The organism is Stenotrophomonas sp. YJH_SMC_19 (genome assembly GCF_059367915.1).
Window position 1 is genome coordinate 115,343 of the sequence record NZ_JCAFRI010000002.1, and the last position, 220,859, is coordinate 336,201.

The window sequence follows — 220,859 nt, forward strand, 5'->3', positions numbered from 1 at the left end:
GCGGCAGGGTGGCCAGCGCAAGCGCGGCCAGGGTCTTCATCTTCATGGCAAAGCTCCGGTAACTGTCAGGCCGTCGCGGTGGCGCCGGCATGGGCCGGGAAGTGCGGCAGCACGTACTCGGCGATTTCGTGGAAGGTTTCGGCCAACGGCCGTTCGTTGCGGCGGAACTGCAGGCCGATGTGGTCGACACCGGCCGCCTGCATGGCGTGCAGCTCGGCCAGCAGGGCGTTGCGGCCGCCACGCAGGCCGAAGCGCCAGCGCTGCAGGGGGGCGTCGGCATCGTCCACCAGGTCCAGGTGGATGAAGCTGGCATACGGCTTGTTGCCGGCCACGGCGCGCCACGCCGCCACGCGTTGCGCATGGTCCTGCGGCGCGCCCGGGTAGGCCAGGCAGCCATCCATGTGCTGGCCGATCCATGCTGGTTGCTGTTGGGCCAGGCCGGCCACGAACAACGGCAGGGCCGGGCCATCGGCGGGCAGCACGTCCAGGCCCTGCGGCAGGTGCGCGGCGGCGCCTTCGCGCAGCAATGCGATCTGCTCGCGGAAACGGCTGCCACGGCTGTCGAAGTCGCGACCGAACAGCGGGTACTCCACCGGGCGGTCGCCACTGGCCACGCCCAGCAACAGGCGGTCGCCGCTCAGCCGCTGCACGCTGCGCGCCGACTTCAGGGTCAGCAAGGGCTCACGGATCGGCAGCACCACCGCACCGGTGCCCAGCAGGATGTCATTGGTGATGCCGGCCAGGTAGCCGAGGTAACTGAATACCTCGAACACCTGCGCCGCATCGCCGAAGGCCGGGTCGTACACCGGCACGTCGCGTACCCACAGCGCACGGAAGCCGAGGCGGTCGGCCAACCGTGCCAGTTCCGCATGGCGCTGCAGGTCCGGTTCACCGGGCAGGCGTCGTGCGGCGCGTCGTGCCTGTTCGCCCAGCGGCGTCCAGTCATTGTCCAGCGGTGCTTCGATGCCGATGCTGAAACCACCGGCCTGGAGCCGCGCCAACGCACTGCCCATGGCCAGGCTCCTCAGTCCCAGGCCGGGGCCAGGCCCGGCGGATCGACTTCGCGGCCGTTGCGGTCAAGCGCAGCGATCGCGGCCATGTCATCGGCATCCAGGTGCAGGTCCTGGGCGAGCAGGTTGCTGGCCAGATTCTCGCGCTTGGTCGAGGACGGAATGACCGAGTAACCCCGCTGCAGCGCCCACGCCAGCGCGACCTGGGCCACGGTGGCATGGTGCTTGTCGGCGATGGCGGCCAGCACCGGATCCTTCAGTACCTTGCCGTAGGCCAGGGTCATGTAGGAGGTCACGGTGATGCCCTGGTCCTGCAGGAAGGCGGTCAGTGCCGGGTTCTGCAGGTAGGGGCTCAGTTCGATCTGGTTGGTGGCGATCTCGCCGGCACCGACCACCTCGATGGCCTGCCGGGTCAGCTCGATGTTGAAGTTGGACACACCGATCTGGCGGGTCAGACCCAGCGTCTTGGCTTCGGCCAGCGCGGTCATGTACTCGCGCAGTTCAACGCCATTGCCCGGCGCCGGCCAGTGGATCAGCAACAGGTCGACGTAGTCGGTGCGCAGCTTGGCCAGGCTGTCGCGCAGGCTCGGGATCAGCTTGTCGGCGGCGTAGTTGTCCACCCAGATCTTGGTGGTCAGGAACAGCTGGTCGCGCGGAACGCCGGATTCGGCGATGGCCTGGCCGACTTCGGCTTCGTTGCCGTAGATCTGCGCGGTATCGACCGCACGGTAGCCAACGTCGAGGGCGTTGCGCACCGAGTCGATGACGGTCTGGCCGGTCAGGCGGAAGGTGCCGACGCCAAAGGAAGGAACGCTCATGATGGACTCCAGGGACTTCGTTGAGAGCCGGTGGGCTCGGGACAGGGCGAAGTGTGGGCGCTTTACATTTGTTGATTAAGCCGTGTATACGGGAAACGCTTTTGCGCCGAGGTAAAAAATGAGAACCACCCTGGATGAGCTGAAGGCCTTCGTGGCCGTGGTCGACAGCGGTTCGATCACGGCGGCGGCCGAGGCGCTGGAACTGACCATCTCTGCCACCAGCCGCACCCTGGCGCGGCTGGAGGACAAGCTGCAGACCACGCTGCTGCGACGGACCACGCGGCGGCTGGAACTGACCGAGGAAGGCGCGGCGTTCCTGGAGTACGCGCGCACGATCCTGGCCACGGTGGACGAGGCCGAGGAACAGATGGCCGCGCGGCGGCTGCAGCCGGTCGGGCGCCTGCGCGTGGACGCCGCCACGCCGTTCATGCTGCACGTGATCGTGCCGCTGCTTGAGGGGTTCCGTGAGCGCTACCCGCAGGTGGAGCTGGAGCTGAATTCCAATGAAGGCATCACCGACCTGATCGAGAAGCGCACCGACGTGGCGTTCCGCATTGGCGTGCTGCGCGACTCGACCCTGCATGCGCGGCCGATCGGCCACAGCCGCATCCGGGTGGTGGCCAGCCCCGAATACCTGCGCCGCCACGGCACGCCCACGCGCGTGGAGCAGCTGCGCGAGCACGACCTGCTGGGCTTCACCCAGCCCAGTTCGTTGAACGAATGGCCGCTGCAGGATGCCGATGGTGGGCCTTTCGTGATCGAGCCGGCCATCGCTTCATCCAGTGGCGAGACACTGCGGCAGATGGCGGTAGCCGGGCTGGGCATCGCCTGCCTGTCTGATTTCCTGACCCGCCAGGACCGGCGTGATGGCCGCCTGGTGCAGCTGTTCGCCAGGCAGACGCAGGAAGTGCGGCAGCCGATCAACGCGGTGTACTACCGCAACACCGCGCTGGCCGCCCGCATCACCTGTTTCGTCGACCACGTGACGCAGACGCTGGGACAGCGTCCGTTTGACGAATAGAGATCGGTAGAGCCGGCCGCTGGCCGGCTTTTCCCCTCCTGCCGGATCACAGCAGCTGCCGGCCAGCGGCCGGCACTACAAATGCGTATCACCTGATGCGTGGCCCATGTACGGATGGGTAGAGCCGGCCGCTGGCCGGCTGCCGGGTCCCCGGGGCTGCCGACCCGCGGCCGGTGTCAGCGGGTGCGCAGCGCGCGCCGGTTGCCGATGTGCGCCGCGGCCAGTAGCACGCCACCACTGGCTGTCGCCACGCCATGCCAGAGCAGCGATTCCTTCAGCGGCAGGTACAGCGAGGCCGACAGTAGCAGGATGGCGCCGATGCAGGCCAGCCGCACCGGGCGCCAGCGCCCGTGCCGGTGCACCCCGGCCGAGGTACTCGCCAAGGCCAGCGACGAGGCCAGCAGCGCGAACAGCCATTCCCAGCGCGACATCATCAACAGCAATGTCATCGCGCCATGGCCGGGATGCTGGAACGAGCGCAGCGCCATCATCGCGGCCGGCACGAAGGCCAGCAGCAGGGGCAGGGCGATGCAATGGGCGGCGCAGGCCAGGGACAGCCAGGCACCGGCAAGATCGAAGCGCGGGTGCCAGCGTGCCGAAGTTGGCGGCTGGGCCAGGGCCCTTGCGGGCGTCATGGGGATGTGGTCCATAATGTTACATAGTAACAATTGGAGTGTCCCCCATGAAGCGTTCTGCTGCTCTTTTCCTGCTGCTGGCTGCCAGCGCCGCGCAGGCCCATGACATCCGCCAGCACGCACCGCACGTGCACGGCCAGGCCACCGTCGATCTTGCGCTTGACCGGCAGACGCTGGAATTCGCCCTGCAGGCACCCGGCATCGGCATCCTTGATTACGAGCGACCGCCGGCCAATGCAGTCGAGCAGGCCGCGCTGACACGGGCTACGACAGTGCTGAAGGGCGGCAGCTGGGTCACCTTGCCCACCGCCGCAGGCTGCCGCCTTTCAGGCAACGATGCCAAGGCCGAGGGATTCGATGCGACGGCTGCAGCACCGCCATCAGGTGAGCACCGGCACGCAGGTTTCAGCGCAACGCTGCAGTACCACTGTGCGAAACCTGCCGCGCTGCGCGCCATCGTCGTGCGCCTGCCCGTACTTTTCCCCGGCCTGCACGAAGTCATCGTCAACAGCGCAACCGCCAATGGCCAGAACCGCAGCGTGCTGACGCCCGACAACCTGCGCGTGGTGCTGGCACCGTGAGCGCGGCACCGGTGATCTCGCTGGAAGACGTGCAGTTCGGCTACGGCATGCAGCGGGTGCTGGACATCCCGCGGTTGTGGGTCGAGCAGGGCAGCAGCGTGTTGCTGCGCGGAATCAGCGGTGGCGGCAAAAGCACCCTGCTGGGCCTGCTGGCAGGCGTGCTGCTGCCCGGCAAGGGCCGCATCGAAGTCGCCGGCCACGCGCTGCAGGCGATGCGCGGTGCCGCGCGGGATCGCTTCCGCGCCGACCACCTGGGCGTGATCTTCCAGCAGTTCAACCTGCTGCCGTTCCTCAGCGTGCGCGACAACATCGCGCTGGGCCTGCGCTTTTCGCGCCTGCGCAGCGCGCGCATCAGTGGGCCGCTGGATGCCGAGATCGCCCGCCTGCTGCAGGCCCTGCAGCTCAACCCTGAGCTTATGCAGCGGCCCGCGGGTACGCTCAGTGTCGGCCAGCAACAACGCGTGGCGGCGGCACGCGCCCTGATCGGTCGTCCGGCATTGCTGCTGGCCGATGAGCCGACCTCGGCGCTCGACCGCGACGCGGCGACCGCGTTCCTGAAGCTGATGTCGGCGCAGTGCCAGGCGGCCGGCACCACGGTGCTGGTGGTCAGCCATGACGACAGCCTGCAGCCCTTGTTCGACCGCACCATTTCACTGTCCGAGATCAACCAGGCAGGTGCCGGCCATGCTTGAGCTTGCCTGGGCCAGCCTGCGCAGCCGTGCGTTGAGCGTGGGCCTGACCGTGCTGGTCATCACCCTCAGCGTGGTGCTGCTGCTGGGTGTCGAACGCGTGCGCACGCAGGCGCACGAAGGCTTCGCCAGCACCGTATCGGGCACCGACCTGATCGTCGGTGCGCGTTCGGGACCGGTGAACCTGCTGCTGTACTCGGTGTTCCATATCGGCGACCCGACCAACAACGTGTCCTGGCAGTCCTACCAGGAGCTGTCTGCATTGCCGCAGGTGAAGTGGGCGGTGCCGTTGTCGCTGGGCGATTCGTGGCGCGGCTACCGCGTGGTCGGCACCAGCGCTGGCTATTTCGAGCACTACCGCTACGGCGCCGGGCACGCGCTTGCGTTCGCGGACGGACGGCCGTTCGATGATCTGTACGACGCGGTAATCGGCGCGGAGGTGGCACGCGCGCAGAAGGTCGGCCTCGGCGATGAGATCGTACTGGCGCACGGCACCGGCGCGGTCACGCTGGCCACGCATGCCGACAAGCCATTCCGTGTTGCCGGCATCCTGCAGCGCACCGGCACGCCGGTGGATTCGTCGCTGCTGGTTTCGCTGCCGGCGATCGAAGCGATCCATGTTGACTGGCGATCGGGCGTGCAGCTGCGCAGCCAGCGCGTCAGCGCCGAGCAGGCGCGCCACCAGGACCTGACCCCGACCAGCATCACCGCCTTCATGCTCGGCCTGAATTCGCGCATCGTCACGTTCTCGGTACAGCGCAGGATCAACGAGTATCCGGACGAGGCGATGCTGGCGATCCTGCCCGGCGTGACCCTGCAGCAGCTGTGGCAGTCACTGGGCACCGCCGAGCGGGCGTTGCAGCTGATCAGTGCGATGGTGGTACTGCTGGGCATGGTCTCGCTGGTGGCGCTGCTGGTCTCGACCCTGCAGGAGCGGCGGCGTGAGATGGCCATCCTGCGTGCCACCGGCGCGCGACCGGGTTACATCGCGGGCCTGCTGGTGGTGGAGGCGGTGGCGACCAGTGCGGTGGCCTGCGTGCTGGCCCTGTCGCTGCTGGTGGTCGCCAGCATGGCCGGGCGCGGCTGGGTACTGGCCACCTTCGGCCTGTCGATCACCCATGTCTGGCCGGACGGCCGCGAGCTGGCCTGGGTGGCAGGCGTGCTGGCGATCAGTGCGGTGGCTGGGCTGGTCCCGGCGTTGCTCGCTTACCGGCGCACCTTGGCCGATGGCCTTTCACCGGGAGGCTGAGCATGCGCTGGATGCTGTCGCTGCCGATGGTACTGGCCCTGGTTGCCTGCGAGCGGCCGGTGGATACCGGTGTGCAGGCCCTGCCACCCGCGCCGGTTGTTGACCGCTATGACCCTGCAGACGTTGCAGAGCAGGAACTGGACTGGCTGCAGATGATGCCCAAGGACGAGCTGGCCGCGTTGGAACGCGGCGAGGGCCCGGAAGTCGAGCACAACGGCAACCGGCGCATGCCGCAGTTCGGCACCTTCCGCACCGTGGACACGGTACTGCAGCGGCCGGTGCGCCTGCCGGGCTACGTGGTACCACTGGCCAACGCTCAGGACGGGCGGTTGACCGAATTCCTGTTCGTGCCGTACTACGGCGCCTGCATCCACGTGCCACCACCACCGCCGAACCAGATCGTGCACGTGGTGCTGCCGCGCCCGATCGAGATGCCGGACATGTATTCGCCGTTCTTCCTGGCCGGCACCCTGCGGGCCGAACGCTTGGACGACGATCTGGCCGGTTCGGCCTACACCATGCGTGACGCACAGTTGAGGCCCTATGAACCGTAGTTGCCTGCTGCTGGTGCTGGGGTGCGTCGGGTTGGCAGCCTGTACCGCGCCGGGCGGCGATGCCGTGGTGGTCACGCCGCAGGACAAACCGGCGCCCTCCGCCACGGCCGAAGCTCCCATCGACCGTTGGGATGCGTTGCGGCCCGACGAGGTCACCTATCAGCGCCCGCCGCCGCAGATCGGCCTGTCACGCGGTGGCATGGATGATGTGGGCGGGCTGATCGACGACACCGGCTCGGGCACGCCACCGGGGCTGGAGATCGACCATTCCAGCCCGGATCGCGCCAAGCAGTTCGGCTCTTCGCGGGTGGTCGATGCTGTCGATGGTCGCACGGTGGATCTGGATGGCTACGTGGTACCGCTCGGCACCAACGATGCAGGATTGGTGGATGAACTGCTGTTCGTGCCGTTCTACGGCGCGTGCATCCACGTGCCGCCACCACCACCGAACCAGATCATCCACGTGACCCTGGCGACACCGATCGCGCTGGGCGATCTGTGGGATCCGTACCGGCTTGCCGGCCACCTGCAGGTGAAGCGTTTCGACGCGGACATCGCCAGCGCGTCCTACGATGCCGCGGCAGCCACGCTGACGGCGATCCGCAACTGATGCGCAGGCGATGGATCATGGCTGCCGGGCTGATCGTGGGCGCGATGGTGCTGCTGGTGTGGTGGCAGCGGCAGCGCGCACCCACCGCGCCGCCGGCAGTTGCGTTTCCAGCACCGGCGTCCGATGCCAGCCAGCGCATCGAACAGCGCCTGGGTGACGACCACGCGTTCCGCAACGACGTATTGTTCCTGCTCGCGGCAACATTGCGCGACCGCTGCCAGCCCGCGCAGGCGGGCCTGCTGGCGCGCATGGCCAATCGTGCATCGCTGCCGGTGCTGGCGGCGGTGAGTGCGGTGACCCAGCAGGATCCATCGCTGGACCGGCCGATCTACCAGTACATCCAGCATCGCGCCGACGCGACGCCGTGCGGGCAGACGCTGCAGATGCCGTTGGCCGGTGGACGCCGCATGGCCGTGGACATCGAACAGTACGCGCGCACGTTCCCGGACAGCTACTTCGACCCGCAACGCAGCAGCGAACCGCGGGATTTCGGTGGACTGCCGCTGCAGCAGCGCGCCGGCAACGCCTGCAACAGCGTGGTGTACTCGGTGCTGCCGCTGGGTGGCACCGACTGGCGGTGCAGCAGCCTGCGCGCGAATGCCCGTGTGCGCGTGCGCGGCCTGTGCGAGGACGAACTGCGGCGCCAGCATGGTGACATTGGTGGCGAGCTGGACGCCGCCGTAGGGCAGGGGATGCAGGCGGCGGTGGTATCGGCCATCGCCGCGCTGCCGGAAGACTGCCGGTGAGCGTCTAGCAGTAGAGCCAGGCCACGCCTGGCTGGCGGTTCCGACGAGCAGGCTCGCCTCTACAAAAGCTGAATCGGCTGGCTCTCAAGGTCAGAACTATACAGGACATCCTGTATAGTTATGCTCGTAATCCACCCCCACCAGGTTCTCCCATGGCTTTGTCCCAGCCCTTGGCCGGTGCTCCGGCCCTGTCGCGTGCCCGCCGCTGGGCACTGTTGTTTACCGTCGCCGCTGGCCTGCTGCTGGTTACGCTCGACAACTCCGTGCTCTACACCGCACTGCCGACGCTGACCGAGGAACTCTCGGCCAGTGCCGGACAGGCGCTGTGGATCATCAACGCCTATCCGCTGGTGATGGCCGGCCTGCTGCTGGGTTCGGGCACGCTGGGCGACCGCATCGGCCATCGCCGCATGTTCCTGATCGGCCTGGTGGTGTTCGGCGTCGCCTCGCTGGCAGCGGCGTTCGCCGACACCGCAGCGCAACTGATTGCCGCACGTGCCTTCCTGGCGGTCGGTGCCGCAGCGATGATGCCGGCCACGTTGGCGCTGATCGGCCTGAGCTTCCACGAAGAGCGCGAACGCAACATCGCCATCGCGATCTGGGGTTCGGTGGCCATCGTCGGTGCGGCGCTCGGCCCGATCATTGGCGGTTGGTTGCTGCAGCACTTCTGGTGGGGCTCGGTGTTCCTGATCAACGTGCCGGTGGTGTTGGTCGCGTTCGTGGCCACGCTGCTGTTGGCGCCGGAAGGCCAGCGCGACACCTCGCGGCCATGGGACCTTGTGTCCTCGGTGCTGGCATTGGCGGCACTGTCCGGCCTGGTGCTGGCGATCAAGTCGCTGATCGCTACGCCGCCGTCGTATGCGCTGGGCGCGGGCGCGCTGCTGTTGGCCGTCATCAGCGGCGCGGCGTTCGCGCGCCGCCAGCAACAGCTGCCGTACCCGCTGCTGGACTTCGCGATCTTCCGCAACCCGGCGTTCCTGGCCGGCACGCTGTCGGCGGTGTTCACCCTGTTCGCGATGGCCGGCCTGCAGCTGGTCACCACCCAGCGCTTCCAGCTGGTGGCAGGCTTCACGCCGCTGCAGGCGGGCCTGCTGGTCTCGGTGGCGGCACTGGGCAGCCTTCCGAGCGCGCTGCTGGGCGGCAGCATCCTGCACCGGGTGGGCCTGCGCCCGCTGATCTGTGGTGGCCTGGCTGCGGGTGCGCTGGGTGTGGGCGTGGTGGCCTTCGGCTTCCCGCACGGCCTCGGTTGGGTGGTCGCGGGCATGGCGATCACCGGCTTCGGCATGGGCGCGGCCATCTCGGTAGCGTCCACCGCCATCCTCAACAATGTGCCGGCACACCGCGCGGGCATGGCCTCTTCGGTGGAAGAGGTGTCCTATGAGTTCGGCGGCCTGCTGGCGGTGGCGATGCTGGGCAGCCTGAGCGCCGCGATGTACAGCGCGTTCCTGCCGGTCTCGGCAGACATGCCGGCACTGGCCCGTGAAGGCTTCACCCAGGCGCTGCATGCCGCGCGCGAGAGCGGGCAGGGTGAGTGGTTCTCACTGGCTGCGGCCGCGTATGACCGTGGCTACCAGATCGTGCTGCTGGTGATCACGGCGGTGCTGGCGATGGGCGCGACGATCCTGGCGCGCCTGCTGCGCGGCCGCGTCGGAAGCCGCGAGGGCGCGGCCGATCGCGTAAAATGAGGCAATGAGAACCAGCAAGCGCGACCGCATCCTCGACGCCGCCGTCAACGTGATCAATCGTGACGGCGTGCGTGCGGTGACCTTCGAGTCGGTGGCGGCCGAGGCCAAGCTGACCCGCGGCGGCCTGCTGTACCACTTCCCGTCGCGCGAGGCACTGCTGCGCGGCATCGACGAGCACCTGGTGCAGGCCTGGGAAACGTCGATGGAAACGCTGCTGGGCAAGCGCGCGGATGAAGCGACGGCACTGGAGCGTTACCAGACCTTCGTGCGTGTCTCGGCGCAGAGTGCCACCCGTGCCGAACTGATGTTCATGCTCGAATCGGCGGACCCGGACGCCGATGAGCGTCCGTGGGGACCGGCGGTGCGGCGCTGGGCACCATCCGCGCCGGAGGCCGGGAATGTCGATCCGACGACGCTCGACAATTTCGTGGCGCGACTGGCCGCCGATGGCCTGTGGATCTACGAGGCGATGTACGAAGGCCAGCTGGACGAAGGCGTGCGCGCCCGTGTTGCCGAGCGCATCGCCGGGTTGTTGGCGAAGTCTGACGGAACGTCCAGTTGAGCGGCCAGCCGGCGCGCAGACATCGCCCGTGGTAGAGCCGACCGCTGGTCGGCTGCCCTTCGGTCAGGCCACGAAAATGCCGCTTCGGTAGAGTCGACTGTCAGTCGACTGCTCTTCAATCAGACAACGAAAATCCCGCGCTTCGCGCGATAGTCGACTGACAGTCGACTCTACCCCTCGCGCGTCTGCCCAGCCTGGCCCCCAGCCGCTTGCGGAACGCCTTCGACAGCGAGAATGACGGAACCGTCCAGTTGAGCGGCCAGCCGGCGCGCAGACATCGCCCGTGGTAGAGTCGACTGTCAGTCGACTGCCCTTCGGTCAGACAACGAAAATCCCGCGCTTCGCGCGACAGTCGACTGACAGTCGACTCTACCCCTCGCGCGTCTGCCCAGCCTGGCCCCCAGCCGCTTGCGGAACGCCTTCGACAGCGAGAATGACGGAACGTCCAGTTGAGCGGCCAGCCGGCGCGCAGACATCGCCCGTGGTAGAGCCGACCGCTGGTCGGCTGCCCTTCGGTCAGGCCCCGAAAATGCGCTTCGGTAGAGTCGACTGTCAGTCGACTGCTCTTCGGTCAGACAACGAAAACCCCGCGCTTCGCGCGACAGTCGACTGACAGTCGACTCTACCCCTCGCGCGTCTACCCAGCCTGCGCGGCGCTCGCGACCAGCCACGCCCTCGGCGACGCTCCCAGCCGCTTGCGGAACGCCTTCGACAGGGAGGCGGTATCGGCAAACCCCACCTCGATCGCCACCTGCTTGACCGCCACGCCGGCCCGCAGCTGCGCGCAGGCCAGGCTCAGCCGCCAGTCCAGCAGATAAGCGGCCGGCGTCGCCTGCATCACCTCCTTGAACACGGCCGCGAACGCGCTGCGCGACATGCCGGCAGTCGCAGCCATCCGGGGCAGCGTCCATTCGTCCTGCGGCGCCTGGTGCATCGCCACCAGCGTACGGGCCAGCCGCGCATCGGACAGCCCGCGCATCAGCCCATGGCTGACGCCCGCCGCATCCGGGTGGTCCACCACCCAGCGCAGGATCTGGATCAGCGCCACCTCGAACAGGCGGTTGGTCAGCAGCCGGGAACCGCAGCGCTGGCGATCGGCCTCGGCGAACAGCAGGTGCAGGGTGTCATCCAGTTCGCCGATCGCCGCCAGCGGCACCACCATCACCGGTGGCAGCGACTGCACGATCGGATTGCGCGCGCCGCCATCGAAGTCCAGCGTGGCGCAGGTGAAATCCGGGCCATCCAGCGGTGCGTTGAAGAACACATGGTGCAGCGGCTGCGGATACAGCAGAAGGCTGGGTGTGTCGATCTTCAACCGGGGCAGCGCGATATCGCCCCCGGGATGACGGACCTCCATTTCACCCTGGCGCAGGATGTGCAGGAAGGCACGACCGGGCTGCGGCTCGAAGACGTGGCGCCCGCACAGCGGACCACTGTGGAACAGCGCGGCCTGCACCCGGAAGCGTTCCAGCAGGGAGGAGAGGCGGTCGGGTGCGGAAGTGTCGGCGGACACGTTCATGGATGAATGGACAACATTTGTGGTTTATTGCGCCTGATTCGTCCGGGGAGTCTACCTAGGATGAGCGGGTCGTCCAATTCCGGGCGCTTTCCCAAGGAGATCCACCATGTCCCGTGTCCCCCTGATCGATGCCGCCAATACCACCGGCGACCGTCAGGCCCTGCTGGGCCAGGTCCACGCCGCCTTCGGTGCCACCCCGGCCATGTTCCGTGCCGTGGCCAACTCGCCAGCCGCCCTGCAGAGCATGTGGGGTTCGTTCGGCGCGCTGGGCGGCGGTCGTCTGTCGCCGCTGCTGGGTGAGCAGATCGCCGTCGCCATCGCCAACCGCAACGCCTGCGAGTACTGCCTGGCCGCGCACACCGCGCTGGGCCGCAAGGCCGGTGCCAGCAGCGAGCAGATGGCCGCCGCGCAGATCGGCCAGTCCAGCGATCCGGCCACCTCGGCGGCATTGGACTTCGCGCTGAAGGTGGTCGAGCAGCGTGCGCAGATTGCCGATGGCGATGTGCAGGCGCTGCGTGAGGCTGGCTTCGATGATGAGCAGATCGTTGAGATCCTCGCCCACGTCGCGCTCAACCTGTTCACCAACTACGTCAACGTAGCATTCGACGTGCCGGTGGACTTCCCGAAGGTCGCGCTGCGCTGAGATCTGGCCTGGCCCGGGTGGCAGCGGGCCGCCCGGGCCGGTCTGAATGGAGCCGACCGGGTAGAGTCGACTGTCAGTCGACTATCGCGCGCAGCGCGGGGTTTTCGGGGGGTCTGAACGAAGAGCAGTCGACTGACAGTCGACTCTACAACGTAGCGTTCGACGTCCCGGTGGACTTCCCGAAGGTCGCGTTGCGCTGAGACCTGGCCTGGCCCGGGTGGCAGTGGTCGCCCGGGCCGGTCTGAATGGAGCCGACCGGGTAGAGTCGACTGTCAGTCGACTATCGCGCGCAGCGCGGGGTTTCGGGGGTCTGAACGAAGAGCAGTCGACTGACAGTCGACTCTACAACGCAGCGTTTGACGTGCCGGTGGACTTCCCGAAGGTCGCGCTGCGCTGAGACCTGGCCTGGCCCGGGTGGCAGCGGTCGCCCGGGCCGGTCTGAATGAAGCCGACCGGGTAGAGTCGACTGTCAGTCGACTATCGCGCGCAGCGCGGGGTTTTCGGGGGGTCTGAACGAAGAGCAGTCGACTCTACAACGCAGCGTTTGACGTGCCGGTGGACTTCCCAAACGTGGCGTTGCGCTGAGATCTGGCCTGGCCCGGGTGGCAGTGGTCGCCCGGGCCGGTCTGGATGGAGCCGACCGGGTAGAGTCGACTGTCAGTCGACTATCGCGCGCATCGCGGGGTTTTCGGGGGTCTGAACGAAGAGCAGTCGACTGACAGTCGACTCTACCCAGTCGACGACTACCCAGTCGATGCTACTTGTCGTCTGCCTGCAGCCGCTCGGGATGGGTATACACATTGAACCCGCTCTCCCGTGCGAACCCGACCAGGCACAGGCCGGCGCTGCGGGCCAGGTCGATCGCCAGCGCGGTCGGCGCCGAAACCGCCGCCAGCACGCTGGCTCCCGCACGCGCTGCCTTGCTCACCATTTCGTAGCTGGCGCGGCTGGAAATCACCAGCAACCCACCGTCGATGGCGTGCTCGTTGTGATGCAGGGCGCCGATCAGCTTGTCCAGTGCATTGTGGCGACCCACGTCCTCGCGTACCCAACCGATGCGCCCACTGGCGTCGGCCCAGGCCGCGGCGTGGATCGAACCGCTTGCCGCATTCATCGGCTGGTGCTGCGCCAAGGTCGCCACCGCCCGCTGCAGGGCGGTGGCGGAATAGCTGCGGCGTTCGCGGATCTGCGGCAGCGGTCGCAGCACTTCCTCCAGCTGGCGCGTGCCGCACAGGCCGCAGCCACCACGGCCGGGCAGCAGGCGCCCATTGGCGGGGTCCAGGCCGGCACCGGGTGCCTCCTCGGCCACGGTCATCTGCAGTTCGATGCCTTCCAGCTGTGGGCGGATGTCGATCGACAGCAGCTGCGAGGGCGTAGCAATCAGTCCCTCGCTGAGCGAGAACCCAAGCGCAAAGTCCTCCAGGTCGCAGGGCGTGGCCATCATCACCGCGAAGGCGGCGTCGTTGTAACGCAGCGCCACCGGCACTTCCTCGGCCACCACGTCGACCAGGGGCTGTCGCCCCTCGCTGCGCCAGCGCTGCAACGGGCGCTGGGCCGTGCCGGCAGGCGGGGCGTGCGGTGGGGTCGAATCAGGCATGCAGCGCGTCCGGACAAGGGAGATACGCAGGTGGTGGACCACCCACGCCATCGAGAATAGCGCAGTGGCCATGCGCTGACGCAGGTGTAACCGTTGTCATGGCAGGCTGCGCTGAAAACAGCGCGCACCCACTGGCGAAGCCGTGCAGGCCGTGTTTGACTGTGGGGCTGGCTGTGCGTCCGAAAGCGCCGCCGGACCGCGTTGTGCCCATTGTTGCCGCGTTCCTCCCGTCAGGTTCCCGAACATGTCCGAGCAGAAGCCGCCGCGTTACAAGGCCTACAACCAGCCCGCCGGTGGTTGGGGTGCCGCCGGAGCCACCGCCAAGGTGCTGCTGCAGCAGAGTGTGATCGGCAAGGGGTCGAAGGCGTTGCTGGCGATGAACCAGCCCGGTGGCTTCAAGTGCCCCAGCTGCGCCTTCCCCGATGCCGACGAACGCAAGAAGCTGGAGTTCTGCGAGAACGGCGCGAAGGCACTGGCCTGGGAAGCCACCCAGTTCCGTGCCGGTCGTGAGCTGTTCGCCCGGCATACCGTTACCGAGCTGATGGCGCAGACCGACTACTGGCTGGAGATGCAGGGCCGGTTGACCGAGCCGATGCGCTACGACGCGGCCACCGATCACTACGTGCCGTGCAGCTGGGACGATGCCTTCGCACTGATCGGCCGCCACCTGCAGGCGCTGGACAGCCCGCACCAGGCCGAGTTCTATACCTCCGGACGCACGCCCAACGAAGCGGCGTTCCTGTATTCGATCTTCGTGCGCGAGTTCGGCACCAATAATTTTCCGGACTGCTCGAACATGTGCCACGAGCCGACCAGCCGCGGCCTGCCGCCGGCCATCGGGGTGGGCAAGGGCACCATCGTGCTGCAGGATTTCGAGCACGCCGAGGCGATCTTCGTGATCGGCCAGAACACCGGCACCAATTCACCGCGGATGATGAGCAACCTGGTCGAGGCGCGCAAACGCGGCATTCCGATCGTGGCGGTCAACCCGATGCCCGAGCGCGCGCTGATCCGCTTCGCCGAGCCGCAGGACATGGTGCAGATGGCCACGTTCGGTTCGACCGAGATCACCAGCGAGTTCGTGCACATCCGCATCGGCGGCGACCTGGCCCTGATCAAGGGCATGATGAAGGTGATGTTCGAGCGCGAGGCGCAGGGTGAGCGTGTGCTCGACCATGCATTCCTCGCCGAACACACGGTGGGCCTCGAGGCGCTGCGCGAAGAAGTGATGGCGCAGGACTGGGACGAGATCGTGCAGGTGTCCGGCATTTCGCAGGCGCAGATCCGTCGCTGTGCGGAGATCTACATCCGCTCCAATGCCACCGTGATCTGCTACGGCATGGGGCTGACCCAGCACCAGTACGGCTCGCGCCTGCTGCAGCAGGTCGCCAACCTGCTGTTGCTGCGTGGCAACTTCGGCAAGCCCGGTGCTGGCATCGGGCCGATCCGGGGCCATTCCAATGTGCAGGGCGACCGCACCGTCGGCATCGACGAGAAGCCCAAGCCGGCCTATCTCGACCGCGTGCAGCAGGTGTTCGGCTTCGACCCGCCGCGTGAGCATGGCCACCATGTGGTCGAATCCATCGAGGCGATGCTGGACGGCAGCGCCAGGGTGTTCATCGGCCTGGGTGGCAACTTCATTCATGCCGTGCCCGATACGCCGCGCGCGTACGAGGCAATGCGTGGGCTGGACCTGACCGTGGGCATCGCCACCAAGCTCAACCGTGGGCACCTGGTTCATGGCCGCGATGCGCTGATCCTGCCGGTGGTGGCGCGCTCGGAGCGCATCGTCACGCCGGCCGGCGAGCAGTTCGTCACCATCGAAGACGCGATGTCCAATGTGACCGCCTCGCGCGGCGTGCTCGAACCGGTCAGCGCCGATGTGTTGCCCGAGGTCGAAATCGTCTGCCGCATGGCGCTGGCCACACTGCCCGACAGCAGGGTTGACTGGGCCGGCTGCATGCACGACTACGCACCCATCCGCGAGCTGATTGCTGCGGTGTATCCGGAGATCTACACCGGCTTCAACGAGCGCATCCGGCAGCCACACGGTTTCCATCTGGACATTCCGCCGCGCCGCCGGGTGTGGCCCACGCCGAATGGCAAGGCCAACATCCTGGTAATGCCCGGCCTGGACGTGGACGACCCCGTACATGACCCGGACATGCTGCGGTTGGCCACGGTGCGCTCGCACGATCAGTACAACACCACCATCTACAGCTACAACGACCGCTACCGCGGCGTGTACAACGATCGCATGGTGCTGTTCATGAACATCGAGGACCGGCTGGCGCGCGGGCTGGACAAGGAAGCGCGGGTCAGCCTGGAGACGATCAGCGCTGATGGCGTGCAGCGGCGCGTCGAGGGCCTGACCGTGCTGGACTACCCGATGCCGCGCGGCGCGCTGGCCGGCTACTACCCCGAACTGAACCCGTTGTTGCCGCTGGACTACTACGACCGCCTCAGCGGCACGCCGGCGGCCAAGTCGATCCCGGTGCGGATGCGGGCGATGGCGGCGGTCGCCTAGCAGTGGATGAATCCAGTCCTATGGGCCTTCGGCATGTGGGTTGGGTTCATCCAGAGCAAAGGAGCAACGGAAATAGTTGGCCGTATCCCGCCAAGCGCCAACGATCGGTTCCTGGATCTGCGCCAGCAGTTCACGGGCCTTGACGGGATCATTGGCCTGGCAGGCGAAGTACGCGAATGATTGCAGGTTCCATGGCGAGGGATAACGTGACAGCACGTCTTCGAAGCCGCGTTTCATGGTCGGCCAGTTCACTTTCGAATCGGTGAACAAACGGTCCTCGTACTCCCGCTGCGAGGCGACCCAGTAGATGCGGGCGTACAGCATGTATTGGTCCTGCGGTGGGGCCGCGGCCATGACCCTGCGAGCATAGGCTTCCAGGCCAGCCGGATCGCCGCCCCACTTCGGAGCGAAATAGCGCACGGCAGCAAAGTAGAGCGGGAAGTAGCCCGGATAGCGCGCGATGCCTTCGTCATGCAATGCGAAGAAGCGGTCTGCATCCCAACTCTGTTCGATCGCCCGGTGTTCCATCGACTCGTACCAGTACGGGTCCGTGCTGGCGATGTCCTTGTATTTCAGCAGGTAGTCAACGGCCTGCTGCTGCAGCGCCTTGAACGGTGCCCAGTCCTCTTCCTTCACCGTATTTGCATAGCCGGGGCCGCGGATGCTCCAGCCTTGGCGGCTGAGCATCTCAGCCATGGCCAGGCGCGCCGACGGCGACCTGGGGTAGCGCGAGATCCACGCCTGCACGAGCTTCTCGCGACCCTGCCAGTAGGCCGGGTCACGGTTGCTCATGCTGAAGGCATAGCCGATGCCTACGTAGTACGCCGAAAGCTTCCAGACACCACTGCTGAAGTAGCGATCCGTATCCCGGTAACGACTGGCGAGTTGCTCCAGTCTGGCGAAATCCTGCTTCTCCAGCAGTTGCTGTGCCTGCCGGGAGACTTCAGCGCGTTCGCTTGCTTCATCTTCGCTTGGTTCTTCGGCGTGGGTGATGGTCGCGCACGACAACAGCAGCACCACAAGCAGTGTTCGCATGAATCCATTCATGAGGGAAACTCCGTGTCGGGGACAGGGGCAGGGGCGTGGCAATGCAGGGTGGCACGATTGCCATCTCGCCATAGCAAGGGGCGTCGCGCAAGTCGACCGCGTGGTTGTCAAGCTGTCAGGGTCGTTGCCAGCCCACTGAGGGCGCCTGCATCGGCTATCATCGGCGGGTGAACCTGCCTGGCCTGCTGCTGCGTTGGATGCTGCTTGTCGCCCTGGTGCTGAATGCACCGGCGCTGGCGCTTGCCTCGTCTTCGTACGGCGGATCGGCCAATCAGGATCACTGCGCTGCACCGCACGCGGCCGCGATGGCGGCAGCCGGCTGCTGCGATGATACGGCCCCGGCGGCCTGCCAGAGCGGTGAGTGTGAATGCCCGCCGGCCTGTCTTGGCATGCTGGCCACGTTGAGCGGAACGCTAGCCTCGCCGTGGCGCGAGGCGCCTGTAGCCGCCCGTTCCCAGCAACGCGCATCGCCGCCGATGCCGGACCCGTTGCGTCCCCCCATCGTGTGATTTCCTGCAGGCGCTCAAGCGCCTGCCATGGCTGCTCGACTTTTTCTCGACTCTGCCCGCGCCTTCGATGCGCGGGCGGCGGGCTACGTTGCCCGCCTCTGCAAAGGAATCACTCAATGAACCGTACTCTCTCCCTCGGCCTGCTGCTGGGCACCGTGCTGGCCACGACCGCCTGCGCTCGTGCCGCCGAAGAATCCTCCGCGGCACCGGTCGCCAGCGAAGCACCGGCACCGGCCCAGGCCAGCCCGTCCAAGATCGATCCAGCCTTGCCGGTCGCCATCGTGCACAAGACCGCCAGCTGCGGTTGCTGCGGCATCTGGGTCGACCACCTGAAGGCCGCCGGCTTCCAGGTCGATGTGCGCGACGCCGACGACATGAACCCGATCAAGGTCCGCCTGGGTGTGCCGGTCGGCAAGGCGTCCTGCCATACCGCCGAGATCGGCGGTTACGTGGTCGAGGGTCACATCCCGGCCGAGGACATCAAGCGCCTGCTGGCCGAACGCCCGGCCGCGCGCGGGCTGGTGCTGCCCGGGATGCCGGCCGGTTCGCCGGGCATGGAAATGCCGGACGGCTACGTGCAGCCGTACACCGTCGAGCTGGTGCGCAACGATGGCATCACCGAACCGTTTGCCCAGCACCGGCAAGGTGGCTGACAGCCAGTGGTGGTGCCGGTCGGTCTGACCGGCACCTTTCCTCGCGGCCGACTTGCTCTTTGCAGAGTCGAGCCGTGCTCGACTGCTCTGCGGCTCCGTCGAGCAAGCTCGACGCTTCGGAATCAGCGGGTCCCGGCCGTTTCCCTGGCCAACTGCGCGTCGAACTTCTTCTCGGCCGCATCCGCGTAGGCGTTGCAGGTCAGTGCCTCGGCGCTGGCCTTGCTGCCGGCGGCATAGTTCCAGTTGCTGGCGCCCGGATGCGGGGTGAGCAGCAGATCGCAGGGCAGCGCCCGTACCGTTGCGAAGCTGCGCTTGTAGTCCTCGATCAAGCGCGGATAACGGGGATTGCCCTTCAGCTGGTAACCCGGTGCACTCAGGCTGTCGGCGTAGGCGATGCGCACCGGCTTCCCATCGCGGGTGTCGGTCCAAGTCCAGGCGGTGCTGCCCGGGGTGTGCCCCGGCATGAAGTGCGCGGTGAATGCGATGCCGCCCACCGTGACCACTTCGCCATCCATGATGATGCGGTCGGCGCTGGCCGGCGGATAGGTGATGCCGTCGCCAAAGTGCAGGTCGTTGCTGCCGCCGCGCGCCAGCAGCACCGCCGTTTCTGCATTGGCCGCCACATGCGCGCCGGTGCGACGCTTGAGCTCGGCGACCGGGCCGGCGTGGTCGGCATGCGCATGGCTGAGCAGGATCAATCGCAGGTCCTGCGGGGCCACGCCGCGCAGCTTCATGTTGTCCAGCAGGTGACCGGCCATCTGTGGCATGCCGCCATCCAGCAGTACTGCGCCCTCGGCGGTCTGCACCAGCAGCGCGGTCAGGTCCTCGGTGCCGATCTGCCAGGTGTGGTCGGCAACCTGCAGCGGCGCCATCGGCTGCAGCCAGGACGCATCCACGGTATAGGCCCGCAGTTGTGGCAGCGGTGCCTCGGCGGCGCTGGCGTGGACGGCCGGAAGAGCGACGGCCAGGGCGAAGGCGAGCAGGGTAAAACGCATGATCCACGTCCGCTTGAAGGAGGCCCAGAAACTAGCATGGGCCTCCTTCATCGCGTCTCGCATAGATTTCATGGCTCCCATAAGGACGCCATGGATCAGTACCGGTACTGCCATCCCAGCGTCAGCACCCGGCCGCGGCCGGAGAAATAGCTCGGGTTCGACGGCGTGGTCTGCGAGTAGTAGCTGATGTACTGCCTGTCCGCCAGGTTCTGCACGCCCAGCGTGAAGGCATGCTTGTCCAGCGTATAGCGCGCGACCAGATCCACGGTGGTGTAACCCTTGAACTCGGCCACCTGCGCGCCACGCAGGTCGAAGTCGCGGTCGAAGGCGTGACTGGCCTGCAGGCGGGTGCTCAGCTGCGGCGTCCAGCTCTGTTCCCAGAACGCAGTCAGCCGGTTCGGCGCGATGTTCACACCAGCCAGGTCGCTGTCGAGGCGACCGTCAACGTCGGCGTCGTAGCGGCCGTTGGCGCGTGCATAGCCCAGTCCGAGGCGGCTATTGCCCAACCGCAGGCGAAGGTTGCTTTCAAAGCCTTCCACGCGGGTGGCCTGGCGCTGCACCGCATAGGCATCGATGCCCGGATCGTAGATCAGCACCGAGCCCAGCTTGGATTCGGAGGTGTAGTAGGCAATGTCACCGCTGAAGCGGCCATCGTCGTACTCCAGGCCGATCTCGCGGTTGTCCGACACCACCGGTGACAGGTCGACGAGGCTGTCCACGCGTTGTCCGTCGCGGTTGATCGCGCGCAGCACGCGGCCGACGTCGGCCACGGTGTAGCCTTCCGAATACGAGGCGTAGGCGTTGAGGCGATCGTTGATGTACCAGACCGCGCCGAAGTTGGGCAGGGTCTCGCTCATGGTCGGCTTGCCGCCGGCCACCTTGCGTGCGCCGTAGCGGGGCAGGGTGGTGTAGTCACCCACTTCCAGCTCGCCCTTTTCGTAACGCAGGCCGCCGGACAGCATCAGGTGATCGGTCGGCCACCAGTGCAGCTGCAGCAGCGGTGACAGGCTCTGGTAGGTGGTCTGCGGCACCCAGTTCATGCCACTGGCCAGCAGCACCTGGTGGGTGCGGTCGCGCAGGCCGTCCAGGCCCAGGGTCACGTCCAGCGTGGTGTCGGCGATGCGGCTCCAGCTCTGGGTCAGCTTGAAGCCGCGCTTGTCCGATTCGTTCTGGGTCTGGTCCCAGGCGGCATTGGCGCCGGTGTTGCCCCAAGGATCCCATTGGCTGGCACCGTAGCGGCCTTCGAAATCGACCGCGAAGGCCTGCGCCTGGAAACGGCCGCCGAGCAGGTCGGCGGCGCTGTAGTCCACCGTCAGCGAACGCGAGCGGTTCATCGGCGGATCGAGCGGCGTATCGCCGGGAACCGAAATGGTCGGGCGACCGGTCCGGTAGTCACCGTTGATGGCCAGGTAGTTGTCCAGCCCGCGCAGTTCATAGCGGTTGGCCATGACCTGCAGGCGGTGGCCGTCGGCAATGTTCCAGCCCAGCTTGGCGAATACGTTCGATGAGGTCGAGTCCATCAGCTCGCCCTGCGCGTTGGTGCCGATCGATCGGCCCTCGCCGTCGTGGTACAGGCCCTGCTTCTCATAGGCCAGGCCGGCGACCAGGTCGAACTGCTCGCCGCGCACGCCCACCAGGGCCGAGCCGCGCTGGCCATTGTCGTCGTGGCGGCTGGGCAGGGCAGCGCTGTAGCTGACATTGGTGTCGAGCAGGAACGCACCCGGCTCACTGGGCGCACTGCGGGTGATGATGTTGACGATGCCGCCGGTACCGCCGATGCCCTGCAGCGCGTTGGCACCGTGGATGACCTCGATGCGTTCGATCATCGCCGGGTCGATGGTGTGCGAATCACGCGAGCCATCGCGCAGCGGCGTGGACTGCGGCACGCCGTCGACCATGTACAGGATGCCGCGGCCGCGCATGGTTTCGCCGTAGTTGGACATCTTCTCGCGCGCCGGGGCAAACGCCGGGATCTGCGACGACAGCACCCGCGACACATCCGAGCCCAATGCCAGCTGCTGGGCGATGTCCTCGCGGGTCAGCACCGTGATGGTATTGGGCATGGCGGTCTCGCCCTGCGGCATGCGCGCGGTCGAGGCCGAGACCGTGACGCGGGCCAGCGACGTCGTCGAGGCGGATGACGGCGCCGATGATGCGGCCTGGGCCGGGATGCGCGGCTTCGCCGGCGCTGGCGCGGCACTCACCACGAACACCCCTGGCGAACGTTCCTGCATCGCCAGGCCTTGGCCTGCCAGCAGCCGCTGCAGGGCCTCACGCGGGGTGTAGCGGCCATCAACAGCCGGGGCGCTGCGGCCGCTCACGCTGTCGGCGGCGAACAGCAGCTGGATGCCACTCTGCCGCGCCAGCGCAGTGAGCGAGGCCTGCAACGGGCCGGCCGGCAGGTGCAGCTCGACGGGCGCGGATGCAGCGGTCTGCGCAGTGGCGGGCAGGGCCGCACAGAGGCAGGCAGCGAGCAGGGTAGGGGCCAGCCGGCGCAGGGCGGCAGGCGGAACAGGGCGGGTCATGCGGGGGTCCTTCGGAAGGGTTCAAGCACTTGCCGGATGGGACGACGCGCAACCCACCCTCGGTGTGGCATTCAATCGCGGGCGCGCAGATGCAGGCTGCCATCGGAAGCGGTGTGCACCTGTACCGGCAGGATCTCGGGCAGCAGCGCGAGTACGGTTTCGGCGCGGTCGGCATCGAAGACGCCTGACACCTGCAGCGGCCCCAGTACCGGGTCGTCCAGCACGATGGGACGGTCGTGATAGCGCTGCAGGATGCGCAGCACCTCGGCCAACGGCATGCGGTCGAACTGCAACCGCCCACGGGTCCAGTCGGCTCGATCCGGGTCCACCGCTTCCGGCGGAGACAACGATCCTGGCTGGGCCAGCACACGCTGCCCCGGCTTCAGGCGCTGCTCGGCGCCCCCGCCGTCCACACGCACGCCCACCTCGCCGCGCCACAGGGTTACCTCGCTGAGGCTACCCTGCCGGTCAACGTCGAACACCGTGCCGTAGTTGCGCACATGCACCGCCCCGGCCTCGACCTCGAACGGGCGCCAGGTCGAGTGCCGCACCTGGAAACGGGCCTGGCCCTGCACCAGCACCACCTGCCGCGAGCGGATGTGCCTGCGAACCTGCAGATGGGTACCGGCGTCGAGCAGCAGATGGCTGCCATCGGGCAGGCGGATGCCGCGGCGTTCGCCCACCGCGCTCCGATAGTCGTGCACCTGCCATGCCGGGTCGGCAATGAACACGCCCGTGGCCGTGATCAGCAGCAGCGGCAGGACGATCTTCGCCGCACGTCCACCGCGACGACGCTGCAGCGCATCCGCGCTGGGCATGGGGAAGCGTTCCTTCAGGGCATCGCGATGCTGGTCCAGCACCTGGTCGGTGGTTGCGGGTTGGACCGGCGGTTGCGGTGTGGACGGCGGCGGTTGTGGGCTCATCGCAGGCCAGCCGACCGTTGGCAATCGACCATGGCCAGGCGCAGGTGGCGCTCCACCGCCTTCTGGCCGATACCCATGCGGCGGGCAACCTCAGCCTGTGGCAGTTCGTGGATCTTGTGCAGGATGAAGACCTGCTGGCGGCGGCAGGGCATGCGTTCGATGGTGGCGCCCAATCGTTGCAGTGCCTGTTGTCCCTGCGCCTGCTGCTCAGGCCCGGGGCGCGGGCAGGCGTCATCGGGCAGCTCGGCACGCGCCTCCACCCAGTGCCGGCGCAGATCCTCGGCGCGGCAGCGATCCACCGCCGTATCGTGCGCGATCCGCCGCAGCAGCGCGATGGGTTGCCGTGCATCGTAGGCGGCCGGGCGTTCCAGCAGGCGCACGCAGACATCGTGCACCACCTCACGAGCCAAACCCGGCGAGCGGAAACGGCGGCGCAGGTACTCCACCAGTTCCTCGTAATGGCGCACCAGCGAGGACACCAGCGGCAGCGCGGGAGGGGGTAGGGAAGGCAGCTGGGACATCCGGACCGGAAGCAAGGGCAAGGGGCGCGCGCGGGGGAGGGCATCCCTGCGCGATGACGCAATACTAATGGGAACCGTTCGCGTTTGTCATGTGGGCGCGGGTCGGGGATTGTTCGTCGGAACTGGAAAGTGAAACCACGATCATCGTCTGGAGCGCAGAATCGGCCGCGGCTAGCCTGCAAGCAGGCTCAAGGAGATGGACCATGCACGTGCTTCTGGTGATGGTGGGTGGGGTGTTGTTGTTGGGGGTATTCCTGCTCTTCGGGCGGCTGTGGAGCGTAGGCCAGTCACAGTTGCCCACGGCCCTGCTCGCGTTCATCGCCACCTGGCTGCTGGTGACGCTGGCCAACATGTGGGTGGGCGTGAGCAAGGCGGACTACGCCGTGCGGGAAGAACTGCCGATCCTGCTGCTGGTGTTCGCGGTGCCGGCCCTGCTGGCTGGACTGCTGTACTGGCGACTGGCGCGCTGAAGGACGGCCATGAGCACACGACTGAGACCGCCTGCCCTGCGCCAGCGCGATGGCCACCACGCCCGCGTGACCTACGAAGAGCTGTTCTTTGATCTGGTCTACGTCTTTGCGGTTACCCAGCTCAGCCACCATCTGCTGCATCACCTGGACCTGATCGGGGTGATGCAGACGCTGGTGCTGTGGTTCGCGGTCTGGCTGGGCTGGCAGTACGCCTGCTGGGTCAGCAACTGGTTCGATCCCGAGGCGCCACGCATCCGCAGCCTGCTGTTCGTCACCATGTTGCTGGCGCTGTTGATGTCCTCGTCCATTCCCGAGGCCTTCGCTGAACGCGCCTGGGTCTTCGCGGGGGCGTACGCCACCATGCAGGTCGGGCGCACGGCGTTCGTGCTGCTGGAGGTCGGTCGCAGCCATCCGTTGGCGCCCAATTTCCGACGCATGCTGGCGTGGGTGAGCGTGTCGGCCTGCTTCTGGCTGGCGGGCGCCGCCGCCGAGGGCAATCTGCGCCTGGCGTTGTGGGCGGTGGCGGTGGCCTGCGAATACATCTCGCCGATGTTCGGTTTCGCGTTTCCGGGCCTGGGCCGGTCGCACACCCGCGAGTGGACCATCGAAGGCGGGCACCTGGCCGAGCGTTGCCAGCTGTTCGTCATCGTCGCACTCGGCGAGACGCTGCTGGCTACCGGTGGCGTGCTCAGCGAGGTCGAGCAGTGGAGTGCTGCGGTGGTGTCTGCGGTGCTCGCCACCTTCGCCGGCACCATCGCCATGTGGTGGCTGTATTTCGGCATCTCCAGCCGCGACGCCACCGCGGCGATCACCCATTCCGAGGACCCCGGGCGGATGGGCGCCAATTTCCACTACGTGCATGCGCTGCTGATCGCCGGCATCATCGCCACCGCGGTGGGCAACGACCTGGTGATGGATCACCCGGAAGCGGCGGTGACCCCGGTCTACGCCACGGTGCTGGTAGCGGGGCCGTTGATCTATCTGCTGGGCAGCGCCTTGTACAAGCGCATTGTGTACGGGCGCGCCCCGTATTCGCATCTGATCGGTGCCGTGGCGCTGGTCGTGTTGGGCGTGGTCTTGCCGCACACCCATCTGCTGGCCGCTGGCTGGTTGACCAGTGCGGTGCTGCTGGCCGTGGGGTTGATGGATACGCGGTTGAAGCGTCGCCTGAAGCGGGCGTGATCCGCACGCGTCGCTGCCGTGCTTGCGCGGGCGGGCAATGGGAGTAGCGTGGGCAGTGGGTGCTCTGGGAACCGGGAGTGGCGCAGCATGCAGAACGTTCCGCAGTGGCTGGTCTGGGCCGGCCTGTCAGCCTGTTTCGCCGCGCTGACCGCGCTGTTCGCCAAGGTGGGCGTCAAGGGCGTCGACTCGGATCTGGCCATGGCCATCCGCACCCTGGTGGTGGCGGCGGTGATCCTGCCGCTGGTGGTGGTCACCGGCAAGTGGTCCAATCCGTTGCTGCTGCCCGGGCGCACGCAGCTGTTCCTGGTGCTGTCGGCGCTGGCCACGGGTGCGTCGTGGCTGTTCTACTTCCGCGCGCTGCAGAGTGGTGAGCTGGCCAAGGTGGCAGTGGTCGACAAATTCAGCGTGGGGCTGGTGATCGTGCTCGCCTATCTGTTGCTGGGTGAACGTCCGACCCTGCGGGAATGGAGCGGCATCGGCCTGGTGCTGGCCGGGGTGATCGTACTGGCGACGAAGAAGTAGCAGCGTTCAAACCCATCGACGAGGGAGAGCAGGATGCAGGGCGAAGCGCGCGGTACCTTTGAAGTGAACCTGCTGCCGATCAGTGGCAACGACGGCCCGATCGGGGTGATGTCGATCGACAAGGTCTTCCATGGTGACCTGCAGGGCAGCAGTGTCGGCCAGATGCTGGCCTTCCGCAGCCCGGTGCAGGGCTCGGCCGGCTACGTGGCGATGGAGCGGGTGACGGCCACGCTGGCCGGGCGCCACGGTGGGTTCACCCTGCAGCACAACGGCTTGATGACCCGTGGCACGCCGCAGCTGAGCGTGGTGGTGGTACCCGATTCCGGCAGCGACGGGCTGCTCGGCCTGGCCGGCACGCTGGAGATCACCATCAGCGAGGGCCGCCATGACTACCGGTTGCTCTACAGCCTTCCGGAAGAACCCTAGCGGAGTTCCGCTGCCATCGTCGCGAGCCGGGCGACGGTGTTGAGGTTGCGCGCCGTGCCCTGTGCCGCGCCGGGAATGCGCAGGCGCGAGTCGGCCATGCCGGCGCCGTAGTGGATGAAGATCTCGCGCGTGCCGAGTGCGAGCTGTTCGTCGCGCCGGCCGGTCAAGCCGTCCAGCGGGTCGGCGGGCAGGCTGCCGTCGAGGAACAGGGCGACCACACGGTTGCCGGCCGCCTGCGCAAACGGATTGCGTGCCACCACGCCGGCAATCTCGTTGGCCGAGCGCACCAGCACGCCCACCGGCTTGCCGGCATAGGCCTGGAGCCGCTGGCCGAGGGCCTGGCGCACGCCTGTTTCGTCGAGCGAGCTGCGCAACACCACGTTGCCGCTGGCGATGTACGTGCGGACATCGGCGAAGCCTGCGTCCTCACACATCGCCACCAGTTCGCGCATCGGCAGCTTGCCGGTGCCGCCGACGTTGACCGCGCGCAGCAAGGCGACGTGGACGTTCATGGCGTCCCCGCCTGCAGGCGGTCATACATGCGTACCAGGTCAACCAGGGTGCGCGCGCCCATCTTGCGCATCACCTGCGCGCGGCGCACCTTCACCGTGATCTCGCTCACCCCGAGGTCGCCGGCGATCTGCTTGTTGAGCCGGCCGCGTACCACGCCATCGACCACCTCGCGCTCGCCGGCGTTGAGGGTGTCCCAGCGCAGTTGCAGCGCGCCGAGTGCCTCGCCGTCGCGGCGGCGCTGGCGGTCGATCTCGATGCCCTTGTGGATGGCATCGAGCAGCTCCTGGTCACGGAAGGGCTTGGTCAGGAACTCGATGGCACCGTCCTTGATCGCGTTGACGCCCATCGCGATGTCGCCGTGGCCGGTGATGAATACCACCGGCAGCTGCAGGCCGAGGCTGCCCATCGTGCGATGGAACTCCAGCCCACTCTGGCCGGGCATGCGCACGTCCAGCACCAGGCACGCTGGCGCGTCTTCCAGGTCGTGTTCGAGGAAGGCCTGGGTGGAGGTGAAGGCCCGCACCTGCAGGCCCATCGAGGCCAGCAGGTCTTCCAGTGCGGCGCGCACCGACGGGTCGTCGTCGACCACGTAGACGATGGGCGCTGGATCGATGGCTGGGGCAGCGGGCTTACGCATGTTGAACGTCCGAGGCAATGGGCAGGTCGAACACGAAGCAGGCACCGCCGCCTGCTGGTCGTTCGGCGCGGATCTGGCCGTCATTGGCTTCGATCATCGAACGGCTCAGGCTGAGGCCCAGGCCGAGCCCATGTGATTTGGTGGTCCAGAATGCATCGAATACTCGCTCGGGATGATCGGCGGGCAGGCCGACACCACGGTCGCGCACGCTGAGACTGACCCGCTGACCGTCACGCCGGGTCAGCAGCGACAGTCGCCGGTCCGCAGCAGGGACTGGCTCCATCGCGTCCACCGCATTGAGGATCAGGTTGCCGATCACCTGCTGCACCTGCACGCGGTCGGCGTGTACCGGCGGCAGGTCGGCGTCCAGCAGCAGCGCCACCGCCACGCCGTGCTGGTCCAGCTCGCTGCGCGACAGCGCCAGCATTTCCTCCACCGCCTGATTCAGGTCGAAGGCGCGTCGTTCCGGTGCCGCGCCCTGGGTCAGGCCGCGGATGCGGGCGATCACGTCACCGGCGCGGTGCGCGTCGGCCAGGATGCGGGCCACGGTCTGCCGGGCCTTGTCCACGTTCGGAGGGTCCTGTGCCAGCCAGCGCTGGCAGGCTTCGGCGCTGCTGGCGATGGCGGCCAGTGGCTGGTTGACTTCATGGGCGATGGAGGTGGTGAGCTCGCCTACGGTGGAGGCGCGTGCCACCCTGAGCAGGCGGCCCTGCGCTTCCTGCACGGCGGCCTTGGCCGCTTCCATGTTCAGGGCGAGATAGGTGGTGATGCCGATCACCAGCATGCCGATCACCGAGTTGACCAGGCCGATGCGGTAGGTGCCGAAGCGGGTCAGGAAGAAGCTGAGGGCGGTCAGCGCGATGCAGGCGATGGCCAGGGTGATCAGCCCGCGCGCGCTCAGCACGCGCGACGCCGCGAGGATGACCGCTGCGTAGAAGCAGGCCGCAGCGACGGCGTAATCGGTGACGGTGTCGATCAGGAAGATCGCCGCCATCACGACGATCAGGGCCAGCAGCACCAGCGGGCGGCGGGGCGACAGCGATGGCATCGGGACGGCTCCCTGACGTGGGGTGAAAGGATAGCAAAGCCGCCATCGGCAGATGCCGATCTTGGTCGGCAGGCTCTTGTGCTGTGGGTGCCGACCGTTGGTCGGCACAAGCCAGAACGATGCCTGGTAGTGCCGGCCGCTGGCCGGCAACTGCACGGTGTTGCCGGAGCTCATGAGGTTGCCGGCCAGCGGCCGGACTACCGCAGGGATGGACACGGTCTCTGAAGGTTCTGTGCCGACCAACGGTCGGCACCCACCAAAGCGATGCACGGTGCGTCCGGGGATCATGGGGTTGCCGGCCAGCGGCCGGCACTACTCCTCCAGGCTGGCGTTCCAGAACCCCTGCAGCACGCCGGGCGTGGTCGCCAGCGTCGCCAGTACCGCATCCAGTTCGCCGGCATCCACCGTGGTGGCATACAGCACCGCTTCGATCTCCACGTCGCGCTCGCCGAACGGGCGCTGGTCCACCGCGCGCACCGGGTACTGTGCCTGCTCAAGCAGCAGCAACAGCTGGTCCAGCACCTCGGCCTGCTGCTCGCGCTGGCAGACCACGTTGATCGCATAGGTCGCCTCGCTGAACGCTTCCGGCAGTGGCTGCCGCTGGATGCGGTTCACCACCGGCCGCAGCAGGGTGTTGGCGGCCAGCACGAAGACGGCGGCTAGGACCGCTTCCGGCAGCAGCTTGATACCTGCACATGCTCCCACCGCTGCCGATCCCCACAGGGTGGCGGCGGTGTTCAGGCCGGACACCTGCGCGCCGTCCTTCATGATCGCGCCGGCGCCGAGGAAGCCGACGCCGGAGATCACATAGGCCACCACATGCAGCGGCGAGGGTGGTCCGCCATACAGGTCATGGAAGCGCACGGCCAGGTCGACGAACACCGCCGCGCCCACCGCCACCAGCGTATTGGTACGCAGGCCGGCGGTGCGTTGGCGCAGCTGCCGTTCCAGGCCGATGGCCGTGCCCAGCACGAACGCCACCGACAGGCTGATCAGCGAACTCAGGGTTGCGCCGGCGTTGAACGCCGGCAGGTTCGGATTGATGTCCATTGTGATTCTCCCTGGACAAGGCGGCGGGCGCTTACTGCCAGCCGTAACGACGGATGTAGAACCGCTTCAGCGCAGTGGTCAGCACCGCATAGCCGAACAGGATCGCCACCAGGAACGGCCAGTAGCCGGCCGGCAGCGCCTGCAGCTTGAAGTAGCCGGCCAGCGGGCTCATCGGCAGGGCCACGCCAATGGCCATGATCAGGCCGGTCATCAGCAGCAGTGGAGGCGCGGCGATGCTCTGCAGGAACGGCAGCTTCGGCGTACGGATCATGTGCACGATCAGGGTCTGGGTGAGCAGGCCGACCACGAACCAGCCGGACTGGAACAGGCCCTGGTCGGCCGGCGTGCGCGCATCGAACACGTACCACATCAGCGCGAAACAGGTCAGGTCGAAGATCGAGCTGATCGGCCCGAAGAACACCATGAAGCGGCCGATGTCCGCCGGGTTCCACTTCAGTGGCTTGCGCACCAGCTCCTCGTCCACGTTGTCGAACGGGATGGCGATCTGCGAGATGTCGTACAGCAGATTCTGCACCAGCAGCTGCAGCGGCAGCATCGGCAGGAACGGCAGGAAGGCCGAGGCCACCAGCACCGAGAACACATTGCCGAAGTTGGAACTGGCGGTCATGCGGATGTATTTCAGCATGTTGTTGAACGTGCGCCGGCCCTGGATGACGCCTTCTTCCAGCACCATCAGGTTCTTTTCCAGCAGGATGATGTCGGCCGCCTCCTTGGCGATGTCCACCGCGCTGTCCACGCTGATGCCGATGTCGGCTGCGCGCAGCGCCGGTGCATCGTTGATGCCGTCGCCGAGGAAGCCGACCACCTTGCCCTGCGCGCGCAGCTCGCGTACCAGCCGCTCCTTGTGCAGCGGCGTCAGCCGGGCAAACACGCGATGGTGGTGCAGCGCCCGCGACAGCGCGCCGTCGTCCATGCGCTCGATCTGCGGGCCGGTCAGGATGGTGTCCGCGTCCAGCCCCACCTGTGCGCAGACACGGGCGGTCACCAGTTCGTTGTCGCCAGTGAAGACCTTGACCTCGACACCGTGTGCGGTCAGCGCCTGCAGCGCCTGCGCAGCGGACTCCTTCGGCGGGTCCAGGAAGGCCACGTAGCCGACCAGGGTCAGCCCGCACTCGTCCGCTTGCGAGTAGGCGCTCTGACTGGCCGCGGTCTCCTTCATCGCCACCGCCACCACGCGCAGGCCCTGCTCGTTCAGTTCCTCGGTGGTCTGCCGCACGCGGGCCAGGCGGTGCTCGTCCAGTGGCATGTCCTGGCCGTTCTCGCGAACGGTGCTGCACACCGCCAGCATCTCTTCCACCGCGCCCTTGCAGATCAGCTCATGGTGGTCCTCGCGCTCGGACACCACCACCGACATGCGGCGGCGCTCGAAATCGAACGGGATCTCATCCACCTTGTGGTAGTCCTGCGACAGCCGCAGCGAACTCTGCAGCTCCACGTGCTCCAGCACCGCGCGATCCAGGAGGTTGATCAGCCCGGTCTGGAAGTGGCTGTTGAGGTAAGCGAACTTCAGCACGTCTTCCGAATCGTGGCCGAACACATCGGTGTGACGCTCCAGTGCGATCCTATCCTGGGTGAGGGTGCCGGTCTTGTCGGTGCACAGCACTTCCATGGCGCCGAAGTTCTGGATCGCATCCAGGCGCTTGACGATCACCTTGCGCCGCGACAGCAGCACCGCACCCTTGGCCAGGGTGGAGGTGACGATCATCGGCAGCATCTCCGGGGTCAGGCCCACCGCCACCGACAGCGCGAACAGAAACGCCTCGGTCCAGTCACCCTTGGTCCAGCCGTTGATCAGCAGCACGAACGGCACCATCACCAGCGCGAAGCGGATCAGCAGCCAGCTGACACTGTTGACGCCGGCCTGGAATGCGGTCGGCGCACGGTCGGTGGCGGCGCTGCGCTGGGCCAACGTGCCGAAGTAGGTGCGGTTGCCGGTGGCCAGCACCACGGCGGTGGCCGTTCCGGACACCACATTGGTGCCCATGAACAGCAGGTTGTGCTGTTCCAGCAGGCCGGCCAGGCCGTCGCCCGGGTGCGCGAACTTCTCTACCGGCAGCGATTCGCCGGTCATCGCGGCCTGGGCGACGAACAGGTCCTTGGCGGTCAGCACGCGGCAATCGGCCGGAATCATGTCGCCTGCCGACAGCACGATGTGGTCGCCGGGCACCAGCTCACGGATCGGCAGGTCCAGCAGGCGCGCCGGACGGCGGCTGTGCAGGTGCGCACCGAAGTACTGGTCAGCCACATCGGCGGCTTCGGTACCCGGATTGCGGCGCAGCACGCGTGCGGTATTACCGACCAGTGCCTTCAGTCGTTCGGCGGCACGGTTCGAACGCCCCTCCTGCACGAAGCGGATCAGCGTGGACAGCAGCACCATCGCACCGATCACCACGGTGGCCTTGATGTCCTCGGTCAGCCAGGACACCGCCGCCAGCACGGTCAGCAGCAGATTGAACGGATTGCGGTAGCACTGCCACAGGTGCCGCCACCACGGCAGCGGCTTTTCGTGATCCACCTCGTTGGGGCCAAGCGTGGCCAGCCGTTCCTCGGCCTCATGCGGGCTGAGGCCGTCGGCGTGCGATTCCAGCGTGGCCAGCAGCTCGGCTTCCTCCTGCTGGGCGAGGGTGACCAGGCCGGTGGTAAGCGCGAACGGCGCAGCTTCGGCGCTGCCCGGGCCGAATCCAGCTTCGGGCATCGCACGGCGGCGGAACAGGTTGCCTGCGCGACGGCTGCGCAGGAAGGCATTGAACCAGGCGTTGAGCAGGCTCATGGGACTCTCCTCGAATGTCAGAGCCGGCCGCGGCCGGAACACGAACGGAACGGTTGGAACAGGTCAGGCGTGGCGCATCGCCAGCACCGCCGGCGACCACGGCTGCATGTGCAGGCGCTGGCTGCCGCCGATGCACAGCGGCTTCATGGCATCGCGCAGGGGGTAGGGCAGATGACGCAGCACGGTGATGCGCTCGCTGATCGGCAGCAGCGACAGCGCATCGGCCACCACGCGCGGCGAACCGAGCGACAGCGAACGGGCGAACATCACGGGGCCGTGTTGCAACAGTTGGCTGCGCAGGCCGGCAACATCGCGCTCGCCGATCAGGCGGCGCAGGGTGATGTAGAGGATCTTGTAGGACATGGGGGCGATCTCCAGGCAAGCGGCGCCTGGCGGTCCCCCGTCACTCAGGCAGGCAGGGACCGGCGGGCAGGCGCCAGGAACAGGCGGATTGCGGGCATCGGGGGCGCGGTGCGCCCGGCAGGGTCGGGGTCCATCTGCGTCTCCAGGAGGGGAGGGTGCCGGCCAGGATTGCCCTGGCCAATGGCGCTATTGTCCGCCCCTGAATGGGGCTGGCCTAGAGGCTCGTGGGTTAGCTGGGCTATACCTTGGTATTGCCGGGTGGTGTGACTGGCACCTGATACCCGGCCCCGTAGAGTCGACTGTGAATCGACTATCGCGCGCAGCGCGGGCCTCGAAGCAGTGTCGCCAACTGCAGTCGACTCACAGTCGACGCTACTACCTCGCACGGTGGGATGCCGGCCAGCGGCCGGCACTACCCACCTGTTCAGAAGCGGTCGGCAAAGGCATCTGTCGCGCGCACGAGCGCATCGACCGTGGCCGGCTCGTTGGCGCTGTGGCCGGAGGTCACCATCTCCAGGCGCGCTTCCGGCCACGCCTTGGCCAGGTCCCACGCGCTGCGCGGCGGACAGATGATGTCGTAGCGTCCCTGCACGATCACGCCGGGCAGGTGGCGGATGCGATCAATGTTGCGCAGCAGCTGGTCCGGTTCCAGGAAGATGCCGTTGCGGAAGTAGTGCGCTTCGATGCGGGCCTTGGCCAGCGTATCCAGCGGATCATCGGTGGATTGCGCATCCACGTCGTGCTGCAGGGTGGCGGCGTTGTCTTCCCAGCCCAGCCAGGCCTGCGCGGCTTCGACGCGGGTTGCCTCATCCGGGCCATCCATGCGCGTCCAGTAGGCCGCAATCATGTCGCCACGTTCGGCGTGCGGAATATAGGCCTGATAGCGGTCCCAGCGCTCCGGGAAGATCCAGCGCGCACCCCCATCGGCCTCGGCGAACCAGCGGTTCTCCATTTCGCGGCCGAGGAACACGCCACGCACGATCAGGCCGGTGGCGCGCTCGGGATGCGCCTGCGCGTAGGCCAGTGACAGGGTCGAACCCCAGGAGCCGCCATAGACCAGCCAGCGTTCGATGCCCAGATGCTCACGCACCTTCTCGATATCGGCCACCAGGTCCTGCGTAGTGTTGTCGCGCAGCTCGCCGAACGGCGTGGAACGGCCGCTGCCGCGCTGGTCGATCAACACGATGCGGTAGCGCGTCGGGTCGAAGAAGCGGCGATGGGTCGGCGAGATACCGGCGCCCGGGCCGCCGTGCAGGTACACCACCGGAATGCCCTCGGGCGTGCCGCACTCTTCTACATGTAGCGTGTGCAGATCGCTCACCTTCAGGGTGAACTCGCGGTAGGGTTCGATGGCGGGGTACAGGGTGCGCATGGCGGGCATCTCACAAGCAGGGTGGCCAGCATAGCGCCGCCACCTGCGGCTTGCAGCGGTGGCCTCCTGCGCGGCGCTGGAAATGCGCTGGCCGATGCGCATAAGCTTCCGCGATGCAAGCGACCACGACCGGGACGTCCACGTTCAACCTCACCCTCGGCAGCGGCGCGCGCGAGCTGCTGAAGTGGATCGCGCTGCTGGCCATGACCGGCGACCACGTGGCCAAGGTGGTCTTCGGGGGCTACGTGCCGGTGGTCAGCGAACTGGGGCGTATCGCCTTCCCGCTGTTCGCGCTGGTGATGGCCTGCAACCTGGCCCAGCCGGGCGCCGACCTGCGCAAATCGATCCGCCGGCTGGCGCTATGGGGGCTGATTGCGCAGCCATTGCACGCACTGGCGTTCGGTTCCTGGCTGCCGCTCAACATCCTGCTCACCTTCACCTTGGCAGTGGTGGCCGTGCATGCGTTTGCGAACAATCGGCCTGTGCTGCTGTTGCTGGCTGCCGGCGTGCTGCCGATGTTCGTGGACTACCAGTGGGCCGGTGTTGGCGCTGTGCTGCTGGCCTGGATCGCGTTCCGGCATCGGGCGTGGTGGCTGTTGCTGGTTGGGCTTGCAGCGGTGTGCGGGGTCAACCACAACGGCTGGGCACTGCTGGCTGTTCCGGTGGTCGTGCTGGCGACGCGGGTGCCGTGGCGACTGCCGCGCTGGCGCTGGGTGTTCTATGGGTACTACGTGGGGCATCTGGCGGTGCTGGCGGTGGTGGCGCGCGTGCTTTCGTGATCAGTGCGTGCGTGGTCGTGCCTTGTGTCGGTAGATCCACGCCAGGCGTGGATGCGTTTGGCGGATCACCATGGAACCCAGCCAGGCATGGCCTGGCTCTACAGTTTCCGGCAGATCCACGCCATGCGTGGATCCCGTTGACAGTTTGTCGCCCGGCTCAGAAGTCCATCGTCGCAGAGAGCAACACCGTCCTCGGTGCACCCAGCGCCAGGCTTGAAAGCAACGGCATGCCCCAGTACGCCTTGTTGGTCACGTTGTTCACGCTGGCGCGCAGCGCAAGCGGTCGACCCGCCACGGTGGTGCTGTAGCGCGCCCCGACATCGAACAACGTACGCCCCGGCACCGACAGACTATTGTCGGCACTGATGTACTGCTTCGACATCGCCGTGGCATTGCCGGTCAAGGTGAGGCCCTGCAAGGTCGGCACATCCCATTCCATGCCCAGCTTGGCCTGCCGCTGCGCCACGGCGGTGGCTATGCGTCCTTCATTCACGCCGCCGGCCGTGCGGGTCAGCTTCGGCTGCACATAGGCCACGCCACCGAGCAGGCGCACGCCGTCCATCGGTGCGCCGAAGAAGCCCCATTCCACCCCGCGGTTACGTTGTTCGCTACCAAGCGAGAAGATGTTCGTGATCGGATCGGTGTAGCTGCTCGGTCGCTTGATCTCGTACACGCTGAAGGTGTGCGCGAAGCTGCCCAGGTCCAGCTTCAGGCCCAGCTCCTTCTGCTTGGTGCGGAACGGTGCGAACACATCGCCGGCGTTGGCTGCGGTCATCGGCGCGGTAGCACCCTGGCTGAGGCCTTCGACGTAGTTGGTGTAGAGGGAGAGCGTGTCGGTGGCCTTCACCAGCAATGCAGCCGCAGGGGTGGTCGCGCTCTTGTCGTAGCGCGAGGTGCGCGCACTGGTAGCGACGCTGAAGGTCTCGCTGACCACCTGCTGGCGACGCACACCCAGCGTCAACTGCACGCGGTCATCGGAGAAGGACAGGGTGTTGGCGAAGCCGAGGCTGTCCAGCGTCAGCTCGGTATGCGAGATGTGCGGTGCCATGAACGGCGCGGCCGGTCCCCACACCGGGTTGTACAGATTGGTGGTCCAGTCCCAGCCGGGTACGCTGCGCCGGCCGTAGTCGTTCTGGGTGTGCTGGTAGTGGGTCACGTTGGCGGCCCACTGGTGGCCGACGCTGCCGGTGTGGAAGGAACCGCGCAGGCCGGCATCTCCGGACTGCTTCTTGATGTCGAAGGCGAGCTGGCCGATCACCGTGGTGAAGTCGCCAGCCGGATTGAGGATCTGCGCGCTGATCGAACCGTTGTAGCGGTAGTCGGTCTTGCTGGTGCCGTAGGCCAGATAGGCCATCAGGCTATCGTTGATATCCAGTTCGCCGCGCAGCATTGCGCCCTTGTCCTGGCTGTCCACGTAGGCCCAGTCCGGGTTGATCAGCGTATCGCCACGCGGCGGCCGCGGAATGGCCACGCCCGGTGCCAGGCCGACGCCACGTGCCGGGCCGTCCACGCGATCGTCGGCGCTGTACAGATCGGCCGACAGCCGCGCACGTTCGCCGCGCCAGTCCAGTGCCAGCGAACCGAGCTGTACCTTCTTGCGCTGCTTGCCGACGGCGCCGTCACCATCACGGTAGGCAAAGTTGAAGCGGATGCCGAACTGCTTGTCGGCACCGAGGCGGCGACCCATATCCACATGGGTGCCGAACTGCGCGTCGGAGGCGAAGTTGGCACTGACCCGCAGCAATGGCAGCTCACCCGCACGCTTGGGCACCAGGTTGACGCTGCCACCGACCGAGCCGCCCGGCGGCATGCCGTTGAGCAGCGCAGACGGTCCCTTCAGCACCTCGATGCGCTCGAACATTTCCGGCGAGGTGCGGTAGTAGGGCGCCATGCCGCTGAGGCCATTGAACGTGGTGTCGCTGGTGTTGGAGGCAAAGCCTCGGATCGCGTAGTTCTCGCTCCACGCACCGGTGACGCCGTTGCTGAACACCGTAGGGTCGGTGGCGGCGATGACGTCGGTCAGGTCCTTGGCCTGGCGATCACGGATGAAGGACTCGGTGTAGCTGACCGTACTGAACGGCGTGTCCATGAAGTCCTTGTCGCCGAGCAGGCCGACGCGGCTGCCGGCGGCCACTTGCCCGCCCGCATAGTCCGCAGTGACCCGGCGCTGTTCCTGCACCTGCACCGAGGGCAGGGTGGACGGTGCAGTGTCGGCCAGGGCGGCAAACGAGGCCAGCAGCCCTAACGCCAAGGCGGACACCCGATAACGCAGGTGCATGCCCGGCGGATGCATCAGGCCTGAGAATGCGGCAGCACGATGCTGTGCAGAAGTGAAGTTGTAAACGGTCATGCCAGAGTCCTGTGAATCGCAGGCGCGAGCGCGCCTGGCGCGCTGCCGACGGCAAGCACGGGGAGAGGGCGCAGCGCAGGGTTGTTGGCTGGGTGGGGACCTGGCGGGAGGTGAGCCATGGGCTCGATCACGGGCAGCGTGCTGGACGCCTTCCGAATTAGTTGAGTAAGTTAAACTAAATCAATCGAAGCGGACAAGAGGGTCCCTTTACTGGCACCCTCAGCAGGGTATGGACGCGCACCGTAAGAGCAGGCACCGTATGAGCACGCACCCCGATCCAACGGCGCCGAGCCGTGGCCGCCCGCCCACCATCACCCCGGAGCGCCTGGCCGACATCGGCATCCGTCTGGGCCTGCCCAACCTGACCATGGCCAACGTGGCCGCCGAACTGGCGGTGACCCAGGCAGCGCTGTACAAGCGCGTAGCCAACTTGGAGGCGTTGAAGCGCCTGGTGGCGGAGGCGGTGTTCCAGCGCTGGCAGATTCCTCGCGCGTCGGTCGACGCACCGGGTGGGCTGGAGGCCTACCTGATGGGGTTCGTGCAGTCACTGTGCGAAGTGGTGAAGGCGCATCCCGGGCTACCGCCCTACCTGCTGCGGCGCACGGTGGCGACCGCGCCGATGCTGGAAAAGATCGCATCGCACCAGGCGCACGTGGCCGAGGTGTTCGGCCTGCCGGTGGACAAGGCGCGCTGGCTGCTGGCCACGATCGCGTTCTACTGCATCGCCGGCGCCGACACGATCTACGCGATTGCGGACGACGAGGAGGGGCAGGTGATCACCGAGTTCAAGCAGGGCATGCGGGCGTTGGTGATCGGTTCGCTGGAGGTATCGCGGCTTCGGTAGATCCACGCCATGAGTGGATGATCGTGGCCGTTCACCATGACGCCAGCCAGGCATGGCCTGGCTCTACTGGACGGATCGCGTAGTGTCGAGAATACAATGCGGCTATGCCTGCCACGCCCACTCTCGATGATCTTCGCCGCTACGCGGTGGCGCGCACCCTGTTCAAGCCGACCACGCTGCTGACCGCGATCCGGCGGCTGGGCTTCGTGCAGGCCGACCCGATCCGGGCACCCGCTCGCGCGCAGGACCTGACCCTGCGCCACCGGGTGAAGGACTACCGCGCGGGCGATCTTGAGCGCCGCTACACGCGTCTGCCGGTGGAAGAGGATTGCCTGGTGAACTACGGCTTCCTGCCGCGCGAGCATCTGGCGCTGATGCACCCACGGGTTTCCAAGCGCGAGTGGGATGCCGAGACCCATCGCCGTGCGGCCGATGTGCTGGCCTTTGTGCGCGAGCGTGGCAGCGTGCACCCACGCGAGGTCGACCAGGCGTTCGCGCATGGGCGGGTGACCAACTACTGGGGCGGCACCAGCAATGCCAGTACCCATCTGCTGGACGGCATGCACTACCGCGGCCTGCTGCGCGTGCAACGGCGCGACAGCGGTACGCGCATCTACGCGGTGGCCGATCATGCCGAGCCCGATTCCAGCGAACAGGCGCAGATCGAACGTGCTGCCGCCCTGATCGATCTGGTGGTGCGCAAGTACGCACCGCTGCCTTCGGCCGGCCTGACCTATCTGGTGCGCCTGCTGGGCCATGGCGCTCCGCACCTGGCCGAGCAGACCCGCAAGGCATTGGCACTGGCCAAGCAGCAGCTGGCCAGCTGCACGTTGGAGGGCACCACCTGGTACTGGCCGGCGGACGAAAATCCGCGCTCGCGCCGCCATGCGCCGGACGAACAGGTGCGCCTGCTGGCGCCGTTCGATCCGGTGGTGTGGGACCGCCGCCGTTTCGAGTTGCTGTGGGATTGGGTGTACAAGTTCGAGGCGTACACGCCTGCACCGAAGCGCCAGTATGGCTACTACGCACTGCCGGTGTTGTGGCACGACCAGGTGGTGGGCTGGGCCAACCTGAGCATGCGCGAAGGTGAGTTGGTGTCGAACGTGGGCTATGCCGGCAAGTCGCTGGCCCGCGACAAGGTATTTCGTGGCGCGCTGGACGACGAGCTGCAGCGCATGGCGGAGTTCCTGTAGCGCCGAGCGGCGCATGGGTAGCCATCGCGCCCGGTAGTCGCCAACCTTGGTTGGCGCTGGCTTCCATCGGTGCCCACCAAGGTGGGCATCTACCGGTCAAGCGGCGTCCTTGTGGTCCGCATCGTCCATGCCGGGGCTGACTCGCCGGCCGATGTCCTTCAGCCGCGCGAGCTGATCCACCATCGACGGTGCATCGTCCAGGCTGCCGGCGAAAGTCCACAGATAGGTCATCACCGCATAGACGTGACCGGGGGTAACGCCATCGGTGGTGGCAAGGCGGCCGATGGTCAGTGCGAACAGGGCCGCTGCCGTCGCGCCGACGGCCAGCACGGCGCCGGCTTCGCGATCGGAGAGCAGGATGCGCAGGCGTGACAGCGTGGTGTAGTGACGGCGCAAAACCGAGGGACTGACCCGGTCCACCAGTCGGATTTCCTGTTCCAGGCGGTTGTTGAGGCGCCCATGCAACTGCTCGTTGCGACGCGCGAACGACGGCAGCAGCAGGAGAGCACCGAACAGCGCGAGGAGAGCGGCTCCACCGACCAGCGGTTCAATTGCGAGCAGCATGACCGCAGCGCCAAACATGGATACCAGTGCGGTGGCGATGATCGGCACGTGCTTTTCGAAGAAGTCGACGAACTCGCGGGCCAGAACGACGCGGGCCGCCGAAGTGGAGGTGGCCTGGCCCAAACGGCGCTGCGCCTGCACCACGTTCACTGCCAGATCGGCATAGATGCGGGTAAACGTCCGGGTATCGACCGCACGGCGGGCGGCACCGACCAACCAGAACAGCAGCACTACGCCGGCGTAGGAGATGGCATGGCCGATGTTGCCGCGGATGATGGCATCCACCGCGAAGCCGGCGAACAGCGGATAGGCCAGCAGCAGCGCGTTTTCCAGTGCCACCAGCGAGAACGTGCCGGTGAGCTGCCAGGGGTAGGTGCGCAGGATGGCCTTCAGGGTGGCGGCCGCATTCTGCTGGCCGATGCTGCCGGCGGCGGCCGCTGGATCGTGGGGGTGTTTCATGGAATGCCTGGGTGGGTCGGGGGTAGAGTCGACTGTTGGTCGACTGCTCTTTGCGAACTGCTGGAAGAACCCGCGCTTGCGCGCGCAAGTCGCCTGACAGTCGACTCTACCCAGGCAGTTCCGGCATTTCGGGCTTTCCAGGGCAGCGATGGCCCTCAACGACGCGCGTGCACCGGCCAGCGGATCTCGAACGCGCTACCACCGCGTTCGGTCGCCCTGCATCGCGCCGTTCCGTGACGGGCCACGGCAATCGCGCGCACCACCGCCAGGCCAAGCCCGGAGCCACCGCTCTGCCGTGAGCGCGACACATCGGTGCGCTGGAAGGCTTCGAAAATGCTGTCGCGCAGGTCGTCCGGCACACCGGGGCCACCATCCTCAACGGTCACGGTGCAATGGCCTTCGGCCAGCGTGACGCGAACCCGGAGGGGGCAGGGGATGGCATGGCGTCGTGCATTCTCCAGCAGCGCCAGCACCGCCTGGCGGATGCGTGCCGGATCGCAGTCGGCAAGCGACGGCCGTGCATCCAATGTCACCGAGAATCCACTCTCGGTCAGCGCCTCGGACATCGCTTCGACCACCGCCGCCACCTGCACGCTGACATCGCTGCGCTGCAGGCGCAGATCCAGGTGACCGCTTTCGGCAAGGCTCACCACGCGCAGGTCTTCGATGATGCGGGTCAGGCCCTCCAGCTGGGTGAGCATGCTGTTGAACTGCTCCGGCCCGGGCTCGAACACGCCTTCGGCGATGCCCTGCAGGCGGCCGCGCAGGATGGTCATCGGCGTGCGCAGTTCGTGCGCGATCGCTGCATTCCAGAACACGCGGTTCTCGGACATCCGGCTGAGCCGCTCGGCCATGGAGTTGAAGTCGCTGACCAGTGTGGCGGCCTCGGCCATCGAGGTGTCGCCGCCGCGCGCACGCGCCTCAAGATCACCGCTGGCGACGCGACGCAGGCTTTCGGCCACCGAGTTCAGCGGGGTGATGATGCGCCGGGTCAGGCGCGAGGCGATCAACGTGGCCAGTGCCACCACCACGGTGGCGGTCAGGCCGATCCACAGCCACTCCAGCCCTGACGGCATGATGGTTTCCGGCTCGTCATACCAGCGTGGATAGAACACCTCCATGAGGTAATAGAACAGGTAGAAACCGCTGATCGACAGTACGGTCGAGCACAGCGATGCGACCGTGATGGATAGCGTGATCTGGCGCCCGATGCTCTTGCCTTTGCGGTTCATCGGTTCAGTCCAGGAAGCGGTAGCCGACACCGCGGATGGTGGCGGGAATGCCGATGATGCCGACGTCCTCGAGCTTGCGGCGCAGCTTGCTGACGTGGCTGTCCACGGTGCGCTCCTGCGCATCGCCTTCCGGCAGGCAGGTCTGGAGAAGATCCAGCCGGCTGTGCACCATGCGCGGTGCGCGCGCCATGTGCACCAGCAGACGGAACTCGGTGAGTGTGAAATTCAAAGCATGCACGTGGTCATCGGTGCGCACGGTGACCTCATGGCTGCGCAGGTCGATCTCGAATGGCCCCTGCCGGATCAGCCCGTTGGGTTCTTCTGCCATGGGCTTCGCGCTACGGCGCAGCACCGCCTGGATGCGGGCGACGATCTCGGCCGGATTGAACGGCTTGGCCACATAGTCGTCGGCGCCGACGCGCAGGCCAGTGAGCTTGTCCACGTCCTGGTCCAGTGCGGTGAGCATGATCACCGGGGTGTTGCCGCGCCGGCGCAGCTCACTCAGGACCTGCCAGCCATCCAACTTCGGCATCTGCACGTCGAGCAGGACCAGGTCGGGGCGCAGCTGGCGGTGGCTGGCGAGGGCGGCTTCGCCATCGGCGGCGCGGGCGCTGCGCAACCCGGAGCGGGCCAGGTAGGCGCCGAGAATGTCAGCAATTTCGCCTTCATCCTCGGCAATCAGCACCAGGGGCGCCTGGTGCGTGCGTGCATCGGTCTTCATTGAACGCTGCAGTTTCCAGTGCGAGATGGGGAGTGCCGGCGGCGGTGTCATCGTGGCCGTTCCAGGGTCTGTGCTTCTTCGTGGGCGGCCCAGGCGAGGGTGGCCAGCACCAGCGTGTGCTGCAGGGCGGGCGCCAGCGTTGCGGTCCCGCGCAGGTGCTGTGCGAGCAGGGCCGATACGGCTGCAGGCAGCTTGCTCCACCGTGATTGCATGCCCGTTGCGTCCACCCGGTCCTGCAAGCGGCGGGCCATGCGGACCAGGGCCCACAGGCGCAGGGCAAGCAACGTCGCCACCAGGACCGCTGCTATCCCTGCAGGCATGAGACTCAGGCCAGCGCTGGAGGCGGACCAGGCCGCGAAGCCGATCAGCACCAGCGACGCCAGGGTGCCCGTGCGCGCCGAATGGGCGGGGCCTTCGCTGCGGAAGCACACAAGCGCGGCGGCACCGGCGCCCGCGAGCAGGGGCGGCGCCGGGTTCGCGCTGGCAAGCATCCAGGCGCTGGTCGACGCCATTACCAGTGCAAGCAGCCACGGCGAAGGCGCGCACCAGGCGAGGTAGGCGCGGCGGACATCGATGGGAGGCAGGTCAGGAAACGGGAGGGACACGGCGGGAACGCAGTCGGCGAGGCCGACAAGGCTAGGGGCCGTTGATGGAGACTTGGTCGAGATTGTGTCGAGATTTCATGGACGCGATCCGTGCCGTTCAGGAGCGGACGCCGTGCCTGAACGGATGTGCGGCCTCCATGCAATCTCCACAGTGGCTCCAAGAAACATCCACCACCACCTCCCAGACTGCGGCTTCTGCGGTCACATCCGGTGGCTGCGTGCATGCGAGCCTTCCGATGAACAACCGCAGGACCTGGATCATTGCCGCAATCGTTGCGCTTCTTGCAGGCGGCACCGGCTGGTGGCTGTTCGCCGAAAGTGATGATGCCGCGCTGATCACGGCCCCGGCAAGGGTGGCGGACCTGGAAAGGACCGTGCAGGCCGTTGGCCGGGTCAACCCCAAGGAACTGGTGGCGGTGGGTGCGCAGGTATCGGGCCAGGTCAAGCGCCTGCATGTGGTGTTGGGCCAGCGTGTGCACGCTGGTGATCTGATTGCCGAAGTGGATTCGCAGCCGCAGCGCATCGCCCTGCGCAGCGCCGAAGCGGCTGCCAATGCGCTGCGTGCCCAGCATGCCGCCAGCCTGGCGCGCTACGCCCAGGCCATCCGCGTGCATGAGCGCCAGTCGCAGCTGGTGGCGTCTCGGCTGGTCTCGCAGGAAGGTTTCGAGTCCGCGCGGGTGGCGCGCGAAGCGGCGCGCTCTGACGTCGCAGCGCTGCAGGCCCAGATCGAGCAGGCGCTGACCCAGGTGGAAACGGCGCGGATCAACCTGGGCTACACCCGCATCGTCTCACCTTCCGATGGCTACATCGTGGCCATCGTCACCAAGGCCGGGCAGACGCTGAACTCGATGCAGACCACGCCGACCATCGTAATGCTGGCACAGATGGACACGATGACGGTTCGCACCGAGATCGCGGAGGCCGACGTGGAGCTGATCGCGCCTGGCCAACCCCTGTGGTTCTCTACGCTGGGGCCGGGCGGACGCCGCTACGAATCGCATCTGCAGCAGCTTGAACCTGCGCCATCGTCGATTGCCGATGTGGCCACCGGCAACACGGGTGGATCGGCGCAGACGCCGAAGGCGGTGTACTACGCCGGGCTGTTTGACGTACCCAATCCAGGCCTGAAACTGAAGCCGTCGATGACGGTGAAGGTGACGATCCAGCTGGCGCGCGCCGCCAACGCGCTGCAGGTGCCGTTGACAGCAGTGTCCGAGAGCGATGACAAGGCGGGCAACCGCGCGACTGTACAGGTGATCGACGCCAAGGGCCGTGCCCGCGAGCGCGCGGTGACGACCGGCCTGCGCACAGCTACTGCGGTGCAGATCCTGTCCGGCCTCAAGGCAGGCGAGAACGTGGTGGTCGGGCAGGCGCCCAGTGGCGCGGAAGCCGAGCCCACCAGCCTGCTGGGGATGTGAGCATGGCCGACGCGCTGCTGGAACTGCATGGCGTATCGCGCGCCTACCGCTCGGCCGCCGGCGAGGTGGTGGTGTTGAAGGACGTGTCGCTGCGCATCGCGGCGGGCGAGTTCATCGCCATCATCGGCCCGTCCGGTTCGGGAAAATCCACGCTGATGAACATCCTGGGCTGCCTGGACCGGCCAACCGAAGGCAGCTACCGCGTGCACGGCGCCGCAACCGAGCAGATGTCGCCCGATGAACTGGCGCACCTGCGTCGCGATCATTTCGGCTTCATCTTCCAGCGCTACAACCTGATGGAGAACCTGAGCGCCACCGAGAACGTGGCCTTGCCCGCCGTCTATGCCGGGGTGGAGGCCGATGCGCGCACCACGCGTGCCCGCCTGCTGCTGGAAACGCTTGGCCTGGGCGAGCGCACCACGAACCGGCCCAGCCAGCTGTCCGGCGGCCAGCAGCAGCGCGTTTCCATTGCGCGTTCGCTGATGAACGGCGGCGCCATCGTGCTGGCCGACGAGCCGACCGGCGCGCTGGATCATGCCAGCGGCAGTCAGGTGATGGTCGAACTCAAGCGCCTGCATGGGCAGGGCCATACCGTGATCCTGGTGACCCATGATGCGGCGATTGCCGCGCACGCTTCACGCGTGATCGAGATCGCGGACGGCCGGGTCGTATCCGACCGTGGTACGGGTGATCCTGCGGTTGCACGCAAGGCCGTCGCGCCCGAGCGCAGCACGGAACCGGGCGCCGAGCGCCGCGCGCGCCTGGATGCGACCAGGGAAGCGGCACGGATGGCGGTACGTTCGATGCTGGCCCATCGCCTGCGCACCTTGCTGACCATGCTGGGCATCATCATCGGCGTGGCTGCGGTGGTGACCGTGGTCGCGTTGGGCAAGGGCGCACAGGCGCAGGTCGAGTCACAGATCAACGAACTGGGTGCCAGTACGCTGGAGATCTTCCCGGGTGCGGATTTCGGCGACCCGCGCTCGGCCGAGATCGAAACGCTGGTCGTGGACGATGCCGATCACCTGGCCGCATTGAGTTACGTAGACAGCGTAAGCCCCAACCTGAGCAGCTCGGTGGCCGCTCTGCAGGGCAACCGGCGCGCCAACACACAGGTGCTTGGCGTGGGCGCTGATCTACCCCGTGTGCGCGGGCTGCGCCTGAAGGCGGGCCGGTTCTTCACCGATGCCGAGGTGGAGGCGCATCGCGCGGTGGCCGTGCTCGACCAGAAGGCGGCCAAGGCACTGTTCAACGGCAATCCGATCGGCGGCACGGTACTGCTGGGCGGCATGCCGGTGGACGTGATCGGGGTGGTGGGTGCCAGTGCATTCGCAGGCGGCGCGACGCCCACGGTCTACGTGCCTTACACCTCGGCGGCCTCGCGCCTGCTTGGCAGCCAGCGGCTGGAGAGCATCACCGTACGCGTGCGCGATGACGTACCAACCCGTGCAGCTGAAGCCTCGCTGGGCGCAGAGCTGCAGCGGCTGCATGGGCGCCGCGATTTCTTCATCTACAACTCGGACCAGATCCGCAAGGCGGTGATGAAGTCCAGCCAGACCATGGCGGCGCTGGTCTCGGCGATTGCGGCGGTGGCGCTGGTGGTCGGTGGCGTGGGCGTGATGAACATCATGCTGGTGTCGGTGAAGGAGCGCGTGCGCGAGATCGGTGTGCGGCTGGCAGTGGGGGCCCGGCAGGGCGACATCCTGCGTCAGTTCCTGATCGAGGCCGTATTGATCTGCCTGTTCGGTGGGGTGCTGGGCGTGTTGTCCGCGTTGGGTGTGGGAGCCTTGTCCAGTCTGCTGTCACTGGGCGTGCCGTTCCAGTTCACGCCTGGGCCGGTGCTCGCCGCGCTGGCATGTTCGTCGGCAATCGGGCTCGGTTTCGGCTACTTCCCGGCCCGCAATGCCGCGCAGCTGGACCCGATCCAGGCATTGGCGGCGGAGTAGCGTCGTCCGCGGTGGCATCGTAGAGCCGGGCCCGCGCTCGGCTGCTCTCCATTCAGACCGCGATGCGCCCTGCGCCGCGCGCAGCGAGCCGAGCATGGGCTCGGCGCTACAGCGACTCAGCGCGCCTTGCCTTTGATCGGCACGCTTCCTGGCAGCTGCGCATAGCCGCTGTCACCCCAGTGGCGGGTAATGCGCTGGAAGAACAACGAGTTGGGCACGCGCAGCAGGCAACCGCGCGCGCCTTCGCCACGATCACTCAGCGTGGTGTAGATCAGGTTGATGTCCACCACCTGACCACACAGGCCCGGTTTGTCCACGCTTTCCAGCACTTCGATGGTGTCATTGATGCGGAATGGGCGCGTGGCGACGATCAGGAACGAACAGAACAGGTTGGACAACACGCTCCACGCGGCAAAGAACGCCACCGCGCCGACGGCCATGAACCCGGTCAGCGCGGTCCACAGCACCGAGCGCGAAACGCCCAACCGCTCCAGTATCAGCAGCGCGGCCGCCAGATACAGCAGCAAGGCACCGCCGCGACGCAGGCCGACATGAAGCTCTGGAGCCAGCCTGCCGCGCTGCCGGGCCTGCACCAGCAGCCACGCCAGCGCACGCACCATCACCCACGCGACGCCGAGGATGGCCAGCACCTCGGCCACCGGCACAACCACGGTCAGCCAGTCCTCGATCCAGGCAGGCAATCCGGTCATGGAGGCTACAGCGTCGCCGCGCCGCCAGAAATGGTCAGCAGTGCACCAGAGGTATAACTGGCGCTGTCCGAAGCCAGCATCACATAGGCCGATGCCAGTTCGGCTGGCTGGCCGGGGCGGCCGAACGGCGTCTGCGAGCCGAACTGCTCGACCTCCTCGGCGGCCATGCCTGCCGGAATGAACGGCGTCCAGATCGGGCCGGGCAGCACCGCATTGACGCGGATCTGGTGCTCGGCCAGCAGGCCCGCCAGCCCCAGCGTCAGGTTGGCCACCGCGCCCTTGGTTGCGGAGTACGGAAGGATGTTCGGGGTCGGTCGCTTGGAATTGACCGATGCGGTGTTGATGATCGCGCCGCCACCGCGCAGGTGCGGGACGCACAACCGGGTCAGATTGAACACGGCATGGACATTGGTATCGAACGTCCGCTTCCAGTCATCCAGGGTGATGTCGTCGAAGTGCTCGTAGTAGCGCTGGTAGGCCGCGTTGTTGACCAGGATGTCGAGACCGTCCAGCTCGCTGGCCACGCGGTCGACCAGCGAGCGCGCCTGTGCCGGGTCGCTGATGTCACACGGCACCAGTACGGCTTTGCGCCCGGCCTGTTCGATCTGCTGCTGCACATGGCGGGCATCGTCCTGCTCACCATCGAGGAACGCGATGGCAACGTCGGCGCCTTCGCGCGCAAAGGCGATGGCCACGGCTGCGCCGATGCCGCTGTCACCGCCGGTGATCAGTGCCTTTTTGCCCTGCAACAAGCCATGGCCGCGGTAGCTGTCTTCGCCGTGGTCCGGACGCGGTTGCATCTGCGCGGTCTTGCCGGGGAAGGATTGCTGTTGGGCGGGGAAGGGCGGGCGTGGGTAGTCGGGCAGGGCCATCGTCACTCTCCGGAAGGAAACCGGCGCCAGTCTCCCTCCATACGGGTAAACGGCCGGAGGGCGCGGTGTCGTTGCAGCGTGGACGCCTGCGCGGAGGACTTCACAACGGATGGGCGATCGTGGTCATGATGCTGTTGGCCGGTTGCCGTGAATCCAGCCGCGTGTGCTGCACGATGATCGGCTGGTCGGATTCAACGAGGGTGGCAAAGCCGGTGCCGCGCGGCACCGGCGCCGGATCCTGCAGGTCGTTGAAGCGCAGGTGACAGGTGCGTCGCGCCGGCACGGTGACCCTGTAGGGGCCCACCGGATCACGGTCTTCGAAGTAGAGGGTCAGCGTGACATGCGCGGGCTCGTCGCCGGCATTGAGTACGCAGCAGGTTTCGTGACTCTGCATCTCCGGTGACGGGCCGTTGCTCCAGGCTGGAATGTAGCCCTCGGCGATAGCCCAGCGTCGATGCCCGATGCAGGAAGCGTTCGTTTCCATGACGCGGTTTTAGCTGGAGGGGTGTTGCCATCGTGTCCAGTCCCCGCACGGAATCCGTGATGACCATCGGCTACCACGCATCGCATGAGCAGTTCCCGCCCGCCACCTTGCTGGGCCTGGCGCTGCGCGCCGAACAGGCGGGATTCGAGGCCGTGATGTGCTCGGACCATTTCCACCCATGGACGACTGCGCAAGGGCAGTCCGGCCACAGCTGGGTGTGGGCCGGTGCGCTGGCGGTGCAGAGCGCGTTGACCCTGGGCATGGTGACCTGCCCGATGCTGCGCCAGCACCCGGCATTGGTGGCACAGGCAGCGGCGACGCTGGAGCAGTTGGCGCCGGGCCGGATCTGGCTGGCGCTGGGTACCGGCGAGGCCCTGAACGAGCGCATCACCGGCCAGCCGTGGCCAGCCAAGCGGGAGCGGCAGAAGGCACTGCGCGATGCGGCCGAGGTGATGCGGCGGCTGTGGGGTGGCGAGCACGTCGACCACGACGGTGGCTTCCAGGTGCGCCAGGCACGGCTCTACAGTCGCCCGGCGCTTCCCCTGCCGCTGCTGGGTGCAGCGGTCACGGAGGAGACTGCACGTTGGATGGGGGGCTGGGCCGATGGCCTGATCACCATCAGCCAACCGCTGGCGCAGTTACAGCGTGTGGTGGCAGCGTTCGAGGCAGGCGGTGGCAGGGGCAAGCCGATGTACCTGCAGGCCAAGCTCTCCTACGCGCGCGCCGAACAGGCGGCGCTGGAAGGTGCGATGGAGCAGTGGAGTGCCAACGTGCTGTCGCCGGAACTGGCCGAAGGCCTGGACCAGCCCGAACAGTTCGAAGCACAGGCCCGATCGGTCAGCGCCGAGATGGTGCGCCAGCACGTGCATGTCTCGGCAGACCTGGGCCAGCATCGGGCCTGGCTGCAGGAGCTGCAGGGAATGGGGTTCGATCGCATCTACCTGCACAACGTGAACCGCGAGCAGGAACGCTTCATCGATGACTTCGCCGAACACGTGCTGCCCGCGCTGCGCACTCAGGCACCTTCGGCAGCCAGCCACGTATAGCCGTGGCCCTCCAGGTAACAGCGGCGACCCTGCAGCTTGGCGCCGTGGCCCACCAGCGTGTTCAGCGGACCGCGCAGGGGTACGTCCACCTCGACCGGCTCGTCGCCGAAGTTGATCAGTGCCAGTGCCTGATGGGGTGCCTCACCGTAGCGGAGCATCAGCAGCGCAGGTGAGGGCGGGTCGAGCGTGTGAGGACCCTGCTGCAGCGCGGGATGTGCATTGCGCTGCTGCAGCAGCTCGCGCACCCGCAGCAGCAGTGAACCTGGCGTCGCGCGTTGCGCCTCGACGTTCACCGTGCGGTAACCGTAGGGGCCGTCTGCCGGTGGCGCGCGCCAGGCATGCCGCGGTTCTTCGGTGAACCCAGCCCCTGGGCCGTTATGCCAGTGCATCGGCATGCGCACGGCATTGCGCTCGGGCAGTTCCAGGCAATCACCGAGGCCGATCTCTTCGCCATAGCGGATCACCGGCACCTGGCCCAGCGACAGCAGCGCCGCCCAGGCCATGGCCTGCCATGCGATGTCGCCCTCCAGCATCGGTGCCAGCCGGCGGCGGATGCCACGGCCATAGATGCGCATGCCACGCTCAGGGGCGAAGCGTTCCATCACCGCTTCGCGCTCATCCGGCTCCAACTGCTCAAGGTCCAGTTCATCATTGTTGCGCAGCCAGGCAATGCGTGTGTCCGGCGGCGCGTGCGGGCCGTACTCGGCCATGACCCGCGCCACTTCGCTGGCATCGCCACGTGCCAGTGCGAGGAAGAAATGATTGTTGAGGTGGAAATCCAGCAGGTGCGAAAGCCGCCGCCCGTGGCACAGGAAGTCACCGTAGTGGGACGCGCGGACATCCGCTTCGCCGATCAGTGGCAGCCCTGGTTGCTGCGCGTCTGCCGTGGCGCGCATCGCCTCCAGCAGCCACAGCCCACCGTCGCGCGGGTCGGCGTGGCGGGCGCGCTTGACCATGTACGGAACGGCGTCCACGCGGAAGCCGGCCACGCCGCGCTGCAGCCAGAACGTCATTACCCGCAGCAGTTCCTCGCGTACCGGCGCATGGGCCAGGTCGAGGTCTGGCTCGTGCCGGTAGAACATGTGCCGGTTGAACGCGCCGGCCTCGGCATCCCATGTCCAGACAGCGGTCTCGATCGGCGGGAACATCGGCTGCAGGCCGTCGTCAGGCATGTGGTCGCTCCACAGGTACCAGCGGCGCCAGGCCGGGTCGCCCTGCTGTGCGGCGACGAACCACTGGTGCGCGCTGGCGGTGTGCTGCATCACCAGTTCGACGATGATGCCGATGCCGCGCAGGTCGGCCGCATCGACCAGGCGCTGGAAGGCGGTCTCGTCGCCCAGGCGTGGATCGATGCGGTAGTGATCGGTGACATCGTAGCCGCCATCACGGCCGGCGTTGCAGTAGAACGGCAGCAGCCACACATGGCTGATGCCGAGCCACTGCAGGTAGTCCAGCTTTTCGGTGATGCCATCCAGGGTGCCCCAGCCGCGGCCTTGGCTGTCGCGGAACAGATACGGGTCGACCTGGTAGATCGCGCGCAGCGGACGCACCGCCATGGGGCTTCTCCGGCACTGTTCACGGGTGACCAGCCTGCTGTGCGCCGTGGCAGCGGTTCGTGAACCGAATGGCACCGCATCATGACGTGGCATCCACGGCCCGTGCATGCCCGGGCGCGCAGAGTGAATGCTCGTCCCGCTGCGCCGAGGAACCTTTATCCATGCCCCGCCGCAAAACGCTTCGTATTGCGACGTTCAACGTCAACGGCATCGGCACGCGCCTGCCGCAGCTGCTGGACTGGCTGCACAGGGAATCGCCGGACGTGGTTGCCCTGCAGGAACTGAAGGCGACCGACGCCGCGTTTCCCGCTGCGGCATTGGAACAGGCCGGCTAAGGTGCACTCTGGCAGGGTGAGGCGCGCTGGAACGGCGTGGCGCTGCTGGCCCGGGGCACCATGCCGGTCGAGAGCCGCCGCCGATTGCCGGGCGAACCCAAGGATACGCAGAGTCGCTACCTGGAGGCGGCGGTGCACGGCGTCATCGTGGGTGCCCTCTACCTGCCCAACGGCAACCCGCAGCCCGGACCCAAGTTCGACTACAAGCTGCGCTGGATGGAACGCCTGATCCGGCATGCACGCAGCCTGGTCGAGCTGCCGCACCCGGCGCTGCTGCTGGGTGATTTCAACGTGATTCCCACAGACGCCGATGTCTATGATCCCAAGGCCTGGCGGCGCGATGCGCTGTTCCAGCCCGAGGTTCGCGATGCCTTCGAGCGGCTGCTCGCGCAGGGCTGGACCGATGCGCTGCGGAAGGTGCACGGCGACGCCACGATCTATACCTTCTGGGACTATTTCCGCCAGCATGCCGAGCGCGACCGTGGGCTGCGCATCGATCATCTGCTGTTGAATCCCGTACTGGCGGAACGACTGAAGGATGCGGGCGTCGACCGTTGGGTGCGGCTGCAGGAAAAGGCCAGCGACCACGCACCGGCTTGGGTGACGGTGCGTGCGTGATCAACGCGCGGCAGGGTCTTCGCGTCGCTCCCGACGCACGCGCGCGCGGGTTCGGTACAGGCGGCTGTCCGCCTTCTGGATGGTGTCGGCCACGGGCTCACCGGCCGTGTTGATGGCCGCGCCCATCGAGAACGCGCTGGGCGAAAGCGCGGCGTGGTCCTGGTACCAGTGCTCGAGTTCGCTTAGGCGGCCATTCGCTGGCGCGACCAGCACTACCATGAACTCGTCGCCACCCAGCCGTACCACGGTCTCGTCCTTGCCCAGCGGCGAGCGCAGGAAGGTGGCGAACTCGACCAGCACGGCATCGCCACGGCGGTGGCCCTGGGTGTCGTTGATGTGCTTGAAATGGTCCAGATCGAACATCACGCAGGCCCAGCGCTCGTCAATCAGTTCATCCAGCCGGTGCAGGTAACGCCGGTTGTAGCACTGCGTGAGCGGATCCTTGAAGGACATGTCGCGCAGCTGCTGCTCCTGCATCCTCAGCGCGGTGACGTCCTGTGCATGCCCCAGCACGTAGGGCGGGCTGGCTTCGTTGTCGAGCACGTTGTGGTACGCCCAGTAGTGGCGCGTACCATCGGCGGCAATCAGCTCGATCACGCCAGCGTCGGTGTGGTTTGCCTGGATCCGGGCGAGGTAGGCCCTGAAGCCTTCGCGTTTTTCCGGCGGCATCAAGTCACACAGGCTGCGCCCGATCATCTGGCTTTCCTCGAAGCCCAGTGACTGCACCGCCGCCGGATTCACCGAGGTCAATGTGCCGTCCAGCGTGTGGGTGCAGATCAGGCCCAGGCTGTAGTGGAACAGCCGACGGTAGCGGGTTTCGCTCGCTTCCAGCGCGTCCAGCGCGGCTCGTTCGTCCGTGATGTCCTGGATTGCCCCGACCAGGCGCGGATGGCCGTCGACCTGTTGCCGGCTGCCGACCACCCGGGTCCAGATCGCGCGCCCGTCGGCCGTGGTCATCGGCAGCTGTACTTCCCAGGATGTTCCCTCGTCGATGCAGCGCTGTACCGCCGCCTGGATGATATTGCGGCTGTCCTCGCGATAGAACGAGAGTGCGGTCTCCAACGTGGGCGTGAAGTTGCTGCGTACGCCATGCAACTGCTTGGTTTCCCGTGTCCAGCGCACCTCGTTGGTCAGCAGGTCCATCTCCCAGCCGCCTACCCGTGCGGCACGGTTGGTACGCTCCAGGAAGTCCTCACTGCGTTTCAGCTCGCGATGCAGCGCCTTGGCCTGGCCAACCTGCGCCATGAGGGTGCTGCGCTGTTCCAGCACCTGGGTAGTGACCCGAGCCAGATGCACCATCAGTTCACGCTGGGAGGGTGACAGCACACCGGGCATCGGGTCGAGCAGGCACAGCGTGCCGATGCGTGCGCCGTGCGTCGACCCCAGGGGAATGCCGGCGTAGTGGCGGATGCGCGGCCCACCGGTGACCAGCGGATTGGTGGAAAAGCGTGGGTCCTGGCGCGCATCGGGAATCTCGAACAACTCGTCCTGGCGTATGGCATGGGTGCAGAAGGAGATCTCGCGGGCGGTCTCGCTGACGCCCTCCAGGCCGATGTTGGCCTTGAACCATTGGCGGTCTTCGGCCACCACGGTGATCAGGCCCATGGTCAGGCCGGTCGCGGCGCGGGCCGCGGCAACGATGGCATCGAACACCGGCTCCGGTGGCGTATCCAACAGGTGCAGTCGTTCGATTTCGAGCAGTCGTTCGGCTTCGTCCATGGCGCTTTTCAGGGCTGGGTGGCGAGGGCGGTTGCGGCGGCTGGCTGGCGCTACGCTAGTGTGCGCGCCGTTATGTATCGCCACGGCGGGGTGATGCCGATGTGAGGTGGGCGCGCCGGCTCAGTGCCGTTGGAGCGAGGCCTGCAAGGCGGTGGCCAGTGCAGCGTCTCCGGATACCAGATCCTGCCAGCGCAGTGTGATGCCCTTGCGTCGCCCCTTCTCAACCAGCTTGAGGCCCTCAGGGGCCACGGTGAGAGTGTAGGGTTGGCCGTCGATGTGCAGTTCGCGGCGCAGTGGCTTGTCGAGCGGGGTCATCATCGTTTCCTCGCTGGGGCGGAAGCGCGACGTGGCTGGATCGATACGTGACGATGATGACGGATGTGCCAACGCCAGGGGAAATCAACAGCGCGGGTGATGCCGATGCGGGGCCCGACCACTGGATCCTCCGGCGGCGACACGCCGTCGCTGGCGATGACAATGCCGTGGTTGCCGGTCACCAGATCAGCGCCGTCGAAGCTGCGGTCCAGCCCGAAGGCCTGCGAGAGCTTGCCGGGCCCGCTGGCCAGATCGTGGTCGCGGCGCGCGGCGGGACGCAGTTCGCGCATGCGCTCCAGGCCCACCAGCGGCTCGATGGCCCGCAGCAGCACCGCCACGCCTTCACCCACTTCGCCGCAGACAACGTTGCTGCCCCAGTGCATGCCGTAAGTGAAGTAGACATACAGGTGGCCGGCCTCGCCGAACATGCTGGCCGTGCGCGGCGTCTGCCCGCGATAGGAGTGTGCGGCCGGATCGACACTGCCCGCGTAGGCTTCGACTTCAACGATGCGACCGGCCCGGCCATCGTCACGGACCAGGAGTTTGTTGAGCAGCTCGGGCGCAACCTCGACGGGCGGGCGCCGGTAGAAGCTGCGGGGGAGGATCTGAAGAGAGGCGGGCAACCAATCCGGCACGGTAGAGGCAGGCTCGGGAAAACGGTGATGGCACTGTGGCACCAGACAGGTGAAACGGGCGCAGACGCAGTGTCATTCCTGCGCAGGCGGAACGGCCAGTGCCGCGCGGCGGGAGGCATAGACCTCGGGTGTCTGCGGCTTGATGAACAGTGCCACCAGTTCCGGATACTCGCGCTTCACGGCTGATTCGATGCGGGTGATGCACGCCTCGATCTGCGGTGTCTTCCGGTCATCCTCGAACTCGGCGCTGAGCATGGCCACGACCTGTTCGGGGCCCATCTGCATGGTGGTCACGCCATTTGCGCGGCGCAGGTCGGGATCGGTTTCCGCCACGGCCATGATCCGCTCGGCCACGGCCGGGTGGGCCGGCTCACCCACCAGCAGTCCCTTGGTTTCGCGTGCGAGAAGAAAGGCGGTGGCGGCAAGCACGCCGGCGATGCACAGCGACGCCACACCATCAAGCACCGGCATGTCCAGGGCCTGGGCGGCCACGAGCCCGATCAGTGCGAAACCCAGGCCGAGCAGGGCCGCGCTATCCTCCAGCAGCACGGTGAAGGTGGACGGATCCTTGCTGCGACGGAAGGCTTCGAAGTAGCCCAGTTTGCCCTTGGTACGCCGGAACTCCCGTAGCGCGACCCACCATGAAGCCCCCTCGAACAGGATGGAGATGCCCAGCACGCTGTAGCTCAACGCGTGGTTGGTGGCCGGCTCCGGCCGGCGGATGTGCTGGATGCCCTCGTAGGCCGACACACCGGCGCCGGCGGCGAACACCAGCAGGGCGACGATGAAGCTCCAGAAGTACAGCTCGCGGCCGTAGCCGAACGGATGCACGGGGTCTGGCGCCTTGCCGGCGCGGCGCAGGCCGTACAAGAGCAGGAGTTCATTCAATGTGTCGACCAGCGAATGCACGCCCTCACTGAGCATGGCCGAGCTGCCGGAGATGCCGGCAGCAATGAACTTGGCGATGGCGATGGCCAGGTTGCCCGCGAGGGCGGCGTAGATGACCAGACGGGAACCGGTGGGAGCGGACATTTCGGCGGCGGGGTGAGGCGGATCCCTGATCTTCCTGATCAGCGCGTGCCTACTGTGTGCACGGTGCGATCAGCGCCCCTTGGGATTGAGGTACAAACGCGCCCCATCCGATTCACGGTAGCCCGTCCAGCGCCCACCGCCTGACGCGCGGAAGCGCCCGAACACGGTGTTGCTGGTGTCGGTGAGCAGCAGCTGATTGCCCGACAGTACCCAACGGTTGGCCGAGAAGAAGCCATCCGGGCAGCCGGCGGGCACGTAGGCACTGTAGCCGCCGAACCACTCGATGTTCTTCAGCTCGATGGAGCAGGTGTTGCCGTTCTCCTGGCCCAGCGTCCAGCTGCCGAACAGATCGCTGTCGCGCACATCGCGGCCGCCACGGTGGCGGTCGTGGCCCGAGTCGTCGTTGTCGTCGTGGAAACCGAAGCCCACGTCGATCTCTTTGCTTTCGCTGCGTGACTCGGACTGCGAGCTGCCGCTGGTGGTGGTCTGGGTGGTCACCGCGCCACTGCTCTGGGTCTGGGTGCTGCTGGATTGCGTGGTCTGGTCGGTGTGGGTGGTCTGTTCGCCGAAGCCGAACGAGGCGTCCTGGGCAAGGGCGGGCAGGGCCAGGAAGTACAACGCCGGCAGGCAGCTACGGGCAAGCAGGGCAGCCATCGCAGGATCCTCGGAAGGGTGGATCGCGCGAGTATCGAACCGGTGGGGTGGGAGACGGTGTGAGGGCGCGCCCTGAGGCAAGCCAGCCAGGAACAGGTGCTGTCCGCTGAAGGGTAGTGCCGGCCGCTGGCCGGCTCCCCTTTTGACGCCCAGAGACCGAAGGAATGCCGGCCAGCGGCCGGGCACTTCCCGCAGCCAGGCATGGCCTGGCGCTACGGGTCGGGCTTCACCCTCACCACCCGTTTCCGGTACTCGTACACGTTGTCACCGCGGATGCGCTTTTCCTCGGTGCCGGTGACCCGGCCCACCTGCTGGTCCGAACCGGTCACGGGCTGTGCCTCGATTTCGGTCTCGTGCTCGAAGGAATGCGATTTGTCGGTGTTGCGGTAATAGCGGTACAGCGCCCAGTACAGCGCGGTTGCGCCGGCTGGACCTGCCGCCAACAGCCAGAGGCCACTGTCGTCGCTCATGTCGATGCCACCAGGAAGGCAATTGCGAGGGCTTCAATGACGGTGCCAGTGGCCAGTGCCGCCAGCAGCATCTTCCATTGCTGCACGGGCACACTGCCCATGGTTTCGCCTGTACGGCCATTGACTGCGATGTAGTGCAGCATGCCGCCGTTCTTTCCGGGCTGGTGGTAGGAGTACAACCAGACCGGCAGGTACATCGACACCCAGCGGGTGCCATGCACCTCCAGCTGTTCCTGCTCCCAGCGCACGCCACGGTTGTAGCGCTTCACCGAACCTTCCACCTGTGCGCGGGCAATCGACAGCAGCTGGTCTTCCAGCCGCGGCCGCAGCTTTTCCACATCCAGGTTGCGCTTCTCCGAAGTGAAGCCGGCCAGGTACGAGGCGTTCCACTTCACCGCGTTCTTGGTATCGAACGGCAGGATGGTGTTGATGATGTTGTTGGTGTTGGCGCGGATATCAAGATTCCCGCGCTCGGCCGAGGATTCCAGCGGCAGGTCATCAACGGTGAAATCGACCTGGCGTTCGACCTGGTAGACATCGGCGTCGTAGAGGGTGCGCTTGTTCTTCTCGCTGCCCACCGTGTACTCGCGCGTCTTGATCTCGCCCTTGCCGGCCACGGCCGCGCTGACATTGCTGTCGACGATCATGTAGGGGAGGAACACGCCCACCACGTTTTCCGGGGTGAACTGGTCCTTGAACGCTTTCAGCGCGAACATGCGGCGCTTGTCGACGAACTGGCGGATGCGCGCGACCGCGTCGTCCTTCTTGATATGGAAGGGCAGCACTGCATCAGGTACCGCGCCATTGCTGATCTGTTCGTTGACGCCGAATACGTGGCGGCACCAGTGGCAGCGCGCCGTCATCGTGCTTTCGGTATTGACCGTGACTTCGGCGCCGCAGCCGGTGCACTTGAAAGTCATCAACGCCGAGGTGTCGGCATCGATGTCGCGTGCGCCGGACGCGATGACGGTGCCGCGCAGCTGGTCGATGGCTTCGCCCAGCCCGAATTCCTCCTCGACCCGCGCGCCATGCCATTCGTGACGGCAGTACAGGCAGACGAGGATGTCGGTGCCGGCCTTGGGCCGGATGTCGGTGGCGCCGCACTTCGGGCAGCGGTTGAGGCCGTCCTTCAGCTCGCTGGCCGAGGTATCGATGGCCACGGGATCGGGCGCTTCCACTTCATCGCGGATGGCCTGCGGCAGCTTCGAGGTGTCCAGCGGGAAGCTGCCGGGCAGGGGAGGGACGTCCTGCGGCGAACCGGGCCCATCCAACGACGCCGCCGGCAGGGGCGGCGGCGTCGCGGGCGCGGATCCGGGCAGCGGCGGTGGGCCGTTTCGGGGATCGGACATGTCGGTTGTGCGTCCTGCTGTTACAGGCCCAGTGCCTTGGCCTTGAGCGCGTCGTAATCGCTCTGGGTGATCAAGCCCAGGTCCAGCATTTCCTTGGCCTTCTTCAGCTTGGCGACCGGATCGTCGGCAGCCGGGGTGGCCGGCTGCTGCATGCCGCCGACACCGAACATGCCCGAGGCCATGCCGACACCGACCAGGCCCGCCGCACCGCCGTTCTCGCCGGCCGACTGGATGCCCTGGGCGACGCTGGCCTGCAGGTTGGAATTGCCGCGCGAACCGGACAGCGCATCGGCGCGCTGCACGGTCTTCAGCAGTTCGCGGGTGTTGGCGTCGTACTCGATCGAGACGATGGCGGTCTTGACGATGGCCAGGCCGCGGTCGGACTTCCACTGGTAACCCTGCTCGACGGCGGCCGACAGGCTCTGCGCGAAGCCCAGCGAGTCCTGCTGCAGCTTGGTGATGCGGTTGCCCTTGCCCGGATCGTTGGTATACAGGCTGAAGGCCGGGGCCAGCGAACCGACCACTTCATTGAACAGCTGGCTGGCAGCGGCGTTGTCCAGATCGGTGAAGTCGAACACCTGGCCCGGCCGCAGGTAGCTGGCCGGTACGAAATTCTTCACGAACAGGATCGGGTCGACGATCTTCAGCGTGTACGAGCCGCGGGTGATCGCACCGACCTGGGTATTGAGGAAACCGTCGTCCCAGTAGATTTCCGACTGGGTGCCGAAGCGGTTGTCCGGCAGTTCCTTCAGCGAGACGAAGTAGGCCGCCTGCTGCGCGCCCGGCTGGCCGCCGAACTTGAAGCGTTCCCAGCTCTGCTTGATGAAGGTGCTGACCAGGCCGTCGCCGGCGAAGATCGACTGCGAGTTCAGGTCGTCCGAACGCCATTCGTAGCCACCCGGTTCGGCGACGAATGCGGTGATCGCGCCGTCCTGGAACAGCAGCAGGCCGTAGCCTTCCGGCACGATGATCTTCGAGCCGTTGGTGATGATGTTGGACGAGCCGCTGGTGTTGGAGCCGCGGCCGGCATTGGTGCCCTGCGGCACCGCCGCGAACAGGGCGGCCGTGGACGGCAGGCCCGCCGGCACGGTGTAGAAGTCCTGCCACTGGTCGGCCAGCACACCGCCAACCGCACCCTTCACCGCCTGTACCAGACCCATGTCCAACTCCCTGTGATTCGAGGGCAGGCACCATGCCTGCCGAGCTGGACTGAATATAGCAGCGGGCAGGGACCGCTGTGGTGCCGGAAGATGAATGGGCGCCACGGGGCCCCGGTAATAGTCCGGACGTTGATTCCGCCGCCGACTCCGGGCCTAATCGGAGGAGGGGCAATGACGTCCCAGCCGACGCTGTGTCGGGCCTGGCCAAGGAGGGTGCAGAGCATGCCGCGCTACAAATCCGAGGAACGCAGTGCACAGTACTACGCACTCTTCGAGCCGACTGACATTCTGGAAAATGGGCGCTGGAACCTTGACGCTCCGGTTCTGATTGATGCGATGCCCGTCGCATCGGCCGAGTCATTTGCCACGATGGACGAGGCGCCGGATAACGTCGACTTTCTTCTGCTGAGCGTCGACGCGCGTGAGGTTGAAGACTACGAGCTGAGCGATGAAGAGTATGCGCGTGGCGAAGACGCTTGGTGCCTAATCACTCTTTCCAACCGCAACTTCGACGGCGCCATCTCTGTGCGGACACTTCCAATTGGTGATGGCTCTGGTGAGGGAAGTAGGCCTGAAAGACTCTACATGTCCGTGCAGAAGGACGAGACAGGACGCGCGGCGACCTCGAGCAATAACCTGCGCTCCTTTCTGAGTGAGGCTGCCGAGACGTCGCAGGTCGAGGCAGCGCTTCGTAGCGTCGATGTGTCGCTGCATGGCGTTGCGGTCTACGACGTCGGGCAGGCCAACTTCAATGCCCTTGTGGATCAATACGAACATCCTCGTCTTTTCTTTGATTTTGGCCGGCCCATATACATAAAAGGCTTCAGCTCTCCAGCATTGGATAACTTCAATCCTCTGGTCTTCAGCAAGTCGTGGAAATCCAACGAGCCAGTGGTCCTGTCTCATTTGGATCAGGATCATTGGCACTTCGCATTCAAGTCTGGTGTGGCTCGCTGGGACAAGAGCAAGGGTGCCTGGATAGTGAATCCTGTATACCGTCGTACGGCTCGGGAAAGGCCATGGGTTGTCCGCTTGCCGCCATCGACGGTGGCCCTGGGTGCAAGTCACCTCCACCTTCTTTTGTCTCTCAAAAGCAGGAAACTGGCTGGAGGGGCGAGTGCGCTTCACATCTGGAACAGTAATTGGCCGGATATCAGTGTTGGCTCTGTGGTGATCCATCGATGCAATCCGGGCCCGAATACGCCCAACACGCCTGCATATCTGAAGAACAACACTTCCCTGGCGCTAAGAGTGGAATCCGATCATGCGCGCGTTCTGCTGACCGGTGACGCTGACTATCCATCCATTCCGTCATCTGCCAAGCAGGATCTCACCGGAATGGTAGCTCCTCACCACGGCGGTGAGGTTACTGCGAACAGCACGCCAGCAGGGGTCGGCCCAGGTCGAATGGTATTTTCAACATTCAATGGTGCGTATCCCGGCAATCCATCCTCCCAATCATCGTCAGAAGCTCAATTGGCTGGCTGGATCGTGACACAGACCAATTGGCGCTCCTATTGCAGCAGATGCCAGAAGCAGCACGGGCATAAGTACATACCTCTGCTCGCAGCTCCACCTCGATGCGGCTGTACCCACGTGGAACATGCGCAGATATGCCTGCCCACAGGTCCGTGACACTTCAAGTGCGCCCTTACAACATGTACGGAATCTTGAACGCCAACGTGAAGTCCGGCGCATCCGGGGTCAGCCCGATGCCCAGCAGCGTCACCAGCGTGGTGTGCTGGTTCAACGCATAAGTCACGCCCAGGTTCAGGGATGCCGCATTGGCATCACTGCCGATCACCTTCATCCACTTGCCGCCCTGGAAGCGGGTGGAGGCGCGGGCGCTGATGCGGTCACTGAAGGACAGGCTCAGGCTGGTCCGCTCGTTGAACGCAAAGGCCACGCCTGCGCCGAAGTACACCGAGCCACCCAGCTTCACGTCGCCCGGATTGACCGTGTCCGGATTACTGTCGATGTCGTTGAATCCGCGCGGAATGGAGTGCACATAGCCGATGTTGGCGAACAGGATGGCCGGGTCGGCGGTCTTCACCATCGACAGGCCGAGGTTGGCCTGCCATACGCCGTTGCCGGTGGGCTGCTCGCGCGGCACGGCGAAGCGGATGTAGTCATCGTCATCGCGCTCGATCACCTTCCAGTCCAGTCCGTAGGGCGCGCGCCCGGTGGGGGCGGTGACGCCGGCCGTGAGCACGGTTTCCGGGCGCCAGCCGCGTTCGCCGAACAGCCGGTAGTTCGCGCTCAGGCCAATGTCGCCCAGGCCGTTGCCGTTGGTCTGCTCCTGCGCGATGGCGGCTGCTGCACCGCCGGCGCCGCCTTTCTGGTACACGGTGCGCCGCGCCAGGTAGGGCACATCCAGGTTGAGCGTCAGGTTCGGGCTGACGCCCCAGCGGGCCGCCACGTTGTAGGTCAGTGAGTCGGACTCCACGTTCTCGATGGCGATATTGCCGAGGAAGATGGCGTCCAACGCGAGGAAGCCGTTGAGGGTGAGCTGCTTGCGGTCGTAGCGTGCGTAGGTGAGGCTGTTCTCGATGGTGAAGCGGCGCGAGAACAGGGCCGATTGCTGCTGCTTCACATCGTCCACGCTGCGCCGCGACTCCTGCCTGGCCTGTTGTGCTTCTGCGGCGGTACTGGCGTAACCCTCGCTGCTCGGTGGAGCCGCGGCGGCCGCTGCCTGCGCCAATGGCGCGGCCGGTGGGGTCGAGGCTGGGCCAACCCGCCCGCCCAGGCGCGCCTGCATGGCCTGCACCTGCATGTCCAGCTCGCGCAACCGCCGCACTTCCTGTGCGTAGTTGGCCTTCAGCTGTTCCAGCTGGTTGGCCAGGGCCTGCACGTCGGCGCCATCATCCGGCGTCGTCGGTGCGGCAAGGGCGGTGCCCGCCAGCGCCGCCAGCGCCAACGGGGTGATCCTCATCAGGGTGTGCATGATCGTGTCCTGCGTTGTGGAGCGTTTCCCCCAATGCCAGGCCCTGCTACTGGCCCGGCCCCATGCCGCGGTTCAACGCAATCGCCCGGGCCACGTTCTGGCTCAACGGCAGGTTGCCGCCCGCGGTGTTCCTCACCAGTTCCAGCCGCAGCTGGTTGCTGGCCGCCTGGCCGTCACCGGCCAGGGCAATACCCTGGCCGACACTGCCATTGCGTATCCATTGCTGCACCAGTCCCTGGCCGTCCACCTGCAGCATCAGGCGTGCCTGGTTGCCGTCCAGCACAGCACTGGCACTGATACCGGCCTGCTGTGCGCTGGCCGAGTGAGCGCCGTCGGATGTGGGGGCACGGCACCGCCGCGCACCACCAGCGTGGTGACGTTGCGCGCGACATTGCCATCGCCGGCCACCTGCACGCTCTGCACCAGGCCGCTGGCGTTGGCCAGGCCGCTGCTGTCGATGCTGCGTCCGTGGGTATCGGGCAGCGGCGCATCGGCTGCCGTGACATGCACGCTGGGCTGAAAGCTGAGTTTCGGCGCGCCACCGCCACGGAAGTCCATGCCCAGGGTCAGGCTGCCCTGCAGGGTCGTGCCGTTGCTGGCCTGCCACTGCGACACCATGGTGACCCCGAACCAGACGACGTTGTTGCCGCCCACGGTGTAGCGCCCCCGCATCAGGCTCAGCTCCGGATCGGGGATTTCCGTGAGGCCACGCCCGGTCCTGCCGTCGGCGGCCTGCAGAGGCAGGGCAGGGGCCATCAGCAGCAGAGCCATCCATACGTGTTGGCGGAACATGGTCATACCTCCTCAGAACAGGTCGGCGTGGCTGAAGCCGAAGTCGACCAGTTCGGCATCGGTGATCGGCCCTTGCCGCGCGTAGAGCGCGCGGGCACTTGGCCGTTCGCTGGGTTGCAGAAGAACGGTGTTGCGATCGAAGTCGCTGCCGATCACCACGAAGACCGCGCGCGATGGCCAGGCGGCCAGGAACTCCGGCAGCGCCAGGCTGCGGTTGCCGAGGATCGGGTCAGCCACTTCCACGATGCCGTTGCGCACCTGCTTGAGCACCACGAAATGGCGGAAACCGCGCACGTCCATCAGCACCAGTCCCGGCACGCGAAGGGTGCGCAGTCGTGTTTCATCGATGCGGTAGCCCCGGCCACGCATGCCCAGCGATTCCACGTAGCGCTTGATGTCGAGCAGGGAGAAGCCGCGTTCGGCCACCAGCGCTGGATCGGACACCCCCATCATCCCTTCAATCACCGTCGCCTCGTCGGTCTGCAGGTGGTAGGCGTGGCGAAGGATGGTCGCCAGCGCCGCAGCCCCGCAGCTGTAGTCGGTGTGCTGGCGTACCACGTTGCGGTAGCGCCGCTCCTGCATGCTCTCCACCTTCTGCTGCAGCAGAGCGCCATTGGGCAGTACGCCACTGAAGCGCACGTCGCCTGCCCACGCAGGAACAGTGGCCAGCAGCAACAGGCAGGCCAGCAGGCACATCGAAAGACGGCAACGGATCATCACAGTCTCCGGCAGCAGGGGGGAGCCCCTGCCCCAAGGGGGAGGAGGGACAGGGGCTCCCGGGAACCCGGCCATTGGCGGACGGCCGGGGTGTTGCGCTTACTCGCCGTTGCCACCGCCGCCGCCGGTGCTGGGCTGGGCGACTGCCAGGGCCAGGCTGTTGGCCTGCAGGTTGCCGGTGCCTGCAGCCACGTTCACGCCGATGTTGCCGGAGGCGCCGGAGAAGGCGCTGCCGGACAATGCCGAGGTGTTGGTGGCGTTGACGTTCACCCAGCGCGTGGTGCTGACCGTGCCGCTGAGGCTGGCATACAGGTCGGCCACGCCCAGTTCGACGAACTGGCTGGTGCCACTCTCACGCGTATCGAAGCCCAGGCCGCCCACCCCCGGCCGGTTGGGGTTCATCGTGGCGTTCTGGATCTGGTTGTCCAGGTCGATGTGGCCGGTGCTGTTGCCACCCGGGTGTGGCAGCTCGCCACTCCACGTATCCAGGTAGTCGTTGGCCATCTGGTAGGCGTTGCCGGTACCGCGGTAGGTGCCCGCGCCATAGGCCAGGGTCAGGCCACTGACGCCGCCACGCATGCCGACCTGCACGGTATCGGTGTAGGACTGCACGAAGCCGGCGTTGCTGACCGTGTTGCCGGTGGAGACCTGGTTGGAGCTGATGCTCGACTGGGCCACCGCGGTGGTCGCGACCGAGGCCGCGAGCGCGTTCTTCTGCTCGTTGTTGTTGCCCGAGGCGATGTTCACGCCGATGTTGCCGGACGCGCCGCCGAAAGCGTTGCCACCAAGACCTGCGGCGTTGGTGACGCCGGAGTTCATGGTCGCGTTGCCGAAGCCGGCCTGGTTGACGAACACCTCGGCGTCAGCCATGCCGAAGCTGAAGGACGCATCGGCAGCGGACAACGACGCGGCATTGTCCTGGGCATTGTTGTCGCCGGAGACCACGTTGAAGCCGAGATTGCCCGATGCGCCGGCACCCACGCTGTCACCGATGGACGCACTGTTGGTGACCAGGCTGTTGCTGGTGGCGTTGTTGCTGATCGACTGGCGGTTGTCGATCACGGCAATGGCCGCCGAGTCGAGGTCGATGTCGCCGGTGATGTTCGGATCGCCGGAGAAATTGATGTCGGTGCTCAGCCGCAGGTCCTTCTCCAGGTTCACGTCGACGCCGTGGTTGTTCTTCTCCTTGCGTTCGTCGGCCTGGATGTTGCTGTGCTTCTGCACATTGACGTTGACGGTGCGGTTGCGCACGTCGTTGTCGGTGTGGTTGTGCGTATCGTTGCGGGTTTCGCTGACGGTGTGGTTGTGGTTGATGTTCGCGTTGGCGTTCTGGTTGTCCCAGCCATTGGCCGCAGCGGCGGTCGAGGCAGTGGCAATCGCCATGGCGAGCATGGTCTGTTTGACGGTCGCTTTCATGGTGCCCTCTCTCTCATCAGGTGGTGCATCGGTTGGGTGGTTGTCACGGGCGGTCCTGCACGACCAGGCCCAGCACGTTGGCCGTATCGTTGCCGTTGCCCGCGATCTGATTGAGTTGCAGGACCCCGTCGAATCCCCGCAGCGCGGTGCTGGCTACACCGGCGCTGCGGGTGCCCGTCGCGACGCCGCGACCGGTGTCGTCCCGCCCCCCTGCCAAAGCGGAACCCTCGGCGGCCAAGGCCGTATCGTCGGTTTCGCGTATGCCCTGTCTGGCCAGCGTCGCGCTGACGACGTTGAGCGTCGTGTTGGCGATGCCGCTGGCCTGGTTGATGGACGCGATGCCACTGGCACCGGCCAGTGCATCACCGCCGATGTATGCAGTGGCCCGCAGCGGCCCGGACAGCACGCGGTTGCCCTGCTGCAGTTGCCGCGCATTGATCGCCACGTCGGCGCGATCGCCCTTGGCGATACCCCGCAGGTTGGCCTGTACGTTGAGGTCGCCGGCGGCCTGGTTCACGGCGATGGCGCCATTCGCCCCGGCCAGCGCGCGGCCGTCGATCCGGGCCACGTCGAGATAGGCGAGCATGCCGCTGTAGTCATCGGCCCGGGTCGCCGAGGGCGCGGCAGCGAGCAGCAGAAGCACGCCGTGCACGGGCTTCATTTTCCACCTGCCGGGGCCGTGCCCTGCAGCGGGAACTGGGCCAGTGCGCCGCGCACGGTATCGGCGATACCGCGGGTGCTGCTGCCGACCGCACCGAGCGGCCCACTCATGGCGCCCCCCAGGCTGCTGCCGACCATGCCGTCGCCACTGCGGCCCAGCGTGCCGCCCAAGGCCTGCTGGGTGACCCGTTCAACGGTGGTTCCGCCCGGCGCCGCGATGGACGCGGTCTGGCCGGCGCCCATGCCGGCATAGTCCTCATCGCTCAACTCGTCCATGCCGGTCGTCGTGCCGCCGACACCCAATGCAGCGGCGATCTCGCGCTGTGGCTTCGGGTCGGCTATCAGCGCCATGCCCGGTGGTGCCATGCGATAGGCCGGCCGCGCGGAGACGTCCCGCAACAGGACGATTTCGCCCGGTTGTGCCTTCACGCCCTGGCGGGCGCCCGATGCGGACGCGTCGGCGCCAACCGACAGCAGGGCTGTTGCCAGTGCTGCGGCCAGGCCGCGAATCAGGGTGGTGCCGTCCATGCCGATCTCCCGCGATGGGTGCGGCGGAACCACGCATCAACCGTGCCAACTTCGAAGTGCCCACCCGCCAACGTCGTGACCGTGCAGCACCTGACCGGGCTGCTGCCATGCTGTTACAGGCACGTCGCGGAATTGTTGGGATTTCGAAGCCCCAGGCACCGCAGGGCAAGGGCGGCGGGCGACTGTCGCATCGGTGTTACAGGTGGCGTCGCCGTCTGCAACGGTGCAGCTTCAGCCTCGAATTTCTTGACGCACTGCTCATTGCGCCGCCGTTTAGGGAAGCGCTAGGATCCGCCCAACAAAGGCCACCTCGGTGGCCGTAGACGTCCCGGCGGAGGGCGGCACGCCGGTGATTGCCTGATAGTCCGCCGACGGTGTCCGGATGCTGGGGGAAGCATGGCAGCGGTCCCGGAGGCTTCTACGTCACGTTGCGTGCTCTGGTTTGGCGAGCCGCTGGCGAACGAGCGCAGTGCGCTGGCGGCAGCGGGCTGGTATGTGCGCAGCATCCATCCCGATCCCGCCATGGCAATTGGCCTGCGTGGGCGCGATCGTTTGCTCGCCGTGCTCGATCTGCGCCATCTCGATGCGGTCGCGCTGCAGCTGCTTGCGCCGTGGATCGAGCAGCACCAGCATCTACCCTGGCTCGCGGTACTGCCACCGGGTGCCGGACCCACATCGCCGGCTTGGCTGCCGTTGCTGCAGCGATGCTGCGCGCGCTTCACGCTGCCGTTCGGCCTGCAGGACCTGGTGTGCGCAATGCGCCAGCAGTTCGACGCGGATGATCCGCCTGTCGACGCAACCTGCGGTGGGCACGGACCGCACGCGCTGATTGGCGAAAGCGCCGCGTTGCATGCAGTGCGCACGGTGCTGCACAAGTTTGCGCCGGTGGAGCTGCCGGTGCTGGTCACCGGTGAAACCGGTACAGGCAAGGAACTGGCCGCACACGCGCTGCATGCGCTGTCGGGGCGTGCCGGCAAGCCTTTCATTGCAGTGAACTGCGGTGCGATTCCGGCCAACCTGGTGCAGTCGGAGCTGTTCGGCCACGAACGTGGCTCGTTCACCGGTGCCGACAAGCGGCAGATCGGCGTGTTCGAATCGGCCCACGGCGGAACGGTGTTTCTTGATGAGGTGGGCGATCTGCCGGCAGAGGCACAGACCAGTCTTCTGCGTGTGTTGCAGGAAGGAACCTTCGAGCGCGTGGGCAGCAGCCAGCCGCTGCGCGCAGACGTGCGTGTGCTTGCCGCGACCCACGTCGAACTGGAACACGCGGTGGCGCAGGGGCGGTTCCGCAGCGATCTCTACTACCGCCTGAATGTGCTGCGCCTGCTGATGCCGCCGCTGCGCGAGCGCGGTGCCGACGTGCAGCTGCTGGCCGAGCACTTCCTGCGCTGCTTCCGGTTGCGCCACGGCGTGCGTGCACGCGGCTTTGCACCGGCCGCAGTACAGGCCATGCGGCGCTTCGACTGGCCCGGCAACGTACGCGAACTGCTGAACCGTGTGCAGCGTGCAGCGATCATGGCCGAAGGCGAGCTGATCAGTGAGCGTGACCTGGAGCTGGGCGCATCGGCGGCGGTCCTGCCGGCGGCGATGCTGCACGATGCACGGGGGCAGGCCGAGCGCGATGTGCTGCTGCAGACCCTGCGCCAGACCGGCTACAACGTCTCCGAGTGTGCGCGGCAGATGCAGATATCGCGGGTGACGGTGTATCGCCTGTGCCGCAAGCACCGGCTGGAGCTGCCTGCGCAGCGCTGATCAGCCGGCCGCGAGGTGCTTGAACAGGCGAAACGGCTTGCCCGCGACGCGCTCGATCACGCCCTTGGCTTCCAGGTCCAGCTGCACGGCCTTCAACCACCAGCCGGCGGTGGCACCTGCCGGGAACAGGGTGGCGGGCAGATGTGGCAGCAGTGCCTGTTTTGCCTGCGCAACGGTCAGGCCGGGCGGTTGCGCAGGCAGGGCCCGCAGCAAGGCATGGCGCATGGCGAGATACTTGGCGCGATCCACGCGCTGGATGTGCCCGGGCGTGGTGATGCTCTCGATCTCGATCCGCTCGGGCTCAGACATGGGTATCTCCCGCGACTTCGATGCGCGGGCTGCGGAAGCCCATGGCGATCCACGCCTTCATCAGGCGGGCGTAGAACCGCAGCGAGTGGGTCTTCAGGTTCGGCACATCGTCTGGAAGGACAGACGGGTCAGGAAGATCACTGACCATCGTCCGCATCTCCACGGCGGGTCTTGCCGACGCCGGCCACAACAGGCCATACAGGCTCAGCCAATGGCCACCGCTGAACTCCAGGAAGAGCGGTGTATTGCAGCATCCCGCCACGACGCGGCGGCTGCCGCCCTTGCTGGACAACCGCAACGCGCGCAGCATGGCATGTCCGGCATCGATGCTGACGCGATCCTTGCGGTGCATTACGAAGAGCGTCTGGCCGTGCGGGCCCAGGACGTCCGGTGCTCGGGGCATCGACTGCAGCATGGCGCCGGCCTTGCGGCAGCTATCGCAGCAGCATTCGAGGGTGGCAATGGGTTGGCCCGTGGCGGTCAGGCGCACCTGGCCGCAGGCGCAGGCAAGGGACTGGTGTGAGGCCATCTGCGTTTTCTCCTGGGGTTTCATCCTCTCGACGAACCGGGGCGCCGAAAATCGACAACATCTACCTTCAAGGGTGCATCATCCGATAGCGGATGCGATACAGGTCCAACCCTGCACCGTCCGCGCGCCGCGCCGAATAGGTCAAGGTGTCGGGTTGCGAGCCATCCAGCATCGCGCCGTAGCTGTCGCCGGAGGCCTCGTTCAAGGGGGAGGGCAATGCAAGGCCCGCGTCATAACGGTCTCCACGCGCGTAGGCGATGAACTGGCGTACCGGTGCACTGCCGAAGTCCAGGGCGCGGGCAAACACCAGCGTCCGGCCGTCGCCCAGGAAGGTGGCATCGAACTCCTGCGCTGCGGTATTGAGGTCTCCCGGCAGCGGCCGTGCCGGCTGCGCCATGCCACGGACCATCGCTGCGACGTAGAGGTCATGGCCACCCGCACCGCCTGCGCGATCGCTGGAGAACAGCAGCGTGGCTGCGTCGGGCGAGAGCATCGGCGCGAATTCATCGGCCGCGCTGTTCACTGCCGGGCCAAGATTGACCGGCTCCCCGAATCGACCGTCGCTCCCCATGCTGACCCGGTACAGATCGTCGCCGCCCTGGCCGCCTGCGCGATCCGAACAGAAATACACCACGCGGCCATCGGCGGAAAAGGCGGGATCGAAGTCGCGCCCCGGCGAGTTGAACGGCACCGGCATCGCCGGCCGCCAGCGCTGACCATCGTTGCGGGAGACCCAGATGTCATACCCGCCTGGACCGCCGGGCCGGTTGCGGCTGAACCACAGTGCGGTTCTACCATCCGGGCTCAAGGTCAGTCGAATCTCGTCGTATTGCGTGGATGCAACGCCCGGGGCGAAGCGCTCGGCGGGGCCGACGATCCGCAGCACCCTGGATGGAGACGCGGGAGGCGACGCAGCAACCAGCAGCATCACGGCCAGCAGCACCTTCATGCCTGTCGCTCGAAGTCGCTGACCCAGTTGGTTTCCCAACTGTGTCCACCATCGGTCGAGGCCGCCTGTTCCCAGCGCGCCGAACGCGGGGTGATGCGTGACCAGATCACCCGTGTCCGGATTGTTCGACCGTCGTGTTGGTCTTCGCCGAAAAAGCGGCCGACACCAGCCTGGAAACCACCGCGCAGTGGCGCGCCGATCCGGGTCGGCTCCCGGCCATCCAGCCACCAGCTCAGCCAGTGCCGCTCCGCCGCATTCCAGGCGCGGATGCCCATGCCGCGCAGCGGCGCTCCAGGCATGTCCATCAGGTTGTCACCCACGTTGCCGAATCCTCCCAGGACCGGCCAGTTGTGCAGGGTGCCGTTGAACGCGTCCCATGCATCGCTGCCTGCCAGCCGAGCGCGCAGGCGACGATGGCGCACGTTCCAATGGCCCACCAGGAAATCAAAATCGCCCGGTGCATCCGGCAGCTTCGGAAGCGGAGAGGGGACCGCAGCAGTGCGGCGGAACCAGTTGCGCCAGTTCACTTCCCAGTGCGCACCGGCATCGTCGGAGAACGCCTGTTCCCACCACGGCTCCTCGCCGTGGATGTCGTGCCAACGGAACCAGACCTCGATGGGGCGCCCGTCGATCCGGTCGGTGCCGCGGAAGCTGCCGGCATCGCCCTTGAAAGCGCCGCGCACAGGGGCTTCGATATGGGCAGGGTTGCGGCCATCGATCCACCAGATCGACCACGTGGAAGACACCGGATCGAATGCACGCACGCCCAGGCCCCTGTAGGGGCCCGAAGGCAGCGCCATGACGTTGTCATCGATGGTGCCGAGTCCGCCCAGGGTGAGCCAGACCGCGCTGGAACCGGTGAAGGACTCCCAACGGGTATCGCCGACCAGGCGGTCCTTCAGGCGTCGGTGCCGGACCTGCCAGTTGCCCTGCAACCATTTCCAGTCTTCGCCGTGGCTGGGCAGGGCCCGCCCGGGGGGCAGCGCCGTAGATGCCGCCGCGGCGGCCAGGGTGGCCAGGAACTGCCGTCGATCCATGTGCGTGATCCCCTGTCGAAGGTGCCTCCATCGTTGCGCGTACCAGGGGGATTGACCACGCAGATATCGGGGCTCAGGCTAAGTCACACTTATGGTCACCCAACGCCAGCTGCCATCGCTTGCCGCCATCCGTGCCTTCGAGGCGGCGGCGCGGCTGGGCAGCTTCGCGCGCGCCGCCGAAGAGCTTGACACCAGTGCGGCGTCGGTGAGCTACCACGTGCGGCGGCTGGAGGCCCAGACCGGCATCTGCCTGTTCCTGCGCCACGCACAGCACGTGGAACTGACGGCGGCGGGTGCCAGCGTCGCCCAGGAGGCGACCCGGGCATTCGATGCACTGCGCGCCAGCTTCATGCGCGCCGCTGACAGGGATGCGGCGCGACTGCGCCTGTCCGTGCTGCCGACGCTGGGCACCAGTTGGCTGACGCCGCGGCTGGGCACGTTCCGCGCCCGCCACCGGCATTTCGTGCTGGAACTGGACCTGTCGGCAGCGCCGCAGGATCTGGCTGCCGGTCACTTCGATGCCGCCATCCGCAATGGCCAGGGCGAATGGCCGGGTCTTCAGGCAACTCCCTTGTTTCCCAGCGTGTTCACACCGTTGTGTGCGCCGGCGCTGCTGCACGAGGCGCGTGGGCTGGGCAGCAGCGCGCTGGAGATTCCCCTGCTCGGGCGGCCGGACTGGTGGGCCCTGTGGTTTGCCGCGCACGGACACATTCCACCGCCGCCACCGGAGAGTTTCGTCGCGCCCTTTGCCGTCGAACATCTGGATGTCGGCGCCGCGATCGCCGGGCAAGGCATCGCCATTGGTTCGCCGATCCTTTTCCAGGCCGAGCTGGACAGCGGGCGGCTGGTGCAGGCGCATCCGGGTGTCGCCAGCGACGGTCGCAGCTTCTGGTTCGTGGCACCCACGGCGCGAAATGGCAGTGCCAAGGTCATTGCATTGCGTGACTGGCTGGTCGAGCAGGCCGCTGAGGCGCGGCACGCGGCACGCCACTACCTGGCCCAGGCGGTGGTGCCATGAACCAGAGCCCCGAACTGCTGCGGCGCCTGCTGCGTGCCAAGGACCGGATGGACCGCGCCAGCCATGAGGAATGGCCGGTCGCGCGCCTGGCCGAGGTCAGTGCGGTGTCGCCGGCGCACTTCGCCCGCTCGTTCAAGCAGGCCTTCGGGCTGCCACCGCACCGCTATCTCCTCAGCCGGCGCATCGAACGGGCCGTGGCGATGTTGCGTGACACCGAGTTGCCGGTCACCGAAATCGCCGCGCAGACCGGGTGGAACAGTCTGGGTACCTTCGGCCGCATCTTCCGTGACATCACCGGTGACAGCCCGGGCAATGTGCGTGAGCGTGAGCGTGCGGGCCAGGCGGCGTCGGCCAGCGTGCCGGAATGCCATGCACGCGCCGCGCAGCGCCCGGACCTGAAGATCGCAGTTTTGGAGAAGCGCCGCCGCGAGGCGGTTGCTAACGTGGACCCTACCTGAGGGAGGTCCCATGACGAACACTGTGAACACGGTCGGCCTGTATGTGCGCGACCAGGATGAGGCGCTGGCGTTCTACGTCGGCAAGCTCGGCTTCGAAGTGCATACCGACGTACGCAATGGCAGCTACCGATGGCTGACGGTACGCAGCCCGGGCCAGGACGGTTTCCAGCTGGGCCTGTTCGTGCCAGGCCCGCCCACCCACGACGCCGCTACCACGCTTGCGCTGCAGCAGCTGGTGGCCAAGGGCGCAATGCCGCCGCTGGTGCTGGCCGTGGATGACTGCCAGGCGCGCTACACGCAATGGCTGGCACAGGGTGTGGAATTCACCCAGGAGCCGATCGAGCGCTATGGCGCCGTCGACGCCGGATTCCGTGACCCATCAGGCAATGGTTGGAAGATGATCGAAGCCCGTTCCGAAGCGAGGCGCCGGCAATGAGCCGCAGTGGCTGGGCACGGCCCGTGCATCGTTGGACCTCGATCGTGTTCACCCTGGCAGTGATCGCCAACTTCGCCGTTCGCGGGCTGGGGCAGGGCGAACCTGCAGCGTGGATCACCTATTCGCCGCTGCCGCCGCTGTTCCTGCAACTGTTCACCGGCCTGTACCTGTTCGCGCTGCACTACGCCGGAAAGCGCCGCAGCGCCGCACTGGGCACTGCGGGCTGAGCAGGGTCAGGCGACGGCGTCCACCGCGTAGGCTGCAAGCAGGCCCGGCAGCTGGTCCATGCGCTGGAAAATCACCTTTGCACCGACTGCGCGCAGGGCTTCGGGCGTACTGTGGTGCGGGCCACCCTCACTGAAGCCGAACACGGTGGCGCCTGCGGCAACGCCCGCAGTGGCGCCGGTGACGGTGTCCTCGATCACTGCACAGCGCGTCGGGTCGACGCCCAGCGCTGCAGCTGCAGCCAGATACACGTCCGGGTGCGGCTTGGTGCGCGGCATGTCCTGGCCACTGAACACATGGGCACCGAAGGCATCAAGGATGCCGACCTTGCCCAGCTGCAGCTTCACCTTGTGCAGGTCGGCACCGGAAGCGCAGGCGATCCGCCCGCCGGTGGCCGCAGCGATCGCACGCACGGCCTCGGGTGCCCCCTGGATCGCTTCAAGGTCACGTTCCAGTGCCCGGTTGCGCTGCTGGCGGAACTCCTCCAGCCATTCCTCGGTGAACGGCTTGCCGGTGCGCTCTGCGATCAGCCCTGCCAGATGGGCCACGGACTGGCCGAGGAAGACTTCACCCGCCTGCGCAGGGGTCAGCGACCAGCCGCGTGCGGTCAGCATTTCCGAGAGAACGCGGGCGACCAGCGGCTCGGAATCGACGAGTACGCCGTCGCAGTCGAACAGCACGGCATCAAACGGGAAACGGGACATCTACAGCTCCAGGGGGCAATGCAGTGGTGCAATTGCCTGCCATTTTCCCACAGCCATCCCTGTGTGGCACCCGGACTGGGTGCCACCCATTCCCGGTCGGCCGGTCAGCCCAGGTCACAGCCCGCCGGCTGCGGCCAGGTGCTGGGCGGCAGCATGTTCTTCAGCGAGGCCGGTGCGTTGATCGCTACGTAGCTCGCACCCAGCAGCTCCTCCAGATCGGCGATGGTCACCAGATAGCTGTCGAGGCTGCCCAGATTGGCTTCGTTGGGAATGATCCAGCTGATCGCCTTGGCGGTGCCGGTGTTCGGGTCACGGGTGATGATGGTCTTCCAGAAGAACTCCGGCGTCGGGATGCCGTGGCTGGAAAGGAAGTAGTCGTTGGAGGCGTCGCCGTAGACCACGCCACCATAGACATCCACCGGCGCGATGTCGCGGTAGCACTCGGCCACGTTCTCGGCCTTCACCCAGATGCCCTGGTTGAAGCTGGACACCTGCGGAACGATGTTGGTCATGTAGTTGGCGCGGCGGATGTAGGTCGCGTTGTAGTCCATGTGGTTGGACGTCACCAGATGGCCGCGGTCATAGCCGGACGTGATGCTGGCGTAGGAGGCGGTGCTGGTCTGGCCGAGGCAGCCTGCCGGCAGGTCCGGATCCTTGTAGAAGCTGGACGGGCGCGCGGCCGAACCGGTGTCTGCGGTCAGGGTGTATTCGTAGCGGGTGGCGCTGTGGATGCTGCAGTCGTAGGTGAGCACGAAGCCACCCTTGTTGAGGGTGACGACCTGGGCCTGGGCAGCGCCGGCGAAGGCACTGAGGACGAACGCGAAGAAGAAGCTTGCAAGGCGCATTGCGGTTCTCCAGCAGAAGTTCAGGGCGCAGCCGTCCGCCACGACCAGGCCGGGGCGAAGTCATGGGAGGGCGTTGCGGGGACGGGGGCTACGGATTGCGGTGGGACCTGACCGCACGGTGGGGCCATGCAGGCCCTGCGGTGTCGCAAGCGTCACAAGCTGTCGCCTTTCGGTCAATGACGAAAAGACGAAGCTGTGACAGCCCGCAAGCACTGGTGATGTGTCAAATCAGGCGGCGCGTGGGTGACATGCGCGCGTGCTAGGGCGTCGTAGCGCAGGGGGTGTACGACTCGATATCCTGCGCAGCAGGACCGGAAACCGCAGGATCGAGCAAGGCGAATGATCCACAGTGAACTGCTTGCAGGGGGCGCCGCAGCTGCCCTGATCGGGGTTGCAATCGTGGCTGCGCTGCGTCGACAGAGACGCCCGCCCCATCGCAGCTTCAAGTGTGGGCGCTGCGGCAACGCCGCCCTCCATGACGAACGTACCAGTGGCGCCTGGCGCGCTGGGAAGCAGCGCTTCTACTGCAGGGCCTGTCATGCCGCCTGGCTGCGATCGCATCCACAGGCGTCCGCGCCGCACCGCGGGGTGTCCGGATGCCTGGGCGTCGTTGCCACACTTGCATTGATGCCACTTGCGGGCCTGGTGGCGTGGGTGATCCACCGCGCCTGAATGTGATCCTGCATCGACCCACCCGGCCGCCGGCTTCGAAAGCGCCATGCTGCGTCGCAAGGTGCCACCCACCATTCGCATTGGTACGGTCCGATCCATTGCACCACCACCACCGACGGGGAGAGACCACGATGCGCAAGGTAGTGCTGCTGTTGATCCTGCTGACCGGGCTGGCGCCCACCGCCTGGGCGGCCACGGTCAAGACCACCCATCGCACCATTCCCAGCTGGGATGGAACGCCTCTCGGGGCCTTCGTCATCGAACCGCAGGACGCGGGCAGCGGACGGTATCCGCTGCTGGTGATGCCCAGCAGCTGGGCCGTGCCCAGCGTGGAGTACGTGGGCGTGGCGCAGTCGTTGGCCCGTCGCGGCTATGTGGTCATCAGCTACAGCTCGCGTGGTTTCTGGGAGTCCGGCGGCAGCATCGACATCGCCGGGCCGGCCACGGTGGAGGACGTCAGTGCACTGATTGACTGGGCGCTGGACAACACCCGCGCCGACCCGTCACGAATCGGCGTATCGGGCATCTCCTATGGGGCCGGCACCAGCCTGCTGGCGGCCGCACGCGATCCGCGCATCAAGGCAGTGGCTGCACTGAGTGGATGGGCCGACCTGCAGGCCTCGCTGTACAGCAACGACACCCCCAGCGCACAGGGCATCGCGCTGTTGGTTGCCGCAGGCCTGGCCACCGGTCGCCCGGGACCGGAGCTGTCCACCATCAATCGCAATGTGCTGGTCGGCAACTACCAGGGCGCGGTGGACTCGCTGTTGCCGGTGGCGGCGCAGCGCAGCCCCGGGGCCAGCATCGACGAGATCAACGCCAACCAGCCAGCGGTGTTCCTGGCCAACGCCTTCAACGACAGCCTGTTCCCGCCGGGCCAGCTGGTCGATTTCTTCAACCGCCTGAAGGGCCCCAAGCAGCTGCAGTTGCGCCACGGCGATCACGCGCTCAACGAAGCCTTTGGCGCACTGGGTGTTCCCAACGAGGTCTACGATTCGGTGGGCGACTGGTTCGACCATTACCTGAAGGGGGTGGCCAACGGCATCGACCGGCAGCCTGCGGTGCAGCTGAAGTCGCAGAAGGGCAGCTGGAGCCACTATCCGGATTGGCAGGCTACGCGGACGGGCGCGGTGAGCTACGGGCTGACCGCGCCGAGCGGGCTGTTGCAGCCCACCGGTGGACTGGTGGCGAACGGTGGCGGCACCGGCTGGAGCTACCGCATCGGCAGCGGCCTGCTGACGGCCGCCAACTCGGGCGTGGTGATGGCGTCCGGCGCGCTGCAGATGATCAACCTGCCACCGGGCGCCTATGTGCCGTTCGTCGGGCGCAACGCCGCGGGCGTCTGGCAAGGGCCGGTCTACTGGAGTGCACGCCGGCTGGATGGCGCGCCGGAAGTGCGGATGACGGTCACGCCAAGCCGCGCCGACACCACGTTGTATGCCTATCTCTATGCCGAAGACGTGCTGGGCAATGGCCAGCTGATCAGCCACAAGCCCTATACGCTGCGGGGTGCCACGCCGGGGCAAGCGAAGACCATCGACCTGCGGTTGGAAGCCAGCAGCTGGGACGTGCCGGCCGGCAGTCGCCTGACCCTGGTGATGGACACCGTGGACCTGCGCTATGCAGGCATCAGCCAGTTGGGTGGCACGGTGACCTTCAGTTCACCGGCGAACGCGCCGTCGATGCTGAAGCTGCCGCTGCATTGATGGAAGGCCGCGCCCGTTGCGGCGGGTGCGGTACGCCAGGCTGGAAAACTGCGAGACTGGCGTTTGTTCCGGCAAAGGGATGAATCCATGGTCATTGCAGGGCTGCTGCTCGGTGCGGTGCTTGCGGCGCCCACCGCGGAAGGCGCGCCGAGCGATTGGTCGGACACGCTGTTGAAGGATCTGGACGCTGCCGACGCCGCCATGCGCGGCAGCCATCCGGGCGCCGTGGATCTGCGGAATCCGGGTTTCGTTCCGCAGCTGGAGGCCGCCTCGGCGCTTGCCCGCTCGCGCGCGGCCAATGTCGACAGCTTCGCAGGCTACTGGTGGGCGATGAAGGGTTACGCAGCCTCCTTCAATGACGGCCACGTCAGCCTCAACGCGCTTGCCGACGCTCCCGATCTTCCAACGCAGTGGCCGGGGTTCCTGACCGGTTTCGACGGTGATGCGCAGGTGGTCATGACCGTGGACGGTGGTCCGGGCCATCCGCCGCTGGGGGCTCGATTGCTGTCCTGTGACGGCATCGATGCGCAGACACTGGCTGCGCGCCGGGTGGGTGGCTTCAGCGGGCGCTGGAACCTGCAGGCCAGCCGCATCCAGGGTGGCGGCGAAGTGCTGCTGGAGCAGGGCAATCCGTTCGTGCCCACGCTGCGCAGCTGCGTTTTTCAGGTGGATGGACACGAGAAGCCCTACGCGCTGCAGTGGCAGCCACTGCAGGCGGCACAGCGCAAGGCGCGCCTGGCCGATACCCGTCGCAGCTTCCGCCCGGCCAATGGCTGGCACATCATGCCCGATGGCGGCTACTGGATCACCACCAGCAGCTTCAATGCCGACCCTACGGAGCAGAACTTCAAGGAACTGACCGCGCTGCTCGAGCAGCTTGCTCCAAAAGCCGCAGCACTGCAGCAGGCACCGTCGGTCGTGCTGGATGTGCGTGGCAACAGTGGCGGTGCTTCGCAATGGAGCATCGAACTGGCGCGATTGATCTGGGGCCGTGCCGCCGTGGACGCGCTGTCCGATACCAGCTGGGTGGAGTGGCGGACCTCCGAGGCCAACATCGCCCAGTTGCGCGGCTTCCTGCAGAAGCTGGTGCAGGCGCCCGATGCGTCGCCAGAGCTGCGTCGCATGCTGGAATCGGTGACGGCGGGCATGGCACGGGCACGCGGCCGGGGTGAGGCAGTGTGGCGCGAGCCATCCGAGGCCAGGGCAGATACAGCTGCAACCGCAGGCCCGGCCGCTCCGCTGCGCAGGGGCAGGGTGGTGATCGTGGCCGATGCCTCCTGCGGCTCGGCCTGCCTGGATGCACTGGATCTGTGGAAACGGCTGGGCGCGATGCAGGTCGGCGTCGAGACTTCGGCCGACAGCCTCTACATGGATGTCAGGCCGGAGCGGCTGCCGAGCGGCCTGGCCAGGATTTCCGTACCGATGAAGGTTTTCCGAGGCCGGGTGCGCGGTTCCAATGAACCGCATGTTCCGGATCGTCGCTATGACGGCGACATGCGGGACACACGCGCACTGGAAGCGTGGCTGCTGGCGTTGTGAGGACGCGCCTGCCTATGACGCGGGATTCCCACGTGCTGTTGCCGGACGCAACGCTGGGTCAGCGCAGGTCCGGTGGATTGATCGAAGCGTCGCGGACACAGGGATCACCGGCGTCCGGTGTCAGGCGCGCCTCGATGTCCGGCGGAAACCGCGGAATCCTGCTGGTCTGCATCACCACCCAGCGCATGATCGTGTGCAGGTAGTTGAGTGGCAGCATCGTGAGCCACATGAAACCCGGGAGCTGCGCGTCTTCGGCGAAGATGCGCTCCTTGCCGGACGCGAAGCTCTCGCGCTTGCCGTCCAGCGGCATGCAGCAGTGCACCGCGTCCACGACGGCTGCCGGTCCTTCTTCCATGTAGCGCCGCAGGAACTCCCAGTGGGCATGTGCGTTCTCGATGCGAGAGGTCGCGATGCAGAACGCGAACGTCTCCCGTATTGTGACGCCATCCGCGTCCAGGATCAGTCCGCGGACATCCCAGTTGTACCATCCGAAGGTTCCCGTTCCGCGGCCAAGCGTGAAATAGACCTGGTCCCAGGGAACGCTGAGGGTGGTGCCATCCAGCCGGAACACGTGTATCTGCCGGTGCTTGCGATCGAGCGCGATCGGATAGTAGGTCCAGCGGAACAGCTCGAGGCAAGCCACCCAGATGCTCGCTGCAGTGAAGGCGGCCAGCATCGCCATGCCGATGAATATCGCCTCCCACAGGCCATTTTCGTTGGGTAGCCTGTTCACGATCAGCAACCAGAGCAGCATCAGCACGCCGCCCAGCCCGAAGGCAATGCCGATCGCGCCCAGCAGGGCTGCAAAGCCACGCGCGGCGAACCAGCGATCCACCGAAACCAGGCCGTTCGAATTCATTTTCACCACGCACAGCTGTGCCAGCGGCACGACATCCAGCCGCTTCTTCTGCAGCAGGCGGTGCTCGCGATCAAACGCATTCAGTGGGCGGTTGTTGGGAAACTTGCGCGTGTATCCGGTGTAATCCATGGGCGATCCCTGCGCGATTCCGGCGCCCGTTGGATTCTAGCGGGATTCTCCCGGGGGGAGATCAGCGACGAACGTCGAACGGGTGGCTCTCCATCAGTGCCCGGACTTCAGCTTCGCGGGCAGGGCTGAAGTCGCCGGGAATGGCGTGCTTCAACGCGCCTGCGGCCAGTCCGAAGCGCACGGTGTGTTCTGCGTCGAGCCCGGACAGCAATCCGTGCAGGATGCCGGCGGCAAACGCATCGCCACCGCCGATGCGATCAACGATGCCGGGCAGCGGCCTCGGAGCGGCCTGCGCGCGGGTTCCATCGCGTCCCAGCAGCAGCGCACCGAGCACGTGATGGTCGGCGCTGATCACCTCGCGCTGGGTGCAGGACAGCCACCGCAGGTGCGGGAACGCGGCAAAGGCAGCGGCCGCAGCGGCCTCGGTTCGGGCGACCGCATCGTCCTGCGCGAAGTGCAGCCCCAGCACCAGTTCGATGTCCCGATGATCGGCAAAGACAATGTCGGCCTCGGCGAAGACCTCGCGCAGGATCGCCGCTGCGTCGCCATCCCAGCGTCGCCACAGTGAGGGACGATAATTGCCGTCGAAGGACACCTGCACTCCGGCCGCGCGAGCCGCACGCACGGCACCCAGCACCGACTCGGCCACGTTGGCGCCCAGCGCCGGACTCACGCCCGAGACATGCAACAGGTGCGCGCCGGACAGCAGGGCGGGCCACGCATGGTCACTGGCATTGCGGTTTGCGAATGCAGAACCGGCCCGGTCATACACCACTTCACTGGCGCGCTGCACCGCCCCGGTCGCCAGGAAGTACAGGCCCATGCGATCACCCTCCACTTCACGCACGGCGGCCACGCCCACGCCATGCCGCCGCAGCTCGGCCACAGCATGCCGGCCCAGCGCGTTACCGGGTACCGTGCTGACCATCTGCACATCGTGGCCCAGGCTGGCCAGCGAGACCGCCACATTGGCCTCGGCACCTCCCACATGAACCTGCAGCTGCGGCGTCTGCAGCAGCAGTTCACGACCGGGTGCGCCCAGGCGCAGCAGCAACTCACCGAAACAAATGACGCGGCTCATCGGTTCTCTCTCACTCGGGGGTGGTGCAGCCCAGCATGCGCAGATCGATGGCATCGGCCATGCGCCGGTAGCCTTCGTCGTTGGGATGCAGATGGTCGCGGGTGATCTCGTTGGGCAACGATTCGGCTGCCTTCGGGTCACGCAGCGCGGCATCGAAATCGATGATGCCGTCGAAGCCGCTGTTGCCGCCGCGTGCCCACTGGTTGATCGTGGTGCGGGTGGCGGCGGACACGGGCTCGTAGCGCTCGGAACCGCCGAACGGGGTCAACGTACCCAGCCAGGCGCGGATGCCGTGCGCATGCAGCCGCGCCGCAACCTGTTGATAGCCCAGCAGCATGTCCGCCGCATTGCGTCCAGGCAGCGGCTGCGCGCCACCGCCGTGGCGGATGTCATTGATGCCTTCGAACAGGATCACCTGATCGGCGTCGGCCACCGCGATCACATCGCGATCCAATCGTGACAGCGCACTGTGGCTGCGGCCATGGTCAAGCAGCTTGTTGCCGCTGATGCCCTGGTTGAGTACCACGAACCGGTTCGGGCAGGCCTGCTGCAGGCGCTGCGCCAATCGCTCCGGCCACTGGTTGAAGGTGCCGCGGCGTGCGGTGGCGCCTTCCGTGATGGAATCGCCCAGCGCCACGATTACCTGGGGACGATCATCACGCTGCACCATCACTGCCGAGAACACGTTCTGCTGGTAGCTCAGCCGCACGCTGTCGGCGACGGCTGTCTGCCTGCCATCTGCGACCCGCAGCTCGGTGCGGCGCACGGCGGGGCGGGTGGGCTGCGGGAAATAGGCACTCACGCTGATCTCCTGCAGCGCCACCACCGGCATCCGCACCGGGTCGCTCAGCAGCGCGGCTCCGACCGGCACCTCGATGACTGCGCGGCCATCCACCGTTACCGGCAGCGGTGCGGCCTTGCCGTCCTTCACTCCCACACGCAGGTCCTCGACCCGCAAGGGCGCCGTGCCGAGCTCGTTGCTGATGCGCAGCCGCAGCGCATCGCCACGGCTGCCGATACGCATGTCCTGGCGCACGGTCTGTGCGGCGAACTGTACGGGCGCATCGGACGTTCCGTCCTTGCGGTCGGGCGCGGGCGCGGCCGTCCAGGCAGTGACCCACACGGGTGCGGCCCACGCAGCGGGCGCCGTCATGGCGGAGCAGAGCGTCAATGAAAACAGAAGTGTCCAGCGCTGCATGGGCAGGAGTCCGGTCAGGTGTCAGGAGAAGTAGGTGCCGCCGTTGACGTCCAGATTCGCGCCGGTGATGAACGCCGCCGCATCCGAGGCCAGGAACACCGCAGCGTCGGCGGCTTCGTCCGGCGCGCCCTGGCGGCGCAACGGGGTGGCGCCGGCAACGGCCGTGCGTACTTCCGGCTTGGTGAATTCATCGTGGAAGCGGGTGGCGATCATGCCGCAGCACAGCGCGTTCACCCGGATACCCTTCGGCCCCAGCTCCTTCGCCATGGCGCGGGTGAAGGTCATCACCGCCGCCTTGGCGGTGGCGTAGATCGATGCGCCCGGGCCGCCGCCATCACGGCCTGCCTGCGAGGCGAAGTTGACGATGGCCGCGCCTTCGCGCATGTGCGGCACCACCGCGTGGGTGGTCAGGTAGGTCGAGGTGAGGTTCAGGTCCATCACGGTGTGGAAGAACACCGGGTCGATGTCGGCAAGCGGCCGGCGCTGCACCATGCCACCGGCCACGTTCACCAGCAGGTCGATGTGCTCGCCGAACGCGGCCTGTGCCGCAGCGACCAGGCCGGCGACGGCCGTGGCGTCGGTGACGTCGGCGCGATGCACGATGGCCTGGCCACCGGCCGCATGGATCTGTGCCAGCGTTTCCTGGGCACTGGCCTCGTCATTGGCGTAGTTGATGCAGACGCGTGCACTGGCGGCAGCCAGCTTGATCGAAACGGCGCGACCGATATCGCGGCCACCGCCGGTGACAATGGCCACCTTGTCCTGGAACGACATGCGGAAAACTCCTTGGTTTGCGGGGGAATTGAAGAGAAATGCAGGCTCAACCGCCGCGGCGGTCGAGCTTGTGGATCGGGCCGGTCCACCACCACAGCGCGGCCAGCGACAGCGGCACCAGGGCGGCAACGAGGATGAAGATCGGGGCATAGGAGTGGCGGGTCAGCACCGGCACCAGCCAAGTGGTGATCAAGGTGCCGGCCACGGCAGCCAGGCCACCCAGGCCTGCCAGCGTGCCCACCGAGCGGCCGTCGAACAGGTCGCCCGGCAGGGTCTGGATGTTGCCGATGGCCACCTGGAAGCCGAACAGCACCGCAGCGATTGCCAGCACCGCCAGCAGCGGCTGGTTGGCCAGCACGGCACCCAGCAGGGCAGGAGCCATGACCACGCAGCCCAGCGTTATGGACAGCTTGCGGGCGCGGTCCACGCTGTGCCCGGCGCGGATCAGGCGCCCGGACAACCAGCCACCACTCAGGCTGCCCAGCATCGCGCCGACAAACGGCACCCAGGCGAACAGGCCGATCTGCTTGATGTCGAAGCCGAAGGTTTCAGCCAGGTAGATCGGCAGCCAGGACACGAACAGCCACCAGATCGGGTCCAGCAGGAAGCGGCAGGCGAGCATGCCCCAGCTCTGCCGGTGGGCCAGCAGCTCACGAACGCTGGCCTTCGGCGCCACCACCGCCTGTTGCCCGGCCTGGTCTTCCTGGATCAGCCGGCGCTCGGCATCGCTCACCCACGGGTGCTTGTCCGGGCCGGCGCGGTAGACAAACAGCCATGGCAGCAGCCACAGGAAACCGATTGCACCGACCAGCACGAAGGTGCCGCGCCAGCCCAGCCACAGGTACAAGCCGGCGATGGCCGGTGCGGACACGATCGCGCCGATCGACGCACCCGCGTTGAACACGCCTTGCGCCAATGCGCGCTCGCGCGCCGGGAACCACTCGGCATTGGCCTTCACCGCGCCCGGCCACGCACCGGCCTCGCTGATGCCCAGCATCGCCCGCACCAGGCTGAAGGACAGCATCGAATGGGTGATCGAGTGCAGGGCGATGGAGATCGACCACACGCTGATCGACAGGGCGAAACCCAGGCGCGTGCCGATCATGTCGAACAGGCGGCCGAACAGGAACTGGCCGGCGGCGTAGAACAGCATGAACACCGTCACCAGCAGGGCGTAGTCATCCTTGGTCGCGCCCACTTCCCTGGCGATTTCCGGCCACATCACCGCCAGTGCGTTGCGGTCGATGTAGTTGATGACCGTGGCCACGGCAATCAGGCCCACGATCAGCCAGCGCACGGCTGAACGCACCGGCACCTTGCGCAGCTTGGCCACCACCGCAGGGCCGTTCATTTGCCGTCACCCTTGCTGCGGTCCAGGCGCGCATGGCTGCCGTTCCAGCGGTAGACGTGGCCGTCGACGGTCACGCTGTGCTCGCTCGTGGTGGCGCTGTTATCGGCGACACCCAGGGCGATGCGCGCGCCACTGGCCAGGCGCAGCTCGATCACCTCGGCATCGCTGCCGCGGGTACGCACGATCTCCCTGATGCGGCTGTCGGCGCCATGCACGTACTCGGCGGTGCCGTTGTACTCGCCATGCGGCTCCAGCACGCTGAAGAAGGTGACGTCCTTCTGGCCGTCCACGCGCTGCAGCAGGGCAGTCTCACGGCGCAGGTTGAATTCCGGATCGTTCGCGCCGCTTTCCACCAGCAGCGCCTGCGCCGGCGCGCTGCTGCCGAAGCGGTAGGTGTAGAAGCGCCCGTCCAGCAGCCACGCCAGCGACCGCGGCTCGCTGCCGGGTTTGCTGCGTGCATCCAGCCACAGGTGCTGGTAGCCGTTGTCCTTGCCCAGCACCGGGCGCTGGCTGGGGAAGTGCTCGGCCTCGAAGCCGGTGGTGACGATGTGGCCGTTGAAGTGCAGCGGCAGGTCGTAGCGCGCGGCCTTGTCGCCGTGCACCTGCAGCAGGTCCAGCGCCACCGGCAGGCCCAGGTCGGGGTGGCGCAGCAGCGCCTGGGTGCGGGTGAACGCCACGCCGGGATAGGCATCGCGCATCGTTGCCGAGGCAATCTGGGTATCGGCGTCGGCCTGGAAGAAGCGCACCTGCGGGGCATGCGCCTCGCCACGCTTCCAGTCGCCGTTGAAGTGGCTCTGCTCGTCCACCACCAGGGTGTTGTGGGCCACGGTCTGCTTGGCCCAACTGCGGTTCTCGGCCAGGTAGATGCCACCGCGCTTGGCTTCCACGTTGAGGAAGCGGGCGGCGCCGTAATCGGTCACCACCGGGTTGCCGTTGTCGTAGAACAGCCAGTTGAGCTTGTCGAAGTGGCCGTGTCCCATGCCCTGCATCGTGTCCTTCTGCACCAGTGCCTGGCCGCGTTCGCCGTTCATGCGCAGGATCGCCAGGCCGCCGCGGTCGCCGTCGGGGCCATCGCGCAGCAGCATCGGGCGGTAGTCGAAGGGCTTGGCCTTGTTGGCGGCCAGTGCCTGCGCCACCTGCAGGCCTTCGGGCGAAAGCAGCAGGCGTTTCTGCTGCTGGGCCACCGACAGCAGGCGGTCATCACCGGTGCGCGCATAGGCGATGCCGATGCCGGCCACCAGCTCTTCGGTGTCGATGCCCTTGTCCAGGATCGCATCGTTGATCGGGAAGAACAGGCCGCCATAGCTGGACTGCACCAGCACATCCACCGCCTTCAGCAGCACGCCATCGCGACGCGCGAAGATCTTCCGCTGCGGCTCATTGCGTTCGATGGCGTTGGCGAACAGCAGGAACGGCGCCAGTGCATAGCGCTGGTAGTAGGGGCCTTCCTCGTAGTAGCCATCGGGCGAGAACAGCAGGTCGATCTGCCGCAGGAAGCCGAACTTGTCGTCCTTCTGGCTGCCGCGCAGGGACTTCTCCACCAGTTCCTGGTCGCGCAGCACGTAGCCGGTCATGCCGGTGGCGGCCACCGCCCACGTGGCGTGGTTATGGATCTGGTCGTAGTTCTTCGGTTCGCTGACGAGGAACTCGGCCATCGGCCGGAACACCTTCGATTCGATGGTGTCGCGGTCCTCGGCGGACAGCGCGTCACGGATCGCGTCATAGCCCTGGATGGCGTTGACCAGCCACACCGAATCGTTGAGCACCTGCCAGAACACGCGGCCGGGAATCTGGCCGCGACCCTCCGGGTGCGGGCCCAGCGTGGGGTAAAGCTGGGCGTACTGCAGCAGCATGTCGCGCGCGTAGTCCACGTAGGCCCTGTCGCCGGTCAACCGGTACAGCGTGCCCGCCGCCAACAGTGCCTGGTAGTTGCGCTTGTGCTGTTCATGGGTGCGCCCGCCGCCCTTGTCCCTGGGCACCGGCACGTCGATGCCGGCCTTCATCATCTTCTTCAGTGTTGCCTCGGTGCGCGCCTGCTCCTTGGCGAACCACGGGTAGCGGCTGCCTTCGCTGGCCATCTGCTGCCAGTGCGCAGCGGTGACCAGCACCGGCGCGGTGTCGGCCTGCCGCGCAGCGGCAGCGGGCGCTGCGAGCAGCGACGCGGTCGGCAGCAGGGCGAAGGGGGCGGCCAGGGCCAGGGAAACGAACAGCGGCTGCAACCTCATCGATCAACTCCATTGCGGGTGCGTGACAGGGCAACTTCGCCCACCTTGGGATACCAGTCGACGCCGGTCGCCTCGCGCGCGGTCATCGCCAGGGCAGGATCGGCGCCCACGTCGGGCAGGGCAGGCGTAGCCACCCACAATCCGCTGGCAGCCTGCTGCAGGCTGACGCCACGGCCCTCTACGCCTCCCGGGAACACGGTGCTGGCTGCCGGCGACTGCACGTTGCCGCTGAAGTCGATGCCGGCCAGCGAACTGGCGGCAGTTGGTGGGTTGCTGCTGTTGCGGTTGACGATCAGGTTGCCGGTGAAGCGGCTGCTGCTGGCGGCGACCACGATGCCTTTGGCTTCATCGTGGCCGACGCCGAAACTGATCTTCGCCACGTCCACGAAGGTGTTGCGATTGATCGTGGCATTCACCACAGGCGCATAGCCGGACAGCGGAGGTCTGGCCTGCGCATCCATCACCGCCAACGCCGAACGGTTGCTGGACCCGGCCAGCCGCTCGAAGTAGTTGTTGCTGACGGTCTGGTCGGCGTTGATGATGCGTACGCCGCCGGTGCCGGCCTTGTCATCGCCGAGGAAGACGTTGTCGATCACCCGGTTGCCGTTGCCATGGCGCAGGGTCAATGCGCCGGCCGAACGGTAGAACACGTTGCCGCGGTAGGTGTTGCCGCCGGACTTGTTGCTGATGATCTCGGTCTCGCCGTCGCAGCCTTCGAACCAGTTGTTCTCCACCGTGCTGTTGGAATCGCTCAGTGAGCTGTCGCTGGTGCCGACGCGGATCGTTTCGCCCCCGTTGACGCCCAGCGCCGGGCGCGGCCCGAACCAGTTGTGGTCGATACGGTGCTGGTTGTCCAGGCCCTGGGTGGCATCGCGCACCACCACCACGGTCGGCCCGGCGTTGGTCTTGCCGCGCAACTGGCTGTGATCCAACCGGTTGTTGCTGCCATACAGCGATACCCAGTAGTCCTGGTCGCTGCCATCCGGGTTGGCGTAGTCATCGATCACCAGGCCGGTGACGCGGCTGTTGCTGGCGACGGCCTTGCTCGACTCGCGGAACGCCACCACCGCATCACCCGGCGCATAGCCGTTGCGGAACACCAGGTTGGACACCTGCAGGTAGCTCCCGGCCAGGCGCAGGTCCGAGCGTCCGCTGAGGACGACCTTGCCGGCGGTCTGCGCGCGCAGCACGATCGGCGCGGCTGCCGTGCCCTGGCCCTTCAGCAGCAGCCGGGCATCGGTCCAGGTGCCGTCAGCCAGCACGATCTCATCGCCAGGCTGCAGCGCCGAGGCGGCGGTAGTGAACTCCGCGATATCGTGGACGAGCCAGCTGGCTGCGCTTGCTGCTGAAGTGGTCAGGCACATTGCCAGGCCAGTGGTCAGGCAAAACAGCCATGGATTATTGGATCGGTGACGCGCCAGCGAGTGAATGCGCATGAAATCCTTCCAGGGACGGCCGGGCCGTCGTTTCAGGGTGGGCCTGCATACCACTTTCGGGTCTGTTGTAAGCCAGCCTTCGCGCAAAGTCATGCTGCATGAGCACATTAAATTGCGATCAACTGGTATGGATAAAAGGCATTTGAACAATCGCATACCAATTGGTTGACATTTTCATGTCGTCGTGCCGAAGCTGCGTCCCACGCCTGGCATGCAGGCGATCCTTTGGGAGGAGGAAACCATGCGGCGACCCGCCGGAGCAGTGCACAGCATCTCGTTGTCCCCCACACCCCTGATCGTGGCGCTGCTCGCCGTGCTGGCGGGCCTGTCCACGGCCCAGGCGCAATCCAGCAAGGACGCGACAGGGCAGGATCCCGCCACGCTGGACCAGGTGCAGGTCACCGGCATCCGCGAATCGATGCAGAGTTCGATCAACAGGAAGCGCGATGACACGGTCATTGCCGACGTGCTCTCGGCCGATGACATCGGCGACCTGCCGGCGCCCTCGCTGGCCGATGCGATCGAGACCCTGACCGGCGCCGCTTCGACCCGCGACAAGACCGGCGCTTCGGAAATCTCCATCCGTGGCCTGGGCGCCTTCCTCAGCAGCACCAACTTCAATGGCCGCGAGATCACCAACGGCAGCGGCGACCGCTCGGTGAACTTCAACATGTTCCCCGCCGAGCTGATCAATACGGTGGCCATCTACAAGACCCAGCGCGCCGACATCATCGAAGGCGGCGTGGCTGGCACCATCGGCCTGGAAACAGTGCGCCCACTGGAGTACGGCAAGCGTGCGGCGCAGCTGGACCTGCGCGGCAGCTGGGCCGAGTATGACAAGAAGTACCGCGACGACGACGGCATCGGCTATCGCGGCACCGCCAGCTACATCGACCAGTTCGAGTTCGGCAACGGGCAGAAGCTGGGCATCTCGCTGGGCTTCCAGCGCCTGGATGGCACCGACCCGGAAGAGAGCATCACCAGCGGTTCCACCTGGTATGCCTGCGATGGCACGCAGAACGTGGGCAATGCCAACTGCAATGAAGTGTCCGCGCAGGCCATCGCCAACGGCGCGCCGTACTACCTGGTGCCAAGCAGCCGCATCTACCGGCTCAAGCAGGAGCGCAACGACCGGCAGAGCGAGTTCGCCGCATTGCAGTGGCGGCCCAATGACGTAGTTGAAGTGAACCTCGACTTCGAACACACCGAGCGCAACTGGTACGAGAACCGCAGCGACCTGAGCCTGTCCAACGCCCGCCGTGGCATCACCCGGCGCGAGGTGGACGAGGACGGCATCGTGCGCCACCTGCATGGGAGCACCTCGATTGATTCCACTTCAAACCGCTACTGGCGTGGCGAGGAGTACACCGGGGGTGGCCTGAACCTGATCCTGCGACCGACCCCGGCCTGGGAACTGTCCACCGATCTTTCGTACTCGCACACCAATCGCCTCGACAGCGAGCGCATGACCCGCCTGCGTGCCAACCAGCGCGACGTCAACAATGCCATCGTGCCGGGCATCAGCAGTGGTGCCACCGGCTACGTGGACTATGACTGGGACTGGCACGGCGAAGTGCCCAGTGTTGCGCTGGCGCCGAACTTCGACCCCAACAACTGGGACGCCTACACCGGCGCGGCGCGCGTCACCTCCAGCGCAACGGAGAACGACCACAGGATCAAGGCCGGCCGCTTCGATGCCAGCTTCATGCCCGAGTCCGGTTTCTTTACCCGCATCAAGGGTGGCGTGCGTGCCAGCCAGGCTGACTACCGTCTGCGCGACAACACCCTGGTAACCGACTACGACCAGCGCGTGGCGGCCGACAAGGCGAAGATCATCGCCGCCAACCGGGCCTGCCGCGCGCCGTTCCCGCAGGATGACTTCATGGATGCCGCCAGCGGCAACACGATCTCCTCGTGGGCGTACTTCGATCCGAACTGCCTGTACCAGTCGTTCCGTGGCAGCCTCGACAGTGGGTTGGATCCGGGTTTCCAGGATCCGAACAATGTCGATATCACCGAGAAGACACGCGCGCTCTATCTGATGGGGGAGTTCAGCAGCAGCCTGTTCGGCTTGCCGGTGACCGGCAACCTCGGCCTGCGCTGGGTCAAGACCGACGTTCGCTCCGAAGGCGTGCGTACCGGGCTGCGTATCGAGGACAATGGTGACGGCACGATACGCCTGCAACCCACCGGTGCGTACAGCACGCAGGTGTTCAAGGCGGGCAACGACAAGCTGCTGCCCAGCCTCAACGCGGCCTTCGAACTGCGCCCGGACGTGTTGCTGCGGGTCGGTGCATACCGCGCGATGTCGCGGCCGGACATCGCCGCGCTGGGTGCCGGGCGCACCATCAACGTGAGCAGTGATGCCACCTACGGCAATCTGGCCGACGCGCTGGATGACATCAGCGCCAGCGGCAACCCCGCCGCGCAGCCGTTGATGTCCTGGAACGGCGACCTGTCACTGGAGTGGTACCCGAACCCGGACACGATGCTGGCCGGCGCGGTGTACTGGAAGCAGTTCAACGGCGGCACCGCCACTGCGCTGGTGCCGGAGACCTACACCATCGACGGCCACAGCGTGACCGTGCCGGTACGCCAGCAGGTAACCACCGACGAGGACAGCACGCTGACCGGCTTCGAGCTGACCGCCACCCATCGACTGTCGTACCTGCCCAAGCCGTTCGACGGACTGGGCTTCAAGGTCAGTTACAACTACGCCGATGCCGACTACCGGACCCAGGACTCGCGACTGGGCGAGCAGCTGGCCAGTGACGGCACGATCATTCCGGCGATCGTGCCGCCGGCGGGCCTCAGCGGCTTCTCGCGGCACGTCCTGTCCGGCTCGATCTACTGGGACGTCGGGCGCTTCAACATCCAGGCCATCGGCAAGTTCCGCTCGCACTACTACCAGGACTTCACCGGCAACACCGCGCAGCAGAACCGCTACTACGATGACAACACCAGCGTGGACCTGCGCCTGCGCTACCGGGTGAACAAGCAGTTGTCGCTGTCGCTGGAGTTGATGAACCTGACCAACGAGCCGCGCGTGGCCTACCAGCCGCTTTATGGGAACTTCCGCGAAGTGGTGACCTACGGGCGGCGTGCGTATTTCGGTGTACGATACAAGTTCTGAACAGGGCGGCGCGGCCAGTGGTCGCGCCGTCGCTCCAACCGGACCCTTGCCGGCCGCGGTGGCAGGGCAGGGACCGGGAAGGAATCGCCAAGGGTCAGCCGCATGTCCGCCAACCGCCTTTACCAGACCATCGCTGCCAAGCTCCGCAAGCTGATCGAGGACGGCGAATTTCCGCCGGGCTCGCGGCTGCCGGGCGAGCGTGAGCTGGCCGAACGGTTCGGTGTCAGCCGGGTCACCATCCGCGAAGCCGAGATCGCACTGGAAGCACAGGGCTGGATCGCCATCCGCATCGGATCGGGCGTGCATGTGAAGCCGCGCCCGACGCAGGCGCCCGGCGGGCTGCCGGATGTCAGCGCCTTCGACCTCACCGCTGCCCGCGCGGTATTCGAGGCCGAGGCCGCCGCTCTGGCGGCAAGCAATCTGGATGATGCCGGCATTGCCGAGCTGCAGGCGCTGGCCGAAGCGCTGTGCCGTCGCGACCTGAGCGACGCGGAAGCCGGCGAGTACGACCGCCGTTTCCACCTGGCCATCGCACGGCTTTCCGGCAACCCGGTGGTGGAGTTCTTCGTGCAGCAGATCTGGCGCATGCGCAGCGAACTGCCGCGGGTAACCGAGGTCTACGCACGGGTCTGCCATGATGATGGCGCCAGCCGTGCCGACGAGCACATGGCGATCTTCGAGGCCCTGCGCGCGCGCGATCCGGTGGCCGCGCGCAATGCGATGCGCCATCACTTCCAGCGCCTGTTCGAGGCCATGCTGCAGGCGACCGAAAGCCAGGCGCTGGAGGAGATCCGCCGCCGCACGCAGCAGGACCGCGAACGGTTCATGGCCACGACGCGTATCTGAGTAACGGCGTTTCCAGGGCCGCCGGGGCGGGTCAGGACGCTGTGACGTGCGGGGAATCATCCTTGCCGGTGCCGACGAGCGCGAAGTAAGCTCTGCTTCGTCGACGAGGGGGACACCATGTACGCAAGGATCGCGGCAGCTGCGCTGCTGTGTATGACGGCCCTGCCTGCGTCGAGCGCCAACCGCGGCTCGACGGTGATGGAGGATTACGCGGCGGCGCTGAATGCCCGCGGGCAGATTCTGCAGTTGGATACCGGTGATATGTTCGGGGAAAGGATCGGGCTGTTTACCGGCTCGGTGGAATTTCTGCAGACCGACGTCGACCTGCCGGGCAACAGTGCGCTGGAGGTGGGCATCAAGCGGCGCTTGGTTGCAGGTGCGCAGGGCCGGCAGGGATTGGGCATGTTCGGGGTGTGGGACCTGGCCCTGCCCAGGGTGCATGGAACGTTCAGCACCCAGGGGGGATGGAAGAATTACGTGGTGGCCGAGCCGCTCAACCGCTGTTCGAAGTTCACCCCGCCTCCAACCGAGATCGTCACGGTGAAGGCACAGACGCCGACAGGGCCGGGGACATTCACCGAGTACTTCAACTCCGACGAGTTCTGGCATGGAACGCAGCTCTACCTGCCAGAGACCGGTGACGAGGATCTACTCGCGCAAAGCAACGAATGGCCGGTGCCGAGTACAGGCCATGCCTACCCGATGCGAACCAAGAGCGGCAATGTCATCCGCTGCGTCGCCATGGACGATGGGGCGGGTGAGGGCTTCGAAGTCACGACGCCTGCCGGCATCACCTATACGCTCAATCATATGGCCAGCCTTGGCAGCGGACCGCCATTGATCAAGAAGGGATACTCGCGGGGAAACTTCGGCTCGGTTACGGAGTTCGAGTTCGTTCTTTTCCGGCAGGAGTTCCATATTCTTCCGACCAGTGCCCGAGACCGGTTTGGAAATTCGGTGACCTACACGTGGGATCCGGCAAATCCACGGCAGTTGCTGCGCATCGCAGCCAACGATGGCCGCACCGTCGATCTCGAATGGACGGCTGGATCGCCCAGCACGCTGCCAAGCGAAGTGAGCGCGGTCCGTGCGGGTGGGAGGACGTGGACCTACGGTACCGTGGTGGGTGGCTACAAGGTCACCTTCCCGGACCAGTCCTACTGGCAGACTACGGGGTTCAACGTAGGCACCATGGGTGCCGGTGCCGTTCCCGCAGAGCGGGGTTTCTGCCGGAATCCGGGTGTGGTGACCTACGGCCATTCCGGTTCGATCCGCCATCCCAGTGGTGCAGTGGCGAAGTATCGCTTCGAGCCGACGCTGCATGGCCGCTCGTGGGCGCGTTATGGCTGCAATATGCCCGACAGCACGGGTAGCGGGTTCCTCGACTCGATCGAATACACGCCCGCCAGGTACTACACGTGGTCGCTGGTTTCCAGGACAGTCACCGGGCCGGGCATCGACCAGCCTTATACGTGGGCCTACAGTTACGGCCCGGCCAACGGGTGCTATGCCGACGGCAGCAAGGAACTGTGCCAGGCGAATTCGCCGGCCACGAAGTGGGTGGACGTCAAGGATGCAGAGGGTGTCACCACCCGGCACACCTTTGGCAATCGATTCAATGTGGACGAAGGCTATCTGCTTTCCTCGGTCCAGCCGGGCCGCGCCACCACCCTCAGCTATCAGCTTGACGCTTCCGGCAGCTATCCGGCATTGGCCGGGCGACCGGCATATCAGCGTGCCAGCGGAATCATCGCAGCCAAGCAGATACCGTTGTTGCAGAAGGTCATCGAGCAGGATGGCGTGCGCTACATCTGGAAGGTCAATACCTTCGACAGCATGGCACGACCTGTGTCCATCACTGAAGCCAGCCAGCCCGTGCAGTAGGCGTACGATGTGGCAGGACAGGGGCCGCAACGCGGGCAGTGGCACGTGCTGGATTGCCCTGCCGTGCCCTGTTCGCCCTGGAAGAGCGAGCAGCAGGGACGAAGGCACTACACCGCCGGAACCGTGATCCTCTGCAGATCCAGTCTGGCCCTCGCCCACCCGCGCTGTCGATGCCTGGCCCGTGACCCCGCGCCGACGCATCCGAGGAATCCCGCATGTCCGACACCCCTCCACCGCTGAACATCCTTGCGTTTGCCGGCAGCCTGCGCAGCAAAAGTTACAACCGGCGCCTGGTCAGGGCTGCAGCAGGCGCCGCGCCTGCGGGCCTGCTGCTGACCGTGCATGACACCATCGCCGATATTCCGCTGTTCGACGAAGACCTGGAAGCCGCCGACCCGGCCGGCCCTGCCGGGGGCAAGCGCCTGCGCGCGGCCATTGCATCCGCTGACGGCGTGCTGATCGCCACGCCGGAGTACAGCCAGTCACTGCCCGGCGTACTCAAGAACACGCTCGATTGGCTGTCCCGCGACGATGCCGAGTACCGCACGGTCCTTTCGGCCAAGCCGGTGGCGATCATCGGCGCTACGCCGGGCCGCTGGGGCACCAAACTGGCACAGTCGCAGCTGCGCCATACACTGACCGCCATGGGCGCATTGACCATGGCCTCGCCACAGCTCTATGTGGCCGAAGCAGCGGCCGCCTACGACGATGACGCGGAAGATTTCGACGCGGCGACGCGCAAGCGCCTGCAGCGCTTCCTGGAGGGATTCCAGAGCTGGGTCCAGCTGCTGCAGGGTGGGGCGTCGCGCGGTTGAGCGGTGCCGGCAGAGGCCGTCATCGCCCGCCGGTGCCAAGGACCGGATCATGCAGCCCGCGCAGCTTCTTCTTGTTGATCTTGCCCACGCTGGTCCGCTCGATTGCATCCACGAAGCTCACGCGCTCCGGGATCGCATAGCGTGAGATGTCTCCGGAACGGCTGCGCGCCGCGACCAGTTCGATGATCTCCGCTTCGGCCACATGGCTTCCCGGCTTCCTGACCACCAGTGGCAATGGCCGCTCGCCCCATTTCGTGTCGGCGATACCGATCACCGCGACCTCGCTGACCGCCGGGTGCAGTGCGATGATGTCTTCCAGCGCGAGCGAGGAGATCCATTCGCCCCCGGTCTTGATCACGTCCTTGATGCGGTCGGTGACACGCAGGTAGCCAGCTTCGTCGATGTTGCCGATGTCGCCGGTGTGCAGGTAGCCGCCCGCCCACAGCGTTGCCGAAGCCTCGGGATCGTGCAGGTAGCCCTGGGTCAGCCAGGGGGCGCGCGCCACCACTTCACCGGTGGCGACGCCATCGTGGACGACATCGCCCATGTCCGGGTCGACGATGCGCAGGTCCACCAGCGGCACCGGAATGCCGGCCTTGGTGCGCAGTGACAGCACCTCGTCGGCATCGGTCACGCTGTCCACGTCGATCTGGGCGATGGTGAGCAGCGGGCAGGTCTCGGACATGCCATAGCCGCCGAAGATGTCGATGCCCCGCGCCAGTGCGCGCTGCGCCAGGGCACGGGGCAGCGCGGCACCGCCGATGATCACCTTCCAGCCCTCCAGGTCGGTCTGCGCGGCGTCCGGGTGCTCCAGCAGCATGTGCAGGATGGTTGGCACGCAGTGCGAGAAGGTCACCTTTTCGCGGGCGATCAACGCCAGCAGTTTCGCAGGCAGGTAGCGCCCCGGATAGACCTGCCTGATGCCCATCGCGGTAGCCACGTAGGGCAGGCCCCACGCGTGCACATGGAACATCGGGGTGATGGGCATGTAGACATCGTCACGATGCAGGCGGCCCTGGCGGGGCGCGCCGCCGAGCGCGGCCATCGCCGCCAGCGAATGCAGCACCAGCTGCCGGTGGCTGAAATAGACCCCCTTGGGCAATCCGGTGGTTCCGGTGGTGTAGAACACCGTGGCACGGGCATTCTCGTCGAAGTCCGGAAAGCGGACGACCGGCGTGGCACCGCGCAACCCCGCTTCGTACTCGGTGGCGAAGCCTGGCGGCGGCGGGCCACCGGCGTCGTCCAGCAGGATGCGCGTGCGCAGGTCCGGCAGCTGCTCGTCGATGGCGTCCAGCAGTGGCAGGAACTCGCGATTGGCCAGGATCACCCGCGCGCCGCTGTGGTTCAGCGTGTACGCGATCTGCTCGGGGGCCAGGCGCACGTTCACCATCATCAGCACCGCACCGATCATCGGAACCGCGAAGTAGGCCTCCAGGTAGCGGTTGCTGTCCCAGTCCATCACCGCCACCGTGTCGCCGTGGCCGACGCCCAGCGAGGTCAACAGGCCGGCCAGCTGGCCGATGCGCGCCTGCAGGGTGCGGTAATCGAATCGGAGCTGGTCGCCATAGACGATTTCCTGTTCAGGACTCACCGCCAGCGGCATCAGCAGCAGCTGCTTGATCAGCAGTGGATAGGCATGGGCATCGGGAGTGGGGGCGGATGACATGGCATTTCCTCGTGGGCGGCGTTGCGGTCGCCGGCCTTCTCCGCACCACACTATCAAACCCTTCCTGCTGTACCAGCGTACCTAGGTACCTGTTCCCGCGCGCAGCCGATTTGATAATCTCGCCAGGACATGCCAACCCTGCTCATCGCCGATGATCACCCCTTGTTCCGTGCGGCACTGCATCGCGCGGCGGAAGAGGCGGTCGCCGATCTGCAGATCAGCGAGGCGGATTCACTGGACAGCGTGCTGGAGGCGATCGAGAACCAGTCGATCGACCTGATGCTGCTGGACCTGCATATGCCGGGCAATCATGGGCTGGCCGGCCTCGCCACCATTCGCGCACTTCAGCCAGGTCTGGCGATCATCATCGTCTCGGCCAATGAAGAGCCGCAGGTGATCCGGCGCGCCATCGACCTCGGCGCCGCGGGCTACCTGCCCAAGAGCTCGGGTTTGAACGAGCTGCAGTCCGCGCTGCAGTCCGTGCTGGAGGGCGAACGCTGGATCCCGGCGCTGCTGCGCGAGCCGGTGGCGCGGGTAGCGCCGTTCAGCAGGGATGCCGACCTCGCCGCGCGCCTGGCCAGCCTGTCCGCACATCAATACAAAGTGCTGGGGCTGGTGGCCGAGGGCCTGCTCAACAAGCAGATTGCCGACCGGCTGGGCGTACAGCTGCGCACGGTCAAGGCGCACATGACACGCATCATGGAGCGGCTGGGCGTACGCAACCGCGCGCAGGCCATCCGCGTGCTGCACGAAATGGGGTTGGCCGATCCGTCCCGGCTGATCGAAGAGCTGCCCGAGCCCTGAACGGTCAGCGCGTGGCAGTGGCCGCCAGCAGGTGGTTGATCGCCCAGCGCAACGCCAACGGCTTGAACGGCTTGTTGAGCAGGGATAGCCCAGCGCCGCGCACCGCCTCGCGTGTATCGCTGCCGGTATCCGCACTGAGGATTACCGTCGGCCGCGGTCCATGCATGTCCGCAAGCCGCTGCCACAGCGCAACACCGGTATCGCCGTCATCCAGGTGATAGTCGAACAGCCACAGCGCCGCCTCGTGCGCTGAGGGCCCGATGGCATCGGCGCTGCCTGCCGCGATGACGTCGCAGCCCCAGGAAAGCAGCAGTTGCCGCATCGCCTCCAGCGCGTCCGGGTCGTTGTCCACTGCCAGTATGCGGATACCCTTGAGGGCGTTGCTGCCACCCGTCGGTGCCGAACTGCGCGGGGTCACTGGCGGTGCTGCGCGTTGCACGCTGATCGAGAAGGCCGAGCCGTGCCCGGGCACGCTGCGCAGGTGCAAGGGTGCATGCAGCAGATCGGCGATGCGGTGGGCGATGGTCAAGCCCAGTCCCAGTCCCTGGCCGTTGCTGCGGTCGACCCGGTGGAACTCCTCGAACACCACCGCCTGCTGCTCCTGAGCAATGCCGGGGCCGGTGTCATGCACGCCGATCATCAGTGCCTGCCCCTGGCGGCGCACACCCAGCAACACACCGCCATGGCGGGTGTAGCGGATGGCATTGGCCAGGAAGTTCTGCAGCACCCGGCGCAGCAGCAGGGGATCGCTATGGACCCAGGCCTGGCTCCGCACATGGCGGAACTGCAGGCCGCGCGCCGCCGCCAGCACCGCGAACTCCTGCGCGAGCGGATCCAGCACCGTCGACAGCGCGAACGGGCGTGGATCGGCCACCAGCCCACCGGCTTCCAGTCGCGAGATATCGAGCAGGCCGGACAGCAGGTCATCGGTGGAATCCAGTGCGCCGCGGATCTGCTGCAGGAAACTGTCGAGGAACTCGGATTCGATGTGCTGCGACATCGCCTCGGTCAGCAGCTGGGCCGCATGCAGGGGCTGGATGAGGTCATGGCCGACCGCCGTCAGGAAGCGGGTTTTCGCCGCGTTCGCGCGCTCGGCCTCCTGGACCGCCTGCTGCAGCCTCGCGGTGCGGTCCTGTACGCGGCGTTCCAGCGTTTCATTGCTGCGCTTGAGCGCATCCTCCGCGCGACGGAACGCCGTGACATCGGTGAAGGTGGCTACATAGCCGCCACCCGGCATCGGGTTGCCGCGGATCTCGACGATGGTGTCATCGGGAAATATCCGTTCCGACAGGTGTGGCGTGCCACGGCGCATATGCGCGACGCGGCGCTGCAACGCCCTGGTGGGCGTGTCGCCGGGGCCATCGCCGATCTTCAGCTGCCCCAGTGCCCACGCCGTGAGGTTGACCACCGGCTGCCCGACCTGCAGCAGCTCCGGCGGGAACTTGAACAGCGCGGCGTAGCGGCTGTTCCAGGCCACCAGCTGCAGCTGCGCATCGACCACGCTGATGCCCTGGCTCATGTTCTCCAGCGCGGCTTCGAGCAGTCGCTGGTTGAAGCGCAGCACCTGGGTAGCTTCGCCGACGGCGCGGGTCACCGCATCCAGCGGCGCGGCGCCGCCCTCGCGTGCGGCTTCGACCAGCAGCCGTGCCATGCCTGCGCCCACCACGGCCGTCAGCTCACGCTCGACGGCGGTGACCCGGTCGTCATCCAGCATCTGCCCGGCGTGGCCCTCGAGCAGCTGGCGCGCACGCTCCTGGCCAAGGAAGCGTCCGGCGGTCCTGCGCAGGGACGCCGCAGCCACCGCATCCCGCCTCCGCGGCAATGACGGACGCACGGCCCGCGACACCAGGGCCACGGTCAGCAGGTTGACCGCCAGGCTGGCCCCCATGCTGATGGCGATATGCCCCGGCTGCACGCGCAGCGAGACCACCGCCAACCAGTGCAGCCCGTCGGCGCCGACCGACGGCGTCGCGGCCGGGATCACCATCGGCAGCAGTACCAGCCACAGCCAGGCCAATGAGCCCAGCACGATGCCGGCGATGATGGCCGCGGAGGGCGTACGTGGGCGATACACCGCCAGCAGCACAGCCGGTGCCAGCTGCGAGAGGGCGGTGAAGGACATCAGGCCGAAATCGCTGAGTGCCTCGGTGTCGCTCATCGCGCGGCTGTACAGCCACGACATCAGAAACACGGCGAGGATGCCGGCACGGCGGAACGCCAGCACGCGCGGGCGCAGATCGGCGTTGGCCACGCCACCCTCGATGCCGCCGAGCAGGCGCGAACCGAAGCCATGGTTGCCCAGCATGATCGACAGCGTCAGCCCGGACAGGATCATCATGCCGGTGGCCGCACTCAGGCTGCCCAGATAGGCCAGCAGCGCCAGCAGATGATGGCCAGCGGCCTGCGGCAGCGCCAGCACGTACAGGTCGGGCGATACCGAGGCCGGCAGCTGCGCAGCGCCGGCCAATGCCATCGGCACCGACGGCAGGCCGATCAGCAGCAGGTAGACCGGGAACATCCAGCGTGCCGTCTTCAGGTCCGAGGTCTGGCGAAGCTCGACCACGCCGACATGGAACTGGTGCGGCAGGGTGAACGCGGAGATCGCCCCCAGCGCGACCATGGTGAGATAGTCCGGCACGATGGCCGGTGGTGGCAGCTGCGCCATCTTCTCCAGCAGCGGTGTGCCGGCTTTGTGCACGGACAGCGCCGCATACAGGCCAATGGCCAGCAGCGCCACCAGCTTCAATACGGACTCCAGGCCCAGCGCGACCACGATGCCGCGGTTGGGCTCGGTGGCCGAGGCCTTGCGTGCACCGAACAGCAGGGTGAACGCGGCCATCGTCAGCGCGAACCAGAACGACATGTCCAGCTGCGCACCGGCAGGCGCGAACCCATCACCCAGCAGGGTGCCCAGCCCCTGGCTGACGGCTTTCAGCTGCAGTGCGATGTACGGAATGATGCCGAACAGCGCCACCAGGGTGATGGTGAAGCCGAGGCCGCGATCGGCACGCAGTCGTGCAACGACCAGATCGGCGATGGTGGCACTGTTGTGCTGCTTGGCCAGCCGCCCGAGACGGAGCAGGAACGGCAGGCCGAACGCGAAGATCAGCGCCATGCCGGCCAGGGTTGGTGGAATGGGGAAACCCCATTGCCGCCCCTGCGAGGCCGCACCGTAGTAGGTCCACGCGGTGCAGTGCACGGCCAGCGACAGTGCATAGATGAGCGGCCATGCCTTCGAAAGCCGGTGCCCCCGGCGCTCGCCCCACAGCGCCACGCCAAACAGCAGTGCGGTCCATGCAATGCAGGCGAAGAGGACGATGGAGGGCGTCAACATCGCTCCAGTGTAGGGAGAGAATCGGGCGGGGTGGTGCTAGGGCGTGATCACGATCAGTGACAGCTGCTCAGCGACCAGTGCCAGCTCGCCATCGGCGACCCGCTCGACGGCCTTGCGCTGGATCAGCAGCCACTGGCCGGGCTGGCGCGCATCCAGTGACACCAGCTGCGAGCGTACCCGCACCTCGGACCCGCTCGGCACTGGCGCCAGGAAGCGGACCTTGTTCAAGCCGTAGTTGAGCACATGGGCGATGCCGGGGAAGCCCGCGAGGGCGGCCACATCGTCCTCCACCGTCAGCGAGAGCAGCAGGAAGCCGTGTGCGATGGTACGCCCGCCCGGCATCTGCGCCTGCGCCCGCGCTGGATCGACATGGATCCAGTTGTGGTCGCCGGTGGCGTCGGCAAAGGCATCGATGCGCGCCTGGTCCAGGCAGGTCACGCCACTCAGCCGCTCACTGGCAGCCCACTGCTGCAACGCCTGCAGGGCGGGAGGCAGGTCGCTGTCCGCACTCACGCCACGCGCTCCAGCAAGGTCAGGATCGCGTCACGTGCCTCTGGCTCGGACAGCATCGGAGCATGCCCGACATCGGGCACCTCCACCAGCCGGGCACTTTCCGAGGTGGCCGCCATCTGCCGCGCGACATCGGCCGGCAGGATGTCGGACAACGCACCGCGTACCACCAGCACCGGCACCCGTGCGGTCAGCCCACGGACCGCACGCCACAGCAGCGGACGCAACAGCCACAGCAGCCATGGCCGGGTGGTGCGGATCACTGCCGGGTCGTAGTCCAGTTCCAGCAGGCCATCGCTGCGCGGGCGGAAGGTGCGCACCGCCATCTGCCGCCAGTCGTCGGCGCTGAAGCGCGGGAACGCAGCCTTGCCGATGGATTCCACGTAGGCCGTGGCCTGCACCAGGTCCATCGGCGGTACCGGCTTGCCGGCGTACTTGCCGATCCGTGCCAGCGCCTCACGCGGCACCCTGGGGCCGGCATCGTTGAGCACCGCGCCCGCGACCCGCTCGGGCGCGCGCGAAGCGAGGGTGATGGTCACCAGCACGCCCAGTGAGGTGCCGACGAACACCGCCTTGTCGATGTTCTGCGCGCGCAGCAGCGCGACCATGTCATCTGCGTAGGTGCGCGGGTTGTAGCTGGACGGATCGTGCGCACGTTCTGAACCGGCGCGGCCACGCAGGTCGACGGCGATCACGCGCCATCCCTCGGCGGTGAGTGTTTCGGCCAGTGCATCGAAATCGGCACCATTGCGGGTCAGGCCGGGAATGCAGACCACGGTGCCGCGGGGCGCCTGCCGGGCATCCGCTGCATGGTCGCGCGCGTGCAGGCGCAGGCCATCGTCGCTGTTCCAGTACAGGTCGTCGTAAGACTGCGTCATGCAGGAGCTTCCTGAAGATCGTAACGGATGCGCTAGAAATCGTAACGGACGCTGAGGCTATATTGGCGCGGCGGACCATAGAAGCCAATCAGCGTGCCGACTGCAGGAATGTTGTAGCCAGTAGTGCGGTATTCCTTGTCGGCCAGGTTGGTGCCCTGCAACGAGAAGGTCCACGCATCATCCAGGCGCCAGATGACGCCGGCGTTGACCAGCCCGTAACCCTGCTGGCGGATCACCGGGCTGAGGTCGGTGGTCGGCCACACTTCGCTCTGGTAGCTGTAGCTCACGCGTGCCGACAGGTTGCTGCCGTTGGCCAGGTCGGTGCGGTATTCCACGTTGAACGCACCGGAGATATCCGGGGCATTGGTGAACTTCATCTGCCTGGCCACGTTGATGCCGCGGTCCATGTACTCGTCGTATCTGGTATCCAGCCACGCCAGGTTGCCGGAAATCAGCCAGTGCTGGCTGGGCAGGTACTGATACTCGACTTCCAGGCCTTTGACGGTACCGGCGCCGGCATTGGTGAAATCACCGAAGAAGGAATCATCGATGCCATCGCCATTGGTATCCAGGCCGGTGAACACCGACAGCTGGATGTCCTTGTACTTGTTGTAGAACGCTGACAGGTTCAGGAACAGGCGCTGGTCGAGGAAGGCCATCTTGCTGCCGACCTCATAGCTGTCCACGGTCTCGTCATCGAACGGCTCCGCCGAGCGCGGTACCGCCACCGCGTTGGCGCGGATGTTGTAGCCGCCGGACTTGAAGCCACGCGTCGCCAGGCCATAGACCATGATGTCCGGAGTGATCTGGTAGTCCAGCGAGACCTTGGGCGAGACGTTCCTGAAATTGGTCTTCTTGTCGAAATCGGCGGTCACCGCCACCGGCCGGCTGAAGCCCGGGTCGGCGTAGAGGCGGTTGAGCACGATCGCGCGCTTGTCCTCGTCGGTGTAGCGGGCGCCGACATCGAGCTTCAGTCTGCTGGTCAGGTCGAAGGTCCAGTCCGCATACAGCGCGATGCTGTCGGTCAGCACCTTGCCCTGGTTGTCGGCGAACTGGGCACTGAAGTAGTTGTTCTGGATCTGCCCGCCAGCCTCGCCACTGAACTGGTACAGGCCGACCACACCGCGCACCCGGCCGCCGGCATCGTAGTTCAACTGCACTTCGTTGCTGACCTGGTCGTCGTGGTAGGTGCCACCCACGTCGGCGAGCTTGACCGGGGCGGTATCGAAGTCGATGTTGGCCTCGCTGTCCGATTCACGCTTGGCGACCACGTATTTCAGCGCGATGTCTTCGTTCGGCCGCCAGTTCACCGTGGCCGAGGCGCCCTTGCTCTCCACGTTGTTGAGGTTGCGCATGCCCGAGCGGATGTCATAGCGGCTGTCCATCGGCGGGTAGGCGCGCAGGAACGGATTGGGTGCCAGCATCTTCGAGCCGCGCATGCCGGACTGATCGTCGATCCAGTCCAGTGCGAACTGCACGTCGAAGTCGTCGCCCGCATACGCGCCCAGGTTCAGGCGTGCCGCGTTGATCTGCTTGTCACTGACCGGCTGGCCGTTGAAAGTGTTCTCGCCAAACCCGTCGTGGTTCATGCTGGCCACCGCCACGCGGGCGCGCAGGCCGCTGTCAGCACCGCCGATCGGACCGCCGATGGCTGCCTTGGCATCCAACTGGCTGTAGTTGCCCACGGTGACCTGGGCGAAGCCCTCGGTCTGGGTCGGCAGGCCGCGCGAGATGTACTTGATCGCGCCGCCGATGGTGTTCTTGCCGTAGAGCGTGCCCTGCGGGCCGCGCAGCACCTCGATGCGCGAGACATCGAACACATCCAGCAGCGCACCCTGCGGGCGCGCGATGTAGACGTCATCCAGGTAGATGCCCACGCCCGGATCGGCGCCCCAGGTGGGGTCGGACTGGCCGATGCCACGGATGTAGGCGGTGACCGTGCTGCTGGCACCGCGGGCGGCGTAGATGGTCAGGTTGGGCACCTGCGCATCCAGGTCGCTGATGTCCTGGACATTCATCTTGTCCAGCGCTTCGGAGGTAAATGCGGTAACCGCTACCGGGACCTCCTGCAGGGTTTCCTCGCGCTTGCGCGCGGTGACCTTGATGCTGTCCAGGTTGGTGGGTGATGCAGTCCTGGCCGCCGTCGGCGTGGCCTGGGGCGTTTCCTGTGCCAGTACCGGCCCGGAGGCCAGCAATGCGCCGATCATGAGACTCAGGCAATTCCGTTTCATTCGGTCCTCCCCCAGGCAGCTGCTTGCAGATGGCCCATTGCCATCCTGCAGCCAAGGCTAGCGGTGTCATCACGCAGCGGCGAGTGGACCTAGGTCCAGTCGGCAGCGGCCGCTGGATGCGGATACTGGGCGCGCCCCCAGCCGGAAGCGCGTCCCGGTACCACTTCATCCACGACTCACGCATGAGGATCTGGCCATGAAATCCGGAATCGATTCGATCAAGGTTGTACTGCTGGTGCTGTGCAGTTGGCTGGCGATGGCGGGCAGTGCCCTTGCCGCAGGCCCGGCCGGGCATTGGGACATTGGCCTGTACGGCAATCTGTTCGGCGCCCGCGAGTACCAGGTGTGGGTGCCGGCGGGCTACGACGACCAGCAGCCGCTACCGTTGCTGCTGGTGCTGCACGGCTGCGTCAACGGGCCCAACCTGATGGGGGAGGCGTCAGGCTTCAATGATGTGGCCGACACCGAAGGGTTCATCGTGGTCTACCCCCGGCAGAACGTCACCTCCAATCCGGCCCGCTGCTGGAACTGGCAGCTGCCGATCAACCAGGCCCGCGACAGCGGCGAAGCGTCGATCCTGGCCGGCATCGTGGACAAGGTGAAAGCGGACTACAGCGTGGATCCGCGCCGGGTCTATGTCACCGGCATTTCGGCAGGTGGTGCGATGACCTCGATCATGCTGGCCTGCTATTCGGATGTGTTCGCTGCCGGCGCCATCCACTCCGGTGGCATGTTCAAGGGCGCGACCACGATTTCCGGCAGCGCCTACGCACTGCTGGCCGGCAGCATCTATTCGCCGGACAGCAATGGCCGCCTGGCGTGGCAGTGCTCGGGTTCGCCGTCGCCGCGACCGCTGCCGGTGCTGGTGTTCCATGGCAGCGCCGATCTCACCGTCAATCCGGTGAACGGCCAGCAGGCCGTGCGCCAGTTCCTGCAGACCAATGACCTGGCCGACGACGGCCTGGACAACGACTCGGTGAAATACGTGCCGACCAGCACCTATCACGGACAGGTGCCGGGCGGCCGCGGGTATACCGTCGACACCTACGCCTACGGTGGCAGGACGCTGGTCCAGCACTACGTGGTGCAGGGCATGGGGCATGCCTGGAGCGGCAGCCAGTCGGGCCTGCCATTCACCGACCCGAAGGGGCCGGACGCCACGCTGATCACCTGGTTGTTCCTGAAGGACTACCAGCGCTGACGGGGGGCAGGGGGCCTTCCAGGGAGGGGCGCGACCGGAGGTGCCGGATGGCACCTTCAGCCGCTCATGGCAATCGATTATCGTGAGCGCCCGTTCCCACGACCTTCAAGCGCCGGCGCATGGAATCCATGTCAACGACTGCCCGAAACCGGCAATGGCTCAATGCCGTCGTGCTATCCGCAGTGCTCCTTGCCGTCGGCTGCGAGGGCAGGAAGGCACCGCCGAACGATGTGGGGGCGGCGGTCGACGAGGCGGCCCATGCCCTGATCGAACAGCCTTTGCTGCACTCGGCCTCCATCGGCGTGGTGTACCGGGGCAAGACCTTCATCCGTCACCGCGGCGAGATGGTAGCCGGCAAGCCCGATGTTCCGACCGACGCAACGCTGTATGAGATCGGCTCGCTGAGCAAGACCCTGGCGGGCACGTTGATGGCCCGTGCGGTGCTTGAGGGCAGGGTGGGCCTGGAGGATGACGTTCGCAGCTACCTGCAGGGCGACTATCCGAACCTGCAGTACCAGGGCCAGCCCATACGGGTCCGTCACCTGCTGTCACACACCAGTGGCCTGCCGAACATGCTGCCGGAGCGGGCGAACACCGTGTTGGAGGACTTCACCGATCACCGCGTGCCCGGTGAACTCAGTGCCCTCTATGCGCATTACGGCAAGCCGGATTTCCTGCGGGATCTGCACGCCGTGCGGATCCCACGGATGCCCGGGAAAGAGTACGCCTACTCCAGTGCTGGGACGGAGCTGACGGCCCACATTCTGGAAGGCGTCTACAAGACCGACTACACGTCATTGCTGCGTGGCTTCTTCAGCGATGCCGCAGCAATGACCAGCATCGGGATCAAGCTGGGGAATGCGGAAAAAGACCGTCTTGCCATCGGCTACCACAGCGACAATCCGGTGCCGACCTCGCCGATGCCACAGTTGCCATGGGGCGCTTCCGGCAACGTCAAGGCAACAGTGCCCGACATGGTGAAATACCTTCAGTTCCAGCTGGCCAACGGCCCGGTGGTGCAGGAATCGCATCGCACTCTGGCCAGATTCGACGACGAGTTCAGCATTGGCTATTTCTGGAACATCGTCGCTGGCGATCGCCAGAAGGGTGTCTATTACGCCCACCACGGTGGCGTTCCACGCTCGCAGTGCTACATCTACATCATGCCGGAGCACGATCTGGGCATCTTCGTGATCACCAACCAGAGCGGCGACCGGACCGCGCGTGCCATGGAGGCGGCGATCGATACCCTGGTCGGGAGAATCGCGGCGCGTTGAACCTCCCGCTGAGGCTCGGGCCCACGCGGCCCGGTCCGTGGACCAATGTGGCTTCGCAGGACGACGTGTCGGACAAGCCTGGAACCGATCTGGACAGACTGCTCGGCCCCGGCGGCTGTCGGCCGCAGGGCTTTGCGCTCGCATTCCTGGCGTTCGTCGCTGGATATCATCGTTGGTCGCATGGTCTGCGCCGCGGCAATGCCCTCGGCTAGGCTATAGCGATCGACCGCAGGGATGACGACCCCATGAACCGCTGGCTTTTCCTGGCGCTTGCTGCGCTCCCGTTCACTGCCGGTGCCGTGGTCATCCGTGATGACGTTGACGACGCCCGGTATCAGATCGATGCCTCTGTCTTCCCGGCGCTGGCTGACATGCCGGGTGAAGGACATGGCGTTCTCATCGCCCCGCGCTGGGTACTGACCGCAGCGCATGCGGCACCCATGGAAGGGATGGAAGAATCCATCTCCATCAATGGACGCGCCTATGCGGTCGAGCGCGTCTTTGTGCATCCCGGTTTCAGAAGAATGCCGGAGGCCCTGGGCAAGGAGGCGCTGGCGACAGGAAATCCCTCCAGGATCCACGCGTTCCTGGCAGCATCGGATGACATCGCACTGATCAGGCTTGCGACTGCTGTAAAGGATGTACAGCCCGTAGCGCTCTATCGCGGTGCTGCCGAAGTCGCGCAGATCGCGGCCCTGATAGGAAAGGGGGCTACCGGCAATGGCGTCGTAGGGCTGGTGCCGGGCGGCCCGCATCGCACGACCCTGCGGCGGGCATTCAACGCGATTACCGGCGGCAACGAACGGTATCTCTGGTACCGGTTCGATCCGCCACCGCAGGCCCTGCCGCTGGAGGGGGTTCTCGGCAACGGTGACAGCGGCGGTCCGCTGGTGATTGATGATCACGGAACGCCGCAGCTGGTGGGGCTTGGTTCGTGGATCACTGCGGTTCCAGAGCATGCGCTCGAGGCGGGGTTCTATGGCCAGGTGGTCTACAACGTTCGCGTATCGCGCTACATCGACTGGATCGAAAGCATCAGCCGTGACGCGTCACATTGATTGCTTTTCGTGGAGGCGTAGCAGTGCAGGGGGGCGTTACCCTGATCTCAGCCGGTGCGACGAGCGTTCGTATGCTTCCCATCATGGGCTCATCATTTCACCGTCCAGATTTCATGATCGTCACCCGGCCGTCCGGCTGGGTGCAGAGCGGCGAGCGCTGGGATCTGTGGTGGAACGGCCGTTCGGTGGCCAGTATCGTGCCGCATGCCGTGCTCGGGTTCCGCCTGAAACTGGACGCACGCAGGATGTCACAGAGCAAGGTCGTGTCCGTCGCCAGCGCCCGCCAGGCGAAGCGCTACGCCGAGCGCTGGTGCGCGGCGCGGCTCTGCCCACAACTGCCACTGCGTGACGCCGTCGCCCGACTGGTGCAGAGTGCACCCGAACCGGGCGCCGTGTTCGCGCCGCCACTGACCCGGACGCAGCGGCAGCAGGCCCGGCGCCTGGCCGAGGCCGGCGCAAGCGAGATGGGGCGGATCAAGGAAGCGCTGGCGCCACGGCCGCGCGTGATGGCCGCCAGGCCCGAGGTGCAGGGACGAGGTGGAACCTGGTCTGTGCCCGGCCAGAATCCATCCTCGCCGCACCGAAACGGGAACACCTCCCCAGCCAGGGTTACGCCGAAAGCTCCTCACGCACGATCCTGGCCCCTTCGCTGAGCGCGCGCAGCTTGCCGCGTGCCACTTCCCGTGCAAGCGGCGCCATGCCGCAGTTGGTGCTTGGGTAGAGTTTGTCGGCATCCACGAACTGCAGCGCCCTGCGCAGCGTGTTGGCCACGTCTTCCGGCGTTTCCACCGTATTGGAGGCCACGTCGATGGCGCCCACCATCACCGTCTTGCCGCGCACCAGTTCGATCAGGTCGATCGGCACGTGCGAGTTCTGGCATTCCAGCGAGATGATATCGATGCTGGAGGTCTGCAGCTTGGGGAACGATTCTTCATACTGCCGCCATTCCGAGCCCAGTGTCTGCTTCCAGTCGGTGTTGGCCTTGATGCCATAGCCGTAGCAGATGTGCACCGCCGTCTGGCACTTCAGGCCCTCAACCGCACGCTCCAGCGCGGCCACGCCCCAGTCGTTCACTTCGTCGAAGAACACGTTGAAGGCCGGCTCATCGAACTGGATGATGTCGACGCCAGCGGCTTCCAGCTCCTTCGCTTCCTCGTTGAGGATCTTCGCGAACTCCCAGGCCAGCTTTTCGCGGCTCTTGTAGTGCGCGTCGTACAGCGTATCGATCATGGTCATCGGGCCGGGCAGGGCCCACTTGATCGGCTGCGTGGTCTGGCTGCGCAGGAACTTCGCATCCTCGACGAACACCGGCTTCGGACGGCTCACGGCGCCGACCACGGTCGGCACGCTGGCATCGTAGCGGTTGCGGATGCGGACCGTTTCGCGCTTCTCGAAATCGACGCCGCTGAGGTGCTCGATGAAAGTGGTGACGAAGTGCTGCCGGGTCTGTTCGCCGTCGCTGACGATGTCGATGCCGGCGTGCTGCTGCTCCTGCAGGGACAGGCGCAGTGCATCCTGCTTGCCTTCAGTCAGGCCGTCGTCCTGCAGCTTCCAGGGTGACCAGAGCTTCTCGGGCTCGGCCAGCCAGGAGGGCTTGGGCAGGCTGCCTGCGGTGGAGGTGGGAAGCAGTTTCTTCGTCGACATTGCGTCTGGTTTCCTGGGGGCGAATGGGGAATCAAAGAATCAGCGGGCAGCCCACTGCTCAAGCACGGCGCGGTACGGCTTGATGAAGTGTTCTTCGGTGAACCGGCCCTGCTTGACCGCCAGCTGGCTGCGCTCTTCGCGGTCGTAGACGATGCGGGTGGAGGAGTAATCCTGGTGCTTCAGGCTGGGCTGGTAGACCTTGCCGGCCACGGAATTGGCGTTGTAGATCTCCGGGCGGTAGATCTTCTGGAAGGCCTCCATCGTGCTGATGGTGCCGATCAGCTCCAGGTTCGAGTAGTCGCCCAGCAGGTCGCCCTGGAAGTAGAACGCCAGCGGTGCGACGCTGCCCGGCGGCATGAAGTAGCGCACCTGCAGGCCCATCTTGTCGAAGTACTGGTCAGTGGGAGAGAACTCGCCCTGGCGGTATTCCACGCCCAGGATCGGGTGGTGGTTCTCGGTGCGGTGATAGGTCTTGCTGCTGGATACGCTGATGCAGATTACCGGCCCCTTGCTGAAGTTGGCGCGGTAGGCCTCGGACTCCAGGAAATGCTTGAACAACTTGCCATGCAGGTCGCCAAAGCCCTCCGGGATGCCAAAGGTGGCCTTCCCTTCGTTGCTGGCCGGCAGCACCACGCTGAAATCGTAGTCGCGCACGTAGGACGAGAAATTGTTGCCGACGATGCCTTCGATGCGCGCGCCGGTGCGGGTGTCGACGATGGTCGGGCGCAGCACCTCGATCAGCGGGAACGGATCACCGCCACCGCTGCTGCCGATGTGCATCTCCACCGAGATGATGTCCAGCTCGACCGCGTAGCGATCCGCGCTGGGGTTGTCCCAGTGCGCCAGATCGTTGAAGCGGTTGTTGATCATGCTGATCGTGTTGCGCAGGTTTTCCTGGCGGGACGCGCCGCGGGCAAGGTTGGCGAAATTGGTGGTGATGCGCGTCCCGTCGGCAGGCTGGTAATCCTCGTTGAAGGGGATCTGCGTGATGCTGAAGGTGAAGGTGTCGGTCGTCATGGGTGGCGTTCCGTAGTGCGGGGTGACATCCGGATGCGGGCGAGGGCATCCGGCATTCAAAGTGCTGCGGCCGCTTCCAGGTCGGCAAGGCGCTGGCGAGGCAGGTCCAGCAGCGGCATGGCCCGCCGCACCGCCAGCCGTGCGCGCTCGACCAGGGCGTCGTTGTGCACGCGACCGTCGGCGAAATCCCGGTCGGTGGCGTAGACGCCCAGCGGCAGGGTGCGCGCCTGGAAGAAGCTGAAGAGCGGGCGCAGCTGATGGTCGATCACCAGCGAGTGGCGCTCGCTGCCGCCGGTCGCGGCCAGCAGGATGGGGGTGTCGACCAGTGCGTCCTGGTGGACGAAGTCGAAGAAATGCTTGAACAGCCCTGTGTACGAGCCGCGATAGACCGGCGTGCTCACCACCAGCACATCGGCCTGCTCGACGGTGGTCAACTGGCGTTCCACGGTGTCGGGCAACTGCGAACGCCAGAGCGCACCGGCCAGCTGCGGGGCCAGTTCGCCCAGTTCGACCAGGTGCTGCTCGCTGTGGATGTCCTCGCCGATCAGGCCCATCAGATGCTCGGCCAGGGTGGCGGCCTTGGAGGGGCGCTGCAATCCGCCGGACACGGCGACGATTCGAAGGGGGCGGGCAGGTGAAAGCATGACCCGATGCTAGCCATGCCCTTCCATGACGTAAAATGGTATTACTTCACCTATCCATGAGCAGGATTCATCGTCATGCTGGAGCGGATCCACCTCAGCATCGTGCAGCAGGTCGAGCAGCAGGGCTCGCTTACCGCGGCCGCCGGCGTACTGAACCTGACCCAGTCGGCCCTGAGCCACAGCATGAAGAAGCTGGAACAGCAGCTGGGCACTGATGTATGGCTGCGCGAAGGCCGCAGCCTGCGCCTGACCCAGGCCGGGCAATACCTGCTGGCCGTCGCCAACCGCGTGCTGCCGCAGCTGGATCTGGCCGAGGAGCGGTTGGGCCAGTTCGCACAGGGCGAGCGCGGCGCGCTGCGCATCGGCATGGAATGCCATCCCTGCTACCAGTGGCTGCTGAAGATCGTCTCGCCGTACCTGGCCGCGTGGCCGGATGTGGATGTGGACGTCAAGCAGAAGTTCCAGTTCGGCGGCATCGGCGCGCTGTTCGGCTACGAGATCGATCTGCTGGTTACCCCCGATCCACTGCTCAAGCCAGGCCTCAAGTTCATTCCCGTGTTCGACTACGAGCAGGTGCTGGTGGTGGCCAGCAACCACGCCCTGGCCAAGGTGGATTACGTGAAGCCGCGCCAGCTCGGCCAGGAAGTGCTGATCAGCTATCCGGTGCCGTTCGAGCGCCTGGACATCTACAACCAGTTCCTGCTGCCGGCCGGCATTACGCCGCGACGGCACAAGGCCATTGAAACCACCGACATCATGATGCAGATGGTGGCCAGCGGTCGTGGCGTGGCCGCCATGCCGCGCTGGCTGGTGGAAGAGTACGCCACCCGCATGGACGTGGTGCCGGTGCGCCTCGGTGCGAAGGGCATTCCCAAGCAGATCTATCTGGGTGCGCGCGAAGCCGATACCAGCATCGACTACCTGCAGGCCTTCATCGAACTGGCGCGGAACAGTTCGCCCCTGGCCAGCAATGCAGGCGTGGGCGCGTGATGTCCGCGCCTACGTCGCTGCGGGTGCAGGCCTTCCTTGATGCTTTTTCGCTGGAGGTGAGCGCCAGGGCCATGCCGGCGCTGGGTGCCGAAGCCACCCGCATTCCGCGTGGCACCACGATCTCCATTCCCTGGCTGGCCAGCGAGGACGACGACGCACGCCTGGCAGCGGCGCGCAGGGTGCGTGAACTGGGCTTCGAGCCGATGCCGCATCTCTCGGCGCGGCGCATCGGGTCGCGTGCGGTGCTTGAGCGCTTCCTGCAGCGTGCCGCCAACGAGGCAGGTGTCGCCCAGTGCTTGGTGATCGCCGGCGACCTGGCCACGCCCGCCGGACCGTTTGCTGACAGCGCTTCGATCATCGAGAGCGGCCTTCTGGAGAGGGCCGGTATCAAGGTCGTCGCCATCGGCGGTCACCCCGATGGCCATCCGGTCCTGGGCAGTGACGCGTGCTGGCAGGTACTGGAACACAAGTGCCAGTCCATCGAAGCGCGCGGCATGGCGCCAATGATCATCACGCAGTTCGCCTTCGATGCCGACATCGTCCTGGCCTGGTTGCACGCGCTGCGCGCCCGTGGCATCCACGTTCCGGTGCTCGTTGGCGTGCCGGGCCCGGCAAGCATCGCGCGGTTGGTACGCTACGCCGCAATGTGCGGGGTGGGGGCCAGTGCATTGATGCTGTCCCGGTATGGCATCTCGATCGGCCGGTTGCTGGGCAGCGCGGGCCCGGAGGTGTTCGTGGACCGTCTGGCGGGCGGTTTGACTGATGCCCACGGGTTGGTCAGCCCGCACTTCTTTCCGTTCGGTGGAATTGCCCAGTCGTTGGACTGGATCAACCAGCATCGGGCGCTGCCATCGGTTGCCCGCCGCTGACAGGCCATCAATCGTGCCTGCCGGGCAGCGCATGACCCGGTGCCGCCCCGCTCAGCCCCGGCGGTGGCGTATCCCTGACGGGGTACTGATCAGGCCCGCATTGCTGATGGCCTGGCGCGTATCGCACGCCCGGCACGCAAGCACGGTTCCTCCTCGCACATGCTCCATTTCCTGCTCGCCCCAGACGCTGGTTGCGCCGCAGGCCGTGCAGGTGGCTTCGATCTGCAGGGCACGGGCCAGGTCGCCCTCCGCGCCTGGCGTGTAGGTGAGGTCCCTGATCTTGAATAGGCCGGTATGACTCATTGGAACGCCGTTGTGGGTGCACTACGGGAAGATGCGAGGCGAAGGTGTCGACAGGGTTGGCACAGTGTCGAGAAACGGCGCGCTTCAGCTCATGCATCACTACGCAGCACGAACTCCTCCAGCCGCGCCCGGCTGACGGACTGGTGGTTGCCACAGCCTGGGCAACTGAGCGAAGCAGCGCCGTTGAGATCGACGAGGCCATGATCAGGAATGGCGCGGAACTGCCTTGAACACTTCAGGCAGGAACAATCGATCCGGGTGACCTGCAGCAGGGTGCCATCCTCACGCGCCACTCCTTCGACGCTGTTTACATAGAACTGTCCGATGTCGCGCATGAAGATGAATAAAGCCCTGAACGTATGGGGGCGTTCATCATGCCGCCTGTCGCGCTGCTAGGCGCGAACCGTATTCTGAAGAATTAAGAATACGCATCACGGCCCGGACTTGCGCCGGGTGCTAGAGTGTGAATAGGTGCCGACGTGGCCCTGCATTCAAGGCGAAGTCCATGCCCATCCGGGCCGTTGTATACGCAAGCCAGGCCGTTGAAGGCCTTTCGATTGACCGCCTGGAAGCACTCGTCACCGATGCCGCGAGGTTCAACAAGCTTGCAGGGGTGACAGGCGTGCTGCTGCATGACGGCACGCGATTCGTGCAGTACTTCGAAGGGCCGGAAGATGGGGTGGCCAGCGTTTACGAGCGGGTGCTGCAATCGACCAGCCACACGGATGTGGTGGAGCTGGCCCGGGGACGTGTCTCTACCCGGCAGTTCCCCTATTGGTCGATGCACCAGCTTCCTGCCGACCAGCTTCTGGTCGGCAGGCTTGCCAGGGCCGACTGGTCACGCTTCAAGAGAAGCCAGCCCGAGGAGATTGCGGGTTCTGCGTGGGGTATCGATGTGCTGGCCGCCGCGGTTGAGCCCTACGTGCACGCCGCTTAGTTTGCGGTTCGGCGGCCGCTCCCTTGGGATGTGCAGCGACATGAAGGCTTTCATCACGCTCATCGCCGCATTTGCTGCGGGCCCGGCGCTTGCCGATGCCCCGCTGCTGCCGCCGGAGAGGTTCACGGCATGCTCCCCCCGCGCGGAATCTCTGTACCGATTCGGATCCAGCCGTCAATTCAACGCGGGTAATGCCACAGGAATCGGGCCAGGATGCCTCGCTGATACCCGGATGGCATCGCGGGTTGTTCCCGTCGGACGATGGGGCTCGGTCGTGGTCGGCTGCGAAGGCATGAACCTGGTTCCGGCTGACGTGACGTTGAGCGAGCCGGTGCTGCATTTCTACAATCGCGGCCGCCTGGTTCGCACGGCTACGCTCGATCAGTTGTATCGGCGCACCATGGCGTGACCACGCCATCACCCGCATTCACTCCACAACAGCGAAAATGCACTATCGGGCGCGCCCCTACGCGCGCCGCTCACTGCCTGCAGGATCGCGAAGATGTCCAAGCCCCCCTTTGGTGAATCGTCATGTGCCGCCGCTGCCAGCGGTTGCGTCGAGGTGCGCGGCGCGCGCGAGCACAACCTCAGGAATGTCGACGTCTCCATCCCGCGCAACGCATTGGTGGTGTTTTCCGGTGTTTCGGGCTCCGGCAAGTCATCGCTGGCGTTCGGCACGATCTTCGCGGAGGCGCAGCGGCGCTACTTTGAGTCGGTTGCGCCGTATGCACGGCGCCTGATCGACCAGGCCGGCGTGCCCGATGTGGACGCCATCGACGGGTTGCCGCCGGCAGTGGCCCTGCAACAGCAGCGCGGCGCCAGCAACGCGCGCTCATCGGTGGGCAGCGTCACTACGCTGTCCAGCCTGGTGCGCATGATGTATTCGCGTGCAGGTGCGTACCCGGCCAACCAGCCGATGCTTTACGCCGAGGACTTTTCGCCCAATACCCCGCAGGGCGCCTGCAGCACCTGTCACGGGCTGGGGCACGTCTACGAGGTGACGGAAGCCTTGATGGTGCCGGATCCGTCGCTGAGCATCCGCGAGCGCGCCATCGCCTCCTGGCCGCCGGCCTGGCATGGCCAGAACCTGCGCGACATCCTGGTCACGCTCGGCTACGACATCGACGTACCGTGGAAGAAGCTGCCGAAGAAGGATCGGGAGTGGATCCTGTTCACGGAAGAAACGCCCACCGTGCCGGTCTATGCAGGCTTCACGCCTGCCGAGACCCGGGCTGCGCTCAAGCGAAAGCTCGAGCCGAGCTACATGGGTACATACACCGGCGCGCGTCGCTATGTGCTGCATACCTTCGCCAACACCCAGAGCGCGCTGATGCGCAAACGGGTTTCCCGCTACATGGAAGGCAAGCTGTGCCCGGCCTGCCACGGAAAGCGCCTGAAGCCGGAAGCGCTCTCGGTCACCTTCGCGGGCGTGGATATCGGTGAGTTCATGCGGTTGCCCCTGGATCAACTGGCGGATCTGCTGGAGCCCATCGCGGAAGGTGATTTCGGCGCACACAGCAAGGGTGCACCTATCAGCAGGCATGCGACACCCCGCGATCGTGCCCGGCGCGCCGCGAGTGGCCGCGCGACGCACGAGGGCGCCCCCGACGTGCGCCTGACCTCGGCCCTGTCCGAAGAGAAGCGGCTGGCCGCACAGCGGCTGGCGGGCGGGGTCATGGGGCGGGTACGGCAACTGCGCGAGCTTGGCCTGGGCTATCTCTCGCTGGACCGCGCCACGCCCACGCTGTCCGCCGGCGAACTGCAGCGCCTGCGGCTGGCCACGCAGCTCAGCTCGTTGCTGTTTGGTGTGCTGTACGTGCTCGACGAGCCTTCGGCCGGACTGCATCCCGCCGACAGCCAGGCGCTGTACGACGCGCTGGACCGGCTGCGTGATGGTGGCAACTCGGTGTTCGTGGTCGAGCACGATCTGGAGCTGATGCGCCGCGCGCAGTGGCTGGTGGACGTGGGCCCGGAGGCCGGCGAGCGGGGAGGGCGCGTGCTCTACAGCGGTGAGCCGGGCGGCCTGCGCCAGGTGCAGGAGTCGCGCACGGCACTGTATCTGTTCGACCAGGTACCCGCGCCCACCCGTCGGCAGCGCACCGCCACCTACTGGCTGGAACTGCAGGGCATCCATCGCCACAACCTGCAGGGAGTGGACGCGCAGGTGCCGCTGGGTTTGCTGACGGCCGTGACCGGCATTTCGGGGTCGGGCAAGTCCAGCCTGATGGCACAGGCCTTGCCCGAGCTGATGCTGCTGCACCTGGGGCATGAACCCGCGGACGATGGAGCCGAGGCGTCGCCGGACGACGGGCCGACGGTGATGGAAACCACGCGAGGCCAGTTGGCCGGTGATGTGGACGCCATCCAGCGGGTCGTGCAGGTCGACCAGAAGCCGATCGGCCGCACGCCACGCTCCAACCTGGCCACCTATACCGGGCTGTTCGATCACGTGCGCAAACTGTTCGCGGCGACGCCCGCCGCACGTCGTCGTCGCTTCGATGCGGGTCGTTTCTCGTTCAACGTAGCCAAGGGCCGATGCGAAACCTGCGAAGGCGAGGGTTTCGTGAGTGTCGAACTGCTGTTCATGCCCAGCGTCTATGCCCCATGCCCCACCTGCCACGGCGCCCGCTACAACGAGGCCACGCTGAAGGTGCTGTGGAACGACCGCAACATCGCCGAGGTCCTGCAGATGACCGTGGACCAGGCGCATGCATTCTTCATGGCGGAAGAGGTCATTGCCCGGCCGTTGCAGCTGCTGCAGGACATCGGCCTGGGTTACCTGAGGCTGGGCCAGCCGGCCACGGAGCTTTCAGGCGGCGAGGCCCAGCGCATCAAGCTGGCCACTGAACTGCAGCGCAGCCAGCGCGGGCGCACGCTTTACGTGCTGGACGAACCCACCACCGGCCTGCACGCGTCGGATGCGGACAGGCTGCTGGTTCAGCTGCAGCGGCTGGTCGACGCAGGAAATACGGTGGTGATGATCGAGCATGACATGCGGGCGGTCGCCCAGGCGGACTGGGTGATTGACGTCGGGCCGGGCGCAGGCAGCGCGGGTGGCACCATCGTGGCGAAGGGAACGCCGCAACAGGTGGCCCGCGCACGGGGAAGCAGGACAGCGCCTTTCCTTGCGCGCGAGCTGGCTCCTCTGTAGGGCCGAGCCATGCCCGGCCATCACCCTCGGCCAGATCCGGGGGCGGCCTGTCCAGCAAACGATGCTCATGTCTCCCCGCGCCACTGGCTCATCAACATCTGCAGAAAGCGTTCCGCAGTAGGCGAGAGCAGGGCGCCCCGGCGACGGACGATCCCGATCGTGCGCGACACCACGGGGTTACCAATCGTGCGCGTCACCAGGGTCGGATGATCTCCGTCCGGCGTGGCCATCTTCGGCAGGACCGACACGCCGATGCCGGCCTCGACCATGCCCAGTGACGTCGACAGGTGGGTCACTTCGTAGTGCCAGCTCAACTTGAGGTTCTCGCGCGCCAGGGCACCATCCAGCAGCGTGCGGTTGCCGCTGGTGCGATGCACGGTGATCAGCTGGTGCTCGGCCAGATCGGCCCATTCAACCTTGCGCTTGCGGGCCAGCGGATGATCGCGTCGGCAGGCCAGCACGAAGGGATCTTCGGCCAGCACGTCGAAATCGAGATTCGGATCGTTGGCGCCCATGAAGTTGATGCCGAACTCGACTTCGCCACGCTCTACCGCCTGCAGGCCTTCGGTGGCCGGGATATCCAGGATCCGGAAGCGCACGTTGGGATGCGCTTCGTGGAAACGCGCCATCACGCTGGGCAGGAAGTAGAACGCCGCCGTGGGCAGGCAGGCGATGGTGACGGTAGCGCCCCGCGTATCGTCCCGGCCCCGCAGTGAGAACAGTGACCCATCGAATTCCTCCAGCATGCGACGCACCAGCGGCAGCAGGTTCTCGCCGACGGCGGTGGTGCTGACGCTGCGCGTGGTGCGCTCCAGCAGTGGCGAACCCACAGCCTGCTCCAGCTTCTGTATCCGTCGGCTGAGTGCCGGCTGGGAGACGTGCAGGATCTCCGCGGCGCGGTGGAAGCTGCGCGTCTCCGACACCAGCAGGAATGCGCGTAGATCCAGGATTTCGCAATTGATGCTCATTGGGTATCAATCATCCAAAAATCAGCAATTCACAGATCAATTGTGGTCATGCCAGTATCGAATCACAGAGGGGTCATTCATCCCCTATACGCATCAATCTAGCACACGTATGTCCAACGATCTGCTCAGCATTCCCTGCGTACTCATGCGCGGTGGTACATCCAAGGGCCCGTTCTTCCTGGCCAGCGATCTTCCGGCGGACATTGCTGAACGCGATCGCCTGCTGGTGGAAGTAATGGGGTCGGGTCATCCGCTGCAGATCGATGGCATCGGTGGCGGCAACGCGCTGACCAGCAAGGTGGCCATCATCGACCGATCCAGCCGGGCAGACGCCGACGTGGACTATCTGTTCGCCCAGGTACGGGTGGAGCAGCAGGTGGTGGACACGTCCCCCAACTGCGGCAACATGCTGGCGGCGGTGGGCCCGTATGCCATCGAGCGGGGGCTGGTGCAGGCTCAGGATCCGCAGACCGAGGTGCGCATCCACAACGTCAACACCGGCAAGCTGATCATCGCCACGGTGGAAACGCCGGGTGGCCATGTGGTCTACCGCGGTGATACGCGCATTGCCGGCGCACCGGGCTCGGCCGCGCCGGTCAGGCTTTCCTTCCTTGATGCCGCAGGCGCCCGCACCGGCAAGCTGCTGCCCAGCGGCCACGCCCGGGAAACCATCGATGGCGTGCCGGTCAGCCTGGTGGACTGCGCCATGCCGATGATGCTGGTGCGTGCCGAAGACCTGGGCGTGCACGGTGATGCCTCGCCCGCCGAACTGAACGCGGATGCCGCGTTCATGCGCCGGCTGGAAGCGCTGCGCATCGAGGCGGGCGCCCGCATGGGCATCGCCGACGCCGGCAACAAGGTCATTCCCAAGCCGGTGCTGCTGTCGGCGCCGCAACACGGCGGCGATCTGCAGGTGCGTTACTTCATGCCGCACCAATGCCACACCGCACTGGCGATCACCGGTGCGGTCGGCCTGGCTACCGCCGCCGTCACGCCGGGCACGCTGGCCCACACTTTGGTCGGGTGCCTGTCCGTTCCCGGCAGCATTACCCTCGAACATCCGAGCGGGGACCTGCAGGTGGGCCTCAGTCGCAGCTCGGATGACGCACCGGTGATTGCCAGCGTGGTCCGCACCGCACGCCGACTGTTCGAAGGTCGCGTGTTTGCGACAACGCCAGCGCCTGCCATGGCCAGTTCCACCCAAGCCCGCCAATGGACGTCAGCGGCATGATCTGAACCCGGCAGGGCCGGCGCAGACGCGCATGCCTGCCATTACAACGTAGATGCTTCACTCCTGGGAGGGATGATGTACAAGCAGTTCTTCATGGCCGCGCTGTGCGCGGCCGGCCTGGCCGCGGCCGGTTGCAGCAACAGCGGGCGCGCGGAAGGCGCATCCACCGGCACCGGTGACGATGCACCCGTGCGCATCAGCGTCGGCTCCTACAACCTCAACAACCTTCCGTTCTTCATTGCCGATGCCAAGGGCTACTTCAAGGACGTCGGCCTGGACGTAAAAACCGAGAACTTCGCCCAGGGTGGCTCGAAGGTGCTGCAGGCCCTGGTGGCGAATTCCACCGACGTGGCGGTCGGTTTCTACGACCACACCATCCAGATGCAGGCCAAGGGCAAGGATGTGGTCGCCTTCGTGCTGCTTTCGCGCAATTCGGGCCTGGTGATGGCCGGCCGCGAGGATGCCACCTTCGATCCGGCCCGCCCGGACACCATCAAGGGCCAGAAGGTCGGCATCACCGCACCGGGCTCCTCGTCCGACTTCTTCGTCCGCCACTTCCTGGCGCAGCACGATATTCCGGCCGACAGCATTTCGCTGATCGGCGTCGGCTCGGGCGCTGCTGCCGTCGCCGCGCTCGAGCAGGGCAAGATCGACCTGCTGGTCAACTACGATCCGGCTGCAACCCTGATCACCGAGCGCAAGGTCGGGAAGATCATCCTTGACGCGCGCAGCGACGAAGGCGCCCGCCAGGTCTATGGCGGGCTGTACCCGACCTCGGTGATGTACGCCAACCAGAGCTTCCTGGACAAGCGCCCCGAAGCGGCCGAGAAGATCGCCCGTGCCGAACAGATGGCGCTGAAGTTCATCGCCGACAACAGTGCCGAGGAGATCGTTGCCGCGCTGCCGGACAGCTACGTCTCCGGCGACCGCGCCACCTATGCCCGCGCGGTGGAGAACGCGCGCGCGATCTTCACCCGCGATGGACGCTTCACGCCGGCCGACCTGGAGACGCCGTTGAAGGTGCTGCGTGAGTTCAATACCGATGTGGCCAAGGCCAACATCGATCTGTCCAGGACCTACACCAATGCCTTCGTCGAGCGTGCCAACGCTGCGGCGCCGGCTGCCCAACCGTAAGCGGAGGTAACCCCATGGCCCTCAATGCCACCGTGCGCCAACTCAACGGCGCGCCGCAGCTGGAGCCTGCACAGACCATGGTCGCCATCAACAAGGTGACCATGTCCTTCGGCGAGTTCACCGCCGTTCGCGATGTCGACATCCAGGTGGGTGACGGCGAGTTCCTCGCCATCGTCGGGCCCACCGGCTGCGGCAAGAGCACCATCCTCAATTCCGTGGCGGGCCTGCTGAAGCCATCCTCGGGCGACGTGGCCATCGATGGCCGCACGGTCAGCGGCGTGCAGGAGTCGGTCGGCTACCTGTTCCAGCAGGACGCCCTGCTGCCGTGGAAGACAGCTTTCCAGAACGTCGAGCTGGGCCTGCGCTTCCGCGGCGTGCCCGAAGCCGAACGCAAGGCCAAAGCCAACGCGTGGCTGGCCAAGGTCGGCCTGGCCGGTTTCGAGCATCGCTATCCGCACCAGTTGTCCGGTGGCCAGCGCAAGCGTGTGCAGATGGCGCAGGCGCTGATCGTCGAGCCGAAGGTGATCCTGATGGACGAGCCGTTCTCGGCGCTGGACATCCACACCCGCCACCTGATGCAGAACGAGCTGCTGCGCCTGTGGCAGGAGGATCGCCGCTCGGTGATCCTGATTACCCATGACCTGGAAGAAGCAATCGCGCTGGGTGACCGCGTGGTGGTGCTGTCCTCCGGCCCGGCGAGCCGCGTGGTGCGCAGTTTCGACGTGGATCTGGAACGGCCGCGCAATGTGGCCGAGATCAAGCTGGATGACCGTTTCACCGACCTGTACCGCGACATCTGGGCCTGCCTGCGCGGCGAAGTGGAGAAGAGCTATGCACGCCAAGACTGACAAGTTCATCCAGCTCGCGCTGGTAGTCGCCGTGTTCGGTGGCTGGGAAGGTGGCATCGCGCTCGGCGTGATCGATCCGTTCTTCTTCCCCTCGCCAACTGCCATCGTGCAGCAGGCCTGGACCTGGTTGTCCGATACCTCGTTCTACCAGCACGTCTACATCACCCTTACTGAAACCGCGCTGGGCTACATCATCGGCACCGGCCTGGGCGTGGCTGGCGGTGTCTGGCTGGGCCTGAGCCGCCGTTCGGCGCGCATCCTCGATCCCTTCATCAAAGGCTTCAACGCGATTCCGCGCGTAGTGCTGGCGCCGATTTTCGTGTTGTGGCTGGGGCTGGGCCTGTGGTCGAAGGTGGCGCTGGCGGTCACGCTGGTGTTCTTCACCACGTTCTTCAACGCCATGCAGGGCGTGCGCGAGGTGAACCCGGTGGTGCTGGCCAATGCCCGCATCCTGGGCGCAAGCCGCAGCGACCTGCTGCGCCATGTCTACTTCCCGGCAGCGGCCAGCTGGATCCTGTCCTCGCTGCGCACCTCGGTCGGCTTTGCCGTGGTCGGCGCGATCATCGGCGAGTACCTGGGCGCTTCGGCGGGCCTGGGTTACCTGATCGCGCAGGCCGAGGGCAACTTCAATGCCGTGGGTGTGTTCGCCGGCATCATCATCCTGGCCGCCTTCGTGCTGGTCATCGACGCCCTGCTGGACGTGGTCGAGAACAAGCTGATCACCTGGCGTCCCAACGCCCAGGCACAGGCCACCAGCTGACCGGGCCGGGCTGAGCCCGCCTGCCGCGCCGCCGGTCCGATCCGGCGGCGCGAGCTTCCTCCCCCGATCTTCCCCCGCACCACCGCAACAGGCCAGCGCCGGGCCAGGGGGCCGGCTGGCCGGAGAGAGAGTCCATGAACCCTTCCACCGTGCTGCCGCTGGCAGCGCTGCCGGTCGCGCTCGGCCTGCTGTTGGCCAGTGGCCACGCCGACGCCCAGTCTGTTTCATCCCCGCCCGCGCCATTGAGCCAGGCCGAGCTGTCACGCCTGGTGCAGCAGCAGGCGCTGCAGATCCAGCAATTGGAAGCGCGCCTCCGCGCCGTCGAGGGCGGGCAGGGCACCGCGGCCGCACTATCCGCGCCGCCCGCGCCCGCACCCGCGCTGGAAACGCGGGTGGCCGCACTGGAATCCGGCCAGTCCAGGCAGCCCAAGGTCTCCTGGGCCAAGGGCGCACCCGAGTTCAGCAGCGCCGACGGCACGACGGTGTTCCGTCCCCGCGGCCGCCTGTTCGTCGATGCCTCCAGTACGGACGGTTCGGCGGTCGGTGATCGCAACGTTTCGGGCACCGAGGTCCGTTCGGTGCGCCTGGGGGCCGAGGGACGCTACGGCACACTGGGCTGGGTGGTGGAGGGTGACTTCGCCGACAACGCGGTGGCCTGGAAGTCGGTCTACGCCACGCTGGACCACACCCTGTTCGGCCTGCCCGCCGATCTCACGATCGGCAACCGCTTGAACGATCGCGGTATCGATGGCTCCAGCAGCACCTCCAACACGCCGTTCCAGGAACGCAACGTGGTCGGCACGTTGATGCTGCCGCAGCGCGGCCTGTTCGGTGTCGGGCTGACCGAGCGGGTGTACGGAAAGGGCTGGCACGCCAGCCTGTCTGTGGCCGGCAACGATCTCAACAACGCCGGCACCGACAACGACAGCCAGACCTGGGCCACGCGCGTGCACTGGAATCCACTGGACACCGCTGGTGCCACGTTGCATCTGGGCGCATGGGCGTTCCACGAGAAGATTCCCGCCGGGGCCAGCGGCGTGGTGCGCAGTTCGGCCATCGCGGGGCATTTCAACGATCTGGTCAGGATCACGCCGGGCACGCTGCTGGGCGCCGAGCGCAGCACCGCCTACGGTGCCGAACTGGCCGGCTTCTTCGGCCCGGCGTGGGCAACGGGCGAGTGGGGTACGCGAAGCCTGCGCGGGGCCGATGCCGGCGGTCGCTACGATCGCGACCACGCGGCGTGGGCGATTTCTGCCGGCTGGTTCCTGGCGGGGGCGCTGCCGTCGTACTCGGGCAAGGCCGGTACCTGGGGGAAGGTGAAGGTCGCCGATCCGGTGACGCGCGGCGGCGGCGGTGCCTGGGAGCTGAAGGGCCGCTATGAAGACGTGGACTATGCCGAGCTGCCCAGTGGCGGTACCGGTAACGCGTGGACCCTGGGCGCGAACTGGTACCTCAACGATTTCAGTCGCGTGATGTTCGAAGCCGTGCGCTGGAAGACCCGTCACCGCAGCGGCAGTGCAATGGGCAGGGATGAAGGCACCATCTTCAATACCCGCCTGCAGCTGGTCTTCTAGGGCAGGGGCGCCGCCTGCACTCTGGTCACAGCAGCAACAACGCTGCGATGAGTGCAGGTGGCATCACCAGCGCGCCGACGCGCAGGAAGTCGAGCGCGCTGACATGCTCGCCTTCGCGACGCAACGCCATCAGCCACAGCATCGTGGCCAACGAGCCGGTCACCGACAGGTTCGGGCCCAGATCCACGCCGACCAGCAATGCGGCACGGGTCTGCGCCGGCAGGTCGGCCATCTGCCCCAACGAACCAGCCGCCAGGCCGACCGGCAGATTGTTGGCCACATTGCTCAGCAGTGCAGCGGCGCCGCCGGCCAGCCAGCTGGCGTGGTGCGGCGACGTTTTCGCCAGCGCCTGCAGCGCGCTGGCCGCAGTCTGGATGACACCGGTCTGCGCCACCGCTTCCACCAGCACGAACAGCCCCGCCACCAGCGGCAGCACCCCCCAGGATACGTGGCGTAGCAGCGGCAGCGGGCTGCGTCGCTGGCGGATCGCCAGCGCCACCACGCTCAGCGTGCCCGCGCAGAAGGTGGTCAGGCCCAGCGGCCCGTTCAAGGCGGACGTAACCAGCAGCACCGTGCCGGTGAACAGCACGCCCAGTGCGCTCAGTCGGCCGCCGTCGGTCAACGGGCGATGCGCCGGCGCGGCCACCAGCGGCTGTGCGATTTCGCGACGGTGCACCCAGCGCAGCACAAGATAGGTCGCACCGATCGCCGCCAGCGAGGGCAGCGCGAACTGCGCCAGCCACTGCAGCAGCGGCGGCATGTGCTGGCCGTACACCACGAGATTGGCCGGGTTGGAGATGGGCAACACGAAGCTGGCCGCGTTGGCGATGAAGGCACAGACGAACAGGTACGGCAGGGGATTGGCCCGGGCCGCCTTGCAGGCCGCGTAGACCGCCGGCGTCAGCACCACGGCTGTCGCATCATTGGAAAGAAACACCGTTACCAGCGTACCGACCAGGAACACCAGGTCGAACAGGCGTCGCCCGGATCCGCCCGCGTGCCGCACCGCGTACAACGCCAGCCAGTCGAACAGCCCTTCGCGGCGTGCGAGCTCGGCCAGCACCATCATGCCGACCAGGAACAGGTAGACATCGCGGCCCTCGGCGACTGCGTGCCAGGTAGTGCCGAACGACACAGTGCCGCTGAGCGGAAGCAGCGCGGCCGCACCGAGCGCCCACACATACTCCGGAATGCGGAACGGACGGAACAGCAGGCCGACAGTGGCAACGGCCACCGCCATCCAGATGATGAGGGAAGAATGGGAAGCGAGCATGGGGTAGGGGGCGTGCGCGGTGCCGTCCATCGACCGCGTCGCCGGTTCTCCGGCGCATGTGATCGGCGTGCAGGCGCCCGCTGCGATCAGTGCAAGTGCCGGGGTTGCGGCATCATACCGTGCCGGCTGCCCAGCAAAGGCCCTGACGCGGCACGTTACGTGACGGCCGCACTAGGGCATTCAACACCGCGCCTACTGCGACGCACACTCCACCTTGCGATCGAACTCGGTGCCCAGTACGACCGAGGTGATCGCAAGCGTTGTGCCCTTTCCGGCGCGCAGCGCAAACGGCACGTTCAAGCGGCTCATGTCCGCCCCGGCGTTGGCCAGGCACTTGAGGGGAACGCCCAGCCTGACCCACTCATTGCGCGGCGCCGCCAACAGCGCGGGGCCCAGCGCAACCTCGGCAGCACACGCCGCCCCGCAGGCGGTACCGAGTGTCACTGCGGATTCCGCGGGGAGCTGTTCGACACGCATGGTCGCTACCAAGGACAGCTCGCCGTTGGTCTCGCGCGACCAGTCCAGCGGAGTATTGGCCTGCAACGCCACCTTGGCCGGCGCCCGGAAACTGAACCGGCGTGCGCCCTCCTGCACATCGGTGTTGATTGCGACCATCGCCAGTGACTGGTCGGCAGTCGTTGCATTGGGATGCACGACATCGGTCGATTCGCCATTGGCGGCAGTCAGGCGAAGCATCAGGCCAGTGCCGGCCACACCACGATCGAACAGGGTACCGCTACCGGCGGCGTCCGGATCAATGCCCGGGTCCTCGGAAAGCGCAGGCAGATTTCCCTTGTTGGCATAGGTCAGGCCGTATCCGAAAGCGAACTGCGGATCGTAGTCCTTCTGCCCCACGTTGTTCTGGTACTGGTTGGCGCGGCGTGGCCAGGAGTAGCTCAGCTTTCCGCGGAAATCGTGTTGCACGCGCCCATCGGCCCCACGCAGCAGCACATCGGCCACGCCCCCACCTTCCGATCCCGGCAGCCACGCGGCCACAAAGGCATCGGCGGCGTTGATTTCGCGGTTCAGCCACAACGGGCGCCCGCTCAGGAACACCCCCACGACCGGAATACCGTCTGCCTTCAGGCGTCGCATCAGCTCCAGGTCTCCGGACTTGCCGTTCTTGAACATCAGGTTGGGCAAGTCGCCCTGGAATTCGGCATACGGATCTTCGCCGAACACCACGATGGCCACATCGGGCCGGCTGCGATAACGGCCATCGACCGCCAGTTCGGCCTGGCCGCCGCCCGACCTGACCTGTGCCTCCAGGCCTTCCCAGATCGTTTCAGCATTCGGGAAGTCCTCCCGACGCGCGCCATCGCCCTGCCAGCTGAGCGTCCAGCCGCCCGCCTGACGGCTCATGTCGTTCGCGGCATCGCCCGCAACCAGCACCCGTTGTTTCGGCGGGAGTGGCAGCAGCTGGTTCTGGTTCTTGAGCAGCACCAGCGATTCACGCACGGCCTGCCGCGCCACCTGGCGATGCGCCGGCGCCCCGAGCAGCTCGAATCTGCCGCCCAATGCGCGCTCGGACGGCTTGGGTTTGTCGAACAGGCCCATGCGCATCTTCGCCCGCAGAATGCGGCGGACGGCATCGTCCAGCCGCGCCTCCGGCAGGCTGCCGTCCTTCACGTGGGCCAGCGTGCTTTCATACATCCCCTTCCAGCTGTCCGGTGCCATCGCCATGTCCAGGCCCGCCACGTAGGTCCTGGCGCAGTCGGTGTTGCTGCAGCCCTTGATCTGGCCATGGCCGTTCCAGTCACCGACCACGAAGCCGCCGAAGCCCATCCGGCCCTTCAGCACATCGGTCAACAACGGCTTGTGCCCATGCATCTTCTCGCCATGGAAGCTGTTGAAGGACGCCATCACCGACTGCGCGCCCGCATTGATCGCCGGCAGGTATCCGGCGGCATGGATGTCGCGCAGTTCTGCCTCGCTGACCGTGGTGTTGCCCTGGTCCTTGCCGTTGCCCGTGCCGCCATCGCCGAGAAAATGCTTGACCGTGGTCATCACGTGGTGGTCGTCGAGGAAGTCAGCAGCCCCCGCCTTGCCCTGCAGGCCTTCGACGAATGCCCCTGCATAGCTGGCCACCAATGCCGGATCTTCCGAGTAGCCTTCGTACGTGCGCCCCCAGCGGTCGTCCTGCGGAACGGCCACGGTCGGCGCGAAGGTCCATTCCATGCCGGTCACACGGGTTTCGGCAGCGGTGATCCTTGCGATCTCGCGCAGCAGTTCCGGGTTGCGCGCTGCGCCCAGGCCGATGTTGTGCGGGAACAGAGTGGCACCCACCACATTGCTCTGGCCATGCATCGCATCAATGCCCCAGACGATGGGAATGGCCTTGCCACCGTTGCGCGTGTCCATCGAGGCTTCCCAGAACGCGTCGGCCAGCGCAAGCCATTCGGCGGGTTTTGCGTTGTAGCGGCCACCTGGGTCGGATGCGCCGCCCGCCAGTATTGAACCCAATCGATATCTGCGCACGTCGTCGGGCGTGATGCTGGCGATATCGCCCTGTACGATCTGGCCGACCTTTTCTTCCAGCGTCATTGATGCGATCAGCGCGTCGATGCGTCGTTCCATGGCCGGATCGTTGGCCAGCGGCCAGGTTGCCTTGGGCCAGTGCGCGGGAGTGATGGTACCTGAGTCGTTCACCGGGGCAGGGGCCGCACCGGTCGCAGGCACCAGCGCCATGGCAAGCGATGCAGCCAGCATCAGGCGGTGTGGACGTAAAACGGGGTTGCGCTTCGCACGATCGGAATGACGGACGTTCATCGGAACAATCATCTCGGAAGGGTGGCTTGGATGGGCTCGGCGACCAGAAAGCAACCTGACAGCGTTGTCAGTCGAAGTCGAGCATACCCAGCCCGTGGATCGAATGCTTGCTGCACAGCGGCATGGGTTTTGAGGATAAAGTTGCATCTGCATCCACATCCCGTGGTGCAGGATTTCGGTAGAGATGGTGAGGCTATGACGGGCAGAGGGCGGGGGATGCCGGGACCTGAGCAGGTGCTCGCAGGCAGGCCGGGACGCGTGCGGATCGAGGATGTCGCGGCAACGGCCGGGGTCTCGATGAAGACCGTCTCGCGGGTGCTCAACAACGAGCCGAACGTCTCCAAGAGCACCCGGGCCCGGGTGGACGCGGCAGTGGAAAAGCTGCGTTACCGCCCCTTGCCCTCTGCACGGGTCCTCGCCGGCCGGCGTTCCTACCTCATTGCGATGCTCTTCGATAATCCGTCCTCGAACTATCTGATGGAGATCGAGATGGGGGTGCTGGACGCATGCATGGAACAGCACTACAACCTGATGCTCGCTCCGCTGATCTACGACGCGGCCGATATCGTGGAAAAGGTCGAGTCATTGATCATGCAGTCGCAGCTCGACGGCGTGGTGCTGACGCCGCCCCTGACCGACGACACGGCCCTGCTGGAACGCCTGGTCGACCTGGGCATTCCTTACTCCAGCATTTCGGCGAAGGAACAGAACCGGAACGTGGGCGTCGTCGTGGATGAAATCGGCGCGGTGGTGGCGCTGATCGCACACCTGGCCTCGCTGGGCCATACCCGCATCGCCCATATCAAGGGACACGCCGCGCACGGCGCAAGCATGTGGCGCCTGGCAGGCTATCGCGAAGGCCTGCGCAGGGCAGGCCTGCGCTACGACCCCAGCCTGGTGCTGGAAGGTGAGTTCTCGTACGAATCCGGCTACATCGGCGCCAACGCACTGCTTGATCGGCCTGATCGGCCGACTGCAATCTTCGCTGCCAACGACGATATGGCGGCCGGGGTCATCTGCGCGGTGTTCGAGCACGGCCTTTCGGTGCCGGGCGACATCTCGGTCTGTGGTTTCGATGACACGCCGATCGCCCGCCAGATCTATCCGGCGTTGACCACGGTCTGCCAGCCCACCCGTGAGATGGGCCGGCGCGCGGCCATGGAGCTGATCAAGGAAGTGCGCGAGCTCGGCAGCGGTGGTGTGGTCGATATTGACTACGCCCTGCAGGTCCGGCGATCCACGGGACCGGTCCGTCACGATTGAACGCGCTCCAGCGGCCTGCCGGCGCGATCGGCACGCCGCGCTGGCAGGGCAGGGGCGCGGCTCAGTGGCCCGCTTCGGTCGCCAATCGCTCCAGATCAACACCCTGGCGACGAAGTGTACGGCCGGCCGCCCAGGCGTAGAACGCCAGATAGCAGAAACACAGCACGCCAATGATGAAGCTGTAGTGCACGCCGACCTTGTCGGCAAGTGCACCCTGCGCCCAACTGACGATGCCGCCGCCCATGATCATCATGATCAACAGGCTGCTTGCCTGGTTGGTGTGGCGGCCCAGGCCGCTGATGGCCAGGGTGAAGATGCAGGGCCACATCGTGCTGCAGAACAGCCCGACACTGATGAAGGCGATCACACTGGTCATGCCGGTGGTGAACATGCCGACCAGCTGCGCCGCAATGCCACACACGGCAAAGTACAGCAGCATGCGCGATGGACTGCCCTTGCTGGCCAGGGTGGCGATGATCATCAGGACGATCACCGGCGCGTAGTGCAGGAACTGTGCGGAGTCGTGGCCAGAGATCGCGTTGACGGCAAGGTAGATGGCGAATGCAATGAACGGCAACACCAGCATCAACAGCTTCCGGGTGCCTGCGCGCACATCGAACGCGCCTGCGGCACCACCCCAGCGGCCGATCATCAGGCTGGCCCAGTACAACGACACGAACGGGGCGATCACCGAGGTTTCCAGCCCCAGTCCACCCTTGCTCAAAGGCTGTTCAAGGTAGGCTGGAAGATTGTCGATGGTCGATACCTCCACGCCGACGTAGAGGAAGATCGCGATCATGCCCATGACCAGCTGCGGGTAAGCGAGCGCAGATCTGCGATCTGTCTGGTGATCTGCCCCGGTTACACCTGCGGGGACCGACGCGGACAGCTCGACATGATTGGGCACGCTCGAGAGCCGCAGCAGCACGGCTACCAGTACGAAGGCGGCGCCCAGCACCAGGTATGGGATCTTTACGCTCTCGATGCTCGCCTCTGTGTTGCCCGCTGACACGCTGCCAAAGATGGCAATGCTCACCAGCAGTGGACCTACCGTCGCGCCCAGGTTGTTGACACCGCCGGCCATGGTCAATCGCTGCGATCCGGTGGCCGGGTCACCCATGATCACCGCCAGCGTATTGGCCGCGATCTGCTGGAGCGAGAAGCCCAGGCCAACGATGAACAGGCCGGACAGCATCAGTGCAAACGAGCCGGTGTTGGCCGCGGGATAGAAGAGCAGGGCACCCAGTGCCGAGACCAGCAGGCCAAGGCAGATGCCGTTGCGGTAGCCCACCCTGTGCAGCAGGTCGCTGCCGATGGCGCGGGAGACGGCGATGTAGATCAGCGAACCGGCGGTGTAGGCAACGTAGAAAGCCATCGCCACGTACATGCTCTGCGCCTGGCTGAGATGGAACGCCTTCTTGAACACCGGAATGAGGATGCCGTTGCTTGCGGCAACGAAGCCCCAGAAGAAGAAGACGGTGATGAGTACACCGAACTGCGACCAGCGGGTTGTGTGTTTCATGATTCTCGTGTCATCGCGGGCAGGGCGACGCCCCGTGCGTTGTCGCACAGGGCGGGACGTGGTGATTGCGCACGGAGGGCCGGCGAAACCGGCCCTCCTTCAAGGCTGCGTTGCTCAGAACTGGTAACGCAGGCGCAGGCCGTAGCTGCGCGGATCGTTCAGGAAGCGGACGTTGATGCCGGAACCCACCAGGGCCTTCTGCGAGACGTCGTTGCCCAGCAGATTGTTGCCCCAGGCTTCCACCCGCCAGTTGCCGCTCAGTGAGGTGAAGCCAATGCCCGCGTTCAAGGTGGTCTCGCCCTTCTGGCGGTCAGGGAAGCCGGCCGCAGCGGCACTTTCGGTACGGTCATGGACCAGCTCACCAGTGGCCGGATCCTGTCGGATGAACTCTACGTCCCGGTTGTTGTACTGGGTGAGATAGAAGGCCGAGCGGTACGAGGCCAGCAACTGCCAGTCGAAGGTGCCAAAGCGCAGCTCGGTCGTATGCTGCAGGCGCACGTTGAAGGTGAGCTTCGAGGCCAGCGGCAGTTCATTGCCGGACAGGTCGATCAACGAAGTGGCGCCACCGGCGTCGTAGTTCTGGCTGCGGACATCGGCGACGGTGCCGCGCTTGATCTCACTGTCCATCCAGAGTGCATTGATGTTGACCATGAAGTTGTGCGGGAGTCGCAAGGTGCTTTCCGCCTCCAGGCCGTACACAGCGGACTTGCCGACGTTGCGGTTGACCAGCGCATAGCCGGTGGCTTCACCGGTGGTCGGGTTGGTGGCGATCACCGCCAGGTCCTGGAACACCTGGTCGCTGTAGTCGTAATAGAACCCGCTGACGTTGAAGGTCGAGGTGCGACCCAGCATCTGGAAGGAGTTCTTGCTGCCGATTTCGTAGGCAATGATCGATTCGGGCTTGAAGGTCTCGGGAATCTCCTTCGGATCAAACGTGTCGTTGAAGCCGCCCGCCTTGTGGCCGGTCGACACCAGGCCGTACAGCAGGCTGTCGTCGCTCACGTCGTACTCGAAACCCGCGCGCCAGTCGGTAAAGCTGAACTTGCTCTTGCCGAACTGCTGGGCCGGAATCGCGCTGACCTGGGCCCAGCTCTGGTACGGGCAATCGACGGTATCGCCACCGATGTCGGGACGGTCCACGCAGCCGAATGGGCCGCCATCGGGCACCGCGCCGATCTGCTGCAGCAAGGTGTCGTTGCGACCGTGTCGCAGCACGCCCTGCAGCAGGAAGCGGGCCATCTCCGCCTGCGAGGTGATGTTGCTGACATCAAAGTTCGGACGGCTCATGAACGCGGGCTCGAAGCCGGGCGTGCCGAGGCGCGTGGCAAAGTCCCCGCCCTGGCCAGGCAGGCCCAGCGACCAGTTGCCGCCGATGCCGTAACGCGACTTCTTCTCCTCGGAGTAGCGCAGGCCGCCCTTCAGGCGCAGGCGATCGTTGACGTCGAACGTGCCATCGGCGAACACGGCGGAAGACTTGCCATTGACCTTGGGCATGGTGAATTCAGTGCCCGAGTACCAGCGCCCTTTGTCCACCAGCGAAAGGTAGCCCACCCGCTGGTCCTCGTTGAAGTGGAACAGGCCGGTGGTCCAGCGCAGCCGCTCGTCCTGGTCGGACGTGAACCGCAGCTCATGTACCTGCGACTCCGACTCGGTCAGCCAGTACTGGGTGGAGTAGTTGTCGTAGTCGATGCCACCCGGGTTGCTGGGCGATACCGGATCGATGTTGCGGTTCGGCCAGAGGATGCCCTCACTCTGCGCGTTGGTCTGGCGGTAGTCCACGTTGCGGTAGCTGCCGTTGTATTCCACCGCTACCTTGCCGAAGTCGTAGGAGATGCTGGTCTGCGCCCCCCAGTTGGTGCTGTCCAGCTTGCCCTGCGCGCCGCGGTAGATGATCTTGCGCAGATCGACATCGTCCGGCAGATAACCGGCCTTCGCGGCAGTGTAGACATTGGCACCGGGATAGCCGGTGCCGCCTTCCTTGCCGATGTCGGCCATGGCGAAGATCGACAACTTGTCATCCGGCTGGTAGAGGAACGACAGGCGTGCCCCCCGGTCGTCCTGCACACCAGCCGGTTCCAGGTCCTGCGCGCGCCCCGCATTCTTGAACGGAGAGTCCTTCTCCACCTTGTAGCCAGCCACGCGGAAGGCCGCGCCACCACCGATCGGGAGATTCAGGGCGAACTCGCCACCGCGATGGTCACGATTGCCGGCCTCGGCCTGAACATACCCACCGAACGCTTCCAGGTCGGGGCGCTTGGTGATGATGTTCAGCGTGCCGGCCAGCGCATTGCGGCCGCGCAGCGTGCCCTGCGGGCCCTTGTTGATTTCCACCCGCTCGACATCGTAGAACATGCCGCCCAGACCGCGCGGTCGTGCAATGTAGGCCCCGTTGATGTGAGGCGCGGCGCCCGGATCACCCAGTTCGGTGTTGTTCGAAGAGCCCACGCCGCGGATGAAGATCTCCAGGTTGCCTTCCTGGTTGGCCATGCTCATACCCGGCACCAGGGCCTGGATGTTGCGCAGCTCATTGTTGATGCCCAGCGCACGCGTATCGTCCGCGGAGATTGCCTGGGCGGTACCTGCATATTTCTGCAGGTCCTGTTCCCGGCGTTCGACAGTGACGATGACGGCGTCCAGCGTTGAGGCCTCCCGTGCCTCGCTGGTGGCGGTCGAGCTGCTTTCCTTGACTGATTGCGCTGCGACCGGCAGCGCTGCAGTGGCGGTGACGATGGTGGCAAGTACTGCCTGTGCGAGTGTGCTCTTCCTGAAATGGCCGGTCATAGGGTCCCTCTCTCCCCATAAGTGATGTCTGGACGTTCCCGCGCCACGCGCCGGACGTGGGCTCTTGTAAGCGCGGCCTGACAACGCTGTCAATCAGAATGAACGATGGATGACCAGAAGCTCGGGAAATCAGACAGTTGAGCGATCAGCAGTGCTGCCTGGCACGCCGCATTTGCTGCAATGCGAAACGAAATCGAGCGGCGTTGCGCCCTGCCTGCGACTGCAACGGCTGGATTGGAACCATCAGAAAGCGGGGCGCCAGCAAGGGCCATCGGCTTCGCGTATCCGCTGGCGGACTACGGGGCCATGCAGGGGGCGTGGTGCTGATGCTGTCATGTGGCCGGGCATGACTTCAGGCACTCGGTCGTGACTACAGCTGTAGGCAATGTGGACAGGCATTCACCGGAAGAGATGCCCATGAAAACTGCACGATGGTTGTCCAGCTTCGCGGCCTTGATGCTGGCCCTCCCTGCACTGGCCAGCACGACCACCACGGCCGACGCCGTCGCGACGATCGAACGCAACGCCCGTGCCGCGCATTCCGACGCGGTGCTTGTCTGGAAGGATGGAAAAACACTGCTGGAGCCACAGCCAGAGACCGGCGAGGAGCCGGTTCACCTCATGTCGGCCACCAAGTCGGTGGTGTCGCTGGCCATCATGCTACTGCTGGACGACGGAAAACTGGCCTCGGTCGACGAGCCGGTAAGCAACATCTTCGCGGAGTGGAAGCAGGGGCGGAAAAGGGACATCACGGTACGCATGCTGCTGGACCATACCTCTGGCCTGCAGAACGTGGCCAACGCGGGGGAAGAGCTGGAAGCTGCGCCGGACCTGGTCAAGCTCGCACTGGCGGCAGAGCTGAGCAGCGATCCAGGTACCACGTTCTCGTACAACAACAAGGCTACCAATCTGCTGCCCGGCATTGTCGAGCGTCTGGCAGGGGAACCGATGGATGCCTACGTTGAGAAGCGCCTGTTCAAACCGCTGGGCATTGCCCGATATACCTGGTTGAAGGACGGTGCGGGCACCCCCTTGGGCATGGCCGGATTGTCGCTGACTGCCCGCGATCTGGCGAAGATCGGGCAGCTGCTGCTTGATGGCGGCGTGACTCCGGCGGGTACGCGCGTGCTGAGCGAGCGGTCGGTGGCGCTGCTGACTGGAGCAAGTGCCCGCTCCCAGGATGTTGGTCTTCTTTGGTGGCGCATTCCAGCATGGGAGCGTTATGAGCTGAAAGGCCAGATGGCCGACTTCCTGGCGCGGCATGGGGTCAGCGCTCCGGTCCAGCAGGCATTGCTGGCCACCGGGGGCAGGGTATTCGACAGCAAGAGCGCATTGATTGCGTACGTGGCCGAGCGACTTGGGGCGGACTGGCCGCAGCACTATGGCAGCGAGATCACCGGTCGTGGACTCAAGCTGTCCGACATGTTCGACATCCAACGCGGCCCCACCGTTGCCTACGCCGCCAACGGTTACCTGGGCCAGCACCTGGTCATCGTTCCGCAACAGCGCGTGGTTGCCGTGCGCCTCATCCACCGACGCGACAGCCATCGCGCGCCACTGGATGACTACGCGACATTCCCGGCGGATGTACTCACGCTGGCCCAGGCGCTTCAGTGAACGGAGGAGCCGGGCCTGCGCCCGGATCCTCGTCCACTGCTTCATGCTGCTGGCCGGAGTGGCAGGGTCTGGCAGGGCGCGCCACTACTTCGGCATCAGCACGGTATCGACAACGTGGATGACGCCGTTGGATTGGTTGACGTCGGCGATGCTGATGCCTGCTTTGCCACCCTTGGCGTCGATCACCCACAGCTTGCCGTCGTGGAGCGCCACGGTAAGCGGCTCGCCTTGCACTGTCTTCAGCGTGGCTTTTCCACCGTGCTTCCTGGCATCGGCCAGGAGCTGGGCGGAACTGAACCGTCCTGGGACCACGTGGTAGGTGAGGATCCGGGTGAGCTGCGCCTTGTTTTCAGGCTTCACCAGTGTATCGACCGTGCCTGCTGGAAGCTTGTTGAAGGCGGCATTGGTGGGCGCAAAGACGGTAAAGGGGCCGGCGCCATTGAGGGTCTCGACCAGGCCTGCGGCCTTGACCGCTGCCACCAGCGTGGTGTGATCCCTGGAGTTCACGGCGTTTTCAACGATGGTCCTGGTCGGGTACATCTCGGCCCCGCCAACCATTACCGGATCTGCGGCGAAGCTGGCGGAAGCGGCTGAGACGAGTACGGCGAAGCTGACTGCGGCGGCGATGCGCTGAAGAGCGTTCACGGTGCGTTCCTCGATAGGATGCCCGCACAGCGCGGGCATCCTACATACGGCTGGCGGGAGCGCCTGGATGCACCGGATGCAGGCCGGGTCAGTCAGGGAGAGGGCCTTGATGCGTGTCGAAATTCTCCCTGCAGCGGCGGAATTCCTCGGCGTGTCCCACTACCCAGGTCCACATCGGGATCATAAGAACCAGCAGCTCCCTGCCCAGCGGAGTGATGGTGTACTCCACGCGCGGCGGAACCTCACGGAAATCCTGCCTATGGATCAGTCCGTCCCTTTCAAGCTGACGCAGGGTACGCGTCAGCATACGCTGCGTGACTCCTTTCATCCGCCGCGCCACATCGGCGTGACGCAGTGTTCCGTAGACCCCCAGGGCGTGAATGATGCCCAGCGACCAGCGGCTGCCGGCATGCGCGAGCACCTCGCGGCGCAGACCGTCGTCGTCCGCGCTCATGCCGTCGCATATCGATTGTGAATGTCGCAGAAGCTCATCGGTGCTCATGAACGGTGCGGTCGGTATCATCGGTGTGCCTTCTTACGTGGCAACTAGGGAGGGGCGCAGAATCGCCGCCATCGTACACACAGATGGTGGTTTCAATGTCTCCCCCGATTGTTTCCCGCTCAATCCTGGTGCTGGGTGCCGGCGAACTCGGAATGCCCGTCATCCGCAACCTGGCCCAGCTCGCGGTCGTGCATGACGCAACCATCAGCGTGATGCTGAGGCCTGCGTCGATTGAATCCACACTACCGGACAAGCGTACGGTCATTGACCAGATCCGCTCGCTGGGAGTGGCCCTCGTTCCTGGCGACCTGGTCACTGCCACGGTCGATGAGCTGGCTGATCTATTTTCCGGTTATGACACGGTCATCGGCTGCACCGGCTACGCCGCTGGCCGCGACACTCCCATGAAGGTAGCGCGCGCCGCCGTGAAGTCGGGCATTACCAGGTACTTCCCTTGGCAATTCGGGGTCGACTTTGACGCCATCGGACGCGGCGGGCCACAGGATCTTTTCGACGCCCAGCTGGATGTACGCGACTATCTCCGCTCACAGGCCGAAATGGACTGGGTGGTCATTTCCACCGGCATGTTCACCAGCTACCTCTTCGAGCCGGAGTTTGGCGTCATCGATCTTCCCGGCAGAAAGGTCAATGCACTTGGCACAGCCTCCAATGCGGTTACGCTGACCACACCAGAGGACATCGGTGCAATGACTGCACAGATCGTCTTCCACTCGCCCCCCCTTCGAAACGAGATCGTCTATCTTGCGGGAGACACGGTCCGTTATGAGCAGCTGCCCGCCATCCTTGAGGAAAAGTTCGGTGCTCCCTTCAAGCTGATCGTGTGGAGCGTTCCCCAGCTGATGGAGGAGCTTGCCAGTGACCCATCAAACATGATCAGGAAGTACCGTGCTGCCTTCGCCCAGGGCAGGGGCGTCTCCTGGAGCCTGGACGGGACGTTCAATGCCAGCATTGGCGTGAAACTGGAGGGTGTCGACGACTGGCTGAAAGCCCACTTCGAGACTTGATGAGCCGTTGAGCGGCAATCGCGTGGACGAAAACGGATTTTCCTACAGACTCCAATCGACCCGCAGGCCGGCGATCAGCGCATTCGGCAGGTCCCGCTGGCGTGCGGGTTCGTTGAACTGGTCCGGATGCACGATGTAGTGCATGTTCGGCGCGACCCGAAGCTGGGGGGTGACCTGGATGCCATAGCTCAGCTCCATCATCACCTGGCTCCCGTGCGGGGTGCCGCTGCCGCCCGCTGCGGCACGGGCAAGGCGCAGGTTTTCCAGCGCGATGCTGCTGTACTTCTGCTGCGTCACGATGAAGGCGATGCTGTCCTGCGGTCGGCTGGCGAACGTACCTTTCTGCACCAGCCCGGCCTGAAGGAAGTGATCCTCGATCACCTGGCCGGAGGTGCCCTTGAGCGCGGCGCCGAAAAGGGTCAGGCCACGGCCGCTGCCATCGCTGCTGAGCTGCTGCTCGAAGCGGGCGAACGCACCGGAGCGACCATGACGTGTCGCGTACTCCTGGCCACTGAGCAGCGCCGGCATGCCGTTGGCATCGCGCAGCGGGTCGCGGTAGGTCGAGTTGTCCTGCCAGCCACCCAGTTCGTAGCGGGCCTTCAAGCGCGCCGACGCGGGGCTGCGCCAGCCGATCGTGTAGGGCACGATCCAGCCGGTGGCCTGGTTCGTGCTCCATTTCAGGCCGTGCTGGCCATCTTCGGCCTGGCTCGGGTCGACCTGGTAGGCGCCGACGCGCACGTAGACATCCGGCGTCACCCAAACCGTGGCATCGGCCATCCAGCTCGATACCGGCCACCATGTGAAACTGCTGGTGCGGAACACATAGGTCGGGTTGCCGCAGGCCGAGTTGCCCTGGAAGTACTGGCACAGCTCCGAACCAAGATGATGGATGTTGGCGACGCTGCGCCCGGCTTCCAGCACCAGCCGGTCGTCCAGCAGTTTCTGCTCCAGCGTCAGGTTGGCCAGGCGCGTGCCCTGGCCACCGAAGATTTCCTGCACCGAGGTGCTGTTGCCCGTGCTGCTGTTGGCGAGGTTGGTGCCATGACGATTGATGCCGTAGGCCTTGATCGTCGCGCCTCGCCAGCCAAACGCAGCGTCCAGGTCCACGTCGGCACCGAACATCAGCTGGCCGGCATACGCCGTACCGCTGCGCTTGCCGCCGTCGAGCGTGGCGGCGGCTTCGCCGGTGTAGGCAAGCTTGGGGATGAGGACATCGCTCGCGTCGGCGGCTGCGGCCAGCGACGGCAGGACCAGCAGGATCGCTGTCGGCAGCAGGCGGCGGGAAGGGGAGGTCATGGGCGGGGCTCCGTGTGCAGGGCGTAGGTCGTTGAGCCCCTACGCGCGCAGGGACCGCGAAAGGACCGTGAGGGCAGGGGGATCAGGCCGCGGCCGTCACCGGCTTCTTGAGGATGCGCAGCGCGACTGCGGTGACGGCCACGCCAGCCAGCAATGCCAGCAGGTAGATGCCGAGATGAGTGACCGCATTCGGGATCGGCAGCACGAACACACCACCGTGCGGCACCTTCAGCTCGACGCCAGCAGCCATCGAGATCGCTCCCGCCACCGCAGAACCCAGAATCAGCGCCGGAATGGTGCGCAGCGGGTCACGCGCGGCGTAGGGGATCGCGCCTTCGGTCACGAAACTGAGGCCAAGCACGCTGGCGGCGCCGGCCGTGCCTCGCTCTTCTGCGGTGAAGCGATTGCTGAACAGCCATGTCGCCAGTGCGATACCCAGCGGCGGCGTCATGCCGCCGATCATCGTGGCCGCCATCGGCGTGTAGACCTGGCTGGAAATCAATGCGGTAGAGAATGCGTAGGACGCTTTGTTGACCGGCCCGCCCATGTCCACCGCCATCATTCCGCCCAGCAGCAGGCCAAGCAGGATCGCGCTGCTGCCCTGCATGCTGCGCAGCCAGTCGGTCAGCCACGCCAGAAGCCCGGCGACCGGCGTGCCGATCACGTACATCATCAACAGGCCGACCAGCAGCGTGCCCAGCACCGGCAGGATCAGCACCGGCTTGAGGCCTTCCAGGCTGCGCGGCAGGCGCAGCGCACGGTTGATCCAGTGCACGCCATAACCGGCGATGAAGCCAGCCAGGATGCCGCCGATGAAGCCAGCATCCATGTTCACTGCTACCAGTCCGCCGATCATGCCGGGCGCAATGCCGGGCCGGTCGGCGATGGAGTAGGCGATGTAACCGGCCAGCGCCGGCACCATCAACATGAAGCCGGACTTGGCGCCGATCTGGAACAGCGACCACGCCAGCGTGCCCTTGTGCGCGTCATCGAAGGCATAGATGCCGCCGAGTGCGAACGCCAGTGCGATCAGCAGGCCACCGGCAGTGACGAACGGCAGCATGAACGACACGCCGGTCATCAGGTGCTTGTAGGGGCCGGTGGCCCTGGTTTTTTCGGCCGTGCGGCCCGGAGTCGCGCTACCTGCCTGCACGCCGGCCTCGGCCAGCGCCTTGCGGATCAGGTTCTGGCCATCGTTGATCGCCGGCTTGGTGCCACTCTTGAACAGGCGCTTGCCGGCGAAGCGCGACAGATCGACTTCGCGGTCTGCGGCGATCAGGACGAGGTCGGAGGCAGCGATTTCCTCGTCGCTCAACGCGTCCTGCGCGCCGACCGAGCCCTGGGTTTCGACCCGGATTGCATGGCCCAGCGCCTTGGCGGCCTGTTGCAGGCCCTCCGCCGCCATGAAGGTGTGGGCGATGCCGGTGGGGCAGGAGGTGACGGCGACGATGCGCTTGCCCGCATGCGTGCCGGCGTTGCCCGACACCGCGGCCGCGAGCGGTGCGAGCGCCGCAACCGGGTCGTCCAGTACCTCGCCCAGGCTGGCATGCACGATCCCGGCATTGGCGAAGCGCGCGATGTCCGCCTCACCCTCACCCACCAGCAGCAACTGCGTCGCGGCGGCGGCGTCCGAGGCAGACAGTGCGCCGGTCACGCCCTGGTCGCTGCGGATCTCGATCATCAGCTCGAGCCCGCGCTGGCGGGCGGCACGGCGCAGCGCTTCGGCGGCAAGAACCGCCTCGATGCTGCGTTCGCCAGCGGCGATGACTACGGTGAAAGCGTGCATGGAAACTCCTGGAATTCTTCGGGCTCGTGCTTGCCGAAAGCGCTGCGGTCGGCCCGAAGCCGCCGCCGTGCTCCCGGCAGGGGGGTCAATCCAACCGCTCGATCAGTACATCGCCGGTCCAACCGCGTACCTGCGCCGGGTCCAGCCGTCGTGCGTCACCGCTTTGCAGCCGGCTCATCGAGAACGCGGTCGCCAGCCGCGCGCAGCCGTCCAGATCGAGGGAGGGCTCCAGCATCGCGGCAGCGATGCCGGCGACCATGGCGTCGCCCGCACCGACCGTGCTGCCCTGGGCCAGTCGCGGCGGTCGTGCGACCAGCGCGCCGCTGCGATCAATGAACAGCGCGCCGTCGGTACCCATCGAGATCGCTACGAGCGCGACCCCGTGTTCGACCAGGGCCTGGCCAGCGACGCGGAGGGCGCTGCGGTCAGGCAGCTGCGTGCCGGTCCAGGCCTCCAGTTCGTGGCGATTGGGCTTGACCGCGTAGGGCAGCGCACCGGCGGTGTCACTCAATGCAGCCACAAGTGCGTCGCCGCTGGTGTCCAGCAGCACGCGCGCACCGGCGGCGGCGGCCTGCGCCTGCAGTCGCGCCCATGCATCGGACGGCAGTCCAGACGGCAGGCTGCCGGACAGCACCACCGGAAGGCCCGGCAGCAGCAAGGCGCCAAGCCTGCGCGACACTGCGTCCAGAGCGGTATCGTCGAGGGCCAGGCCGGGCAGGTTGATGTCGGTGGTTTCGCCGTTGTCCTCGTCAACCAGCTTGATGTTGGTGCGGGTGCTGCCGGGGATACGCAGGCAGCCATCCACGATGCCGCGCGTGGAGAAGAGCGCGCTGAACACACCGTCGTTGCCGCCACCGAGCACGCCCAGCGCGGTGGTCGGCACGCCCCAGTCGGCCAGGCAGGCGGCCACGTTGATGCCCTTGCCACCCGCATCGTCGCGGCTGCTGCGGGCGCGGTGCACATGGCCCGGCCGCAGGCTGGCCAGCCGCACGGTCTGGTCGATCGCCGGGTTCAAGGTAACGGTGACGGCGCGGGCGTTCATGCGCGGGCTCCGTCGAGGGCGCGCACCTGCTCGGCGGTTTCGCAGTCCAGCGCCGTCGCAGCCAGCGTTTGCAGATCGGCCAGCGCGCTGCCACGCAGGCGTGCCTTCACGGACGGGATGTCGTTCGGGGTCATCGACAGTTCGTCCACGCCCAGCCCTGCCAGCAGCATCGCGCCGAACGGATCGCCGGCCAGGCCGCCGCAGACACCCACCCAGCGCCCCTGCGTGCGTGCGCCGTCCACCGTGGTGCGGATCGCGCGCAGCACGGCCGGATGCAGGCTGTCGGCCTCTGCGGCCAGCTCCGGGTTCTGGCGATCGATCGCCAGCACGTACTGGGTCAGGTCGTTGGTGCCGATCGAGAAGAAGTCGGCGTGGCGCGCCAGCACATCGCTCTGGGCGGCCGCGGCCGGTACTTCGATCATGATGCCGATCGGCACGTCGGGTGCCTCGAGTTCGGTGCGCAGGCGCTCGCAGATGGCACGCAGTGCGACCAGCTCGGGCACCGAGGTGATCATCGGGAACATGATGGACAGGCGTGCACCGTCCTTGGCTGCGCGGTACAGCGCACGCAGCTGCGGCTCAAGCAGATCCGGGCGGCGCAGCAGCAGGCGCGCGCCGCGCACGCCGAGGAACGGGTTCTCCTCGTGCGGCAGCTCCAGGTGGGCGACCTGCTTGTCGCCACCGATATCGAGCGCACGCACGATCAACGGACGGCCTTCCAGCGCTTTGGCCATCGCCATGTAGGTTGCGTACTGCTCCTCCTCGCTGGGCGTGCTGCCGCGTTCGAGGAACAGGAATTCGGTGCGCATCAGCCCGACACCTTCCGCGCCCTGTTCCAGCGCCAATGGCACCTGCTCAGGCAGGTTCACGTTGGCGCCGATGTCGATGCGATGGCAGTCGGTGGTCTGCGCCGGCTGCGCGCGTTGTGCGGCTTCGCGCGCGCGGATCTGCTGCTGCTCGGCGATCCAGGCGCGTGCCGAAGCAAGATCGGCCTCGGAAGGGGACAGGTAGAGTCGCCCGCTGCTGCCATCGATGATCGCTTCGCGGCCGGCCTGGATCGCCAGCAGTTCGGCGCCACCGGCAACCAGCGCCGGCAGGCCGAGCGTGCGCGAGAGGATCGCAGTGTGCGATGTGGGGCCGCCCTGTGCGGTGGCGAGGCCGAGCACGCGGGTGGTGTCAAGGTTGGCGGTATCCGAGGGCGACAGGTCGGCGGCAAGCAGGATGCACGGTTGCGCCGGTAGATCCGCCAGGCCGCCACCGGCCGCAGAGGGGTCAAGCTGCGCCAGTACGCGCCGACCCACATCGCGCAGGTCGGCAGCGCGCCCGGCCAGCACCGGATTGCCCAGCGCCGCCAGCCCGGAGGCGATCTGCTCGATGGCCTGGTGCCAGGACCACGCGACGCCATGACCTTCAACCATCAGCTGGCAGGTACGGGTAATCAGGTCGGTGTCGTCAAGCAGCGCAGCCTGCGCCCTGAAGATCGCCGCATCCGAGGCGCCAAGGCGGCGCTGGGTGTCGTCCTGCAGCGCGGCCAGCTGCTGGCGGGTACGGCTGAGCGCATCCTGCAGGCGCGCGCCGCCCTCGCCAAGCGGGGCAGGGCGATCGGCAACATCGGCCTGCGCGCTGCCCAGTACATGCAGCGGACCGATGGCCAGCCCGGGGCTGGCGCCGATGCCGACGATCGCTGCCTGCGCTTCGGGCGGATTCCAGCCCGCGACCGGCGCCGTCTTTCGCTGCGCTGCACGCTCCGCATCGGCCTTTTCCTGCGCGACCAGCCCGTCCATGGTCTTGCGTAGTGCAGCCAGCAGTGCGGGGGCATCGGCGCCTTCGGCAGAAACACGTACGGCATCGCCCTCGCGAAGCCCGAGCTGCAGCAGCGCCACCAGACTCTTGGCATCGGCCGCCTGATCGCCCGCGCGCACCTGGGCGCGGGCCATGAAACCCCGCGCCGTCTCGGCCCAGCGCGTGGCCGGGCGCGCGTGCAGTCCGCTGGGGTAAGCAATGGTCCAGTCGAAACGCTCGGCCAGGTCCGCCACCGGAACGTGAGTGGCAGAGACTGCGACATCGCTGGCCAGCGCATTGACGATTTCGCTTGCATCGGAGGTAGTGAACAACCGCTGCAGCGTGGCCTCGTCCTGGATCAGGCGGGTCAGCCTGCGCAGCAGGGTGATGTGGGTATCGGACTGGGCGGCAATGCCAACCACCAGGCGGGTGACCTGGCCGGGGTTCCATTCCACGCCTTCCGGCAACTGCAGCACCGCAATGCCGTCGCGGCGCACCAGGTGGCGGTCCTCGCCGAGCCCGTGCGGGATCGCCACGCCATGGCCGAGGAAGGTGTTCGCCAGCGCTTCGCGGCGTCCCATGCTGGCCTCGTAGCCCGGCGCCACGCAGCCGGCAGCGACCAGCATCTGGGCCACCTGGGCGATGGCATCGGTCTTGTCCTGTGCCCGCGCGTCCAGGCGGATCAGTTCCCGGCTGACGGGGGAAGGGGAGGTCAGGGGCGACAAAGCGGGCTCCGGGAGGGATGGCTGGGGCGTATTGGGAACGTTCCCACTGCACATTTCAATGTGCACTGCACAAAAATCCAATAGTCCTTTGGCGTTAGCATTGCCCTGAACAGCCATCCGGCCATGAACAGCGTACGTTTCCGGGAACGTTTCCAATGAGCATCAGCATCAACGACGTCGCACGCGTGGCGGGGGTGTCCAAATCCACGGTGTCACGGGTGCTCGGGGGCGGTCCGGTCAGCGAGGACGTGCGCGGCAGGGTCGAGCTGGCGATCCGCCAGACCGGCTATCGACCCAACCTGCAGGCAAGACGGCTGCGCTCCCGGCACTCCGGCATCATCGGCTTGATCGTGGCGGATATCCGCAACCCGTTCTTCACGGCGCTGATCCGCGCCGTGGAAGAGGTGGCCTATCGCGAAGGTCTTCGGGTCACCCTCTGCAACACCGACGAGGACCCCGAGCGGGAGGCGCTGTATCTGCAATTGATGCACGAAGAGCGCATCAGCGGCCTGATCTTCGCGCCGACCCGGACCACGGTGGGCCGGCTCGAGCGGCTCACGCTGGACTATCCGACGGTGCTGGTGGACCGTGCCGCGCCCGGCGGTCCGATCGACAGCGTGGTACTCGACAATCCGGCAGCGATGGCAGGCCTGGTCGAGCATCTGGTGGAGCGCGGCTATCGGCGTATCGGCGGACTGTTCGGCAGCACCAGTACCACCGCGGCCGAGCGACGTGACGGTTATCTCGCTGCGATGCGCACGCATGGGTTGCAGCCGGACTACCGTGAGGTTGAACCCACGGCCGAAGCCGCCATCGCGACGGTCGATCAGTGGCTCGCCACGCCAGCCCGCCCCGAAGCACTGGTCACCAGCAACAGCCTGCTGTTGATGGGAGCATTGAAAGCCGCCCGCGGCGCCGGGCTGGCGATTCCAGAGGCGTTGGCACTGGCCGGCTTCGACAACGAACGCTGGACCGAGCTGGTCGAGCCGGGCATCACCGTGATCGAGCAACCGGTTGAGGAGATGGGGCGGGCCGCGATGTCGCTGCTGCTTGAGCGCCTGCGCACGCCGGAGCTGCCGGTACGCCGACTCGTAATGACGGGCCGGTGCGTGGTCAGAGGGTCGACGGCAGCGCGATAGCTCGGCGCCCGATCGCGGCGAAGCCTGGGAATGCCGCCCGGGTGTTGGCGGGCCAGCCGCTGTCTGTTACAAGCCATCTGTCCACAACCAGCTAGCTCGACTTTGACCCACGCTGTGTGCATCCCACAGGAACGCGCCAAGGACTCCGACATGAACGGACATCACGAACCCCAGGCGCGCCGCCTCTTGCGTCGGCTCCTCGCACTCGGCCTCTGCGCCCTGGCAGGATCCGCCCTCGCCGGAACAACGCAAGCGGCACGCACCTGGCTTGTCAGCGGAGCCGAACTCATCACCCTGCTGCAGGGCAAAGGCGCTGATGGGTTCTGCGACGGCGAGCAGTGCCGGAACCTGTCCAGCGCTCGCGCCAGCGCCTACATCCAGGGCGTTGCCGATGCCAGCCACGGCCAGTGGTGTGGCCAAGGCAGGATTCTTCCGCATGAGCTGGTCGACCGTGTGTCTTCCCATCTCCGGCAGTTGCCCGGCGAGCGATTGCAGCAGGATGCGTCTTCACTGGTTGCCGAAGCGCTGCGGACCGCATTTCCCTGTGGTGGTGGCGCGTCACGGGGTGGCAGTGCCGAGCCCGGCAAAGACGAATAGGACGGGCCGCGCCCGACGCGTGACGACGCGAACGTCCTACACCCTCGCGACACGGTGCATTCACGGCCACCGACACCCGCGCTGTCCACACTGCATGTTCCTTCCACAGCACGAGGTGCCCCATGGCCACCTGTGATGTCTGCGGCAACAACTACGACAAGAGCTTCACCCTCCAGCAGGGCGGGCGCAGCGGCACGTTCGATTCGTTCGAATGCGCGATCCACGCATTTGCACCGCGCTGCGCACACTGCGATTGCGCTGTTATCGGGCATGGTGTTGAAGGAAACGGCCAGATCTTCTGCTGCGCACACTGCGCCGGTCATTCAGGTGTACAGGGTTTAGCCGACCGGGCCTGAGTCGCCGTCAGCGCCACCCCGCTCCTGCCCAGAGACAAGTGAAGAAACCCGCGCGACCCGCGCTGCGCCCGAACCAGCAAGCAGCGCCAGTGCCCGCCGCTTCTGCGCTGGCATCCCCGCCACGGCCTCCGACGCCAACACCACGTGGAATTCCCTGGCGTTGGCGTCCAACGCTGTAGCCAGGACACACGAATCGGCCGTCATGCCACACAGGCAAAGGTGGCGCACTCCCAGTTTGGCCAGCAGAATCGGCAAAGGGCTGGCCAGAAAGGCTGAGTGCTTGGGCTTGAGCACGAAGTAGTGACCAGGCAAAGGCGAGAGAAGGCTGGCGATTCGCCCCGCCGGGCCACCGTCGCGCCGGCACTGTTCCACCTGCTGGCGGAAGTCGCGCTTCCAATCCGAAAAATTGTCATTGGCGTAGATGACCGGCCAACCGCGTTCGTCGAAGTGATCCCTCAGGCGCCGGATCTGCCGGGCCGCCCGCTCTGCCGCCGGCGCCAGCTTTTGAGCGCCAGGGAAGTCGAATCGGCTGAACATGTCGATGATCAGCAGGGCCGTCGATGGATCATCTCGCATGGCTCAATCACCTGTCTGCGCGTGTGGGGCTTCAACCGGCTTGGATTGCGGCGAGTCTTTCTGGCGCAGGAAAATCGTCAGCACTACCAGGGACAGCACGGCCAGGAATTCGCTCTGCCAGTTCTGCATGGATTCGAACCAGAATGTGCTGCTGGCGAGGTGCTCCACAAAGCCTGGCGGCGGCAATCCCTTCAACTGCTGTTCGGCTTCCTCGGCGCGCCAGCTTCCCACTGCATGCAGCGTAAAGCTGAACAGGAACAACAGCCCGAACGCGATCGCAAGCGAATGACCGTAGAGCGTCTTCCATGGACCACCGCGCCTTACCGGCCACGGCGTGGGCCCCGGCTCGACGCGATTCTGTTCCTGCGCAGGGTCCAGCGGCCGCGATTCGGCCGAGCCGCGCTGGCGCAGGCTGACCGTCAGGAGCACATACATCCCCATCTGCAGGAACTCGCTCTCCCAGTTCTCGAACGTGGCGCTGACGAAGTGCCCCGTCGCGAGGTAGTGCCAGAGATCGATCGGCGCGCGTCCGTACTCGACCAGTTCCTGGTTGTGCACGTGATGCCCGGCAACCGCCTGCCCGACGATGAACACAAGCGTGAGCACAAGCAGCACCAGCGAGAGACCGTTGCGTTTCCACATGCAACACCTCGTTCAGTCTGTTCCAGAGGCCGTGCGCGAAGCTTGCGCGGGTAGCAGGCCATGACCCGTGAATCCGGCGCATCCAGAATGTGAGGCGGACTCAACGCTTTCCGGTCGGGTCAGGATCAGGACGTTCGTAGTCTTCCGGTACGGCCTTGGGGCCATCGCCGTCGTCGGGCATGTCGTGCTCCTTCCACTTGGCTCGATCGTTGCGCCGCTTGTCCGGCGTGTGCGCCTTCGACTGATCGTCCACGTCTGTCGTCGGATTGAGGGGCAGCTTGTCGTTCATGGGCAGCTCCTGCGGCTAGAGACCGAAGACTGCACCGGGCCGGGTTAACACCATGACCCCGTAGAATGAACGCCGTGCACACCGGGATGTCACCGAAGCGGGATGGCGGCCTTGCGATGCTGGCGTCCCGAGCTCCTGGAGAAGCACGATGCAGGCATTGACCTATCACGGCCGCAAGGATGTGCGAGTCGAGACCGTACCGGACCCGGTACTGGCGGCCGAGGATGATCTGATCCTGAGGGTAACTGCCACCGCCATCTGTGGATCGGACCTGCACCTGTATCGCGGCAAGATTCCGGATCTGCACGATGGCGATGTGCTCGGCCACGAGTTCATGGGCGTGGTGGAAGAGGTCGGCAGCGGCGTGACCCAGGTGCAGCCGGGCGATCGTGTGGTGATCCCTTTCGTGATCGCCTGTGGAGAGTGCTTCCATTGCCGCCTGGCCGAGTATGCCGCTTGCGAAACCACCAATACCGGCAAGGGCGCCGCACTGAATCAGAAGGGCATGCTGCCTCCGGCCGCACTGTTCGGCTACAGCCATCTGTATGGTGGCGTGGCCGGGGGCCAGGCCGAATTCGTGCGTGTACCGAAGGCGAATGTAGGCCCGCTGCGCATTCCGGAAGGCATTGCGGATGAGCAGGTGCTGTTCCTGTCCGACATTCTCCCCACCGGCTACCAGGCTGCGCTGAACGCAGGGGTGAAGGCGGGCTCGACGGTGGCCATCTTCGGTGCGGGCCCGGTGGGGCTGATGAGCGCGGCCTGCTGCCGCCTGCTGGGCGCAGAGACCATCTTCATGGTCGACCATCTTCGTTACCGTCTGGATTATGCGCGCCGTACCTACGGTGTGACGCCCATCGACTTCAAGGAGATCGAAGACCCGGCGGACTACATCCTTGCCCAGACCAGCGGGCGGGGCGTGGACGCCTGCATCGAGGCGGTGGGCTTCGAGGCCGAGGGCAGTGCGCTGGAGTCAGCATTGACTGCCGTGAAGCTGGAGGGCAGCAGTGGCGTGGCAATCCGGCAGTGCATCGCGGCAGCACGCCGCGGCGGCGTGGTCAGCATCCCGGGTGTCTACGCTGGCTTCATCCATGGTTTTCTGCTGGGTGATGCGTTCGACAAGGGGCTGACGTTCAAGATGGGGCAGACCCACGTGCAGGGACTGATGCCGGAACTGCTCGACGCAATCATGGAAGGAAAGCTGCACCCGGGTGACATCATCTCGCACCGGATGCGCCTGGCCGATGCAGCTCAAGGCTATGCAATGTTTGATGCCAAGGACGATGACTGCCGCAAGATCGTATTGACACCCTGAGCGTGCCGCCATGAGCGCGATTGTCATCGCCTGTGTCTACGCCCTGTGGCTGGCTGCCGGATCGCTGGATTTCCATTTTCACCGGCGCACCGATCTTCCGCACACTTCCGCGATGCGCGAAAGCCTGCTGCATGGGGTGCAGCTGCTGCTGATCGGCAGCGGCGTGCTTGCCTGGCTCCTGCTGGAGAACACGTTGTCGCTGGTCGCGCTTCTGGCAGGCCTGGTCATCGCACATGCGGTCGCCGGCTATCTCGATACCGTCAGCGCGGACGGCCGTCGACGCATCAGCCCGGCGGAACAGCATGTGCACAGCGTGCTGGATGCCGCGCCGTGGGTCCTGCTGGCCTGGGTGGGCTGGCAGGTCCACCCTCGGTGGTCGCTCGAAGTGAAGCCTGCAGCACCGGACGTCTGGTGGCTCACCCTGCTGCCGGCGCTGGGCCTGGTGGTGCTGCCATGGCTCTGGGAACTGCGGCAGTGCGTGCGTGCAAGGCAGCGCACGCAGACGGGTCCGTGAGGATCGCGGCACCGGGCATTCATGTGCCCGCCACGCCATCAAGACAGGCATGTGACCGCCCGCCGCCTACGTTCATGGCGTATCTCCATTGCAGGTCTGCCACCCATGCAGGATGTGACGTCATCCTCTTCGCTGTTCAATCGCGCACGCCAGGTGCTGGTGCAGCAACCGGCATTGCCTTTGCCCGGTGGCGGCCAGACGCTGCAGCGTTGGCAGGCGCTGGCAGCCTGGGGGGCAGAGGATCTTTGCCTGGCCAAGGTACTGGAGGCCCACTATGACGCCCAGGCGATTGCTGCCGAGTTGAGGGCGCCCATCCCTGCTGAAGACACGTTGCTGGCGGTATGGGCTGCAGAGGGTCCGGCCAACACCGTTCGCATCGATGCCGGCGGTGGGCTGTACGGTGACAAACCCTGGTGTTCCGGCAGCGCATGGGTGGATGCGGCACTGGTAACGGTTCGCAACCCGCAGGGCGTGTGGCTATGCCAGGTAGCGGCGGAACACTGGCACACACTTGCGGGCGAGCCATGGCCGGCCGTGGGCATGGCCGCAATCCCTTCCACCACGGTGCGCTTTGACGGCGCACCGATGGTGATTCTGGGGGCGCGCGATGACTACCTGCAGCGCCCGGGCTTCTGGCACGGCGGGGCAGGCATCGCGGCGGTCTGGTTTGGTGCAGCGGCTGCATTGGCCGAGCGCATGCGCCCGGCCTGCACCGAGGGGAATCGCGCGCGGCTGCTGGGTGAAGTGGACCTCGCCCTGGCTCCGGCAGCCGCGCTGCTTCGCGAACTGGCGGCGCACATCGACGCCGCGCCCGAACTGGCCCATCGCGAAGATGTAGTGCGCGTGCGCTGTGTCGTTGAGCGCGCGGCAACGCGTGTGCTGGACCTGGCGGGTCGGGCGCTGGGCCCGGGCCCGATGTGCCTGGAGGACGCCCATGCCCGGCGCTGCGCGGACCTGACCGTGTTCCTTCGCCAGAGCCACGCCGACCGCGATTGGGAATGGCTGGGCGAGCAGCGTGCAGCACAGGAGGCAACATGGGCGCTGTAGCCAGGACACCCCTGCAAGGGGAAGGAACCCAGGAGCAGGCCTGGCTGCACTGCGATTGGCTCTGGCAGCAACCGACCACATCGGCGACCGCACTCTGCAGCGGGCATGACCGCATGGTGGTGGTCGCGCCGCATCCGGACGACGAAATCCTCGGCTGTGGCGGACTGCTGCATCACGCTGCGGGGCAGGGTATCGACGTCAGTGTCGTTGCCGTGACCGACGGCGAAGCATGCTACCCGGGCGAGCCGTGGTGGACGCCCGAACGCCTGCGATCAGCGCGCCGAGCGGAGCTTGCCGCGGCATTGGGCGAACTCGGCATTCCGGTTCGCTCCATCTTCCACCTGGGTATCGCCGACGGCGCGGTCAGCGCGCATGAGCAGGGGCTGGAAGGTTGGCTGCAGCAGTATCTGCAACCGCGCGACCTGGTCCTGGCGCCATGGCGGTTTGATGGTCACCCCGATCACGAAGCGGCAGGACGCGCTGCCTGCCGCGCCGCGCGGGCGGTTGGTTGCCACCGGCTGGAGTACCCGGTGTGGGGCTGGCACTGGCTTGACCCTGCCTGCGCACATATGGCGTGGGAGGTTCCGAAGCTGGTCGACATTTCAGCCGTGGCGTCCGCAAAGCGAAACGCAATCGCGCATTTCCGTACGCAGACCGGCGACGTGGTGGGCCTGAACAGCCCGCCGGTGCTGCCCGCACATGTACTCGCCCGATTCTTCCGAAACTACGAGGTATTCCTTGCATGAGCGCGCAACCGTACTTCGATGACCTGCATGAGCAGGAGGACCCGTTCGGCTACCGCAGCCGGTGGTATGAAGAGCGCAAGCGTGCGCTGCTGCTGGCAAGCCTCAGCCAGCGCCAGTTCGCTCGCGGCTGGGAACTGGGGTGTTCCAACGGCGTACTGACCGAGGCGCTGGCCGCACGTTGCGAACGCCTGCTGGCAACCGACATCAGCCCACGTGCGGCGTTCCAGGCGCGCCGCAACCTGGCCCATCTGCCGCACGTGCAGGTTCATTGCGCCAGCCATCCCGAGCAATGGCCGCCAGGACGCTTCGACCTGATCGTCTGCGGCGAAATGGGCTACTACCTGGGGGCAGGCGCACTGCGCGAGCTGCGCGGTGGCATCGATGAAGCACTTCGCGATGACGGCCTGCTGGTTGCCTGCCATTGGTTGCCCTCGTTCGCCGGACGCGCGAGCCGGACCGAGGTGGTGCATCGATGCCTGGGGGAAGGCCTGCAGGAAGCCTTCCACTACCGCGATGCGGACTTCGTGCTTCAGGGATGGACACGGGGCCCCTTGTCATTGGCCCGGAACGAGGGCCTGCGGTGATAGGCGTCCTGATACCCGCCCACAACGAGGCGGACAGTATCGCGCGGTGCCTGCAATCCATCCGGGTGGCGGCCCTTCACCCGGGCCTCGGCGGCGAAGCAGTGGAGGTGATGGTCGCGCTGGATGCGTGTACGGATGCAACGGGCACCATCTGCCGCCAACACCAGGTCGGCAGCGTACAGCTGGATGCACGCTGCGTCGGTGTCGCCCGGGCCGCAGCCGCTGCTGAACTGCTGGGGCGGGGCGCCAGGTGGCTGGCAAGCACGGACGCTGACAGCGAGGTGCCTCCCGAGTGGCTGGCCGCACAGGTTCAGGGCAGTTGTGACGCTTTCTGCGGACTGGTGGACATAGCGACGTCCTGCCAGGGTGAACGGCGCCTGCGCAGGGCATTCCAGGCAAGACAGCAGTGGGGCGACGATCATGGGCGCATCCACGGTGCCAACCTCGGCGTCTCTGCCTGTTCCTATCGGGCCGTGGGCGGCTTTGCTCCCCTGCACTGTAGTGAAGACGTGGCGCTTGTCAGAGCGCTGCAACGCTGCGGTGCGGTGGTGCGATGGGCCGGCGCTCCCGTGGTGATGACAAGTGCGCGTCTGCAGGGGCGCGCTACAGGCGGATTCTCCGCTTATCTGGCGGCGCTGGATGGCGAGCGCTCTGGCGCGGAAGCATCGGCCCTGATCACCTGAGGGGCAGCCACTCCGTCACGCAAGCGCCCCGTGTTATCGGAGCGTGCGGTTGAGGAGAGCGTTGGGACAGCGCGGGCCACGAAGGCCCTCATCCCTGCCTACCTCCGCGAAGCGATGATGGACGAGCAGGAAATTTCCTGCGTCAGAAGGAATGAACGTGCCCCTCCGTGCAGTCGCCTACGCAAGTGAGGCGACATCGGGGCTTTCCATGGACCATGTGGATGACCTCGCCAGGGCCGCCGCCCGCTTCAACTTCGAAGCTTGCGTTACGGGTGTACTTCTTTACGACGGGCTCCGTTTCCTCCAGTACATCGAGGGACCGGAAGACAGCATCAACGTGGTGTACAGCCGCATCCTCAGTGCCCGCAGCCATTGCGAGCTGATCGAGCTGGGCCGGGGCAGGGTTTCCGGCCGGTTCTTTCCCTACTGGTCGATGCGGCTGCTGTGGGTCGATGCCTCCGAGATCCGCAGCGTGGCGCGCAGCAACTGGGATGGGCTCTCCCGCGGCGGCGCGCTGCGCCAGCTGAGCCTGGTGGTGGCCCCGCACCTGGGGTGACCACCCCATGGCAATCAATGCGCCGGCGGTTGCACGCAGACATCCCCCATGACGCGCCGAACCGTCTCCTGCAACTCGCCGACGTGGAACGGTTTGGCCACGAAAGCGGCGCGACGGTGACGCTGCGGCACCAACTGGTCATAGACCGCGGATACGAACAGGAACGGAATACCGAGTTCCGTCAGGCGATCAGCCACCGGGAAGACCACGCCGTCGCGAAGCTCGACATCGAGCACGGCGCCGTCGAATCGCTGGTTGTCCAGCAGCCCCAGCGCATCGAACACGCTGTAGGCATGCGTCACCTGATCGCCTGCGTCCTCCAGCGCCTGTTCCATCAGCGCAGCCAGGTCGAGCTGGTCTTCCACCAGCAGCAGGTTGCATCTGCGCTGGCTCATTCCGGATTGCATGCGTGCACGCCTGTGTTGTCCTGGGAACTGCAGTCTGTGCTGTGCTGCATCAACGCCATGCGTGTGCATTGTCAGCCCGGCGCGAAGCCCCCGAGAGCGCGCCGCCAACCGGGTGGAGGAGGTGTGGAAGGTGCCCTGGATTTCGTTGACGGCGTCTTGGCACGCGCTGTGGATACTGCCGCCGTCCCCCGCATCGGAGATTCTGTCATGCCGCTATCCGGAACCGATTCTGTCGCTCCAGGCGTACTGCGTGTCGAGTGCATGCCACTCGACTGCGGCGGTGCCGCCATCGTCGTGGAGCTGGACCGGGCGCCTGAACGGGCCTGGATGAAGTCGCTGAAGCGAGCACTGCTGGCCGACGACGCCATGGAAGGCGCACAGGCCAAGTTCGATGGGCGCTTCGTCTACGTCGTGGGCGTGGATGGTGGCGGGCATCGTGCTCAACATCGGGTAATGCAGGCCGTGATGGCGGCGGGCGGCGCGTGCGCCTCGAACGCCAGGCGCGAGCGACCTGCAGCCGGCGTGGGCGTATCCAGCGCACTGGCGACCTGAGAGCACCTCCTGGGTGAAACACAGGGCTGCGGATGTTATCGCCGCATCACCACTGCGTGCAGCGCCCACCTTCGACGGCTCACACCGGCCGACAGGGCAGTGATTGCCGGCGCTCCACCATGGTCTCCGGAGGCATGTCGCCCCGCACCGGAGAACGAAATGGCAGACCAGAACAACGCCCGAAGCGAGCGCCTGTTGAAGTGGCTGCAGGACGCCTACGCCATGGAGCAGGAGGCGGAGACCATGATGAAGGCCATGGCTTCGCGGATCCAGAACTATCCCCACCTCGCTGCACGGATCGCCCAGCACGTCCAGGAGACGCAGGGGCAGGCCGCCTCGCTGCGCCAGTGCATTGAAGCGCTTGGAGGAAGCGTGCCGACCGCCAAGGGACTGTTCGCCAGCATGACTGCGGCTCTCCATGCGGCCGGCACAAGCCTGATGGAAGACGAGGTGGTCAAGAGCGTGGGGCTCTCGTTCGGCTTCGAAAACACCGAGATCGCCACCTACCGGGCGCTGGTGATTGCTGCCGAGCGTGCCGCAGCGCCGGACATCGCCGCGGTCTGTGGCCAGATCCTGCAGGAAGAGATCGCCATGGCGCGCTGGCTGGAAGACCACCAGGACGGCCTGGTCGGTGCGTTCCTCAATCGCGACGAAACGCCGGGCGCGCAAGCCAAGCGCTGACCCCGAAGCCAGCACAGCCAGCCATTGGAGAAACCCCATGTTCTTTCATCACAAGAAGCTGATGTACACCGTGCGCGTGCGCGAATCCAACCCGCAGCTCGCCAGCCTCATGCTTGAACAGTTCGGCGGCCCGCAGGGCGAGCTTGCTGCCGCCATGCGCTACTTCACCCAGGGACTCGGCGAATGCGATCCAGGCCGCAAGGACCTGCTGATGGATATCGCCACCGAAGAGATCAGCCATCTGGAGATCATCGGCACCATCATCGCCATGCTCAACCGCGGGCCGAAGGCCATTCAGTCCGAAGGGCTTGCCGAGGCCGAGGATATGCGGCTGCTGGGGCAGAACAGCACCAGCCATACCGAGCAGATCCTGTACGGTGGCGGGCCGGCACTGGTCAATTCCAGCGGGGTGCCGTGGACAGCGGCCTACATCGACTCGATCGGGGAACCTACCGCCGATCTGCGCTCGAACATCGCTGCGGAAGCGCGCGCCAAGCTGGTGTATGAGCGCCTGATCAACGTCACCGATGACCCCGGCATCAAGGATGCGCTGCGTTTCCTGATGACGCGCGAGATCGCGCACATGAAGTCATTCGAGAAGGCGCTGCACAGCATCCAGCCCAACTTCCCGCCGGGCAAGCTGCCGGGGGACCCTGCGTTCACCGATCTGTACATGGACATGTCGCAGGGCGACGGCGCCGACGACCTGCAGGGCAGCTGGAACGGCGGCGAGCTATGGGAGCGGGTCAGCGACCGCGAGGCACAGTCCGCTGTGGATGGTGGCGACGGCGGCGGCACGGTGGACCTGGACGCGCGCGAACAAGCGGCGGTGCAGGCCATGACCCTGCGTACACTCTCCGACCCGGAAGCGCGGCCGACCACCGGGGCCGAGCTGGGGGCCGGCCCGGGCGCGGGAGCACTGGACCTGCCACCACGCGAGCCATGAAAGGGCTGGGGCGCCCATCTGCGGCGCCCCAGTGGCGAAGCCCCTGATCAGCGTCAAGGCGTACGAAAGTGGGCGGACATCACGTCCGCCCACGAAGAGGTACATCTGGCTTCAGCCGCGATCAGCGCTGCTGGCCACCGCGGTTGTTGCCGCCGCCGCGTTCCTGCTGTTGCTGCCCGCCGCCCTGGTTGCCGCCCTGGTTTCCACCCCCGCGGCTGTTCTGGCCGCCTTCGCGGCCGATGTCCGCCATGTGCTGGCGATCCTGGCTCACCGCTTCGCCACCCTTGCGGCCGGCTTCGCGTGCTTCTTCCGAGCTGAATTCATGGGCGTTGCCTGATTCGTGCGCGGCACGTCCACCCTTGGCGGCGATCTCGCGCTGCTTGTCCTCGTCCATCGAAGCGAAACCGCGGTTGCTGTTGCCCTGGTTCTGGTTCTGGTTGGCCATGGAAAGTCTCCCTGGGTTGAGCCGCCCGACTGGCGGCAGGGACCATCTTCCAGATCCGGCGCTAGACCGCGGTGGCATGACCGCCAACGTGGCGTCATCCGGAAGCCCACGATTCCTCATCCGGTCTCCACGAAACGTGGTGCACGCGCGTGTGCGCCCGCAGGCGCGCCCGCCGCGCTCGAGCACGTGTCAAGGCGATGCGGCGGGCCCGCGCCTCAACTCGACGCAGCCTCTACGCCGGCCTCACTGCACATACGACCCGCGACGCTAAGGTAGAGCTGTCTGCAACAACCGGTGGTGCCATGCCTTTTCGTGCGATTGCCTATGTGAGTGAAGCGTCCCGAAGCCTGACCGAAGAGCGGCTGCAACGGCTTGTGGCCGAAGCGGTGCAGTTCAACGAATCCGTCGATGTCACCGGCACGTTGCTGTTCGACGGCTCGCGCTTCCTGCAGTATCTGGAGGGCCCGGAGGCCGGGACCAATGCGGCGTACACGCGCATTCTCGCGGCCGGCAGCCACAGTGGGATCGTCGAGCTGAACCGGGGCAGGGTGGGGCGCCGGCAGTTTCCGCACTGGCGGATGCGCAGCGTGCGGGTGGATGAGCTCGCGCTTGGAAAGATCGCCGTCTCCGACTGGACCGGCTTCGTGCGCAGCGCGTCGGCGCTGGAGTCGGGCGCCAGTGCACTGGATCGTCTGCTGTCGGTCTCACAGTTGCAGACGGATGCAGGTGCGGGAGAGACCCTGGAACCGTACGGGCAGCTGGTACGATGACGGCGGCGGCCGCCCCGCGTGCATCCGCTCCACTGCGTGTCGGCTGTGCGGGCTGGTCGCTGCCGCGCGCGGATCAGGAAGCGTTCGGCGCGGGCGACAGCGCGCTGCAGCGCTACGCCACACGCCTGCCGATGGTGGAGATCAACTCATCCTTCTATCGACCGCACCAGGCCAGGACCTATGCGCGATGGGCGGCGAGCGTGCCGGAGGGCTTCCGGTTCGCGGTGAAACTGCCGCGAGAGATCAGCCATGAGCGTCGGCTGCGCGACGCAATGCAACCGCTCGAGCGGTTCCTCGAAGGCGTGCTGGAGCTGGGTGAAAAGCTCGGGCCGTTACTGCTGCAGTTGCCGCCGAGCCTGGTGTACGACACGGCCACGGCCAGAGCATTCCTGCGGGGCCTGCGCGCGCGTACCCAAGCCGATGTGGCGTGCGAGCCGCGCCACCCGAGTTGGTTCACGCCGGAAGTGGATGCGCTTCTGAGCGCGCATGGCGTGGCACGGGTTGCCGCGGATCCGGCACGTGTGCCGGCGGCAGCGACGCCCGGCGGTGACCGCGCGTGGAGCTACTGGCGCTGGCACGGCCAGCCACAGATCTATCGCAGCGCCTACGACGAACCCACCCTTGCCCACCTTGCGCGGCAGCTGCTGGCCGAGGCCGAGGCGAAACGACCCGCCTGGTTCGTACTGGACAACACCGCACTGGGTCACGCCACCGGCAACGCCCTGCACCTGCAGGCGCTGCTGCAGGAGAAGGAACATGCCTGAAGGCCCTTCGATCGTCCTGCTGCGCGAAGCAGCGAGCCACTTCAAGGGGCACGTGGTCCGCGCCGTCTCCGGGAACAGCCGGGTCGACCTGTCGCCGCTGCAGGGCCGAAGGGTCAAGGCGGTCCGCAGTTGGGGCAAGCACTTCCTGCTGGAATTCAGCCGCCACACACTGCGTATCCATCTGATGATGTTCGGCAGCTGGCGCATCGACGAACGGAAGCCAACCCCGCCGCGTGTATCCCTGCGGTTCGACAATGGCGAGCTGAACTTCTATGCGTGTTCCGTGCGGCTGATCGACGAGCCGTTGGACGAGGTCTACGACTGGCGCGCGGACGTGATGAACGATGCCTGGGATCCGAAGCTGGCCCGGCGCAAGCTGAAGGCAATGCCGGACGTCATGGTCTGTGATGCGCTTCTGGACCAGACGGTCTTTGCCGGCGTGGGCAACATCATCAAGAACGAGGTGCTGTTCCGAATAGGCGTGCACCCCGCCACGCGGCTGGGCGACCTGCCACCGCGCAGGCTCACCGCGCTGATCACGCAGGCCCGCGCCTACAGCTTTGATTTCCTGCAGTGGAAGCGCCGCTTCGAGTTGAAAAAGCACTGGCAGGTACACACGCGCAGGATCTGCCCGGCATGCGGCGGCCCGATCAGCAAGCTTTACATGGGAACCACCCGGCGGCGCACGTTCTTCTGCCCGAACGACCAGGTGCTGTACGAACCCTGAGGCCGCCGTCCATGGCGGCCGGCTTCGGGTCGCGTCGATCAGGCGGCTTGTGCTGCCTTGGCATTGCCGCCGCCCTTGGCCAGCAGGGTGAGCTTCTCGTCGGTGGCCTTCTCTTCCTCAAGCGTCTCCAGCAGCAGCGGAAGGGCGTCCTTGTAGCCCAGCTGCTTGGCCAGCGCGGCGATGGTGCCGTAGGACGCGATCTCGTAATGCTCGACCTTCTGCGCGCCGCCGATCAGGGCGGCATCGCGCACAGGGCCCTTGTCGATGCTGTCGATCACTTCCTTGCCTTCCTCCACCAGACCTTCCATCGCCGCGCACTTGATGCGTTTCAGCCGGATGCCGAGAACCTCCACCACCTGGTCGATGCGCTCGATCTGGCCCTGGGTTTCTTCCAGGTGCGTTTCAAACGCTGTGGCCAGGTCAGGGTTCTCGGCCGCACGGGCCAGGCGCGGGAGGGCCTTGGTCAGCTGCTTTTCGGCGCTGTAGATATCCGAGAGTTCGTGGATGAACAGGTCTTCCGCTGTCTTGATAGCCATGCTGGGCTCCGCTGTGAGTGGAGCGCTCAGAGTAGGTCCCGCCCGGTTGCGATCAGGCGGGGGCCAGGTGAAGGCGGCATGTGAACGCCAAAGCGAACCCTGCGCGTTGTCTTCACGAGGTGGCGTCTGTCGCCCGCCTGCCGCAGTCCCGATACCAGCAGGCCTTCGCCATCGCTTCACGGTGGCATCGCCTGGTGCCCATGGGCCGACCGGTACGGTCACTTCACGCCCGATCACGCGTGGAGACTCCCATGAGCGATGACAAGAAGAACACTGGCAGCCCGGACCGGGATCGCATCAACGTCAACGAAGACTATGAACTGCAGTACTGGACCACGACGCTGGGTGTGTCAGCCGAGGAACTTCGGGCCGCGGTCGCCGAGGTCGGGCCCACCGCCGCTGCTGTACGCAAGCATTTGGGAAAGTAGCGCGGAGCTGCCCATGTCACTGGTCGAGTACCGCCGCAAGCGTCGTTTTGACCAGACCAGGGAGCCCGAGCCGGGCAAGGCGCTGCCAGAAGGCCAACGCGCCATTTTCGTGGTGCAGTTGCATCATGCCAGCCGCAGGCACTACGACTTCCGTCTGCAGGTGGGTGACGCGCTGAAGAGCTGGGCCGTTCCCAAGGGCCCCAGCTACGACCCGAAGGTCAAGCGCATGGCGGTGGAGGTGGAGGATCATCCCGTCGACTACGCAGCATTTGAAGGCGAGATTCCCAAAGGCCAGTATGGCGGCGGACATGTCGCCCAGTTCGACCACGGTGTGTGGGCCACGCAGGGCGACCCGGAAGCCCAGCTCGCCAAGGGCCATCTACGCTTCGAGCTGTTCGGCGCCAAGCTCAAGGGTGGATGGCATCTGGTCCGTTCCGGCAAGCCTGCGCGCCAGCCACAGTGGCTGCTGTTCAAGGATGACGATGAATTTGCCAGCGACATCGAGGCAGACGATCTGCTGGCGGATGTTGCTGTAGCGCCCCCGGAGGACCTGAAGCGTGCCGGGGCCGGAAAGACCGCGAGGAAGAGACTCACGGTCGTACCCCCCACACGCACCCGACGAAAGAACTGGGCGAAGAAGGCCCTGGCGCTCAGCAAAGCGAAAAAGGCGGCAGCGCCGTCCGGGCCGTTTGAGCCGCAGTTGGCCAAGCTGGGCGACGCGCCGCCCCAGGGCGGGCAGTGGGTGCATGAGATCAAATGGGATGGATACCGCATCCTTGCTACGGTGGCTGAGGGCAACGTGCAGCTGTGGTCGCGGAACGCACTGGAATGGACCGGCAAGCTGCCTGAAATACGTGAAGCGATCGCGGCACTGGGGCTCACCTCGGCGGCACTGGACGGTGAGCTCATCGCCGGCGCCGGCACCAAGGAAGACTTCAACCTGCTGCAGGCCACGCTCTCCGGCGAGCGGCAGGGCGTCCTGACGTATGCATTGTTCGATCTGCTGCATCTTGATGGCGTGGACATCGCCGATGCGCCCTTGCTGGAACGCAAGGCCCTGCTGCACTCCGTGCTGGAGGGGCAGGGCAGGCCATTGGCGTTCAGTTCGCATGTGCAGGGGGATGGCGACGAGGCCTATCGCCTGGCCGGTGAGCAGCACTTCGAAGGCATCATTTCCAAGCGCGCTGATCGCAGCTACCACAGCGGCCGCAGTGAGGATTGGCGCAAGACCAAACAGCTGGCCAGCGACGAGTTCGCGGTGGTCGGATACACCGCGCCGAAGGGCAGCCGCACCGGGTTCGGCTCGCTGCTGCTGGCGCGGCCAGACCCGAAACATGGCTGGCTCTACGTCGGCCGCGTCGGGTCCGGGTTCTCGGACGAACTGATCGGCGAAGTCAGCAGGCGCATCGAAGGCGGCGGCGGCCGCAAGCCGACGGCGCACGTGCCCACCCAGGACACCGACCTTCGCGCCGCGACCTGGTTCGCACCGCGTTTCGTTGTGGAGGTCTTCTATCGCGGGATTGGCGGGCAGAAGCTGTTGCGCCAGGCATCGCTGAAGGCGGTACGGGCGGACAAGGACATCGCCGATCTCGAAGATTCCGATCGCGCCGGAAAGGCCCCGGCTGCGGGTGGCACGCATGCACCCTCGCGACCCGGGCGCAGGGCGAAAAAATCACCCGCTACCGGCCGCACACCGCCCGCGCTTTCGTCCCCCGGCAAGATCCTGTTTCCTGGCGATGGCTACACCAAGCAGGAGGTATGGGACTACTACGCAGCAGTGATGGAGCACCTCCTGCCCGAGGTGGTTGATCGTCCGCTGTCGATCATCCGATGCCCCAGCGGCACCGCAAAGCCCTGCTTCTTCCAGAAACACCACACAGCCGGGCTGGAACTGGTCGATCCGGTAAGGCTGAAGGAGGAAAGCGGCATCAACGCCCATTACCTGGTGGTGCGTGACGCGGCCAGCCTGCTTGAACTGGTGCAGTTCAACGCGTTGGAGTTCCACCCTTGGGGCAGCCACGCCGAAGCGCCCGACAAGGCCGACCGGGTGGTGTTCGATCTGGATCCAGGGCCGGACGTACCCTTTGCAGAGGTCAAGAAGGCGGCAACCGACATCCGCAGACTGCTGGCGCAGCTGGAGCTGGAATCGTTCCTGCGTGTATCCGGCGGCAAGGGCCTGCACGTGGTGGTGCCGCTCAACCCGGGATGCGACTGGGACCTGACCAAGCGCTTTGCGAAGGGCTTCGCCGATGCGCTGGCGCAATCCGAGCCCCAGCGATTCCTGGCAACGGCCACCAAAAGCCTCCGCAACAAGCGGATCTTCGTCGACTACCTGCGCAACGGGCGCGGTGCCACGGCAGTCGCGTCCTACTCGCTGCGGGCGCGGCCGGGCGCACCGGTCGCGTTGCCGATCGCCTGGGGCGATCTGGCGAAACTCAAGCGCGCAGACGCGTTCACGATCAAGGACGTGCCAGCAAAGCTCAAGCGGCGGCGCAAAGACCCCTGGGCCGGCATCGGGGAAGTGAAACAGAATCTGGCGCGCTGGGCGCAGGCAGACCCGTAGCCCGCGCCTACGCGTCGGATCCCTGGGCGCTGCCGGGCAGGACATGATCGCATTCGACCAGCCGCGCGTTGCTGACCGTCTGGCGCGAAGGACAAGCGCCGCATACCAGCGTCGTTCCACCGGGCACCGCCCCCAACGCGTCCCCCGACAACTGTGTAATCCCGCCGCAGGTGTTGCAGCGCACGCGAATGGACCTGACGCGCTCAATACCCTGCACGCCGGAAACAGCGTCCAGCTCCAGAACATGGAAAAGGCCGGTATTGGGCATGGGGCGCTCCCGAGTCATCTGGCCCAAGCGTAAACGATCCATGGCATGGGGGGTGTAGGCGTCCTGCATGCCGTTTGTCAGCTGGAACCCAACTGATTCACAAAATGCACATGATGGGAACAACTGCGGGGCGCAGGTGGCCTATCCTACGGCCACGGAATCTGGGGGGATTCGCTACAGGAGCAGCCAATGCCGATCAGGGCAGTCGCATACGTCAGCGAAGCGGGCCCAGCCGTTGCTGGTGATCCGTTCGGTCTGGGCAGCGGAAAGCTCGACGATCTGGTCGATGATGCCGCCCGCTTCAACCGCAGTGCCGGCGTCACCGGCGTCCTGCTGTTCGACGGCAGCCGCTTCCTGCAGTACATGGAGGGGCCCGAAGACGGCTTGAGGGTGGCGTATTCGCGGGTGGTGGGCGCCTCCAGCCATACCGGGCTCATCGAGTTGCAGCGCGGCAGGGTGGGCAACCGGCGGCTCCCGTTCTGGCCGATGCGCTGGCTGCCCACCCAACCCGAGCAGTTGAAGCTTCTTGCCCGCGCGGACTGGTCAGGGTTCGCCCAGCACAGCGGTGACGATGCGCCAACCGAGACGGCGATGGATATCCTGGCCAGGTTGGTGGAACCCTACGCGGTCGCGGCGTGATCCACCGGCCTAGCGGCCTCCATAGCGCGCCGCCCATGGAATCTCTCCGCTGCACGCGTTGAGGTGCCCGGTGCGCATCACGCAATACAGCCGGGCCTCCGGGTCTGCACTGGCAGCAATGTAGTCCAGTGCCTCGGCAAGCATGCGGACGAACTGCTGCTCGGGGTAGAACGCTGCCCAGGTCGGCAGCAGTTCGTCCAGTTGCGCGATCATCAGATCGATTTCCAGGTGCGTGCTCACTGCTTGATCCTCCTTCCAGGCACGTTAGCTACCACGCTGCAAGCAGAGAGTTGCGGTTCGCAGAGGCGACACAGGCGTGTTGCCCACGCAGCGCTCACCTGGCCTTGACCATGGCGTTGATCGTCGCAGCGCGTGAGCATCATCTGCACGGCCGCGCCACCCTCGTTTCACCCGGCAAGGCGTATCAGAGAGGCCTCCCAGCTGAAGCTGCAAGGATCCCTTTCATGTCCGAACCGTTCCCGCGCGCCAGCTTATGGTCAGCTGACACCGAGTCGCATTGCTTCCGCCCCCTTGCCGGCACGACGCGCGCGGACGTGCTGGTGGTGGGCGCCGGCATGACCGGCCTGCTGACAGCGGCCCGCCTGGCGGATAGCGGCCTGGATGTGCTGGTGGTCGATGCAGGGCCCATCGGCGGGCGTAATACGGTGATGTCCACGGGCAATCTTTACGCGCCCGTCTCCCGGCTGGCAGAACTGGTCTCGCGCTGGGGCGGCGACACGGCCAGTCGCATCGTGCAGTGGCGGCAGCAGGCGCTGCGCGCCATCGAGACGCTGGTTCATCGCTACGATCTGCGTTGCGGCTTCGAACGCGTGGCCATGCAGTACGGCATGCAGGAGCGCACGCGCGAGGTGACGACGCGATTCGAGCGTGAACTTCATGCCTATCAGCGCGTAGGCCTGCAGTGCGAACACCAGCAGTCCGGGCTGCCATTCGCATTGGGCCACGCGTTCCGTGTTCCCGATCAGGCGCAGTTGGATCCGGCGGCCTTCTGCAGGGAGCTGGCGCGACACCTGGTGGGCCGGGTGCGCATCCACGACTGGACCCAGATCAACAGCATCGAGGCATCAGCAGGCATTGCCACCGCCCTTGGCGGCCGCATCCATGCCAGGCACTTCGTGCTCGCCACCCACTCGCCAGCAGGGTTCAACCTGGTGCAGGCCGAGATGGAGGTGTACCGGGAGTACGGCGTGGCGGTGCCGGTTGCCAATCCGCCAGCGGCAGGTATCCATTGGATCGCCGATCGGCACCGCTCGCTGCGCGGGGTGCGCGGTACTGATGGCCGCGACTGGCTGGTGCTGGTCGGCGAGACACATCGCACCGGCGAAACCCCGGTGATGGATCCGGCACAGCATCTGGTCGCCGACGCGCGTCGCAACTTCACCGTGCAGGGCGAACCGCTGTGCTGGTCGGCGCAGCAGTTCCGTGCAGCCGACCAGCTGCCCTACATCGGCAGCAGCGCGCACGACAATGTGTGGGTCGCCACCGGCTATGGTCCCGATGGCTTGACCTGGGCGGGCGTGGCCGCTCGTGCGATCACCGAGGGAATCATAGGCACGACCAGCGAGATCGAGAAGCTGCTAAGCCCCATGCGCTTCACGCCAGTGCGTTCGGCGGCCGGCTGGGCCCGTACCAATGGCACAGTCGCACGGCACATGGTGGGAGATCGACTTGGCGCTGCGCCGTCGCACTCACCCAGCGAGTTAAGCCGTGGCTGTGGTGCACTGCTGGACGTGAATGGAAAGCGGACCGCCGTCTACCGCGATGAGCACGGCCAGCTGCACGCGATGTCGGCGCTGTGCCCGCACCTCAAGTGCGTTGTCCAATGGAATGGCCATGAACGCACATGGGATTGCCCATGCCATGGCAGCCGCTTTTCCGCCACCGGGGCGCTGCTGGAAGGCCCCGCCCGGCAGGGCCTCACGCCAGAACCGCTGCAGGCAGAGCAGCCGCTGCAGCGGTGACCCTCAGGCTTCGGCGGCCGCATCCGCCTCGCAGGGCATGCAGCGTTCCTTCTTGGACTTGATGTCTGCAGCGGTCTTCGCCAATGCCTCGTAACGCTGGCGAATCTCTTCAAGGTGCGCCGGTTCCATCGACTCCAGGTTCAACAACTCCTGGTTGGCGTCCTTGCTGACCCGGATCAGTTCATCCAGCTTGATGTGCAGCGCGGCCGTATCGGCATTCTGCGTATGCTGGATCAGGAACACCATCAGGAAGGTCACGATGGTCGTTCCCGTGTTCACCACCAGCTGCCACGTATCATTGAAGTGGAAGGCCGGCCCGCTGGCGGCCCAGGTGATGATCACCCCCAGCGCCGCGACGAATGCGCCCAGGCTGCCGGACAATCGTGCCGTCGCGGCCGCGACCCGGGCGAAGCCGCGCCGGATCACTCGTCACCTCCCGCGGCCTCCTCATCCGTTCGACGATCTGGCAGCCTGACCCGCTCACCCAGGCGCTTGGCCTGCTCTTCCGGCGTTGGCGCGGCGACGAAGGGGGAGATCGGATCACTGGCAGGGAAGGTTTCCTGCAGCGCTTCGTCATGATTGCGGTGGTTGTGCAGCTTTGCCTGCAGCGGGCTGACAGGATCGGGGCGCTGCGCTTCCGCGTCCGGGTGGGGGAGGTCTTTCTGATCGCGTTGCATGGTGAATCTCCAGGTTGATCACCACCCCTCAGGTGGCGGGCCCAGCATAGGAGTGCGCTGTGAGCGGCCCCATCAAGGGCGGGGCAACGTGGCGTCAAACCTTCAGGCAACACGCGTTAACAATCAGCAGGGCGGGGCAGCGTAGCGCTCAACGCGACGCCGCCCTGCCATCGCTCCATCCCCTACACCGGGCGTCTGTAGCCCGTTCGCCGGTCAGACCCTGCTCATATAGCGCTGTGCCGGCTGGGCACGCGAAAGCCCCGGCGCCATCGCCTTGCGTGCGTGCTCGAAGGCGTCCCACTCAGCGATGTCCGGAAGCGCCGGAATGGTCACGCGTTCGCCCTGCGCCAGCCCGGCCAGGGATGCATCCACCATGTCCTCGGCGCTCATCACGATGCCCTGCGGCAGGTGCTCCACCGGCAGGCCGGAGAGGTGCCAGAAGTCTGTTGCGGTAGCCCCCGGCAGCACAACCTGGACGCGCACGCCCTTGTCGGCCAGCTCATGGTGGAGCGACTGCGAAAACGCCAGAACGAACGCCTTGCTTCCCGCGTAGACGCCGTTGAGCAGCTCGGGCGCCAATGCGACGATGGAGGCGATGTTGATGATCGTGCCCTGGCCATGGGCCACGAACACCGGGGCGGCGGCGTAGGCCAGACGCACCGCGGCGTTCACGTTGAGCGTGATCATGCGCTCCATCTCGCCGATGTCCGACTGCAGCAGGGGAGTCGTGGCGCCGATGCCGGCATTGTTGACCAGCAGTCGGATATCCGCTCGGTCTCGAATGACGCTCTCAACTTCGGCAAGCCCGACGGAGGTGGTCAGGTCGGCCGCGACAATGTCCACTGCGCGGCCGGTGCTGCGGGCCAGTGCTTCGGCCAGTTGGCGCAGGCGGTCGCCGCGTCGCGCAACCAGGATCAGGTCATGGCCGGCGCGGGCCAGGCGATCGGCATAGATCGCGCCGATGCCGGACGATGCGCCGGTGATGAGAGCGGTGCCTTGAGGGGTAGGGTTGTTCACGGTGGTCAGTCCGAAGCGGCGGGCGTCGCCGGGGTCAGGGCCAAATCTAGGCCGGCTTGTGAATGGCGTAAATGTCGTATATACCTCGTTTACGGCCATCCCTGAAAAACCGCCATGCTCAGTGTTGGATTTGTTCTGCCATCCGGGTTCCAGACCATGGCGATCGCGGCTGCGTCCGCCTTCGAACTGGCGAATGCCACCGAAGGCGCGCGCCTTTACGATCTGCACATGCTCTCCGAACAGGGCGGGCTGGTGCCCAGCTCGCTTGGCATGGCCATGCAGACGGCGCCGCTGGCGCAGCAGCCGCTGGAAACCTTGATCGTGGCCGGCCTGCTGGAGCCAGCACCGTCCACCGGCACGCTGATCGAACTGATCCGCCAGGGGGCCACGCGCGCGCGCCGGACCGCGTCGGTGTGCACAGGCGCCTTCATTCTTGGCGAGGCGGGGCTGCTGGACGGGCGGCGCGCCACCACGCACTGGTTCCACGCCCGTGCGCTCAAGCAGTGCTTTCCGGCCGCGCAGGTGGAGGAAGATCGCATCTTCATCACCGATGGCCCGATCTGGACTTCCGCCGGCATGAGCGCGGGGCTGGACCTGGCGCTTGGCTTGATCGAGAACGACTTCGGTGCGGAGTTGTCCAGGGCGGTGGCCCGGAAGCTGGTGGTCTACCACCGCCGTGGAGGCGGGCAGTCCCAGCATTCGGTGCTGCTCGAGCTGGATGCCCGGTCCGATCGCATCCAGAATGCGCTGACCTTTGCGCGTGGCAACCTGCGCGCCACCTTGTCGGTTGAAGAACTGGCGCAGGCCGCACATCTCAGCACCCGTCAGTTCAGTCGCGCGTTCCGCGAAGAAACCGGGCAATCCCCTGCTAAGGCGGTGGAGAGCCTGCGCGTGGAGGCCGCTCGCGTGCTGATCGAGCAGAGCCGCTACACGATGGATGAAGTCGCGGCCGAAACGGGCTTCGTTGACACCGAACGCATGCGAAGAGCGTTCCTGCGCGCCTTCGGCCAGCCCCCGCAGTCCCTGCGGCGCAACGCGCGGGGCGGGGCGGACTGAGTTCGTCTTTGCGGGGACCTGTGCGGAGCCGAGCCATGCCTGGCTGCCGATGTCCGACAAGAAAGGGCCCGCATGGAGGCGGCACCCTGCAGGATGAAACGGGCTCCGGCGCAGTGCCGGAGCCCCCTGTTGCTCACTTTTCCTGCAGGAACGTCAGCAAGTCCTGGTTGACCTTGTCCTTGTGGGTGTCGGTCAGGCCATGCGGCGCACCCGGGTAGACAATCAGCCTGGCGCCCTTGATGAGCTTTGCCGACTGGCGGCCCGAGATATCGATCGGTACGATCTGGTCGTCATCACCGTGGATGACCAGCGTTGGCACATCGAACTTCTTCAGGTCCGCGCGGAAGTCGGTGGCCGAGAACGCAGCGATCGAATCGTAGGTGTTCTTGTGGCCGCCCTGCATGCCCTGCGCCCACCACGCATCGATCAGCCCCTGCGACACCTTCGCGCCCGGGCGGTTGAAGCCATAGAACGGGCCCGACGGAATGTCCTTGTACAACTGGGCGCGGTTATCCATCTGTGCCTTGCGGATGCCATCGAACACTTCGATCGGCAGGCCGTTGGGGTTGTCGGCGGTCTTCAGCATGAACGGCGGCACCGAGCTGATCAGCACGGCCTTCTTCACCCGCCCGGTGCCATGCCGGCCGATGTAGCGTGCCACTTCGCCGCCACCGGTGGAGAAGCCCACCAGGGTGACATCGTGCAGGTCCAGCGTATTGATCACCGCGGCCAGGTCATCGGCGTAGTGATCCATGTCGTTGCCGTCCCACGGCTGGCTGGAACGACCGTGGCCACGACGGTCATGCGCGATCACGCGGTAGCCATGATTGGCCAGGAAGATCATCTGCGATTCCCAGCTGTCCGAATTCAACGGCCAGCCGTGGCTGAAGGTCACGACCGGGCCGTCCTTCGGACCCCAGTCCTTGTAGTACAGCTGCACGCCATCGGCGGTGGTGATGTAGCTGGCGGTGCGCGCGATGGCGGTGACCGCCGCCGGCTTGGCCGGCTCGGCGGCCTGTGCGGACAGGCCGGCCTGGACCGAGAGGGCGAGGGCGGCAACGGCCAGTGAGCGGGCGAGGGTATTCATGCGGGAACTCTCATGGGTGGGTGGTGAGACGTACTTTGCGCCTGCAATCAGGCGTCCGGGTGATGCACTGTCCGGATTTCTTGATAGATCGTCTTGCACCGATGTGCTCGCACGAATCGCCCGCCACCGCCTGTTGACGAGGGAGAATGATCGTTCTACCTTGTGGCCATGAGCAAGGCCACCACCGACACCCAACAGAAGATCCTGGCCACGGCCGAGGCACTGATCTACCAGAACGGGATCCACGCCACCGGCATGGACCTGCTGGTGAAGACCTCGGGCGTGGCGCGGAAGAGCATCTACCGCCATTTCCAGAACAAGGACGAGGTGGCCGCTGCTGCGCTCAGGGCGCGCGATGTGCGTTGGCTGGCCTGGTTCCGGCAGGAGTGCGACAAGGCCGACACCCCGGAAGCGCGCATCCTCGGCATGTTCACCGTGCTCAAGAGCTGGTTTCAGTCCGAGGGCTATCGCGGTTGCGCGTTCATCAATACCGCGGGCGAGGTCGGCGACCCTGCCGATCCGATCCGGGAGATCGCGCGTGATCACAAACAGAAGTTGCTCGATTACACGCTGGAACTTACCGAACAACTGGATGTGGAGCAGCCGGCGGTCCTGGCACGCCAGCTGCTGGTCCTGATGGAAGGCGCCATCACCCTGTCGCACGTGATGGGTGATCTCGACGCCGCAGACACTGCGAAGGATGTCGCGAAGCTGCTGTTGGAACAGGCCAGGCGCTAGCGCCTGGGTACGCCAGATCCCTTGAAGCAACCCGTGTATCCATTTCGATTGGAGGCCCCCCCGTGTCCGCTGAACAACCCCGTCCGCCGCTTCCTCCGTTCACCCTTGAATCGGCCACGCTGAAGGTGCGCCTTGCCGAGGATGGCTGGAACTCCCGCGATGCCGACAGGGTGTCGCTTGCCTACTCGCTCGACACCCAGTGGCGTAACCGCGCCGAGTTCACCAATGGCCGGGAGGAAGCCCGGCAGTTCCTGGCACGCAAATGGAACAAGGAGCTCGAGTACCGCCTGATCAAAGAGCTCTGGGCCTTTACCGAAAACCGCATTGCTGTCCGCTACGCGTACGAATGGCACGACGACTCCGGCAACTGGTTCCGTTCCTATGGAAATGAGAACTGGGAATTCGGCGCCGATGGCCTGATGCAACGCCGCTTCTCGTGCATCAACGACCTGCCGATCAAGGAAAGCGACCGCAAGTTCCATTGGCCGCTGGGGCGTCGCCCGGATGATCACCCGGGGTTGTCTGAGCTGGGTATGTGAGTTGCCGGGTAAGGGCATGCAAGCCCGTAACGGTGACTGCACCAGCGGGCGTTGCCGTGCAGGGCTATGGCACATCCGGCCTCAAAACAGGCAAGGATTGCCACTGGTCCTGCCGCGACACAAAGCAGAACGGATCCTGACCGAACCGGTCGGGAGGATTGACCCAGCTGGCATCCCACGTATTATGCGACGAACTACTCCGTTAATTAATGGAAGCCACAATGCGCATCGCCACTGCTGAAGCTGGGTGTACCCGACAGACCCGCCAATCCGGCCCTTCCCTCAAGAAGAAGGTCGGCCTGGTGCTTCTGGCGCTGGTAGCCGCCTATTGGATCTCCTTTCCCTTCGTCGCTTTGCTCGACATCCCCTACAAGGCCCTGATCATCAGCAGCCTTGTGGTGCTCGGCGAAGCGCTGTTCCTGATCGCGGTCGCCTTGATTGGAAAAGAGTACTGGGGGCGAATCAAGAGTGGAACACGTTCGCTGCTGGCGCGCGTAGGGGTGGGGCGACGTCGGTAGTATCACGCTTGGCACTTCGAATGCCGCTGAAGCGTCCACCCGCCCCGATACCGTTCCGAAAGAAGCAAACAATGGCTCGAATCCGTAACGACAAACTCCACGAAGAGCGCCGCGCTCAGATCCTGGAGGCCGCCGCCAGCGTCTTCCGCGAAAAGGGCTTTCATGCGGCACGTACGGAAGATATCTGCACCCAGGCCGAGATGAGTGCTGGTGCAGTGTTCCGTTACTTCAAGGACAAGCGCGAGATGATCGATGCCATCGTCTCTCGGGAAATCTCCAGCTACGCAAACGATGCCAAGGCGCTCGTGAGCCGGGAAGGTCTCGAGTGGCTGGCCCGGGCGAGCTCCGAGGAACTGAAGGAGCGCTGGAGGGAGTCTGACAACGGTCTCGGCCTGGACGCCTGGATGGAACTGGTTCGCGATCCCGACCGTCATCGGGAGATGCTGGCGCTGGATGTGGCGACGCGAAAGGAACTGGCACGCACGCTGGAATCGGGCATTGCTGAAGGATGGGTCCGGCCCGGAATCGACCCCGAAGGCACGGCGTCACTGATTGTCACGGTGACAAACGGGTTGTGGCTTGAGCAGTCGTTGAAAAAGACCGCGGATGTGGAGCAGTCAGCCAAAGCCGTCCGCGACTTCCTCAGGAACCACGTGCTGAAAGCATGATCATTCCCAGAAGTTCTTCCTGACAGGGAGGGCGCCAGATCGCGCCCTCATTTTTTGCACAAATGTGCGACGAAGTACTCCATCCACATACATCAGAGCAACCACCCATGCGCTTTACGACCCGCCCCCCTCAATGGCCGCGCCAACTGGCGACAGGCCTGCTCGTCATCGGCCTTGCAGCCTGCTCGCCTGACGCACCCCAGAAAACGCAGAAGCCCACTGCGCTCACCGCGAGCGTCAGCTTCGTCCATCGTCATGAGCTGACGCCGGAAGTCCGCATCGTCGGACAGCTGGTGCCGCAGGAGATGGTGCGTGTCCAGCCGCAGGTTGATGGACTGATCGTGCACAAGGTTCTGGTCGAGGCCGGGCAGCATGTGCGTGCGGGCCAGCCCCTGCTGGCGCTTGATGTGACCACCACCAAGCTGCAGCAACAGCAAGCCGCCGCAGAACGCCAGCGGGCGTGGGCGGATGTGGAGCGCATGCGCCGCGAGCTGGAAAAGATGCGAGCGGTTGCCGACATTGGAGGCATCTCGCGCAACACCATTGAAAGCAACACGCTTCAGCTGAAGGCGGCCGAGGCGACCGCCCATGCCGCCGACGCTGCGGAAGCGTTGGCGAGCACCCGACTGCAGCAGGCGGCCTTCCGCGCCCCCTTTGATGCGCTGGTGCTTCAGCGAAATGTAGAGGTGGGCGACCGGACCGGCGCCAGCGAAACACCGTACTTCGTTCTTGCCAAGGACGGCGGCGTGGAGTTCGAAGCCTTCGCCAGCCTCCGCCAGCTGGACCAGATCAAGCCCGGCATGGCCGCACGTATCCTGGTTGACGGCCAGGTGCCGGCCACAGGTCAGGTCAAGAGTGCTGCAGTCGCCGTTGATGGCCAGACCCGCAGTGGCCGCGTACGTGTCACTGCCGACGCCTCTGCGCTCGGCGCAAGTGGCGCGCCCGCATCGATCCTGATCACCTTGCCCAGCCGCCAGGCGGTAGCCGTGCCGGTGGATGCGCTGCGCTTTGACCCGACTCCCTGGGTGTGGAAGGTCGATGAGCGCAACGTCGTGCGCCGCCAGGAGGTGGAGCTTGGCGTTGCCAACGGCGACCACTACGAGGTCATCCGTGGGCTGAAGGAAGGGGAGCGTGTCGTCGGCGATTCCGGTGCGCTGCTTGTCGAAGGTGACCAGATCACCGCTGTCGACCCGCGCAGCCCGGTTGCTGCTCCGCCCGCGAGGAAGCCCAAGTGAAGATCGGCATTTCCGAATGGGCGGTCAAGCATCCCACGCCCGTCATCCTGCTCTTTGTGCTGCTGACCCTGATGGGCATCGGTGGCTATGTTGGCCTTCCGTTGGCCGGATCGCCGAAGGTCGAGCTTCCCATCGTCGAAGTGCGCGTCGATCAACCCGGTGCCACCCCAGCGGAGCTTGAGGGAAACGTCGCCCGCCGTATCGAAGATGGACTCAGCGATATTGCCTCGCTCAGTCATCTCAACACGGTCATCAGCGAAGGCTCCGTGGTCATCACGGCAGAGTTTGCCTTTGATGCGAACCTGGATCGCGCAACGCAGGACGTGCGCGAGTCGGTCTCGCGCGTCCGCCCTCAGTTGCCGGGCAATGTCTCCGAGCCTGTGATCAAGCGCGTCGATGTTTCCGGCGGCGTGCAGCTGAGCTACGCCGTGCGTTCGGACACCCTGTCCCAGGTGGCGCTGAGCCGCTACATCGACGAGGAGGTGCGCCCGGCACTGCTCGCCGTGCCGGGCGTCCAGGAAGTCACCCGCCGCGGCGGTGCCCGTCGCGAGTTCCGTGTCGAGCTGGAACCCGAAAGGCTGGCGGCCAGCGGCCTCAGCCTGGCCGAGGTCCATCGGCAGCTCATTGCCAGTGAAGCCAACCTGCCGGGCGGCAGTGTCCGCAACGAGGTCGGCGACCGGTCGATCCGCATCACCAGCGCAAGTGCCTCGGCCATTGCACTGGGCGAAAAGCTGATCAGCCTTCCGTCTGGCGGCAGTATCCGCCTGGACGAGGTCGCCCACATTCTGGACGCCGGCAACGCAAGCGAAGGCTACGCAATGCTGGACGGCCGTCCGGTCACCGTCATCGAACTGCGCAAGAAGCGCGGCGCCAGCGAAACCAGCATGGCCGATGCCGTGGCCAAGACACTGGCCGACATGCAGCGTTCCCCGCACCTGGCCACCTTCGAGCTGTTCAACGACGGTGTGCAGACCACGCGCGAGAGCTTCCATAGCGCACGCAGCACGCTGCTGGAAGGTGCCGCACTGACCGTTCTCGTCGTGCTGCTGTTCCTGCGCAGCTGGCGCGCCACCCTGGTCGCGGCGCTCGCCATCCCGTTCTCGCTGCTGCCTACATTTGCCGCGATGTACGCGCTGGGCTTCTCGCTCAACGTCATCACCCTGCTGGCCCTGATCCTGGTCATCGGCATCCTGGTCGATGACGCGATCGTCGAGGTCGAGAACATCGAACGGCGCATCGAGCAAGGGGATAGCCCGCGCCAGGCGGCACTGCTCGGTGCAGATGCGATCGGACTGGCCGTGATTGCGATCACCGCCACCATCGTGGCCGTGTTCCTTCCGGTCAGCTTGATTCCGGGCATGATCGGCCAGTTCTTCCGGGAGTTTGGCCTGACCGCCAGCATCGCGGTGATCGCCTCGTTGATCGTGGCGCGACTGCTGACCCCGCTGCTCTGCGCCGTGCTGCTGAAGCCGCGCCCGCATGCGCAGGCCGGCACCACCGAATCCGCGCTCACCCGCCATTACGATCGATTGCTGACCTGGACGCTGCGCCATCGCAAGACCAGCGTGCTGGCGGCCGTGCTGGTGATGGTTGCCACCGCCGGGTTGCTGTCGATGATTCCGTCCGGTTTCATCCCCACGCCGCAGCCCAACGCCTACCAGGTGCGCTATCAGCTCTCGCCGGGCATCACCTACGAGCGCGCGGTGCATCGCGCCGAAGCCATCCGCCGGGCGGTGGATGACATCCCGGAGGTCAAGCACGTGCTCCTGTCCGATGGCGGAAGCGCCTTCACCGGCACGGTCCTGCTTGTACTGAAGCCACGCGGCGAACGGTCGCGGCCGAACGCGGAGATCGAGCAATCCATCCGCGAGCGGTTGGAGGGGCTGAAGGACATTCGCCCGGAGCTGCTGCTGGGGGAGGGCAACAAGGAAATGTCGCTGTCGTTCCGCAGCCGGGATACCGCTGCCCTCGATGCATTCGTGACCCAGCTGGGGCGTGAGGCCAAATCGATCCCGGGCCTGCGCGATGTCAGCACCACCATTCCGCTGCCGCGCCCGGGCTACGACCTGAAGATCAATCAGCAGGATGCCGCCCGACTTGGTGTGCTGCCGCAGGATCTTGCGTCCATGCTCAATACCGCCAGCTACGGTGGCCTGGATACACTGCTGCCACGCGTGCCGGTGGGCAATGAACAGGTGCCCGTCCGCATCCGGGTGGCCGGAGGTACGCGCATCAGTGCGGAACAGATCCTAGAACTACCGGTGCAGACCAGGTCCGGGAAGACCATCCCGCTGCGCGCGTTGGCCACCCTAGTCCCCACCGAAACGCCGGCCAGCGTGCGTCGCCTTGACCGCGAGCGGGTCGTTGAGCTTACCGCCAACCTGAACGGGCTGACGCTCAGCCAGGCGGTCGAGCAGGTCCGCCAACTGAAGGCGTATGCGCAGATGCCCGCCGGTGTGCGCTACACCGAGTACGGCGACACCAAGTACATGACCGAAATGTTCACGCAGTTCGGTGTGGCCATCCTGCTGGGGCTGGTAGCCGTCTATGCCGTGCTGGTGCTGCTCTTCAGTGACTGGCTGCAGCCGATCACCATCATGACGGCACTTCCGCTGTCTCTCGGTGGTGCGGCGCTCGCGCTGCTGCTTACCGGCCATTCGCTGACCATTTCCACGGTGATTGGCCTGCTGATGCTGTTCGCAATCGTCGGCAAGAACTCGATCCTGCTGGTGGACTACATCGTTGAAGACCGCGAGAAGGGACAGGACCGGGAGCAGGCCGTGCGTAGTGCGGGCCGTGAACGTATCCGCCCCATCCTGATGACGACCGTCGCCATGGTTGGCGGCATGTTGCCGGCAGCCTTTGGCTTCGGTGGCGACGATGGCTTCCGCGCGCCGATGGCGATCGCGGTGGTCGGCGGCCTGCTGGCCTCCACGCTGCTGAGCCTGCTGTTCGTACCGGTGGCCTACACCCTGATGGATGACCTGGAGAACCGATGGCTGCGCCGTCGCAAGACCACCCCGTGAACGGAGAGACTGCCCCGTGAAGTACATGACCCTCCGCCGTCGATTCATGGCCATCACCATTACCGCCGTGTTGGGGGCCATCGGGTCTCCTGCAGCGCTTGCCCAGGCCACCCAGCCAGTCTGGGCGGATTGGGAGGATCCGGAGCTGGAGCGGTTGCTGTCGCTCGCATCCAGAAGCTCTCCGACGCTGGCGCAGGCGGCCGCACGCCTGGAGGAAGCGCGTGCCGCCACGGCCGGTGCGCAGGCCAATCGCTGGCCCGAGCTGACGGCCAACGGCGGCGTGCAGCGCACGCAGCGGCCGGAGTCGAGCGCCCTGGTGAGCAGCACGGGATCTCCGCGCTACTTCACCCAGAGCAATCTGGATGCAACGCTGCGGTGGCAGATCGATCTGTTTGGCCGAAAGCGGGCCGCCCTGGCCAGCAGCGCTGCCCGCCAGGAAGCGGAGCGCCTGGAGTTCATTCGCACGCGAGCCCGGTTGGCGGCCGAAATTGCACGGCAGTACATGATGCTGCGCGCGGGTGACCAGCAGCAGCGGGTTGAAGAAGAACTGGCAATCGTCCTGAACGAGATTGCCAGCATTGACGAGGCGCTTGAGCAGGCAGGACTGCAGTCGGTTGCGGAAACCGCGCCCCTGAAAGTGGAGATTGCCAATCGCCAGGCCAGCCTGGAGGAGGGCCTTCACAACCGCGCATTGGCCATGGCCAGGCTGGCGACCCTCACCGGGATCAGTCCTCCGTTGCTCGACGATATCGCCTCCCGCTACCGTCCGGCGCCGCAATGCGCCAGTCCCGAGCCGATTGGCATTCCGATCAGCGTTGTCGCCAGCCGCCCGGAAGTCATGGCTGCGGAGTCACTGCTGCGCGCCAGCCAGGCAGATCGCTTCATTGCCGAACGCGTGAACTGGCCCACGCTGACCCTGTCCGGAACGGGGGGCTGGGCGAGGGAGGGCAGCGGTGGCGGACTGATCGCGGGGAGCAATCTGGCCAGTCAGCTGCTCGGCTCCTTGGGCCTGCAACTGCTCGACTTCGGCCGGGCCCGTGCAGAGAAGGATGCCGCACAGGCGCGTCTCGACCGGGCCGGTGCCAGCTATGCAGAGGCCATTCTGCTAGCAGCCGAGGACGTCGACGCTGCCATTGCAGATGTATCGCGTGCCTCGAAGTCCCGCGAGCAGCAGAGGGTAGCAGCGAGCACCGCCGATCACGCCATGCGGATCGCTGACGCGAGGCTCGAATCCGGCCTGATCAATCGACGCGAAGATCTGGCGATCAGGCGGAGCACGCTGGAAGAGCGCCTGAGGCTGATCGCAACCGTCCAGCAGAAATGCGAGGCGGACATTCGTCTCTCGCTGGCAACCACATCGGGCGGACTACGCGCCGTGAATCAGATCAGCAGCCGCTGACGGAACATCCAGGGACGGAGCTGCGACGCAGCTCCGGTGAAGCGCTACGGTAAAGGTTGGATCCAACATGGCACGACAACGCAAAGAGGATGCTGAGGCAACGCGGAAGCGCATTCTTGATTCTGCACGCAGTTGCTTTCTGAGGTTTGGTTTCTCCAATACGTCGATGGAGATGATTGCATCGCATGCGGGAAACACCCGGGGCGCCATCTATTGGCACTTCAAATCGAAAGAACACATCCTGAGCGTGCTGACGGAGATGGAGCTGGCGCCCTGGCACGGCAGGCTGCGCTGGGATGCCGTGAGGAAGTCGGACGAGCCGCTGAGGCTGCTTCGCGATGAACTCCTGAAGTCCCTGCAGGAATTTGCACGGAACGTTCGACTTCGCGACATGTTCGAGGTTCTTCTTCACGCGGGGCCCTCGGCCAATCTCGATGGCGTGCGCCTGATTGCCCAGCGCGGCGCCCTGGTGGAGGTGCACACACTGGAAAAAGTACTTCAACGCGCGGATGAACTTGGCCAGCTGATCGCAAGAACGGACATCACCATTGCAGCCCGTTGCCTGTATACCGGCATCGCCGGCGTTCTCTATGGGACGATCCTGGACCCGGAGGAATTCGACATGGAACGCGATGGGGCGCAGGTACTGGACTCGTTCTTGCTGTTTTTTGCACCGCTGCATGCGCTGGCCCCCGCAGAATCCACGATCACACGGTAGGGGCGTATGCCGGCCCTGCCAACCTCGGCTACGATGGCCGGGGCCGGCATCTACGCCGGCGGAGCAGGGGGCGCAATGGAGGTGCACGCAGGGGACGGATTCGATCCTCCGGCAAAGACCGATTCGCAGGAACTGACATTCCACTGGCTCTACCAGCGGGTGCAGGGGCTGGTTGAGCACAGCATCTACCCCAAGGCGGGCAGGGTGGAGACGTGGGCGTTTCGCATCGGCGTAGGTGCGGCAATCACCGGCGTTCTGACTGCTCAGCTTCCGGATCGATGGCTGCCTGCTGGCACATTGCTCCAAGTGGTTATTGCCTGCCTGGCAATCGAAATCGGAGGTTTCATTGTCGGGGGCGTCTTGGTCGCCCGCAGAGGCATTCGCCAGTTCAGCCAGCCTCGGCTCTCGCACGCCCGGGAGATGGATGAAGACTTCGCTCACTGGCAATCGGTGGTGACCGAGCTTCGCGGATTCCCGCGGGTCCAGCGCGAGCGGCGACTCAAGTTCGTCAGCACCTTGCGTACCAACATGATCGAACGCATGGGCATGATGTACGGCGGGCTGCAGCGCCTTGGGCCGTTTCCGCTGTTGATCGCGCTCTACGTACAGTTCCGCGGATGGAAATGGGGCGATTGGGCGAGCGTGTTTGACGTCAGTCTGCTCGGAGCACTGCTGATCTTTGGCATGGTGCTGCTGTATGTCGTGGGCTGGATGTTGATCGGCTTACGCACCCGGCTGGACACCTACGTTGCCTTGTTGGAGGGTTCCATCCATGAACCCGAACCCTCCCAACCAACGCCTTTGTAGGGTCGAGCCCTGCTCGACTACTGCCTGCCGCACCGCACGCCATCAGGCACCTCGCCAGCAAGGGCCCGCCGCACCCGATCCATCAAAACAGGCTCCGGCACATCAGCCAACACCTGCTCCAGATAGTCCAACGGCTCCATCTGCCATTGAAGAAGTGCCCGGAACCGCACAACGTCGGGCGCCCGCTGCCGGGCGTCCAGTGAGACCTGCAAGAGCAGATAGTGCGAGCGCCTCTCCAGCCACAGCGCCGGGACGCCCCTGCAATAGATCTGCAAAGTGGCGCCTTGACGTTGTTCAGCGAACTCAAAGCCCTGCCGTGGCCGCGCTTCCACAAACTGCCTTGCCTGTCGGCGGAGCAGTGAAAAGCGATCGTCAGGGATGCTCTGGAATGCGAGCTGCTCAGGCCTCGGCGGCACCGGCCACTGAATCTGTACCGCAACCACCGCTGCAAGGCAAAGCACCATGGTCGCCCAGCGGCACCACGCCACTCAGCCCTCCGGATGCAGCCGCGTACTGGCGTGTGCGGCGAGGCCGAGTCCTGCCATGATCAGGCCCTCCATCACCCGCGGGCCGACGTACTGTTCCAGCTCGCCATTCTCGCGGGCGCGCTGCGCGGCCAGCAGGATCTCCAGTACCACGCGAAGGCCGGCCAGCGAGCAATCGGTATCCGCCAGGGCGATGCGTCGACCAGGCATCTGATGGCGCTCCGGCCACGGCTGGCCATCGGAGGCGGCGCCGGCGCCGATGCCGTGCAGCAGGGCGATGAGGGTATTCGGGTCCAGTGCGGGGCCGTTGGCCGGCGCGTCCAGGATCGGGTGCGGGGCAGGGGAGTGGGGCTGGGTCATGGCTGGGCTCCTTGCGTGCAGGCAGAAGCCGCCACCGATAAAGGTGGCGGACGGTGCGTGGTTCGAAACCCGGTGTTCGCTGAACCGGCAGGCACAAGGCCTCCACGCACCGCCCGCCATAGCCGGCCGACGGATTGCCAGCCGGCACCACACAGGGTGATGCCGGCTGGCAAGCGTTTACTTCAGCGAACTACCGGGGTTTCGAATCCCGGCCACCTGTTTTCGGTGGCACGGAGAGGAATACGCCCGGCTGTGCGCGATGCCAATGCAGTAGGGCTGATGCCGACACCACTTTCAACACTTTCAGAATCGTTGCATGCGGCGCAATGAGGCGGGCGCCTTGTGCTGCAAGGCTGTCGACGATGTCGGTGGTGCATGCCTGATGAGTGTCGGCATCCGCCCGGCGAGGCCGTGAGCGAGGCGAATGCGACAGGATGCCAAAGACCGCCAGGCGTCAGTAGCCCTTCAAGGCCACCTTGGTCCGCTTCAGCATGCGCGCGTGCTCGTCCTTATGTGTCTAGGCGCTCAGGGTCGACAGGTAGGCCGCTAGCAATGCGCTACCAATTGCGCGTGACGCGTCACGTTAATAGGTGGAATCTGCGAAGCAAAGCGCTGCATGTCACCATGTGGCGGGGCGAATCATCTACACAATGCCCCTTGGTACCTTATGGACGCATTCGCGCGAGAAGGTTTTCATGTCTGGCATGACTGACGGGCAGCAACTACGCAACGCGCAATGGGGCAAGGTGTCGCGCCTGTTCAAGCCTGCGATGATCATTAGCGCGGCGCTGACGGCAAGCGCAGAAACGTTCTATCGCACAGGGGCATACCCGCGAGCCATCTTCGCGGCGGGCAGCACTGATGTTCGAACCTGGTTGTATGTGGCATTGATGTACCTGGTCGCCCTTCCTGTGCTGTTTCTTTGGATGAGACGACTGCTCGCAGGCTATCCCATGCCATGGAACCCGCCATTGAAGCGATGGTTGCTGGGTGCCTTCTCCCTGATTCTCTGCAGCGGAATGATTGTTCTGCCGGTCATCGTGCTGACTTTTGGAGGCAGCGCTGCAGGTCGCGGCAAAGGGCTGTATCAGCTGTTCACCGGCAATCTGTTCGGCACATTCCTTGTGGGAACGGTGCTCGCCTACGGAGCGGCCCTGGGTGCATGGCTGCTGTTTATCGGAACTCCCAAGCTGCTCTTCCCCAAGCTGGGCTCGCGCTAGGCCCCTGAGATAGTTTCCTGGAAGTCCCGATGTTCGAGCCTGCCACCTGCTGCCAGGCATCAGTAGCCCTTCAACGCCGTCTTGGTCCGCTCCAACCAGGCGGCATTGTGGCTACGCGCGTAGCGCGACCAGTGCTGGGCATCATCGATGATGCTGGCGAACAGACTGCGGGCCTGCTCGCGATCGTCGGGTTGCGGCTGCGCCATCAGCCATTCCGCGTAGAGGCAGCGAGCGGCCGCATCGTTCCCGCATTCCACAGCGCGCTCGAATGCGGCGCGGGCGCCAGAGGCTTGGGCGGTTGCCAATGCCTGCGCGTAAAGCAGCGTCTGTTCCGGCTTGCGGCACACATCCGGGTGGCGGGCGAACAGGCCGTCCAGCGTCTCCACCGCAAGCGCGGACTGCCCGGACTCGAGGCGCGCACGTGCCAGTCCGGTCAGGATGTAGGGATCGTCGCCCAACGGCGAGCTGGCTGCCTGCTCTAGCAGGGTTCTGGCTTCCTCGGCCTGGCCGGCATCCAGCAACGTCATGCCCAGGCGAACCCGATTCTGCACGGTGGGCGTGCGCGCCAGTTCGGCGCGGGCGTTGCGCAGGTCCTGGCCGGGGTCCATGAGCTGCTTGGCGGAGCGGACGACCTGCCGGGCGCCGCGCGAATGGCGGACTTCCGGGAAGTAGATCGCCAGGAAGTAGACGACGCTGCCGAGCAGCGGGAACGAGAAGAGCAGGATGAGCCAGTAGAGGCTCTGGCCTGAGCGGATGGCGTGCACCGCGAAGTAGATGGCCGCCAGTACGTGGAGTCCGATTCCGATATAGGGCATGTGGGGTGCCTCGTCCTTGTAAGGGGTGGAACTATAGTGGGGGAGGGGTGGGGCGCCAATGGGCTGCTACCGAATGGGCGTGACGCGTCACGTTAATGAGGGCGATTCCTGCGACGCACCTTGCTGCATGTCACTATCAGATGGGACGGCACATCGCGGAACTGCACCTCCAACTTATCAACCCATTCTCTAGCCTGGATCGACCTTTGCCCGGAGATGATCAAAGAGGCCGTACAACATCGCCCTTTCGGCGGTCGAGTCCTTTTACTCAGTCGAAACCGGTGATTGGCCCGGAATGATTGAATTGTTCGAAGAGCGGCTTGAACAGGTACAGATGTACAGGGAAGGCGTAAGGCGGGAGCTCTACGAGAGCTTGAGCGATTCCGAATTCTCCTGGAAATCGGCACTCTGGAATGACGATTGCCATGTGGAAGAGTTTGATGCGAAGGAAGGTGGCGCCTGTGCTGCTGCTCTGACGATGGCTGCAGAATTCTGGGGCGAGCACACTTAGGGCTGCCAAGGTGTCCGCGAAGGCAACAACGGAGGGGTGAAGGAATTGTCTATCAACATACTGCGAAGGGTGCGGGCGCCTTACTCGTACGCCTATCTCGTTGCTGCCAATCTGGAGATGTTCTCTGATTTTGACGGAGGCTATCGACGCTTTGGCGCCTCCGTCCTTGTTGCGCTCTATATGGTTCTTCAAGCGCTTTTCCTGATCATGCTGGCGAGGCACTTGGGAGGCGACCTCTTTGAGGGGAAAAGCAACCCGTCATTCTGGGTCATGCTGATTGCGGCGTTTGCGCCGGCTTGGCTTGTCTCAGGGGCGGTCGTTAAGCATGGCGAAACTCTGACTGCTGGGCACGACGGCAAGTGGAAGACCATCCTTGCGATTTACCTGATTCCGGGCGTGGGAATGGGATGGACGCTTCTTTGGAAGCTGTACATACCATTCGCGCTCGTACACATCGCCATCATCTGCTTTCTCTACCTGTCGTATGGACGGTATGTTGAATGGAGGCTGGACAAGCCGCGACCCTAGGGCGGGCTCCCAGAGACGCCGCCTTACCCGGCCAGCTTCTAGGGTGGCTAAATCGCAGTCTCCGGCCACTACGAGGTATTCTGGCGCGCCTAGTAGTGCGAAGAGTCGCATCCTGATTAGGACGAACTTTGTCCCATTGAGCTCTGCATACCCCTGGGTAACTTGATGTAGCGCCTCTGAGTTAGGAGGCGGCTCTGAGTATCCGCCCACGTACCTGAAGGGGTCCTCGGTGTCCATAAGAATTATGGGCGGCAAGTACGGCCGGAAGCCATCCATTCCCAAATGAGCAACGGCGTATCCATGGGTAATCTTTGCGAGGAATCGAGCGAACAGAGTTGGATTAACCAAGGCAGCGATCCCGGCGATGGGTCATGTACCTGGATCGCAACCGGCCACGGTCGTGACCAAGGTGGCGGAAGCGTCCAAGCAGAAAGAGGTCCTTCCAGCCGGCGTGCAGTACATCCTGGACATGGCAGTTCAGGCCAGGGCGCGGCACGCCGGCTGGTACGGGCGCCGCGATTTTTTCGAGTTCCGGGCATTGGGCGGTGGCCAGGTGCTTGACCGGTTCACCACTGAGCAGCTTTGGGCCTTGGGCTGGTCCGTCAAAAGGACAGAGTTCGGCGTACTGCTGTCAGCGAAAGGCCACGAGATCATCGCGACCACCTGGCCCGTTGATCCGTTCGGCGAACAATCCGATTCGACCACCGAGCGCATAAGGGCTGCGGCGGGGTCGCCTGTGACGAGCGCGAGCGAGACACAGCCGACCACCGCCACGGCGAACGGGAGCACCCTGATCGCAGTTGGCAAGCGCCCGCTGGGCACGTTTCCCGAGACGCCGCCATATCCGGCCAGCTTCTAATTACCGTGACGCATCACGACCGATACAGGGTGAGATATCATGCTCCCGGACCTTGGGGGCGATATGGACATTCGATCAGGTGCGGTTGTGGCTCTACTTTTGCTGGTAGCGCCTCTGCACGCGCAGCAACTGCGCTCGGCTACCGGCCCGCAGCGTTTGCCTAGGCATACAACACCTGGACCAAAGGCGAGCAACCTTGGTGCAGAGCCCCTGAAATGCCAGCAGCACGTCGATCCGCGCATCCGGCTCTATTGTACGGACGTTGAGCGGTCGTTGATCCAAAGTGAGGCCCGTCGCCAAGGCATACCAACGCCATCGAGCGAGATTGTTCGCATGCCAGCGTACGGAAGCGCGGACGCAAAGAAATTGGGAGCCGCTTGCATGGGCGGAACGGCAATGCGCCGACTGATCAATGGGTGGGAGCAGTTACGAAATTCCAATGGCGAGTGGCTCCGCTGCCGAGAAGGCTAAGCCATGGCCCGTCGATGGTTGCAGCTATGCAGAGGCTCGTCACGCATTGTCCTTCTTGTTGGGCAATATGCCGTCAAGCTACCCAGAGTCTCGAGCCTGTATCGAGTTGCGCAAGGAGTGCGCTGCAATCGAGCTGAAGTTGAGGCATGGACGCAGCGGATCTACCCGAATCTGTGCCCGCTCCTGTGGTCGTCACCCGGATCGCTAGTAGTTGTAATGCCTAGGGCAAGGATTATGTCGGATAGTGAATTTGATGCCTGGTTCGAATCTGACGAATGGCCGCATTTCGTTGACCAGGACACGCCCTACGAGTTGAAGGGCGCGGATGCTGGCTTTCTTCCGGACGGACGTAGAGTGATGGTGGACTACGGGGTTGAAGGCTACCGTTAGGGGTGGGGGCAGCGCCCCTACGGAATCGCTTTACACGCGCTGGCGCGGTCTCGGCCCCCGACTCATGTAGACAACATTGGGTGTCTCGGCGTCGGGGCCAGGATCACGCACGCCTAACCGGCGTTCTCGGCGAATTCTGAGCGCTTCGGCTAAGTAGATGACGCTGGATTTCGTCGTGGTCGAAGCTTTACGCGCAGCTGAGGGTCGGGGAGCCGACTCAGCCATCATCAGCCGCCATTCCCGCGCTATGTTGCAGGTCAGGGACCACCAGGCCATGTCGCAGGGCTCCAGCTGGTGACCTTCGGGAGTGAACATGTGCCCAGCCTGGAAACCGAAGCCGGCCCAGGTGCCGGCCAGGTCAATTCGTTCGTGCGGATCGATCTTGATCATGCTGCGAGCTCATCCTTGTCGGGGGTTCCAACAGGGATGTCTGCCGCACCGAAAACGCCCGGCCTCTAACGCATTGATTTTAGAAGATATGGATGGGGTGAGCTTAGCCTCTTCCTGGCAGCTTCCGTCCACCAAAGATGCCCGATATTTCCGGAAGTCCACCAAAGATGCCCGATATTCCCGGAAGTTCACCAAAGACGCCCGGCATTTCCAGAAGTACATAAATAACGCCCAACAGTTCCGGAAGCCCATAAAACACGCCCACGACTGCCGGGGGGTCATTAGAATTGCCAATTAGCCCACGCGGCGGCAAAGCCTCCCCTTGTGTTGCGTACTCGCATGAAGGCTACTGCCGTTCGCAGTCCGGCACGAGACAGTGCCGTTGCCCCAATGATGGCAAAAATTGCTAAGAACTGCCTGCCTTAGGATTTCTGCTGGATTCTAGCTGTTTTTCGAGGTGTCACCCAGGCGACCCGGACTTCTCTCAAGGAACGGGCGGAACCCTGAAGCTCGATGACCGGATACCCACCTGAAGGCAGTACATCCTTCGGATTCAGCTTGAACACCCTTGCAAGCGTCAACGCCAAGCCTTCCTCATAAGCGGTTGCCAGAACCCACACAAGCGCGTCGACCAAGGCGGATCTTCCCTTAATGCTGTCCAATACCGAAGCGACGATTACGGAAGGGGACCTATCCGGCTTGTCGTTCGCGATACCAAAGGCCGCAGCGGCCAGCTCCAGCGCTGTGCCGCACGCTAACGTTACCATCGGGTCGACAACCGAGAGATTGAGCCAAGTCGCGCCGCTGGCAGAAACACCATAGGGAGCTAGGAACGACTCGTGCCGCTCTACCTCAGTGGGTCCTTGGGTGTCGTAGTGCGTTGAGCGGAAGCTCAGGACAGATAGGCCTTCAAGTCCGACCCTGGCGCATGCCGCTGCAGTGGCCCGCGTCAAAGCATCGTAGGCCATCAATGGGAGCGGAGCGCACATGAGGCCCGAGTTGCCGCCAATCATTGCCCAGCCCCAGAACGCCCCTGGCTCCGGATCGTCAGCGGATGGCTGGAAAGCCTCATACCTTACGTGAGCATTGCCATCGTCCTGGTGGACGGGCGGCATAGGAGTCGTTCTATCAATCAGGCGCGCCAGAGCTGAAGGCCAGCTTTGCGCATCACTGGGGAAGTGAATCACTCGGCCTGCCCGCCGGCGTGATGCCCAATGAAGGTAGTCATCCACCCACTGCGACACTTCACGAGCGGGAAATTGCCTGACGTCCAGTAGCGCTGTGTGGGCGTCGATTGGCTGAAATCCACAAGTACAAGTCCCGAGACCACCGGAGTGGTCAAAACTGGTGCCCAGCGTCCTTCCGCATGCCTCGCAGTGGCTGATGAGCTTCTCGCCATGCCAAGGGCACGCAGAGATGGAAGGAAGGAGAAATAGTGAACAATGGTAGCCGTGAAGTGCGCATGCGGGGCACCGCATATATGGAAGCTCACTACCCGCGAGAAGTCGAAGTGATTGAACTGGAAGCCACGCGGCCGGATTCCATAGATTCTTCGTTGTGACGTCACGGACTTCGATGGCTGACGCAAAAGTATCCTGCACCCGGCCCGGCAGAAGCAAAGGGCGGAGCATGGAGCGCCCAGTCTTACGCCTCACCCCCATGATCATGAGTTGCTCACTTGTTGGCATGCCCAGTGCAACGATCCGCTGCAGCACGCCGTAGCCCGATATGTATGGATAGAACTCATGCTCTGCGCCGACAATCCGAGGCGTAGAAGGATTTACGGCGCGAGAGCTATTCATTGCTTCCCCCTACCTGGTTTGCCGTATTCTGTATCTTCTCAATGATGGCGATTGCCTTGTCGGACATCTTCTCGCGCATGCGAATGAACTCGGTTCGCAGGTACCCGACATGCACAAGCGCAGCACGGACGTCAGATGGAGTGAAGCGTTCGAAACTCTGCTGAAACCAAGCGTTCGTTAGCAGATTCCGCACGGTCGATGTGAAGGAGCACATCGGCCAGCCACTATGTTCGGGAAGTCCCACCTCCCTCCGGAGGGCGGACACAGCATCGCAAATCATCTCCGTTTCAGATTCCAGCCGCCATCCGCGATCAAATGCGTCGGTGGCGAAGTATCTAGAAAATGGCATGTCCTCTGTCGGCCACCATGCTGCGCCGTCGTAGCGCGACAGGGCATGCCTGACCTCATCTCGCGCCGCAAGAGGAAGAAATGGGGCTGAGTCCAGAAACCACCGGCGAACAACATGTGACGGATGGTGCTGCCACATGTCGCCAAGCTCGATGCCCTGCTGGTCACTTTGGTACACAAAGACCAAAAAGAGAGTAAGCCTGTCCTTGCTCATCAAGTTATCAAGATCTTCTAAGCACTGAAACTCAAGATTGGTGAGCCGTTGAGCACTGTCGATGAACAATACGTACCTGCGTACGTCGGCGTGCCCACACGCGGCGCGCATGTGATTGTGTATTCGTGCCCTCAGCTCGTGAGGCCTGGCCGATGACCAGCGCGGCATTCCCAGTTGATGTGAAAGCGCGTGCCAGAAGCTCAGCGGGCTCCTGCATGCATCTGAGGTTGCGACGATTGCCCTGGCCACACCTGCGCGGCGTCCGTCCTCCACGAGCCAGCGCCAGTCGGTTTCGACTAGATAGTCTTGCGCCGTGGATTTGCCAACCCCGCTCTCTGAATAAAGAGAGCACCCATGATGACCCTGCTGAATGTTGTACAGAACGAAATCCGCCATGCGTTCGACAGGCTTCGTGTTGATACGGTAGCCAGACTCAATGAAAAGTGGATGGTCGGGGTCAAGGCGACGGACGGCCATGATGGCCTCCGCAAGGTCCGATCTAGTCATCAAGATTCACCTTGCCTCCCCGGGGGACTCTTACCGGGATGTGAGCTGGCTGGGACCGAATGTCGGGCAGACGGCCGAAGTGCAACTGCTGCAAGCGCGCAAGTTGGTCGACTGCGGGTTGGGACGTGTCTGCAGTAGATCGAAGATGCGCTATGAAGGCTTCAATTGCACACTCCACGCCAGCGATTGAGAAATCACTGCGCTGTTTGGACCAACGACAGATGATCCTTCGCGTCCTCTCGTCATGCGGCGCGCGCGACCAAGGCGCTCGCGCGGTAGCCACTCCGAATGGCACGGTGGCACTTTGAAGTAGCACGATTGAACGAAGATCGCGCCTATTCACGCGCGCAAGAATCCTGGTGCCAATCAGTCCCCATTTATCGTTAAGGGAAGGGGATCGGTAGTCCGCATACAAGTAGGTGACATGGGGCAACTCCCCATTATCCTTGTTGCCTTTTACGGGCAGGCTTACGATTGTCGAAGCCATATCTGCAGCATCCAGGCCACAGGTTTCCGGCGCAAACGCAAACGCTGACTCTTTGCGATTCGTGAGATACGCTAGCGGCGTCATCTGTCCGAGTGCGGAGTGAGGCGTCGCGTTGTAGTTGGCTATGATGACGTCCAGGAGCTCCTCGAGAAGGTGCATCTGGATGGGATGGGCATCCGGAGAGAAGTTGCTGATCCTGATCTTGTTTTCCCCCAGCCGTTTGGCGGGCTCAAAACCGCCGGGGATCTTACGCAGCGCACCACGTTCCAAGCGCGAGAAGAATTGCTCTACAATGGGTCGTGAGCGCGGTGTGTGCGACTTTCCGAAGATCATCACACCTCCCCGAGCCCTGCAGAATGCTGCTTCGAGTGCATGGGCCGAGTGCGCAAGGAAGTTGTCCAGTGCGACAGCGGCCGAGCGCGTGACTATCGGCGTTGCTGCCTGATAGACGGGCATTCCAGCGCCAGGTGCGTAGAAGAGGTCCGGGATCGTCAGGTCCCTGGGAGCCCAGGGTTCCATTGACTTGGACAAGCAGAGCGCTACATCAAGATTGTCATAGCTCTGGCCGACACAGAGAAGCCATCCCGTTACCGCCCTGGATTCAGTCTCTATTTCGATGAGAAGCCATAGCCGTGACACTTTGCGCGTAACACGCGCGCCATTGGGCATATCGATGGAGATCTTGCATTCAACATCGATTTGGTGCGCGTCAAACTCCGTTCTGGCGAACAGGCCCATCCGTACTGCTTGCTCCAAAGCGACAGGAGCGTTCGATGCCGATTGAGGTTCATAAAGGTCCACGTCGGCTACTGCCGACTGCCGCCGCTTGAGCAAAGCAAGCAGCGAGCGCTTCCCCTTGCCAGGATCGTTCAGGGGGAATTTGTCCTCCAGGTTGTGCTGCTTCAGCTCCGCAAGGACTCGTTGGTGCAATTTTACGAACGCGCTTGGAGGGCGGCCCGGCGGCAGATGGGTTGCAAAGCCATCGATCAAGGCTTTAACACTTGGCACAGCTTCGGAGACTTTGTGCCACGCAAATCTTCCTGGAACCAGCGGCAATTCCGCGGGTTCGAAGGAAAGCTCAGTCGAGTAACTGCCCCATGGAATGCATACGCGAAATCCGTGCGGCATGCCATCGTGGGCTATCGTGGGCGCTTTCATTGCCATGCGCTTCAGGCGTTTGTGGCAGATTCCATATCTCCGGGATATAGCGGTGATGGTGGAACGGCCCAGAAGCAAGGCGGTGAGTGCTTCCTTGGCCACGCGGAACTTGGAGAGATGATCTGGTGCAATATCAACCGGATGTGGGGAGTACCACTCGTCGAGTGTCGCCTGATCATAGATTTCGTACCTAGCCATGACGCACCTCCACGAGGGCATCCGGATCCCCTGGGCGATAGTCCACGAGTTGTACGCGGCCGGTGTAGACGAGGCTTGCCACTGCGCAAGCCACTGCGAACCGGGCCTGGCCCGTCTGCAGTTGTAATGCGCTCATGGTGAGGCGCTCAACGTTCTGGAGCATGTCCTCAATCCTCACTTCCAACTGCCTGGCCCCCGCGATCTTTGCATTGGCCCAGACAAGCGGAAGTAGTTCGTAGGCAACAGCGACCTCGCTGGCGCGAGATGCCAGAGAGTTTTCGTGGACAAGTCGCAATACGAGCCCTTGATTCAAGGCCATGTGGATGAGCTCGTCATCTGCGGGAAGCTTGACTAAGCCAACGCTCAGTGAAGCCACCTGTTTTGTAGGGATTACAAACTGGTAGTGCTGGGTGCCATCCCTCCGCCCGACCCAGAAGCTCAACTCAAGGTTGCGCTTCTCGCCTACCGTGATTCGACGCGGCCTCTCAACATACATCTCCACCTGGGGGTCAAATTCGAGCATCAGCGCCTGGCAAAAGTTGACCAGGTCGGCCACCGTTACGGTCCGCCCATTCTTCGGGGACTGAAATACAAAGATTTCGCGGCGGTCGCGCTTGCCGCGTGCTAGCTCGAGAGGGGAATGGGGCAGATGCCCCTCACGGCGGTCTTCGTCCGTCGGTTTGGCGGTCGCGCTTTTTCCTGCGGTCATCATCCTGCTCCTCAGCCGTCGGCTTGCGAACGTCTGCCCGGTCTCGAGATTGGAACAAGGTGCCCATTCAGGTTCGCCTCCGCCATATGAGATGGGGAGGAAATGGGCGCACCCCTCCGCGCGAACGGGAAGTCGCTTGACTTTGTCAAGGAAAAGGGTGAGCCTCAGGGTACAGGCTGAGTTTCACCACCATCTGCTCCAACAGATGTCACTTGCCCCCGCGCCAACGGGGGCAAGTCATTTCCAGGGTTCGGAGATGTTAGTTTCCGGCTCTTGGTACTCTCCTCGGCGCTCGGCGAGCGCATCTTCGGGGACGTCTTGAGTCTGTTCTTGAAACGCTACAAGCCCGGCCCCTTGAGTTTGGGTTGTGGGGCGTCATTCCTGGTTGGGCTTCAGAGCAGCCGCTTCATCTTGCGGGGTGCCAGATACTGCCGGCGGACTGATTGCGGCCCTCAGCCCAACCATCCAGTCGGCGATGTCCATCGCAAAGGCAAATTTGCCGCGGCGGCCGGGCACTTTGAATATCTTCACGGGCAAGGTTCCGCGTGCCTCTGCTTGGCGGAGCGCGTGGCTGGAGCGATAGCCAAGAGCTCGCGGCAAGTTTTCATAGCCGATGAGAGGCCCGAAATGAAAGGTCAATTCTCTTTCGATCTCACGGCGTTCCGGGGCCAGGATTGATTCGTTGGTCCGCTCCGTCATGGCGTGGTCACACCCCGTCGCTTGTGTCCTCCTGATTCTGCCCCTCTAATACGGATGGTGGAAGGAGTAACAAACTCGCGTTTCGTTACCCATCAAAGGTGAATGGGGAGGGGCACGGCCATGGCGCTCAAAGAGATACCCTTTTACGGCGAGGCGCGACTTGCCCGCATGCGTGCAAGCACGAGCATACTTCCCGCCAACCGAGCCGTGCCGTACTGCCTGCGATCACTCAGTGTCGGATTGTGGTTTGAATGCTTGCGAAGCCGAATGGGCCTATCCAGCGCATACGCGCTCGGACAGTCGATATCCCCGGAGCGTCCCGGCTGCCACTCCAATGTGTGGGTGAAATATGCCCATGCGGAACACGTCCCGTCCCAGGCGACGCAGGCAGCAGCCGAGGCGCGCTATCCCGGCTCCCGCATGGTTCTATGTTCACCGGTCTGGGCCGCTCTGAATGTCCACGAGGCACTTGGCGGTTGTGGAGAATCAATACTCATGTCGCTCAGTGCACCTGTGCAACTGGAAGTGTTCAGCGGAGCGAGCTTGCGAGCCGGCATGTTTGTCCGCCGAGACCGTCGGTTACGAGAGATCACCGAGGGCTTGTGCGGGCTGGGCACTCTGGATAGCCTGGCGGCACTAGTGGTGATGTTGAGGGTCGCCCATGAGCAGGGCAGACGGCATGACTGCTTTGCCTTGGGGCGTGCACTGCACGATTGCCTGCTACTGGTGGGGCAGGATAGTCCCATCCAGCTTATTGCCGAAGAGCTGTTCTGGTACTTCAGCCATTTCGTGCTTCCTTTCACAGGGTGCCGGGGTGTTCGGATTGCATCGTCGCGACGCCGCTTGCTCCTGCAGCATGAGGTTCTCTCCCGCCTCGTACTTGAGCTTGAAGACAGCGGGTTCGACTATCTCCCAGGCATGCGTCACCCGCTCTTGCGGGTAGTCCGCAATCAGCAGCATGCTCCGTCTTCGCGCTTCTTCTCGCCCGGCGTCGGACCCTGCAGCGCAACATCGCGGCAGATGGCGCGGTAGCGCTATCAATACAGAGTCTTGTTGAGACGAGGAGGCATCCAGGATGGTGAGCGCAGAGACTAAAGGCTCGACCGATTACGAAATGAGCCGCTTGTGGTGGGCGGCACGGCTGTCGCAGTCGAGTAGAGGCTCAAGATGATTGCCTATCTTGGTTGGGGGTCGCTGGTATGGCAACCCGACGGTCTACCGGTTCGTGGACAGTGGCTGGCAGACGGGCCAACGGTTTGCGTAGAGTTTTTAAGGCAATCCGGCAATGGACGGCTTACGTTGGTCATGCATGCGGCCGCGTCTGCTGTCACCTCCTTCTGGGTTGAGGCTGGTACCGACGACGAGGGCGACGCCAAGCGAGCCTTGCGTGAGCGGGAAGCCATTCCCTCAAAGAACATGGAGCGACACTTGGGGGTCTGGACACATGGCTGTCCAGCACCGGCGAGTATTCCTGGGCTCGCTGACTGGGCCGCTGCTCGCGGGATTACCACTGTGCTATGGACGGCGCTGCCACCGAAGTTCAACGGGGAAAATCAACGCGTCCCATCAGTGGAAGAAGCAGTTGCCTACCTCGCAAGCCTCTCAGGGCAAACTGCGACGCTCGCAGAAGAGTACGTCCGGCGAGCCCCGCCCCAGATTGACACCGTCTATCGTCGTGAGTTTGCTGCACGTCTAGGCTGGCATCCCCTTCCGAAAGGGAGCTAACTGCGACGTGCGTGTGATAGCCGATGGCCAAACTCCGGCAATGGCCAGCACCGTTTCTCACCTTGGGCCGACTTGGGCCGGAAGGCCCGGCCCTGTCAGCGCTGCCCGGGGCTCCGGCTCAACAACTGGATGAGCAGAAGCCACTTGTGTGTCACTTTGCCGGCGGAGGCAGCACAACGATGAGTGCCATCCATGGGGCGATTGCCAGAACAGTGGCAATGTACGCGTACTTCAAACAGCTGAATTTTGACGAGAGAATCTTGGAATTGCGCCAACATTGACCCAGGAGGTCTTCCTCGAACTCCATCAGCGTACGCTCCGCGCACTTCTGCAAGAACTCGTGCTCGGCCATGCTCGACACCCGTTCAAAGAAGATGAGCGAATTTGACCCGCCTCGCAGTTCCGGAAAATATCCGTACCACAGGTGCCAGAAGCTAACAGTAAGCGGTGTAAGGAACAAAACGCCCGCAACCGAGATCAGGGCCGTTAGTTCATCAAGTTTCGGCAGCCGCGTCGCGATCATGGCAAGCATGCCCAGGTTGATACCCAGGCCGACCGAGAGTTTTGTGTCTACACGGGAGAAGAAGCCCAAGACCAAATTCAGCTGCTGCCAAGCGGCACTAACGCGGTCGCTTTGATTTGGCGGGTGGCCGCCAGAATTTTGAGGTTCTTGCACGGGGTGAGTTCTCTGTCTTGAGGGATACGGTTTGTGTTCGTTTGATGGCAGATCGAAGACCGCAGATGTCCAGCGTTCCGCAGCAGCGCGCTCCTGCAGCCGCACAATCCTCAAGGAAAGCTGTGTCGGCCAGCGCACATCGGTGCTGTTCCAAGATGAAAGTGACCAGGGCCGCAGCGTGGTCGCCACATGCAGTGATCGCACCGTCAGGATCGCGGCCACATGGGCAGACTGGGGGTCTCCCGACCAAGGTTTCAGTGCGCGTCGACACCCGAGCAAGGAGTAGTTTGCCGTGCCAGAGCTCGAGCCTCCGCTTCTGAGGGCGCGAATCCTTGCGGACCATGAACTGCCCCGCGAGCACATCTGCCTTGAATGCCGGACCCAGTCGTTCGGCTGCCTGCTCAGCATTGGCCTGATGCTGCGCAGCACGACCGTGCGCGCGGCCGTTCTCCGCTCCAGGAAAGACCCGGCGGGCGTTCGCGCCGATCTGGTAGGTCAGGTACTGGTAGACCGTGGCCCACCAATGCCTCGCTGCTGCTTCGTCTTGGATCCGGCTCGGATTGTCTTCTCCCCAGCCGAGGCAGAAGCTACGGTCACCGTTGATATGCCGATCGGGACAGAACCCCGGCAGCATGCCGGGGTCGGCGATCTCGCGCACTGAGACGTGCTCGCCTGCAACGGAGACGAGCAATCTAAATGCGTACTCGGCTCCGCCGGCCCGAACCACTGTGATCCCAACCAGCCCCCCGACAGGGTCTACGATCAACGTGGCACCGTAGTCCGGTGCCACGCGCTGCAGCAGCTCCAAAGGCCTTGGCGTCACGTCGCGGCCACATGAGGACGGATCGGCTGCGCGAGCGCAGGAGCCACTGCGGGTGCCACTTCAGCGTAGTGTGCCTCCAGTGTTGCCTTCGCCACGCGGTCCCCGGATGCGGCGAGTTCCTCCACCGCTGCGGCATAGTCTAGGTTCGCCGCCTTTCGCTTGTCGGTAAAGACGGTCCGTATCGCGGCGCTGGCGGCCTTGTAGGCATTTTCACCAATGGCCGTCTCCACACCGTCGCAGAGTCGTTGTTGGGCTTCAGATTCCAACACCGCTCGCCCCGTGGCACACCGCAGAAGGCTCCCCTTCATGCCCAGGCGGGAAATGGCAAGGGGGCCAAGTTCGAAGCCAATGGCCAATCCCAGCTCTGCCACTTCCGCGCCTTCGGCGCTCAGTTGCTCCAGGGCAGTGGAGAAACTGCTGCGCAATGCACCCGCGCACTGGGCAGCGGTGCTGACCGTGTCCTGCGCATCTGTCGTCTGTGACGTGCCCTCCAGCAGCACCCCATGAAGGCAGTCGCCAATAAAACGGACACGACGCCCTCCAAAATCCTCGTGTACGACCGCATCCAGCTCAGAGCGCAATACGTGCAGTGTTCGAACCAGATGTTCGGGATCCTCCTCTAAGTGCTTGTCCACGAAGTCGGTGAATCCGTCAATGTCGGCATAGATCGAAACGCCATCAAATCGCCTTGAGTTCGCCGCGCTGAGCAGGGAGAAGTCCAGATCAGAAAGCGGAGGCGTCGGTCGACTGAACTTGAATTCGCCGATAGGGAGCTCGGCCTGTTCATCTTTCCAGAGTTCGATGATGCGCGACTTGGAAATGCCGAGTGCAGCGGCCTCGACGCATGCGGAAATCTGAGCATCGGTCAGCGAAGTGGTGCGGTCCTTGTTGCCGGTCAAGGTAGGCAGTTCAAGCACGGCACGTGCGCCGTGCGTCAGGTAGATGCCTTCAGCCCCTCCATGCCCGGCACACTTGGCCGCCTGATTGGCTGGGGAGCCTAAGAAAAGAGGTTCTCGGCTGGCGCGACGACCATTGTTGACGGCCAACGCCATCCCGCTGTCAATGCCGACACGAACCTGGGCATTGGGGATGTGCGCGTCCGAGTCGCCCGTTTCAGCCAGCACATCGATGGCGAGCTGGGCGATCGCAACCGCGCGCTCGATCCGGGCGCGTTCGTTGGCATCGCCGTACGGCTTGGTCACAACCGCATGCAGCCGCTGGTTGTGAAAGTCCACACGGATGGCATCACTTTCAACGAGGATGCGATGGACGGCGCGGTAGTGCTGATTCAGGAATCGAAGGGCCCGCTTGTGGCAGGTTTCGCCTTCGATGTCAGTGCAGCTAAGCATGTCCGCCAGATTGACGATGTCGATGTAGACATGCGCCCCTTGGACGCGATAGGCGCGATTGACTGGAATATCCACCAGCGAGGTTTCCCGCTTGTAATCGCGGATGTCCACGTCGCGGACTTCGGCGTAACGGGTGGCAATGCGCTTCTTGGTGCGATCTTTTTTCCAGCTGTGTCCCATCGTGCTACTCCCTGCGCCCAAGAGGAGGCCAGGCCGGGCGGGTCGCGTCGCCTACGGCGTGGCTGGCAGCCGGATTCATTCCAGCTCCTTTGGGCGTATATTGGGACCCAGTTCACACTTTCAAGGGGGCAGTATGGGGACTGGGATCGTCGAGCGCCTCGCGGCGGATGATGGCAGGCGACTGATCGCCGCCTTGGCTGAGTTCCGCCTGCTGGCCGGCTTGGACGCGGCCGCAGCCCAGCTGGCACAGGCCGGGGAATTGCTCGACGTGGGGACAGGGCAGGCCTTTATCACTCAGGGCGCCCCAGAGACCGACGTTTTCTTCATTGTCTCCGGCTCCGTGGACGTGCTGGTCAACGGCAAAGTGGTTAATACCCGAAGGGCTGGGGACCACGTCGGCGAAATGGCAGCCATCGAACCGGCGCAACTGCGGGCGGCAACTGTTACTGCACGCGAGCCGACCGTAGTGCTAAAGGTGCCGGAAATCGATTTCAGCAGGATTGCGGATTCACACCCCGTCATCTGGCGGCGGCTGGCCGCGACCCTTTCGCGCCGTCTAAAAGAGCGCAATCACATGATTACCCAACCTCGCGGACAGGTCCGGGTCTTTGTGATGTCGTCGGTGGAGGCGCTCCCTGTCACGCGGTTGCTGGTACAGCACTTCGAGCACGACCCGTTCCTGACGGTGGTATGGGACCACGGGGTGTTCCGCGCCGCCAACTACACACTTGACGAGCTCGAGCGCCAGCTGGAACAGGCAGACTTTGCCATTGCCGTGGCCCACGCGGATGACATGGTCATCAGCCGCGGTGACGAGTGGCCTGTCATGCGCGACAACGTCGTCTTTGAACTGGGTATGTTCATTGGATTCCTGGGGCGTCGGCGCGCCTTCTTGATGGAGCCGCGCGAAGACAAGCTGAAGCTTCCCAGTGATCTCACGGGGCTCACGACCGTCCCCTACCGATACACCCCTGGCCCGGACGCCCGGGCTTTGATTGCACCGGCATGCGAACAAATTCGCTCCCGCATTCTCGAAGCTGGGCCGAGGGACTGACGGTGGCACTGCTGGAAGAGATGACGGCCGCCGTGCAGGCGATAGCACAAACCCGATGGTCTACACGGAGAGGTCAAGTTGTACCCGATCCAGAAGATCTGCGATTGGGCAATGACGCAGTGGAGTTTGATCGTGCCACTGTTTTGTACGCGGACCTGAACGGCTCAACGAATATGGTCGACACCGAAGCCTGGCAGTTGAGTGCAGAGATCTACAAAGCGTTCCTGCACTGTGCAGCGACGATCATCAGGAAAGAGGGCGGCAAGATCACCTCCTACGACGGAGATCGTGTCATGGGCATCTGGGTGGGTGACCGGCAAGCCACGCCGGCGGCTAAGGCCGGGTTGAAAATCAACTATGCGGTCAAGATGATCGTCATGCCAGCGTTGAAACAGCAGTACCCCGACTGGACAGGTACCGTGAGGCATGTCGTCGGAATCGACAGCAGCCCAATCCGAGCTGCTCGCACGGGTATTCGAGGCGGCAACGACATCGTCTGGGTTGGACGCGCGGCCAATCATGCGGCCAAGCTCACGGACCTGGACCTTGCCCCGTCAACCTGGATTACCGATGAGGTGTTCATCCGGTTGGCTGATGAGTTGAAGTACGGTGGAACGCCGCCGACTCTGATGTGGGAGGCGTTCCGCTGGAACCGGCAGGGTGGTCGCCGCATTCACGGATCAGACTGGGCTTGGCGCGTCTAAAGCGCCCTCTGCGGACCCGGCATTCGCAGGGCCAGCATGGCAGGGAAAGGGCGCACTGTTAGAGGCCGATTTCATGGCGCGGGAGTCAGGCAGCCGAGTCCTGCCCTCCGATGAGTGCGCGCCGGGAGAGGAACCCGCTGCCATTGCGGAGCTCTGGCAGAGGTTCATCTACGCACCGGCCCCTAGCGCCGCATTGATCTCAGCGAAGGCCTTCTCAAAGCGCTCCAGCGTTTCATTGATGGCCGTAGTTTCCGCGGCCAGCACGTGCTGATTCTGGATGAGCCAGTTGGCGGGAGTGAAATGATCCAGGGGCGGAACGGAAGCCCCCATGACATTAAACAGTGCTTCGGCCTGTTTGACCTGGCGCGTCAGGGCACCGTCTTGGCTGAACTGCCGGGCGGAAATTTGCCCTTTTCCCTTCAGACCGTAGGCACCGTTGAGGATGTCGGCGAAGACGGCGGGTGCGAAGAAGTCCTCAATGTCGCTCTCCGCCTTTCCGGTGAAATCCGTGGCTACCAAGACGCCGGAAGTCTTCATGATCTGAGACTCCCTCAGCCGCTGCACCTTGCCTTTATCGCCATTGCCGTAGTCACACAAGGCGACCATGTGGATGCCCTTGCCAGAGAAGAGCGAGGCGAACGATTGCACTTTGTCTATGCCGCCTGTGGGGCAGATCACCCACCGGCTGTCCAAGCCTTGGCGCTTGCGTTGCTTGAGCGCGTGCGATGCCGCCTGAAGATAGAGCACATCCGAAGGTCCTTCGACCAACAGGGTATGCGCTCCCACAAACAGGCTTTGGGTAACCTCGTAACCGAGATGGGCCTGAAGGGGGAACAGCGTGTCCTGATCGACGCTCAGGACGTCCGCGGAGACCTGTGTGCCCTTAACGGTGGGGCGGCGACGCTGGTCGTAGGTGACAACGTCCTCGACGACGCGAACGTCCGCAAGACGATCGGCCGGCACCATAAAGGGCGAGTGGGTGCTGTAGATGACCTGGGGGTCGGGGAGTAGACGCTCAATGATGTAGCGGAGCAGATCAGCTTGCGCCTTTCCATGTAGCGTCAATCCAGGCTCATCCAGAAGGATGATCGCACCGGGGTTCCTCTTTCGCATCTGCTTGAACTGCGACAGGAAGGAGAAGAACCAGACGAATCCGGCGCTGCGCTCAGACAGGGGCACCGAAACCTTGTGGTTGTCATTCCGAATGCGGATTTTGGCAACAGTCCCGCTATTGAAGGGGGCGGGATCCTCGGAGAGGCCTTGGGCAAGCGCTATCTCTACACTGAGCGCGTCGTTCTGACTCCAAAACTCGAAGATCTCATCGGTAATTTCATTGGAGGCGGCTTGGCAACGTGCGTTGAGCTCTTCCAGGCGTGTGCTGGACTGCAATTCGCTGACCGACGTCCCGGCGTACTCGAGGAAGTCGAGGAAAATCTGGTCACCCGGGGAGATCGTCGCGCCGCTTTGGGTGTCACGAGACAGCTTGTCCAGCGATATCTCCCCGGACATGCGATCAAAGTGAGAGGTATAGAAGAACGCCGGCATCCTTTTCTGCAGGATATCGATGGCCGCCAGCACTGGTTTCCCCTTGCGGAAGCCGCTGATGGACCGCTTGACCGCCTGCAATTGGTCAGACGGCTCGGGGTGCGCATCTATCTCGACCACGAGTCGATCCAGCAATATCTTGGAAAACTTCTCCCGCTCCTCGCCTGCCACACCGTGCTGGTCGAGCAGAAACGCGCGCACCACGTTGGGATCGACGTGAATGCTCCAAGTGCTGTGGCCACTGTAATCTGTCGTTACGTCAACGGTCGTACTACTTAACGCGCCGGCACCCAGGACGTCGGCGACCGCCTTTTGGTCTTCGTGGCTGAGCTCCCAGGTCAGGGTGGCAACCGGTGCGGGTTCGTCGTCGTGGCGTTCCTCATACCGCGTGAGGAAGCGGCGGGGGTAATCGTGCACCGTGTCGTAAGCAAACTGGTCGGCGATGGGACGGGTACCAAACAACGCCGTCAGAATTGCAGTCTTGCCCGCCTCGTTCTTACCGACCAAGCAGGTCAGCTCTCCGACATCGAACGTTCCGGAATCCTCTGCAGAACGGAAGTTTCGGATCCGTGCCTTGACTAGCTTCATGCTGCCCCCTGATTCCTGCCGTGGATGGTGCGCGTCTTGTGCAGGATAGGGCCCGAGCGGGGCACATTCAACGCGCACTGCTGGCCGCTCGGGCCGGAGGCTCAGTCCTCATCCATCAGGCGCGCGGCGGGGTTGCTGCCGACGCCGCCCTGCTGGAAATATCCGATCACGCTGGCCACGGAGCGGTGATCGGTCATCGCCATCAGCGCCGGCAGGGCCACCCCACGCCGCGCACCTTCGGTAACAAAGCCCGAGCGCAGGCTGTGGCCGGCAAAGTCCCCGTCCAGACCGGCCAACCGCGCCCGGTCCTTAACGATGGCGGCGACCGCCTTGCCGCTGAGCGCGCCGCCCAATGACCGTGGCCAGACGCGCCGGAACAGGGGGCCGTCGGTAATCTCGGCCATGTCCAGCCAGTCCTGCAGTGCGGTGGCTGCCTCTCCCAGGATGGGCTTGTCGGGGCTGCTGCCAACCACTGGCCCGGACTGCAAGGTTTTTCCGTGATCCAAGCGATAGGTGTAGCCGCCTTCGGGCAGTCGGGTGAGGTGATTCACCGTCGCCTCGGCGACTTCGCTGCGGCGGCGCCCGCCGCTAGCAAAGGCAAAGTAGAGCAGGGCGCGATCGCGCTTCCCCTTGAGCGAGGTGTCGCAGGTGGCCGCCATTGCGCGCAGATCTGCGGCTGACAGCGCGGTCTTCTTGGCCGGGCGCTCGCCTCGTTTGTGAGAAGCCCTGCGCCCCTTGGACAGTAGGGTCCTCACGGCGCGATCCTCGCAAGGGTTGTCTTGGCGGGCCTGCTTGTGGGCCGCCGACAAGACCGCCACCCGGTGGACCAGGCTGGAGAACGCCAGCGGCCCAGGCTTCTTCTTCAGGCCCGCATGCACCAAGGCACTATCCAAGTCTGCAGGCAGATCCCAACGAAGCCCCAAATCGCCTGAGCGCCCCATGTGATCCACGATGAACTGAACCACTGCCGCCGGGGGGACGGGTAGGGCGATGGGCCTGCCATAGCGCCCTTCGAACCAGCCCGCCCAATAGCGCAGGGCGCCGGCGTAGCTGCGAATGGTGTTAGGCGCTTCGGCCTCCTGCAGGATGTCTCGCACCGCTTCTGCGGCGGAAGTGGCCAGCCGCTCCGGAACCAGCCCCGAAACGAGTTCCCCTGACGCAGCAGTGATATTATTCATATGTACTATGTATTGTGCACTATGATTAGGTTGAGCTACATCTGATAAATATGCCTTATCAGACATGGCCTGCCAATTCTCACCGTTCCGCAGAAGGACACCCAATGGCCAAGGGCATCAGCGAACTGGATGTGCACCAGGCAGCGGACGACATCATCGCCGCCGGCGAACGTCCCACCGTCGAGCGAATCCGAGCCCACTTGGGCACCGGCTCGCCCAACACCGTCACGCGTTGGCTGGAGACCTGGTGGCAGACCGTAGGCTTTCGCCTGCGCCAGCGCGCCATTGAGGCGGCGGTTCCAGGCATCCCAGAGCGGGTAGCTCACCTGAGCCAGCGTTTGTGGCAGGCCGCGCTGCAGGATGCCGGCGAGCTCGCTCAGACCCAGCTGGAGTCGACCAGGCACGCACTGGAGGAACGCGAGCGCCTGCTGGAGGAGGACCGGGTGGCCCTGACGCTGGCGATTGAGGCCAGCCAGAAGCGCGAAAGGGAGGCTCAGGTCCAGACTCAGGCCGCCGCCACCACCGCGGAGCAGTTGGCGGCACAGGTCTCCCAGATGACGGCACAAGTACAAGACCTGCTGCGCCAACGCGATGGAGCCTATGGACGGGCGGAGCGACTCGAGCAGGAACTGGATGCCGTACGCCGCAGTCTGGGCGAGGCCGCGGCCGCTCACGAAGAAGAGAGGAGGGCGCTCCAGGCGCACGTCAGGGCAGTGGAGGATCGTGCCCATACGGAGGTTGACCGGCATCGCCAGGCGTTGCGGTCAGCCGAGCAGGAGTGGGGGCGGGAGCGCATGGCCTTGGCCACCTCATTGCGAGAGAGCGAGCAACAAGCCATTGCTGCTGCCAACCGCGAGCAACAGGCATTGCGCCGACTGGAAGGCGTGAACGCGCGGGCTGATGGCTTGGAGGCGCAGCTGACGTCACTGAAGGAAACCACTCGGCAAGTTACCGAGGCACTCCGACAAGGGAGAGCGAACACGGCAACGCCAAGCAGGCAAAGCAAGCCACGCCGCACCGCGCCCAGAAGAGTGGGCGAGCCGACACAAGAACCCAATAGCAGGAAATCTAAGACTTGAGGCCATCCATTCGATCAAGGCTTCTTTCCCCGAAAGACTTGGAGGACGTACACGCCCCCCCCAAAGTTCATCCTCGACCGCGCCCGAGAGCACGGCGCGACAGGCCCCGTACGAACGGTAGAAACCAGCACGCCGGAGGAGGAACGCCATGAAGCAGGGAAGAACTGACAGAGATTGGGCGGTGGTCGCTGTGATGACCTTTGCCGCAGGAGCCGTCTTGACTTGGGCACTCATGAGCAAGCCGAGTCCCAAATCCGCCACGTTAGCGCTTGACTGGCCGGCGTGGGTGCAAGCGATCGGCAGCATCGCAGCCATCATCGCCGCGGGACTGATCCCCCTTTGGCACGCCAGAGTCAGGAGACGGGAGGTCACACAGTCCCTCATAGAGCTGATTTCCTATGCGCGATTTCCAGCGACACTGATGCTGGCGCAGTTCGAGGGAGGATTCGGCGGCCCCCGGCTGATCTTGGCGCATCTGACCCAGCTTCATAAGGCTTTCGATTCAGTCAACTATGTTGACGTGCCGAACCGATCCTTGGCGATTGCGCTGCAGCAATCAGCAACGGCTGTGAGTGCACTTAAGGAGATCCAGGAACTCTTTCTGAGAAAAGAAGAGATGAAAAAGGGGCGGGGGAGCGAGATCGTTAAAAAGTACCTGCTCATGCTCGATAGAGCCGTCGAAGAAGCAATCAAGGCAACCGGTCAGCGGCCTCGAGACTTCAACTACGACACAATCGTGCTGCCTAATGAATAGCCCATGCAAATGCTGTTCGTTACAACTACGCGGTAATAGTCACAAACCTCTCTCTAGTAATCCACTGCCGAGGGCTATCCGGCAAATCGTGCGGAGTCGGAGGGAGTAGCTGGCGTCTGAACGGGGGAACTCGCCTGGCGATGTAGCAGGGGCCTGGTGCACTGGACTGTAACAGAGCAGTTTCACTGTCACCGCGCCTTGTTACGGTAAAGAACCTCCGTTACATTCGCTGCTATGAACGACCTCGACGCCGCAGCCCGCTATCTTCAGGGTCTACTACCCGACATGGTCGGTGAGCTCGAGCCCTGGCCCAGCTCCAAGACGCGCGGCTTACCCCACTTCCTCGCCACCCTATTCGGCCTGGCCGAGCTTGACCTGCTCGGCCACAGGGTGCTGCTGGCCACCGTCCCGGCGCAGACGGAACCGTTGCCACCTTTGCGGCTGATCGCGCAGGTGCATCGATTGGCGGAAAAGGCCGGCTTGAGGGTCATTCTCGTGCTCTCCGGCGTTTCGCCCTACATTCGCTCCAAGCTCATCGAGTCTCGGGTGGATTTCGTTGTGCCTGGTAGCCAACTGTTCGCTCCGAGCTTCCTGATGAGCTTACGCGAGCGCGATTCGTCTCCAAGGGTGCTCACATCCGCTGGGGAGCGGTTGAGCCATCCGGCACAAGCGGTTCTGATCGCGGCCCTGTTGCGGCCCGACTTGGAGGAGCGCGGCATCCCTGGCAGCGTCCCGTGGGTGCCGCTCGACCTGGCGCGCGAGGCAGGCTACTCACGCATGACTGCCTCGCGGGTCGCCCGTGAACTGGTGGCGGCTAACCTCGTCAGCGCCCAGCGCGAGGGGCGGGAGACGAAGCTACGGTTCTTGAAAGCGCGCCGCTCCTTGTGGGCGGTCGCGCTGCCGCGGCTGCGCTCGCCGGTGCTGCGCACCACTTGCATCGGCAAAAGTGGCTTGGACATGCTGCTGGCCGATCATTGTCGTGCTGCGGGAGAAACCGGCCTGTCCGTTCTCACCGAACTGGCGGCGCCATCGCGTCCGATCGCTGCGATCGGACGAGACTGCTTCCGTCGGCATCCGGAGCCGGAATGGTTTCCCGTGGCCGGCGAGGGCTATGCAGACGTGCAGCATTGGGCGTACTCCACCCGCCTGGGTGGCGCGGGCACCGTCGTGGACCCGTTGTCGCTGTACCTGTCCTTGCAGGGACAGGGCGACCCGAGGCTGAACGGCGCGCTGCGGGACCTGCTCGATGAGGTCTTCGTCTGATCGCAGGCGCGCGGGAGCTCGGCGAGTGGTGCCTGAACTCCGGTACCAGTCCGCGGTCATCGGGGCCGTTGCGCTGGCCGTCGTAACGCAGGAAGCGAAGCGGCAAGTGGGGCCACGAAGGATCTGGAACGTGGTGCTGAGCGTGGAGGCGCTGACGCTTGCGTTCGGCCAGCGGTTCTCGGGGGGATATCGAGGCAGCGGCTACGAGGTGCGCCAGCCCTCGGACCGACACTCAACGTTCTATCGCTTCCGGCGGCCTGCGCCCAGAAACTGCAGGAGTGGCCGACGGGTCGTTTCGACCTGATCGTCTGCAGCGGGATGGACGACTAACCCGGGCCGGATGCCCTGCTCGAACTGCGTGACGGTGCGCATGGGGCGACGAAGGACGGTAGCCTGCTGGTGGCTTGCCAATGGCTGCCCATCCTTCAAGTAGCAATGCCTTGGGCGCATGCGCTGGCTAGGATTGTGCCGCGCTGAATCTGCTTCTGGCCGGCAGACGATCACCCTCGAAGTCGCAGGGCTAGGACAACTGATCTCAATCATGGAGGGATAGATGTGGCCTAACCCTTAACAACTCCGTGAGGGCGGCTTACATCGCATCCACAGTGATGCCATGAAGGATCATTGAAGCATGCTGGGACGCAAGTTTGTCCAGCGCAGGTGCATGCGGACTCGAGGTCCCGAACAGCTCGTGGAACAGCACACCCATTACGATCGGAGCCATGATTGAAAAGGCCATGAGATTTGAGTCGCCGGCGCGGACGGTCCCCTTGGCCTGCGCCCGCTCGACAGCGCTTGCCACCAGCCGGATCATGCGAGATGCAACTTCGTCATGCCAGATCCTCGCAAGCTCAGGAAACATTCGGCTCTCCGATAGCACCATTCGCAATGCTGCAGACAAGCGGGCATCGCCACCTGATGAGACCGCTCGCTGGAGGAGCGTCGGGATTAGCTCCTCAATCGACCCGTCGAAGGTCGCCTGTGCCGTCTCAAGGCCTTCCAGATTTGTGGAGATCAACTGGCGCGCTGCGGCTCGAAACAGCTCTTCCTTGGTTTCAAAGTAGAGGTAGATCGTGCCCTTCGCGACTCGTGCGCGCTTCGCGATATCAGAGAGCTTTGCGGCAGCAAAGCCGTTCTCAAGGAAAACATCTACCGCAGCGTCTACAATCTCGAGCGGCCGCGCCTCCTTGCGACGACTCCACTTAGGTTGCATCTCGCTCACGTGCTCAATCTCTTGCCCATGCGGGAATCCCAATAGCGCTGCAGCTCGTCTAGGGACTGCGTTGGCTGTGCCAATCCCACCCAAGTGTCAGGCCGCAGAACGTAGACAGCGTCCTGCTGACGTCCAGCGCGGCCATGTTCTTCGTGCCAGGTAAACTCGCGAAGAGCCATGCCGCGGCTGTCGCACCAGCCCTTTAGTTCAGTACTGGCTCGTCCATAGACATGGACCTGCCAGCCGATTTGCTCTGAGATCGCGTAGTTGTCCTCACCACGCGTCTTCACCCAGGGCAGGCGATCGCCGCCTTCAATCTTTCCAGCCTTGCCCTGGCTCAAGGGGCTATGCGATCTACAGCATCATCATGATCAACGTTGTCTTCCACGTGATCCCGCTGATTCTCGGGGTCGGCTACGGCGCGGGAACGCTAACTGCGATCATCATCTTCATCCCCCTCTGCGCTTGGATGATCTACACATCCTTTGGCGCGGGTCGTATGAGCTATCGAGCACTAGCCCTTTTGGTTGGTGCGGGAGTGTTGTTCCATGCCCTACTCACTATTCCGATGATTCTCCTGCTGCAAGGTGCAATCTCAGAGACGTCCGTAGTCATGATTCAGGTAGCCAACCCCTTTGTGCTGATGGTCATCTTGTCGGCGGCGGAGCGCTCGCGCTTGAGCATGCCGGCAAGGCAGCGTCGGCCAAGTGCCTCTCGCTAGCTCGAGTCTTCTTCGGCGCCTAGTCAGACCTCCCATCCCGTCTCGCTCACGCAGCCGCTTCGGTGACCCCTGGCGGACAAGGCGGAGCAACTTTAATGGTGCCTGTCCCCGCCTGTGTTGAGGCGGGGTAGCAGCTTGCAATGGCGTTAGGGATTCTCGATGGGAGCCAGATCATTTGCCCCTATTGCTCGATGGAGGAGGGGGCTGGCTCGCTCCTATTGAGCCGACGCCTTGCCCGGGCCTTTGTATCTGCTCAGCCAATAGCTGTAAGGCGTGGGTAGCACGCTGGCTGGGAGCTCCTGGCCAAGCGCAATGGCCATTTGGTACGGATAGTGCGGATTGGATAGGTGGGCCCGCCCGATCATCACTAGGTCAACCTGACAGTCCGCTACAACGCGCTCGGCAGTCTGTGGATCATCGATGCACCAACCTGTGGCCACCGGAAGCCCAGTTTCATTAGCAAATCGCTCAGCAAGGGGTGCCAGGAACGCCTGTGTACCCCATGGGACGCGGCCACCAAGAGCACTGAAGCCAATGCTCACGTTGAGCAGATCAAGCCCCAACTCTCGCATTTCTTTGCCAATCTCAATGGAGTCGACCAGTGCTTGGCCATCGCGCGAGTTGTACTCCACAACTCCAAAGCGCGCGGTCAGCGGCAGATGCTCGGGCCAAACCTTACGGACGGCCGCCAATGTCTCCAGCAGGAAGCGTGCTCTGTTCTCCGCACTGCCACCGTAGCGATCCTCCCGCTTGTTGCTGTCGGGGCTGAAGAAGCTCTGCGCCAGATAGCCATGAGCGAAGTGAAGCTCCAGCCATTCAAATCCTGCAGCAAGCGCACGCTTGGCTGCAGCGACGAAATCCGCTTGAACGCGATGAATGTCCTCAACCGTCATCTCGTTGGGAACTCTATCGAGCGAGCCGCCAAAGGCGATCGGCGAGGGACCAAGGATCGCCCATCCTGCGGGATCATCGGCTGCGATGTGGTCATCGCCTTGCCATGGCCGATTTGCACTAGCCTTGCGCCCTGCGTGGCCGATCTGGATGCCAGCTACGGCACCGCCTTGCTTGATGGCAGAAGCGATGGCTGCCATTCCTGGAATTTGCTCATCACCCCACAGGCCAGCACATCCCGGGGTGATGCGTCCTTCCGGAGACACGGCGGTAGCCTCGACAATCACGAGCCCAGCGCCTCCGCGCGCAAGCGCGGCATAGTGGCTGAGATGCCAATCGTTGATACGGCCGTCCTCCGCACTGTACTGGCACATGGGCGGCACCGCGATACGATTCTTAAGAGTGACACCTTTGAGCTCGAATGGGCTAAACAGGGCAGACATAAACGGGGCTTTGGGGAGAGCAAGAGGAGCAAGCACGGGGATTTACTCCGGCTTAGGACGTTGACTTGGCGGCTCGAGCTGCTTCCACCAGGCCGTCCAGCCAATCCTGGTGACCATTGATCATTGGATTCGGCTTGGCCAGACGCAGGGCTTCTGCAGGCTGTCCCTTCTGCGTCTCCTGCGTGAGGATCCGCACTCGGCCACCATCAAGGTCTTCGACAATCCACGCATGATGAACGTCAAGTCGATCGGCAGACCCGGGCTCACCGGCCCAGCCATGCCAAGCGATCCGGCCCGGACCCTCGGAGGTAGGAGCCTCATGCTCGACGCATTGAGCCTCCACGGGGAAGCCAAAGGTTTCAAAGTAGAATCGATCCCCGTTTCGCAACAGAGGGCCGGCGCCATCGTGGAAGCGCACATTGGCTGAATTTCCGTAGTAGGTCGGCCACAGACGTGGCTCTTCAAGCAACGGCCAAACATCAGCTGCGGCAAGGCCGAGGACGATCAGCTCATTCGAGACAAAGTTTTCGGTGTAACCAGGAAGGTAGCCTTCCGGCCAACGAATGCCGTTCATTTTCATCATATGCTCCTTAGGGCTAGCGGCGCGGCTCGCCGATGAATCGTTAAAATTACGTTCGCCAGCTTCTAACTTGCAGACCTCTGACTTCTACAGCCGAGACACTTGCTCCGTACCGTCGTGTCTCAGTTTGGCGAGGACTGCCTGGCAGTCGAAAGCTGGCTGAGGGTGTGCGTGGAGCTAGACGTACGCGCCAGCTGAATACGTAAGCTCGTAGCTGTGGCTGTAGATCTCCAGGATGTTGCCCAGCGGATCCTCCATGTAAACCATCCGATAGGGCTTCTCCCCTGGGAAGTACTCTCGAACCGGCATTCGCTGCTTTCCACCAGCTGCCACAATCCGAGCGGCCAGGCCTTCAACGTCCGGATCCTGAATACAGAAGTGGAAGACGCCCGACTTCCAGTACTCGAAGTTGTTCGCGGGACGCTCGGCGTTATTGAACTGGAAGATTTCGACTCCAACCCGGTCACCAGTGGATAGATGTGCAATGCGGAAGCTGCCCCATCCAGGCCCAAACACATCCGTGCACATCACGCCAATTGCGCTTTCGTCTTCAGCAATCCTGGTCGGCGGCATGACGAGGTACCAGCCCAAGACTTCTGTATAGAAGGAAACCGCGGCATCGAGATCGGTAACAGACAGGCCGATGTGGGAGAAGGCGCGAGGGTAGGGAGGGGGTAGGGCAGGCACGGCACACCACTGAAGAGAGGGGTAGCCGCAAGATTAGACCCTGCAACTCAACCATGATCTGATCCATTTTTATCAGATTGATAAAATATTCTTATGCTGAATGAGCATTGGCTCCGATCCTTTCGGGCTATCGCAGAGGTCGGGAGCTTTACCAGGGCCGCAGGCCAGCTGCAGCTCACCCAGGCTGCGGTCAGTCAGCATGTACGTCATCTTGAGCAACAGCTGGGTGCCCTGTTTCTGCGCAGACCACGATTTATTGAGCTGACGCCGGCGGGAATGGCTCTATTGCAGTACTGCCAAGAGATGGATTCGGCCGATCGCCGGCTTCAAGCCAAGCTCGCGAGCGCGGACAGCGATCAGGGGGAGTTTGCGCTGATAACCCCCGGGAGTGTTGGCCTTGCTCTTTACCCGGTGTTGCTGGACTTCCAGCGCACCCATCCCGGCTTGATCATTCGTCATCGCTTCTCGCCGGACCCAGAAATCCTATCGGCGGTACTGGAGAAGAAGTACGAGGTGGGTCTACTTGCACTTCGGCCGGATGACCCTCGGCTGCGGGCTGAGCCCTTCACCGAGGAGGCGCTTGAGCTGGTAGTTCCGAGAGGTGCCTGCGCGGACAGCTGGGCGGATCTTCAAAAGTTGGGTTTCGTTGATCATCCAGATGGCCAGGCTATGGCCACCCGCCTTCTCGCCCGCAAGTTCCCAGGAAATCCAGGCGTACGCGCGCTTCCTATACACGGCTTCACCAATCAGGTTGCGCTCATCCTTGAGCCGGTATCGCTCGGGCTGGGATTCACTGTCATTCCGCGACACGCCCGTGAATCCTTCGCTCGGCAAGACGCAATTGAGGTGGTTGACTGTGGATCTCCGGTGGTTGACACCCTCTGGATGATCCATCGATCCGAATGGCCACTGTCTGGGCCAGCTAAATGGTTGACCCAACAGCTTCGAGGCCTGCCTCGATTCAGCGGGAGGAGGGCTCCACCTCTCGCTGGAGCGGACTGAGGCCCCTTCTATACTGGTCTGGGGTCCGGCCAGAGTGTCGCTTGAACATCTCACTGAAAGACGTTGAGTTTGCATAGCCCAGATCGTCTGCAATCTGCGTAATTGATCGGTCTGAACCCAAGGCATCAATTGCCCTCAGAAAACGAAGCCGACTGCGCCACTCTCCGAACCCCATCCCTAGCTCGCGCTTTGCCAAGCGCTCAAGTGATCGAACACTAATGTGGTGGCGCTCTGCGACCTCAAGTGCCGACGGAGAGTCCTGAAGGGAGGTCTCGGCATAGCTCAGAATCCGCTTTAGCACGTCACCGCTGGCCAGCGGCAGGAAGCTCGACATCACCGGCGCGGCCAGAATCAGGTCAAGGGCGACCGCGGAGAGTCGCCGGTCTTCTGGCTTAACGGCCTCGCCGATGTCACGACGGGCCAGTTCGTCCAAGATCTCCCTAAGCAACGAGCTAACCGCTAACGCAGTCGGAATGCTGGGCATCTGCGCCGACGCGCCGACCGAAAGGTATGCGGATCGATAAGCAACCGCACCACGGTTTCGGGATGAGTGGTGAACACCAGGCGGAATCCATATCGCATAGTGGGTAGGGGACACCATCCAGTCCTCGCCTACCTGTAACTCCATGACACCCTGCGCAACATAGTTGAACTGCCCCCACGGATGCACACGAGCATCCCAGTCGGAGGGAGGCAAAGTCCCTTGCCGAACGTAGATGTCTCCAGGGATGGAGCTGAACGAGGGGACGGGGTCCATTGCCATGTCGCATTCAAGATGAAGATTGGCGCAAATTATGGATGTAACGAAATTCCGCCAAGTCTACGCTACTGGCTGTTGATATCCAGTATCTGAGGATGCCATGTACTACCTGCTCCCCCTCCTGGCCTGCCTTCTCTGGGGCGCCAACACCATCGTTACAAAGCTCGCTGCAGGGACCGTCGGCCCGGTCGATATTAGCTTCTGGCGATGGCTTGCTGCGGCCATCATCTTGCTCCCATTCGCCCTGCCGCGCCTGAAGTCGAACCTAGCGGTCCTGAAAGCCAATTGGGCACGCTTCCTCGTGCTCGGTGCTTTGGGCGGTGTCATGTTCCAATGCCTGGCGTACTACGCCGCACATTTCACTTCTGCGACCAACATGGGCGTTATCCAGGCACTCATCCCGTTGATCGCTCTTGCCTTGTCGCGCATCTTCATGGGTCACGCAGTCCGCGGTGGCGCAGTGATTGGTTCGATCATCTCCTTGGTTGGGGTGATAGCGGTAGTGTCCCATGGTGACTTTGAAGCCTTGGTTTCCCATGGAATCAACAAAGGTGACGCCCTGATGCTGCTGGGCGCTTTGGCTTTTGCCACCTACAATTTGCTGATGCACAAGTGGCGCATTCCCGTAACGCTGATCGAATCCCTGTTTCTTCAAGCCATGTCTGCAACGATCCTGCTGCTACCTCTTTTCCTTGTCGCAGGCACTGGCGTCCAGGGTGGCGCAGCCATCGGCTGCATTGCATTCGCAGCAATCGGCGCTTCGATCATGGCACCGTTGGCATGGATGACCGGCCTGCATCGGCTGGGCTCTGCTCGCGTGGCCGGGTTCTTCAATCTCGTCCCGATCGTCACTGCATTGCTTGCGGTGGTGGTCCTCAAAGAGTCTCTGAGCACCTGGGTCGTGGGTGGCGGTTTGATGGCAGTATTTGGTGTGGTACTGGCGGAGTACGCAGCTCGCAAGAAGCCTGACGAGGTCATGGTCGTGGATGACACCTCGACCAAGCGCTGAAAGACAATTGCATAGCTGCAGTTCAAATGAAAACGGGCCGCTTGAGGCCCGTTCTCCTTGTTCGGGGAACGCTTCTTCGGCTAGCCAGGTTCAAAGGGCCCTCTCCTCAAGGTGAAGTTGCATCTAGACAGCGCTCTTCAGCTGAGTTGGGCACATGCCGGTTAGTCGGCGAAACATTGCAATAAAAGGGGAGGGGCCGCTATAGCCCAGCCGCTTGGCAACATCACCAACTTTGCAGTCGCTCTGGAGGAGAGGGAGGGACGCAGCAAGCTTCAGCCTCTGGCGCCACTCACAACATCCCAGGCCAGTAGCGGCAACCCAGCGTCTTGCAGGAGTCCGAGAGGATACGCCAGCAACTTCTGCCCATTGAACTAGTGACTGGCCACTTCCTGGATCGGCTTGTAGCGCATCGATGATGGGGGCTAACAAGCGCGAAAACGCCAAGAATGCGCGGCCAAAGCTTCTGTTCCGGTAACTCAGCGAATGACCGGGGATCACCCCAAAGCGGAAAGGCTAACAGTAGGAACCGGGGATGCTTCGCGGCCCAGCTGCGCATCTTGCGCTGCCGCCGCCAAGCGATAGCCTTTGCGTCTCGAAGCTTGTGTAGGGCGCAATCCTCCACGTCAGACAGTCGCGCCGAAAGGGTATAGGCCCCGCGACAAGCCCATCGGAGGCATTTAGGGGTTCGCTTTAGCGACCTGTGGAGCTGCTGTGGAGTGGGCCGGAGAAATGTCTTCACATCAACAACTGTAAAGACGTCGCTTCACCCGGATCTACACGAGGGTTCAGACCCCACGGTTCCACAAAACAGCCTAAAGTTTCGACCCGGCACGCCGAGGCCGATCTACGTCACGGATTTCCGGCAGGGCGTGCCCCTTCCATCCGGTTGGCCGTCTGTCACTGGCGTGTGCGCCTGGTCCCGACCGGCCGGCAAGAAGCGCGAACCTACCGCTACACCCTAAGGGGCTTTAGTCTTTGATTCGCTTCTCAAAGTTTGTGATCAACTTGCCCAGCGAAAGGCCTGTCAGGCGGGCGATATCTCTCAGCTCCACCACATCAACCCTTCTCTTGCCTGTTTCGACGTCGCTGATGAATGACTGGCTGCGGCCCAGCATGCTGGACACCTGGGCCTGGGTCAGACCGGCAGCTAGCCGCGCCTCGCGAACAGCCTCAATGAGGGCAGCGTACTCTTTTCGATGGATGGACTTCGACACGACCGCGCCTTGGCTGAGCGGCCTAGAAAGCTATATCCAGTTCTCCGATATCTAAAAACCAGATATTCTGTCTTCTTCATTGACAGGGGGACGCATGAGCGAACAGCCATACCGCTTCATCACCGCGGCCAGAAGCAGAGCAACACTGATCCTGGCAGCATCAGCACTGCTAGCTGCCTGCAGCGGTCCGACAGACAAGAAGATGGTTACGAATGGAACCCAGCAGCAATACCGGCAGTCAATTGACGCTATCGACGCGGAACTCAATGCCCACGAAAGAGCGGCCTTCAACTGGGCAGTCGCTGGGATGAACCTTGAAGAGGGTCGGCAGGGAATCATTACGTACAGGGCCAAAAGCTGCCTAAGCGACTGAATTTCAAAGTTGATTGCTCGTCTCTCGATCAGGTTCTCCCCATCTATGGGGTCTGTTCAAGCACCTTGGCTGTGTAGCTCAGCGGCGCCACTTCCCTTTCAAGATCCAGGTGGTAGTCGCCGAAGCGATTGATGTGGCTGGTCCGATAAGGCGACAGGCCGGCCAGGATCTCGGGCGTCAGTTCAATCCCCTCCTTCCTCATCTCGGCCAAGGTCCGGCTCATGCCTTCCACGTTGTGGAGGATGATCATGTTGGCCACCAGCTGGCTGTACTTGATGATCTTGCGCTGCTCGTGTTGGACGTTCTCAGCAATGATCCCCTGGCTGCCAAAGAACACCCATTTCACGAAGCCGTTGTATTCCTCGCTCTTGTTGGTGGCAGCATGGATCGTTTTGCGGATCTCATTGTCATCAATGTAGCGCAGCAAGAACAGCGTTCGAACGGCCTTGCCAAGTTCCCGGAAGGCGAAGTACAGCTTGTTCTTCCGGCTGTAGGTGCCCAGCCGGCGCAGGATCGAGGACGCGGTGATCTTGCCCAATCGGATTGAGATCACCACCCGCAGCATGTCGTGGAGATGGGTGGCGATCAGTTGCCAGTCGATGCTGTCCCCGAACAGTGCCTGGATGTTCTTATAAGCCCTACCCGGTTCGGGCCGAAAGAATGTCAGGTCCTTGATGTTCCGGATCCGGGGCATCAGCTGGATGCCCAGCATGTGGGCCAGGCCGAAGACCGGATAGCTTTGGGCCTGCGTGTCGCCATGGACGATCTCAGGCTGGATGTCGGAAGTGTTGGCCAACAGACCGTCGAGGATGTAGATGCCCTCGTGCACGCCACAGGGAATGAAGTGGCTGAACGGCGCTACGTATTTGTCGGACACGTGGCAGTAGCCGATGCCACCGTAGCCGCCGTAGCGGATGTGATACTCCGACAGCAGGTTGTCCTCGTAGACGCTCCACTTCGTGCCATCAGCTGATGCGCTCTTGCCGCTGCCCCAATAGCCAGGCAGGTCGAATCTGTTGTAGGTATTGATGACCTCCACGATGGCCTTCTCAAGCACATCCTCGGTCACGTATTTCAGGTTGAGCCAAGCGACTTGGCGCCGGCTGAAGCCCTTGATCGACCGCGCCGTCTGCGTCGGCCCCAGGTTGCAGCCATAGCAGAATAGCGTGGTGATCACACGTCGGGGCAGATCTTCGACCTGGCTCTCGGTGCCGGCGATCGGGCGGAAGAAACGGTGCAGATCCAGCCATTGGCTGGCATCGATCAGGACATCGACGATGCTGGATTCTGGAAGCCGTTCGGCGATGAGGCGATCCACCGTGGTAATCGCGCTGGAGACTTCGGCGCGTTGCCCCTTCCGCAGCACCAGGCGCCCATCCAGGATGTCCGCATGTACGTTCTCCGGGAAACGCGCGTCGACCTCATCGGCCAGGGAGGTCAGTTGTGCACGTAATCCCGCCACGAAAGACTCGGCGTCGGTGGGCAGGCCTGACACCTGGCCGTAGGCTTCCAGTTCCTGGGCCAAGGTGGCTTCATCGACCAGCTGCTCACGGTAGTCATCAAACCGTTCGCTGCTGGGAATGAAGAGATCTCCGGACTTCAGTTCGTCCTTGACCTGCACCAGCACGGCCAGCTCGAAGTACTTACGGTGCATCCAGCCGGCGCCGGCTGCACTGGCCCGCTTGCCGAACACGTGCTGACACCAGAGCTTGGACATCCAGTCAAAGTCCTTTTCCGGGTCCAAACCGAGGGAGGCGACCTCGATCAGCTCACGGCGCTGGTTGCGCAGCGAGAGCACCGCTGCGATCAGCGGCTCCATGCCGGCGTCGTGGCTGGTCGCCCGAAGTTTCATCAGCTCCAGCCCATTGAACAGCAGCGGCCTGACCGCGCCATAGGGCTGCAGCATGAAAGGCAGGTAGTTCTTCCCGGCGTAGGCCATATGTTCTTCGCATTCGGCCAGCAAGGTCGACACTTCCGCTTCCAGGCTGTTGTCGATGGCATCCACGCGCTGACTATCGCTGCCGTCTAGCTGATAGGCCTGCAGGATTTCCTTGAGCTGGCCGATGAGGAAGTCGGCCCGTTTGGCATGTTCGAGCTGGTAGGCCAGCAATTTCTGCTGGGCCGTGTTCTCCAGCCCGCGCACCTGCTTGATGAACAACTCGGCTGCATCATCCAGTGTCTTGGCATGCTGGGCGCGAATGAAGATGGTGGCCAGCGCATAGCGCTTGTCCGGAGCCAGTTCGGCCAGCTCGCTGGCGTCATAGGCCCGAGCCATTGCACGGAACTGCTTGAGCTTGGGCACCGGCACATCGATGGGAGGCAGCTGGTCGGCCAACTGCTGCAGCATGCGGATGTGCTGCAGGTAGAACCGAACTTCCTTGTTGGTGGGCCGGCCGGGCTCGCGCTTGAGTGATTGCCAGCCGGTGAACCTGGACCCTTCCGGTGCGCGCAGCAGTTCGTCGATGAGCGTGCGCGTGGCAGGCGTCAGCGCGTGGCTGATGCTGCGGTAGTAGCCCAGATTGACCCGCTCACGGGCGCCGATGGCGGCCAGCTCCAGAGTGCGGAAACCGGGCAGTTCGTAGCGATGGTGCACCAGCTCTTCGAGCAGGACGTTCACGATGTCCGGGATGGTGTGCTTGGTCTGGGCTGCTCCGGTGGCCACTGTGTCCAGCCAAGCCAAGCCCGATTTATCCAGGGGACGTACCCCGATGAATTGCCGAAGCTGCGGCATATGCCGGCGCTGGCTGCCGGAAGCGTCGTAGCGTTCGAGCTGGTCGGTGTCCAATACGCGCCCGAGTCGGGCGGCCTTGGCGATGTGCTTCCGGATCCGCTCGGGTACGTCGGCCAACAGCGTGAAGTAGCCCAAGCGTTGGAAGAGCTTGAGATGAATCAGTACCGCCAGCTGCGGACCCGGCTGGGTGGTCAGCTGCTTGGCGAATGCAATCTCAGCGGCGGTCGGGGTATAGATCTCCTCCAGTTCCTTGGCGGTGGGATCAGGCTTCAGTCGCGGGTAGGCGGTCTCGTGAAGGGTAGCCATTGGATCCGGAGGGTGTGAGGGGGATCAGTCCCAGTGCCGGCCGTCGTCTGTACTGAGCGACGCTTCCAGGAAGCACTGGTGCGTATCGGCCATGCGGTGCATGTCATCGAGCAACGTGGCCAGGATTTCATCCAGATCCCTTTCGGGATCGGTGGGAGCAGTCAACTGGTACTCGCTGCTGGCGGTGTTCAGGCGCACAGCCTGGAACGGGGCCAAGCAGATCTCTTCAATTCGGCCTCGGGCCTTGGCCGCGCCGCGGCCCGTGCGGGCAAACGGGGTCAGCACCATGCGCAGGCGCAGCTGCAGGGCCGATTTGCCCTCCGGCGCCGGCAGTGCCATCGCCGGTACCGGCACGGTTGGACTGGGCAGGCTTGCTTCAATGCGGTCCCGGGCAAACGGGTCACGCCCGTCCAGGTAACGCATGGCCGACTGCACATCGCGCCAGCCCACGTACTCCATCAAGGCCTTCATGTCCCAGCCTTGGTCGTTGGCCCAGCTGGCAAAGCCGCGGCGCAACGAATGGCTGCTGTGGAGCCCCGCATCGGCAAAGCCTGCACTGGTCAGCAACTCGCGCAGCAGGCGCACCAAGCTGTTGGGATGCAGGCCTTCGGCGCTCACCTGGCCCCATTGGTTGACTGCCCGAAACACCGGCCCTTCTTGCAGGTCGGCCGCCTGCAGCCACGCCTGGGTCGCCTCCACCGGACATAACCGCGACAGCGCCGGCACCTTGTAGGTGACGCCGGCTGCTTGGCGATCACCCTTGCTGCGTGGCAAGAAGCAGGTCATCCCCTGTCCCGGCACCAGCGTGAGATGGGCCACGTCCAGACGCAGCAGTTCATCGCCACGGAATCCCCGCCAGAACCCGAGCAGCACCAGCGCTCGGTCTCGTTGATGGCGCAGCGCCGCCGGCCCATCGCCCCGGGCATGTGCCGCAGCGATCGCCGCGGCCAGCCAGTCATCGAGCTCGACCAGCCGCCGAATCTGGAGCGGCGCGGCTTGCTTGACCTGGCCCGGGTGCAGGGTCTGGATGCCTTTGAGCACCTTGCGCACCAGCGGCGATCGGGTCGGGTCGACAAAGCCGTGGTCGCGGTGCCAAGAGGCGATGGCCGCCAGACGTTGGCGGAGGGTGCTGGTCGCCAAGGTCTGCGCATAAGCGGCCAGGTACCGGGCCACGCTGTCAGGTGTCGCTGGGAGGTGGCCTTGCCATTCAACCTCGAAGTGCCGCAGCGCCGACGCATAGCTGCGCACCGTGTTCTGGCGCGTGGCCGCATCGAGGTAGCGGTCCAGTTCGGTCACTGGCGCGTGGCCTCCACCGAGGTCGTCTGGCGCAGCGTCGACAGGATGGTGCATTCCGCCCGCTGCCCGCCATGGCAACTGGCAATCACCCGTTCCAGCTCGCTGGCCATGCGCTGCAGGTCGGCCATGCGGGCGCGCACGTCGGCCAGATGGCTGCGGGCCAACCGGTCCACGTCCCCGCACGAAAGCTCCTCATCGCCGGCCAGCTGCAGCAGGCTGCGGACCTCCTCCAGGCTGAAGCCCAGGTCCCGGCCACGCGCAATGAAGCGCAGCCGCTCGATGTCGGCCGGGCCATAGACCCGGTAGCCGTTGCCCGTGCGCCCCGGGCGCGGCAGCAACCCGATCCGCTCGTAATAGCGAATCGTCTCCAAGTGGCATCCGCTGGCGTCGGCAGCCTCACTGATTTTCATTCGTAGTACGCTTGACTCCGTAGTAGCTACGGACTTTACGCTGAACCCGTATCCGCCGCCACTCCGGCCGCGGCGCTGCATGTGACGACCATGCCACTGCCCATCGCCTTGATTCGCTACTGCCTGATTGCCTTGCTGATCGGCTGGGTTCTGCCCGCTTCTGCTCAGGCGGAGCCTGCCGCAGCAGACCTGCGCCAAACCTGGCAGATGCTCGATTACATCGCGGTCGACTACCCCGGCGCGGTCCAGGCCGGTCGCGTAATTGCCCCCAACGAATACGCCGAAATGAGCGAGTTTGCCGGCGCCGTGCGCAGTCAGCTGGCAGCATTGCCCAGTGGCCAGAACCAGCAGGAGCTGACGGCCCAGGCCGACCGCCTGGTCCAGGCGGTGGCAGAGAAGGCCGACCCGGCGCAAGTGGCAACGTTGGCGCGCGGGCTCGGCACGACGCTGTTGGCCCGCTACCCGATCGGCGCTGTTCCGGCGAGCGCGCCGAAGACCTCCCAGGCCGCGTCCATCTACAGCCAGCAGTGCGCGGCCTGTCACGGCCCCACAGGTCACGGTGATGGCCCCGCCGCGCAAGCGTTAAGTCCGCCGCCGATCGCGTTCACCGATGCCACTCGCGCCGCGCAGCGAACGCCGCTGTCGTTGTACGAGGTCATTTCCCAGGGTGTGCCGGGTACCGGCATGGTCAGCTTCTCTGGGCTGTCAGAAAGTGATCGCTGGGCGTTGGCATTCTATGTGGGCAGCTTGGGGTACTCCTCGCAAGCCAAGGCTCAAGGTGAGGCGTTATGGCGCACCAGTGCCGAGGCCCATACGCACATTCCCTCGCTCGAAGCGCTGACACGCACGCGAGAGGCCGATCTTGCCACCACGATGCCCGCCGATCAGGCAAACGCGATCATCGCCTACCTGCGTTCGCAGCCACAGGTAGTAAACGAAGCGGTACCAGGAGCCGATCGCTTTGCGGTGGCGCGGCAGCGACTGGCCGCCAGCCAGCGCGCTTACGCTGATGAGGACCTGGCTCAAGCCAAAAAGCTTGCGCTCTCGTCCTATCTGGATGGTGTAGAGCCGCTTGAACCCACGCTGGCCACGCGCAATCCGTCATTGCTGCGAGAGATCGAGACGGCCATGGCAGGCTACCGCGCGCAGCTGGATCAGCATGCGCCCGCGGCTGACGTTGCCGGGCAGGCAGCGCAAATTGCCCAGCTGTTTGATCGCGCGGACGTGGCGCTGCAGGACACCCGAATAGGCGCCAGCACCGCGTTTCTAGGCAGCTTTACCATCTTGGTACGCGAAGGACTGGAAGCGCTGCTGATCGTGATTGGTATCGTGGCGTTCTTGCGTAAAGCCGAGCGGTCTGATGTGTTGCCGTATGTGCATGCGGGTTGGATCTGCGCGTTGTTGGCAGGCGCAGCTACCTGGGCGGTGGCCACTTACTTTGTTGATATCAGCGGTGCGAACCGGGAAGTCACTGAGGGCGTCTCGGCCTTGTTCGCTGCCGCTGTCCTGCTCAGCGTAGGCATCTGGATGCACCAAAAGAGCCTTGCAGGGCGGTGGCAGGAGTACCTGCACGCCAAGCTGACGACTGCGCTGACACGGCGCTCGGCTGTTTTCCTGTTCATGCTGGCCTTTGTCGCGGTGTACCGCGAGGTGTTTGAGACGATCTTGTTCTACATCGCGATGTGGAGCGATCAGGCGTCCACCGCCATCCTCGCAGGCCTGGCGGCGGGAATCGCGGTGTTGGCTGCGGTGGCGTACTGGATGCTGCGCATGAGCAGGCGGCTGCCGATTGGCCGGTTCTTTTCGATCAGCTCGATTCTCATCGCGGTGATGGCGGTCATCCTGATCGGTAAAGGCGTGGCCGCGTTGCAGGAAGCGGGCTGGATCTCTCAAACACCGCTCGCGTTGCCGCGCATCGAGTGGATCGGCCTGTATCCCACCTGGCAGTCGCTGCTGGCGCAGGTATTGGTAGGCACCGCCGCCATCGTGGGGTTCCTCGCCAATGCCCGTTCCGGTGTGCGTAGACAGCCAGGCGCAAACAAGCAATGAAACAACACAGCAGAGGACCAAGACATGAGTGATTGCGGGTGCCACCACGAAGCCAAGAACAAGGAGGAGCGACGCATCCTCTGGATCGCCTTGGTCCTGAATGCAGCGATGGCCGTGATCGGCGGCATTGCCGGCTGGATTGCCCATTCCACCGGGCTGCTGGCTGACGCGCTGGACATGCTGTCTGACGCCACCGCCTATGCCATTGGCCTGGTCGCTATCGGGCGCACGGCGCGCTTCAAGGCCAACGCCGCGTGGGTCAGTGGCAGCGTGCTGCTGGTGCTGGGCGTAGGCGTGCTGGTCGAAGTCGGCCGCCGGGTGATGTACGGCGCCGAGCCGGTCAGCGGTTGGATGATCGGTACCGCTCTGGTCTCGCTGGCCGTGAACCTGAAGGTGCTCCGTATGCTCGCCCCCTTGAAGTCTGGCGAAGTGCATCTGCGAGCGACCTGGCTGTTTACCCGCGCCGATGTGGTGGCCAACGTTGGGGTGATTCTGGCCGGCCTGTTGGTGTGGTGGCTGGCCAGCCCCTACCCGGATTTCGTGATCGGCGCCCTGATCGGCCTGTATGTGATCAAGGAGGCTTTCGAGATCTTGGGTGATGCTCGCCGGGCGCGTGCCGACGCGCGCAAAACGCCTGCATGACAGCGCTTGGCCGGCTGAGCTGTGGCCTGCGCTGGCTGCTGCTGGCGCACTTGGCCGTGGGCCTTGTGACGCAGCCGGTGCTGGCAGTGGTTGGCGAGCTCCATGCTCAAACCCATCTGGCCGCGGCCGACCATGACCCGGCAGTGGCATCACCAGCTTCCGAGCGTGGCGTAGACGCCGCGCTGCACCGGCTACAGCAGCTGGTGCTGTGCTGTAGCCAGGCCGCGCCGGCTCCAGAAATAGTGTTGGCCATTGCTCATATCGGCCGGCATTGGCCGTCGGCGACAGCCCATGCGGACAGATATCGGCATGAGCACCTGCTCGCGCCGTTCCGGCCGCCGATCGCAGGGTGATGCGCGCCGGCGTGCGCCGGATCCCTGTTGGCTATCGAAAATTCTGGAGTACTTCATGCATGTGCGATTGGCGGCCCTGGCCGCGTGGCTACTGTTGAGCGCGGCGGCAACGCCGGCGACAGCAGAAGAGCTGATGACCTTGGACGACGCGTTTGCACGCGTGGCCCAAACCCACCCCGAGCTGCGCCTGGTCGATGCGCGAGCCACGGTGCTCGCTGCCGAGCGCGACCAGGCCGTGCAGCGGCCACCGTGGACGTTGGGGGCGGAGGTTGAAAATGCGCTGGGCACGGGCGCGGCCCGTGGCCTGGACAGCGCGGAGTTGACCTTGAGCCTGAGCTCGGTCCTGGAGCGCGGCGGCAAGCTCGACGCCCGCCGCACCTTGGCCCAAAGCCGGATTGATGCACTGGCCGTGCAGCGCGAGACCAGGCGGCTGGACCTGCTCGCCGAGACGGCGCAGCGCTATTTGGCCGTTGTCGGTGCCGACCGGCAACGCAGCCTGACGAACATGGATGTCGGCCAGCGCCAGCGGACCGTCGCCGCTGCCCGGCAGCGCCTGCAGGCTGGCGCGTCTCCCGAATCGGTGATGCTCACCGCACAAGCAGCACTGGCGAGAGCAGAGTTGACCCGTGATCGGGCCGAGCAGCAGCGCATTGCCGCCCGGCAGCACCTTGCTGCCCTCTGGGGCGAACGTGCTCCGAGCTTCGAGGTGGCCGCGGCGGATCCCATGACCCTGCCGGCGATCGCGTCCATGCAGTCGCTGGCCGAGGAATTGGAGCGCACTCCCGAGTTGGCGCAGTTTGCCGATGCCCGCCGGATCGCGCAGGCACGACTGCAGCTGGCGCGTTCGGCGGCCTCGCCGGACTTGTCGTGGCAGCTGGGCGTGCGCCGCCTGCAGGAGACTGACGACACCGCGCTGGTGGCCAGCCTGTCCATGCCACTGGGCAGCCGCAGCCGCGCGCAGCCGGAGATCCGCGCCGGCGAAGCCGAGCTGGAGGTTCTGACGATCGAGCGCGAGGCCAAGGGCCTGTCGCTGTATTCCACGCTGGTCGAAGCCCATGGTCGCTACACCGTGGCGCAGGCCGAGGTGGCACGGCTGCAAGGCGAGGTGCTGCCGAAGTTGGCCCGGGCTGAGAAGGCCGCCGAGCGCGCCTATCGCGCCGGCGCGATCAGCTACCTGGAATGGGCACAGCTGCAGTCCGAACGCACGGCCATGGCCCAGCAGCAGCTGGACGTGGCGCTCGATGCGCAGCGCGCCCTGATCGAAATTCAACGCCTGACCGGCCAAGCGCTTGTCGCGCCGCCGGCGGCTGCTTCCACCGGAGAGACCCCATGAATCGCTTTTCTTGGACCGCACTGGGCATGGCCCTGATGATGCTGGCCGCCTGCAACGCGTCGGCCCCCAACGAAGCGTCCGAAGGCGGCGCCGCCGCTGAGGGCGAAGAGCACGGCGAGCACGAGGAAGCGCCGCTGGAAACCAAGATTGCCGCCAAAGCTGCGCAGGCAGCGGGTATCCAGGTCGCACCGGCAGGCCCCGGTGAGATTGCTGACGAGCATGAGGTGCAAGGGCTGTTGACCCCGATTGACGGTCGCATCGCGCAGGTCACGGCACGCTTCCCCGGACCGGTCCGCTCCGTGCGTGCGGGCGTGGGTGATCAGGTACGGGCCGGCCAGGCACTGGCCACGGTAGAGAGCAACCTGAGCCTGACCACCTATACCGTCACCGCGCCGATCAGTGGCGTGGTCATGGCGCGCACGGCCGCCGTAGGCATGGCCGCCGCTGAGGGCGCGCCGCT

211 protein-coding genes and 2 pseudogenes (2 of these 213 running past the window's edge) are annotated in these 220,859 nt (G+C 65.1%); 101 read left to right on the forward strand and 112 right to left on the reverse strand.

The features are described 5' to 3' along the window. The 3 genes in view from AC5P5R_RS03060 to dkgB are tightly spaced (at most 19 nt apart) and all read right to left on the reverse strand, a layout consistent with a single transcriptional unit that may run on beyond the window. Window positions 1-46 carry the beginning of a cyclase family protein gene (locus AC5P5R_RS03060; RefSeq protein WP_005413604.1) on the reverse strand. 893 nt of this gene lie to the left of the window's left edge, so the window shows 46 of its 939 coding nt (coding positions 1-46); the start codon lies at window positions 44-46; its stop codon lies beyond the left edge, outside the window. A gap of 19 nt (window positions 47-65) precedes the next feature. After that, window positions 66-1,013, reverse strand: a complete 948-nt coding sequence (locus tag AC5P5R_RS03065; protein ID WP_005413603.1) for a TIGR03571 family LLM class oxidoreductase — start codon at window positions 1,011-1,013, stop codon at window positions 66-68. Between the two features lie 11 nt (window positions 1,014-1,024). Beyond that, a complete protein-coding gene (gene dkgB / locus AC5P5R_RS03070; protein ID WP_043033343.1) occupies window positions 1,025-1,828 on the reverse strand; it encodes a 2,5-didehydrogluconate reductase DkgB in 804 nt (267 codons plus the stop codon). A gap of 118 nt (window positions 1,829-1,946) precedes the next feature. On the opposite strand from dkgB, the gene AC5P5R_RS03075 reads away from it, so the two are divergent. Continuing rightward, the gene (locus tag AC5P5R_RS03075) at window positions 1,947-2,849 is read left to right on the forward strand and encodes a LysR family transcriptional regulator (RefSeq protein WP_043033344.1); all 903 of its coding nucleotides are present in this window, start codon (window positions 1,947-1,949) and stop codon (window positions 2,847-2,849) included. 176 nt (window positions 2,850-3,025) lie between these two features. On the opposite strand, the gene AC5P5R_RS03080 is transcribed toward AC5P5R_RS03075, so the two are convergent. Continuing rightward, on the reverse strand, window positions 3,026-3,499 hold the full coding sequence (locus AC5P5R_RS03080; protein WP_043033345.1) for a MerC domain-containing protein: 474 nt from the start codon (window positions 3,497-3,499) through the stop codon (window positions 3,026-3,028). Window positions 3,500-3,531: 32 nt separating this feature from the next. Between AC5P5R_RS03080 and AC5P5R_RS03085 the strand changes: the two genes are divergently transcribed. From AC5P5R_RS03085 to AC5P5R_RS03120, 8 genes are all read left to right on the forward strand, one after another. Beyond that, complete coding sequence (locus tag AC5P5R_RS03085) at window positions 3,532-4,065, forward strand: ZrgA family zinc uptake protein (protein WP_043033347.1); 534 nt, start codon at window positions 3,532-3,534, stop codon at window positions 4,063-4,065. Then, entirely contained in the window at window positions 4,062-4,757 is a 696-nt protein-coding gene (locus tag AC5P5R_RS03090) for an ATP-binding cassette domain-containing protein (protein ID WP_043033349.1), read from the forward strand. The genes AC5P5R_RS03085 and AC5P5R_RS03090 overlap by 4 nt, the downstream gene beginning before the upstream one ends. Beyond that, window positions 4,750-6,003: an ABC transporter permease gene (locus AC5P5R_RS03095; protein WP_043033351.1), complete on the forward strand. Its 1,254-nt coding sequence runs from the start codon at window positions 4,750-4,752 to the stop codon at window positions 6,001-6,003. The genes AC5P5R_RS03090 and AC5P5R_RS03095 overlap by 8 nt, the downstream gene beginning before the upstream one ends. Window positions 6,004-6,005: 2 nt before the next feature. Next, window positions 6,006-6,557, forward strand: a complete 552-nt coding sequence (locus AC5P5R_RS03100) for a DUF3299 domain-containing protein (protein ID WP_043033352.1) — start codon at window positions 6,006-6,008, stop codon at window positions 6,555-6,557. Continuing rightward, window positions 6,547-7,167 (forward strand): DUF3299 domain-containing protein, encoded by a 621-nt coding sequence (locus AC5P5R_RS03105; protein ID WP_043033353.1) that lies wholly within the window; start codon window positions 6,547-6,549, stop codon window positions 7,165-7,167. Before AC5P5R_RS03100 ends, AC5P5R_RS03105 begins: the two co-directional genes overlap by 11 nt. Then, complete coding sequence (locus tag AC5P5R_RS03110) at window positions 7,167-7,913, forward strand: hypothetical protein (RefSeq protein ID WP_043033354.1); 747 nt, start codon at window positions 7,167-7,169, stop codon at window positions 7,911-7,913. The genes AC5P5R_RS03105 and AC5P5R_RS03110 overlap by 1 nt, the downstream gene beginning before the upstream one ends. 152 nt (window positions 7,914-8,065) lie before the next feature. After that, window positions 8,066-9,598 carry an MFS transporter gene (locus AC5P5R_RS03115; protein ID WP_043033355.1) on the forward strand — a complete coding sequence of 511 codons (1,533 nt, stop codon included), beginning with the start codon at window positions 8,066-8,068 and terminating at the stop codon, window positions 9,596-9,598. Window positions 9,599-9,602: 4 nt separating this feature from the next. Beyond that, entirely contained in the window at window positions 9,603-10,160 is a 558-nt protein-coding gene (locus AC5P5R_RS03120; RefSeq protein WP_005409827.1) for a TetR/AcrR family transcriptional regulator, read from the forward strand. Between the two features lie 637 nt (window positions 10,161-10,797). On the opposite strand, the gene AC5P5R_RS03125 is transcribed toward AC5P5R_RS03120, so the two are convergent. Further along, window positions 10,798-11,679 carry an AraC family transcriptional regulator gene (locus AC5P5R_RS03125; RefSeq protein ID WP_060381200.1) on the reverse strand — a complete coding sequence of 294 codons (882 nt, stop codon included), beginning with the start codon at window positions 11,677-11,679 and terminating at the stop codon, window positions 10,798-10,800. A 106-nt stretch (window positions 11,680-11,785) separates the two neighbouring features. Between AC5P5R_RS03125 and AC5P5R_RS03130 the strand changes: the two genes are divergently transcribed. After that, window positions 11,786-12,322, forward strand: a complete 537-nt coding sequence (locus AC5P5R_RS03130) for a carboxymuconolactone decarboxylase family protein (RefSeq protein ID WP_060381199.1) — start codon at window positions 11,786-11,788, stop codon at window positions 12,320-12,322. A gap of 757 nt (window positions 12,323-13,079) precedes the next feature. Here AC5P5R_RS03130 and fdhD read toward each other — a convergent pair. After that, window positions 13,080-13,919 (reverse strand): formate dehydrogenase accessory sulfurtransferase FdhD, encoded by an 840-nt coding sequence (fdhD, locus tag AC5P5R_RS03135; RefSeq protein WP_043033358.1) that lies wholly within the window; start codon window positions 13,917-13,919, stop codon window positions 13,080-13,082. Between the two features lie 244 nt (window positions 13,920-14,163). On the opposite strand from fdhD, the gene AC5P5R_RS03140 reads away from it, so the two are divergent. After that, window positions 14,164-16,446, forward strand: a complete 2,283-nt coding sequence (locus AC5P5R_RS03140) for an FdhF/YdeP family oxidoreductase (RefSeq protein ID WP_060380217.1) — start codon at window positions 14,164-14,166, stop codon at window positions 16,444-16,446. Window positions 16,447-16,464: 18 nt separating this feature from the next. Here the strand turns inward: AC5P5R_RS03140 and AC5P5R_RS03145 are convergent, their stop codons facing one another. Next, window positions 16,465-17,481, reverse strand: coding sequence for a DUF4034 domain-containing protein (locus tag AC5P5R_RS03145; protein WP_224119215.1), 1,017 nt, complete (start codon window positions 17,479-17,481; stop codon window positions 16,465-16,467). A 637-nt stretch (window positions 17,482-18,118) separates the two neighbouring features. Between AC5P5R_RS03145 and AC5P5R_RS03150 the strand changes: the two genes are divergently transcribed. Then, window positions 18,119-18,655 (forward strand): DUF411 domain-containing protein, encoded by a 537-nt coding sequence (locus tag AC5P5R_RS03150; RefSeq protein ID WP_080334748.1) that lies wholly within the window; start codon window positions 18,119-18,121, stop codon window positions 18,653-18,655. Window positions 18,656-18,777: 122 nt separating this feature from the next. Here AC5P5R_RS03150 and blaL1 read toward each other — a convergent pair whose 3' ends face one another. The 4 genes from blaL1 to AC5P5R_RS03170 form a co-directional block, all read right to left on the reverse strand. Continuing rightward, window positions 18,778-19,650 carry a L1 family subclass B3 metallo-beta-lactamase gene (gene blaL1 / locus AC5P5R_RS03155; protein WP_043033597.1) on the reverse strand — a complete coding sequence of 291 codons (873 nt, stop codon included), beginning with the start codon at window positions 19,648-19,650 and terminating at the stop codon, window positions 18,778-18,780. 95 nt (window positions 19,651-19,745) lie between these two features. Further along, the gene (locus tag AC5P5R_RS03160; RefSeq protein WP_043033361.1) at window positions 19,746-22,175 is read right to left on the reverse strand and encodes a TonB-dependent receptor; all 2,430 of its coding nucleotides are present in this window, start codon (window positions 22,173-22,175) and stop codon (window positions 19,746-19,748) included. 71 nt (window positions 22,176-22,246) lie between these two features. Then, complete coding sequence (locus AC5P5R_RS03165; protein ID WP_049395957.1) at window positions 22,247-23,098, reverse strand: FecR family protein; 852 nt, start codon at window positions 23,096-23,098, stop codon at window positions 22,247-22,249. Then, window positions 23,095-23,619, reverse strand: coding sequence for an RNA polymerase sigma factor (locus AC5P5R_RS03170; RefSeq protein WP_012480387.1), 525 nt, complete (start codon window positions 23,617-23,619; stop codon window positions 23,095-23,097). Before AC5P5R_RS03170 ends, AC5P5R_RS03165 begins: the two co-directional genes overlap by 4 nt. 203 nt (window positions 23,620-23,822) lie before the next feature. On the opposite strand from AC5P5R_RS03170, the gene AC5P5R_RS03175 reads away from it, so the two are divergent. From AC5P5R_RS03175 to AC5P5R_RS03190, 4 genes are all read left to right on the forward strand, one after another. Then, entirely contained in the window at window positions 23,823-24,089 is a 267-nt protein-coding gene (locus tag AC5P5R_RS03175) for a hypothetical protein (protein ID WP_005409816.1), read from the forward strand. A 9-nt stretch (window positions 24,090-24,098) separates the two neighbouring features. After that, window positions 24,099-25,271: a low temperature requirement protein A gene (locus AC5P5R_RS03180; RefSeq protein ID WP_005409815.1), complete on the forward strand. Its 1,173-nt coding sequence runs from the start codon at window positions 24,099-24,101 to the stop codon at window positions 25,269-25,271. An 87-nt stretch (window positions 25,272-25,358) separates the two neighbouring features. Then, window positions 25,359-25,793, forward strand: a complete 435-nt coding sequence (locus tag AC5P5R_RS03185) for an EamA family transporter (RefSeq protein WP_012480385.1) — start codon at window positions 25,359-25,361, stop codon at window positions 25,791-25,793. A gap of 33 nt (window positions 25,794-25,826) precedes the next feature. Then, window positions 25,827-26,219: a DUF3224 domain-containing protein gene (locus AC5P5R_RS03190; protein WP_005409813.1), complete on the forward strand. Its 393-nt coding sequence runs from the start codon at window positions 25,827-25,829 to the stop codon at window positions 26,217-26,219. On the opposite strand, the gene AC5P5R_RS03195 is transcribed toward AC5P5R_RS03190, so the two are convergent. From AC5P5R_RS03195 to pip, 7 genes are all read right to left on the reverse strand, one after another. Beyond that, window positions 26,216-26,731 (reverse strand): DUF1697 domain-containing protein, encoded by a 516-nt coding sequence (locus AC5P5R_RS03195; protein ID WP_099498296.1) that lies wholly within the window; start codon window positions 26,729-26,731, stop codon window positions 26,216-26,218. The genes AC5P5R_RS03190 and AC5P5R_RS03195 overlap by 4 nt on opposite strands. Beyond that, window positions 26,728-27,369, reverse strand: coding sequence for a response regulator transcription factor (locus AC5P5R_RS03200; RefSeq protein WP_012480382.1), 642 nt, complete (start codon window positions 27,367-27,369; stop codon window positions 26,728-26,730). Before AC5P5R_RS03200 ends, AC5P5R_RS03195 begins: the two co-directional genes overlap by 4 nt. Beyond that, complete coding sequence (locus AC5P5R_RS03205) at window positions 27,362-28,417, reverse strand: sensor histidine kinase (protein WP_100438718.1); 1,056 nt, start codon at window positions 28,415-28,417, stop codon at window positions 27,362-27,364. Before AC5P5R_RS03205 ends, AC5P5R_RS03200 begins: the two co-directional genes overlap by 8 nt. 312 nt (window positions 28,418-28,729) lie before the next feature. Next, the gene (locus AC5P5R_RS03210; protein WP_049448085.1) at window positions 28,730-29,467 is read right to left on the reverse strand and encodes an MgtC/SapB family protein; all 738 of its coding nucleotides are present in this window, start codon (window positions 29,465-29,467) and stop codon (window positions 28,730-28,732) included. Between the two features lie 31 nt (window positions 29,468-29,498). Further along, window positions 29,499-32,258: a magnesium-translocating P-type ATPase gene (mgtA, locus tag AC5P5R_RS03215; protein ID WP_099498295.1), complete on the reverse strand. Its 2,760-nt coding sequence runs from the start codon at window positions 32,256-32,258 to the stop codon at window positions 29,499-29,501. A 63-nt stretch (window positions 32,259-32,321) separates the two neighbouring features. Next, window positions 32,322-32,621, reverse strand: coding sequence for a hypothetical protein (locus AC5P5R_RS03220; protein ID WP_005409807.1), 300 nt, complete (start codon window positions 32,619-32,621; stop codon window positions 32,322-32,324). A 424-nt stretch (window positions 32,622-33,045) separates the two neighbouring features. Further along, window positions 33,046-33,993 (reverse strand): prolyl aminopeptidase, encoded by a 948-nt coding sequence (gene pip, locus AC5P5R_RS03225; protein WP_043033599.1) that lies wholly within the window; start codon window positions 33,991-33,993, stop codon window positions 33,046-33,048. A gap of 113 nt (window positions 33,994-34,106) precedes the next feature. Between pip and AC5P5R_RS03230 the strand changes: the two genes are divergently transcribed. Beyond that, window positions 34,107-34,772, forward strand: coding sequence for a TraX family protein (locus tag AC5P5R_RS03230; protein ID WP_005409805.1), 666 nt, complete (start codon window positions 34,107-34,109; stop codon window positions 34,770-34,772). A gap of 157 nt (window positions 34,773-34,929) precedes the next feature. On the opposite strand, the gene AC5P5R_RS03235 is transcribed toward AC5P5R_RS03230, so the two are convergent. Further along, window positions 34,930-37,122 carry a TonB-dependent receptor gene (locus AC5P5R_RS03235; RefSeq protein WP_012480377.1) on the reverse strand — a complete coding sequence of 731 codons (2,193 nt, stop codon included), beginning with the start codon at window positions 37,120-37,122 and terminating at the stop codon, window positions 34,930-34,932. A 259-nt stretch (window positions 37,123-37,381) separates the two neighbouring features. Here AC5P5R_RS03235 and AC5P5R_RS03240 point away from each other — a divergent pair, with 259 nt between their 5' ends. Beyond that, window positions 37,382-37,966, forward strand: coding sequence for a TetR/AcrR family transcriptional regulator (locus AC5P5R_RS03240; RefSeq protein WP_044570285.1), 585 nt, complete (start codon window positions 37,382-37,384; stop codon window positions 37,964-37,966). A gap of 104 nt (window positions 37,967-38,070) precedes the next feature. Next, entirely contained in the window at window positions 38,071-39,159 is a 1,089-nt protein-coding gene (locus tag AC5P5R_RS03245; RefSeq protein WP_012480375.1) for a DNA glycosylase AlkZ-like family protein, read from the forward strand. A gap of 96 nt (window positions 39,160-39,255) precedes the next feature. Here AC5P5R_RS03245 and AC5P5R_RS03250 read toward each other — a convergent pair whose 3' ends face one another. The 4 genes from AC5P5R_RS03250 to AC5P5R_RS03265 all read right to left on the reverse strand — a co-directional run bounded on the left by AC5P5R_RS03250 (window position 39,256) and on the right by AC5P5R_RS03265 (window position 42,647). After that, entirely contained in the window at window positions 39,256-40,182 is a 927-nt protein-coding gene (locus tag AC5P5R_RS03250) for an ABC transporter six-transmembrane domain-containing protein (RefSeq protein ID WP_012480374.1), read from the reverse strand. Between the two features lie 155 nt (window positions 40,183-40,337). Beyond that, window positions 40,338-41,414 carry an ATP-binding protein gene (locus AC5P5R_RS03255; RefSeq protein ID WP_164281495.1) on the reverse strand — a complete coding sequence of 359 codons (1,077 nt, stop codon included), beginning with the start codon at window positions 41,412-41,414 and terminating at the stop codon, window positions 40,338-40,340. Between the two features lie 4 nt (window positions 41,415-41,418). Beyond that, window positions 41,419-42,135 (reverse strand): response regulator, encoded by a 717-nt coding sequence (locus AC5P5R_RS03260; protein WP_032963270.1) that lies wholly within the window; start codon window positions 42,133-42,135, stop codon window positions 41,419-41,421. A gap of 47 nt (window positions 42,136-42,182) precedes the next feature. Continuing rightward, a complete protein-coding gene (locus AC5P5R_RS03265) occupies window positions 42,183-42,647 on the reverse strand; it encodes a hypothetical protein (RefSeq protein WP_049395962.1) in 465 nt (154 codons plus the stop codon). Window positions 42,648-42,976: 329 nt separating this feature from the next. Here AC5P5R_RS03265 and AC5P5R_RS03270 point away from each other — a divergent pair, with 329 nt between their 5' ends. Both AC5P5R_RS03270 and AC5P5R_RS03275 read left to right on the forward strand, forming a co-directional pair. Continuing rightward, the gene (locus tag AC5P5R_RS03270) at window positions 42,977-44,158 is read left to right on the forward strand and encodes an efflux RND transporter periplasmic adaptor subunit (RefSeq protein ID WP_043033373.1); all 1,182 of its coding nucleotides are present in this window, start codon (window positions 42,977-42,979) and stop codon (window positions 44,156-44,158) included. A gap of 2 nt (window positions 44,159-44,160) precedes the next feature. Further along, window positions 44,161-46,104 carry a MacB family efflux pump subunit gene (locus tag AC5P5R_RS03275; protein ID WP_164281494.1) on the forward strand — a complete coding sequence of 648 codons (1,944 nt, stop codon included), beginning with the start codon at window positions 44,161-44,163 and terminating at the stop codon, window positions 46,102-46,104. Between the two features lie 116 nt (window positions 46,105-46,220). Here the strand turns inward: AC5P5R_RS03275 and AC5P5R_RS03280 are convergent, their stop codons facing one another. The 3 genes from AC5P5R_RS03280 to AC5P5R_RS03290 all read right to left on the reverse strand — a co-directional run bounded on the left by AC5P5R_RS03280 (window position 46,221) and on the right by AC5P5R_RS03290 (window position 48,170). Next, window positions 46,221-46,814 carry a mechanosensitive ion channel domain-containing protein gene (locus AC5P5R_RS03280; RefSeq protein WP_049395964.1) on the reverse strand — a complete coding sequence of 198 codons (594 nt, stop codon included), beginning with the start codon at window positions 46,812-46,814 and terminating at the stop codon, window positions 46,221-46,223. 5 nt (window positions 46,815-46,819) lie between these two features. Next, on the reverse strand, window positions 46,820-47,686 hold the full coding sequence (locus AC5P5R_RS03285; protein WP_012480369.1) for a glucose 1-dehydrogenase: 867 nt from the start codon (window positions 47,684-47,686) through the stop codon (window positions 46,820-46,822). Between the two features lie 100 nt (window positions 47,687-47,786). Continuing rightward, a complete protein-coding gene (locus AC5P5R_RS03290) occupies window positions 47,787-48,170 on the reverse strand; it encodes a sensory rhodopsin transducer (protein ID WP_005409793.1) in 384 nt (127 codons plus the stop codon). Window positions 48,171-48,229: 59 nt separating this feature from the next. Between AC5P5R_RS03290 and AC5P5R_RS03295 the strand changes: the two genes are divergently transcribed. Continuing rightward, window positions 48,230-49,216: a TIGR03885 family FMN-dependent LLM class oxidoreductase gene (locus AC5P5R_RS03295; RefSeq protein ID WP_100438580.1), complete on the forward strand. Its 987-nt coding sequence runs from the start codon at window positions 48,230-48,232 to the stop codon at window positions 49,214-49,216. Here AC5P5R_RS03295 and AC5P5R_RS03300 read toward each other — a convergent pair. After that, complete coding sequence (locus AC5P5R_RS03300; protein WP_012480367.1) at window positions 49,186-50,772, reverse strand: alpha-amylase family glycosyl hydrolase; 1,587 nt, start codon at window positions 50,770-50,772, stop codon at window positions 49,186-49,188. The two genes, AC5P5R_RS03295 and AC5P5R_RS03300, sit on opposite strands and share 31 nt — an antisense overlap. A gap of 161 nt (window positions 50,773-50,933) precedes the next feature. Between AC5P5R_RS03300 and xth the strand changes: the two are divergent. Continuing rightward, window positions 50,934-51,725: pseudogene (xth, locus tag AC5P5R_RS03305) on the forward strand (exodeoxyribonuclease III). On the opposite strand, the gene AC5P5R_RS03310 reads toward xth, so the two are convergent. From AC5P5R_RS03310 to AC5P5R_RS03345, 8 genes are all read right to left on the reverse strand, one after another. Further along, window positions 51,726-53,444 (reverse strand): sensor domain-containing diguanylate cyclase, encoded by a 1,719-nt coding sequence (locus AC5P5R_RS03310; protein ID WP_005413551.1) that lies wholly within the window; start codon window positions 53,442-53,444, stop codon window positions 51,726-51,728. A 120-nt stretch (window positions 53,445-53,564) separates the two neighbouring features. Beyond that, complete coding sequence (locus tag AC5P5R_RS03315; RefSeq protein ID WP_044570268.1) at window positions 53,565-53,759, reverse strand: hypothetical protein; 195 nt, start codon at window positions 53,757-53,759, stop codon at window positions 53,565-53,567. Beyond that, window positions 53,759-54,394 (reverse strand): DNA-3-methyladenine glycosylase, encoded by a 636-nt coding sequence (locus tag AC5P5R_RS03320; RefSeq protein ID WP_329751224.1) that lies wholly within the window; start codon window positions 54,392-54,394, stop codon window positions 53,759-53,761. Before AC5P5R_RS03320 ends, AC5P5R_RS03315 begins: the two co-directional genes overlap by 1 nt. A gap of 72 nt (window positions 54,395-54,466) precedes the next feature. Further along, on the reverse strand, window positions 54,467-55,426 hold the full coding sequence (locus AC5P5R_RS03325; RefSeq protein WP_088436535.1) for a cation diffusion facilitator family transporter: 960 nt from the start codon (window positions 55,424-55,426) through the stop codon (window positions 54,467-54,469). A 69-nt stretch (window positions 55,427-55,495) separates the two neighbouring features. Next, a complete protein-coding gene (locus AC5P5R_RS03330) occupies window positions 55,496-56,080 on the reverse strand; it encodes an AprI/Inh family metalloprotease inhibitor (RefSeq protein ID WP_044570265.1) in 585 nt (194 codons plus the stop codon). 212 nt (window positions 56,081-56,292) lie between these two features. After that, window positions 56,293-56,550, reverse strand: coding sequence for a hypothetical protein (locus AC5P5R_RS03335; protein WP_005409784.1), 258 nt, complete (start codon window positions 56,548-56,550; stop codon window positions 56,293-56,295). Continuing rightward, window positions 56,547-57,899, reverse strand: coding sequence for a membrane protein (locus AC5P5R_RS03340; protein WP_012480360.1), 1,353 nt, complete (start codon window positions 57,897-57,899; stop codon window positions 56,547-56,549). The genes AC5P5R_RS03335 and AC5P5R_RS03340 overlap by 4 nt, the downstream gene beginning before the upstream one ends. 20 nt (window positions 57,900-57,919) lie before the next feature. Next, entirely contained in the window at window positions 57,920-59,059 is a 1,140-nt protein-coding gene (locus tag AC5P5R_RS03345; protein WP_164281493.1) for an SPFH domain-containing protein, read from the reverse strand. A gap of 222 nt (window positions 59,060-59,281) precedes the next feature. Here AC5P5R_RS03345 and AC5P5R_RS03350 point away from each other — a divergent pair, with 222 nt between their 5' ends. Beyond that, entirely contained in the window at window positions 59,282-60,694 is a 1,413-nt protein-coding gene (locus AC5P5R_RS03350) for a ComEC/Rec2 family competence protein (protein WP_134945545.1), read from the forward strand. A 16-nt stretch (window positions 60,695-60,710) separates the two neighbouring features. Here the strand turns inward: AC5P5R_RS03350 and AC5P5R_RS03355 are convergent, their stop codons facing one another. From AC5P5R_RS03355 to AC5P5R_RS03380, 6 genes and pseudogenes are all read right to left on the reverse strand, one after another. Beyond that, a complete protein-coding gene (locus tag AC5P5R_RS03355) occupies window positions 60,711-62,003 on the reverse strand; it encodes a transporter (protein WP_005409781.1) in 1,293 nt (430 codons plus the stop codon). Between the two features lie 46 nt (window positions 62,004-62,049). Next, a pseudogene (locus AC5P5R_RS03360) lies at window positions 62,050-62,795 on the reverse strand (hypothetical protein). A 12-nt stretch (window positions 62,796-62,807) separates the two neighbouring features. Then, complete coding sequence (locus AC5P5R_RS03365) at window positions 62,808-63,512, reverse strand: C39 family peptidase (RefSeq protein WP_100438578.1); 705 nt, start codon at window positions 63,510-63,512, stop codon at window positions 62,808-62,810. A gap of 99 nt (window positions 63,513-63,611) precedes the next feature. Then, complete coding sequence (locus tag AC5P5R_RS03370) at window positions 63,612-64,928, reverse strand: FapB/FapC family functional amyloid domain-containing protein (RefSeq protein WP_495226302.1); 1,317 nt, start codon at window positions 64,926-64,928, stop codon at window positions 63,612-63,614. Between the two features lie 43 nt (window positions 64,929-64,971). After that, window positions 64,972-65,589 carry a FapB/FapC family functional amyloid domain-containing protein gene (locus tag AC5P5R_RS03375; RefSeq protein ID WP_100438577.1) on the reverse strand — a complete coding sequence of 206 codons (618 nt, stop codon included), beginning with the start codon at window positions 65,587-65,589 and terminating at the stop codon, window positions 64,972-64,974. Beyond that, a complete protein-coding gene (locus AC5P5R_RS03380; protein WP_100438576.1) occupies window positions 65,586-66,116 on the reverse strand; it encodes a FapA family amyloid fibril periplasmic chaperone in 531 nt (176 codons plus the stop codon). The genes AC5P5R_RS03375 and AC5P5R_RS03380 overlap by 4 nt, the downstream gene beginning before the upstream one ends. A gap of 396 nt (window positions 66,117-66,512) precedes the next feature. On the opposite strand from AC5P5R_RS03380, the gene AC5P5R_RS03385 reads away from it, so the two are divergent. After that, the gene (locus AC5P5R_RS03385; RefSeq protein ID WP_060380358.1) at window positions 66,513-67,868 is read left to right on the forward strand and encodes a sigma-54 dependent transcriptional regulator; all 1,356 of its coding nucleotides are present in this window, start codon (window positions 66,513-66,515) and stop codon (window positions 67,866-67,868) included. Here the strand turns inward: AC5P5R_RS03385 and AC5P5R_RS03390 are convergent, their stop codons facing one another. The 4 genes from AC5P5R_RS03390 to AC5P5R_RS03405 all read right to left on the reverse strand — a co-directional run bounded on the left by AC5P5R_RS03390 (window position 67,869) and on the right by AC5P5R_RS03405 (window position 70,692). After that, window positions 67,869-68,177: a DUF6958 family protein gene (locus AC5P5R_RS03390; RefSeq protein WP_164281492.1), complete on the reverse strand. Its 309-nt coding sequence runs from the start codon at window positions 68,175-68,177 to the stop codon at window positions 67,869-67,871. It abuts the gene before it with no gap. Then, window positions 68,170-68,706 carry a GFA family protein gene (locus AC5P5R_RS03395; RefSeq protein WP_049395973.1) on the reverse strand — a complete coding sequence of 179 codons (537 nt, stop codon included), beginning with the start codon at window positions 68,704-68,706 and terminating at the stop codon, window positions 68,170-68,172. The genes AC5P5R_RS03390 and AC5P5R_RS03395 overlap by 8 nt, the downstream gene beginning before the upstream one ends. Before the next feature lie 67 nt (window positions 68,707-68,773). Next, window positions 68,774-69,655, reverse strand: a complete 882-nt coding sequence (locus tag AC5P5R_RS03400) for a TolB family protein (protein ID WP_049460018.1) — start codon at window positions 69,653-69,655, stop codon at window positions 68,774-68,776. Continuing rightward, window positions 69,652-70,692 carry a hypothetical protein gene (locus tag AC5P5R_RS03405; RefSeq protein ID WP_100438575.1) on the reverse strand — a complete coding sequence of 347 codons (1,041 nt, stop codon included), beginning with the start codon at window positions 70,690-70,692 and terminating at the stop codon, window positions 69,652-69,654. The genes AC5P5R_RS03400 and AC5P5R_RS03405 overlap by 4 nt, the downstream gene beginning before the upstream one ends. A 91-nt stretch (window positions 70,693-70,783) precedes the next feature. Between AC5P5R_RS03405 and AC5P5R_RS03410 the strand changes: the two genes are divergently transcribed. Genes AC5P5R_RS03410 through AC5P5R_RS03425 form a run of 4 tightly spaced genes read left to right on the forward strand, consistent with a single transcriptional unit; the run spans window position 70,784 to window position 72,831 of the window. Beyond that, window positions 70,784-71,710 (forward strand): LysR substrate-binding domain-containing protein, encoded by a 927-nt coding sequence (locus AC5P5R_RS03410; protein ID WP_044570259.1) that lies wholly within the window; start codon window positions 70,784-70,786, stop codon window positions 71,708-71,710. Further along, the gene (locus AC5P5R_RS03415) at window positions 71,707-72,168 is read left to right on the forward strand and encodes a helix-turn-helix domain-containing protein (protein WP_012480349.1); all 462 of its coding nucleotides are present in this window, start codon (window positions 71,707-71,709) and stop codon (window positions 72,166-72,168) included. The genes AC5P5R_RS03410 and AC5P5R_RS03415 overlap by 4 nt, the downstream gene beginning before the upstream one ends. Window positions 72,169-72,178: 10 nt before the next feature. Continuing rightward, the gene (locus AC5P5R_RS03420) at window positions 72,179-72,604 is read left to right on the forward strand and encodes a VOC family protein (RefSeq protein WP_012480348.1); all 426 of its coding nucleotides are present in this window, start codon (window positions 72,179-72,181) and stop codon (window positions 72,602-72,604) included. Next, the gene (locus AC5P5R_RS03425; RefSeq protein ID WP_012480347.1) at window positions 72,601-72,831 is read left to right on the forward strand and encodes a hypothetical protein; all 231 of its coding nucleotides are present in this window, start codon (window positions 72,601-72,603) and stop codon (window positions 72,829-72,831) included. The genes AC5P5R_RS03420 and AC5P5R_RS03425 overlap by 4 nt, the downstream gene beginning before the upstream one ends. 6 nt (window positions 72,832-72,837) lie before the next feature. On the opposite strand, the gene AC5P5R_RS03430 is transcribed toward AC5P5R_RS03425, so the two are convergent. Further along, window positions 72,838-73,533: an HAD family hydrolase gene (locus AC5P5R_RS03430; RefSeq protein WP_012480346.1), complete on the reverse strand. Its 696-nt coding sequence runs from the start codon at window positions 73,531-73,533 to the stop codon at window positions 72,838-72,840. Between the two features lie 104 nt (window positions 73,534-73,637). Next, on the reverse strand, window positions 73,638-74,378 hold the full coding sequence (locus tag AC5P5R_RS03435; RefSeq protein WP_044570255.1) for a DNA/RNA non-specific endonuclease: 741 nt from the start codon (window positions 74,376-74,378) through the stop codon (window positions 73,638-73,640). 803 nt (window positions 74,379-75,181) lie between these two features. Between AC5P5R_RS03435 and AC5P5R_RS03440 the strand changes: the two genes are divergently transcribed. After that, complete coding sequence (locus tag AC5P5R_RS03440) at window positions 75,182-76,756, forward strand: S15 peptidase family protein (RefSeq protein ID WP_100438573.1); 1,575 nt, start codon at window positions 75,182-75,184, stop codon at window positions 76,754-76,756. Between the two features lie 87 nt (window positions 76,757-76,843). Continuing rightward, window positions 76,844-78,295, forward strand: a complete 1,452-nt coding sequence (locus tag AC5P5R_RS03445) for a S41 family peptidase (RefSeq protein ID WP_049395980.1) — start codon at window positions 76,844-76,846, stop codon at window positions 78,293-78,295. A gap of 58 nt (window positions 78,296-78,353) precedes the next feature. Here the strand turns inward: AC5P5R_RS03445 and AC5P5R_RS03450 are convergent, their stop codons facing one another. From AC5P5R_RS03450 to AC5P5R_RS03480, 7 genes are all read right to left on the reverse strand, one after another. Continuing rightward, window positions 78,354-79,283 (reverse strand): DUF6708 domain-containing protein, encoded by a 930-nt coding sequence (locus AC5P5R_RS03450; protein ID WP_100438572.1) that lies wholly within the window; start codon window positions 79,281-79,283, stop codon window positions 78,354-78,356. A 61-nt stretch (window positions 79,284-79,344) separates the two neighbouring features. Beyond that, entirely contained in the window at window positions 79,345-80,364 is a 1,020-nt protein-coding gene (locus tag AC5P5R_RS03455; RefSeq protein ID WP_100438571.1) for a sugar kinase, read from the reverse strand. Between the two features lie 10 nt (window positions 80,365-80,374). Beyond that, entirely contained in the window at window positions 80,375-81,562 is a 1,188-nt protein-coding gene (locus tag AC5P5R_RS03460; protein ID WP_100438570.1) for a GDSL-type esterase/lipase family protein, read from the reverse strand. Window positions 81,563-81,583: 21 nt separating this feature from the next. Continuing rightward, window positions 81,584-82,336 carry an SDR family NAD(P)-dependent oxidoreductase gene (locus tag AC5P5R_RS03465; RefSeq protein WP_100438569.1) on the reverse strand — a complete coding sequence of 251 codons (753 nt, stop codon included), beginning with the start codon at window positions 82,334-82,336 and terminating at the stop codon, window positions 81,584-81,586. 46 nt (window positions 82,337-82,382) lie between these two features. Continuing rightward, window positions 82,383-83,687, reverse strand: coding sequence for an MFS transporter (locus AC5P5R_RS03470; RefSeq protein WP_062607106.1), 1,305 nt, complete (start codon window positions 83,685-83,687; stop codon window positions 82,383-82,385). Continuing rightward, the gene (locus AC5P5R_RS03475) at window positions 83,684-85,912 is read right to left on the reverse strand and encodes an oligoalginate lyase (RefSeq protein ID WP_100438568.1); all 2,229 of its coding nucleotides are present in this window, start codon (window positions 85,910-85,912) and stop codon (window positions 83,684-83,686) included. The genes AC5P5R_RS03470 and AC5P5R_RS03475 overlap by 4 nt, the downstream gene beginning before the upstream one ends. Next, a complete protein-coding gene (locus AC5P5R_RS03480) occupies window positions 85,909-87,348 on the reverse strand; it encodes a polysaccharide lyase 6 family protein (RefSeq protein ID WP_099523585.1) in 1,440 nt (479 codons plus the stop codon). Before AC5P5R_RS03480 ends, AC5P5R_RS03475 begins: the two co-directional genes overlap by 4 nt. A 241-nt stretch (window positions 87,349-87,589) precedes the next feature. Here AC5P5R_RS03480 and AC5P5R_RS03485 point away from each other — a divergent pair, with 241 nt between their 5' ends. From AC5P5R_RS03485 to AC5P5R_RS03500, 4 genes are all read left to right on the forward strand, one after another. Next, a complete protein-coding gene (locus AC5P5R_RS03485) occupies window positions 87,590-90,481 on the forward strand; it encodes a TonB-dependent receptor (protein WP_100438567.1) in 2,892 nt (963 codons plus the stop codon). Window positions 90,482-90,583: 102 nt separating this feature from the next. Continuing rightward, window positions 90,584-91,327, forward strand: coding sequence for a FadR/GntR family transcriptional regulator (locus AC5P5R_RS03490; RefSeq protein ID WP_005409753.1), 744 nt, complete (start codon window positions 90,584-90,586; stop codon window positions 91,325-91,327). A gap of 117 nt (window positions 91,328-91,444) precedes the next feature. Next, window positions 91,445-93,211, forward strand: coding sequence for a hypothetical protein (locus AC5P5R_RS03495; protein ID WP_062607098.1), 1,767 nt, complete (start codon window positions 91,445-91,447; stop codon window positions 93,209-93,211). A 215-nt stretch (window positions 93,212-93,426) separates the two neighbouring features. Continuing rightward, window positions 93,427-94,026, forward strand: a complete 600-nt coding sequence (locus AC5P5R_RS03500; protein ID WP_100438566.1) for an NADPH-dependent FMN reductase — start codon at window positions 93,427-93,429, stop codon at window positions 94,024-94,026. A 19-nt stretch (window positions 94,027-94,045) separates the two neighbouring features. Here the strand turns inward: AC5P5R_RS03500 and AC5P5R_RS03505 are convergent, their stop codons facing one another. Next, window positions 94,046-95,692 (reverse strand): fatty acid--CoA ligase, encoded by a 1,647-nt coding sequence (locus AC5P5R_RS03505; protein WP_100438565.1) that lies wholly within the window; start codon window positions 95,690-95,692, stop codon window positions 94,046-94,048. A 129-nt stretch (window positions 95,693-95,821) separates the two neighbouring features. Here AC5P5R_RS03505 and AC5P5R_RS03510 point away from each other — a divergent pair, with 129 nt between their 5' ends. Next, window positions 95,822-96,496, forward strand: coding sequence for a response regulator transcription factor (locus tag AC5P5R_RS03510; protein WP_005409749.1), 675 nt, complete (start codon window positions 95,822-95,824; stop codon window positions 96,494-96,496). A gap of 4 nt (window positions 96,497-96,500) precedes the next feature. On the opposite strand, the gene AC5P5R_RS03515 is transcribed toward AC5P5R_RS03510, so the two are convergent. The 4 genes from AC5P5R_RS03515 to AC5P5R_RS03530 are packed head-to-tail and all read right to left on the reverse strand — an operon-like array spanning window position 96,501 to window position 103,449. Beyond that, window positions 96,501-99,830, reverse strand: coding sequence for a hybrid sensor histidine kinase/response regulator (locus tag AC5P5R_RS03515; protein ID WP_099562085.1), 3,330 nt, complete (start codon window positions 99,828-99,830; stop codon window positions 96,501-96,503). 36 nt (window positions 99,831-99,866) lie between these two features. Continuing rightward, window positions 99,867-100,343 carry a MaoC family dehydratase gene (locus AC5P5R_RS03520; RefSeq protein WP_088429765.1) on the reverse strand — a complete coding sequence of 159 codons (477 nt, stop codon included), beginning with the start codon at window positions 100,341-100,343 and terminating at the stop codon, window positions 99,867-99,869. Further along, window positions 100,340-101,218 (reverse strand): alpha/beta fold hydrolase, encoded by an 879-nt coding sequence (locus tag AC5P5R_RS03525; protein WP_088429767.1) that lies wholly within the window; start codon window positions 101,216-101,218, stop codon window positions 100,340-100,342. The genes AC5P5R_RS03520 and AC5P5R_RS03525 overlap by 4 nt, the downstream gene beginning before the upstream one ends. 32 nt (window positions 101,219-101,250) lie before the next feature. Next, window positions 101,251-103,449 carry a TonB-dependent receptor gene (locus AC5P5R_RS03530; protein ID WP_224119211.1) on the reverse strand — a complete coding sequence of 733 codons (2,199 nt, stop codon included), beginning with the start codon at window positions 103,447-103,449 and terminating at the stop codon, window positions 101,251-101,253. Window positions 103,450-103,645: 196 nt separating this feature from the next. Between AC5P5R_RS03530 and AC5P5R_RS03535 the strand changes: the two genes are divergently transcribed. The 4 genes from AC5P5R_RS03535 to AC5P5R_RS03550 all read left to right on the forward strand — a co-directional run bounded on the left by AC5P5R_RS03535 (window position 103,646) and on the right by AC5P5R_RS03550 (window position 107,638). Then, window positions 103,646-104,650, forward strand: a complete 1,005-nt coding sequence (locus AC5P5R_RS03535) for an extracellular catalytic domain type 1 short-chain-length polyhydroxyalkanoate depolymerase (protein WP_043033419.1) — start codon at window positions 103,646-103,648, stop codon at window positions 104,648-104,650. 128 nt (window positions 104,651-104,778) lie between these two features. Then, on the forward strand, window positions 104,779-105,927 hold the full coding sequence (locus AC5P5R_RS03540; protein ID WP_043033420.1) for a serine hydrolase domain-containing protein: 1,149 nt from the start codon (window positions 104,779-104,781) through the stop codon (window positions 105,925-105,927). A 245-nt stretch (window positions 105,928-106,172) separates the two neighbouring features. Next, window positions 106,173-106,985 (forward strand): S1 family peptidase, encoded by an 813-nt coding sequence (locus tag AC5P5R_RS03545; RefSeq protein ID WP_012480325.1) that lies wholly within the window; start codon window positions 106,173-106,175, stop codon window positions 106,983-106,985. Window positions 106,986-107,056: 71 nt separating this feature from the next. Continuing rightward, on the forward strand, window positions 107,057-107,638 hold the full coding sequence (locus AC5P5R_RS03550) for a hypothetical protein (protein WP_087802665.1): 582 nt from the start codon (window positions 107,057-107,059) through the stop codon (window positions 107,636-107,638). Here AC5P5R_RS03550 and AC5P5R_RS03555 read toward each other — a convergent pair. The 3 genes from AC5P5R_RS03555 to msuE are packed head-to-tail and all read right to left on the reverse strand — an operon-like array spanning window position 107,595 to window position 110,290. Then, on the reverse strand, window positions 107,595-108,629 hold the full coding sequence (locus AC5P5R_RS03555) for a methionine synthase (protein ID WP_495226306.1): 1,035 nt from the start codon (window positions 108,627-108,629) through the stop codon (window positions 107,595-107,597). The genes AC5P5R_RS03550 and AC5P5R_RS03555 overlap by 44 nt on opposite strands. A 39-nt stretch (window positions 108,630-108,668) precedes the next feature. Next, window positions 108,669-109,646 carry a DUF1852 domain-containing protein gene (locus AC5P5R_RS03560; protein ID WP_012480322.1) on the reverse strand — a complete coding sequence of 326 codons (978 nt, stop codon included), beginning with the start codon at window positions 109,644-109,646 and terminating at the stop codon, window positions 108,669-108,671. A gap of 56 nt (window positions 109,647-109,702) precedes the next feature. Then, window positions 109,703-110,290 (reverse strand): FMN reductase, encoded by a 588-nt coding sequence (gene msuE / locus AC5P5R_RS03565; protein WP_012480321.1) that lies wholly within the window; start codon window positions 110,288-110,290, stop codon window positions 109,703-109,705. Between the two features lie 75 nt (window positions 110,291-110,365). Between msuE and AC5P5R_RS03570 the strand changes: the two genes are divergently transcribed. Both AC5P5R_RS03570 and AC5P5R_RS03575 read left to right on the forward strand, forming a co-directional pair. After that, window positions 110,366-111,280 carry a LysR family transcriptional regulator gene (locus AC5P5R_RS03570; RefSeq protein ID WP_012480320.1) on the forward strand — a complete coding sequence of 305 codons (915 nt, stop codon included), beginning with the start codon at window positions 110,366-110,368 and terminating at the stop codon, window positions 111,278-111,280. Continuing rightward, window positions 111,280-112,149 carry a methylenetetrahydrofolate reductase gene (locus AC5P5R_RS03575; RefSeq protein ID WP_012480319.1) on the forward strand — a complete coding sequence of 290 codons (870 nt, stop codon included), beginning with the start codon at window positions 111,280-111,282 and terminating at the stop codon, window positions 112,147-112,149. Before AC5P5R_RS03570 ends, AC5P5R_RS03575 begins: the two co-directional genes overlap by 1 nt. Before the next feature lie 392 nt (window positions 112,150-112,541). Here AC5P5R_RS03575 and AC5P5R_RS03580 read toward each other — a convergent pair whose 3' ends face one another. Further along, window positions 112,542-112,787 carry a hypothetical protein gene (locus tag AC5P5R_RS03580; RefSeq protein WP_012480318.1) on the reverse strand — a complete coding sequence of 82 codons (246 nt, stop codon included), beginning with the start codon at window positions 112,785-112,787 and terminating at the stop codon, window positions 112,542-112,544. A 170-nt stretch (window positions 112,788-112,957) separates the two neighbouring features. On the opposite strand from AC5P5R_RS03580, the gene AC5P5R_RS03585 reads away from it, so the two are divergent. From AC5P5R_RS03585 to AC5P5R_RS03595, 3 genes are all read left to right on the forward strand, one after another. After that, window positions 112,958-113,389 carry a BLUF domain-containing protein gene (locus AC5P5R_RS03585; RefSeq protein WP_043033421.1) on the forward strand — a complete coding sequence of 144 codons (432 nt, stop codon included), beginning with the start codon at window positions 112,958-112,960 and terminating at the stop codon, window positions 113,387-113,389. A gap of 40 nt (window positions 113,390-113,429) precedes the next feature. Continuing rightward, window positions 113,430-113,798 carry a hypothetical protein gene (locus tag AC5P5R_RS03590; RefSeq protein WP_134946164.1) on the forward strand — a complete coding sequence of 123 codons (369 nt, stop codon included), beginning with the start codon at window positions 113,430-113,432 and terminating at the stop codon, window positions 113,796-113,798. 93 nt (window positions 113,799-113,891) lie between these two features. Then, window positions 113,892-116,540 carry an excinuclease ABC subunit UvrA gene (locus tag AC5P5R_RS03595; protein ID WP_099497792.1) on the forward strand — a complete coding sequence of 883 codons (2,649 nt, stop codon included), beginning with the start codon at window positions 113,892-113,894 and terminating at the stop codon, window positions 116,538-116,540. A gap of 65 nt (window positions 116,541-116,605) precedes the next feature. Here AC5P5R_RS03595 and AC5P5R_RS03600 read toward each other — a convergent pair whose 3' ends face one another. Continuing rightward, window positions 116,606-117,508: a LysR family transcriptional regulator gene (locus AC5P5R_RS03600; RefSeq protein ID WP_005409730.1), complete on the reverse strand. Its 903-nt coding sequence runs from the start codon at window positions 117,506-117,508 to the stop codon at window positions 116,606-116,608. A gap of 109 nt (window positions 117,509-117,617) precedes the next feature. Here AC5P5R_RS03600 and AC5P5R_RS03605 point away from each other — a divergent pair, with 109 nt between their 5' ends. The 5 genes from AC5P5R_RS03605 (at window position 117,618) to AC5P5R_RS03625 (ending at window position 123,055) form a co-directional block, all read left to right on the forward strand. Further along, a complete protein-coding gene (locus AC5P5R_RS03605) occupies window positions 117,618-118,739 on the forward strand; it encodes a 4-oxalomesaconate tautomerase (protein ID WP_005409729.1) in 1,122 nt (373 codons plus the stop codon). A 75-nt stretch (window positions 118,740-118,814) separates the two neighbouring features. Then, on the forward strand, window positions 118,815-119,873 hold the full coding sequence (locus tag AC5P5R_RS03610) for an ABC transporter substrate-binding protein (protein WP_005409728.1): 1,059 nt from the start codon (window positions 118,815-118,817) through the stop codon (window positions 119,871-119,873). A gap of 14 nt (window positions 119,874-119,887) precedes the next feature. After that, window positions 119,888-120,721, forward strand: coding sequence for an ABC transporter ATP-binding protein (locus AC5P5R_RS03615; protein WP_005413494.1), 834 nt, complete (start codon window positions 119,888-119,890; stop codon window positions 120,719-120,721). After that, window positions 120,705-121,481 (forward strand): ABC transporter permease, encoded by a 777-nt coding sequence (locus tag AC5P5R_RS03620; protein WP_005409726.1) that lies wholly within the window; start codon window positions 120,705-120,707, stop codon window positions 121,479-121,481. Before AC5P5R_RS03615 ends, AC5P5R_RS03620 begins: the two co-directional genes overlap by 17 nt. Window positions 121,482-121,615: 134 nt before the next feature. Further along, window positions 121,616-123,055, forward strand: a complete 1,440-nt coding sequence (locus tag AC5P5R_RS03625) for an OprO/OprP family phosphate-selective porin (RefSeq protein ID WP_100438563.1) — start codon at window positions 121,616-121,618, stop codon at window positions 123,053-123,055. 25 nt (window positions 123,056-123,080) lie between these two features. Here AC5P5R_RS03625 and AC5P5R_RS03630 read toward each other — a convergent pair whose 3' ends face one another. Next, the gene (locus AC5P5R_RS03630) at window positions 123,081-124,358 is read right to left on the reverse strand and encodes an arsenic transporter (RefSeq protein WP_100438562.1); all 1,278 of its coding nucleotides are present in this window, start codon (window positions 124,356-124,358) and stop codon (window positions 123,081-123,083) included. A 162-nt stretch (window positions 124,359-124,520) separates the two neighbouring features. Then, window positions 124,521-127,097, reverse strand: coding sequence for a glycoside hydrolase family 3 protein (locus tag AC5P5R_RS03635; RefSeq protein ID WP_495226309.1), 2,577 nt, complete (start codon window positions 127,095-127,097; stop codon window positions 124,521-124,523). Between the two features lie 216 nt (window positions 127,098-127,313). Here AC5P5R_RS03635 and AC5P5R_RS03640 point away from each other — a divergent pair, with 216 nt between their 5' ends. Then, window positions 127,314-128,360: a LacI family DNA-binding transcriptional regulator gene (locus AC5P5R_RS03640; protein WP_005409722.1), complete on the forward strand. Its 1,047-nt coding sequence runs from the start codon at window positions 127,314-127,316 to the stop codon at window positions 128,358-128,360. A gap of 61 nt (window positions 128,361-128,421) precedes the next feature. On the opposite strand, the gene AC5P5R_RS03645 is transcribed toward AC5P5R_RS03640, so the two are convergent. Together AC5P5R_RS03645 and AC5P5R_RS03650 are read right to left on the reverse strand one after the other, a co-directional pair. Next, a complete protein-coding gene (locus AC5P5R_RS03645) occupies window positions 128,422-129,930 on the reverse strand; it encodes an MFS transporter (protein ID WP_260618745.1) in 1,509 nt (502 codons plus the stop codon). A gap of 66 nt (window positions 129,931-129,996) precedes the next feature. Beyond that, a complete protein-coding gene (locus AC5P5R_RS03650; protein WP_012480307.1) occupies window positions 129,997-132,663 on the reverse strand; it encodes a TonB-dependent receptor in 2,667 nt (888 codons plus the stop codon). A gap of 417 nt (window positions 132,664-133,080) precedes the next feature. Here AC5P5R_RS03650 and AC5P5R_RS03655 point away from each other — a divergent pair, with 417 nt between their 5' ends. Then, a complete protein-coding gene (locus AC5P5R_RS03655; protein ID WP_175422501.1) occupies window positions 133,081-134,280 on the forward strand; it encodes a serine hydrolase domain-containing protein in 1,200 nt (399 codons plus the stop codon). Between the two features lie 84 nt (window positions 134,281-134,364). Here the strand turns inward: AC5P5R_RS03655 and AC5P5R_RS03660 are convergent, their stop codons facing one another. Further along, window positions 134,365-134,964, reverse strand: coding sequence for a fasciclin domain-containing protein (locus AC5P5R_RS03660; RefSeq protein ID WP_012480305.1), 600 nt, complete (start codon window positions 134,962-134,964; stop codon window positions 134,365-134,367). 49 nt (window positions 134,965-135,013) lie between these two features. After that, entirely contained in the window at window positions 135,014-135,427 is a 414-nt protein-coding gene (locus AC5P5R_RS03665) for a winged helix-turn-helix transcriptional regulator (RefSeq protein ID WP_044571374.1), read from the reverse strand. Window positions 135,428-135,522: 95 nt separating this feature from the next. On the opposite strand from AC5P5R_RS03665, the gene AC5P5R_RS03670 reads away from it, so the two are divergent. Further along, window positions 135,523-136,452, forward strand: a complete 930-nt coding sequence (locus tag AC5P5R_RS03670) for an aromatic alcohol reductase (RefSeq protein ID WP_032963456.1) — start codon at window positions 135,523-135,525, stop codon at window positions 136,450-136,452. A 42-nt stretch (window positions 136,453-136,494) separates the two neighbouring features. On the opposite strand, the gene AC5P5R_RS03675 is transcribed toward AC5P5R_RS03670, so the two are convergent. From AC5P5R_RS03675 to ptsP, 4 genes are all read right to left on the reverse strand, one after another. Next, window positions 136,495-137,748 carry a carbohydrate porin gene (locus tag AC5P5R_RS03675; protein ID WP_495226310.1) on the reverse strand — a complete coding sequence of 418 codons (1,254 nt, stop codon included), beginning with the start codon at window positions 137,746-137,748 and terminating at the stop codon, window positions 136,495-136,497. Between the two features lie 82 nt (window positions 137,749-137,830). Beyond that, on the reverse strand, window positions 137,831-139,534 hold the full coding sequence (locus AC5P5R_RS03680) for a PTS fructose transporter subunit IIC (protein WP_099497785.1): 1,704 nt from the start codon (window positions 139,532-139,534) through the stop codon (window positions 137,831-137,833). 85 nt (window positions 139,535-139,619) lie between these two features. Further along, window positions 139,620-140,576: a 1-phosphofructokinase family hexose kinase gene (locus AC5P5R_RS03685; RefSeq protein WP_076740008.1), complete on the reverse strand. Its 957-nt coding sequence runs from the start codon at window positions 140,574-140,576 to the stop codon at window positions 139,620-139,622. Next, window positions 140,573-143,083 (reverse strand): phosphoenolpyruvate--protein phosphotransferase, encoded by a 2,511-nt coding sequence (gene ptsP / locus AC5P5R_RS03690; protein ID WP_162292027.1) that lies wholly within the window; start codon window positions 143,081-143,083, stop codon window positions 140,573-140,575. The genes AC5P5R_RS03685 and ptsP overlap by 4 nt, the downstream gene beginning before the upstream one ends. 155 nt (window positions 143,084-143,238) lie before the next feature. Between ptsP and AC5P5R_RS03695 the strand changes: the two genes are divergently transcribed. The 3 genes from AC5P5R_RS03695 (at window position 143,239) to AC5P5R_RS03705 (ending at window position 145,175) form a co-directional block, all read left to right on the forward strand. Next, a complete protein-coding gene (locus tag AC5P5R_RS03695; RefSeq protein ID WP_076740005.1) occupies window positions 143,239-144,222 on the forward strand; it encodes a LacI family DNA-binding transcriptional regulator in 984 nt (327 codons plus the stop codon). Window positions 144,223-144,372: 150 nt separating this feature from the next. After that, on the forward strand, window positions 144,373-144,819 hold the full coding sequence (locus AC5P5R_RS03700; protein WP_224119208.1) for a Rap1a/Tai family immunity protein: 447 nt from the start codon (window positions 144,373-144,375) through the stop codon (window positions 144,817-144,819). Between the two features lie 122 nt (window positions 144,820-144,941). After that, complete coding sequence (locus AC5P5R_RS03705; protein WP_005409710.1) at window positions 144,942-145,175, forward strand: metallothionein; 234 nt, start codon at window positions 144,942-144,944, stop codon at window positions 145,173-145,175. Here AC5P5R_RS03705 and AC5P5R_RS03710 read toward each other — a convergent pair. The 3 genes from AC5P5R_RS03710 to AC5P5R_RS03720 form a co-directional block, all read right to left on the reverse strand. Then, window positions 145,158-145,751 carry a cysteine hydrolase family protein gene (locus AC5P5R_RS03710; RefSeq protein WP_100438560.1) on the reverse strand — a complete coding sequence of 198 codons (594 nt, stop codon included), beginning with the start codon at window positions 145,749-145,751 and terminating at the stop codon, window positions 145,158-145,160. The two genes, AC5P5R_RS03705 and AC5P5R_RS03710, sit on opposite strands and share 18 nt — an antisense overlap. A 3-nt stretch (window positions 145,752-145,754) precedes the next feature. Further along, the gene (locus AC5P5R_RS03715; RefSeq protein ID WP_087802649.1) at window positions 145,755-146,393 is read right to left on the reverse strand and encodes a DUF6766 family protein; all 639 of its coding nucleotides are present in this window, start codon (window positions 146,391-146,393) and stop codon (window positions 145,755-145,757) included. Between the two features lie 100 nt (window positions 146,394-146,493). Further along, window positions 146,494-146,682 (reverse strand): hypothetical protein, encoded by a 189-nt coding sequence (locus AC5P5R_RS03720; protein WP_076740001.1) that lies wholly within the window; start codon window positions 146,680-146,682, stop codon window positions 146,494-146,496. Window positions 146,683-146,830: 148 nt separating this feature from the next. On the opposite strand from AC5P5R_RS03720, the gene AC5P5R_RS03725 reads away from it, so the two are divergent. From AC5P5R_RS03725 to AC5P5R_RS03755, 7 genes are all read left to right on the forward strand, one after another. Further along, entirely contained in the window at window positions 146,831-147,994 is a 1,164-nt protein-coding gene (locus AC5P5R_RS03725) for a zinc-dependent alcohol dehydrogenase (RefSeq protein WP_005409706.1), read from the forward strand. A 10-nt stretch (window positions 147,995-148,004) separates the two neighbouring features. After that, entirely contained in the window at window positions 148,005-148,508 is a 504-nt protein-coding gene (locus AC5P5R_RS03730; protein ID WP_099473225.1) for a hypothetical protein, read from the forward strand. A gap of 105 nt (window positions 148,509-148,613) precedes the next feature. Further along, window positions 148,614-149,555, forward strand: a complete 942-nt coding sequence (locus AC5P5R_RS03735) for a hypothetical protein (protein ID WP_049396008.1) — start codon at window positions 148,614-148,616, stop codon at window positions 149,553-149,555. Next, complete coding sequence (locus AC5P5R_RS03740; protein WP_100438559.1) at window positions 149,543-150,301, forward strand: PIG-L deacetylase family protein; 759 nt, start codon at window positions 149,543-149,545, stop codon at window positions 150,299-150,301. Before AC5P5R_RS03735 ends, AC5P5R_RS03740 begins: the two co-directional genes overlap by 13 nt. Continuing rightward, window positions 150,298-150,885: a class I SAM-dependent DNA methyltransferase gene (locus tag AC5P5R_RS03745; RefSeq protein ID WP_005413477.1), complete on the forward strand. Its 588-nt coding sequence runs from the start codon at window positions 150,298-150,300 to the stop codon at window positions 150,883-150,885. The genes AC5P5R_RS03740 and AC5P5R_RS03745 overlap by 4 nt, the downstream gene beginning before the upstream one ends. Further along, complete coding sequence (locus tag AC5P5R_RS03750; protein WP_100438558.1) at window positions 150,882-151,568, forward strand: glycosyltransferase family 2 protein; 687 nt, start codon at window positions 150,882-150,884, stop codon at window positions 151,566-151,568. Before AC5P5R_RS03745 ends, AC5P5R_RS03750 begins: the two co-directional genes overlap by 4 nt. A gap of 151 nt (window positions 151,569-151,719) precedes the next feature. Further along, window positions 151,720-152,124, forward strand: a complete 405-nt coding sequence (locus AC5P5R_RS03755; protein WP_100438557.1) for a BLUF domain-containing protein — start codon at window positions 151,720-151,722, stop codon at window positions 152,122-152,124. 14 nt (window positions 152,125-152,138) lie between these two features. Here AC5P5R_RS03755 and AC5P5R_RS03760 read toward each other — a convergent pair whose 3' ends face one another. Further along, window positions 152,139-152,531 carry a response regulator gene (locus AC5P5R_RS03760; RefSeq protein ID WP_005409699.1) on the reverse strand — a complete coding sequence of 131 codons (393 nt, stop codon included), beginning with the start codon at window positions 152,529-152,531 and terminating at the stop codon, window positions 152,139-152,141. A 261-nt stretch (window positions 152,532-152,792) separates the two neighbouring features. Here AC5P5R_RS03760 and AC5P5R_RS03765 point away from each other — a divergent pair, with 261 nt between their 5' ends. The 3 genes from AC5P5R_RS03765 (at window position 152,793) to AC5P5R_RS03775 (ending at window position 154,710) form a co-directional block, all read left to right on the forward strand. Continuing rightward, window positions 152,793-153,083 (forward strand): hypothetical protein, encoded by a 291-nt coding sequence (locus AC5P5R_RS03765; RefSeq protein ID WP_224119206.1) that lies wholly within the window; start codon window positions 152,793-152,795, stop codon window positions 153,081-153,083. Window positions 153,084-153,242: 159 nt separating this feature from the next. Continuing rightward, window positions 153,243-153,764, forward strand: coding sequence for a ferritin-like domain-containing protein (locus AC5P5R_RS03770; RefSeq protein WP_005409697.1), 522 nt, complete (start codon window positions 153,243-153,245; stop codon window positions 153,762-153,764). A 37-nt stretch (window positions 153,765-153,801) separates the two neighbouring features. Further along, window positions 153,802-154,710 (forward strand): manganese catalase family protein, encoded by a 909-nt coding sequence (locus AC5P5R_RS03775; RefSeq protein ID WP_100438556.1) that lies wholly within the window; start codon window positions 153,802-153,804, stop codon window positions 154,708-154,710. Window positions 154,711-154,831: 121 nt separating this feature from the next. Here the strand turns inward: AC5P5R_RS03775 and AC5P5R_RS03780 are convergent, their stop codons facing one another. After that, on the reverse strand, window positions 154,832-155,155 hold the full coding sequence (locus AC5P5R_RS03780) for a KGG domain-containing protein (protein WP_005409695.1): 324 nt from the start codon (window positions 155,153-155,155) through the stop codon (window positions 154,832-154,834). Window positions 155,156-155,457: 302 nt separating this feature from the next. On the opposite strand from AC5P5R_RS03780, the gene AC5P5R_RS03785 reads away from it, so the two are divergent. The 3 genes from AC5P5R_RS03785 to AC5P5R_RS03795 are packed head-to-tail and all read left to right on the forward strand — an operon-like array spanning window position 155,458 to window position 157,416. Beyond that, a complete protein-coding gene (locus AC5P5R_RS03785) occupies window positions 155,458-155,925 on the forward strand; it encodes a BLUF domain-containing protein (protein ID WP_100438555.1) in 468 nt (155 codons plus the stop codon). Further along, window positions 155,922-156,689, forward strand: a complete 768-nt coding sequence (locus AC5P5R_RS03790) for a DUF72 domain-containing protein (protein WP_005413471.1) — start codon at window positions 155,922-155,924, stop codon at window positions 156,687-156,689. The genes AC5P5R_RS03785 and AC5P5R_RS03790 overlap by 4 nt, the downstream gene beginning before the upstream one ends. Beyond that, the gene (locus AC5P5R_RS03795; RefSeq protein WP_012480284.1) at window positions 156,682-157,416 is read left to right on the forward strand and encodes a DNA-formamidopyrimidine glycosylase family protein; all 735 of its coding nucleotides are present in this window, start codon (window positions 156,682-156,684) and stop codon (window positions 157,414-157,416) included. The genes AC5P5R_RS03790 and AC5P5R_RS03795 overlap by 8 nt, the downstream gene beginning before the upstream one ends. Before the next feature lie 38 nt (window positions 157,417-157,454). On the opposite strand, the gene AC5P5R_RS03800 is transcribed toward AC5P5R_RS03795, so the two are convergent. Next, entirely contained in the window at window positions 157,455-157,952 is a 498-nt protein-coding gene (locus AC5P5R_RS03800) for a YciE/YciF ferroxidase family protein (protein WP_005409691.1), read from the reverse strand. Between the two features lie 251 nt (window positions 157,953-158,203). On the opposite strand from AC5P5R_RS03800, the gene AC5P5R_RS03805 reads away from it, so the two are divergent. Next, window positions 158,204-158,380 (forward strand): DUF3606 domain-containing protein, encoded by a 177-nt coding sequence (locus AC5P5R_RS03805; protein WP_005409690.1) that lies wholly within the window; start codon window positions 158,204-158,206, stop codon window positions 158,378-158,380. A gap of 13 nt (window positions 158,381-158,393) precedes the next feature. After that, window positions 158,394-160,943 carry a DNA ligase D gene (gene ligD / locus AC5P5R_RS03810; RefSeq protein WP_100438554.1) on the forward strand — a complete coding sequence of 850 codons (2,550 nt, stop codon included), beginning with the start codon at window positions 158,394-158,396 and terminating at the stop codon, window positions 160,941-160,943. Between the two features lie 7 nt (window positions 160,944-160,950). Here the strand turns inward: ligD and AC5P5R_RS03815 are convergent, their stop codons facing one another. Continuing rightward, window positions 160,951-161,211 (reverse strand): hypothetical protein, encoded by a 261-nt coding sequence (locus AC5P5R_RS03815; RefSeq protein WP_224482002.1) that lies wholly within the window; start codon window positions 161,209-161,211, stop codon window positions 160,951-160,953. 189 nt (window positions 161,212-161,400) lie between these two features. Here AC5P5R_RS03815 and AC5P5R_RS03820 point away from each other — a divergent pair, with 189 nt between their 5' ends. Continuing rightward, window positions 161,401-161,850: a BLUF domain-containing protein gene (locus AC5P5R_RS03820; protein ID WP_005409687.1), complete on the forward strand. Its 450-nt coding sequence runs from the start codon at window positions 161,401-161,403 to the stop codon at window positions 161,848-161,850. A 9-nt stretch (window positions 161,851-161,859) separates the two neighbouring features. Here AC5P5R_RS03820 and AC5P5R_RS03825 read toward each other — a convergent pair whose 3' ends face one another. Next, window positions 161,860-162,090, reverse strand: coding sequence for a hypothetical protein (locus AC5P5R_RS03825; RefSeq protein WP_005409686.1), 231 nt, complete (start codon window positions 162,088-162,090; stop codon window positions 161,860-161,862). Between the two features lie 224 nt (window positions 162,091-162,314). On the opposite strand from AC5P5R_RS03825, the gene AC5P5R_RS03830 reads away from it, so the two are divergent. Next, window positions 162,315-163,832, forward strand: a complete 1,518-nt coding sequence (locus AC5P5R_RS03830; protein WP_100438553.1) for an FAD-dependent oxidoreductase — start codon at window positions 162,315-162,317, stop codon at window positions 163,830-163,832. Between the two features lie 3 nt (window positions 163,833-163,835). On the opposite strand, the gene AC5P5R_RS03835 is transcribed toward AC5P5R_RS03830, so the two are convergent. The 3 genes from AC5P5R_RS03835 to AC5P5R_RS03845 form a co-directional block, all read right to left on the reverse strand. Continuing rightward, complete coding sequence (locus tag AC5P5R_RS03835) at window positions 163,836-164,258, reverse strand: low affinity iron permease family protein (RefSeq protein ID WP_005409684.1); 423 nt, start codon at window positions 164,256-164,258, stop codon at window positions 163,836-163,838. Continuing rightward, window positions 164,255-164,509 (reverse strand): hypothetical protein, encoded by a 255-nt coding sequence (locus tag AC5P5R_RS03840; RefSeq protein WP_005409683.1) that lies wholly within the window; start codon window positions 164,507-164,509, stop codon window positions 164,255-164,257. Before AC5P5R_RS03840 ends, AC5P5R_RS03835 begins: the two co-directional genes overlap by 4 nt. A 213-nt stretch (window positions 164,510-164,722) precedes the next feature. Next, the gene (locus AC5P5R_RS03845; protein ID WP_231914941.1) at window positions 164,723-165,754 is read right to left on the reverse strand and encodes an SDR family NAD(P)-dependent oxidoreductase; all 1,032 of its coding nucleotides are present in this window, start codon (window positions 165,752-165,754) and stop codon (window positions 164,723-164,725) included. Between AC5P5R_RS03845 and AC5P5R_RS03850 the strand changes: the two genes are divergently transcribed. Further along, complete coding sequence (locus AC5P5R_RS03850; RefSeq protein WP_235646376.1) at window positions 165,755-166,582, forward strand: GlxA family transcriptional regulator; 828 nt, start codon at window positions 165,755-165,757, stop codon at window positions 166,580-166,582. 133 nt (window positions 166,583-166,715) lie between these two features. On the opposite strand, the gene AC5P5R_RS03855 is transcribed toward AC5P5R_RS03850, so the two are convergent. Continuing rightward, window positions 166,716-167,669, reverse strand: a complete 954-nt coding sequence (locus AC5P5R_RS03855) for an alpha/beta fold hydrolase (protein ID WP_100438551.1) — start codon at window positions 167,667-167,669, stop codon at window positions 166,716-166,718. 168 nt (window positions 167,670-167,837) lie between these two features. Here AC5P5R_RS03855 and AC5P5R_RS03860 point away from each other — a divergent pair, with 168 nt between their 5' ends. The 9 genes from AC5P5R_RS03860 (at window position 167,838) to AC5P5R_RS03900 (ending at window position 177,317) form a co-directional block, all read left to right on the forward strand. Next, window positions 167,838-168,407 (forward strand): TetR/AcrR family transcriptional regulator, encoded by a 570-nt coding sequence (locus tag AC5P5R_RS03860; RefSeq protein ID WP_100438550.1) that lies wholly within the window; start codon window positions 167,838-167,840, stop codon window positions 168,405-168,407. Between the two features lie 62 nt (window positions 168,408-168,469). Next, a complete protein-coding gene (locus tag AC5P5R_RS03865) occupies window positions 168,470-168,946 on the forward strand; it encodes a nuclear transport factor 2 family protein (protein ID WP_088436469.1) in 477 nt (158 codons plus the stop codon). A gap of 221 nt (window positions 168,947-169,167) precedes the next feature. Continuing rightward, complete coding sequence (locus tag AC5P5R_RS03870) at window positions 169,168-169,464, forward strand: transporter suffix domain-containing protein (protein ID WP_100438549.1); 297 nt, start codon at window positions 169,168-169,170, stop codon at window positions 169,462-169,464. A 71-nt stretch (window positions 169,465-169,535) separates the two neighbouring features. After that, on the forward strand, window positions 169,536-170,132 hold the full coding sequence (locus tag AC5P5R_RS03875; protein ID WP_100438548.1) for a TetR/AcrR family transcriptional regulator: 597 nt from the start codon (window positions 169,536-169,538) through the stop codon (window positions 170,130-170,132). Between the two features lie 62 nt (window positions 170,133-170,194). Next, the gene (locus AC5P5R_RS03880) at window positions 170,195-171,367 is read left to right on the forward strand and encodes an efflux RND transporter periplasmic adaptor subunit (protein WP_100438547.1); all 1,173 of its coding nucleotides are present in this window, start codon (window positions 170,195-170,197) and stop codon (window positions 171,365-171,367) included. After that, complete coding sequence (locus AC5P5R_RS03885) at window positions 171,364-174,393, forward strand: efflux RND transporter permease subunit (protein WP_164281489.1); 3,030 nt, start codon at window positions 171,364-171,366, stop codon at window positions 174,391-174,393. Before AC5P5R_RS03880 ends, AC5P5R_RS03885 begins: the two co-directional genes overlap by 4 nt. A 25-nt stretch (window positions 174,394-174,418) precedes the next feature. After that, window positions 174,419-175,792, forward strand: a complete 1,374-nt coding sequence (locus tag AC5P5R_RS03890) for a TolC family protein (RefSeq protein ID WP_231914962.1) — start codon at window positions 174,419-174,421, stop codon at window positions 175,790-175,792. Window positions 175,793-175,859: 67 nt separating this feature from the next. Next, complete coding sequence (locus tag AC5P5R_RS03895) at window positions 175,860-176,510, forward strand: TetR family transcriptional regulator (RefSeq protein ID WP_100438544.1); 651 nt, start codon at window positions 175,860-175,862, stop codon at window positions 176,508-176,510. 75 nt (window positions 176,511-176,585) lie between these two features. Further along, window positions 176,586-177,317, forward strand: coding sequence for a hypothetical protein (locus tag AC5P5R_RS03900; protein WP_164281488.1), 732 nt, complete (start codon window positions 176,586-176,588; stop codon window positions 177,315-177,317). A 17-nt stretch (window positions 177,318-177,334) separates the two neighbouring features. Here AC5P5R_RS03900 and AC5P5R_RS03905 read toward each other — a convergent pair whose 3' ends face one another. Next, window positions 177,335-177,805: a hypothetical protein gene (locus AC5P5R_RS03905; protein WP_100438543.1), complete on the reverse strand. Its 471-nt coding sequence runs from the start codon at window positions 177,803-177,805 to the stop codon at window positions 177,335-177,337. Then, window positions 177,806-178,162, reverse strand: a complete 357-nt coding sequence (locus AC5P5R_RS03910; protein WP_100438542.1) for a hypothetical protein — start codon at window positions 178,160-178,162, stop codon at window positions 177,806-177,808. It abuts the gene before it with no gap. A gap of 695 nt (window positions 178,163-178,857) precedes the next feature. Between AC5P5R_RS03910 and AC5P5R_RS03915 the strand changes: the two genes are divergently transcribed. After that, window positions 178,858-179,382 carry a transporter gene (locus AC5P5R_RS03915; RefSeq protein WP_100438715.1) on the forward strand — a complete coding sequence of 175 codons (525 nt, stop codon included), beginning with the start codon at window positions 178,858-178,860 and terminating at the stop codon, window positions 179,380-179,382. Window positions 179,383-179,441: 59 nt separating this feature from the next. On the opposite strand, the gene AC5P5R_RS03920 is transcribed toward AC5P5R_RS03915, so the two are convergent. After that, entirely contained in the window at window positions 179,442-180,197 is a 756-nt protein-coding gene (locus AC5P5R_RS03920; protein ID WP_164281487.1) for a tetratricopeptide repeat protein, read from the reverse strand. Between the two features lie 295 nt (window positions 180,198-180,492). Between AC5P5R_RS03920 and AC5P5R_RS03925 the strand changes: the two genes are divergently transcribed. From AC5P5R_RS03925 to AC5P5R_RS03935, 3 genes are all read left to right on the forward strand, one after another. Further along, the gene (locus AC5P5R_RS03925; RefSeq protein ID WP_100438540.1) at window positions 180,493-180,708 is read left to right on the forward strand and encodes a hypothetical protein; all 216 of its coding nucleotides are present in this window, start codon (window positions 180,493-180,495) and stop codon (window positions 180,706-180,708) included. Between the two features lie 36 nt (window positions 180,709-180,744). Then, a complete protein-coding gene (locus AC5P5R_RS03930; protein WP_145983839.1) occupies window positions 180,745-181,236 on the forward strand; it encodes a hypothetical protein in 492 nt (163 codons plus the stop codon). A 400-nt stretch (window positions 181,237-181,636) separates the two neighbouring features. Continuing rightward, window positions 181,637-182,095 carry a hypothetical protein gene (locus AC5P5R_RS03935; protein WP_231914939.1) on the forward strand — a complete coding sequence of 153 codons (459 nt, stop codon included), beginning with the start codon at window positions 181,637-181,639 and terminating at the stop codon, window positions 182,093-182,095. Window positions 182,096-182,986: 891 nt separating this feature from the next. On the opposite strand, the gene AC5P5R_RS03940 is transcribed toward AC5P5R_RS03935, so the two are convergent. From AC5P5R_RS03940 to AC5P5R_RS03985, 10 genes are all read right to left on the reverse strand, one after another. Continuing rightward, window positions 182,987-183,346: a DUF3653 domain-containing protein gene (locus AC5P5R_RS03940; protein ID WP_172476254.1), complete on the reverse strand. Its 360-nt coding sequence runs from the start codon at window positions 183,344-183,346 to the stop codon at window positions 182,987-182,989. Window positions 183,347-183,768: 422 nt separating this feature from the next. Next, window positions 183,769-184,314, reverse strand: coding sequence for a hypothetical protein (locus AC5P5R_RS03945; protein ID WP_126412179.1), 546 nt, complete (start codon window positions 184,312-184,314; stop codon window positions 183,769-183,771). An 826-nt stretch (window positions 184,315-185,140) separates the two neighbouring features. After that, window positions 185,141-186,187 carry an ATP-binding protein gene (locus AC5P5R_RS03950; RefSeq protein WP_072167141.1) on the reverse strand — a complete coding sequence of 349 codons (1,047 nt, stop codon included), beginning with the start codon at window positions 186,185-186,187 and terminating at the stop codon, window positions 185,141-185,143. Window positions 186,188-186,209: 22 nt separating this feature from the next. After that, window positions 186,210-188,060 (reverse strand): hypothetical protein, encoded by a 1,851-nt coding sequence (locus AC5P5R_RS03955; RefSeq protein WP_024956856.1) that lies wholly within the window; start codon window positions 188,058-188,060, stop codon window positions 186,210-186,212. Continuing rightward, the gene (locus AC5P5R_RS03960; RefSeq protein ID WP_164281486.1) at window positions 188,053-188,769 is read right to left on the reverse strand and encodes a hypothetical protein; all 717 of its coding nucleotides are present in this window, start codon (window positions 188,767-188,769) and stop codon (window positions 188,053-188,055) included. Before AC5P5R_RS03960 ends, AC5P5R_RS03955 begins: the two co-directional genes overlap by 8 nt. A gap of 375 nt (window positions 188,770-189,144) precedes the next feature. Further along, complete coding sequence (locus AC5P5R_RS03965; protein ID WP_024956858.1) at window positions 189,145-189,468, reverse strand: hypothetical protein; 324 nt, start codon at window positions 189,466-189,468, stop codon at window positions 189,145-189,147. 720 nt (window positions 189,469-190,188) lie between these two features. Continuing rightward, window positions 190,189-190,428 (reverse strand): hypothetical protein, encoded by a 240-nt coding sequence (locus AC5P5R_RS03970; RefSeq protein ID WP_126412177.1) that lies wholly within the window; start codon window positions 190,426-190,428, stop codon window positions 190,189-190,191. Between the two features lie 916 nt (window positions 190,429-191,344). After that, window positions 191,345-191,869, reverse strand: coding sequence for a Pycsar system effector family protein (locus tag AC5P5R_RS03975; RefSeq protein ID WP_464816522.1), 525 nt, complete (start codon window positions 191,867-191,869; stop codon window positions 191,345-191,347). Further along, window positions 191,814-192,692 carry an E2 domain-containing protein gene (locus tag AC5P5R_RS03980; RefSeq protein ID WP_353949944.1) on the reverse strand — a complete coding sequence of 293 codons (879 nt, stop codon included), beginning with the start codon at window positions 192,690-192,692 and terminating at the stop codon, window positions 191,814-191,816. Before AC5P5R_RS03980 ends, AC5P5R_RS03975 begins: the two co-directional genes overlap by 56 nt. Beyond that, window positions 192,689-194,221, reverse strand: a complete 1,533-nt coding sequence (locus AC5P5R_RS03985) for an adenylate/guanylate cyclase domain-containing protein (RefSeq protein ID WP_043033494.1) — start codon at window positions 194,219-194,221, stop codon at window positions 192,689-192,691. The genes AC5P5R_RS03980 and AC5P5R_RS03985 overlap by 4 nt, the downstream gene beginning before the upstream one ends. A 133-nt stretch (window positions 194,222-194,354) precedes the next feature. Here AC5P5R_RS03985 and AC5P5R_RS03990 point away from each other — a divergent pair, with 133 nt between their 5' ends. Continuing rightward, window positions 194,355-195,275 (forward strand): TIR domain-containing protein, encoded by a 921-nt coding sequence (locus AC5P5R_RS03990; RefSeq protein ID WP_088428977.1) that lies wholly within the window; start codon window positions 194,355-194,357, stop codon window positions 195,273-195,275. Window positions 195,276-195,277: 2 nt separating this feature from the next. Continuing rightward, on the forward strand, window positions 195,278-195,979 hold the full coding sequence (locus tag AC5P5R_RS03995; protein WP_024956864.1) for an adenylate/guanylate cyclase domain-containing protein: 702 nt from the start codon (window positions 195,278-195,280) through the stop codon (window positions 195,977-195,979). A gap of 168 nt (window positions 195,980-196,147) precedes the next feature. Here AC5P5R_RS03995 and AC5P5R_RS04000 read toward each other — a convergent pair whose 3' ends face one another. Both AC5P5R_RS04000 and AC5P5R_RS04005 read right to left on the reverse strand, forming a co-directional pair. Then, entirely contained in the window at window positions 196,148-198,112 is a 1,965-nt protein-coding gene (locus AC5P5R_RS04000; RefSeq protein WP_049402765.1) for an AAA family ATPase, read from the reverse strand. Between the two features lie 101 nt (window positions 198,113-198,213). Continuing rightward, window positions 198,214-199,290 carry a site-specific integrase gene (locus AC5P5R_RS04005; RefSeq protein ID WP_049401586.1) on the reverse strand — a complete coding sequence of 359 codons (1,077 nt, stop codon included), beginning with the start codon at window positions 199,288-199,290 and terminating at the stop codon, window positions 198,214-198,216. Between the two features lie 104 nt (window positions 199,291-199,394). Here AC5P5R_RS04005 and AC5P5R_RS04010 point away from each other — a divergent pair, with 104 nt between their 5' ends. From AC5P5R_RS04010 to AC5P5R_RS04020, 3 genes are all read left to right on the forward strand, one after another. Continuing rightward, window positions 199,395-200,369 carry a DNA-binding protein gene (locus AC5P5R_RS04010; RefSeq protein WP_049402764.1) on the forward strand — a complete coding sequence of 325 codons (975 nt, stop codon included), beginning with the start codon at window positions 199,395-199,397 and terminating at the stop codon, window positions 200,367-200,369. Window positions 200,370-200,517: 148 nt separating this feature from the next. Next, a complete protein-coding gene (locus AC5P5R_RS04015) occupies window positions 200,518-201,123 on the forward strand; it encodes a hypothetical protein (RefSeq protein ID WP_033836002.1) in 606 nt (201 codons plus the stop codon). A 234-nt stretch (window positions 201,124-201,357) separates the two neighbouring features. Continuing rightward, entirely contained in the window at window positions 201,358-202,386 is a 1,029-nt protein-coding gene (locus AC5P5R_RS04020) for a hypothetical protein (RefSeq protein ID WP_049402763.1), read from the forward strand. A gap of 589 nt (window positions 202,387-202,975) precedes the next feature. On the opposite strand, the gene AC5P5R_RS04025 is transcribed toward AC5P5R_RS04020, so the two are convergent. Together AC5P5R_RS04025 and AC5P5R_RS04030 are read right to left on the reverse strand one after the other, a co-directional pair. Beyond that, a complete protein-coding gene (locus tag AC5P5R_RS04025) occupies window positions 202,976-203,599 on the reverse strand; it encodes a TetR/AcrR family transcriptional regulator (RefSeq protein ID WP_043033616.1) in 624 nt (207 codons plus the stop codon). A gap of 5 nt (window positions 203,600-203,604) precedes the next feature. Continuing rightward, entirely contained in the window at window positions 203,605-203,940 is a 336-nt protein-coding gene (locus tag AC5P5R_RS04030; RefSeq protein ID WP_043033500.1) for a hypothetical protein, read from the reverse strand. Window positions 203,941-203,966: 26 nt separating this feature from the next. Between AC5P5R_RS04030 and AC5P5R_RS04035 the strand changes: the two genes are divergently transcribed. Further along, window positions 203,967-204,320, forward strand: coding sequence for a hypothetical protein (locus AC5P5R_RS04035; protein WP_043033501.1), 354 nt, complete (start codon window positions 203,967-203,969; stop codon window positions 204,318-204,320). A 215-nt stretch (window positions 204,321-204,535) separates the two neighbouring features. On the opposite strand, the gene AC5P5R_RS04040 is transcribed toward AC5P5R_RS04035, so the two are convergent. The 3 genes from AC5P5R_RS04040 to AC5P5R_RS04050 all read right to left on the reverse strand — a co-directional run bounded on the left by AC5P5R_RS04040 (window position 204,536) and on the right by AC5P5R_RS04050 (window position 206,921). After that, the gene (locus AC5P5R_RS04040) at window positions 204,536-205,654 is read right to left on the reverse strand and encodes an NADH:flavin oxidoreductase/NADH oxidase (RefSeq protein ID WP_049402762.1); all 1,119 of its coding nucleotides are present in this window, start codon (window positions 205,652-205,654) and stop codon (window positions 204,536-204,538) included. A gap of 52 nt (window positions 205,655-205,706) precedes the next feature. Continuing rightward, on the reverse strand, window positions 205,707-206,234 hold the full coding sequence (locus AC5P5R_RS04045; RefSeq protein ID WP_223224789.1) for an SRPBCC family protein: 528 nt from the start codon (window positions 206,232-206,234) through the stop codon (window positions 205,707-205,709). A gap of 177 nt (window positions 206,235-206,411) precedes the next feature. After that, a complete protein-coding gene (locus tag AC5P5R_RS04050; protein WP_033836000.1) occupies window positions 206,412-206,921 on the reverse strand; it encodes a lactoylglutathione lyase family protein in 510 nt (169 codons plus the stop codon). Between the two features lie 93 nt (window positions 206,922-207,014). Here AC5P5R_RS04050 and AC5P5R_RS04055 point away from each other — a divergent pair, with 93 nt between their 5' ends. Further along, entirely contained in the window at window positions 207,015-207,923 is a 909-nt protein-coding gene (locus AC5P5R_RS04055; protein WP_033835999.1) for a LysR family transcriptional regulator, read from the forward strand. Here the strand turns inward: AC5P5R_RS04055 and AC5P5R_RS04060 are convergent. Continuing rightward, window positions 207,883-208,686 carry an AraC family transcriptional regulator gene (locus tag AC5P5R_RS04060; RefSeq protein WP_043033503.1) on the reverse strand — a complete coding sequence of 268 codons (804 nt, stop codon included), beginning with the start codon at window positions 208,684-208,686 and terminating at the stop codon, window positions 207,883-207,885. The genes AC5P5R_RS04055 and AC5P5R_RS04060 overlap by 41 nt on opposite strands. Window positions 208,687-208,783: 97 nt before the next feature. On the opposite strand from AC5P5R_RS04060, the gene AC5P5R_RS04065 reads away from it, so the two are divergent. Beyond that, window positions 208,784-209,692, forward strand: coding sequence for a DMT family transporter (locus AC5P5R_RS04065; protein ID WP_043033504.1), 909 nt, complete (start codon window positions 208,784-208,786; stop codon window positions 209,690-209,692). 123 nt (window positions 209,693-209,815) lie between these two features. On the opposite strand, the gene AC5P5R_RS04070 is transcribed toward AC5P5R_RS04065, so the two are convergent. Both AC5P5R_RS04070 and AC5P5R_RS04075 read right to left on the reverse strand, forming a co-directional pair. Continuing rightward, entirely contained in the window at window positions 209,816-210,190 is a 375-nt protein-coding gene (locus tag AC5P5R_RS04070; RefSeq protein WP_080334755.1) for a helix-turn-helix domain-containing protein, read from the reverse strand. A gap of 470 nt (window positions 210,191-210,660) precedes the next feature. Further along, window positions 210,661-210,906 carry a helix-turn-helix domain-containing protein gene (locus AC5P5R_RS04075; protein ID WP_043033505.1) on the reverse strand — a complete coding sequence of 82 codons (246 nt, stop codon included), beginning with the start codon at window positions 210,904-210,906 and terminating at the stop codon, window positions 210,661-210,663. 94 nt (window positions 210,907-211,000) lie between these two features. Between AC5P5R_RS04075 and AC5P5R_RS04080 the strand changes: the two genes are divergently transcribed. Next, a complete protein-coding gene (locus tag AC5P5R_RS04080) occupies window positions 211,001-211,279 on the forward strand; it encodes a hypothetical protein (RefSeq protein WP_033835997.1) in 279 nt (92 codons plus the stop codon). 43 nt (window positions 211,280-211,322) lie between these two features. Here the strand turns inward: AC5P5R_RS04080 and AC5P5R_RS04085 are convergent, their stop codons facing one another. The 3 genes from AC5P5R_RS04085 to AC5P5R_RS04095 are packed head-to-tail and all read right to left on the reverse strand — an operon-like array spanning window position 211,323 to window position 216,022. Next, complete coding sequence (locus AC5P5R_RS04085) at window positions 211,323-214,316, reverse strand: Tn3 family transposase (RefSeq protein WP_043033507.1); 2,994 nt, start codon at window positions 214,314-214,316, stop codon at window positions 211,323-211,325. 24 nt (window positions 214,317-214,340) lie between these two features. Next, the gene (locus tag AC5P5R_RS04090) at window positions 214,341-215,612 is read right to left on the reverse strand and encodes a site-specific integrase (protein WP_005413373.1); all 1,272 of its coding nucleotides are present in this window, start codon (window positions 215,610-215,612) and stop codon (window positions 214,341-214,343) included. Further along, complete coding sequence (locus AC5P5R_RS04095; RefSeq protein ID WP_012480230.1) at window positions 215,609-216,022, reverse strand: MerR family transcriptional regulator; 414 nt, start codon at window positions 216,020-216,022, stop codon at window positions 215,609-215,611. The genes AC5P5R_RS04090 and AC5P5R_RS04095 overlap by 4 nt, the downstream gene beginning before the upstream one ends. 90 nt (window positions 216,023-216,112) lie before the next feature. On the opposite strand from AC5P5R_RS04095, the gene AC5P5R_RS04100 reads away from it, so the two are divergent. The 5 genes in view from AC5P5R_RS04100 to AC5P5R_RS04120 are tightly spaced (at most 55 nt apart) and all read left to right on the forward strand, a layout consistent with a single transcriptional unit that may run on beyond the window. Next, window positions 216,113-218,071, forward strand: coding sequence for a cytochrome c/FTR1 family iron permease (locus AC5P5R_RS04100; RefSeq protein WP_043033508.1), 1,959 nt, complete (start codon window positions 216,113-216,115; stop codon window positions 218,069-218,071). 24 nt (window positions 218,072-218,095) lie between these two features. Next, a complete protein-coding gene (locus AC5P5R_RS04105; protein WP_005413376.1) occupies window positions 218,096-218,713 on the forward strand; it encodes a cation efflux transmembrane domain-containing protein in 618 nt (205 codons plus the stop codon). Beyond that, window positions 218,710-219,066 carry a hypothetical protein gene (locus AC5P5R_RS04110; RefSeq protein ID WP_012480228.1) on the forward strand — a complete coding sequence of 119 codons (357 nt, stop codon included), beginning with the start codon at window positions 218,710-218,712 and terminating at the stop codon, window positions 219,064-219,066. The genes AC5P5R_RS04105 and AC5P5R_RS04110 overlap by 4 nt, the downstream gene beginning before the upstream one ends. Before the next feature lie 55 nt (window positions 219,067-219,121). After that, on the forward strand, window positions 219,122-220,399 hold the full coding sequence (locus AC5P5R_RS04115) for a TolC family protein (protein ID WP_043033510.1): 1,278 nt from the start codon (window positions 219,122-219,124) through the stop codon (window positions 220,397-220,399). Continuing rightward, window positions 220,396-220,859, forward strand: the start of a protein-coding gene (locus AC5P5R_RS04120) for an efflux RND transporter periplasmic adaptor subunit (protein WP_021201906.1). 487 nt of this gene lie beyond the right edge of the window; 464 of the gene's 951 nt are visible here — the first part of the coding sequence; the start codon lies at window positions 220,396-220,398; its stop codon lies off the right edge, out of view. Before AC5P5R_RS04115 ends, AC5P5R_RS04120 begins: the two co-directional genes overlap by 4 nt.

What these genes read in the sequence shown, in the direction of transcription:
- AC5P5R_RS03800 (WP_005409691.1), bottom strand. Translation starts at nt 157,952, where the DNA reads ATGGCTATCAAGACAGCGGAAGACCTGTTCATCCACGAACTCTCGGAT.
- AC5P5R_RS03970 (WP_126412177.1), bottom strand. Translation starts at nt 190,428, where the DNA reads ATGCTGCTGATTGCGGACTACCCGCAAGAGCGGGTGACGCATGCCTGG.
- AC5P5R_RS04110 (WP_012480228.1), top strand. Translation starts at nt 218,710, where the DNA reads ATGACAGCGCTTGGCCGGCTGAGCTGTGGCCTGCGCTGGCTGCTGCTG.
- AC5P5R_RS03365 (WP_100438578.1), bottom strand. Translation starts at nt 63,512, where the DNA reads ATGATCCGTTGCCGTCTTTCGATGTGCCTGCTGGCCTGCCTGTTGCTG.
- AC5P5R_RS03715 (WP_087802649.1), bottom strand. Translation starts at nt 146,393, where the DNA reads ATGTGGAAACGCAACGGTCTCTCGCTGGTGCTGCTTGTGCTCACGCTT.
- AC5P5R_RS03985 (WP_043033494.1), bottom strand. Translation starts at nt 194,221, where the DNA reads ATGGGACACAGCTGGAAAAAAGATCGCACCAAGAAGCGCATTGCCACC.
- AC5P5R_RS03380 (WP_100438576.1), bottom strand. Translation starts at nt 66,116, where the DNA reads ATGGACGGCACCACCCTGATTCGCGGCCTGGCCGCAGCACTGGCAACA.
- AC5P5R_RS03095 (WP_043033351.1), top strand. Translation starts at nt 4,750, where the DNA reads ATGCTTGAGCTTGCCTGGGCCAGCCTGCGCAGCCGTGCGTTGAGCGTG.
- AC5P5R_RS03430 (WP_012480346.1), bottom strand. Translation starts at nt 73,533, where the DNA reads ATGTCCCGTTTCCCGTTTGATGCCGTGCTGTTCGACTGCGACGGCGTA.
- AC5P5R_RS03250 (WP_012480374.1), bottom strand. Translation starts at nt 40,182, where the DNA reads ATGAAACACCCCCACGATCCAGCGGCCGCCGCCGGCAGCATCGGCCAG.
- AC5P5R_RS03735 (WP_049396008.1), top strand. Translation starts at nt 148,614, where the DNA reads ATGCAGGATGTGACGTCATCCTCTTCGCTGTTCAATCGCGCACGCCAG.
- AC5P5R_RS03920 (WP_164281487.1), bottom strand. Translation starts at nt 180,197, where the DNA reads ATGCCCTATATCGGAATCGGACTCCACGTACTGGCGGCCATCTACTTC.
- AC5P5R_RS03685 (WP_076740008.1), bottom strand. Translation starts at nt 140,576, where the DNA reads ATGAACGCCCGCGCCGTCACCGTTACCTTGAACCCGGCGATCGACCAG.
- AC5P5R_RS03290 (WP_005409793.1), bottom strand. Translation starts at nt 48,170, where the DNA reads ATGGAAACGAACGCTTCCTGCATCGGGCATCGACGCTGGGCTATCGCC.
- AC5P5R_RS04045 (WP_223224789.1), bottom strand. Translation starts at nt 206,234, where the DNA reads ATGAAAATGAACGGCATTCGTTGGCCGGAAGGCTACCTTCCTGGTTAC.
- AC5P5R_RS03795 (WP_012480284.1), top strand. Translation starts at nt 156,682, where the DNA reads ATGCCTGAAGGCCCTTCGATCGTCCTGCTGCGCGAAGCAGCGAGCCAC.
- AC5P5R_RS04025 (WP_043033616.1), bottom strand. Translation starts at nt 203,599, where the DNA reads ATGCAACCTAAGTGGAGTCGTCGCAAGGAGGCGCGGCCGCTCGAGATT.
- AC5P5R_RS03830 (WP_100438553.1), top strand. Translation starts at nt 162,315, where the DNA reads ATGTCCGAACCGTTCCCGCGCGCCAGCTTATGGTCAGCTGACACCGAG.
- AC5P5R_RS03275 (WP_164281494.1), top strand. Translation starts at nt 44,161, where the DNA reads ATGGCCGACGCGCTGCTGGAACTGCATGGCGTATCGCGCGCCTACCGC.
- AC5P5R_RS03725 (WP_005409706.1), top strand. Translation starts at nt 146,831, where the DNA reads ATGCAGGCATTGACCTATCACGGCCGCAAGGATGTGCGAGTCGAGACC.
- AC5P5R_RS03600 (WP_005409730.1), bottom strand. Translation starts at nt 117,508, where the DNA reads ATGAGCATCAATTGCGAAATCCTGGATCTACGCGCATTCCTGCTGGTG.
- AC5P5R_RS03525 (WP_088429767.1), bottom strand. Translation starts at nt 101,218, where the DNA reads ATGACGCAGTCTTACGACGACCTGTACTGGAACAGCGACGATGGCCTG.
- AC5P5R_RS03840 (WP_005409683.1), bottom strand. Translation starts at nt 164,509, where the DNA reads ATGCAACGCGATCAGAAAGACCTCCCCCACCCGGACGCGGAAGCGCAG.
- AC5P5R_RS03575 (WP_012480319.1), top strand. Translation starts at nt 111,280, where the DNA reads ATGTCCGCGCCTACGTCGCTGCGGGTGCAGGCCTTCCTTGATGCTTTT.
- AC5P5R_RS04005 (WP_049401586.1), bottom strand. Translation starts at nt 199,290, where the DNA reads ATGAATAATATCACTGCTGCGTCAGGGGAACTCGTTTCGGGGCTGGTT.
- fdhD (WP_043033358.1), bottom strand. Translation starts at nt 13,919, where the DNA reads ATGCCTGATTCGACCCCACCGCACGCCCCGCCTGCCGGCACGGCCCAG.
- AC5P5R_RS03375 (WP_100438577.1), bottom strand. Translation starts at nt 65,589, where the DNA reads ATGAAGCCCGTGCACGGCGTGCTTCTGCTGCTCGCTGCCGCGCCCTCG.
- AC5P5R_RS04060 (WP_043033503.1), bottom strand. Translation starts at nt 208,686, where the DNA reads ATGGCAATGGACCCCGTCCCCTCGTTCAGCTCCATCCCTGGAGACATC.
- AC5P5R_RS03490 (WP_005409753.1), top strand. Translation starts at nt 90,584, where the DNA reads ATGTCCGCCAACCGCCTTTACCAGACCATCGCTGCCAAGCTCCGCAAG.
- AC5P5R_RS03790 (WP_005413471.1), top strand. Translation starts at nt 155,922, where the DNA reads ATGACGGCGGCGGCCGCCCCGCGTGCATCCGCTCCACTGCGTGTCGGC.
- AC5P5R_RS03730 (WP_099473225.1), top strand. Translation starts at nt 148,005, where the DNA reads ATGAGCGCGATTGTCATCGCCTGTGTCTACGCCCTGTGGCTGGCTGCC.
- AC5P5R_RS03660 (WP_012480305.1), bottom strand. Translation starts at nt 134,964, where the DNA reads ATGCCCGCGCTGTGCGGGCATCCTATCGAGGAACGCACCGTGAACGCT.
- AC5P5R_RS03580 (WP_012480318.1), bottom strand. Translation starts at nt 112,787, where the DNA reads ATGCGCGACATCGGACAGTTCTATGTAAACAGCGTCGAAGGAGTGGCG.
- AC5P5R_RS03080 (WP_043033345.1), bottom strand. Translation starts at nt 3,499, where the DNA reads ATGGACCACATCCCCATGACGCCCGCAAGGGCCCTGGCCCAGCCGCCA.
- AC5P5R_RS03120 (WP_005409827.1), top strand. Translation starts at nt 9,603, where the DNA reads ATGAGAACCAGCAAGCGCGACCGCATCCTCGACGCCGCCGTCAACGTG.
- AC5P5R_RS03860 (WP_100438550.1), top strand. Translation starts at nt 167,838, where the DNA reads ATGAGCAAGGCCACCACCGACACCCAACAGAAGATCCTGGCCACGGCC.
- AC5P5R_RS03370 (WP_495226302.1), bottom strand. Translation starts at nt 64,928, where the DNA reads ATGAAAGCGACCGTCAAACAGACCATGCTCGCCATGGCGATTGCCACT.
- AC5P5R_RS03515 (WP_099562085.1), bottom strand. Translation starts at nt 99,830, where the DNA reads ATGTTGACGCCCTCCATCGTCCTCTTCGCCTGCATTGCATGGACCGCA.
- AC5P5R_RS03485 (WP_100438567.1), top strand. Translation starts at nt 87,590, where the DNA reads ATGCGGCGACCCGCCGGAGCAGTGCACAGCATCTCGTTGTCCCCCACA.
- AC5P5R_RS03990 (WP_088428977.1), top strand. Translation starts at nt 194,355, where the DNA reads ATGGGGACTGGGATCGTCGAGCGCCTCGCGGCGGATGATGGCAGGCGA.
- AC5P5R_RS03510 (WP_005409749.1), top strand. Translation starts at nt 95,822, where the DNA reads ATGCCAACCCTGCTCATCGCCGATGATCACCCCTTGTTCCGTGCGGCA.
- AC5P5R_RS03210 (WP_049448085.1), bottom strand. Translation starts at nt 29,467, where the DNA reads ATGGACATCAATCCGAACCTGCCGGCGTTCAACGCCGGCGCAACCCTG.
- AC5P5R_RS03710 (WP_100438560.1), bottom strand. Translation starts at nt 145,751, where the DNA reads ATGCGAGATGATCCATCGACGGCCCTGCTGATCATCGACATGTTCAGC.
- AC5P5R_RS03770 (WP_005409697.1), top strand. Translation starts at nt 153,243, where the DNA reads ATGGCAGACCAGAACAACGCCCGAAGCGAGCGCCTGTTGAAGTGGCTG.
- AC5P5R_RS03630 (WP_100438562.1), bottom strand. Translation starts at nt 124,358, where the DNA reads ATGGACGGCACCGCGCACGCCCCCTACCCCATGCTCGCTTCCCATTCT.
- AC5P5R_RS03280 (WP_049395964.1), bottom strand. Translation starts at nt 46,814, where the DNA reads ATGACCGGATTGCCTGCCTGGATCGAGGACTGGCTGACCGTGGTTGTG.
- mgtA (WP_099498295.1), bottom strand. Translation starts at nt 32,258, where the DNA reads ATGAGCCTGCTCAACGCCTGGTTCAATGCCTTCCTGCGCAGCCGTCGC.
- AC5P5R_RS03075 (WP_043033344.1), top strand. Translation starts at nt 1,947, where the DNA reads ATGAGAACCACCCTGGATGAGCTGAAGGCCTTCGTGGCCGTGGTCGAC.
- AC5P5R_RS03385 (WP_060380358.1), top strand. Translation starts at nt 66,513, where the DNA reads ATGGCAGCGGTCCCGGAGGCTTCTACGTCACGTTGCGTGCTCTGGTTT.
- AC5P5R_RS03550 (WP_087802665.1), top strand. Translation starts at nt 107,057, where the DNA reads ATGCTTCCCATCATGGGCTCATCATTTCACCGTCCAGATTTCATGATC.
- AC5P5R_RS03440 (WP_100438573.1), top strand. Translation starts at nt 75,182, where the DNA reads ATGCGCAAGGTAGTGCTGCTGTTGATCCTGCTGACCGGGCTGGCGCCC.
- AC5P5R_RS03895 (WP_100438544.1), top strand. Translation starts at nt 175,860, where the DNA reads ATGGCACGACAACGCAAAGAGGATGCTGAGGCAACGCGGAAGCGCATT.
- AC5P5R_RS04010 (WP_049402764.1), top strand. Translation starts at nt 199,395, where the DNA reads ATGGCCAAGGGCATCAGCGAACTGGATGTGCACCAGGCAGCGGACGAC.
- AC5P5R_RS03260 (WP_032963270.1), bottom strand. Translation starts at nt 42,135, where the DNA reads ATGAAGACCGATGCACGCACGCACCAGGCGCCCCTGGTGCTGATTGCC.
- AC5P5R_RS03540 (WP_043033420.1), top strand. Translation starts at nt 104,779, where the DNA reads ATGTCAACGACTGCCCGAAACCGGCAATGGCTCAATGCCGTCGTGCTA.
- AC5P5R_RS03335 (WP_005409784.1), bottom strand. Translation starts at nt 56,550, where the DNA reads ATGAGCGACGACAGTGGCCTCTGGCTGTTGGCGGCAGGTCCAGCCGGC.
- AC5P5R_RS03650 (WP_012480307.1), bottom strand. Translation starts at nt 132,663, where the DNA reads ATGACCGGCCATTTCAGGAAGAGCACACTCGCACAGGCAGTACTTGCC.
- AC5P5R_RS03245 (WP_012480375.1), top strand. Translation starts at nt 38,071, where the DNA reads ATGCCTGCCACGCCCACTCTCGATGATCTTCGCCGCTACGCGGTGGCG.
- AC5P5R_RS03940 (WP_172476254.1), bottom strand. Translation starts at nt 183,346, where the DNA reads ATGATCAAGATCGATCCGCACGAACGAATTGACCTGGCCGGCACCTGG.
- AC5P5R_RS03175 (WP_005409816.1), top strand. Translation starts at nt 23,823, where the DNA reads ATGCACGTGCTTCTGGTGATGGTGGGTGGGGTGTTGTTGTTGGGGGTA.
- AC5P5R_RS04100 (WP_043033508.1), top strand. Translation starts at nt 216,113, where the DNA reads ATGCCACTGCCCATCGCCTTGATTCGCTACTGCCTGATTGCCTTGCTG.
- AC5P5R_RS04095 (WP_012480230.1), bottom strand. Translation starts at nt 216,022, where the DNA reads ATGAAAATCAGTGAGGCTGCCGACGCCAGCGGATGCCACTTGGAGACG.
- AC5P5R_RS03230 (WP_005409805.1), top strand. Translation starts at nt 34,107, where the DNA reads ATGCAAGCGACCACGACCGGGACGTCCACGTTCAACCTCACCCTCGGC.
- AC5P5R_RS03355 (WP_005409781.1), bottom strand. Translation starts at nt 62,003, where the DNA reads ATGCACACCCTGATGAGGATCACCCCGTTGGCGCTGGCGGCGCTGGCG.
- AC5P5R_RS03545 (WP_012480325.1), top strand. Translation starts at nt 106,173, where the DNA reads ATGAACCGCTGGCTTTTCCTGGCGCTTGCTGCGCTCCCGTTCACTGCC.
- AC5P5R_RS03500 (WP_100438566.1), top strand. Translation starts at nt 93,427, where the DNA reads ATGTCCGACACCCCTCCACCGCTGAACATCCTTGCGTTTGCCGGCAGC.
- AC5P5R_RS03480 (WP_099523585.1), bottom strand. Translation starts at nt 87,348, where the DNA reads ATGCGCATTCACTCGCTGGCGCGTCACCGATCCAATAATCCATGGCTG.
- AC5P5R_RS03950 (WP_072167141.1), bottom strand. Translation starts at nt 186,187, where the DNA reads ATGGCCGTCCGTCGCCTTGACCCCGACCATCCACTTTTCATTGAGTCT.
- AC5P5R_RS03555 (WP_495226306.1), bottom strand. Translation starts at nt 108,629, where the DNA reads ATGTCGACGAAGAAACTGCTTCCCACCTCCACCGCAGGCAGCCTGCCC.
- AC5P5R_RS03405 (WP_100438575.1), bottom strand. Translation starts at nt 70,692, where the DNA reads ATGGATCGACGGCAGTTCCTGGCCACCCTGGCCGCCGCGGCGGCATCT.
- AC5P5R_RS03595 (WP_099497792.1), top strand. Translation starts at nt 113,892, where the DNA reads ATGTCCAAGCCCCCCTTTGGTGAATCGTCATGTGCCGCCGCTGCCAGC.
- AC5P5R_RS03420 (WP_012480348.1), top strand. Translation starts at nt 72,179, where the DNA reads ATGACGAACACTGTGAACACGGTCGGCCTGTATGTGCGCGACCAGGAT.
- AC5P5R_RS03665 (WP_044571374.1), bottom strand. Translation starts at nt 135,427, where the DNA reads ATGAGCACCGATGAGCTTCTGCGACATTCACAATCGATATGCGACGGC.
- AC5P5R_RS03265 (WP_049395962.1), bottom strand. Translation starts at nt 42,647, where the DNA reads ATGGCGTCGACCAGCGCCTGGATGCTTGCCAGCGCGAACCCGGCGCCG.
- AC5P5R_RS04035 (WP_043033501.1), top strand. Translation starts at nt 203,967, where the DNA reads ATGATCAACGTTGTCTTCCACGTGATCCCGCTGATTCTCGGGGTCGGC.
- AC5P5R_RS03805 (WP_005409690.1), top strand. Translation starts at nt 158,204, where the DNA reads ATGAGCGATGACAAGAAGAACACTGGCAGCCCGGACCGGGATCGCATC.
- AC5P5R_RS03130 (WP_060381199.1), top strand. Translation starts at nt 11,786, where the DNA reads ATGTCCCGTGTCCCCCTGATCGATGCCGCCAATACCACCGGCGACCGT.
- AC5P5R_RS03465 (WP_100438569.1), bottom strand. Translation starts at nt 82,336, where the DNA reads ATGTCGTTCCAGGACAAGGTGGCCATTGTCACCGGCGGTGGCCGCGAT.
- AC5P5R_RS03560 (WP_012480322.1), bottom strand. Translation starts at nt 109,646, where the DNA reads ATGACGACCGACACCTTCACCTTCAGCATCACGCAGATCCCCTTCAAC.
- AC5P5R_RS03880 (WP_100438547.1), top strand. Translation starts at nt 170,195, where the DNA reads ATGTGCGACGAAGTACTCCATCCACATACATCAGAGCAACCACCCATG.
- AC5P5R_RS03475 (WP_100438568.1), bottom strand. Translation starts at nt 85,912, where the DNA reads ATGAGGTTGCAGCCGCTGTTCGTTTCCCTGGCCCTGGCCGCCCCCTTC.
- AC5P5R_RS03505 (WP_100438565.1), bottom strand. Translation starts at nt 95,692, where the DNA reads ATGTCATCCGCCCCCACTCCCGATGCCCATGCCTATCCACTGCTGATC.
- AC5P5R_RS03195 (WP_099498296.1), bottom strand. Translation starts at nt 26,731, where the DNA reads ATGAACGTCCACGTCGCCTTGCTGCGCGCGGTCAACGTCGGCGGCACC.
- AC5P5R_RS03745 (WP_005413477.1), top strand. Translation starts at nt 150,298, where the DNA reads ATGAGCGCGCAACCGTACTTCGATGACCTGCATGAGCAGGAGGACCCG.
- AC5P5R_RS03315 (WP_044570268.1), bottom strand. Translation starts at nt 53,759, where the DNA reads ATGACCCCGCTCGACAAGCCACTGCGCCGCGAACTGCACATCGACGGC.
- AC5P5R_RS03435 (WP_044570255.1), bottom strand. Translation starts at nt 74,378, where the DNA reads ATGCGCCTTGCAAGCTTCTTCTTCGCGTTCGTCCTCAGTGCCTTCGCC.
- AC5P5R_RS03400 (WP_049460018.1), bottom strand. Translation starts at nt 69,655, where the DNA reads ATGAAGGTGCTGCTGGCCGTGATGCTGCTGGTTGCTGCGTCGCCTCCC.
- AC5P5R_RS03450 (WP_100438572.1), bottom strand. Translation starts at nt 79,283, where the DNA reads ATGGATTACACCGGATACACGCGCAAGTTTCCCAACAACCGCCCACTG.
- AC5P5R_RS04065 (WP_043033504.1), top strand. Translation starts at nt 208,784, where the DNA reads ATGTACTACCTGCTCCCCCTCCTGGCCTGCCTTCTCTGGGGCGCCAAC.
- AC5P5R_RS04080 (WP_033835997.1), top strand. Translation starts at nt 211,001, where the DNA reads ATGAGCGAACAGCCATACCGCTTCATCACCGCGGCCAGAAGCAGAGCA.
- AC5P5R_RS03180 (WP_005409815.1), top strand. Translation starts at nt 24,099, where the DNA reads ATGAGCACACGACTGAGACCGCCTGCCCTGCGCCAGCGCGATGGCCAC.
- AC5P5R_RS03620 (WP_005409726.1), top strand. Translation starts at nt 120,705, where the DNA reads ATGCACGCCAAGACTGACAAGTTCATCCAGCTCGCGCTGGTAGTCGCC.
- AC5P5R_RS03875 (WP_100438548.1), top strand. Translation starts at nt 169,536, where the DNA reads ATGGCTCGAATCCGTAACGACAAACTCCACGAAGAGCGCCGCGCTCAG.
- AC5P5R_RS03780 (WP_005409695.1), bottom strand. Translation starts at nt 155,155, where the DNA reads ATGGCCAACCAGAACCAGAACCAGGGCAACAGCAACCGCGGTTTCGCT.
- AC5P5R_RS03160 (WP_043033361.1), bottom strand. Translation starts at nt 22,175, where the DNA reads ATGACCCGCCCTGTTCCGCCTGCCGCCCTGCGCCGGCTGGCCCCTACC.
- AC5P5R_RS03065 (WP_005413603.1), bottom strand. Translation starts at nt 1,013, where the DNA reads ATGGGCAGTGCGTTGGCGCGGCTCCAGGCCGGTGGTTTCAGCATCGGC.
- AC5P5R_RS03535 (WP_043033419.1), top strand. Translation starts at nt 103,646, where the DNA reads ATGAAATCCGGAATCGATTCGATCAAGGTTGTACTGCTGGTGCTGTGC.
- AC5P5R_RS03295 (WP_100438580.1), top strand. Translation starts at nt 48,230, where the DNA reads ATGACCATCGGCTACCACGCATCGCATGAGCAGTTCCCGCCCGCCACC.
- AC5P5R_RS03945 (WP_126412179.1), bottom strand. Translation starts at nt 184,314, where the DNA reads ATGGCCTACGATGCTTTGACGCGGGCCACTGCAGCGGCATGCGCCAGG.
- AC5P5R_RS03140 (WP_060380217.1), top strand. Translation starts at nt 14,164, where the DNA reads ATGTCCGAGCAGAAGCCGCCGCGTTACAAGGCCTACAACCAGCCCGCC.
- AC5P5R_RS03300 (WP_012480367.1), bottom strand. Translation starts at nt 50,772, where the DNA reads ATGGCGGTGCGTCCGCTGCGCGCGATCTACCAGGTCGACCCGTATCTG.
- AC5P5R_RS03145 (WP_224119215.1), bottom strand. Translation starts at nt 17,481, where the DNA reads ATGCGAACACTGCTTGTGGTGCTGCTGTTGTCGTGCGCGACCATCACC.
- AC5P5R_RS03680 (WP_099497785.1), bottom strand. Translation starts at nt 139,534, where the DNA reads ATGCACGCTTTCACCGTAGTCATCGCCGCTGGCGAACGCAGCATCGAG.
- AC5P5R_RS03125 (WP_060381200.1), bottom strand. Translation starts at nt 11,679, where the DNA reads ATGAACGTGTCCGCCGACACTTCCGCACCCGACCGCCTCTCCTCCCTG.
- AC5P5R_RS03470 (WP_062607106.1), bottom strand. Translation starts at nt 83,687, where the DNA reads ATGAACGGCCCTGCGGTGGTGGCCAAGCTGCGCAAGGTGCCGGTGCGT.
- AC5P5R_RS03570 (WP_012480320.1), top strand. Translation starts at nt 110,366, where the DNA reads ATGCTGGAGCGGATCCACCTCAGCATCGTGCAGCAGGTCGAGCAGCAG.
- AC5P5R_RS04055 (WP_033835999.1), top strand. Translation starts at nt 207,015, where the DNA reads ATGCTGAATGAGCATTGGCTCCGATCCTTTCGGGCTATCGCAGAGGTC.
- AC5P5R_RS03900 (WP_164281488.1), top strand. Translation starts at nt 176,586, where the DNA reads ATGGAGGTGCACGCAGGGGACGGATTCGATCCTCCGGCAAAGACCGAT.
- AC5P5R_RS03150 (WP_080334748.1), top strand. Translation starts at nt 18,119, where the DNA reads ATGAACCGTACTCTCTCCCTCGGCCTGCTGCTGGGCACCGTGCTGGCC.
- AC5P5R_RS03625 (WP_100438563.1), top strand. Translation starts at nt 121,616, where the DNA reads ATGAACCCTTCCACCGTGCTGCCGCTGGCAGCGCTGCCGGTCGCGCTC.
- AC5P5R_RS03330 (WP_044570265.1), bottom strand. Translation starts at nt 56,080, where the DNA reads ATGGCTGCCCTGCTTGCCCGTAGCTGCCTGCCGGCGTTGTACTTCCTG.
- AC5P5R_RS03460 (WP_100438570.1), bottom strand. Translation starts at nt 81,562, where the DNA reads ATGCAGCGCTGGACACTTCTGTTTTCATTGACGCTCTGCTCCGCCATG.
- AC5P5R_RS03190 (WP_005409813.1), top strand. Translation starts at nt 25,827, where the DNA reads ATGCAGGGCGAAGCGCGCGGTACCTTTGAAGTGAACCTGCTGCCGATC.
- AC5P5R_RS03105 (WP_043033353.1), top strand. Translation starts at nt 6,547, where the DNA reads ATGAACCGTAGTTGCCTGCTGCTGGTGCTGGGGTGCGTCGGGTTGGCA.
- AC5P5R_RS03695 (WP_076740005.1), top strand. Translation starts at nt 143,239, where the DNA reads ATGAGCATCAGCATCAACGACGTCGCACGCGTGGCGGGGGTGTCCAAA.
- blaL1 (WP_043033597.1), bottom strand. Translation starts at nt 19,650, where the DNA reads ATGCGTTTTACCCTGCTCGCCTTCGCCCTGGCCGTCGCTCTTCCGGCC.
- AC5P5R_RS03495 (WP_062607098.1), top strand. Translation starts at nt 91,445, where the DNA reads ATGTACGCAAGGATCGCGGCAGCTGCGCTGCTGTGTATGACGGCCCTG.
- AC5P5R_RS04105 (WP_005413376.1), top strand. Translation starts at nt 218,096, where the DNA reads ATGAGTGATTGCGGGTGCCACCACGAAGCCAAGAACAAGGAGGAGCGA.
- AC5P5R_RS03390 (WP_164281492.1), bottom strand. Translation starts at nt 68,177, where the DNA reads ATGTCTGAGCCCGAGCGGATCGAGATCGAGAGCATCACCACGCCCGGG.
- AC5P5R_RS03910 (WP_100438542.1), bottom strand. Translation starts at nt 178,162, where the DNA reads ATGACCCAGCCCCACTCCCCTGCCCCGCACCCGATCCTGGACGCGCCG.
- AC5P5R_RS03340 (WP_012480360.1), bottom strand. Translation starts at nt 57,899, where the DNA reads ATGTCCGATCCCCGAAACGGCCCACCGCCGCTGCCCGGATCCGCGCCC.
- AC5P5R_RS03855 (WP_100438551.1), bottom strand. Translation starts at nt 167,669, where the DNA reads ATGAATACCCTCGCCCGCTCACTGGCCGTTGCCGCCCTCGCCCTCTCG.
- AC5P5R_RS03765 (WP_224119206.1), top strand. Translation starts at nt 152,793, where the DNA reads ATGCCACTCGACTGCGGCGGTGCCGCCATCGTCGTGGAGCTGGACCGG.
- AC5P5R_RS03720 (WP_076740001.1), bottom strand. Translation starts at nt 146,682, where the DNA reads ATGAACGACAAGCTGCCCCTCAATCCGACGACAGACGTGGACGATCAG.
- AC5P5R_RS03635 (WP_495226309.1), bottom strand. Translation starts at nt 127,097, where the DNA reads ATGAACGTCCGTCATTCCGATCGTGCGAAGCGCAACCCCGTTTTACGT.
- ligD (WP_100438554.1), top strand. Translation starts at nt 158,394, where the DNA reads ATGTCACTGGTCGAGTACCGCCGCAAGCGTCGTTTTGACCAGACCAGG.
- AC5P5R_RS04020 (WP_049402763.1), top strand. Translation starts at nt 201,358, where the DNA reads ATGAACGACCTCGACGCCGCAGCCCGCTATCTTCAGGGTCTACTACCC.
- AC5P5R_RS04085 (WP_043033507.1), bottom strand. Translation starts at nt 214,316, where the DNA reads ATGGCTACCCTTCACGAGACCGCCTACCCGCGACTGAAGCCTGATCCC.
- AC5P5R_RS03615 (WP_005413494.1), top strand. Translation starts at nt 119,888, where the DNA reads ATGGCCCTCAATGCCACCGTGCGCCAACTCAACGGCGCGCCGCAGCTG.
- AC5P5R_RS04000 (WP_049402765.1), bottom strand. Translation starts at nt 198,112, where the DNA reads ATGAAGCTAGTCAAGGCACGGATCCGAAACTTCCGTTCTGCAGAGGAT.
- AC5P5R_RS03200 (WP_012480382.1), bottom strand. Translation starts at nt 27,369, where the DNA reads ATGCGTAAGCCCGCTGCCCCAGCCATCGATCCAGCGCCCATCGTCTAC.
- AC5P5R_RS03655 (WP_175422501.1), top strand. Translation starts at nt 133,081, where the DNA reads ATGAAAACTGCACGATGGTTGTCCAGCTTCGCGGCCTTGATGCTGGCC.
- AC5P5R_RS03700 (WP_224119208.1), top strand. Translation starts at nt 144,373, where the DNA reads ATGAACGGACATCACGAACCCCAGGCGCGCCGCCTCTTGCGTCGGCTC.
- AC5P5R_RS03445 (WP_049395980.1), top strand. Translation starts at nt 76,844, where the DNA reads ATGGTCATTGCAGGGCTGCTGCTCGGTGCGGTGCTTGCGGCGCCCACC.
- AC5P5R_RS03310 (WP_005413551.1), bottom strand. Translation starts at nt 53,444, where the DNA reads ATGGACGAAGCCGAACGACTGCTCGAAATCGAACGACTGCACCTGTTG.
- AC5P5R_RS03705 (WP_005409710.1), top strand. Translation starts at nt 144,942, where the DNA reads ATGGCCACCTGTGATGTCTGCGGCAACAACTACGACAAGAGCTTCACC.
- AC5P5R_RS03285 (WP_012480369.1), bottom strand. Translation starts at nt 47,686, where the DNA reads ATGGCCCTGCCCGACTACCCACGCCCGCCCTTCCCCGCCCAACAGCAA.
- AC5P5R_RS03085 (WP_043033347.1), top strand. Translation starts at nt 3,532, where the DNA reads ATGAAGCGTTCTGCTGCTCTTTTCCTGCTGCTGGCTGCCAGCGCCGCG.
- AC5P5R_RS03755 (WP_100438557.1), top strand. Translation starts at nt 151,720, where the DNA reads ATGAACGTGCCCCTCCGTGCAGTCGCCTACGCAAGTGAGGCGACATCG.
- AC5P5R_RS03255 (WP_164281495.1), bottom strand. Translation starts at nt 41,414, where the DNA reads ATGAACCGCAAAGGCAAGAGCATCGGGCGCCAGATCACGCTATCCATC.
- AC5P5R_RS03530 (WP_224119211.1), bottom strand. Translation starts at nt 103,449, where the DNA reads ATGAAACGGAATTGCCTGAGTCTCATGATCGGCGCATTGCTGGCCTCC.
- AC5P5R_RS03675 (WP_495226310.1), bottom strand. Translation starts at nt 137,748, where the DNA reads ATGACCTCCCCTTCCCGCCGCCTGCTGCCGACAGCGATCCTGCTGGTC.
- AC5P5R_RS03820 (WP_005409687.1), top strand. Translation starts at nt 161,401, where the DNA reads ATGCCGATCAGGGCAGTCGCATACGTCAGCGAAGCGGGCCCAGCCGTT.
- AC5P5R_RS03585 (WP_043033421.1), top strand. Translation starts at nt 112,958, where the DNA reads ATGCCCATCCGGGCCGTTGTATACGCAAGCCAGGCCGTTGAAGGCCTT.
- AC5P5R_RS03740 (WP_100438559.1), top strand. Translation starts at nt 149,543, where the DNA reads ATGGGCGCTGTAGCCAGGACACCCCTGCAAGGGGAAGGAACCCAGGAG.
- AC5P5R_RS03760 (WP_005409699.1), bottom strand. Translation starts at nt 152,531, where the DNA reads ATGCAATCCGGAATGAGCCAGCGCAGATGCAACCTGCTGCTGGTGGAA.
- AC5P5R_RS03640 (WP_005409722.1), top strand. Translation starts at nt 127,314, where the DNA reads ATGCCGGGACCTGAGCAGGTGCTCGCAGGCAGGCCGGGACGCGTGCGG.
- AC5P5R_RS03455 (WP_100438571.1), bottom strand. Translation starts at nt 80,364, where the DNA reads ATGAGCCGCGTCATTTGTTTCGGTGAGTTGCTGCTGCGCCTGGGCGCA.
- AC5P5R_RS03165 (WP_049395957.1), bottom strand. Translation starts at nt 23,098, where the DNA reads ATGAGCCCACAACCGCCGCCGTCCACACCGCAACCGCCGGTCCAACCC.
- AC5P5R_RS03925 (WP_100438540.1), top strand. Translation starts at nt 180,493, where the DNA reads ATGATTGAATTGTTCGAAGAGCGGCTTGAACAGGTACAGATGTACAGG.
- AC5P5R_RS03915 (WP_100438715.1), top strand. Translation starts at nt 178,858, where the DNA reads ATGTCTGGCATGACTGACGGGCAGCAACTACGCAACGCGCAATGGGGC.
- AC5P5R_RS03870 (WP_100438549.1), top strand. Translation starts at nt 169,168, where the DNA reads ATGCGCATCGCCACTGCTGAAGCTGGGTGTACCCGACAGACCCGCCAA.
- AC5P5R_RS03115 (WP_043033355.1), top strand. Translation starts at nt 8,066, where the DNA reads ATGGCTTTGTCCCAGCCCTTGGCCGGTGCTCCGGCCCTGTCGCGTGCC.
- AC5P5R_RS03205 (WP_100438718.1), bottom strand. Translation starts at nt 28,417, where the DNA reads ATGCCATCGCTGTCGCCCCGCCGCCCGCTGGTGCTGCTGGCCCTGATC.
- AC5P5R_RS03775 (WP_100438556.1), top strand. Translation starts at nt 153,802, where the DNA reads ATGTTCTTTCATCACAAGAAGCTGATGTACACCGTGCGCGTGCGCGAA.
- AC5P5R_RS03610 (WP_005409728.1), top strand. Translation starts at nt 118,815, where the DNA reads ATGTACAAGCAGTTCTTCATGGCCGCGCTGTGCGCGGCCGGCCTGGCC.
- AC5P5R_RS04015 (WP_033836002.1), top strand. Translation starts at nt 200,518, where the DNA reads ATGAAGCAGGGAAGAACTGACAGAGATTGGGCGGTGGTCGCTGTGATG.
- AC5P5R_RS04115 (WP_043033510.1), top strand. Translation starts at nt 219,122, where the DNA reads ATGCATGTGCGATTGGCGGCCCTGGCCGCGTGGCTACTGTTGAGCGCG.
- AC5P5R_RS03965 (WP_024956858.1), bottom strand. Translation starts at nt 189,468, where the DNA reads ATGACGGAGCGGACCAACGAATCAATCCTGGCCCCGGAACGCCGTGAG.
- AC5P5R_RS03785 (WP_100438555.1), top strand. Translation starts at nt 155,458, where the DNA reads ATGCCTTTTCGTGCGATTGCCTATGTGAGTGAAGCGTCCCGAAGCCTG.
- AC5P5R_RS03590 (WP_134946164.1), top strand. Translation starts at nt 113,430, where the DNA reads ATGAAGGCTTTCATCACGCTCATCGCCGCATTTGCTGCGGGCCCGGCG.
- AC5P5R_RS03325 (WP_088436535.1), bottom strand. Translation starts at nt 55,426, where the DNA reads ATGTCCGCTCCCACCGGTTCCCGTCTGGTCATCTACGCCGCCCTCGCG.
- msuE (WP_012480321.1), bottom strand. Translation starts at nt 110,290, where the DNA reads ATGCTTTCACCTGCCCGCCCCCTTCGAATCGTCGCCGTGTCCGGCGGA.
- AC5P5R_RS03815 (WP_224482002.1), bottom strand. Translation starts at nt 161,211, where the DNA reads ATGCCCAATACCGGCCTTTTCCATGTTCTGGAGCTGGACGCTGTTTCC.
- AC5P5R_RS03955 (WP_024956856.1), bottom strand. Translation starts at nt 188,060, where the DNA reads ATGGCTAGGTACGAAATCTATGATCAGGCGACACTCGACGAGTGGTAC.
- AC5P5R_RS03960 (WP_164281486.1), bottom strand. Translation starts at nt 188,769, where the DNA reads ATGACCGCAGGAAAAAGCGCGACCGCCAAACCGACGGACGAAGACCGC.
- AC5P5R_RS03410 (WP_044570259.1), top strand. Translation starts at nt 70,784, where the DNA reads ATGGTCACCCAACGCCAGCTGCCATCGCTTGCCGCCATCCGTGCCTTC.
- AC5P5R_RS03270 (WP_043033373.1), top strand. Translation starts at nt 42,977, where the DNA reads ATGAACAACCGCAGGACCTGGATCATTGCCGCAATCGTTGCGCTTCTT.
- AC5P5R_RS03605 (WP_005409729.1), top strand. Translation starts at nt 117,618, where the DNA reads ATGTCCAACGATCTGCTCAGCATTCCCTGCGTACTCATGCGCGGTGGT.
- AC5P5R_RS03185 (WP_012480385.1), top strand. Translation starts at nt 25,359, where the DNA reads ATGCAGAACGTTCCGCAGTGGCTGGTCTGGGCCGGCCTGTCAGCCTGT.
- AC5P5R_RS03110 (WP_043033354.1), top strand. Translation starts at nt 7,167, where the DNA reads ATGCGCAGGCGATGGATCATGGCTGCCGGGCTGATCGTGGGCGCGATG.
- AC5P5R_RS04040 (WP_049402762.1), bottom strand. Translation starts at nt 205,654, where the DNA reads ATGTCTGCCCTGTTTAGCCCATTCGAGCTCAAAGGTGTCACTCTTAAG.
- AC5P5R_RS03345 (WP_164281493.1), bottom strand. Translation starts at nt 59,059, where the DNA reads ATGGGTCTGGTACAGGCGGTGAAGGGTGCGGTTGGCGGTGTGCTGGCC.
- pip (WP_043033599.1), bottom strand. Translation starts at nt 33,993, where the DNA reads ATGCGCACCCTGTACCCCGCCATCGAACCCTACCGCGAGTTCACCCTG.
- AC5P5R_RS03415 (WP_012480349.1), top strand. Translation starts at nt 71,707, where the DNA reads ATGAACCAGAGCCCCGAACTGCTGCGGCGCCTGCTGCGTGCCAAGGAC.
- dkgB (WP_043033343.1), bottom strand. Translation starts at nt 1,828, where the DNA reads ATGAGCGTTCCTTCCTTTGGCGTCGGCACCTTCCGCCTGACCGGCCAG.
- AC5P5R_RS03240 (WP_044570285.1), top strand. Translation starts at nt 37,382, where the DNA reads ATGAGCACGCACCCCGATCCAACGGCGCCGAGCCGTGGCCGCCCGCCC.
- AC5P5R_RS03170 (WP_012480387.1), bottom strand. Translation starts at nt 23,619, where the DNA reads ATGTCCCAGCTGCCTTCCCTACCCCCTCCCGCGCTGCCGCTGGTGTCC.
- AC5P5R_RS03850 (WP_235646376.1), top strand. Translation starts at nt 165,755, where the DNA reads ATGCTCTCCGAACAGGGCGGGCTGGTGCCCAGCTCGCTTGGCATGGCC.
- AC5P5R_RS03350 (WP_134945545.1), top strand. Translation starts at nt 59,282, where the DNA reads ATGCCGCGCTACAAATCCGAGGAACGCAGTGCACAGTACTACGCACTC.
- AC5P5R_RS03670 (WP_032963456.1), top strand. Translation starts at nt 135,523, where the DNA reads ATGTCTCCCCCGATTGTTTCCCGCTCAATCCTGGTGCTGGGTGCCGGC.
- AC5P5R_RS03235 (WP_012480377.1), bottom strand. Translation starts at nt 37,122, where the DNA reads ATGACCGTTTACAACTTCACTTCTGCACAGCATCGTGCTGCCGCATTC.
- AC5P5R_RS03220 (WP_005409807.1), bottom strand. Translation starts at nt 32,621, where the DNA reads ATGTCCTACAAGATCCTCTACATCACCCTGCGCCGCCTGATCGGCGAG.
- AC5P5R_RS03890 (WP_231914962.1), top strand. Translation starts at nt 174,419, where the DNA reads ATGACCCTCCGCCGTCGATTCATGGCCATCACCATTACCGCCGTGTTG.
- AC5P5R_RS03425 (WP_012480347.1), top strand. Translation starts at nt 72,601, where the DNA reads ATGAGCCGCAGTGGCTGGGCACGGCCCGTGCATCGTTGGACCTCGATC.
- AC5P5R_RS03395 (WP_049395973.1), bottom strand. Translation starts at nt 68,706, where the DNA reads ATGGCCTCACACCAGTCCCTTGCCTGCGCCTGCGGCCAGGTGCGCCTG.
- AC5P5R_RS03100 (WP_043033352.1), top strand. Translation starts at nt 6,006, where the DNA reads ATGCGCTGGATGCTGTCGCTGCCGATGGTACTGGCCCTGGTTGCCTGC.